Source organism: Actinoplanes sp. NPDC049316 (assembly GCF_040677315.1).
In the GTDB taxonomy this organism is placed as follows: domain Bacteria; phylum Actinomycetota; class Actinomycetes; order Mycobacteriales; family Micromonosporaceae; genus Actinoplanes.
The window spans coordinates 1-227,304 of the sequence record NZ_JBFAQM010000002.1; the positions used below are offsets into that span (position 1 = coordinate 1).

Here is a 227,304-nt window from a genome sequence, read left to right on the forward strand (position 1 = left end):
ACCAGCATCGCCCGGGCCAGCCGCCGCGCCAACCACCGCCCACACGATCTCATCACAGCCGTGACCAGCAGTAACGGGACAATGCAATGACCCTGGTGTTCTCCGATGGTCAGGAACCCGGATCGGGAGTTGGTAACAGCCATGCTCAACACGGCCGCCGCGACCGGGGAATTCACCGAGCTTCTGCTACGGGAGTCGGCTCCGCCGGCCGACGACGAGGAGCCTGGCACCGGCGAGGCGTTGGAACGTGCGACCGATCTCGCGGGCGATACGCGCCGCCACCTCATCACGGCCTTCCACCTCATGGGCGGCGCCCGCGCCATCGCGACCAGCGTCGCCGAGAACCGCTAGCCGGACGAGGAAACACCATTCCTGGCCTGGTGCCTTCGCCGCCGAGCGGGGCACCGGGCTAGTGACGTTTTAGCGCCCGGCCGTGGCGGCGATCCTGATGTGTTCGGGGAGGTCGACTTCCCACTCGCGGCGTTTCCGCCGTCCGAGGCCGGTGCTGGGCGGAACTCCAGCAGCCCGGGACAGTTCAGCTCCGGTGGGCACACGGCCCTGGGCGATCTCGCTGTCCCAGAACCGGCGCATGGCGGCGACAGCCGAACGGTCGGCTTCCTCGTCACCACCGTGTTCGTCAGCATCCTCGTCGGGATCGTCATAGGGATCGCGCGGCGCGGAAGCCCACGGCTTCGATCGGCCATCCGCCCCGGGCACTTCGGCAGGCCACCGAGTGCTGTTGTGATCCCGCTGCTCCTCTTCTCCTGTCACCGGTCCGGGACGAAATTCGTAACGAGGCTGCTGAGCCTGCTCGCCTTTGGCAGCCGTTGCGGAAGGCAGATCCACGTGGCCGCCCGGCACCGATGGATGCGCGGGCTCGGCTGCCGCGATCACCGGTGGCTTGATCTCGGCGGTGCCGACCGGATTGAGTTCGGATGAAGCCGCTGGCGGGTTGCTCGTGTTCAGCCGCCAGGCGTTGAAGCGGGCCACGGCCTCGGGAGAGGTGGCGTCGACGACGCCGTAGAGGGTGGCCATGTAGATCTGCATGGCTTCGCGTTCGTCGGCAGTGTCGGGGAAGTCGGCGAGGCCGATGTGTTCGGCGGCGTGCATGGCGTGTCGGATGACCCGGTTGTGGGCGCGCCGGATCCGCCAGGTGGCGGCTTTCTTGTTCTGGAGCAGGTAGAGGCGTAGGCGGGCGCGGCCGAGCCGGGCGCGGCGGCGGGCGCGGTCTACCTCGGTGACGTCGCGGTCCTGGGCCTCGGCCAGCCGTAGCCAGACGAGGATCCGTTCGACGGTGACCGTCCAGTGGATACGCGACATGGTGCGCCCGAGCCGGACGCTGCGCTCGGCGGCGAGCGCGCGTTCCCACATCCAGGCGGCGACGGGCGGTGCCGCCAGGCGTAGGCAGAGTTCCCGGAAGCTGCTGGCGTCGAGGGCCGAGAGGCTCGCGGTCAGCCCGGCGAGGACCCAGACCGCGACGCCGTCGACGCCGGTGGTGCCTTTCTCCGGTTCCCGCAGTAGCCGTGCCCGTGCCAGCAGCGCGGACGCGAACAGGGCGACCTCGATGTAGGCGAAGAACACGATCCGCAGCGGCGATTGGCCGAGGACGTCGGTGAAGAACTTCCACATGCCCGACGCGGAGACCATCGTTGCCAGGGCCGCCGCGATGACGGTCAGGATGTTCGCGACGAGCAGCGTCAACCGGTGCTCGGCCAGCCGGCGGATCCGGTGGGTGACGAGCAGGATCAGGCCGAGTCCGGTCAAGAAGGCGGCGCTGACTACGAGCGTGTGGTTCTGGTTGTAGAGGGTGCGCAGGTCGTCGATGTTCACCATGAGATCCGGTTCTGCTGGTGTGCGCCGGTCACGGCCAGAGCACAACGGTCAGGGCGGCGCCGATCAGGAACGGGCCGAGGGGCAGGGCCGCGCCGCGCGGCAGTCGGCCGATCTTTCGGAGCGTGATCGCGGCGAGGGCGGCGGACCCGAAGCCCAGCAGCATTCCGGCGTACACGGCGTGCCAGCTGTTCCAGCCGAGGGCGGCGGCGAGCGGGACGGCGACCGCGACATCACCCCAGCCGAGTTGTCCGCGTGCGAGGATGGCCAGGACCGCGAGGAGCACGGCGAGCGTGACCGCGGCGATGGCGGCCCGGCGCCAGGCGTGATGGTCCCCGGCGACGGCGAGCACGCCGAGGAATCCCACTGCGGAGGTAGTGCTGATTCGCAGCGGGAGCAGCATCGCGGCCAGGTCGACGAAGACCAGCACGATCATGGTCGCGGTCCACCACGCATACGCGGCGAGCGTCCACCCGCTCTGGCCGGTCAGCGTGAGGGCGACGGCTGCCAGGACGGTGGCCGCTTCAACGGTGTAGGGCGGTGCGCCGATACGCTGCCCGCATCCGGTGCACCGGCCGGTGGGCGCGGCGGTGCTGGCCCACAGCGGTCGCCCGCATGAGCACGCGGTGCGCCAGGGCTGGTCGTTAGGCACGCTATGCGCGGCAATGGCCCAGCGCAGCAACGGGGTGATCGCGAGCGTGAACAGCAGGCGAGCGCGGCGAGGCGTGGTGGTGGTCGTCATTTGCTGTCCAGGCTGGTGCGCAGCGTGTTGGCCAGTTCGAGGGTGTCTTCGCGCGGCTCGGCATCCAGGTCGGCCAGGGCCTTGGTGAGAGCGCGCAGCAGGGTCCGGATTCCGTCGGCGTCGGCCAGGGCGTGGCGGGCGTGCATCGCCTTGACGTAGAGGGCCTCGTTGTATCGGTCCATCCCGATCGCCTTGTCGAGCAGATCGGACGCGGCCTGCGGGTCGCTGTCGAGCAGGTCGTCGGCCAGCATCAGATGGGCTTCGGTGCCCCAACGGCGCACCGTCTCGCGGTGCGGCTGGATCCACTCGTAGTCCTGGCCCTCGGCAAGGGGCGCGCTGCATAGATCGCAGGCGGCGGCCAGCAGTTCCCGGCGGTGCGGCTCGGCGGCGATGGTGGCCTTCCGCAGCAGGTCTCGCAACGTCCAGACGTCGACGTCCACGGTTGTCGGATCGAGCCGGTAGCGTCCGGCGGACTTGATGACGTACGCGTTCTTGGCCTCGGCGGTGCCGGCGCGGCCGAGCACGTGGCGCAGGTTGGAGGCGTTGGTGTGCACGCGCTGGTCGGCCTGGTTGACGCGGGCATCGGGTTCCAGGTACTCGCCGATCTCCCGGGTGGCGGCGCCGTCGGGATGCACAGCGAGATACACGGCCAGTTCGAGGGCTTTGGCTCGTAGTGGCCGGCCTTCCGCGGTGATGTCTTCGATCCGGGGTCGACCGAGGACCCGCAGCGGCGCCCGGCCTTCGCCGACCGCGGGCGTTGCGGGGGCCGGTTCCGTGGAGTCCGGGCCGGGGACAGCGACGGTGGGTGGGGTCGTGTCGGTCGGGGTGTTCTCGGTGCGGCTGGCGTGCAGCGGTACGACGGTGACCGGGATCGCCGGTGAGGTGATGGCGGGTGGTTCCCCGGTCTGGGCTTCGCGCAGCGTGGTCAGGATTTGGATCGCCGCGCCCGGCTCGAGGACGGGCAGCCGGGACGGCACCGGTTCGCTGGGCTGCCCGGAGACGAGCGTGGTGTGCCCGTCGGAAGCGACGTTCAGAGTGGCGCCGTGGGCCCATTCGCCGAGCAGCAGCGCGGAGACGTGCAGTCCTTCGCCCAGCGCGAGGGCGACCTTGGCGCGCATGCGGGCGCCGGCGGGCGGAGTCTCGGTGATGAGCATGACCGGCGGGAGAGCTTCCTCGTCGGGCGCGGCCGTGCGGAGTTCGCCGAGGTCGGTGAGGGTGTGTTCGTCCAGGATTCGGCTGCGGTGCAGTAGCCGGGCCTCGGCGGCGGTGAGGGCATCGTCGAGGTTGTCGGCCAGGTGCAGGCGCGGCCAGGGGCCGAGGGTCACGACGTCCGGGCCGAGCAGGGTGGCCAGGGTTGCGGCGTCGATGATGACCTCCGCGCGGGTGTCCGGGTGGTGCGGGCCGCCGGAGGAGAGTACGGCCACGAGGGCGGCACGGGCGGCGGCGGTCGCGCCGTCGCCGACCAGGCCGGTGCCGCCGGGCGGTAGCGGTGTGAGGTCCGGCAGGCCCGGTGGCTCGGCTTCGCTGTCGTCGGGGTTCGGGAGGTCGGGGTTGCGGTTGACCGCGCGGCGCAGCATGACCACGGGCGGTGGAAGTTCGGTTGGCGGGTCGTCGTCGGGTTCGCCGGTGTAGCGGCGGCGGCGCTGGCGCCAGACCAGGAGCGTGGCGGCGCTGATCGCGGCGGCGAGGATCCATGGGACCCAGCTCGACGGTGAGAGTTGCACGCCGTGCTCGTCGTGCGACGAGGCCGTACTCGGCGTGTCCGGAGCCGAGGCCGAGGATGCCGGGACGGACGCGGATGTCGGGGAGCCGGACGCCGAGGTTGACGCGGTCGGGGCCGCGGCGGTTGCGGAACTGCTCGGTGTGGCGGTCGTCGAGAGGGCTGCCGTGCTGCTCGTCGTGGCTGAGGGCGAGCTGGGATCGGCGGCTGTCGTAGCGGGCGCGCTGCTCGGTGCTGCTGATGTTGGTGCGGATACTGACGGGCTGGCCGTTGTGGTCGGGGCGGCTGCCGGAGGTTGCGTGGTGTGGTGGGTGTCGCCGGTCTTCGCGGAAGTGGGCGGTTTGGCGTCGGCGGGCAGCCGCAGGTCCCAGCCGGGAAAGATCAGGTTACAGTCGCGCAGGGTGCCGCCGACTGTGGCGAAGTGGCGATGCTTGTTCAGCTGGCAGACCTCCGGCCAGCGGTCGGCATTGCCGAGCCAGGCGGCGGAGATCTTGGACAGGCTGTCGGCGCGCTTGACGACGTACACGTACGTTTGGTTGCCAACGTGGATGGTGGCCGGTCCTTCGCTGACCGTGGCCAGCGCGACAGCGGGCAGGGCGTGCGGCGTCGTGGCGACGGCGGCTCCGGCGGCGTGCGGGCTCGCGGTGGCCGCCGTCGCGGTCAGGACGGTGCCGAGCAGCATCGAGCTGACCAGAATCGATGCCGTGCTGCGCAGCGGGTTGCGGTATGCCCGCAGGCGCAGGTCTTTGACGCCGCGGATGGTGTCGCGCAGCTCGGCGTAGACGGCCTGCGCGAACAGCATCCAGACGAGCCAGATCGCGATGGACAGCAGGTTGACCACCATGCGGTCGGTGACCCCGCCGGTCAGGAACGTGGTGAGGCTGGCGCGGTCGGGCATGCTGCCCGGTAGTGGCCAGCCCACGGCGATCACGAGCCAGGTAGGGACTCCGGCGACGATCGCGGTCAGGAGGCTGCCTGCGCTGATGCGGATGGCCGCACGGCCGAGCCAGGACAGCATCGTGTGTCTCCTCGTCAGGGGGTGATCGCTTCGGCGGTCGCCGTGGCGTGGACCGGGATGCTGCGGATGCCGATCAGGCCGAGCAGTTGCGTGGGCTGGGAGGTGGTCACGCTGACCGTGACGGTGTTCGCGGTGACGGTGACGGTGCCGCGTAGTCCGGCGCGGGCGATCCAGCCTGCGGCGGAGGTACGGGCCTTGTTCTGGTCGATGCGGATGACGCCGTTGATTCGCAGGGCGGCCAGGTCGAGTTCCCGTGCTCCTGCGCGGGCGGCGGCGTTGGCGACGGCTCGGGCGTTGACCTTCGTCGAGACGGCGAGTCCGGCGTCCAGGACGAGCCCGGCGAGGACGAGGGCGGCGGCCAACCAGACGACGGTGAACGCGGTGACCGTCCCCCGGTCGGCGGCACGGACGCGACGGCGGGTCGTAGGTGCTGGTGTGCAAGTCATGTCCCCGCCCGGTAAATGTCGATGGGTTCGGTCGCGGTGGCGTGGGCGGTCTTGGTCCCGCCGAGGCTGGGGATGCCGAGGTCCGCCATGGGTAAGACGCATGCGGCGTGGACGGTGACGGACCCGCCGCGTCTGAACTGGCCGGTGTCGGTCGTCGCGGTACAGGTGAACTTGCTGCCGGAGGCCATCGCGCTGGCGGCCCGGCTGGCGGCCGTACGTGCGGCTCCCGCCGTCGGAGCGTCGGCGGCGGCACGGGCCGCAGCGGCAGCCACGGCGTGAGCGTCGATCGACACCGAGGCCGCCCGGCCGCAGAACACGATGAACATCGCCATGAGGATGAGGAACGGCACGACGAACACCGCGAGTTCGCTCGTGATCGAGCCACGGTCGCCGGCCGGGAACCGGCGGCGAAGCAAACCGGACCTCGTCCTCGTCGTGCGCCGCAGATCGGATCGTTGCCCCGCATACGCGCCAGGGTCTTCGATGTTCGAATCCATGGTCGTCCTTACGCGGGGGTTGCTGGATTTGCCGGAATCCGTTCTACCGGCGCGGTGACGGTGACTTTGATCGGGAAGGACAGGCCGGGGATCATGGCCTCGGCTCGGCCGGTGATCGTGATCGTGGCGGTGGTAGCGCTGCGGCTGGCGCTGACGGAAGTGCCGGACAGAGCGCCGCCGGACAGGGCGGCCAGCAGTGCCTCGGTGTCGGAGCGTCCGGCGGCGGCGCTGCTGCCGTAGGCCCGTGCGATCTGCACGCCTTCGTTGGCGGCGGCCTGTGCCATGTGGCTGGCGTGCTGCCAGAGGGCGAACTGCACGGCGGCCATCAGCAGCAGGCCGAGCAGAGGGGTGGCCAGCACCAACTCGACGCTGGCCGCCCCTCGGTCGCGCCGGCGTCGGGGCGCCGTGATGGTCACAGCGTGACGCCGTTGATCTTTTCCAAGACCTTCGGGCCGAGGATCGCCAGCGCCGCGAGGGCCAGGGCGACCACGAAGGCGGTCACGGCGATCATCTCCGTGCTGTAGCCGCCGTCGCGGTGGTGCCGACCCGTGCGCTCCCGGATCTGCTGGGTGGAGGCTGCGGCGTACGCGGCCAGGTAGTCCAACATTCGAGTACCTCCCGTGAGGATTAACCGGCCTGGTGGATTCCGGACCGGAAGTCTGAAGAAATTTCGGAATTCCTGAACTCACGGATCTCCTAGAAAGCGCCGAGGATCGTGGCGAAAGCAGGGAAGATCAGGAAGATCATGAACCCGCCGAGCAGGCAGACCAGCGGCAGCACCATCCGTTCGGTCGCTGACGCGGCGGCGGCCTCGGCCTCAGCGAGTTGGTGGGTCATCAGCGCGGACGACCGGGCGGACAGCGTCGACTTGATCCGTGCCCCTTCACTGCCCGCCATCGCCAGCGCGGCCGACAACTCGGCCAGGGCGGTCAGCCCGGCAGTCTCACCGAGCACGCCGAGGGTCTGCCAGGGCGGGACCCGCCGCAGGTGTGCCGCTTCGACGGCCTGCCGCAGGGCGGTCTGCGCCCATCCCTCGGATTCGGTGGTGGCGTCACGGAGCGCTTGATCCACGCCCGCGCCACCGGCCAGCGAGATCACCACCAGGTCGAGCATTTCCGAGACGGCTTCCCGCAGCTCGGCCCGGCGTTTGACGGCTTCGGAAGCAACGGCTAGATCCGGCACGAACGCGCCGAGCGCGCCCAGGATCAGCGAGGCCCACACCGGTAGCTGCCAGCCGATCGGCGTGCCGCCGAGCGTGACCACGGCGACGAACGCCGGGGGTAGCAGGAAGCCCAACAAGGCCATCGCGGCTTGCTCGGCCAGGTGCCGGCGGGGGTCTCGGCCACAGATCCCCAGGTCGGCGCGGACCTTGGCACGGGGCAGGCCGAGCCGCTCCAGCAGCGGAGCGAACGGCCGTCCCAGCACGGCGAGCTGTCCCACGTCCTCAGACGGGATGAACGGCCGCGCGTAGATCGTCATGCCGGTGGTGCGCGGATGTAGGGCGGCGAACGCCTGGGCCAGGGTGGGCCGGGCCGGGAACGCGAAGGCGACGAGCATCGCCAGGCCGAGCCCGGCCCCCGCGCCCAGCATGGTCGCCGTGATCATGTCCGGGCTCCTTCGGTCACGCCGATGCGGGCGAGGCGGGCGATGCCCAGGAAGCCGACCGCAAAGATGGCACCCACCAAGACGAGCGTGAGCTGACCGGCGAGGCTGCGGTACGGGGCGAGGTACGTCGGGTTGAACAGGATTAGCCCGACCGCCATCACGATCGTGAACGCGGTGATCACTCTCGCGTTGGTACGGATTTTCGCGTGCCCGGGGGCGATCTTCAGCCGCAGGGTGGCTCGGGCACGTGCCCGGGTGGCCAGCTCGGTCAGCAGGTCGGCGAGCTGTCGGGACTGGCGGGTGGAGGCTTGGATCAGCGCTCGCACCACCAGACGGCCGGTCCGGTCGTTGAGCCGGGTGCGCAGCTCGGCCAGGGCGATCGGTAGCCGGTGACCGAGACGCACGGCGGCGGCGAGGTCGTCGATCTCGTCCTTGATGGCGGCCGGCGCGTACGGGGCCGTGACGAGGATGGACTGTTCGAGCCCGGACGCCCCGGACAGGTTGTCGCGCAGCATCTCGGTCCAGACGGCAACAGCCTCGGTGCGCGCGAGGTCGCGGGCCGCTCTCTTATTCGTGCCCAGCGCGATCGGCAGCGCGTACGCGCCTACCCCGGCGAGGATCGCGCCGACCGGCCAGCGGGTCAGCAAGCCCGCGAGGGCGGCCACAGCGACCGCGATGGCGAGCCGGATGACGTGCTCGCGGGTGAACCGGATTTCGGAGGTACGACCCGGGTCGCTGGCCGCTGGCGGGCGCAGACCGGCGACGACGGCCAGGAAGCCGAGGCCGACGCCTGCCCCGAGGAGGGCGGCGAGTGCGGTCATGGGTCACCACCCGACCCGGTCGATGATGTGCGGGTCGAGCCCGGCGGCTTCCAGCCGGTCCAGGGTCTCGGTGCGCAGCGGGGTGTTGGGCACGGCGCGTCTTTCGTGTCCGGGCCGCCACACCTCGTTGGAGATGACGTCGCCGCCGTCGAAGCCGACGACCTCCCGGACGCTGGACACCACACGGGTCTTCTTCGGGGTCCAGTCGAGGTGCACGACCAGGTCCAGGGCTTCGGCGATCAACATGGCGGACGCGTCGAAGTCCAGCTTCTCCGGCGACTGCTTGGCGTACAGCTTCATGCGGGTGAACACCTGCGCACTCGACGAGGCGTGGATCGTGGCGAAGCTGCCGTCGTTGCCCTGGCTCATGGCCTTGAGTAGGTCGATCACTTCGTCACCGCGGGTCTCACCGACGATCACCCGATCTGGGTCGAGACGCAGGGCGGTGTGCACCAGCGCCGTCATCGGGACCGCGCCGACACCTTCCAGGTTGGGCCGCCGGGCCTGGAACATCACGACGTTCGGATGCGCGACCGGATCCCTCAGCTCGAGTTCGTACTGATCCTCAATGGTGACCAGCCGTTCGTGCGGGGGTATCGCGCGGGCGGCAGCTCGTGCAAAGGTCGTCTTGCCGGTGTTGGTGCCGCCCGCGAAGACGATGTTGAGCTTGGCGCGCATCGCGGCCTGGATCACCCGGCACAACGGCTCGTCCAGCATGCCCTTGGCCATCAGGTCGTCGAGATCGGCGTTGAACATCGTGGGACGACGGATCGCCAGCGCAGGTCGACTCGACACCGACATCGTGGCGCACAGCCGTTCCCCGTCGCGCAGCCGCATGTCCAGGACTGGGTTGGCTCGGTCGAAGGTGCGTTCCTCGCCCTGGCCGGACAGGTCGGCACCGAGCGCTGCTTCGGCGGCCAGCGCTCGGATCATTTCGATCATGGCTTCGTCGGATTCGGCTATCGGCGGTCCGACCTCCGATTTACCGCCGACGTAACGGATGAAGACCTCATCGGCGCCGTTGGCATGGATGTTCTCGATCTCGGGGTTGCTCAGCAGATGTTGCAGGCCGCCCGCGCCGACGATGTGGTCGATGACCGCACGGGCCACCCGAGCTTCGGCTTCCGCCGACAGCGGTGCGTGGCCCTCGTCGAGCGCCTGTCGTGCCAGCGAGTCCAGGGCTTCGCCGGTGTATCGCTCGGCGAGTACGCGCCGTTCGGTCGCAGGCAGCAGGCCGCCCCCGGCGTGCGCCCCCAACGCCTGGCTCACCTGGGCACGAAGCTCAGCGACGAGATCAGATTCGGACAGTGCAGTGGTTAGCGGCATGGACATGGGGTACTCACCTCACGGGAAAAGTGCCCTGGCGGACAAGGGACGCGGCCAGCGCTCGCGCGGTCGCGGGCAGTCCGAGGCGGTTCCACGCCCGGCCGATCCGGCGGCGACCCGCGATGATCTCGGCGCTGTGCCGGTCCCACGGCATCTGCGCGATCAACGGCACGCGAACGAGGCTGGCCAGGTCATCCATCGAATAGTCGACGCGACCGACGGTGACCAGTCGTGCCCGATCGCTGGGGATCTCGGCCAGCGACAGGCGCAGCAGCGACAGAGCGTCGCCGCCGGCCACGACGAGGACCACATCCGCCAACTCCAGCAGCGGCAGCGCCGGAGAGCCGGGTTCCAGGCGGCCGAGATCGAGCACGGTCAGGCGTTCCTTGGCCCAGCGTGCAGGCTCGGTGTCAGCCAGCAGCCCGATCGCTGCGCTGGCCTGTGGTCGCCCGGCGGCGGCGAGAACCGCGTCGATGCCGAACGGCAGGCGGGTGGTGTGCTCTCCGATGTCGGGATGGCCGCTGCGGCAGGCGTTGGCCAGCGATGCCAGGCCAGGGCTGTCGGAAAGGCCGTGCCAGCCACCGAGGTCACCGCCGGCCGGATCCGCTTCGATCAGGAGCGCGGACTCGTCCGGCCACACCGCGGCCAGCGCGGCGGCGAAAGTGGTGGCCCCGCCGGATTTGACAGAGGTGACGGCGACCAACATGTCAGCTCGCCACCAGGACCAGAGATAGGTCTGTTCCCGCCCCGGCGAGCTTCGTCGCGTCGGCACGGGTCAGCAGCAGCGACACGATCGTCGTGCCGGTGCCGTCGGTCCCCTCGGTGATGTCGACGACGGTCGCGGCGACCGGTTGCGGTGTCGAGGTCGCGTCGGAGGTTCCGGTGACGTCGCTCTTGGCGACGGTGACGACCAGCGCGTGGCTGCCGGGGGCCAGCCCTGCCGGGACAGCGCCCGGCTTGAACACCGCAGCGACAACGGCCTGACCAGCGCCAGGCCAGGACGCCGGGCCGAGCTGGGACTCCGCGAGCAGCGTGCCAGTTGCCAGCGGAACCGCCGGGCTTCGGCCGATTACCTGGTCGACATCGACAGCCTTGACCAGCGGCACGCTGGGGTCGGGCACGACGCGCACAGCCTTCAAGTCGTCGGCGGTCAGCGGTTGTCCTGCGGCCACCGCGCGAGCAATCGCCAGCACCTGGATACGGGCGTCGCCACGGAGCTGGATCACCGCGAAGATGCCCGCGCACAGCAGGATTGATAAAAGTCCACCGACTAGCAACGACCAACGTCGCTTGGGTTGTACCGCTTGACTCGGACTCGGCCTAGTCGGCGCTACCCGCCGGCCTTCTGCGACTGCGGTCATGGATCATCACCCCCGTAGCAAAACGCGAATCTCCGTCGTACCGGAGATCCAGATGGCGTCGCCACGGACAAGTGCGTACGTAGATCGCCTACGTACACCGTGTACGTTCACCACGACAGTGAGTCGCTGGGCTTCTCACAGCTTTCCCACAGGTCAGGACATGTCTGGACTCGTTATCGCTCGAACAGTTGATAGATGGTCGTCCAAATAGGGCAGAGCCATCAGACCTTTCGTCATCGAGTCGGAAACCGTTTGCCGCTGGTGATCACCCGATGGCACGGTATTTAGGTTCTCGTGCAACTTGCAGACTCGGGGGAGTCAAGATTGACATCGAGCAGCTAATCCGTATTTCCGACCTGTTTCGCTTTCGCTGGGATCCGCCAATCCTGGCCGTACTCGCCGAAGCGCCGTTCCGCTTCCGTGCGCTACACGGGCGTCTGGAGACGCACGTCGGCGAGCACGTGGACGACAACGCGTTAACGCGCAGTTTGTACCGCTTGACGCGTGCAGGACTGGTTCGGACCGACGCGATCCGATCGGGTAGGCGGCCGATCAAGACGTACAGCCTCAGCGACAAAGGTCGCGAGCACCTGGCGACCTACGAGGCGCTCGTCGCTGTCTACACGCACCTGAGCCTGCCATCGGCGAAGTGCGGCGGCTTATGCCCCGTCCACGAGCGACGCCCGATGGAGCGCACGGAAGCTACCGACAGCATGTACGTGCCCAACTGTCAGTAGCGCACCGGCGTGGTCTCGGGTAAGAACGATCGCTCGGGGCCTCTCGCGTTGGAGGACAGGAATGAGACGCACAAACCCAGGACCGATTCTGGCGGTAGCGCTCGCGATGGCGGTGACGACACTGGCCGCGTGCACAGACCGCGATCCGCCACCGGTCGAGATATCGAGCTCCAGCTCATCCGCGCCAGCACCTGCCCCTTCGAGCCCGTTACCGGCGTCGTCCGCGGCGCCGGTAACGCCCGAGGAGGCCAAACAGCAAGCACTCGTGGCGTACATGGGCATGCAGGAAGCCTTCGATGCTGCCGGCCAGACCAGCGATCCCGACTACCCGGACCTTCGTAGGTACACCACCGGATCGGCGCTCGACCTGTTTACGACGGCGCTGACCAAACGGAAGAAGGAGGGCGTCTACACCCGGGGCCAGACCGTCAGCCACGCCAAGGTGACCGAGCTGAGCCCAGCAAAGGCCCCAACGAAGGCGGTCGTCGAGGACTGCATGGACACCCGCAAGACCGTGCTCTATAAGGCGAATGGCGAGCCGGTGTCGTCGGACAAAGGCGGATACCGCCTGGCGATCGCAGACCTCAAGATCGCCGAAGGCGTCTGGAAGGTGGCGGCCCTCGCGGTACAGGAGGTGGGGTCATGCAGGCCCTGAGGCGCCTCCTCATCCCGCTGGTGGCGGCCGTTGTGCTGGTCGTTGCCATCCCAGGGGTCAGCCGGGCCGATGACGGGTGGGGAGGCGTCGACTGCTCCACGTCGCCCAGTAACCCCCGATGCACGGTCGAGGTCGGCTACACCGGCGGCGGCAGCGGCAATGACGGAGATGGCGGTGGAAGCATCTCGTGCACCATCGGCGGTCAGCCCGTGGAGTGCTACAACGAATTCGGCTGGCTCGGCAGCGACGGCTGCTACTACGGCAAAGACGCAGGTGGATACCTGCCGGCCAACCAGTGGATCAAGACCTGCATCAATCCCGAGACGGACGAGACGACCGACTGGGGCATCGTGATACTGGACCAGCCGCCCGCAGCGCTTGGCGTCCTCACCCAACGCGCCGTCGACAACTTGGAGATCCCCACTCCCGCCATCGCGGCCAATCCCAAGTTCACCACCACCCAGGTCGTCTGGGTTCCGGTGTGGTGGTGGGTGCAGCCCGGATGGTGGCAGACCCAGACGGCGTCTGCCTCCGCAGGCGGACTAACCATCACAGCCAGAGCCGTACCCAAGAAGATCACCTGGGACGCGGGCGATGGCACCTCCGCCCGCGTCTGTGAAGGCCCGGGAACTCCGTGGACTGCAGCAGCCGGCATGGACACCGAGTCACCGGACTGCGGGCACACCTACAAAATCCCCTCCGGCAGGAGCGGTTACACCGTCCGAGCCGTTGCGACATGGGACATCTCTTGGAGCGGCGGCGGATTCTCCGGAACCGAACCAGCGATCACGACCGCCACCACCGCTAACGTCACCGTGACTCAACGACGCTCCGTCGTGTCCGGCTAGCCATCCGGCATGCCGAGCATCCCCGCGGGGAGCAGCCCATCGGATATCCCAGCGCCGATGGTCCCTCTCGCGTAAACCCACTCACGACCACCGGATGGCCCGCAGAGCACTGCTCTGCGGGCCATCCGCCGTTTCCGCCATCCAAGGAGGTACGAGATGAACGACACCGCAGCCGTGCAACGACACAGAACCCTGATCAGGAGCGCCTATGGCTGACGCACCCCAGCCACCAACTCCGCGCCCTCGATCGGCCAGCCGACAGAATCCGATCACTGTCCGCCCACCACGCACCGCACCGCTACGCGACGACGACCGCGAGCAGGCGGTCACTGCGCTCGCCGCGTTGATCGCCGAATGGTGGGAACGGCAACACCCCACACCGCCACCAGCGCAACGAACCCACCCCCGGACGAGCAGTCCGGGAGAACCCAATCCCGGATGACCGCCACCGAGCCCAGTGCGGTCATGGCGAAGCTGCCGTAGAGCCTTCATCCAACCAGTCAAAGAAGGCCGGTTCTGCGCATCTGCGCAGGACCGGCCTTCTTGTATCTCCACAGTTCAGAGCCCATTTCGTGGCTTGACTACTGGCACGGATTGACTGACGTTCAGCGATGATCCACCCCTTAAATGATCTTGGAAGGCATCGATAAACATGGCTAAGAGAACACGCACCGCCCACCGCATACGGCAGATCGAAGAAGCGTTCACCCGCCGGGTAGCGATCTACATCCGCCGGTCCACTGACGAGGACAACCAGCCCTACAGCCTCGAAGCCCAGGAAACCAAACTCCGGGCCTTCGTCGAGTCCCAACCCGGCGACTGGCAGATAGTCAAGATCTACTCCGACGACGCGTCCGGTGCTACCACCGAGCGCGAGGACCTGCAGAACATGCTCCGCGCCGCCCGCGCGGGCCTGTTCGACACCGTCCTGGTCTACCGCGTCGACCGCTTCTCCCGCCGCCTACGCGACCTGGTCGGCCTGCTCGACGACCTCGCCGACGCTGGCGTGGCCTTCCGCTCCGCCACCGAACCCTTCGACACCTCCACCCCGGTCGGACGCATGCTCGTGCAGATGCTCGGAGTGTTCGCCGAGTTCGAGCGCGAGGTCATCATCGACCGCGTCATCGCGGGCATGGAACGCAAGGCCACCAAAGGGCTGTGGAACGGCGGCCCCATACCGATCGGCTACGTCAAAGACCCGAGGACCAACAACATCGTCGTCGTAGAGGCAGAAGCCGCGGTCGTCCGGCTCATCTTCGACCTCTACACCAACGACCGGCTCGGCACCCGCGCCATCGCCAACGCCCTCAACGACCGCGGCATCCGCACCAAACGCGGCAGGATCTGGTCGTCGGCGGCCGTCGAAGTGGTCATCACCAACCGCCTCTACATCGGCGAGAAAAGCTTCCGCGACATCACCGTCACCGACGCCCACCCTCCGATCATCACCCAGGAGCAGTTCAGCAAGGCGCAGACCATCCTCGGCCGGCGCGGCGAACAGATCGGGCAGCGGGCGGCCAACCCCTCCGACTACACCCTCACAGGGAAGATCTCCTGCCCGCAGTGCGGCCGAAAGTACGTCGGCACCGCCGCCAACGGCCGCAGCAACCGCTACCGCTACTACACATGCTGGACCCGCAACCGGTACGGCACGAAACAAGGCTGCGGCATCCACCGCTTCAGCGCCGACCAGCTCGAACACGCCATCGGCCAAGCCCTGATCGACTTCTACACCACCGGACACGACGTCATCGAGCAGGCGGTCACCAGGTTCCTCACCAACCACGGCCAAGCCACCGGCAAACTCCACGACGAGCTCGACGCCACCAAACGCCAGCTCAAAGAAGCATCCGCCGCCATCGACCGCTACCTCACCGCCTTCGAGCGCGGAACCTTCGACGACCAGGACCCCGACGTCAAAGCCCGACTAGTCGAACTTCGCAAACAGACCAAACAGCTCCGCGCCGACAAAGCCCGCCTAGAATTCGATCTCGACAAGCCCCCCACCGGGCCGTCCCCCGATGAACTCGCCCAACTCCGGCAGCAGATCGCTGAGATCATCCGATCGGGCGGCCACCGGGCCAAGAAGGCACTCTTCGAGGCCCTGGTGGAAGACATCGAGATCCAGTCCGACGACAGCGTCATCCCGATGTTCCGCATCCCGACCGCGAGAGACGACGAAGGGCTGACTCTCGAGTCAGCCCTTGATCAACTATCACCTGACGGTGCGGTTCGCGCACTGCCAACTATGGTGGGCGATACTGGGATCGAACCAGTGACCTCTCCGGTGTGAACGGAGCGCTCTCCCGCTGAGCTAATCGCCCGGGACGCTGCAGACTGTACCGGACCGCCCCGGCCGGGTGCGAATCCGGGGTCGGCGCGTCGGCGCCGGCCCACCGAGAGCCGGCCGGCGCCGCCCCGAAGGCCGGTCAGCGGCCGCCCGGCAAGATCCGGCCAAGCGCCGGCCCGGCCGGAGCCGGCGGGCGCCCGCCCACCCGGAAGCCGAGCGCGTCAGGGGCCGGCGACGAAGTCGCGGATCTCGGTGGCCAGGTTGACGCCCATCGTGAGCTTGACCGAGAGCCAGACCACGCCGCAGATGAAGACGAAGCCGGCGAGGCCGATCACCGCGCGTACCGGCAGGGACTGCTTGAGCACCCAGCGGGTCCAGGACTGGACGTGGCGCTTGGTGAACTGGAGCAGGTGGCGGGCCCAGACGAACTCGACCGCCCAGATGGCCAGGCCGAGGATGACGATGGCCCAGCCGGGGCCGGGGAACGGGATGAGCACGATGCCGACGGCCACCACGACGGCGCCGAGGGCGCCGATGCCGATGCGCAGGGCGAGGCGGCCGGTGGGGTTGGCGCGGGCGCGGTCGAGGACGCCCCGGAACATGCGGGGGCCGCCGGCGTGGTCCGCGGACGACCCTGCGGGTGCGTGACCGTCGGCGGGCGATTCGGTCACGGGGTCGGATTGGGACATCTCGTTCACTTTCACGGCAAAGATCGCGGGCTCCCGGTCATTTCATCCCCTAGTGTTCCGCTCCCCCGTCACTACCCGGGAGGAATGGACGTTACCGGAGTGAGTCAACTGCTGGACCACCCGACGCCGGGCGGAACCGAGTACTTGGGCAGAACAGGACAAGATACCGTTTTACGGCTCGTCCGGAGAGCTTATCGGAACCGTCTTCCCACTACTGGGTGAGATCAGCGTATGGCGGAGCGTAATGACAGGGATCACCTGAGTATGGGAAACGCGGGGTTCACCAGCCTCGCAGCGGTGCCGGGGGGAGTTCGTCCATGAGTACCATTCGTCCAACGACCGTCGAGGTCGAAACCTCGCTGCGGCTCGTAGCGCCTGACGCCACGGCCCTGCCCGTGCGTGCCAGCCTGCGGTACGACCCAGCCGACCCGTACGCGGTCCACGTGTTGTTCCACGCAGAATCAGCCGGTGGGGAAGCCGTGAGCTGGTCCTTCGCGCGGGAACTTCTCGTGACCGGGCTCGACGAGCCTGCAGGGATCGGAGACGTCCGGGTGTGGCCGTGGGCCACGCCGCGGGGCGACTTCGTCGCCCTGGCGTTGTCGTCACCCGACGGCAACGCGCTGTTCGAAGTGCCGCGCAGCGTTCTCGTCCGGTTCCTGCGGCGCACCTATGTGGTGGTTCCGCGGGGCCGGGAGTCCGATCACCTGGACGTGGACGCTGCGGTCAACCGGCTGCTCGCCGGTCGATAGCGACAACACGCAATTCCGGGGCGACCCGTGCGGACACTGCCGGTCCGCACGGGTCGCTTTTTGCGTACGCAATAGTCGTCTTTTTTGTCCGTTTCCATGCCCGATTTCCCGACTGTCTGCCGGATATCCGCCGTCTCGTGGACTCCCACGTGCATCGCTGGTCACGGCCGGATACGGTCGCCTCGATGGTCGCCTCCGGACGAACCCGCGCGCGCTCCGCGCCGGCCCCGCTCTGGGCCGGGGTGGGCACCTTCACGCTGTCCGAGACCGATCTCGCCGCCGGCGACCCGGCGCCGCGCCGGCTCCCGTACCACCTGCTCGCGCTGACCACGGCCGGGCAGGGCACCGTCGAGATCGATTTCGCCGCCCACGCCTGCCGTCCGGGCACCCTCCTCTGGGTACGCCCCGGGCAGGCGGTCCGCTTCGGCGCCGAGCCCGGGCTGGACGCCACCCTGATCACGTGGAGCCGCGACGTGCTGCCGGCGGCGGAGATCACCGGCGTGCCCGTGGACGACCTCCCGGGCCCGGCCCGCTGGCAGCTGGCCGGCGAGGACGAGGACGCGGTCATCACCGAGGTGGCGCAGCTCGGCGTCGACTGCGCCCGGCACACGTCCGGGCCGGTCGCGGCGGGCCTGCTGCGGCACCAGCTCGCCGTCGTGCTACTGCGCATCGCCCTGCTGACCGGGGACGCCGGCACGGCCGACGCGTCGACGTCCGAGGCCCGCACGTTCGCCCGCTTCCGCCGCGACCTGGAGACGGGCCACCCGCGCAGCCGTCGCGTCGAGGACTACGCCGCCCGGATCGGCTGCTCGGTCCGGACGCTGACCCGGGCGAGCCTGGCCATCACCGGGCGTACGGCGAAGCAGGTCGTCGACGACCGCGTGGCCCTGGAGGCCCGGCGGCTGCTGGCGTGCACGACGCTGTCGGTGGCGGAGATCGGCCGGCGGCTCGGCTTCGGCGAGCCGACGAACTTCGGGCGCTTCTTCCACCGGGAGGTCGGGGTGAGCCCGGGCGCGTTCCGGGCCGGGCTCGGGTCGGCCGAGGCCCCGTCCGGCTCCGGCCGGGACACGGAGGCGGGGAACGGCCGCCGGGTGCCGATGCAGCGCGGCGCGGCCGACTGAACCGAGCCGCGTCACGAAAGAGTGAACCGCCGGTCACGCACCGACGCTCCGGCGATGCCCGAATACCCCCGATTCCCGGGGTGGAGGAGGGGCACGCGTACGGAAGGGGCATGATGGTCGGGTGCAGATCTCCGCGCGCGGCGATTACGCGGTACGGGCGGCGCTGAGCCTTGCCCAGACGTACCCGGCCCTGATGTCCGCCCAGGCCATCGCCCAGGACCAGAACATGCCGAGGAAGTTCCTCGAGGCGGTCCTGGCCGATCTGCGCCGTGCCGGGGTGGTCCGGGCGCAGCGCGGCGCGGAGGGCGGCTACACGCTGTCACAGTCACCCCGCGACGTGACGATCGGCCAGATCCTGCGGGCGGTCGACGGCCCGCTCGCCGGGGTGCGCGGGCTGCGGCCGGAGGAGACCCAGTACACGGGCGCGGCGGAGAACCTGCCCAACCTGTGGGTCGCCGTACGGGCCGCGGTGCGCGAGGTGGTCGACGAGGTGAGCCTCGCGGACCTGATCAGCGGCCGGCTGCCCGCGCACGTCCGCAAGCTCACGACCCGCCCGGACGCCTGGCAGCCCCGCTGACGAAGCCGGGCAGCGCCGCGGCCGCCGATCCCGGCGACGGCCGGGCCCGAGACAAAAGGCGCAAGGCGCGGGACAGAAGCGCGGGGCGCAGGCTGGCACGGGACGCGTTTCGGGAAATCGGTCATCGGGAATCTGTGGATCACCTGACGATTCCACGGAAGGACTTCCCCGATGGGTATCCAATACCGCAGCCGCAAGAAGTTCGGCCCGCTGATCCTGAACTTCACGCAGCGGGGCCTGTCGTCCTGGACCATCAAGATCGGCCGCTGGTCCTGGAACTCGAAGGCGAAGGCGCACCGCGTCGATCTGCCCGGCCCGCTGTCGTGGAAGCAGGACAAGTCCAGCTCGCGCTCCTGACGGCGCCGCCCATCAGGCCGGGGCGATCACCACGTCCCCGCCGAGACGCCCCTGCTCCGGACGCCGGGTCACCGCCCCGGCGTCCAGGAGCGCATGCAGCACCCGCGTCGCATCCGCCGCCCGGTAGACCGTCTCCGTCAGCGCGTACGTCCGCAGCTCCGTGACCGTCGCCTCGCCGGCCTCGCCGAGCCGGGCGAGCAGCTCGCGCCGGAGCGGGCCGGGGTGCGGGGTGAGCGAGATGTCGATCAGGTGCCGTTCCGGGTCGCCGGGGTCGCGGTACCGCACGCCCGCGTACTCGTCGACCGCCCACAGCAGATCCTTGAAGGCCTCGAGGCTTTTGCCGAGCGTCGTCGCGTACACGAGGATCTCGCCGGGGTCGTCCGATGCGGCCAGTTCCACCGCCGCCGCCAGCGGGAAGCCCGCTTCCCGCAGCGCCGCGCGCATCGCCGGCACCGGCGATGCCGGCGGCAGCACGATGAGAACCTCCGCCGGCTTGCCGGTCGCCAGCGCCTCCAGGACGGTCGCGCCGGGCGGTTCGCCGGCGTCCAGAAAACCGAGCAACGGTACGCGCGCAGCACCGGCCGCCCGCAGCGCGACGCCGAGCCGCTCCTGCGTGCCGCCGGCGACCGTGTGGACGGTGAGTCCCGCCCCGGCGGGCAGCGCCTTCAGCCGGGCGTCCACCTCGGTCAGGTCCGCGCCGACCGCCACCATCGTCAGCTCCCGCCCTCTGACCAGGTCGGACTGTTCGGTGAAGACCCGGGCGGCCGCCTCGGCGAGGGCGGCTGACAGGTCGGCGTACCCGTGGGCGTAGGTGGCCCGGCGGGCCCGGTGCAGGGCCGCCGGGGCCCAGGCCTCGAGGTGACGGACGAGGATCTCGCGTTTGACGTCGGCGACGCTGTCGGCGCTCATATCCGAGTTGTACCGTGTCGCGGGGCACAACAGGTACGCGCCACAGGACTTGTACCTAACGTCGCCGAGCAGACACTATGGGCCACGTGCCCCTTCCGCTCGCCGAACTGACCGCCCAGGCGCAGACGTTGACGGCCGAGGGCGACCTCGCCGGCGCCCGGGCCGTGCTCGCCGGCGCGCTGGATCCGGCCGACATCGACCCCCACCGCGCCTCGCCCGACCTCGCGCTCGCCGCCGCCCTGCAGGCCCGCATCCTCATCGCCCTGGGCGACGCCCACGCGGCGCGCACCTGGGCCGGCTTCGCGCACGCGGCCGAGGAACGCCTGCACGGGCCCCGCGACGAGCGGACCATCGCGGCCGCCGCCACCCACGCCGCCGTGCTGCACCGGGTCGGCAATCACGGCCGGGCCGCGCAGCTGTACCACGACCTGGTCGGTGAGCTGACCGCCCTCGAGGGTCCACTGTCGCCCCGCGTGCTGGCCGCGGAGGCGGATCTGGCGACTTCCGAGCACGCCGCCGGCTACTGCACCGCCGCACGCGCCCGCCTCGCCGACGCGTGGACCCGCTACCGGGAGGCGTACGGCGACGCGTCCGCCCCCGGTATCAAGATGCTCGCCCGCCTCGGCGCGATGGAGCGCGAGTGCGCCCGCGTCGCGCAGGGCAACGAACACCTGGCCCTGGCCCAGGAGCTCTGCGCGCGGCATCTGCCCGCCGACCACTCGCTGGCCCAGCAGGTTGCCCGCCTCGCCGGCGCGCCGCCCGCCGGACGCCACGTCTGCGGCCGGGTGCAACGGTCGACCGGCCCGCTCGCCGATCCCGCTGCCGGTCCGGCGACGGCGCAGGGCGCGCCGGGCCTGCCCGCGCCCGAGCCGATCTTCCGCCCGGCGTCGAGCACCCCGGCGCCGGACGGCCCGGTGGCCGGCGGCCGGGCACCGGGGATCAGCAGGATGCCGGCGACGATCCCGGGTGTGCACCCGGTGCTGCCGGAGCCTCCGCCGCCGGGCGAGCCCACCGGCCGCCATGCGGTCGCGGAACCGCCGATACCCCTCCCCCTCACGTCGCCGGCGCCGCCGCTCACCCCGGCAGAGCCGGCCGGGACTCCGCCGCGGCAGTGGCCGGCGCACGGCCACGTGGCCCAGGCGCTGGCCGCGGTCCACGACCATGCCGAGCCGCCCCCGGCCGGACCGGCCACCGCGCCGCCCCCGGCGGGACCGGCCGTCGTGCCGCCCCTGCGAGGACCGGTCGCCGCGCCGCCCTCGGCGGGACCGGGCGTCGTGCCGCCGGGGCCGTACCCGCCGGACTCGTTCCCGCCGGCCGCGACCGCTCCGGGCGTGTACCCGCCCGGTCCGCGGCTGCCCGTCGACCGGGCGAGCGCCAAGGTCGCGGAGCGGTTGCCCGTACCGGTGGACCCGGCGGACGAGCCCTCGAACCGGATGCCCTTCATCCTGGCGACCGTGCTCGTCGCCGGGGTCGCGGCCGCGGCCGCGATCGTGGCGGTGACCCTGCCCCGCGGCGACGACGCCGGTCCGAGCACGGCGGCGCCGCCGGTCAGCGCGGCCGCCACGACCGCTCCCGCCGCTCCCCCGCCGTCCGGCGCGGCGACTCCCGGCCCGTCCGGCACGGTGAATCCGATCGCGCCGGTGGACGTACGGCTGCGGGACCGGCGCGACAGCGTGGCGTTGACATGGCGGTATCCGAAGGGCTCCGAGGGGCCGGTGCTGATCTCCGGCGGCCGTGCCGGGCAGGAGCAGCGGGCGTTCCAGCAGTTGCCCGCGGGGACCACCGACTACGTCGTGTACGGCCTCAACGAGCAGAACAACTACTGCTTCTCCGTGGCCGTCGTCTACACGGTCGACAAAGTGGCCGCGAGCCGGCCGATCTGCACCGACCGCAGGTGACGCGCCGAGCGTGGATGATCTCCGGCAACCGACCTGCACCCGGCTGACACCTCAGGCTTCACCGGCGCCGTCCGATCGGGAAGGGATGCCGAGGGCCTCACCGGAGGTCCTGACGGGGGAAGGCGGGTCTGTGACGACGGAGGCGGCACCTGTGACGGCCGTGGTCGCGGACGAACGCGCGCAGCTCGAGGCGACCCTGACGGAGCTCGAGGCGCGGCCGCAGTCGAAGTTGCGGTCCACCGCCGTGCCCGCCGCGACCGTCGAGCGGCGTGCTGCCGCGCTCGGCCTGGACGATCTCGCCATGCGGGCCCGGCTGTTGCGCGCCCACGTGCTCGTCCGGGAGGGCCGGTCGGAGCGCGGCGGGCGCTGGGCGCATCAGGTCCTCGCCTGGGCCCAGGAGCAGGAGCACCCGTTCCTGCTGGCGCGTACGCACCGGGTGCTGTCGATCTTCTACCGGCAGGTCGGCGACCTGTCCGAGGGACTCACCCACGCGGTGCAGTGCTACTCGCACCTGACCCACGACGAGCCGCTGAACGTGCGCGCCCGGCACCTCATGACGCTGGCGGTGGCGCTCGACGAGAGCGGCTCCATCGCGGAGGGCGACCGCCGGTTCCGGGAGGCGCTGGCCATCGCCACCGAGATCGGCGACCTCGAGCTGAGCCTGAACATCCTCAACAACATGGCGTACACGGCCTTCGAGAACGACGACGAGGCCGGTGCCCGGGCGCTGGTCGCGCAGATGCGGCAGGTGCAGGCGCGCAGCCCGCGCAACTTCACCGCGCTGGAGCTGGACACGATCGCCCGCATCGAGATGATGAGCGGCCACTACGACGTGGTCGAGGAGACGTTGCACGTCATGCTCGACGACGGCCAGTCGAAGGTCGAGGCGCACGAGGGTGACGCGCCGGCCGTGTGCCTGCTCACCCTCGCTGAGGCGCGCCGGCTGGACGGCCGCCCGGAGGCGGCGCAGGAGGCCCTGGACCGGGCCGTCGTGATGGCCGAGGAGCGCGGCCTCGACCGGGTACGCGCCCAGGCCCGCAAGGAGCAGGCCGCCGTGTACGCCGCCACGGGCCGGTTCGAGCAGGCGTACGAGGAGCACCGCGCGTTCCACAAGGCGACGACGGCCCTGCACTCGGCGCAGCGGGAGGCCCGGGCGCGGGCGCTGCAGGCGGTGTTCGAGGCGACCGAGGCGCGCCGGGCCAGCGAGCACTTCCGCGAGATGGCCCACCGCGACGCCCTGACCGGCCTCTACAACCGGCGGTACGTCAACGAGCGGCTGCCCGCGCTGCTGGGCGAGGCGGTGGTGCGGCGTACGCCGATGTCACTGGCGATCCTGGACCTGGACCACTTCAAGCGGATCAACGACACACTCTCGCACAGCACGGGCGACACCGTGCTGCAGCACATCGCCGAGCTGCTGCTGGAGGCGGTGACCGGCCCGATGATCGCCGCGCGGATGGGCGGCGAGGAGTTCCTCCTGATCATGCCGGGGATCGGACCGGCGGAGGCGGCGGAGCGCTGCGAGCGGCTGCGGCTGCGGATCCGCGCGTACCCCTGGGGGCCGATCACCGGCACCCTGCCGGTCACGACCAGCATCGGCGTCACGACCTCCACCGACGGCCGGGGCACCCCGTCGTCCCTGCTGTCGCTGGCGGACCGCAACCTGTACGTGGCCAAGCGCGAGGGCCGGGACCGGGTCGTCCGCGACGTCTGAGCCGCTCCGGACGGGGTACCAGTGGGCATGCTCCGTCTGGCTCTCTCCGCGCCACGCCCGTACCACGGCTGGGTCAGCCGCTGGTCGACGGTGGCCGGCGTCCGTACCCATGAACGGGTCCGCGCCCGGCCGGTGGACGCCCTGCCGGTCGTGATGCTGCACGGCCTGGCGGTGTCGCACCGCTACCTGATGCCGACCGCCGACGCCCTCGCCGACCGGCACCCGGTGCTCGTGCCGGACCTGCCCGGCTTCGGGCTGAGCGGCAAACCCGGCCACGCGTACGACGTGGCCGAGCATGCCGCCTTCGTCTCGGCGTGGCTGGACGCACACCGGCTGGACCGCGTGGCCGTGCTGGGGCATTCGTTCGGCGCCGAGGTGGCCGCCGCGCTGGCCGGTCTGCGGCCGGACGCCGTGGCCTCGCTGGTGCTGGCCAGCCCGACGGCCGATCCCGCGGCGCGTACGAGGACCCGGCTCGTCGGCCGCTGGTTCGCCGACCTGCCGGTGGAGGTCAAGGGGCAGGCCCTGATCCTGTCCCGGGACGTGTACGACGCGCGGCCCCGGCGGGTGTGGGCGACGATCGGGCACTCGGTCCGCAACCGGGTCGAGGACGACCTGCGCCGGGTGTCCGCGCCGACCCTCGTGCTGGGCGGCGACCGGGACACGGTCGCACCGCTGTCGTGGCGTACCCGGGTCGCGCAGCTCACCGGCGGGGTCTCGGTGACCCTGCCCGGGGCGGCCCACAACGCGCTGACCACCGCCGGACCCGCCGCCGCGGACGCGATCGCCGCACACCTCGCGGTCCCGGCGAGTGCGGCGCGCTGCCGGTCCTGTCGACCGTGCTCATCAACGGCGCGCTCCAGCGCCATGTGACCCAGGACACACCACTGTCGGCGTCCCCGAGCAGAAGAGGCGTCGTCTTACCCGGTGTGACAGCGAACCAGCCTTCCCGCCCGCGCGCCGGCACAGGCACGGGCCGCGTGCTCGGCATCGAGCTGCGCCGCTCCACCGCCGGCACCGTCGCGGCGGCGCTGTTCCTCCTCGGCGTCGCGTTCATGTACGGAATCTCCGGCAGCGACGGATGGTCCGGGCGGTGGCCGCAGCTGGCCACGGTCCAGCGCGGCTCGCTCAACTTCCTGTGGCCGCTCGCCCTGGCCCTCGGCGCCTGGCAGGCCGGGCGCGACCGGCGCAGCGACGTGGGCGAGCTCTTCGCCGGCACGCCCCGGCCGCCGTGGCACCGCGCTGCCGCGTCCGCCACCGCCCTGGCACTCGCCGTCACCACCGCCTCGCTGCTCACCACCGCGGCCGCGCTGCCTCCCGTGCTGAGCGGTCCGGCCTACTTCGACCCACGCGCACTCGGCGTCGTGGCCGTCGGGCCGCTGTCGCTCATCGCGGCCGCCTGGCTCGGCATGGCGGCCGGGCGGTACCTGCCGTCGCGCCTGACCCCGCCCGGCGTGGCCGTCGCCGGTCTGCTCGTCATGGTGTTCTGCGCACCCTCGGCGGTGCGGAGCGACGCGCTCGCGCCCCTGAGCGTGCTCGCGGTGCCGGCGCTGCCGCAGTCCTCCGATTTCGCCGGTGTGCCAGGGGCGGTGAGCGCCGCACAGGCGACCTGGATGGCCGCGCTGGCCGCCTCCGCGCTTCTGCTGCTGGGGGCGCGGCAGCGGCGAGGGCGGATGCTCGCCACGGTGCCTGCGCTGCTCGGCCTGGCGGCCGGGGTGGCGCTGGTGCCGTCCGGCTTCGTCATGACCCCGTACGTCACGGACGCCCGCGCCACCCGGTTCGTGTGCGCCGACGGCATGCCGCGGGTCTGCGTGCGGCGGGCACACGCCGCGTTGCTGCCGGAGGTGGTCGGACCGGCACGGGACGCGCTGCGGGCGCTCGGCCGGCTCCCCGGCACGCCGACCGAGGTCCGGGAGGGCATCGACCACTCCGGCAGCCCGTTCAACCAGGAGCGTCCCGACCCGGCGACCGCCACGTTCTACACCTCGCTGGCGTACTTCGACGCGAGCACCCTGTCCGCCGAGCTCGTGGCCGCCGGGCTGGCTGGTGGCTGCCCAGACCGGGGGTACGGGCCCGGCGAGCTGGCGGACGCCGCGGCGAGGACCGCGGCCGCATACTGGCTGCTGGGCACGGAGCCACCGGTGGACGGTGACAACGCGCGCAGGGTCCTCGAGACGTGGCGGACCCTGGTCGCGCTCCCGGAGCGTGAGCAGCGGCGCCGGGTGGAGGCGCTGCACACCGCCGCCGTGCGCTGCTCCCCCGGGCTGCCGGCTGTGCTGGCCGGAACCGGCCGGTAGTCACAGATCCAGCTCCACCCGGAGCGGGTAGTGGTCGGACGCCCATTCGGCCTCGTCGCCGCGGACGACGCGGGCGTCACGGGCCCGGGACGCGAGCTCCGGGCGGGCCAGCAGGTAGTCCAGGCGCATGCCGGCGTTGGAGAACTCGTGTCCCCCGCCCCGCGTCGTCGGCACGGTGAGCCCGTCCCCCGACCCGGCCGAGCGCCACAGGTCGACGAAACCCGCCTCGGCGAAGGCCGCGATCGCGCGGGTGTCCGGCCGGCCGTCCCGGCCCAGGTGGCGGCGCCGGTAGAGCGCGGGGAGCCGGGCGAGGCGCTCGCTGTGCGCGGTGTGCGGGTCCAGCGAGTTCAGGTCACCGGTGATCACCGTGAGCGGGCCGCGGTAGCGGTGAGCCAGCCAGCGGGCCTCCCGAAGCCGCCGGTACGCCCGGAACGGATTCAGGTGCGTGCTCACCACCGTGAGCGGGCCGGCGCCGGTGGGCACGGTGACGGCCGCCGCGGCATGGTGCAGGCGCCAGCGTACGGCCGACCGGCCCGCGATGGTCAGCGGCGGCCGGACCAGCACCGCGACGGGCTGGCCGAAGACCGACGGCGCGAGGAACGGCTCCATGCCCAGCGCGGCGGCCACCTCCCGCATGCGCTGCCCGTCGTGCCGCTGGAAGTCACGCAGCTCCTGCAGCGCGACGACGTCCGGACGGCGCCGGGCCAGCAGCGCCACGATCCCGTCGAGCCGGCCGCCACCGCCCCCGGTCTTGATGTTCCAGGTGAGCAGGCTAAGCGTCACGGCCCGCTGCCACCTTCGGCCGCTCGGCGCCGGCGGTGAGCTCCACGTCCGGCCGGGTCGCGGGACGGGTCAAGGTCACGTTGGGGCGGATCGTGAAGTACAGGATCGTGAGCCAGCCCGCGGTCAGCAGCGCCGCGCCCAGCATGTCGCTCGGGTGGTGCATGCCGCGGTACATCCGCGACACCGCCACGCCCAGCGGCATGACGACCGCGAGGACCACGAAGACCCACCGCCACCAGTACGCCCGCAGCCGCGGGACCAGCAGCACCGCGATGGCCACGTACAGGCACATGGTCGCGGCGATGTGCCCGGACGGGAACGAGGACGTCGGCAGCTTGCCGTCGAGGTGCTCGACCGGCGGGCGGGGCCGGCCCACGGCGGCGGCCGTGCACAGGAACAGGGTGAGCTCGCCGAACATCGCCAGCACCACGTAGAGCACCATCCGCCACTGCCGCCAGACCGCGAGCACGATCGGGCAGAAGACCAGCGAGACGATGAGGATGGCGTGGGTGTCGCCGGCCTTGCTCCAGGCGTAGCTGACGTCGTCCCAGGTGGACGTCCGGAACGTCTGCAGCCAGCGCGGCACGCCGTCGTCCACGTGCTGGATCCAGGTGCCCTCGGTGTGGTTCGTCAGCGCCCAGCCGAGGACGTACAGCACGCCGAACACGAACGCCCAGCCGACCAGGATCTGCATCGCGCCGGTCCACGGGTGCGGGAGCAGGCGCTCGTGGGGGTCGCCCGGCCGCACGTCGGCCGCGGCCTCCGGCTCGAGGCCGTCCTCGAGCGGCGCCACCGGGCGGCCGGTCTCGCGGCGCCAGAGGAGGAAGGCGTACGCGGTGACGCCCAGCCACGCCGCGCCGAGCAGCCAGCCGGCGAGCACGTCCGACACGTAGTGCACGCCCAGCGCGATGCGGGTCAGCCCGATCGCCGCCACGATCACCGCGATCACGGTGATGAACCACTTGCGGTGACGCGCCGAGACGGCCGGGAGGAAGACGAGCAGCAGGGCCCCGTACACGATCATCGAGCCGAGGGCGTGCCCGCTCGGGAAGCTGTTGCCCGGGGCGTGGGTGACCGGCACGTCCACGACCGGGCGGACCCGCGCGACCAGCGCCTTGAGCGACGGGTCCAGCAGCAGCGCCCCGACCCCGGTGACGACCAGGTACGCCGCGAGCCGGAACCGCTTGCGGATGAGCAGCGCCACCACGGCGATGGTGACCAGCCACAGCATGACCGGCCGGCCGCCGAGGCGGGCGACACCCTCGAGCACCTTGACCACCGGCGGATGCGGCGACACGAGCCGGTTCAGGCCCTCGGCGACGCCGTGGTCGATGCGCTCGAGGGGTCCCCAATTGAACCGGACGAGCAGCAGCAGGACGCCGAAGCCGAGGCCCAGGGCCACGACGGCGAGCAGGCCGAGCACGCTGCGCTCGGCGAAGTGGGTCAGCGGTCTCCAGCGCACCGGCTCGGCGGTGGCCGTCCTGTCCTGCTGCTCGGTGACCATGTCACGTGCTCCTGGGTGTCGCGGGGGTGGTGCGCCCGCTCTTACCCCGTGCGCTGTTTCACCACACCGGTGTCGCCCGTGCCGGGTTCCCAGCGGTCCTGCAGCGCCGGCCGGGTGACGCCGACCCGCTGGGCCTCCAGCTGGGCCGCGAAGGCGAGGCCGAGGAACAGTGCGATGCCGGTGAGGTTGGCCCACAGCAGCAGCGCCATCATGGCGGTGAGCGGACCGTACGTGGCCCCGAAACCGTCGCTGATCAGCACGTATCCGGCGAGCAGCAGACTGGCCACCCACCAGAGCACGGTGGACAGGGCGGCCCCGAAGAGCAGCCAGGTGAGCCCGGGCTGGCGCCGCCGGGGCGCGTGCCGGAACAACAGGCCGACGGCGAAGACGATCAGTCCGAGGCTCAGCGGCCACCGGACGATGTCCCAGGCGCGATGGACGCCGTCGCCCCAGCCGGACTGCCGCGCGATGGAGTCGCCGGTGGCGTGCCCGGCCACCAGCAGCAGGAAGCCGAAGAGCGCGGGCAGACCGGCGACGATGGCCAGCACGGCGGCGCGCGTGTACTTGGCCAGGGCGCTGCGGTCGCGCTCGACGCCGTAGATGCGGTTGGCACCCCGCTCGATCTGCGCCATCGCGGTGGTCAGCGCGACCAGGCCGGTGAGCAGACCCAGCACGAGAGCGAGCTCGCCGGCGTCCTCCGTACGCTCGTCGTCCTGCAGCAGGTCGCGGACCAGCGGCTCGCTGGCGCCCGGGGTGAGCGCGAGGACCGTGTCGGCGACGACCTGGCCGCCCTCCTCGACGCCGAGATCGGTGGCGAGGCCGGACAGCGCGATCATGAACGGCACGATCGCGAGGCACAGCTGCAGGGCGAGCGCGCGGGAGTGGCTGAAGCCGTCGCCGTACCGGAACCGCACGAACGCGTCCCGCAGCAGGTGCCACCGGCCGTAGTGCCGCAGCGCGAGGAACGCGTCGTCCGCCGAGAGCTCATCCCCCGGCATCATCTTCGTCTCGGGTACGGGCGAGGTGCTGCTCATGGCCTCGCCTCGCTTCGCTCCCCGAGACCATGAGGCACGAGGGCACTGAGCCTGATGATTCCGTCGGCAAGCTCCCTCATTTGGCCTCCTCGGCCGCGGCGCGCACCTCCTCGGCAGCCCTCTCGGCGGCGCTGCTGTCGTACGCGAGGTCGGGGTCGCCGTCGGGTTGCGGCACGCACAGCAGCAGCGCGCGGTGCCGCACCCCGATCGTCATGCTCTTGCCCGGATCGATGAGGTCCCCGTCGAGTTGCCGCGGCTGCGGACGGTTGCTGCGGATCTCGACGCGCTCGGCGGTGTACGTCTCCATCCGCGGCACCCGGTCGCGCCGGCGCATGACCGCCCAGCCCAGCGCCGCCCAGTGGGCGAGGTTGTTGGGGCTCAGGATCGCGACGTCCAGCTTGCCGTCGGCCGGGTCGGCCTCGCTGAGCAGCCGTACGCCGCCCTGCAGCCGGCCGACGTTGCCGACGATGACCGTGCGGACCCGGCGCCGCAGCGGGGGCTTGCCGTCCAGCGAGATGCGCACGGGCATCGGCCGGTCCCGCAGGTGCTTGAGGGCGCCGCCCACGTACGCGACCCAGCCGATGTGCTTCTTCGCCGTCTCCGACGTGCCCTCGAGCATCTGCGCGTCGAACCCCATGCCGGCCATCACGGCGAAGCACTGCCGGCCGACGACGCCCACGTCGATGCGGCGGCGGCCGCCGTCGAGGGCCACCTGCACGCCGACCGCCGGGTCGGCGCTGAGCCCGAGATTCGCCGCGAGCAGGTTGCCGGTGCCCGCGGGCAGCACCGCGAGGGCGACGTCCGTGCCGGCGAGGGCGCTGATGACGGCCATGACCGTGCCGTCGCCGCCGGAGACGAAGACCAGCTCGGCCCCATCCTTGATCGCCTTCTCGGCCTGCCCCTTGCCGGAGTCCTGCGGGGTGGTCTCCAGCCACATCGGCTCGGGCCATCCGGCCTGGGCCAGCCCTTCGACGATGGTGCGGCGCAGCAGGTCAAGGTCGGGGACCTTGACGGGGTTCACGACGACAGCTGAGCGGGGTCCGGTCACGGCGTCAGTGTGCCGGACGCACCGCGCATCGGCGACCCGGGCACGGACGGGTTACAGTGGCGGCGCGACTTGAACACGTTCAAATGACTGGGGGAGCCATGCGGGTGCTGATCAACCTCCTCGTCGCGGTGGGCATGCTCGTCGTCGTGCCGGCCGGGTTGCGGCTGCTCGCCGACCCGGCCGCCGCCGTGGCGCGCCGGGTCTGGCCGGTCGGCGCCGTGGCCGGTGCGCTGAGCCTGTGGCTGCCGCGCGGGACGCTCGCCACGGGGCTCGCCACGGTCTACGCGATCGCGGCGGCCGTGCTGTGCGCGTACGCGATGAGCAGACCGGCCCGCCCCCGCCGCGAGTGGCCCGCCGAGGCCGCGGTGCTGACCGCCCTGGCCGGCCCGGCGATCGCGGCGAGCGCGCTGGTCGCCGAGCGCAGCGGCTACCACCTGTTCGGCTTCGACCTGGGCGTGCTCGCGCTGACCGTGGCGCACTTCCACTTCGCCGGGTTCGCCGCGGCGCTGATCGCGGGCCTGCTCACCCGGGCCGTGCCGGGCCGCCCGGCCGACGTGGCGGCGCTGACCGTGCCCGCCGGCACGCTGCTGGTCCTGCTCGGCTACTTCACCGCCGAGTGGGTGGAGCTGGCCGGCGCGCTGGTGCTGACCGCCGGCATGTGGACCGTCGGCTGGCTGACCTGGCAGTACGCCCGCACCACCGCCGCCGACCGGCTCACCGCCGCCCTGCTCGCCGGCTCCGCGCTGGTGCTCGCCGCGTCGATGGTGCTCGCGGTCAGCTGGGCGCTCGGCGAGGCGACCGGCCTGCCGCACCCGTCGCTCGCCTGGATGGCAGCGACTCACGGGGTGGCGAACGCCCTGGGATTCGCCCTCTGCGGCATGGTGGGCTGGCGCCGCGCCGGGGAACTGTGAGAGCACAGCGAAGGGATCATCGATGACGGGTTACACCTACACCGAGGTCGGCGCGACACGGCACGAGCCGCTGCCGCCCGGCTACCGGCACCTGCACTACCGCACGTACCTGGGACGCGACGTCTTCGACTGCGCGGCCGACGCCATCCTGACGTTCCGCATGCACCGCGCGACCGGCGCACGGATCAGCAGTGACGCGCAGCGCGCTGCTCCCGGCGTACGGGTCAAGGTCGGACTCGGCCCGGTGACCGCGCCCTGCGAGGTGGTGTGGGTCGCCGAGGACCCCGACCGGGCCGGATTCGGGTACGGCACGCTCCCCGGCCACCAGGCCACCGGCGAGGAGGCGTTCACGGTGGAACGCGACGCCGACGGCAAGGTGTGGTTCTCCGTCACGGCCTTCAGCCGGCCCGCGCGACCGCTGATGCGGCTGGGCGGCCCGTTCGCGGTCCTCGCCCAGCACCTGTACGCGCGGCTCTGCGGCCGAGCCCTGCGCCGGCTCTGTGCGCGGTCACGTACGGTGGATCCGTGAGCGATACGAGCGTCACGTGGTGGGGGCACAGCACCATGTGGCTGACCGACTCGGGCGTCTCGCTGCTCACCGACCCGCTGCTCACCGACCGGCTGGCCCACCTGCGCCGGATGGCCGGACCCACACCCGCGCTGCCCGGCAGGCCCGACGCGGTGCTGCTGTCGCACCTGCACGCCGACCACTTCCACCTCCCGTCGCTCAAGGCGCTGCCCGGCGAACCCCTGTACGTCGTCCCGCGCGGCGCTGCCTCGTTCGTGGCGAAGGGCTTGGGCCGCGCGTACGGTGACCGCTGCGTCGAACTGGTGCCCGGCGAGGAGACACGGATCGGCGACGTGACGGTCCGGGCCGTCCCGGCCATGCACGACGGCGGCCGGGGCCCGTGGTCCAAGCTGCGCGCCGTCGCGATGGGCTTCGTCGTCGAGGGCACGACCCGCACCTGGTACGGCGGCGACACCGGCCTGTTCGACGCGATGGCGGAACTCGGCCCGCTCGACCTCGCCCTGATCCCGGTCGGCGGCTGGGGACCCACCCTGCACGCGCACGGCCACCTCGACGCGGCCGGCGGCGCCGAGGCGCTGCGCCGGGTCAAGGCCTCCTGGGCGGTCCCGGTGCACTACGGCACGTTCTGGCCGGTCGGCCTGTCCCGGGTCCGGCCGCACATGTTCGCCGAGCCGGGCGCCGAGTTCGCCCGCCGGGCCGCCATGGCCGCACCCGACACCGAGGTCCGGGTCCTGGCCCACGGCGAGACCCTGACGATCGAGCCGGCCGCGTGATCTCCGAGCTCGGGGCCCTGGCCTGGCTCTTCACCGTGGTGGCCTTCGGCGCGATCGTCCCGATCGTCCCCACCGGCGCCGCGGTCAGCGGCGCGGCGGCCCTCGCCTTCCACGACCACCCGCTGCTGATCGTCCTGGTCATCGCGGCGGGCGCGGCCGGCGCCTACGCGGGCGACCTCGTCATGTACGCCATGTGCCGAGCCGGCGGCGAACAACTCGCCCGCCGCCTCCGCTGGCTCCGCGACGAAGAACGTCTCGGCGCGGTGAAGGACCGCCTGCAGCGCAGCCAGATCCCGGTCCTGCTGGTCTCCCGCCTGCTGCCGGGAGGCCGCGTGCCGGTCCTGCTCGCGGCGGCCTTCCTCGGCCTGAGCTGGCGCACCTTCGTGGTCGCCAACCTGCCGGCGTGCGCGCTGTGGTCGGCGGTGTACGCGGGGATCGGGGTGGCCGGGGGGTCGATCTTCCCCGAGCCGTGGGAGGGCGTGATCGCGGCGGTGGTGCTGGTCGTGATCGTCACGCAGGTGGTGAGCCTGGTGAACAAGCGGCGGGCCGCCCGCGCGGAGCGCCTCAGTACTTGAGGTATTGCCTCGTCATCTTGGCGACCTTCTCGACCAGCTTGATGCCCGCCGGCATCGACTGGTTGTTGTGGGAGAGCACAGCGATCAGCACGTCCGTGTCCCCGTCCGAGGCGACCCGCCCGATCGTGTTGATGACCCAGAGGCCGCCGTCCGCCGTACGGGTGTCCCAGCCGTTCTTGACCGTGGCCGTCTCGCCCTCCTGGGCGACCGACGGCACGCCCCAGTCCTGCGCGTCGTCGACCGTGCTCATCAGCGTGTACGCCGTCTTGCGCGACTGGGAGTCGAGCGGTCCCTTCTCGTCGACCAGCGCCGCGAGCAGCTTCACCTGGTCGTTGACCGTCGTCTTGGTCAGGCCCCAGGCGGTGTTGACGACCGTGCTCTTCAGTCCCAGGCGCTTGTTGCACTTGGTGACGGCGCTGCGGCCGCCGAGGTGCTGGAAGAGCGACGTCGTCGCGGTGTTGTCGCTGAGCCGGATCATCGGCTTGGCCAGGCTCATCTCGCCGGACGTGGGCTTGCGGCCGGCGTCCTGGGCCTGCAGCAGCATGCAGGCGAGGATCTGGGCCTTCACGATGCTGGCGGTGTCGTACTTCTCCGAGCCGCGGTACGAGTAGCGCTGGCCGGTCTTCTGGTCGACGACCGCGACGGAGAACTCGGGGGCGGTGGCGGCGTACTTCTTCAGCGCAGCGTCGAGCTTGCGGGCCCGCTCGGCGCGTTTCGCCGCGGCCAGCTCCTCGGGGCTGGGTCCCGTCGGGGTCGGGGACGCGGTCGGCTTCGGGTCGTCTCCGAACGTGAGCGAGCTGGGCAGGAGGCCACCTCCGCCACCGCCGCTGTCGTCCTTCATGCCTAGGCCGATGAGGGCGCCACCGCCCACGATGACCACCGCCGCCAATGCGAAGATCAGAAGCCGGGTACGTCGCACCCATGCATAGTGCCGCGCTTCGCCCGTGATCCCAAACCGGTCGACCCTGAGCATGATCACCAGTACGGTTCGTAATCGCTTTTCGGGGGCACAATGAACGGCATGGCTCTGCTGCCCTCGCCCACGACCCTTGTCGAGTTCACTCGTTCCGCGATCGGTCAGGCGGTGGGGACGGCGGTGACCGTGGCGACCGTGCCGGTCCGCATGCTGGGGTTGCTCGGCCAGACCGAGCTCATGGTCGGCCGGATCACCGTGCTGGCCGAGCGCGCCGAGGCGCTGATCGACCGGGTCGAGCGCGCGGTCGGCGCCGCGGAGAGCCTCATCGGCCGGGTCGACGGGGCCGTCGGTGGCGCCGAGACGCTGATGGGCCGGGTCGACGGCACCGCGACGGCGGCGGGCGCGCTTGTGGCCCGCGCCGACGGCACGATCGGCGACGCCGAGGAGCTGGTGGCCCGCACGGCCGGCACCGTGGACGACGCTCAGGAGCTGGTGGCCCGCACGGCCGGCACGGTCGGCGATGCCCAGGAGCTGGTCGCGCGGGTGGATGCGACCGCCGGGCAGGCCGCCGACAGCGTGCGCGAGGTCAGGGTCATCCTGGCCGCGGCGGCGCTCGCGGTGGAGGGCGCAGCGGCGATCGTGGACGAGGCCGGCGCGATAACCGGTGCGGCCGCCGGCGTGGTCGAGCAGGCGCGGGGCACGTCGGCCGAGGCGTTGGAGCTGCTCGAGGGGTACGCGCCCACGCTGCGCCGCGCGGCCCCGCTGGCGGCCCGGTTCGTGCAGGAGCTGACGCCCGAGGAGGTCACCGCGGCGATCAGGATGATCGACGAGCTGCCGCGGCTGCGCGAGCACCTGACCGCGGACGTGCTGCCGCTGCTGAGCAAGCTCGACCAGGTCGGGCCGGACCTGCACAAGCTGCTGGAGGTCACGAACGACCTGCACCTGGCGATCGCCGGGCTGCCGGGGCTGAAGATGTTCCGCCGCCGCGGCGAGGAGCGGGTCGCGGAGGAGAACCTGCCCGACGCGCGCCGATAAGCCTGACCTGCTCCTATTCACAGATGTAAACATTGACGAAACATGGTGTGACGGTTAGCCTCACCGGACCGTGAGAGCGCTCTCACCCGTCGCGGACCTCCCCGCCGCGACTCAGGCGACCCCCGAGTCCCCACCGGAGGCACCGCACCATGACATCCCCGCTCACCCACCGCCGGCGCCGCCTCGCCGGCCTGGCCACCGCCGCCCTCGTCGCCCTCGGTGGCGGCATCCTCGCCGTGACCGTCGGAGGCACCGCCGATGCCGCCACCGTCGGCGCCGGCAGCTACACCGAGGCCCTCCCGGCCGGCGCGAAACTGCCCACCGGCTGCGGCTCCCTGTCGACGAACCCGCGGCAGTACCTCACCCCGAACGCGCCCGCCGGCCCGGTGCCCACCAACGACTGGTGGTCGTCGCTGCTGTTCAAGAAGGGCGACGACTGCAACTTCTCCCAGCCACTGTTCGCCGGGCCGGCCGCGTACCGGCCGGTGGCGAGCGGGCTCGGGCTGTCGTACCAGACGGACCCGGCGATCAGCGGCAGCGGTACCGGCCTGGGTGAATACCACTACCCGTACGCGCAGCACGTCGTCGTCGGCGTGGCCGGCCTGAACGCGTCGCGGGCGCTCGTGGACGGCTGGAGCGACTGGACCGTCACCCCGTCCTGGAGCGACGGCGCGCGCACGATGAAGGCGACGATCGGCCACGGCCTGCCGATGTCGTACTACCAGGTGACCGGCGGCGACGCGCTGCTGACCATCACCGGGCCGCCGACCGCCTGGCAGAACAGCGGCAACCGGATCGGCTTCTCGATCGGCGGCCACGACTACGTCGCGTACGGCCCGGCCGGTTCGACGTGGACGGTCAGCGGGAGCACGATCCGCTCCTCGCTCGCCGGCAAGGGCTACTTCTCCGTCGCGGTGCTGCCCACGCTGTCGAGCGCGAGCACCGCCGACAAGGTCGCCCTCGCCGACACCTTCGGCCAGTACGCGCACAACCACGTCACCGGCACCCGCCTCGCGTACGCGTACAACCAGGCGGCGGGCACGGTGAACACCACGTACTCGTTCACCACCACCGCGCGCGAGGGCAGCGGCTCGGGCACGGTCATCGCGCTCTTCCCGCACCAGTGGCGCTACCTCACCGGCGCGAGCCCGCTTTCGCGCACGTACGTCTCGCCCCGCGGGGCGATGAAGATCGTCACGGGTACGTCGTTCAGCACCTCGATGAAGTACACGGGCGTGCTGCCCGAGATCCCCGCGGTCGCCGACTCCAGTGGCGCGGACCTCAGCCAGGTCACGACGTTCCTCACCAACGAGCTGAACAACCCGGCGGACTTCCGCGGCGACGACACGTACTGGACGGGCAAGGGCCTCGGCCGCGCCGCCCGGATCGCGGAGATCGCCGACCAGCTGAACCTCACCGCCGTACGCGACTCGGCGCTCAACGTCATCCGTACCCGGCTCACCGACTGGTTCACCGCGTCCCCGGGCAAGACCTCGCGGCTGTTCTACTACGACAAGAACTGGGGCACGCTGATCGGCTACCCCGCGTCGTACGCATCCGACGAGGACCTCAACGACCACCACTTCCACTACGGCTACTTCGTGGCCGCCGCCGCGACCCTGGCGAAGTTCGACCCGGCCTGGGCCGCGAACGGCCGGTACGGCGGCATGGTCGACCTGCTCATCCGGGACGCCAACAACTACGACCGCTCCGACACCCGGTTCCCGTACCTGCGTGACTTCGACATCTACGAGGGCCACGACTGGGCCTCCGGGCACGGCGCGTTCGGCGCGGGCAACAACCAGGAGTCGTCGTCGGAGGGTCAGAACTTCGCCAACGCGCTCATCCAGTGGGGCCAGGCCACCGGTAACAACGCCGTCCGCGACGCCGGCATCTGGCTGCACACCACGCAGGCGGCGGCCATCAACGAGTACTGGTTCGACGTCCGCAACGAGAACTTCCCGTCGACGTGGGGGCACAACTACACCGCGATCGTGTGGGGGTCCGGCGGCGCGTACGCGACCTGGTTCTCCGGCGAGCACGCGATGGTGGTCGGCATCAACATGCTGCCGATGACCGGCGGCCAGCTGTACCTCGGCGACTACCCGCAGGCCGTACGCGACACGTACGCCGAACTGGTCCGCAACAACGGCGGCGAGCCGACCGTCTGGCGCGACATGCTCTGGCAGTACCTGGCCCTCGGCGACCCGGACGCCGCCCTGGCGAAGTTCCGCGCGAACAGCTCGTACACGTCCGAGGAGGGCGAGAGCAAGGCGCACACCTTCCACTGGATCCGTAACCTGGCCGCGCTGGGCCAGGTGGACACCGGTGTGACGGCCAACCACCCGCTCGCCAAGGTGTTCTCGAAGAACGGCGCGAAGACGTACGTCGCGTCGAACATCACCAACGCCGCACTGACCGTGACGTTCTCCGACGGCCGTACGGTCAACGTCCCGGCCGGCAAGACGGTCGCGACCGGCGCCGTCTCGTGGAGCGGCGGCAACGCGACCGGCGGCGGCACCATCACGACGCCGCCCACGACCACCCCGCCGACCACTCCCCCGACGACACCGCCCACCACGCCACCCGCGTGCACGACCGGCCCGCTGCTCTCCCAGGGCAAGCCGGCCACCGCGTCCAGCGTCGAGGCCGGCTACCCGGCGAACCTCGCCGTGGACGGCGACACCGCCACCCGCTGGTCGAGCGCCTTCGCCGATCCGCAGTGGCTGCGGGTCGACCTCGGCTCCGCCCAGGCGCTCGGCCGGGTGGAACTGAACTGGGAGGCCGCGTACGGCAAGACGTACCAGATCCAGACCAGCGCCGACGGGAACACGTGGACCACGGCGGCCACGGTATCGGACGGCGCGGCGGGCACCCGTACCGTCGCGGTCTCGGGCAGTGCCCGGTATGTCAGGGTGAACGGAACCGAGCGCGGCACCCCCTACGGCTATTCGCTCTGGGAGTTCAAGGTGTACGGCGCCTGCGGCGGCAGCACGCCGCCACCCACCACGACGGCGCCCAGCGGCACGGCGTGGACGGCCGGAACGGCGTACGCGGTCGGCACGGTCGTCACCTACAACGGCGCCCGCTACCGCTGCCTGCAGGCGCACACGTCGCTGGCGGGCTGGGAGCCGCCGAACGTGCCCGCGCTCTGGACCGCGGCCTGACGGTTGCGCGAACGGCGGCCCTCCGTGCCCGGGGGGCCGCCGTTTCACATGCGCTTAACGGACAAACCGGCAGGGTCGGGCCATGGCTGACTTCACCCGGCGAACCTTGATCACCGGCGGCGCCTCGGCGGCCGCCCTGCTCCTGCTCCCCGGCGCGGCGCGCGCCGCGTCCGGGCTGTCCGACCTGGAACGGAAGTACGCGGCGAGGATCGGCGCCTACGCCGTCGACACCGGCAACGGCCGCGTCGTCCGGCACCGGGCGAGCGAACGGTTCCCGCTGCTGTCGACGTTCAAGGTGCTCGCCTCCGCGGCGGTGCTCGACCGCGCCCGGCACTGCGAACCCGGCCTGCTGGACCGGGTCATCCACTACAGCGCCGACGACCTCGTCTCCTACTCGCCGATCACCGAGCAGCACGTCGAGGACGGCATGACCGTCGCCGAGCTGTGCCGGGCGGCGATCACGTACAGCGACAACACCGCGGGGAACCTGATCCTGGACCGGATCGGCGGCCCGGCCGGGCTCACCCGCTACGTCCGCGGCCTCGGCGACCCGGTCACCCGCCTGGACCGGTACGAAACCGACCTCAACCTCTGGTCGCCCACCGAGGTGCGCGACACGACCACGCCCGAGGCCGTGGGACGGGACCTGCGCACGCTCACGCTCGGCACCGCGCTGCACCCCGGCGACCGGGCGCAGCTGATCGCCTGGCTGCGCGCGAACACCACCGGCGGCCTGCGCATCCGCGCCGGCTTGCCGCCGGACTGGACGGTCGGGGACAAGACCGGGTCGGGGGACGCGTACGGGCCGGCGAACGACCTCGCGCTCGTCCAGCCGCCGGCCGGAGCGCCGCTGATCATGGCCGTCTACACGAACAAGCTGGCCGCGGACGCCGCGTACGAGAATGCGCTGATCGCGGAGACCGCGACCGTGCTGGCGCGTTCGCTCGGACGGCTCTGACCCGGCTTCAGCCCACGGCGAGCCGCAGCTTCGTCAGTTCGTACGAGGCGATCTCGGGCCGGATGCCGACCGCCGGTGGGGTGACCATCCGCAGACCCGGCTCCGCGAAGAGCTTGGTCAGGAAGATGTCGGTCTCCTGAATCGCGATGTACGCCCCGGGGCAGCGGTGCGGACCGTCGCCGAACGACAGCCCGGCGTCGCCCACGCCGTCGGCCAGCGGCCGGGCCGGGCAGACCTGTCCGCCATCGGCGCCCACCGCCTCGGGATCCATGTTCGCCGCGGCCACCCCGATGTCGATCTGGGCGCCGGCTGGGATCACGGCGCCCGGCACGGCGATGTCGGCGGTGGCCCGGCGGGCCAGGTTGGCCACGACCGGCTCCAGGCGCAGGATCTCGTGCAGGATGGCGACCCGCTGCTTCTCGTCACCGCCGGTGTACGCGGCGCGCAGTTCCTCGTCGGTGAACAGGTGCCAGGCGGCGAGCGTGATGAACTCGCGGGTCGTCACCATGCCGGCCGCGGCGAAGGTGACGCACTCGCCGAGGATCTCGCCGTCGGTGCAGCCCTCGTCGAGCAGGTGCGAGATCAGGTCGTCGCGGCGCTCACCCCGGCGGGCCTTGATCGCGGGGCGCACGTCCCGCCAGTGGAACAGCGCCATGTTGGCGTTCGAGCGGCCCTCCTTCCAGAGCTTCACCAGCCGGTTGGCGGCAGCCTTCTCCTCGAAGAACCGATCGAGCCGGCGCGCCATCCCGGGACCGCTCTCGGTGAGGCCGATGACCTCGCCCGCGACCGCCACGGCCAGGGCGAAGGACAACTGCGACAGGTCCGCCTCTCCCCGCCGCCGCAGCACCGCGCACTGCTCGTCGGCGAGACGCTCCATGAGCGATCGGTACGCGGTGTCGACGCGACGCGGCGTGAAGTACTTCGCCGTCTGCCGCCGGTGCTCCCGATGCTCCGGCCCGTCGCGGTACAGCACGGGCATGCGCATCCGGCCCTCGAGCTTGCGGGCGTTCTCCGCGCCGAAGCCGGCCTGGCGCGTCTCGGTGCTGCGCAGCATCGCCCGCGCGGTCGCGAAGTCCTGGACGTGCCAGACACCGTCGGCGTCGGCGTGGACGGGACATCCGGGCGCGAGCTCGCCGCGCGGGATCTTGCGGTGCGAGTCGACGGGGGTCTCGGCAGGCATCCCGACATTCTTCTCGCTGCATAGACGTATGTCGACTTATTGCACCGGTACGGCAGAAAGGCCCCGGCGGGCGGCCGGGGCCTTTCTGTGGTGGAGGATGGCTCTGTCAGAACACCGAGACGCCGTACACGCTCAGCGGCTCCACCACCGGCTGGAAGTAGGTGGTGCCCCCGGAGCGACAGTTACCGCTGCCACCGGAGGTCAGACCCAGCGCGGTGGTGCCCGAGTAGAGCGAGCCGCCCGAGTCGCCCGGCTCGGCGCAGACCGTCGTACGGATCAGACCGGAGACCGAGCCCTCGGCGTAGTTCACCGTCGCGTTGAGCGCGGTGACGCGGCCGGAATGGGTGCCCGTGGTGCTGCCGCGGCGGTACACCGTGGAGTTCACCGCCGGCGTGCCCGCGGAGGTGATGTCCTGCCCGCCGACGCTGCCGCTGATCCCGCTCGTGTTCGTGTAGCGCACGATGCCGTAGTCGTTGCCGGGGAAGCTGGTGCCGGCCCGGGTGCCCAGCGTCGTGGAACCGTTCGTCCAGGTGCTGCCGATATTGGTGCAGTGCCCGGCGGTCAGGAAGTAGTACGTGCTGCCGCTGCGCACGTTGAAGCCGAGCGAGCAGCGGGCTCCGCCGGTGTAGATCGCGTCGCCGCCGGAGAGGCGGGTGCTCAGGGTGCCCGGTACGGACTCCAGGCGCGCCTTGTCGCCCAGCTTGGCGACGATCGCCTTCACCGCGGCCAGCTTCGCGCCGGTCACCGTGCTGTCGGCGGTGACGAGGATCTGGTTGCTCATCGGGTCGACGGCGAACGACGTGCCGGGGGTCTTCAGCGTCGACTTGAGCGTGGCGTCGGCGGCGGCCAGCACGGCGCCGCTGCGCTGGACGTAGCGGGGGGTGGCGCCCGCGGCGGTCACGGACTGGGCGGTGGCGGCGTCGGTCACGTTGACCACGAGCTTGCCGCTGCTGTCGACGTACGAGCCGGCGGTCCGGTCGCCGAGCCGGGCGTCGAGTGTGGACGCGAGCGCGGACGGGGCGAACGAGGGGTCGGCGGCGGGACCGGTGGGGGCGGCGGACGCGGGTGACGCGAACGCGCTGCCCGCCAGCAGGACGGCGGCCAGGCCGACGATCGGTCGGCCGAGCTTGGAGCCGGGGTTGCGCACGGGGGCCTCCGGTGGGGGATGGGGGTACGCCGGGAGCCCGGCGTACGTGTGCAACCCGAAGTATTGAGAACATTCGATGACAACTCAAGGCTTTCGCGCCACCGCGCACGGTTGCCTAGATAATGATCAAGATGCACGTGAGCTGGGCAAATGCCCCATGCATATCACCGGGCTATCACTCAGCCGGGATGACGGAGCGATGAATTCGTACCGTTTGCGCACGAGACTGGCGCATGACGGTCGATACGGCCATGATTGCTGCGTGACTGGCCGCCATCGTCGACACCTGCCGTCCGCCGCGCGTTTCGCCGCGATCGTGGCCGGCGCGCTCGCCGTGGCCGGCGTGGTCGTCGGGGTGCGCGCCGGCGTCGGCCGGGTCGACGCCGCGGACTGCGCCACCCCCGTGCGGCTCACCGTGGCCGCGCCCCAGGAGATCGCCTCGGCCGTGCGCGCGAGCGCGGCCGAGTGGGCCCGCACGAAGGCCGCCGGCAAGAAGGGCTGCATCGCCGTCGACGTCCAGGCCCGGAGCGCGCCCGAGGTGGCCGCCGCCGTGAGCCGCGAGCAGCGCGTGACACTCGCCGGGGTCGGCACCGCCCAGGCCGCGGCCGTGCCCGACGTGTGGGTCGCCGACTCGGCCTCGTGGCTGCTCCGCCTGCGCACCGCCGCGCCGGCCTTCGCGTTCACCGAGGACGGCTCGCTGGCGCAGAGCCCCGTCGTCGTCGCGATGCCGGAGCCGATCGCGAAGGAGCTGGGCTGGCCCCGCAAGCAGCTCACCTATGCCGACCTGCTCACCGCGATGACCACGGACACCAGCGTGCGGCCCGGCACGGTCGACCCCAGCCGCGACGCCGCCGCCCTGTCCGGGCTGCTGGCCCTCGACGCCGCGGCCGCCACCCAGCCCCGCGCCGACGCCGCCGGCGCTGTCCTGCGTGCCCTCGCCACGGACGCCTCCACACTGCGCGAGGACCTCATGGCGCAGCTGCCGCAGTCCGACGACCCCGGCACACTGGCCGGCAGCCTCGGCCTGGCCGTCATGCCGGAGTATGACGTGGTCGCGTACAACTCCGACCAGCCGGCCGTCCCGCTCACGGCGCTGTACCTGACGCCGTCGCCGGCACCGCTGGACTACCCGTTCGCCGTGCTCCCGGGCGCCGACCCGGCCCACGCGGACGCCGCCCACCGGCTGTACGAACACCTCACGCAGAGCCCCGCGTTCCGCGAGCGGCTCGGCGTCGCGGGTCTGCGCTCCGCGGACGGCACCATCCCCACCGGCCTGCAGACCCCCACCGGGGCGCCGCGCGCCACCCCGCCGCCCGCCGACGGCGGCAGCGCGGCGGCTCCGAAGGTCGACGACGCCGCCATCAACCGCACGCTGGCCGCCTGGTCCGCGGTGGTCGCACCGGCCCGGGCCCTGGCCGTCGTGGACGCCTCGAAGAGCATGAGCACCCCGGTCCCGTCGGCCCGCAACGCCACCCGCATGCAGGTCAGCCTCGCCGCGGCGAAGGGCGGCCTCAAGCTCTTCGGCGACGACTGGCAGCTCGGCCTCTGGATGTCGGCCGCCGGCCTCGACACGAACGGCAACCACCGCGAGCTCGTCCCCGTCCGCCCGCTGCGCGACAACCGCGGCGCCGTCGCCGCGGCCCTCGGCTCCATCCGGCCCAGCGGCGGCGACGGCGCCCTCTACCGCACGATCGTCGACGGCTACCGCCAGCTCCGCGACGGCTGGCAGCCGGGCCGCGTCAACTCCCTCATCGTCCTCACCGACGGCGTCGGCGACGAGGAGATCACCCTCCCCGACCTGCTCCGCCAGCTCCAGGGTCTGCGCACCCAGGACCGCCCGGTCCAGATCATCATCGTCGGCCTCGGCGACGCGGTCGACAGACAACCCCTCGAACAGATCACCGACACCACGGGCGGCGGCGTCTTCGTCGCCGAGGACCCCGCCCAGATCGAGGCGGTCTTCCTGCAAGCCCTGTCCCTGCGAACAGCCACGCCCCGCTGACCACCGTCCCCCTGCGACGGACCGGGCCGGAACGCCGCGCAGGCGAGCTTCCCGGCCCGTTACGCGGCCCGGGCGAGCTCCCGGCCCGGCCGCAGGTCGGTCGCGAGGCTTCTCGCCTGCGCGCGGATCTCCGGCACCGCCGTCGTCTCCCATTGGGTGCCGCGCCGCAGCGGGCCGATCAGCCAGAGCCGGTCGTGGGCCCGGCCGTCCGCGGCGACCACCCGGCCCCGGGGGTCGACGGCCAGGCCGAGGTGGTGCGGACCGGGTGTGGCCAGCCCGGATTGCAGCAGCCCGCCGACCAGCGGTCCCGCGCTGCCCGGGAGCCGGCCCGGTCCCGCGCAGTTGACCACGGCGGCGTAGTCGGCGAGGCCCGGCCAGGCGGCCACCCCGCCGCGGCGGATCTCCAGCAGGCCCGCCTCGCGCAGGGCGACCACCCGGGCGGCGACCTGCGGGGCCATGCGGTGCCGGTGACATTCCCACGTACGGGCGAGGTGCCGCAGGAAGGCGTCCTGGTCGTCGGCGGTGAGGGCGGTCCACAGGCGATCGAGGTACGGCCGCATCCCGTCCACGACCGGACGCCAGTCCCCTGCCTCGACGGCGGCCGCGCGTACGGCCCGGACGACGTCACGCAGCGTGGCGCAGTCGTCCAGCGCCGGCGCGGCGGGCGGTGCGGCGTCGACGGTGTGGGTCAGCGGGAGGAGGCCGCGACGGCTGACCGCGACGACCGGGGCGGTGCGCCGGCCGTCCGCGGTGAGGGTGAGGGCGACGTCGACGGCGGTCAGGCCGGTTCCCACGAGCAGCACCGGGCGGTCGGGCGGGAGGTCGTCCAGCACATCGGGCCGCCAGGGGTCGTCGATGTAGTGCGGGTGCCCCAGCCGTTGCCGGGCCACTGCGGGACCGCCGGTGGCGAGGACGATGTGGTCGGCCCGCAGCGCCGTACCGTCGTCCAGCACGACCGCGCCGCCGTCGGGGCCGGGAAGGACCCGCGCGGCCCGGGCCCGGCGAACGTCGGCCCGGCCCGGGTGGGCGGCCAGGGCATCGTCGAAGACGGTACGCAGATAGCGCCCGTACTCACGGCGCGGCCGGAACTCGCCGGGCGCCGCGCCGGACCAGCGCGCGAAGTGGCCGGGGTCGTCCGGGTCGGCGCTCATCGCCCCGGCCCGGGAGTTGAGCAGATGCCAGGGCCGGGCGGGGCCGTACGCGACACCGCCGCCGGGCTCCCCCGGCTCCACGAGCAGGACATCGTCCGCACCGTTCTCGAGGAGCTCCCGCGTCACCAGGACACCGGAACAGCCCCCGCCCACCACCGCCACCGTACGCCGCATGCCGTCCCCCATCTCCTATCGGCACGATAGGCGAGCCAGGGGTTTGACGCCAGGGAGCCACGCCGCCACCTTGAGGGAGAGGCGCAATCGGATCGGCCGAAAAGCGGGAACAGCGCACACGGACGCGGCCACCCCACGAAGGCCAGGGGCAGCGCAAGCAGACCACGACGCGAGCACGACACGGCGCAGGCAACGTCAGACGACGGCCGGCCCACCGGCGGGCAGCGACCCGTCACCCACCGCCGTCCCGGCGCACCGGCCGGCGCGGGCAACCCGCCGGCCCAACCAGGCGGAGGCCGCGCGTTCGATGCCGCGCACGAGCCGGCCCCGCGACAGGACCGGCCGACGCGACAGAACCCGCCGATGCGGCGTCAGGATTCGTCGATGGTGATGGCGGCTTCCTCGGAGAGGCGGTAGCCCACCCCGTACACCGTCGTCACGATGTCGGGGTCGCCGAGCTTGGTGCGCAGCCGGCTGACGTGCACGTCCACCGTGCGCACCGTGGTGTGGGTGTGGCCCCAGACGTGGCCGAGCAGCTGGCTGCGGCTGAAGACCTGGCGGGGGTGCTGGGCCAGGAAGAGCAGGAGTTCGTACTCGAGCCGGCTCAGGTCGAGGACTTGGCCGTCGAGGGTGACCGTGCGGGGGCGGGGCGAGAGGCGGAGGCCGCGGGCTGCCGGCGTTTCCGCCTCGGCCGGCGGGGTGGGCGCGTCGAGGGCGATGCCGGCGCCGGTGCCGGCCGCGGCGAGGAGGTCACGCAGGGCGGCCAGGACGCGTTCGCTCTCCTCGGACCCGGGTGCGCCGAGCGTGATGGTGACGGTCACCGAGGACGCGGGGTCGGCCGGGAGGGCTCGCACGCGGGCGGCGCGGGGGCGGCCCGCGGGGCCCCGGCGGGCGGGGGCGGTGCGGCTGAGGGACAGATCGGCGACGGCGAGAACGGACATGGTCGGCCTCCGGAGGGTTTCACCGCAGCCGGATCTCGGCGGCGGCTGAAGAATACTTCTCCCATGTGCGGGATAGGTTTATAGACACATCGCGGCGCGCGGAAGATCATGCAGAAGGGGTACCAGCGGGGACTCAGCCGGCGCACCTAAAGGATCAGCAGCCGCGACACCGGGCGCTCGCGCACCGGAGGAGATCGATGGCGAGGCGGGACGTCAGTCTTGCGTCGCGCAACTGCATAGGTGCGATCCTTCTCGCTCCGTCGGCCCCGGTCAAAACAAATCCACGATGCGGGAGTATTTTCCACCGAAAACAAAAAGCGAGCGCGCCGCCACCCGAAAAGGTGACGGCGCGCACATTTGACATTTTGTTCATGGCCGTTTCATGCGGCGATCGCCAGCCGTTGCGCATCCCGGCGGGTGACCTCGGCGGGTACGGCCGGGATCAGCTCGCGGCCGTGGTCGATGGCGTCGTCCAGCGGGTCGTAGCCGCGGATCAGGAACGTCGTCACACCGAGCTCGTGGTAGTCCGGGAGCGCCTGCGCCACCGTCTCCGGAGTGCCCGCCAGGGCGGTCGAGTTGCCGGCCGCGCCGCTCGCCTTGGCGGTCGCCGTCCACAGCGCGCGGTCGTGCCGGTCGCCGGTGGCCGCCGCGGCGAACAGGCGCTGGGAGCCGACGTTCGCCGGGTTGTCGCGGTCGCCGTTGCGGACGAGGCCGACCTGCCCGGGTCCGAGGCGCTCGCCGGCGGGTACGCCGCCGCACTCGCCCGCTGACTGGCCCTGACCTGGCACGATCGCCGGCATGGGAATGGACATCGTCACGGTCGTCGTCCTCGGTGCGCTGCTGCTCGGGTTGATCCTGCTCGCCGCCGGGACGGCCGGCATCGAGCGGCGCGAACGGCAGCGCATCGCGGCCCGCCTCGCCACCATCGAGAACAAGCTCGACGCTGTCGTCGCCCACCTCGGCGCGGCCGTCCCCGAACCGTCCTACCCCGAGGTCGAGGGGCTGCTGCGAGACGGCCGGCTGATCGAGGCGGTGCGGGCGTACCGCGCGGACACGGGCGCCGACCTGCTCACGGCGAAGCAGGCGGTCGACGCGATCGCCGCCCGCCTGCGGCCTTGACCGGGGGGAATTGCGGACCGGGCCGGCGCGTTCGCCGGCGTGCGAGGTGACCATGAAGGTTCGCAACTCGCTGCGGTCGCTGAAGGCCGAGCCCGGTCCGTCGTGACCCGCCGCCGGGGCCGGATGGTCGTCGTCAACCGCGGGAACCCGCGCTGGAACGGCCGTCAGGGCTGACCCGCGATACCGTCGGAGCGATGCCGGGGACCCGCCGCCACGGGTCCCCGGTCTTCTTCTTCCCCGGAACCCGGCACACTGTGCCGATGGAACCCCGGATTCACCCCGTTGCCGCCCCGGACGGCGTGACGCTCACGGTCGAGGAGTACGGCCGCCCGGGCCCCCGCGCCTCGATCGTCTTCCTGCCCGCGCTGGGCGTACCGCTGGCGTACTACCGCAGGTTCTTCGACGCCTGGGCCGCGCGGGGCCGGCATCTCGTCGGGGTGGAGCTGCGCGGCATGCCGCAGAGCCCGGTCGCGGACCTGCGCCGGGCCTCCTTCGGGTACGCCCACCTCGTCCGCGAGGACCTGCCTGCGGTGTTCGCCGGCCCCGCCGTCGCGACCGCCCAGCGGGTCGTCCTGGCCGGGCACAGCCTCGGTGGCCAGCTCGCGTTGCTGTCCGGCGCGGTCGGCAGCGTACGGCCCGACGCCGTGGTCACCCTGGGGACCGGGACGAGCTCCACCGCCGCCCGGCGCAGCCGCCTCGGCCGGGTCCGCCGCGCCGCCGGGGTCCGGTTCGTCGGGGCGGTCACGTGCTCGCTGGGCTACTGGCCGGGGCACCGGCTCGGGTTCGCCGGGCGGCAGCCGCGCACGCTGATGGCCGACTGGGGCTACGAGGCCCGGTACGGCCGCTACCGCCTGCACGGGGACCGCACCGACTACGAGGCAGCCCTCGCCACGCTCGACGTACCGGTCCTGCTGGCGGGCATCGCCGGGGACCGGATGATCCCCTCGGCCGCCGTGGACCATCTGGCCCGCCGGCTGCCCGGGCACGTCGACCGCGCCCGGATCGAGGCCGTGCCGGATCACTTCCGGTGGGCCCGCACCGCCCCGGACGAGGTGATCGAGGCCGTCGAGTCGTGGCTCGCCGGCCAGGAGCTCTAGGGACGGGCGCAGAGCGCGAGGCGTACCCGGTTGGGGCTGCCGGTCTTGGCCATCAGGCTGGTGATGTGCGTCTTGACCGTCGTCACTCCGATGTGGAGCCGCTCGGCGATCTCCGTGTTCGACAGGCCCTCCGCGACCAGGTTCAGCACGTCCCGTTCGCGAGCGGTCAGGCCGGCCACGGGCTGCGGCTGCTCGGCCCGGGCGTGCACCGCCCGCTGGACCAGGCGGCGCAGCACGTCCTGGCTGAACGGGCTGTCGCCGGCCGCCGCGCGACGGATGCCGTCGAGCAGTTCCGCCGGTGGCGCGTCCTTGAGCAGGAAGCCGCACGCCCCCGCGGTGAGCGCCGGATACAGGTGGTCGTCGTCGCCGAAGGTGGTCAGCACGAGCACCCGGGTGGCGGGGCGCGCGGCCAGGACGCGCCGGGTCGCGGTGATGCCGTCGACGCCGGGCATGCGCAGGTCCATGACGATGACGTCGGGCGTGAGCCGGGCGGCCAGCTCGATGGCGTCGCGGCCGTCGGCCGCCTCGCCCACCACGGCCAGATCCGCCTCCGCCTCGCAGAGCATGCGCAGCCCGGCCCGGATCAGCGGCTGGTCGTCCACCAGCAGCACCCGGATCACGCCGCCCCCTCGGCCGTTCCGGCGACCGGCGCCGCCGGCAGCACGGTCTCCACCCGCCACCCGTCCCCGCACGGTCCCGCGGTCAGCCGGCCGCCGAGCACCTCGACCCGTTCCCGCATCCCGGTCAGGCCGTGCCCGCCCCCGGGCAGCCCGGGCGCCACCCCGCCGCCGTCGTCCGTGACCGACCACACCACGTCACCGCCGGCCACCGCGACGCGGACCCGGGCCCGCGCGGACGGTCCGGCGTGCCGGGCCACGTTCGTCAGCGCCTCCTGCGTGAGCCGCAGCACGGCCATGCCACGGACGGCGTCGATGGATCCCACCTCCTCGTCGATGTCGCTGTCGACCGTCAGCCCCGCCTGTTCCGCCGTCGAGACGGCCGCGGCGAGGGCCGCGGGCAGGTCCGCCGGGCCGATCGCCGTGAGCGCCGCGTCGGTACGCACCGAGGGGTCCCGCAGCACCGCGACCAGCCGCCGCAGGTCCGCCAGCGCCGCCGTACCCGTGGCGTGCACGTCGTCGAAGACCGCGGCGACCCGCGGGTCGAGCCCCGGCAGCACGTGCCGGGCCACGCCGACCCGGAGCACCATCGACGCCACGTGATGGGCGACCACGTCGTGCAGTTCCCGGGCGATGGCGCTGCGCTCGCCGGCCTGGGCCGCCCGGGTCTCCGACTCGTGCTGCCGGCGCTCGGCCGCCGCCTTCGCCTCCGCCTGCAGCGCCAGCTCGCGGGTGGTCCGGATGACCAGTCCCAGCAGCACCGGCAGGCCGACCACCACGGTCAGGCCGGCGATCGGCGCCAGCCATCGCTGCGGGCCGCGGGCGTACCCGTCGACCAGGTAGATCGTGGCGACCATGCCGGCGCCGCCCCACAGCAGCAGCTGCCGCGGGGCCCACATCGCCAGCTCCAGCAACGCCCAGCCGGTGCCCACCTGGTTGATCAGCGGGTCGCCGAGCAGGACGAGCGCGGCGACCAGCAGCGCCGACTGCACCAGCAGGTTCGCCACGCGCAGGCGGTGCAGGGCGAGCGCCGCGGCGAAGGCGGTCCCGGCGAGGATCCACTGCGTGGTGGTCGGCGAGCGGCCCGGCGTGCTGAAGACCAGGTAGAACACGCCGCTGAGGTCGAGCAGCAGCATCCGCACGAACGAGTCCCGAGCGTCGAACAGCCGCGTCACCCAACCCACGACGACCACCCTAGGCTGCCGGTCACGCGGCCAGGGTCAGCTCTGGCCGCCGGGACCGGATCACGGCCGTGGCGGCCACCGCGGTCCCCGCAGCAAGCGCCGCGAACGCCGCGACCGTGAGGGCGTCCGGGCGCAGCAGGGGCTGGCCCCGCAGCGCCTGCCACGTGAGCAGCAGCGTCAGCACGCCGTACGCGGAGCCGCCGACGGCGAGCAGCCGCAGCCGGGTCGCCTCGTCGAAGCGGCGGCCCAGGGACAGGGCCAGCAGCGGCAACACCTGCAAAGCGTGCAGGCCGACGAAGTGGCCGATCCGCAGGTCTCCCCCAGCCGTGCTCCAGCCGGTCAGCGGCAGCCCCGGCCCGCCGTCGGCCACCCCGACGCTGTGCGCCATCCGGGACTGCGTCATGGGTGCGGCCACGAGCATCCCCAGCAGCGTCAGCCCGAGCCCCCATCGGATGGCGTGCGCGGCGGGACGGTCGGCGATGCGGGCGCGCAGGACGACGAAGCCGATCAGCAGGTGCGCGGCGAACAGCACCATGATCGCGATGCCCATGAGGCTCCACAGCGCCGCGTTGAGCGGGGTGGTCGTGTTGTAGTGGCTGGTGGTGCCGCGCAGCACCTGCCCGACGATGACGACCATCTCCGCCACGCTCGCCGCGACGACGACCGTGGCCGCCCGCTCGGCGGTCCGGCTGCGGCGCGGCAGCAGCGACAGCATCCACGCGAGCGTGGTGGCGTACAGGGTGAACGAGACGGCGAACTTGAACGGTTTCGCCCAGATCGGCATGCCGGTCAGGACCCGGGGATCGGCGACGATGCCGACCGCGGCGACCACGACGAGCACCGCCATGGCGGCGGCGAAGACCATCAACGGGCGGTGCAGACGCAGCAGGGAAGTCATACCGCCGATGCTGTCCGGCGCGCCGCGCGGTTTCGCCCGACCGGGAGCCCGTCCGGTACTCCCAGCGGCCCGGGCTCCTCCTCCCGCGGTAGGAGGCCCCGGACGCCATACTGTGCGGCGTGAACGAGGTCGTGTTTCCCCGCGGTGCGGACGGTCGGCGCAGCAGCTCGGAGCTGGGACGCGCGGTGGTGGCCGATGCCCTGCGGGCCGCCGACCCGGCGGCCGCCGACGCCGCGGCCGCCGAACGCGACTGGCGTACGGGCTATCTGCGGCACTTCCGGGCGTTGGTGGAGGCGGGGCTGGACGGCGGGTACGCGATCGCCGCGGCCGGCCTCGAGTCGGTGCGCCGGCGGATGGTCGTCGAGCAGCCGGGCGGTGAGGTGCCGCTGGGGTCGGTGTTCGAGGCCGGCGGCGAGCCGCCCGCCACGGTGACCGTCACGGGTGAGGGGAAGCCCGAACGTGAGCTGGCCGTGCCGTGGCGCGGGGAGGTGCTGCGGGGCGACGCGCTGCTCCGGCGGCTCGACGCCTGGGTGACGGCGGGCAGCATCGAGGCCTCGTGCGCCGAGATGGTCCGCGAGGTGATGGCCAACCCGGACTGGCTCGACCTCTCCGGCCACCGGCTCGTCGTGCTGGGCGCCGGAGCGGAGATGGGACCGCTGCCGGCCGCGCTCGGCTGGGGCGCCACGGTCGTGGGCATCGACCTGCCCCGGCCCGAGCTGTGGGCGCGGGTGGCCGCCACGGCGCGCCGCGGCGCCGGGACGCTGATCGCGCCCGGCGCCTCCGTGGAGACCGCCGGGGTGGATCTGCTCGGTGGGCTGCCCGGGGTCGCGCGGTGGTTGCTCGACATGCCGGGGCGGCTGGTGCTGGGCAATTACGTGTACGCGCCCGGCGCGGCGTACGCCCGGCTGGCTGCGGCTGTGGACGCTGTGGCCGTACATGTGATGGCGGAACGACCCGAAACGGCGCTGGCGTTCCTCGCGACCCCGACCGACGTCTTCGCCGTGCCCGGCGATGCCGTGGCGCATGCCACGGCGCGTTTCCGCGACCGTTCGCGGGCCGCCCGCCTCGCCCACCTGTTCTCCGCGGAGCGGCTGCTCACCCCGAACTATCCGGACGGCGCGGACCCGGGTATCGCCGACAGCCTCGTGCCGCAGCAGGGCCCGAACTACGCGCTCGCCAAGCGGATCCAGCGCTGGCGGGCGGCGGTGGCCCGGCAGGCCGGCGCGACGGTCAGCCTCTCCGTCGCGCCGCCCACCCGGACCCGGTCGGTGACGAGCAACCGGCTGCTGGCTGCGGCGTACGCGGGCGCGCACCTGTTCGGGGTGGAGGTGTTCGAACCGGCCACCAGCAACCGGCTGATGGCGGCGCTCCTCGTGCACCAGCTGCGCAATCCGCGGACGGCGGCGCCGCAGACCTGGAAGGACGAGGCCTTCGGCGCGGCGCACGGCGGGCTCTGGCGGACCGCCTACCAGCCGCGTTCCGCGCTCGGGCTGGCAGCGCTGCGCGGTCTCCCGGCGGCCGTCCGATGAGGACGGCCGGTCACCAGGGGATCTCGCCGTCGTCGTCGAAGTAGCCGCCGGTCGGGCCGTCGTCGGGCAGGGTGGCGAGCCGGATCGCGATCGCCGCGCCCTGTTCCGGGGTACGCACGCCGCTGAAGCCGTTCAGGTCGGTCGCGGTGTAACCCGGGCAGGCCAGGTTGATCAGGATGTTCGTGTCGCGCAGCTCCTTGGCGTACTGCACGGTGACGGCGTTGAGGAAACTCTTGGACGGCGAGTAGGCGGCCGCGATCGGTCCCGTCTCGGCGCCGGGGGTGGTCTGCCGGGTGATGGACCCGACGGTGCTGGACATGTTGACGATCCGGGGCGAGGCCGAGCGGCGCAGCAGCGGCAGCAGCGCGTTGGTGACCCGGATGACGCCGATCACGTTGGTCTCCACGACGGTCCGGATGATCGCCGGATCGACGACCGTCGGCTCCTGCGGCGCGATGCCGGTGATGCCCGCGTTGTTCACCAGGACGTCGAGGCGACCGGCCCGGTCCTCGATCAGCCGGGCCGCGGCGGTCACGCTCGCGTCGTCGGTGACGTCCAGCGGTACGCCGAAGACGTCGGCGCCGCCGGCCCGCAGCTTCGCCACCGCCGCCTCGCGTCGCTCCTCGTCGCGCGCCCCCACACCGACCTGCCAGCCGAGCGCACCGAGACCCGCCGCGATCTCGTACCCGATGCCCTTGTTCGCGCCGGTGACCAGCGCAATTGTTCGATCGCTCATGGGTTCGATCCTGTCCGCGCGCGGGCCGGCGACCAACACCGAACGGGTGGGCAGCGATACCCCAGGGGTATCGATCCGGGGCTACGATGGCGGCGTGGAGACGCGCGAGCTGCGATACTTCGTCGCCGTCGCCGAGGAGCTGCACTTCGGCCGGGCGGCGCAGCGGCTCGGCATCGCGCAGCCGCCGCTGTCCCGGGCGATCAGCAGGCTCGAACGGCGCCTCGGCGCGACACTGCTGGACCGCACCAGCCGCGCGGTGCACCTCACGGAGGCCGGAGCGGTGCTGCTGCGCGAGGCCCGCGCGGCGTTGGACGCGGTTGAGGCGGCCGAGCGCCGCACCCGCCGGGCCGCTCAGGCCGGGACCGGGACGGCCGGGGTGGTGCTGGCCACGAAGGCGGGCGCGGCCGGTGAGCTGCTGGCGAAGCTGCTGGATGCGTACGCCGCCGAGCCCGGCGCAGTTCCCGTCGACGTGCTGCTGTGCGGGGTCGGCGAGCAGGAGCGGCTGCTGCGCGACGGCCGGGCCGATGTGGCGCTGCTGCACCGGCCGTTCGACTCGATCGCCGGCTTCGACGCCGAGGAGCTGCGGACCGAGAGCCAGGTCCTGATCCTGCCGGCCGGTCATCCCCTGACCCGCCGCCCGCACGTTCGGATGGACGAGGCGACCGGCATCCCCGGGCTGCCGCTTCCCCGATGGCGCGGGCGGGACGGCACGTATCCGGACGGTCCCGGCCCCGAGGTGCGTGACCACGCCCAGCTGCTTCAGCTGGTCGCGCTCGGCCGGGCGGCCGCGGTGCTGCCCGAGTCGTGCCGCTCCCAGCTGCACGACGACCTGGCCACCGTGCCCGTGCTCGACGCGCCGACGGTCACCACGGTCATCGCGTGGCCGCCGCACAGCCGCTCCCGCGGGGTCGCCGGCCTCGTCCGGACCGCGACGCGACTCTAGATCTCAGGGTGGCCGAAAAGGCCGGGCAGGCCGCCGGTGTGCAGGAACACCACCCGGCCGGCCGGCGGGTTCGCACACAGGCCCGCGAAAGCGCGGCCCGTGTACGTCGGATCGAGGAACAAGCCCTCGGTCCGGGCGGCCAGGGCGAGCGCCGCCCGCACCGGATCGGTCAGCGTCGCATAGCCGGCACCCACCTGGGAGCCGTCGATGCGCAACACGGCCGGGTCCACGGGCCGTCCCATCTCGGCCAGCAGCGCGGCGACGGTTCCGCGTGGGTCGGGTAGGGCACCGGTGTCCACTCCGTACACCCGTTCCGGGCCGAGGTGCGCCACCAGGCCGGCCATCGTGCCGCCCGAGCCGAGCGCGACCACCACCGTGTCGAGCTCCGGCAGCTGGGTCAGCAGTTCCCGGGCGCAGTCGACGTACCCGCGGGCGGCGAACGCGGAGGTGCCGCCGAACGGGATCAGATAGCCGTCCTGCGCCGCGGCCACCTCGTCGAGGGGCGCGTCGCCGGCCCAGACGACCGTCGCGCCCGCGAGGTCGTCCAGGATGAGGTTGCCGCGGGGTTCCGCCGGAGGGTCACCGCGCAGGACGAGGGTGCAGCGCAGCCCGAGCCGGGCCGCCGCCGCCGCGGTGAGCCGGGCGTGGTTGGACTGCGGCGCGCCGGTGGTGACCAGCGTCGTCGCTCCCGCCCGCACCGCCTGCGCGCACGAGTACTGCAGCTTGCGGACCTTGTTGCCACCGCCGCCCAGGCCGGTCAGGTCGTCGCGTTTGATCCAGAGCTCGTCGAGGCCGAGCGCGACGGCGAGGCGCAGCGCCGGCTCGAGCGGCGTCGGCCACGTCCCCAGGGGGATCGGCGGGATGTCCACGACTGCCGAGCATAGGATGCCCGGCGTGCGACTGCGTGGTGTGCTGCTGGACCTCGACGGCACGCTCTTCGACCACGACTCCGCCGCCGACGCCGCTGTGCGGGCCTGGCTGCCCTCGCTCGGCCTGCCCGCGACCGACGAGGCGGTCGCGCGGTGGACAGCGCTGCAGGAGCCACACCTCGCGGCCTGGCGGGCCGGCACGATCAGTTTCGCGGAGCAGCGCCGTCGCCGGTTGCGCGACTTCTTCGGTACGGCCGGCAGCGACGCGGAACTGGATCACATGTTCGCCGGCTACCTGCGGCACTACGAGGCGGCGTGGCGCGCGTTCGACGACGCGGCGGACGCCCTGCAAATGATCGCGGCGGCCGGGCTGCGGACGGCGGTGCTGACGAACGGCTCCGCCGGGCAGCAGAACAAGAAACTGGCCCGTACGGGACTCGCCGCCCTGGCCGGCCCGGTGTTCACCGTGGACGACCTCGGCGTGGCGAAACCCGATCCCGAGGCGTTCCGGCGGGCGTGCCGGGGCTGGGGCCTGGCCCCCGGCGAGGTGCTCAGCGTCGGCGACAACCACGCGCTGGACGTGGTCGCCGCGCGCACCGCCGGGCTGCACGCCGCGCACCTGGACCGGCCGGGCCGGGGACCGCTCGGCGAGCCGTACCGCCTGAGCAGCCTGCGCGAGCTCAGCTCCTGCCCGCTCTGGCCTCGTTCGTCACCCCGTACGCGAGCGCCCCGGTCCGCTCGGGCGGGCAGATGATCCGAAGGTGCAGCACCGGGCCATCAAATCATCCCGCCGCCGTGGATCGGGCCCGAGGTGCCGGAGAGCCGCTCCCCCGTGCCGTGCCGGCGCAGCGCCACGATCTCCGCGGCCACGCTCACCGCGGTCTCCTCCGGCGTCCGGGCGCCGAGGTCCAGCCCGATCGGTGAGCAGAGCCGGCCCAGGGCGGCCGCGTCCAGCCCCGCCTCGCGAAGCCGCGCGAGCCGGTCGTCGTGCGTACGCCGCGAGCCCATCGCGCCCACGTACGCCAGCGGCAGCCGCAACGCGACCTGGAGCACGGGCACGTCGAACCTCGGGTCGTGGGTCAGGACGCAGACGACCGTACGCCCGTCCACCCGGCCCGCCGTGGCCTCGGCGGCCAGATAGCGGTGCGGCCAGCCGGTCACCACCTCGGCGGCGCCGGGGAAGCGCCGGGCGGTGGCGAACACCGGCCTGGCGTCGCAGACGGTGACGCGGTAGCCGAGGAACGAGCCGATCCGGGCGACCGCGGCCGCGTGGTCGGTGGCGCCGAACACCAGCATCCGTGCCGCCGGCGGGAACGACGTGACCAGCACGGCCGTCCCCGGCTCGAGGCGCACCAGACCGGTGTGACCGGCGGCCAGCAGGGCACGGCCGTTCTCCGCGGCGGCCGCGTCGATCGTGTCCCCGCCGAGCGATCCGTACCGCTCCCCCGGCGTCAGCACGAGGTGGTGGCCCCGAGCCGGACCCGCCACTCCGGTCAGCAGAGCCACCGGACGGTCTGCGGCCACCTCGGCCGCGAGCACGTCCACCTCCGGGAAGCCGGCTCGCTCCACGAACAGCTCGATCGTGCCGCCGCACGGCAGGCCCACCGCGAACGCGTCGTCGTCGGCGACGCCGAAGCGGACCGTACGCGGCTCGCCCGACTCCGCGACCTCACGGCACAGCTCGTAGACCGCGCCCTCCACGCAGCCGCCGGACACGCTGCCGAGCGCCGTACCGTCCGCGCGGACCAGCATCGCCGCGCCGGGCTGCCGGGGTGCACTGGACCAGGTGGCGGTCACGGTCGCCAGCCCGGCCCGCTCCCCCGCCCGCCAGGCGCCGGCCAGATCGCCCAGGAGTTCACGCATCGGCAACGTCGAGGTCGGTGTCGTCGGCCACGTCGCCGACCGGCACGACGCGGACCTGCTCGGCGTGGGCCCGCAGGTAGTCCCGGGCGCCACGGTCACCCGACGCGCTGCTGGCCGCGCCGGCCCAGTGGTCGCGGCCCAGCAGGACGGGATGCGAGCGACGGTCGGCGTACCCGCAGACGGCCAGGACCGACGGACCGGCGTACGCGGCCACGCGGCGTACCGCTGCGGGGGTGACGCCGGGCATGTCGACCAGCAGGACCACCGCCGCCTGGGCCGCCGTGCCGGCCAGCGCGTCCAGACCCGCCCGCAGCGACGACGCCAAGCCGGTGTCCCAGGCGGGATTCTCGACCAGGTCGAGGCCCGGCGCGGCGGCCCGGACCCGCTCGGCCTGCGCACCGATCACCACGACGGTGCGGTCGAGCCCGGCGGCCACGGCCGCCTCGGCGGCGCGCTGCACGAGCAGCCGGCCCTGCCACGGGACCAGCGCCTTGGGCATCCCGTACCGGCGCCCGGCGCCGGCGGCGAGGACCAGCCCGGCGATCTCCACCGGCCGAGCCTATCGGGCGTGACGGCATCCCGACTGAGAGCGACCGGACGGACCGGGGCCGCCTACCGTCGGGCCATGGAGACTGCCATCGCCGGTGCCGGACCCACCGGCCTGTACACGGCCGTCGCGCTCGCCCGGCGCGGGCACCGCGTCACGGTCGTCGACCGCGACGGCGGGCCGGCGCCGGACGGGACCTGGCAGCGGCGCGGGGTCATGCAGTTCCACCACCCGCACGGCGTACGCCAGCAGGTCGTGGAGGCGCTCGAGGCGGAGATGCCGGACGTACGGGACGCGCTGCTGGCCGCCGGGGCCACCGTGTCCCTGGTGCCCGCCGCGAACGGACGCCCGGCCATGGCCATCGGCCTGCGATGCCGCCGCAGCCTCTTCGAACAAGTCCTGCGCGGCACGGCCCGCACCCAGCCCGGCGTGACCCTCGTCCGCGGCCACGTCGACGACGTGCTGCGCTCGCGCGGCCGGGCCGCCGGATTGCGGGTGGACGGCCGCGAGCTCGGCGCCGAGCTGGTGATCAACGCCTCCGGCCGCTCCGGGCGTCTCGCCGACGACCTGCGCGCGCCCGGGGAGACCGCCGACTGCGGGCTGGCGTACGTGTCCCGCCACTACGCCTTGCGGCCCGGCGCCGAGCAGGGCCCGGTGAACAACCCGATCGGCCTGATGAACCGCTTCGCCGGATATCTGAGCGCGGTGTTCCTGCAGGACAACCGGACCGTCTCGGTGCTGCTCGCCCGGCGCAGCGCCGACCGCGAGCTCGCCGGGCTGCGGTCACCGTCGGCCTTCGAGGCGGCCGTGCGGCTCGTGCCCGGCCTCGACGCGTGGACCGATCCGGGGCGCAGCGAGCCGATCAGCCCGGTGCTGCCCGGCGGGCATCTGCACAACTCCTACCGGGGACAGCTGACCGAGCAGGGGCGGGTCGGGCTGCCCGGCCTCATCCACCTCGGCGACGCGGTGTGCACCACGAACCCCACCGCCGGACGGGGTATCGCCACCTCCCTCCTGCAGGCCCACCGGCTCGTCCGCACGCTCGGCACGGACGCCGAGGCGGCCGCCCTGGAGCTCGACGCCTGGTGCACCGGGTGGATCCGGCCCTGGTTCGACGACCACATGACCTGGGACCCCGACCAGGTGGCCCAGCTCGCCGGCGACGACGTCGGCCTCAGCCGCCCCCTCACCTCCGGACACATCGTCGCGGCCGCGGAGGCGGACTCGTCGCTGATGCGCGTCGTGGGGCCGTACCTGTCGATGACGGCGTTGCCGGCGACACTGGCGGAGGTCGAACCGGCGGCCCGCGCGATGTACGCGTCCGGCTGGCGGCCGCCGATGCCCGCCGGCCCGAGCCGCGACGACCTCGCCGACCTGATCCGGCGGACCACACCGGTCACCGTGTGACCATTGCTTCCCCGCCTTGGCCGCGGGAACGCAACCGCCGCAGCATGCGGGCGTCGCCGAAGCCGACCGCGCGGGCCGCCGCTTCCACCGTCGCGCCGTGGCCGATCAGGTGCTCCGCGTGCTCCAGCCGCAGCAGTTGCTGGTAGCGCAGCGGCGTCCGGCCGGTGGCCGCCTCGAAACGGCGGGTCAGGGTGCGTTCGCTGACTCCCGCCTGCGCCGCCAGGTCCGCCAGCGGCAGCGGCTCGGCGAAGCACGCGTCGATGCGGTCCTGGACGCGGTGCACGACGTCGCTGAGGTGGGCCCGGTGCCGCAGCATCGCGCTGGCCTGGTGGTCGTCGCCGTTGCGGCGGGCGTACACCACCATCTGGCGGGCCACCCGGGCCGCGGCGGCCGGGCCGTGCCGCACCGCGATCAGGTGCAGGGCGAGGTCGAGGCCGCTGGCGATGCCCGCCGAGGTGATGACGCGGTCGTCGGCCACGTACAGCACGTCCCGCACGACGGTGGCCCGCGGGTAGCGCCGGGCCAGCTCGTCCTGGACGTCGTGGTGGGTGGTGCAGCGGCGCCCGTCGAGCAGGCCCGCGCGGCCCAGCGCGTCGGCTCCCGCGCACACGCTCGCCACCGTGCCGCCCGACGCGTGGTGGGCCGCGATGCGCCGCAGCGAGTCGGGCTCGAGGTGGCCGCTGCCGGCGAGGTGCGGTGACCGCCAGCCCGGCACGACGATCAGGTCGGCCGGGCCCAGCTCCGGCCAGGTGGTGCAGGCGCGCAGCCCGACGCCCTGGTGGGTAGGGACATCGGGCTGCTCCGCGACGTACGCGAGGCGGTAGTCGTGCCCGAAGTCGGCCGCGGTGGAGAACACCTGCGCGGCACCCGCGAGGTCCAGCAGGTGCAGCTGCGGCACGAGGACGAACACGACCTGGGTCACGATCCGGTCAGCTCCCCGATCAGCTCGGCGACGGTGGTGACGGTGACGAAACGGCCGGCCAGCGCGTACTCGGTGCGGGCCACGACGTCCTCGGCCCTGAGCGTACGGGGGTCCGCCAGCAACTCCGCCACGGTCTGCTCGGCGGGGGCGTCCCGGTGCGGGATCGGGAAGGTGGCGGTGGCGTCGGTGACGAACGTGACGGCGTACCCGAGATCCGACCCGAGCCGCGCGGTGGTCTCCACGCACTGCTCCGTACGGATGCCGCACACCGTCAGGTGCCGTACGCCCCGCGCGGTCAGCATCTGCTGGAGGTTCGTGGTGGTGAACGCGTTGTGCGAGGTCTTCGTCAGGACGGGATCGCCGGGGCGGGGATCCAGCTCGCCGAGGACGCGCACGTGCCCGCTCGCCGGGTCGAACACGCCGCCGCTGCCCGGTTCGGCGTGCAGCACCCAGACGACGAGGTCGCCGGCGGCGCGGGCGGCCTCGACGAGACGCTGGACCCGGGTGGCGATGTCCGGGTTGTTCACCGCTTCCCAGAGCGGCCGGGCGCGAAAGGACTCCTGGACGTCGATGACGATGAGCGCGTTGGTCATGGGTCGATCCTCGCGGGCCGGCCGGCCGCCGCGGAAGACACGGACCGGCCCGCCACCGGACCGATCCGGTCAGCGGACGACGTCGTCGTTGGCGGAGCGCAGGGCGGCGAGGTCGTCGCGGGACGGCAGGCCTTCGCAGTCGCCGGGCAGCGTGACCGCCCACGCCCCGGCCGCGACCGCCGTCTCCAGCCGGGCTGCGGAGGCCGCTCCGGCGAGCCGGTCGGCCAGGTAGCCCGCGACGAACGCGTCGCCGGCCCCGACCGGGTGGACCACCGTCACGTCCAGGGCGGGCACCGTGAAGGTCTCCCCGCCGATCAGCGCGGTGCAGCCGCGCGGCCCGTCCTTGATGATCACCTCGGCCGGGCCGAGCTTCGCCAGGCCGGCCACCGGGGGCCCGTCGACGATGATCGCGGCCTCGTCCGGCCCGGCGAAGACGATGTCGGCCCGGGTGACGAGGTCGAGCAGGACCGGGGCGGCGTCGAAGCGGGACCACAGTTTCGCGCGGTAGTTGACGTCGACGCTGACCGGCACACCGGCGGCCCGGGCCGTCTCGACCGCCTGGAAGACGGCCGCGCGGGCCGAGTCGCTCAGCGCCGGGGTGATGCCGGTGACGTGCAGGATGCCCGCCGCGCGCAACGTGTCGACGGGGATGTCGGCCGGTCCGAGCCGGGAGCCGGCGCTGCCGGCGCGGTGGTAGTCGACGTGCTGGAGGGCGCCGGTGCGGCGGTGCCGGACCATCAGGCCGGTGAACGAGGGGTCGCGGATCACGACCGCGTCCACGCCCTCGGCGCGCAGCCGGCGCTCGATGAGGTCGCCGGTCGCGTCCGGGCCGACCCGGCCGATCCAGGTGGCGGGCGAGCCGAGGTGGGCCACGCCGATGGCCACGTTGCTCTCGGCCCCGCCGATGCCGAAGTGGAAGCCGCGGGCGTGCTCGAGCGGGCCGATGCCGTCGGCGGCGACCAGGCCCATGGTCTCGCCGAAGGTGAGCAGGCCGGTCATGAGCGCGCGTACGCGACCGCGTCGACCGCCCGGCGGGCCCGCTCGGCCAGCTCGGCGAGGCTGCCACCGGCGGCGGCGTCGCCGAGCAGCGGCCCGCCCAGCCCGACCGCCGCGGCGCCGGCGGTGAGCCAGGCCGCCACATCGGCGATCTCGATGCCGCCGGTGGGCATGATCCGCACCCCGGGCAGCGGCCCGTGCAGGTCCTTGAGGTAGCGCGGCCCGACCACCGCGGCCGGGAAGAGCTTGACCAGCGGCGCGCCGGTGCGGGCGGCGGCGAAGATCTCGCTGGGGGTGAACGCGCCGGGGTAGACCGGCACGTCGAATCCCTCGAGCCCCGGCACGGACACCGGCGACACCAGGAAGGCCGCGCCCGCGTCGATGCTCGCCTTGGCGTCGTCGGGGCTGAGCACCGTGCCGGCGCCGATCGCCACGTGCGCGGGCAGCCGGCGGCGCAGCCCGGCGAGGGCCTCGAGCGCCCCGCGGGAGGTGAGCGTCACCTCGAGCGCGGTGATGCCCGCCTCGACGAGCACGTCGCTGACGGCCGAGAAGGCGTCCGCGGCCGGCGCCCGCAGGACGGCGACCACCCCGCTCCGAACGATCGCCTCAGTTACCGACAAGTCCGACATGGACGCCTCCCCGAGCGAGTCCTGCACCGGACTCGATGATCCCCCCGCCGGGGCGAGATCACCCAGTGACGCTCGACTCGCGGGACGCCGACGACCCCCGGCGCAGGTACCCGCGCAGCGACCGCGGCGGCGCCGGCTCCGGCAGCGGCGGCGGGGTGACCTCGATGCCGAGCTCCTCCCGGATGGCCGCCTCCAGCTGCTGCATCACCAGCGGCACGTGGCCGAGCATCTCCCGCGGCGACTTGGCCGGGTCCACCCCGGGCGGCGGCGTGGGGCGGGTCGCGTACAACTTCTCCAGCAGCAGGTGCACCGCCAGCGCGGCGCTGCGGACCTGCCCCGACGCGAGCAACCGGACCTGCATCAGCGCCGGGCCGACCTCGTCCAGGTACGTGTACGGGCCGGGCATCGGCTGGCCGCCGTCCAGCGCGGCCCGCATCCGGTACGACGCCCGCTCGAACTGCGTCAGCAACGCCACGTACGCGTCGCGGCGCTCGGCGTACCAGCGCCGGGTGCGCTTGGCGCGGCTGCGCACGTAGTTGTCACGGGCGGACACCAGGAGGGTCGCACCCGCTCCGGCCAGGGCGAACACTGCGGCGACGAGGGGCAGCCCCCACCACGGGATCTCAGACACCCGACAACGGTAGCGACGCCCCGTCCGGCGGTCGCGGGCGTGCCCCCGATCGTGACCGGGAGGCCGCTGCGAGGGGCCCGCTCGGCCGGGTGTCAAGGCACCGGCCCGGTGACCTCACCCCCGCTTCAGCTTGCACAGTGGCGCGCATGAGAGCCGCCGTGTTCGACCGCGTCGGGCCGCCCGTCGCGCCACGGCCGCGGCAAGGTCGTGCTGCTCGTGGACGGGTGAGTGGTCAGACCAGCTCGGCGTGCGCCCCGGGCGGGGCGGCTTTGCCGTACAGCCAGCCCTGGGCGAGGTCGCAGCCCTGCTCGCGGAGCCAGTCGCGCTGCCCGGTCGTCTCGACACCCTCGGCGACCACCCGCAGGTTCATCGCCTTGGTCATGGCCAGGACAGCGCGCACGATGGACTCGTTGGCGCCGTGCCGGCCCACCTCGGAGACGAACGAACGGTCGAGCTTCACGATGCCGACCGGCAGCCGGTTGAGGTAGCTCAGCGAGGAGTAACCCGTACCGAAATCGTCGATGCACAGCGTGACGCCCAGCCCGCGCAGCGCCTGCAGGGTGGCCAGCGCGGTCTCCAGATCCTCCATGACGCCGGACTCGGTGATCTCCAGCCACAGCGCCTCGGGCGGCAGCCCCGTGGTCGCGAGCACGTCACGGACGATGCCGACCAGCGCGCCGTCGCGCAGCTGCCGGACCGACACGTTGACCGAGACGTGCAGCGGCCGGGCGTCCGGCCCGCGGTCGGCGCGCCAGGCCGCCAGCCGGGCGGCCGCCTCGCGCAGGAGCCACGCGCCGCTCTCGACGATCAGCCCGGTCTCCTCCGCGACGGGGATGAAGTCCAGCGGCGACACGGACCCCAGCTCGGGGTGCTGCCAGCGCATGAGCGCCTCGAAGCCGTCGAGCTCGCCGGTCCCGAGGTCGACGATGGGCTGGTAGTGCACGGCCAGCTCGCCGCGCGGCAGAGCGCGGCGCAGCGCCTGCTCCAGGTTCATCCGGTCGCGGACCTGCTCGCGCAGGGACGTGTCGAACAGCGCGTACGCGTTGCGCCCGGAGCCCTTGGCCTTGTACATCGCGGTGTCGGCGTCGCGGATGAGCTCGAGCGCGTGCGCCCCGCCGTACGACTTGGCGACGCCGATCGACGCGGAGATCACCACGTTGCCGACGGACAGCTCGAACGGCCGCGTGAACTCCTCCAGCACCCGGTCGGCCAGCGACTCGGCGAGCGCGGAGTGCGACGGGCTGGCCAGGGCGATGACGAACTCGTCGCCGCCGATGCGGCAGACCAGGTCCTGCGAGCGCACCTGCGCGCCGAGCCGGCCGGCGACCGCGCAGAGCAGCTCGTCGCCGACCTGGTGGCCCCAGTGGTCGTTGACCATTTTGAACCGGTCGAGGTCGATGAAGAGCAGGCTGATCTCCATCTGCTCGGCGGCGGCCCGGTCGCCCCAGCTCTCCACGGTCTCGGCGAGGAGCTCGCGGTTGGGCAGGTCGGTGAGCGGGTCGTGGGTGGCGCGGCGCCGCGTGGCGCGTTCCGCCCTCGCCCGGGAGTTGTTGGACCGTACGACGCGGTAGAGCACGGTGAGGATCAGCAGCACGCAGAGGATCGCGCGGATCGTGCCGTGCAGCAGCCCGCCGGCGGGCTCGATCGTCGTGATGATGACCGGGATGATCACCGCCGCCCCGATCAGCGCGGTACGGACCTTGCTGACCTCATTGACCACGATCTGCTGCGGCTCGGTCAGGGTCCGCATCGACGGGTGCAGCGCGGCCGCGCCGACGAGCAGGAACGTCGCGGTGAACAGGACGTCGAGGCTGTGCTGCGACACCGTGGCAAGGGCGCCGTCGCGCAGGATGAACAGGAAGTCGCCCGCGAACATGACCGTGGCGGCGCCGATCAGCAGCCACAACGCGGGCTGGCGTACCCCGCCGGAGAGCGCGAGCTGGGCGACGAGGACCAGGATCACGACGTCGATCACGGGGAAGACGGAGTTCGAGATCCTGGTCACCGAGAGCTCGGGGTGTGCCATCGACGGCACCATCAGGTACGTCCAGCACATGAACGCCGCGGCGAGCCCGACCAGCACGGCGTCCACCCGCGCCGGGTCGTCCTCGGCGGCCCGCCGCCGGTGCAGCATGCTGCCGAACGCGTACGCCATGACCAGATAGCCGACCAGCACGAAGGCGTCGGGGAACAGCGCCATGGCGGTGGGCGGGGCATCACCGGCGCCGGGGACCACGCCACGGATCACGATGGCGATGAAGAACATCCAGGCACTCAGGTGCAGGGCCTGCCAGGGCGCCCGCTCGGCGGGCAGTGCCACGCGCCGGGCGCCGTACCCCATGGCGGCGAGCCCGCCCGCGACGGCGACGGCCATGAGCGGGAGCCGGAGCCCTTCCGGGCCGGCGGCGAGCCAGGCCAGCACGACCGCGCCGGCACCGACGTACGCCCAGGCCACAGCCTTGCTGCGCGGCGGGGGCGCGGGCCGGGCGGAGGCCGGCGGGGTCGGCCCGGCTTCCGCGCGCTGGGCAGCGAGCACGGAGGTCACATCCTCCCATCGGCACCGCGCGCGGGGGCATTAACGATCCCCTGTGAAGCAGGTCCGGAGTCGGGCGAAACGGCTACGGGAACCCTGCGGGACGCGTACGTTTCACCCTGATCTGCGCCGATCCAAGTCTTTCGCGGGGGGGAAACGCGTGAAGCACGCGCACGGGCGAGTCATCAGTACGGCAGGCATCACCGCAGTAGCTCTCAGTGGCGCAATGGTGGTCCTGGGAAGCGGGCAGCAGCAGCCGGCCCTGCTCGGGGCCGGGGTCCCCGGCGGCACCGGGCCGACGTTGCAGACGATCGGCCTCCAGACGGTGGCAGGCTCGTCACCGACCGGACGGGGTTTCGCGGCGCCCGGCACGCTGCGGGCCGAATCCGCGGCGGCCGCGCGGACGGTCGCACCGCGCACCACCGGCCCGTTCAGCCTCGTCGGGGTGACCTGGGCCGACCCGGCCGCCGAGCTGACCGGCGCGGTGCAGGTGCGTACCCGCTCGAGCGCCGACGGCACGTGGACGCCCTGGCAGACCCTCGAGGCCGACGGGGCCGATCCGGCCGAGCCCGGCTCGGTGGACCGGCAGGGCGTGCGCGGCAGCACCGACCCGCTGTGGGTGGGCCCGTCGGACGCGGTCGAGGCGCGCGTCGCCGCCGACCCGGGCCGCACCACGCCGCTGCCCGCCGGGCTGCGGGTCGACCTCATCGATCCCGGTACGCCGTCGCCCGCTCCCGTGCCCAGGGCGCAGGAGGTCACCGTGCCGCCGCGACCGGTACCGGACGTGGTGACGCGCGCGCAGTGGGGCGCGAACGAGAACCTGGTCAAGAACGCGCCGGAGTACACCAGCGACGTGCAGGTGCTGTTCGTGCACCACACGGCCGGCACGAACAGCTACAGCTGCTCCCAGTCGGCGGCGATCCTGCGGAGCATCCAGGCGTACCACGTCAAGAGCAAGCATTGGAACGACATCGGCTACAACTTCCTCGTCGACAAGTGCGGCACCCTGTTCGAGGGCCGCCGCGGCGGGATCAGCCGGCCGGTGCTGGGCGCGCACACGCTCGGTTTCAACTCGCACAGCGCCGCGATCGCCGTGCTGGGGACGTACAGCTCGCGCGGCGTCTCGGCCCGGGTGCGCACGGTCATCGCGCAGGTGGCGGCGTACAAGATCGGGGCGTACGGCAACACGCCCGCCGGCCGCGTCGCGATGACCTCCAGCGGCAGCGACCGCTACGCCCGGGGCAGCACGGCGATGCTCAACCGGATCTCCGGGCACCGTGACACCGGCCAGACCGAGTGCCCCGGCAACACGCTGTACGCCCAGCTCGGCTCGATCCGCGGCATCGCCGCCGCCGGCCCGGCGGACCTCACGGTCACGAAGGTCAACGGGGCCACGAAGATCGGGCGCACGTACTTCACCCGGGGCGCGATCCGGCCGTTCTGGCAGGTGGACACGGCCGGCACGCTGATGAACCGCTACGACGTGTACGTCGACGGCGAGCTCGCCGCCTCGGTCCCCGCCGGGCTGCGCCAGCAGCTGCTGCGGCTCAGCCCGGGGCGGCACATCGTCCGGGTCCGCGCGGTCGCGCTCAACGGCCGCATCGCCGTCGTCGACACCGCCGTGTACGCCGACCAGACGCTGCCCGAGTTCACCAGCGGGCCCAGCGTCGCGCTGCGGACCGGTTCGCTCAACGGCGTCGTGCCCGTACGGCTGCGCTGGGCGGCGAGCGACGCGGGCGGCCTGCGGGCGGTGTCCCTGACCAGCCCGGCGACGGTGGACGTGGGCACCACCGCCGCCGCGTGGGCCGGTTCGGTCAAGCCCGGCGTCAGGACCACGTACGGCCTGCGCGCCACGGACCGGGCGGGCAACGTGCGCTCGGTGGCGGCGACGCGGACGGCGGTTCTGATGACGGAGCGGGCCGCCGAGCGTACGGGCACCTGGCGCTCGGTCGGCAGCACCGCGTACCTGGGCGGCTCCGCGCTGCGGGCCACCACCGCCGGCGCATCGCTGAGCTGGACGTTCACCGGCCGGTCCGCGGCGCTGGCGGTCAGCCGCACCTCGGTCTCCGGTCGCGTGCAGGTGTACGTGGACGGCGAGCCCGCCGGCATCGTGGACCTGCGGTCGCCCGCCGTGCTCAACCGCCGCGCGGTGTGGACCCGCTCGTGGGGCTCCAGCGCCGAGCACACCGTCAGGATCGTGGTGGAGGGCACCGCCGGCCGGCCCGGCGTGATCTCGGACGGGCTCGTCTACCTGCGGTGACGAAGGTCCGGGCCGGGCTCGATCCGCTGGTCGAGCACGGCCCGCAGGGCCCGCATGGCGAAGTACAGCCGGGACTTGAGCGTCTCGACCGGCACCCCGCGGGCGGCGGCCGCCGCCTCGAGGGACACGCCCTCGTAGAAGAGCTCCACGAGGATCTCGCGGTGGGCCGCCGCGAGGTCGTCCATGGCCCGCACCACGGTGGTCTCCGCGCGGGGGGACGGCGAGCGCTCCGCCGGCACGGCGACGGGGCGGTCGTCGTGTCCTGCAGGGGCGGAGCGCTCGCCGTCGCGCAGCACCGTACGGGCCGTGAGGACGAGCCACGGCCGGACGGCGGAAGCCCGCGGGGGGTAGCGGGCAGGATCCTGTGCTGCGCGGTAGAAGGTCTCCTTGAGCACGCTGTCGGCCGCCGCCCGGTCGCCGCCGGTCAGGCGCAGCACGTACGCCTCCAGCGCGTCCCGATGCGGCTCGACGAGCCGGTCGAACGCCTCCGCGGCCCGCTCCCGCGCCGCGTACGCCGCGGCGGAGCCCGGCGCGGGCGCGAAGAGGTCGGCGTGCAGTGGCGGCCTGCCCGGCCGGTCGGCCGCGTGGCGGCCCATGGGTGCCCCTTCCTCGTCGGTGATCGAGGGGTCCCATCGTGATCCACCGGCCCGGCCGCGGCACCGGGGAAAGTACCCGCGAACGCCGATCCGGGTATCACCCGGGTAGTTCTCCCGTGTCCGCCCGGCGTGTCGCGACGAACTCTTGCTGCCGGGAGGAAGTCAGATGCAGTGCAGACACGTGCCGCCCTGTCCGGGCGCGGCCGACACCGACCGGGAGGCCGCCCGCGTGGTGGCCACCCATCCTGAGCAGGGCTGGAGCCTGCTCTGCAACGGCGTGGTGAGCTTCGACGACAGCGGAGGGCTGCTGCCGGACGGCCGCGCCGTGCCGGCCCCGGTGCACGCCGGGCTCGCCCTCGCGGCCCGCGCGGAGGCGTCCCTTGGCATCCGGCACGCCGCGATCGGGGGACGCACGCACTAACGTGCTCGTATGAGCACCGCCACAGGCGCGCGCGGATCCCTCGGGAACCTGCCCGCCGAGGTCACCAGCTTCGTGGGCAGGCGCCACGAGATGACCGGGGTACGGCGGATGCTCTCCACCAACCGCCTGGTCACGCTGACCGGCGCCGGCGGGGTGGGCAAGACCCGCCTCGCGCAGCGCGTCGGGCTGGAGATGCGCCGGGCGTTCGCCGACGGGGTGTGGCTCGTCGAGCTGGCCGAGCTGCGCGACCCGGATCTGGTCGCGGTCACCGTCGCGCAGGCTCTGGGCGTACGCGAGGAAGCGGTGAGCCCGGACGCGCCGGGGCTGGCGACGTTCCTGGCCGACCGGCAGGTCCTGCTGATCCTCGACAACTGCGAGCATCTCGTGGTCGCCTGCGCGGACCTCGCCGAGACCCTGCTGCGCACCTGCCCGCAGCTGCGCATCCTCGTGACGAGCCGGCAGGCGCTGCGGATCGCCGGCGAGGCGACGCTGACCGTGCAGCCGCTGTCGGTGCCCGAGGCCGACCAGGCGTGCACCCCCGGCGACCTGGCCCGGTACGAGGCGGCGAGCCTGCTGGTCGAACGAGCCGCCGCGGTCCTGCCGAGCTTCGAGGTCACCGACGCCAACTGCACCACCGTCACCGCGCTGTGCCAGGCGCTGGAGGGCGTGCCGCTGGCCATCGAGCTCGCGGTGGCGCGGCTGCGGGTGCTGACGCTCGACCAGATCCTGGAGCGGCTGACCGACCGTTACCGGCTGCTGACCACCGGCCCGCGCAACGCTCCGGCCCGGCAGCAGACGCTGCGCGCGCTCATCGACTGGAGCTGGGATCTGTGCGACGAGCCGGAGCGGCGGCTGTGGTCGCGGCTGTCGGTGTTCTCGGGCGGGTTCGAGCTGGACGCCGCCGAGCAGGTGTGCGCGTTCGCGCCGCTCGCACCCGAGTCCATCCTCGACCTGATCGCGTCGCTGGTGGACCAGTCGGTGGTCTCCCGGGTCGGTGACGGCCCGCGGGCCCGCTACAAGATGCTCGAAGTGGTCCGCGAGTACGGCGCCGCGCGCCTGGCCGAGGCCGGCGAGCAGGGCGAGGTGGCCCGCCGGCACGGCGAGTGGTTCGCCGAACTGGCCCGCTACGGCGACGAGCACTGGGTCGGCCCGGAGCAGGCCGCGCTGATGATGCGGCTGCGCCACGAGCAGGCCAATCTGCGCGTCGCGCTGGAGCACGCGGTCACCGCCGGGCCGCCCGAGACGGCGCTGCGCTTCGCCGCCGACCTGCAGAACCACTGGTTCGTCCGGGGCTTCCTGTCCGAGGGCCGGCACTGGCTGGACCGGGCGCTGGCGATGCCGCCCCCGCGGCACTGGACCCGGGTGCGGGCCCTGCGGGTGGCCGCGTGGATCGCCTGCGTGCAGGGCGACCGGGTCCGCGCGGAGGCGCTGCTCGCCGACGCCAAGGGACTGGCCGCAGAGCTGCCGCCCTCCGTCGAACTGGCGTTCCTCGCGGTGGTCGAGGGCAACATCGCCATGTTCGGCGGCGACCACGCGCGGGCCCTGCCGCTGTTCGAGGAGGCGTACGCGCGCTTCCGGTCGCTGCAGGTCCGCAGCGGCGAGACGTGGTGCCTGGCCGTGCTCGGCCTCGTCCGCGGCCTCTCGTCGGCCTCCCCCACCGCCGGGTACGCCGACCTCATCGCGTGCCGTGACCTGGCGGCGGCCCACGGCGAGGTGTGGTGGCGCTCGTTCGCGATGTGGGCGCTGAGCGTGCTGCGCTGGCGGGCCGGCGACAACGCGGGCGCCGCCCAGGCCGCCAAGGAAAGCCTCGAGGTCGGCAAGCTCGTCGAGGACGAGCAGTTCGGGGTCGGCCTGTCGCTGGAGTCGCTGGGCTGGGTGGCGGCCGCCGAACGCCGCGACCAGCGCGCGGCCCAGCTGCTGGGCGCCTCGGACCGGATGTGGCGGGCGATGCACGCGTCGCTGTCGTCGTTCCGCACGCTGCACGACTTCCACGACGAGTGCGTGGCTCAGCTGCGCGAACGGCTCGGCGACCGGGCCTTCGAGGCCGCCTTCGCCCGCGGCGCCGCGCTGAGCCGGGCGGACGCCGTCGCGCTCGCGCTGGAACGGGTACCCGCCCCACGCCCCGCCCCCGCCCCGGCCGACACGGCCGGGCTCGCCGAGCTCGGACTGACCCCGCGCGAGCGCGAGGTGGCGGCGCTGGTCGCCGAGGGCCTGACCAACCGCGAGATCGCCGCCCGGCTGGTGGTGGCGCAGCGGACGGCGGAGGGCCACGTCGAGAACATCCTCAGCAAGCTCGGCTTCACCTCCCGGGCCCAGGTGGCGGCCTGGCTGGCAGCGCAAAGCCGTTCCGGTACCTGACAGAAGGTGTCAGTCTCTGCGGGCAGGATGGCGGGCGTACCCACACGGAAAGGCAGCACAATGCCCGGATTCGCCTCCCTGGCCATGATCAACCTGGATGCCACCGACCCGGCGGCGCAGGCGGCCTTCTACTCCGGCGTCCTCGGCTGGGACGTCCTGCACAGCCAGGCCGAATACGCCATGATCGGCGACGGCTCGACCAGCCTCGGCTTCGGCCGCGTCCCCGGCTACTCGGGCCCGGGCTGGCCGCAGGAGACCGCGCCGAAGCGCTACCACCTCGACTTCTACGTCGACGACCTCGACAAGGCGGAGCAGGAGGCGCTCGCGCTCGGCGCCACCAAGCCGGACGAGCAGCCGCAGCCCGATCGGTGGCGGGTGCTGCTCGATCCGGAGGGCCACCCGTTCGACATCTGCCTGCGCTCCTGACGACGCCGGCCCGGCGCGGGTCCTGTGGAGATCCACAGGTTTCCTCAGCCGGTCCACAGGAGGCTGTCAGCAGGCTGTCGGCATGCGAGTCATCCTTGCCGCGCTGGCGGCCTCCGCCCTGCTGACAGCGACCGTGGCGACAAGCGCAGCGGCTCACGACCCGGTGCCCCGGACGACCTCTGTCCGGGGCACCGGGTTGCTGGCCAACCCGGTCGGCGACGAGATCCGGTTCACAGTGGACGCGCACGCCGTGCCGGACGACGGCGGCGGTCCGTTCCCGGACCGATCGTGGGGCACGGCACGGCTGTCGCACCGGTTCGGCCAGGAGGATCCGCCGCACACGATCTGGTACGAGGTCGCCGTCGACTGCCTCGCCACGGGCGGAGGCACGGCCACCGTCACCGGCGTCGTCGTCCGCACCGCTCCCGATCCGGCGGCCCAGCCTCAGCTCGGCGCCCGTCTGGGGTTCAGCATCGACGACAACGGGCCGGGTCACCGGGACCGGGTGGGGCTGGCCGGGCCGACCGACAACCCGGCGCGCTGCATGGCCCCGGCCGCCTTCTTCGCGGTCTCCGAGGGCGGCTACAAGGTCCGCGACGCGGATCGAGGATCGGCGCACGGCATCTTCTGAGCGAGCGCATGGCCTCGGCTGGAATCATCGGCGGATGATCCCGGCGCTGCACGACCTCGTGTCCGCCCTGCGTCCGCACGACGATGTCGAGGCGGCGCACCACGCCGACACGCCGGCCTGGCTGCCGGCACCGACGACGTCTACCGCCGGATCAAGCCCGCCACTCCCCCCGCCACCTGGTGTCCTACGTGGTCCCCGTCGACCCCGGAACCGGCGACGTGCTGCTGGTCGACCATCGCAACGCCCGACTGTGGCTGCCGCCGGGCGGCCACGTCGAGCCCGGCGAGGCCCCGGCCGTGACAGCCGGTCGCGAGCTGGCCGAGGAGCTCGGCGTGAGCGGCGCCGCGACCCTGAATGGGCGCGGCCGCTACCTGCTGTCGCCGCTTTCGCAGGGGTTTTCATCGGCCTTGTCGGCCTGTTCGCCGGCCGCCCGATCCGCCGGATCGCATTGATTAATGGGTTTGTGGTTGTTGCCGCTGGAATGATCGCCAGCCGGCTGATGGTGCCGTGAATAGCGCTTAATCACAACGCCCTGAGCGTTCCTTGGCGATCGCTCATAGACGCGGAGCGCGTGAAGTGGTTGCCAACAGATCCGTCGCCGATGGACGTAGTTGGAAGCGGCCGGCACTCTCCGTCTGCTTCCCACCGCCGGACCGGCGCACCAGTACCAGGTGAGGGGGGCGCCACCCGCCAAGGCCTCCCTCGAGGTATGGAGAACCGGCAGATCGCAGTGGCGCGTAGCGCCGCAGCCCTGGGCAACCACGGTTCGCCTCGATCCGATCGGACACGTCCCATGTATTGCATCGATCAAGTGCACTGATCTCGGCATGACCGGAAGTTGACGACGTCGAGTGGCCGTGATGTTCCGTAGTTCTACACGTGGTTCAGCCCACCTGGTACTGGGCGGTGCGGAGTAGGTGCCAGAACAGTGCGCCCAGTGTTGCGGTGGAGATCATCGCGACGAGCAGGATCGGCCAGACACGCCAGAGGCGTCCGACGGTGGCCAGCCACGCGAGGAGGGCAAGCCGGCTCCGCGTGACGGTCCGCCGGCGGATGCCGAGCGCGATCGGCTTCGGTCGCATCGGCCGATCGGGTGAGGCAAGGCGATGATCGGCTATTTCCATGTGCGGCGGACCCTCCGCCAGGCCTAGGAAAGAGCCATGACCAACGAGGTGACCGTTCCCCTGCTGCCCTGCGCGTCCATTGACGACATTGAGAACTTCTACGTGGTTCTCGGCTTCAGCACCACGTACAAGCAGCGCAGACCCAACCCCTGCGTGGGAATGCAACGTGAAGACCTGCACCTGCAGTTCTTCGAGATTGCCGGGTTCGACCCAGCGCAGTCCTACGGCTCCTGTCTCGTGCTCACCTCGGACATCGCGGAACTGCACCGGGCGTTCGCTACCGGCATGCGGGCCGCATACGGCAGAGTCCTGGTGTTCGGAATGCCGCGGATGACCCGGCCCAGAGCGCGAAAGAACGGCGACGGGCTGGGCGGATTCAGCGTCATCGACCCCGGCGGCAACTGGATCCGTGTCTTCCAGAAGCCCGCCACGATGCCCCCGCCGACACCCGCACCCGCCGGACGACTCGCCAAAGCGCTGGCGAACGCCATCGTGCTGGCCGACTCCAAGGGTGACGTCTGCCAGGCAGCCCGCATGCTCGACAGCGCGTTGGCTCGCTCGCAGGCCGGCGATGACCCCGTCACACACATAGAGGCTGTGGTGTACCGCGCAGAACTGGCGATGGCGCTTCATGATTGGGAAACCGCAACGGAAATGCTGGCCCGCGCCAAGCACATCGCGCTGAACCCGGACGAGGCTGGAAGGGCGGCACCGACATTCGAGATTGCCGCCGACCTCGCAGCGGCGCTGCAATGAATGCGGGCGCACTAGAGGTGTCGGTGATGCCCTCTCCTCGGCAATAGCGGATGCCCAGCATCTGACGTCGGCATCGTCGGCAACGCCGCCGATTGTGGCCGTATCCGGCGTTGCCGCTGCGCTATGGGATCGACTCAGCCACGGAAAGCGCCTCGTGCAGCCGGCCATCGGCCAGGTCGTCGTGACGGATCACGAAACCTCCGGCACTTCGGTAATAGAACTCGTTGTCCACGGGAAAGCGAGCGAGCGACACCCACTCACTCGTCAGCCGGTGCATCTCCTTCTCCATATGGGAATACCACTTCGCGACCGGAACGACAATCTCGCCGTTCTTCTCCCGCCACGCCAGAGTCTGCTCCGCAATACTTTTGATCACTTCCGTGTCGGCATACCCACCGATGTAGGCACTGGCGTACGTGCTGTCAGGCGGCCACATATCGTCGGCCATAGCACAGAGCTCGTCCAGGTGCGGCAGGTCACGCTCGAGATCACGGGCCAACTGCTGCCGGAACGGCGACAGGTCGTCCTCGTCGTCCTCGTCCACCCCGAACCAACTGGGGAACTCCGCGCGCACCGTAGCGCTGACGTCGTACTGTTTGCCGACGAACGCATGGTCGGTGGATCCGGCCGCCACCTCGGTATCGGTGCCGGCCGGCACAAACACGACTCGCCCGAACCCTCCGCTCCCCGGTAGCAGCGGCCTGCTCGTGGTCCAGGAAGAACAGCAGCGAGCCCTCTGCCGGCAGACCGAAGCCGTCGACTCTTGGCAACGCCGCACAGTCGACCGAGAAGATGAACGGCAACGGACTGACCCCGTCGGACGGCCAGTCCATACCCACCGGCAGCCGGGGCAACCCGCCGAACTGCCCGACCGGCACACCGCCGGATCCCCCGCTCAACCGGATCGACAAACGGAGGTGCTCGATGAACCGGCTGACCTCGTCGTCCGGGATGCCCGACGCGAGCGCCGCATCACGAAACCGCCCCTGATGATCCATGGCGCACCATGGTGGCACGAGGGCGATCCCGGCGACCAGTGCCCCACGGCCCGCACGCGCTGCCGCCGTGATCGGGTGCGCACACCTCGGCACGAGCGTGCATCGGCCAGGCCCACTCTCCGCTACATCGCGTGACGGCTTGCCGCGAGGCCGCCGCGCTCGGTCGGCGACAGGAGCGGACGGCCGTAACTCGCGCGGGGTCCGATGAGGTGGCACTCGACCTCGTCGGGCAATGCGCCGCCCCTCTGGGCTGTCGCTGGTCGGACCAGGCCGGCGAGAGAGTGGCGTACGGGGGGGCCGTGGAGCCCCGGCTTCGGCCATCACCAGGCGACTACGCCCTGGTTGCTCGGCTGCAGTGAGCCGATCTGCAGGCGCTTCATGGTGATGTCGCTGTCCTCCGGCTTGGGGAAGCCCTCCAGGTCGGCGACGTCACCGTCGGTGGAGGCCTCGAGGTTGAAGCGCAGGGTGTTGCCGGCACCGCACGACGAGTCGCCCTTGTCGCAGGCGGTCCACTTGATGCCGGCCCATGCGCTTGCGCCCGGCTTCAACGTGATCTTGACCGGTTTGCCGGGCTGGTTCACCTGGCTGGTCGTGACCGGCACGACCTCGTCGGCGGCGTTGACCAGCGAGATCGCGGCCCAGCCGTCGACCGTGCAGCTGTTCTTCTTCTTGTTGCTGAGGGTGACCAACCCCCGGTGGGTGTGGGTGGTGTCCCCTTGCGGCTGCCAGGTGACGACCGCGGTGAGATCGCGGGTCCGGCAGACGGGTGCGGCAGTCGTCGTCCTGGTGCTCGTGGTCTTCGTGTCGCCGGTCTTCGAGTTGCTGGTCTTCGAGTTGCTGGTTGTGGTGCCGGTGGTTGTGGTGCCGCTGCCTCCATCTGCACCGGCCGGAGCACTGCTGGTCGACGTGGTCGTGGCGGGCGCCGACGTTCCGGTGGAGGGCGTGCCGCACGCGCCGAGGAACACGGCGGCGGCGGCGATCGCGGGCACGGCCAAGAGCATCGGGCGCATCGATTCGATCCTTCGGGAGAGCGGATGTGGTGCCGCTCAATCTGCCGTGCCGGTGCCCTCGCGAAACCCCTGACCTTCACGGCCTGGCACGAACGAATGACGTTGTGAAATCAGTGTCAAGCCGGGCGCCACCGGCTCGGTCGTGCCGATGCGGCCCGGCTGGGGTGGCTCGCGGTGCGACAGCCGCCGACGGCGTGCGGCACCAGGTCGTACGCGGTCTCGCCGTACACCGCCAGGACGAGACCGCCGTGCTCGTCGTCCTGGTCGACCCGGACCGTCCGGATGAGCACGGCCGCGATCAGCCAGGTGGTGGCGAACGAGTACGCCGCGACCGTCACCACCGCCAGCGCCTGCCGCCCGCGCGGGCCGCCGGTCACTGTCGCGGTGGCGAGCAACCCGATCAGGATCGTCCACGCGGTGGCCGGATCAACCCGGTGGAGATCAACGCGTGGTTTGCGGCGCACCGGAACGCCTCGAAATGGGTCGCGCACTTACTGCGGCAGATCCGGATATCGAGTTGGGGACCCGCGCGCCGCTGCGTCATTGTGGACGCCATCAGTGAATCTCCAAGGTGAGGTGGGGTGGGAACGTGGCCGATGATCTCGTCGTCGACTTGAGGGGCAGGAGGATGGAGACGCTCGACGACTTCTGGGATGCGGTGTCTGTTCCTTGCGGCCTCCCAGCGTGGTTCGGGAGGAACATTGAGGCCTGGCGTGACACGATCCAGGTCAGAGGTATCTCGGATCTCATCGATCGCCACGATGCGGTCGTCGTTCATGTCGATCGAGTGGGTCTTTTCTCCCGGAGGAACCGCGAGGCTCGGGCGTTGAGAGAGACCTTCGCCGGCCGCGGCTCGCGACTCGTGGTCCATCAGCCGGCGCCGGAGGCGGGGAGAGATCCGAGCGGCGATGAGACGCGGCAAGCCCCGGACTGATCCATAGGAGTGCGCCCGCTCATCGGCGGATCCGTGCACCCGTGGCCACCGCGCCATGTATGAGGCGCTCGACTTGGCCGTATCGGGGTGAAATCGCTCCGCCGGCGCCTGTCCGGCTCGCCTTCCCCCGGACAGTCGGACGGCGGGCCGAGGCCGGCCGTCGACGTCTCGCCGTAATCGTGCCCGGACGACGACTGCACTCCGCGGCAGCTCGTCGAGCGCCCCATCGAGGCAGGGCAGCGGCAACCAGGAGACCTCCTCCCGCTCGACGGGAGACCAGGCCGGCGTCGAGCAGTCGGGCGGGGGCACCGGAGAGCGCGTCTCGGCGCAGCGGCCGGGACCATCGGGGGCCTGGCCACCTCGGGGATGAGTCCGATAGCGGAGGTTCCGCCACCAGGGCCTTGAGGATGGGCAAGAGTGGTCGGCCTCAGCGCACTCTCAGCATCGGGCGCCGAGGATGGCGCGCATGAGTCGCGGGTCAGTTGGCGTGCCAGATGGCCGCGTTCAGCGCGGCCGCGAAGGTCACCCACCCCCAGTACGGCACGAGCAACCACGCGGCCGCCCGCGACACCGGCCGGAACAGCAGCACGGTGGCCCCGATCAGCAGCCACATCAGCACGATGTCCACCAGCGCGAGGCCGTACCGGCCGAAGCCGAAGAAGATGGGCGTCCAGATCGCGTTGACCACGAGCTGGGCGGCGTAGACGGTGAGCGCCGTCGTCCAGCCGGTCCGGCGCCAGACCAGCCAGCCGGCCACCGCGATCATCGCGTACAGGATCGTCCACACCGGGCCGAACAGCCACGACGGCGGCGCCCACGACGGCTGGTTCAGGCTCTGGTACTCCCCGGCCGTGCCGGCGACGCCGAGGCCGCCGATCAACGCCGCGGCCGTGACCGCGAGGCCGAACGGGACAAGGCCCCACCAGGACCGGTGCGCGGGGCTGGGCCGGTATGCGACGTGGCTGCTCATCCTCGGTCTCTACCCGACGAGACCGGCGATCATGCGCCGGGCGACGTCCTCGAAGGCCGGCGGCCGTACGGGACCGCCCTCGGCCAGCACCGCGGCGAGCCGGGGGTACGCGCCGCTCGCCACCGCCTCCTGCAGCGCGGCGACGTGCTGCTGCACCCGCTCGGAGTCGGTGACGCCGGCGCGCGCCTGGGCGAGCTCGTTGCTCACGTAACCGGCGACGAAGCCGGTGAGCAGGGCGAGGATCTCCAGCTTCACCGCGCCCGGCAGGCCCGTCGGCTCCAGCGCGGCCAGCCCGCGTTCCAGGTGGCCGAGCATGTGGGGTCCGTCGAGGCGCCGGTTGGGCAGCGCCGCCGGCAGCCACGGGTGGCGCAGCATCAGGTCGCGCTGCCAGACGAGCAGGCGGAGCAGGTCGGGCTCGCCCTCCGCGGGATCGAACTCGCTGACCTGATCGACCATGAGGTCGACCAACTCCTCCTTGTCGCGCACGTACGTGTAGAGCGACATCGGCCCCGCGCCCAGCTCCGCCGCCAGCCGGCGCATGGTCAGCGCGTCCAGGCCCTCGGCGTCGGCGACGGCGATCGCGGCGGCGACGACCTGCGGACGGGTACGCGCGGGCGGGCGGCCTCTGGGCACGGGCACCTCCGGGATGCTATTTTCAGTACAACGTACGGGAAACGGGGGCGACGATGGAACGACTGCCATTTTTCCTGCGGGTGATGCGCCGCCGCACCCGGGCGACCGCCCCCTACGACGTCGAGTGGGAGCCCGGCCTCGAGGTGCCCGCCGCGGACGGCAGCCCGCTCGTCACGGACCACTACGCGCCGGTCACCGAGGAAGAGTGCCCGGTTCTGCTGGTGCGCAGCGCGTACGGCCGCGGCTTCCCGTGGAACTCGCTGTTCGGTACGGCCTTCGCCCAGCAGGGGTTCCGGGTGCTGATCCAGAGCACCCGCGGCACGGGCGGATCCGGCGGCGAGTTCCACCTGTGGCGCAACGAGGCCGCGGACGGGCAGGCGACCGTCGAGTGGATGCGCAAGCAGGAGTGGTTCCCGGGCGCCTTCGCCACCATCGGCCCGAGCTATCTGAGCTACGTGCAGTGGGCGCTCGGGCTGGACCCGCCGCCCGAGTGGCGCGCCGCGGTCATGCAGGGCCCGGCGCACGACTTCTACGCCGCCATGCATCCCGACGGGCAGTGCACGTTCCGGCTGGAGCTCGCCCTGATCAGCGGGACGGCGTTCTTCCACCAATCCGCCGGGCAGGGCGCCTACCTGCGCGCGCTGCTGCGGCTCGGCCGGCACCTGCGGCACGCCGTACGCGGGGTGCCGCTCGTCGATTCGTACCGTCGTGCGCTCGGGGGACGGCGGCCGGAGTTCGAGGACTGGGCGAGCCACCCGTACCCGGACGATCTGTTCTGGGCCGGCGCCGACGCCGGGCCCGCGGCGGACCGGATGACCGCGCCCGTCAGCCTGGTCACCGGGTGGCACGACCTCGCGCTCGGCCAGACGCTGCAGCAGTACGACCGGCTGTGCCGCGCCGGCCGGGACCCGGCCCTGATGATCGGGCCCTGGACCCACACCTCCATGTTCGACAAGGGCCGGGCCGACGTGTCGGCCGATGCGCTGGAGCATCTGCGGGTGCACCTCCTCTGCCGCGGCGAGCGACCGGCGAGGGTGAAGGTGCACGTCGGCGGCGAGTGGCGGGTGCTGCCGCAATGGCCGCCGCCGAGCACCCCGGCCCGCTTCCACCTGCGTCCGGAGGGCGGCCTGGGCGAGCTCGCCGACGGCGCGACGAGCTTCCGCTACGACCCGCGCGACCCCACGCCGTCGTTCGCCGGCCAGCTGCAGTCCCGCACGGCCGGCGCCCGCGACAACAGGCGCCTGGAGGCGCGCCCGGACGTCCGGACCTTCACCACCGGGCCGTTGCCCGAGGCCCTCGAGATCATCGGTACGCCCGCAGCCGACCTGTACGCGACGGGCAGCACCGGCCACTTCGACCTGTTCGTGCGGCTGTGCGACGTGGACCCACGCGGCCGCTCGGTGAACGTGTGCGACGGGTTCGCCCGGCTCACGCCCGACCACGCCGACGAGGACGTCGTGCACATCCCCCTCGACGCGGCCGGGCACCGCTTCGCCGCCGGGCACCGGATCCGGCTGCAGGTCAGCGGCGGTGCACATCCCCGCTTCGCCCGCAACTACGGCACGGGGGAGCCGCTCGCGACCGCCACGCGCCTGGTCGCCACGACGACGACCGTGCGCCACGACCCGGCCCATCCGTCCGCGCTCACGCTGCCGTTGGTTTGAAACCTCTCGATGCACGGGTACATGCGGCGCCGCCGACGTACCCCACAGAATCGAGGCTCTCCCATGTCGATCCAGGGACTCTTCTACATCATCGCCGTCATCCTGCTCGTGCTGGCCGCGCTGCCGATCGGCACGCGGGGCGTCTCTCTCGCGCTGCTCGGCGCCGCGTTCGCCCTGCTCGCCTACTCGTGGGACACCATCACGGGCTGACCGTGCGGCGGTAGACCACGACCTGCCAGGGTTCCAGCTCCAGACCGGCCGGCGCCGGGGCGTTCGTCAGCAGCAACTCCGCCGACGTCCACGCCCCGGCGTCGTCGATCTCGGCCTTCGCCGGCTCCCCGGAGAAGTTCGCGACCACGAGCAGCTCGGCGTCGCCGAGGCGGCGGGTGAAGGCGTACAGGCGCTCGTCGTCGGGCAGCAGCATGGTGAAGTCGCCGTGCACCACGACCGGATCCTCGTGGCGCAGCTCGATCAGCCGGCGGTAGAAGTGGTAGACGCTGTCCGGATCCTTCGCCGCGGCGGCCGCGTTGATCTCGGTGTGGTTGGGGTTGACCGCCAGCCACGGTGTGCCGGTGGTGAAACCGGCGTTGGGCGAGGCGTCCCACTGCATCGGCGTCCGTGCGTTGTCCCGGCCCCGGGCACGCAGCACGGTCAGCACGTCCTCGGGTGAGCGCCCCTGGTGCTCGACCGCCTGCGCGTAGTGCCCGAGCGCCTCGATGTCCCGGAAGTCCGCGATGGACGCGAACGGGGCGTTGGTCATGCCCAGCTCCTCGCCCTGGTAGACGTACGGCGTCCCGCGGTGCAGGTGCAGCACCGCGCCGAGCATCTTGGCCGAGCGCTCGCGCCATTGCGGCGAGTCGTCGCCGAAGCGGGAGACGACCCGCGGCTGGTCGTGGTTGTTCCAGTAGAGACTGTTCCAGCCCACGTCGGCCAGGCCCGCCTGCCACCGCCCGAAGATGCCCTTGAGCTTGGTGAGCTGCAGCGGGTAGAGGGTCCACGGGTCGGGGCCGCGGTCCACGTCCACGTGCTCGAAGGCGAAGACCATGTCGACCTCGCGCCGCGCCGGATCGGTGTAGCGGACCGCCTCCGCCACCGTGACACCGGGCATCTCGCCGACCGTCAGCATCTTGTCCCGGCCGGCGAAGACGCGCTCGTGCATCTCGTGCAGGAACTCGTGCATGCGCGGCCCGTCGATGAAATACGGCCCGCCGTCGCCGTGGAGCGAGCCGGGGCGTACCGCGCCGTCGGGCAGCGCCGGGTCCTTGGAGATGAAGTTGATGACGTCCATCCGGAAGCCGTCCACGCCCCGGTCGAGCCACCAGGTCATCATCGCGTACACGGCCTCGCGGACCTCGGGGTTCTCCCAGTTGAGGTCGGGCTGCTTGCGGCTGAACAGGTGCAGGTAGTACTCCCGCGTCGCCGGGTCGTACTCCCACGCCGATCCGCCGAAGACCGATCCCCAGTTGTTCGGCTCCGCGCCGGGGGTACCCGGCTCCATGCCCTCGCGGGCCGGCCGCCACCAGTACCAGTCCCGCTTCGGACTCTCCTTGCCGGACTTGCTCTCGACGAACCACGCGTGCTCGTCGGAGGAGTGGTTGACGACCAGGTCCATGACGAGCCGCATGCCGCGCTCGTGGACGCCGGCGAGCAGCTCGTCGAAGTCCTCGAGCGTGCCGAAGACCGGGTCGATGTCCTGGTACTCGCTGATGTCGTAGCCGTTGTCGTCCTGCGGGGACCGGTAGATCGGCGACAACCAGATCACGTCGGCGCCGAGGCCCGCGATGTGGTCGAGATGGTCGATGATGCCCCGCAGGTCGCCCATGCCGTCCCCGTCGGCGTCGGCGAAGCTGCGCGGATAGATCTGATAGACGACGGCCCGATGCCACCAGGGGTTCTCCATGGTCTCTCTTTAACACGCGAACCCCGGACGAAACACGGGCAACGACCCATACTGAGGATCATGAAGGTGGCGCTGCTCGGACCGGTCGCTTGGCGTACGCCGCCCGTCCACTACGGCCCGTGGGAACTCGTCACCAGCCTGCTGGCCGAGGGGCTGACCGCGCGGGGCGTGGACGTGACGCTGTTCGCCACGCTCGACTCGGTCACCAAGGCCACGCTGGACGGCGTCGTGGCGCGCGGCTACGAGGAGGACCCGGAGATCGACGGCCGGGTGTGGGAGGCGCTGCACGTCGCGTACGCCCTCGAGCGCTCCGGCGAGTTCGACCTCGTCCACAACCACCTGGACTGGCTGCCGCTCGCGTTCTCCGGCCACTGCCGCGCACCGATGCTGACCACGGTGCACGGGTTCTCGGGGTCGAACATCCTGCCGGCGTACCGCAGGGCCCGCTCGGCCTTCGTCTCGATCTCGGACGCCGACCGCTGCCCGGACCTGGACTACGTCGCCACGGTCCACCACGGCGTGGACGTGGACGAGCTGCCGTTCTCCGCGGCAGGCGGCGAGGACCTGGTCTGCTTCGGACGCATCCACCCGGACAAGGGCACGCACGCGGCCGTCGAGATCGCCCGGCGGGCCGGCCGGCGGCTGACGCTGTGCGGGATCGTCCAGGACGAGGCGTACTTCCGGGAGCGGGTGGAGCCGCACATCGACGGTGACCGGGTGACCTACCTCGGTTCGGTGGGGCCCCGGGACCGTGCGCGCATTCTCGGCGGCAGCGCGGCGCTGCTGCACCCGATCCGGTTCGCGGAGCCGTTCGGGCTGTCCGTGGTGGAGTCGATGATCTGCGGGACGCCGGTGGTCGCGTACCGGAAGGGATCGATGCCCGAAGTGGTCGACGAGGGCGTCACCGGCCGCCTGGTGGACGACGTCGACCAGGCGGTGGCCGCGGTCGAGGGGATCGACCGGCTCGACCGGGCGGCGTGCCGGGCCCGGGCCCGCAGCCGGTTCGGCGCGGACCGCATGGTGGAGGACTACCTGAGGATTTACCGCGAACTGGCCGGGTGAAATCAGCTTCCTTGTTAATGTCCTATTACCGAATTGCGGCATTCTTCCTGATTCGCCGCAGGAATAGCTGAAGCGTGCGCACACGCTCCGCGTCCGCGCGCGCCGGTCCGCGCTGCGGGGAGGCAGCCGCCTGATCAGAAAGGCCTGTCATGCCTGCCACGTACGGCTTTCTCAGCACCTATCCCCCGACCCAGTGCGGCTTGGCGACCTTCAATGCGGCGCTGGCCACGCACCTCACCGGGGGCGCACCCGGCAGCGGCGTGGTCCGCCTGCTCTCCGCGGACGCGGCCGGTGGCGGGCTCGAGGTCGACCACACGGCGCCCCGGGTGGTGCACACGTGGCACACGGACACGCCCGGCGGCTGGACGGCCGCGGCCGCGGCGCTCAACCGCTTCGACGTCGCGATCGTGCAACACGAGTACGGCATCTACCCCGGCGTCGACGGCGACGAGGTGCTGCCGCTGCTCGACTCGCTGAAGGTGCCGACCATCGTGGTGCTGCACACCGTGCTCAGCACGCCGTCGCCGACCCAGCGCTCGGTGCTCGAACGCATCGCGGCCACCGCCGACGCCGTGGTGACCATGACCGACACCGCCCGCAAGCGGCTGATCGCCGGCTACCGGGTCGACCCCCGCAAGGTGACCGTCATCCCGCACGGAGCGGGCAGCCACTCCGGCGCGCCGCGCGAGACCGGGGACGCGCCGCACCTGCTGACCTGGGGCCTGCTGGGACCCGGCAAGGGCATCGAATGGGCGCTGCGGGCGCTCGCCGAGCTCGACGACCTGGAGCCGATGCCCGCGTACACGGTGGCCGGCCGGACCCACCCGAAGGTCCTCGAGCACCACGGCGACGTCTACCGCGAGTCGCTGCAGAAGCTGGCCGCCGAGCTGGGCGTCGAGGACCACGTGCGGTGGGAGGACGTCTACCTCGACCAGGCCGCGCTGAGCCGGCTCATCCGCTCGGCCGACGTGGTGGTGCTGCCGTACGACTCCACCGAGCAGGTCACCTCCGGCGTGCTGATCGAGGCGGTCGGCGCGGGCGTGCCCGTGGTCGCCACCGAGTTCCCGCACGCCGTCGAACTGCTCGCCGACGGGCCGGGCCTGCTCGTGCCGCACCAGGACCCGCAGGCCATGGCCACCGCGATCCGGCACCTGCTGCAGCGGCCGCGCACCGCGACCCGGCTCGCCGGGATCACCGGCGGACCCACGCTGCGCTGGCCGGCGGTGGCCTCCCGCTACCACAACCTCGCGCAGCGGCTGGTCGCCGACCGTACGCCCGTGGCCACCTCCGTCCCGGCGTGAGCGTGACCCTGCGGCTGGTGCCGCCGCTGCTGTCCAGGGTCGACGCGCCCGAGCCGAACTGGTCGCACATCGCCCGGCTCTCCGACGACACCGGTCTGCTCGAGCACGCGCGCAACGCGATCGTCCGGCGCGAGCACGGCTACTGCGTCGACGACGTGGCCCGGGGGCTGCTCGTCGCCGCGCGTGAACCGCAGCCGACCGCCCTGGTCGTCGGGCTGTCCGAGCGGTACCTGGCCTTCCTCACCCACGCGACGGCGCCCGACGGCCGGGTCCGCAACCGGCTGACGTACGACCGCCGCTGGCTGGACGAGCCGAGCACCGGCGACTGGTGGGGACGCGCGCTGTGGGGGCTCGGCACCGCCGCCGCCCGCAGCACCGTCGGATGGATCCGCAAGGAGGCCCGCGCCGCGTTCTCGATCGCGGCCCGGCAGCGCTCGCCGTGGCCCCGGGCGATGGCCTTCGCCGGGCTGGGCGCCGCCGAGGTGCTGCGCGCCGATCCGCGGGCCGGCGAGGCGGCGCAACTGCTCGCCGACGCGGCGACGGTCATCGGGCTGCCCGGCGGTGACCCGCAGTGGGTGTGGCCCGAGCGCGAGCTCACGTACGCCAACCCGGTCCTGCCGGAGGTGCTCATCCAGGCCGGCGACCTGCTCGGCGACGAGCCGCTGCTCGCCGACGGGCTGCGGATGCTGGGCTGGCTGTGCCGGATGCAGGACCACGACGGGCACCTGTCGGTCGTGCCGGTGGGCGGCTGGCGGCCCGGCGCCGGCCGGCACCGCTTCGACCAGCAGCCGATCGAGGTCGCCGCGACCGCCGACGCCTGCGCCACCGCGGCGGCGGTCACCGGCGACGACGCCTGGGAGGGGCACCTGCTGCGGTCGATCGCGTGGTTCCTGGGCGACAACGACACCGGATCCGTCATGTACGACCCCCTGACGGGTGGAGGTTATGACGGATTGACGCCTGATGGCCCTAATCTGAACCAAGGTGCCGAATCCACTCTCGCGCTCGTCTCCACGTTGCAGCACGCCCGCGCGTTGGCAGGGCGCAGCGCGACCCGACCGTCAGGCGGCCTAGCGTGACCGCAACTCTCGACCCGCGGCAAGCCCGCTCCACCACCTCCCTCGTCGTACGCCACCCGCTGACGATGCAGCCGGACGGGCGGCGCGTGGTGATCAAGCTGTTCGTGCCCGGCGAGGACGCCCAGCTGGTGCAGAACCGCGCGTCCCTGCTCATCGAGCGCATCCTGCAGCTCGACGAGGACGAGATCGGTCGCCTGCTCGACGAGGTGCTGACCCGGTTCGCCGGCCGCCACCACGACCTGCTCGGCGTGTTCAACCACCACTACGAGCTGGTGCAGCACCGGGTGCCGCCGGACCTGGACCTGTCGGCGAACGCGCGGTCGCTGATCGGCGCCTACTTCAGCCACGAGTTCTCGGTCGAGGCCGCAGCGCTGTGCAACCCGTCGATGGTGCCGCATCCGGACCAGAGCGGGCTGCACGCGGGTGAGCTGCGGGTGGCGATCAGCCTGCGGCAGATCGGCGAGGGTCACATCTCGTCGATCGGGTTCTGCTCCGCGGTGCTCGGTCCCGGCGACGCGATCCGGCTCGAGGACCGCGACGGGCCGCTGATGATCGGCGAGCGCACCGGCGCCCGGCACTACCGGGACGCGTTCGCGGCCGGCCTCGCCGAGCTGGAGGTGGACAACGAGCTGTCGGCCGCCACGCTCGCCTCGTTGCCGGAGCGGTACTCCCACGAGGAGTTCGAGGACGTCCTGGGCCACCTCCCCGGCGAGCTGCTGGCCCGGCCGACGACCGGCGAGACCCTGGCGCTGATGCGGGAGATCGTCGCGGCCGACTACGCCGTGACGTTCCCGGCGGCCGTGCCGCTGCACCAGCGGGTGCTGTGGCCGGCCACGCCGGCCGAGAGCAACGGCATGGAGGACGCCCGGTTCGTGCAGGTCGTCGATCCGGACGGGCGGATGTCGTACCAGGCGACCTACACCGCGTACGACGGGCGGCACATCGGCGGGCGCCTGCTGCAGACCCGCGACCTGCGGCACTTCGAGGTCACCGCGCTGCGGGGCCCGGCGGCCCGCAACAAGGGCATGGCCCTGTTCCCGCGGCCGGTGAACGGCCGCTGCCTGGCGCTGTGCCGCTCCGACGGCGAGACGCTGGGGCTCAGCGAGCGCGACGAGAACAACCGCTGGCAGGAGGCCGTACCGCTGCTCATGCCGCACCGCGGCTGGGACCTGATCCAGGTCGGCAACTGCGGCTCCCCGGTCGAGACCGAGGCCGGCTGGCTGGTGCTCACCCACGGGGTCGGCCCGATGCGCCGGTACGCGATCGGCGCGATGCTGCTCGACCTCGAGCACCCTGAGCGGGTGCTCGCCGACCTGCCGTACGGCCTGCTCGACCCCGACGAGGAGGAGCGCGAGGGGTACGTCCCGAACGTCGTCTACTCCTGCGGCGGGCTCGTGCACGACGGGCGGTTCTGGCTCCCGTACGGCGCCAGCGACGTCCGCGTGGGCTTCGCCAGCATCTCGATGGACCGCCTCCTGGACGCGATGATCGTCGTACCCTGACCCGCGCGGCACCGTACATTTCGGTCGTCTACATTGAGCGCCATGGATGGGATCAGGACCTCTCGCCGCGGGCTGCTCAAGCTGGGCGGCGCCGCCGCGTTCACCGCCGCCGCCGGGGCCGGCGCGGTCACCGCACTGCCGGCCGTCGCGGACGACGAGGCGCCGCCGGCCGGCTTCCACCTCGGGTCGTACACCTCCGCGGGCGGCCCCGGCCTCGCCCGCGGCCACCTCGACCCGGCGACCGGCGCGCTCACCGTCGAGGCCGCCACCGCGGCGGTGCCCGAGCCGTCGTGGCTGGCCGCGAGCCCGGCGGGCAGCATCCTGTACGCGATCAGCGAGCGGGAGAACGGCACGGTCAGCGCGCTCACGCCGGACCTGACCGTGCTCAACACCGTGGCCACCGGCGCCGGACCCGCGCATGTCGCGGTGCACCCGGGCGGCAGCTTCCTGTTCGTGTCGCTGTACGGCGGCGGCGCTGTCGTCACCCACCCGATCGGCGCGGACGGCACGGTGGGCGCGGCCACCGACGTACGCCGGCAGGGCACCCAGGACCAGGAATCGCACGCCCACCAGGTCGTGGTGGACCCGCTCGGCACGTACGTGCTCGCCGTGGACCTGGGACGCGACGCGGTGTTCACGTACACGCTGGACACGCAGGCGGGCGTGCTGAGCGAGGTGGACCGCACTGCGCTGGCCCCCGGCAGCGGGCCGCGGCACCTCGCCTTCCATCCCGCGGGCGGGTTCGCGTACGTGGCCGGCGAGCTCGACTCCACGGTCACCGTCTGCGAATGGGCCGACGGCGTCCTGACCCCCGGCCAGGTCGTCGCGGCCGCCCCCGGCACCGGCGTCCGCAACCACCCCGGCGAGATCGCCGTGTCCCCCGACGGCGCCCACGTCTACGTCAGCAACCGCGGCACGGACACGGTCGGCGTCTTCACCACCGGCACGGACGGCGCGACGCTCAAGCGGGTCGCCGCCCCGGCCTGCGGCGGCACCTGGCCCCGGCATCTCGCGCTGGACGCCGCCGGAAGGTGGCTGTACGTGGCCAACCAGCGCTCGGGCACGGTCACGTGGCTGCCCGTCACCGACGGCGTGCCGGGCGCGGTCGCCGGCTCCATCGCGGTCCCGGGCGCGGCCCAGATCCTGCTCTGAGCGCGCGGCGTCGACTTTGGTCGGCGCACCCGCGACTGTCGGCGGTATCGGCGGCCGGGCCTCGCCCACGATGCTCGGAGGATGATCGACGAGCGGACGGTGGCGACCCCGATCGGGCTACGGGTGGCGGTGTGGCTCGGCCTGGCCGCGGTCGGCGGCGGGCTCGGCTGGGTGGTGCACGAGCTGCCCGGATGGATCCTGCGGATCCCGTTCGCGCCGATGCGCGGCCCGCTCCGGTTCGCCGCCGGCCTGCCCGAGCCGGCGGCGACCGTCGTCACCGTCGCGGTGGGCGCGCTCCTCGGCCTGGCGCTGGCCTGGCTGGTGGACAAGGAGTCGCTGACCGTACGGATCACCGGTACGGAGGTGGTGCTGACCCACCCCGGCGTGCGCCGGACTGTCCCGCGCGGGGAGGTCGCCGTGGCGTACCGCGAACGCGACGATCTCGTGCTGCTGGGGCGGACCGGGCGGGAACTGGCCCGCGAACCGCTGCTCGTCGGAGGGCGGCGGCTCGCGGATCTGTTCGGTGCAGCCTGGACCCGGCAGGACCCGTACCTGGATTCGTATCGGCGCTGGGTCCCCGGTCTGCCGGACGTGCCCGCCGAGGCCGAGGCGCTGCTCACTGCCCGGCAGAAGGCGCTCGCCGACCGCGACGCCGACGACGCCCGGCAGCTCCGGCGGGAGCTCGCCGCGCTGGGTTTCGTCCTGCGCGACGAGAAACGGCGGCAGTTCTTCCGCCGCGCCGCCTAAGCGGGTCCCGCCAGAGCCTGGCCGTAGCTCTCGACCGCGGTGTACGACCGCAGGTGCGCGTGCCGGCTGCCGACCGCGATGTCGCGCCAGTACCGCTGCAGCGCGTTCGTCGCCGCGAAGCCGCTCGCGCCGTGCAGGTCGAGCATCAGCTCCACCGCGGCCCGGCAGTCCCGCGCGGCGTCCACCATGTCCAGGTGCAGCCGCGCGTGGCCGGCCTGCGAGATGTCGCCCGCGTCGGCCTCGCCGGCGATCGCCAGCAGGGTCCGCTCGGCGCGGTTCACCAGCTGGGTCGCCTCGGCCAGCCACTGCCGTGCGGCCGGCGACTCGCCCATCCGGGCGTACTGGGTCATCGACGGCTTGCGGTCGGAGGCGAACATCGCCTCGGTCACGTCCAGGGCACCGCGCGCCGCGCCCACCAGCGGGGCGAGGACGGTGGTCCCGTAGAAGACGTGCAGGGCCAGGCCGGGTGGCTGCGCCGGACGGATCCGCGACTCGGGCACCAGCACGTCGTGGGCGACGAGGGTGTGGCTGCCGGTGCCACGCAGTCCGGCCGCGTCCCAGGTCCGCTCGACGCTCAGGTCGGACGTGGGGATCGCGGCGAACATGTACGCCCCGTCGACCATGACCGCCAGCCCGGCCCAGGCGGCGTCCTCGCAGCCGGACACGTACGCCCACCGGCCGTCGACGCGGACGCCGTCCGGGCCGCGTACCCCCGTCGCGGTCGGGTGGCCGGAGCCGCACGCGAGCGATCCCGGATCGGCGAAGAACTCACCCGGCGCCCCGTCGCCGAACACGTCCGCGACGAACGTCTTGGCGGTGACGCAGGTGCCGGCGACCCAGGCCGTGGCCGGGCAGGACCGGCCCAGCCCCGCGAGGTGCCGGACGGTCGTCGCCGCGTCCGCCCAGGCGCCGCCGAACCGCTCGGGTGTACGCAGCGCGAACGCGCCGGTCCGGCGGGCGGCGTCGAGGCTCTCGGCGGTGGGCCGCTCCTGCTGCTCGGTCTTCGCCGCGTTGGCCAGGAGCACGCGGGCGTGATCCGCCCCGATGGTTTCAGTCGTCACGTCCACCGACCCAACCAGCCGCGGGGGAACCGGACCATGCGCCAACGGCCCACCTTCATGCGCGGGCGTTCCGATCGCCGCCCGGCCGGGCCTAGCCTCCAGGGGTGGACATCATCAGCGAGGTGATCGGCAGCATCAGGGCCGGCCGGGCCTCCGCCCGGCGCATCACCGAGTCCGGCGCCTGGGGCGCCCGCTACCCACCGTTCGTCGGGATCGGATTCCACATCGTCCTCAGCGGTACGGGCTTCCTGGTCACCCGCAACGGAAGCACCGTCGCGCTGCAGCCGGGCTCCGTCGTGCTGGCACCGTTCGGCGCCGAGCACGGCCTCAGCCACGCCCCACGCAAGCTCGGCTCACTGCCGGTGGCGAGCATGGGCCCCGAGCCGCCGCGGCCCGGCCCGTACGACTTCGAGTTCCTGTGCGGCTGCTACCGGCTCGACCGCGGCCAGATCCACCGCTTCCTGCGTGACCTGCCGGACGTCGTCGCCATCCCCCCGGACCACGACCGCCACCCCCACCTGCCGGCGATGACGTCCCTGCTGCGCGACGACGTGGCCGAGGACCGGCCGGGCACGGCGGCGACCCGGGCCGCGCTGCTCGATTTGATCCTCGTGCACGCGCTGCGCCGCTGGCAGGAACAGTCCGGCGGCCGGGACTGGCCCGCGGTCACCGATCCGGGCATCGCCGCGGCCCTGCGCGCCGTCCACGACGAACCGGAGACACAGTGGACGGTGCAGCGGCTGTGCGACATCGCGGGCATGTCGCGTACCGGCTTCGTCCGCCGGTTCACCGCGCTGGTCGGCAAACCGCCCATGGCGTACGTGACGGGGTGGCGCCTCACCGCGGCGGCCCGGCTCCTGCGCGAGACCCGGGACCCGCTGGCAGCGATCGCGCAGCGGGTCGGCTACTCGACGGAATTCACCTTCGCGAGCGCCTTCCGCCGCGAGTACGGCCTGGCCCCGGGCCGTTTCCGCCGCACCGTCCAACTCGCCGACGCAGCCGCCCCGCCCCGCTAAACGCAAGCCCCGCGCACCGCCTCAGGGAGCAAGCTGCTCAATCGCCGGACCGGCCACGCGACGCGGCTACGCGGTGCCGGTGGCGACCCAGATGGTGAGGACGGCCAGGAAGTCGCCGCGTTCGCCGGCCGTACCGACCTGGCCCAGCCACTCGTCGCGCAGGCCCGCCGGGGTCATCCAGGACTCCTCCGGCACCTGCGGGTTGACCATGGGCAGCACCACGGCCGCCGACGCCGGGTCGCCGAAGAAGCAGGTGACCGGGGTCGCCGAGACGTCCTGCAGGCCGCGGTCGAGCAGGCGGCGGCGCAGCGTGCGGCCCATGTCGAGCTGGCGGGGAGTCAGCCGGCCGTGCATGTGGCCGACGATCCGGCCGGCCAGGGCCTTGTCGACGCCGTCGAAGGCGAGCGACGACCAGTCGGTGTCGAGCAGGCAGACCCGGCCGCCGGTGCGGGTGACGCGGACCAGTTCGGCGATCGCGGCGTCCGCGTCGTCGACGTGCTGCAGGACGCGTTCGCACCAGACGCCGTCGAAGGTCTCGTCGTCGAAGTCGAGCGCCGCCACGTCGCCGGTCACGTACCGGATGTCGCCGCCGGTGTGGCGTTCGCGCGCCGCGGCGAGCGTCGCGGCGGAATAGTCGAGGGCCACCACCTCGCCGCCGGGCGCGACCGCGGCGGCCAGCTCGCGGGCCACGTCGCCCGCGCCGCAGCCGGCGTCCAGCAGCCGCTGGCCCGGCGCGGGGCGCAGCGCCTGCCAGGCGGTGTGACGCACCCGCTGGATCTCGGGGTGGCGGGACATAGCCTCGAGCGCCGCCACCAGCATGGCGAGCATGTCGGGCGGCATCCGGTCGAGGTCCGCGAACGGGGTACGGTCCAGCTGTGCGGGTTCCATGGCGCCATAGTGGCTCGCCGAACCCGCTGGTGAGGGCGCTCGTCAACCTTCCGACACGGGCCGTTCACCTTCCGTGGTGGCGGCTGCCGCCCCCTTCCGCCGCTGACCGTGGTTTGTAAGATCCGAAACATGACGGCAACACGGATCGGTCTGGCAGGGTACGGCTCGGGCGGGCGCATCTTCCACGCTCCCCTGCTCGCGGCGGCCGAGGGCGTCGAGTTCGCGGGGGTGGTCACGCGCTCCCCCGAGCGCCGCGCGGAGCTCGCGAAGGGGCACCCGGAGGTGCCGGCGTTCGACTCGATCGCCGACCTGGCGGCCGCCGGCGCCGAGGCCGTCGCCATCTCCACGCCGGCCGCCACGCACGCCGATCTGGCCCGGCAGGCGATCGGCCTGGGGCTGGCGGTGGTGGTGGACAAGCCGTTCGCCCTCGACGCGGAGGCCGCCCGGGAGGTGGTCACGCTGGCCGAGGAGGCGGGCGTCCCGCTGACGGTGTACCAGAACCGCCGCTACGACGCCGACTTCCTGACCGTACGGCGGCTGCTCGGCGAGGGCGCGCTCGGCGAGGTCCGCCGCTTCGAGTCGCGGTTCGAGCGCTGGGACCCGGACCGCCAGCCCCCGGCCGCGGGCGGCGGCACCCTGCTGGACTTCGGCGCGCACCTCGTCGACCAGGCGCACGTGCTGTTCGGCCCGGTCGCCCGGGTGTACGCGGAGATGCGCAGCGACGGCGAGCTGGACAGCGACGTCTTCGTGGCGCTGCACCACGAGAGCGGCGTCGAGTCGCACCTGTGGGGCAGCTGGCGGCAGGCGGCCCCCGGCCCCCGGTTCCGGGTCAGCGGGACGACGGGCACCTACATCGTCGACGGTCTCGACTGCCAGGAGGCGCTGCTGAAGGCGGGCCGCTCGCCGGCCGCCCTCGGCGAGCGCTGGGGCGTGGAGCCGGAGCACGCCTGGGGCCGGCTCTACCGCGGCAAGACGGGCGCGCCCGTCCGCAGCGAGCGCGGCCGCTGGGACAGCTTCTACCCGGCGTTCGCCGCGGCGGTCCGCGGCGAGGGCCCGCTGCCGGTCGACCCGTGGGACTCGGTCCGGGCCATGGACGTGCTCGACGCGGCCCGGATGAGCGCGGCCACCGGCGAGACGGTCGACCTCGCCGCCCCGGCGCAGGCCGGCTGACCGCTCGGCCGGCGGGCCCCCTAGAGCAGCGTCTGCCAGATGTGGCGCAGCGAGGAGGCGTCCATCGCGTCGGTGTTGACGAGCACCACGAGGCGCCGGTCGGATTCGGGAAGGCAGGCGGCGAAGGCTTTGTAGCCCGCGTTGTGGCCGTCGTGCTGGAACCACGGCTCGCCGTTGTAGGAGCCGACGAACCAGCCGTACCCGTAGCCGCGGAAGCGCTCGTCGTCCGCGTCGACGGCGGCCCGCTGGGTGAGCATCAGCGTGCGCCACGGCTCGCCGAGCAGGGCGCCGGCCCGCAGCAGGTCCATCCAGTGGATCATGTCGGTGGTCGTCGACCAGACGTCGCCGGCGCCCATGCCGACGACGTCGAGGTCCCAGGACGGCCTCGGGGCGCCCTGCGCGTCGTGGCCGGGGGCGATGTCCGGCCGGTCGCCCGGCGACCCGGCGAAGGTCCCGGCCAGCCCGGCGGGCACGAAGATCCGGCGGTCCAGGAATTCCCGGTACGGCGTGCCGGCGACGCGCTCGACCACGTGGGCGGCGAGCACGTACGCCGGGCTGCTGTACGCCCACCGCGCACCGGGCGCGAACAGCGGCGGGACCGAACGGAACGTCTCGAGCAGCTCGCCGGGCTCCATCCGCGCGCTCAGATCGATCATCGGGTAGCCGGGCCAGTGGCCGATCCCGGAGGTGTGCGAGAGCAGGTGGTGCAGCGTGACCCCGGGCCATCCGGGGATCCACCGGTCGAGCGGGTCGTCGAGGTGCAGCAGGCCGTCCTGGGCGAGCAGCAGCACCGCGGTGGCGGTGAATTGTTTGCTCACCGAGGCCAGCTGGTAGCGCAGCGGCGACTCCTGCCCGATGACGGTCTCGGTGCCGCGCTTGAGCAGCACCATGCCCCCGTGCCTCATGGGGCCGACCCTAACGGAGCACGTCCGCGAGTGTCCGGGCCGGCCGCCCGGTGAGCCGCTCGATCGCCGGGTCCACCGTGGACATCTCCCCGGCCGTCACCGCCGTGTACGTGCTCACCCACGCGTCGACCTGCCGGCCGGGGGCGCCGTACCGGGCGCGGGACGCGTACGCCTCCTCGATGGTCGGCCCGGTGAGGTCGTACGTCCGCCCGGCGTGCGCGGCCGGATCGCGCAGCACCGCGACGATGACGTCGGCGATGTCGTCCCGGGCGACCACCGCCGCCCGGCCCTCGCCGCCGGGACCGCGGATGACGCCGTCCTCGCCGACCATCAGCGGCACGAAGCCGGCGCGCCGCTGACCGCGATCATCGTCGTCATGGTCCGGCGATGTGCCGGGGCTGGACGCCCGGGCCGAGGACCCGGGCGGTCGCCAGCGACGCGGCGAAGGTGGCCGGGTCGAGGTCCAGCCCGGCCGGGAGCCAGCTGAGCTCCGGCCGGCCCGGCTCGGTCATCGCGGCCAGGAGGTCCGGCGGTGTCAGCCCGGCCTCCTGCAGCGCCCGCAGCTCCCGCGGGTTGATCGCCGGTGGCAGCGGCCCGTTGCCCAGGTCCGTGCCGTACCGCACCTTCCCCCCGTACCCGAGGAACAGCCGGAGGTTGCCGATCGCCGTGCCCCGCGCCGGGGTGGGGGTGCCCCAGCCGTGGATGTCGAGCGTGCTGATCCACGTCATCCGGCCGGCGCAGTCGCGGGCGAGGGCGGGATCGACCGCCTCGGTCCACGGCGTGTGCGCGAGCAGGTCCGCCCCCGCCTCGTACGCCCCCGCCACCGTTCCGGGCCCCTCGGCGTGCACGACCACGGGCAGCCCGAGCGCGTGTGCCGCCGTGACCACCGCCCGCGTCGTGGCCGCCGGCAGCATCGGCGCGCCGGCGTGCGCGGTGACCTTGATCAGCGTCGCGCCCGCGGCGTGCGCCTCGCCGACGGCGTCGTGCGCGTCGGCCGCCGAGCGGACCTCCCGGCAGCTGCCGGCCGGCGCCCAGGCCCGGTCGGTCGGGTAGCCGCCGGGAGCGGTCAGGAAGGGGCCCGCATAGCGGACCCACGGATGGCGGGCCGCGAGCGCCGCGACCTTCTCCGGCACCCCGCCCAGATCCCACACGTACGCGAGCCCGCCCGCGTGCAGGGTCGGCACGTCGACGAGCGCGGAGTGCACGTGCGCGTCACCGAGCCCGGGCAGCACCGTGCCGGGCAGCCGCCGCCGCTCGGCGCCGGGCGGGACCTCGGCGAGCGCGACCGCCCGGCCGTCCCGCAGCGCCACGCCGGTCCGCAGCCGCCCGTCCCACCAGAGGGAATCCGGGACGAGCCAGGTCACGGCTGCTTCTCGGCCAGCTCGCGCAGCGCCTCGAGCCCGCGGTGCACCTCGGCGAAGCTGGTGCTCAGCGGCGCCGGTCCGATCCGCAGGCCGTCGGGGCGCCGGTAGTCCGGGATGACGCCGCGGTCCCACAGCGGCTCGAGCAGCTGCTGGAAGCCGGGACGCCGCAGTGTCACGTGGCCGCCCCGGCGCCCGGGGTCGCGCGGTCCGGCCACTGTCACGCCCAGCGGCGCGAGCCACCGGTCCGCCAGGTCGAGCACGTAGCCGGTCAGCAGCAGCGACTTCGCCCGGACCGCCTCGATCCCGGCCTCGGCGAGCAGGTCCAGGTTGGCGTGCAACGGCACCATCGCCAGGATCGGCGGGGTGCCGCTGAGCAGCGCGCGGGCGCCCGGCGCGGGCTCGTGGCCCGGGCCCATCTCGAACGACGCCCGGTGCCCCATCCAGCCCCAGATCGGCTGCCGCAGCTCGTCCCGCAGCTCCGCCCGCAGGTACGCGAAAGCCGGCGCCCCCGGCCCGCCGTTGAGGTACTTGTACGTGCACCCGACAGCGAGGTCGGCGCCCCACGCGTCCAGCTCGAGCGGCACCGAGCCGACCGAGTGGCTCAGGTCCCACAGCGTCAGCGCCCCGGCGGCGTGCGCGACCCGGTTGATCTCCGCCATGTCGGCGATCCAGCCCGAGCGGTACGCGACATGGCTGAACAGCACCAGCGCGGTGTCCTCGCCGACCACCTCGGCGACCTGGTCGGCGGTGATGCCGGCGGCCGGATCGGTCTCGATCCACTCCAGCCGCACCCCGCGCTCGGCGGCGACGGCCTCGCACACGTACCGGTCGGTGGGGAAGTTGTCGGTGTCGAGCACGATCGTGCGCCGGCCCGGCCGGGCGTCCACCGCCGCGCGCACCAGCTTGTAGAGCAGCACGGTCGTCGAGTCGGCGATGACGGTCTGCCCGGCCGCCGCGCCGAGCGCCACCGCGCCGAGCCGGTCGCCGAGCCGTTCCGGCCACTCCAGCCAGCCGTCGGTCCAGCCGCGGATGAGCCGGCCCGCCCACTGCTCGCGGACGAACTCCTCCATCAGCTGCGCGGTCGCGCGCAGCGGCCGGCCGAGCGAGTTGCCGTCCAGGTACGAGACGACGTCGAAGTCGTCCGGCGCGAGGAACCGCTCCCGCAGCGGGGCGAGCGGGTCGGCGGCGTCCAGCGTGGCGGCGCGTTCCCGCAGGTCGTCGGTCACTGCGCCGGCTCCCCGATCTCGGTACGCACCGCGTACAGCTCGGGGAAGAACTCGATGTCCAGCGCCTGGCGCAGGAAGTTGACGCCGCTGGAGCCGCCGGTGCCGCGCTTGAAGCCGATCGTGCGCTCCACGGTCTTGAGGTGCCGGAACCGCCAGAGCTGGAAGTTCTCCTCCAGGTCCACGAGCTCCTCGCAGGCCTCGTACGCCTCCCAGTACTTGTCCTTGTGCTCGTAGATGGCCTGGAAGACCGGCACGAGGTCGGCGTTCATGGTCCACGGCTGGGTCACGTCACGGTCCAGCAGGGCGGGCGGGACGTCGTGGCCCTGGCGCGCGAGGAAGCGCAGGAACTCGTCGTAGATGCTGGGCGTCTCCAGCGCCTCGGTGAGCATCGCGTGCGCGGCGGGGTCGTCGTCGAAGATCTTCAGCATCCGCCGGTCCTTGTTGCCGAGCGTGAACTCGACCGCGCGGTACTGGTACGACTGGAAGCCCGACGACGTGCCGAGGAAGCTGCGGAACTCGGCGTACTCGCTCGGGGTCAGCGTGGCCAGCACGGACCACTGCTCGGTCAGGCAGCGCTGGATGTGCTTGACCCGGGCCATCCCCTTGAGCGCCGGTCGCAGCTCGTCGGCGGCCAGCCGCCGCCGGACCTCCCGCAGCTCGTGCAACACCAGCTTGAGCCAGAGCTCCGATGTCTGGTGCTGCAGGATGAACAGCAGCTCGTCATGGTGTTCCGGCACGCTCACCGGATGCTGGGCGGACAGGATCTCGTCGAGATGCAGATACTTCCCGTACGAGAGATTGACCCGGAAGTCGCGGACGATGCCGGACTCCAGAGGCCGCTGGTTCGGCGCCACGATGTCCTCCTCGATGAATCCGCCCTGAAGCAGATCACACCAGGTCAGATGTTGGCGAGGGTGCCCTCGGTAAGGATCGGACCCCAGTACACCCACTGACCGTCGTGACGCACGAACCGGCTGCGCTCGCGCATCTCACCGGGGCGGCCGCCGTCGCGGTAGTGCGCCCGGAACTCCACCACGCCCTCGGCGTCGAACAGCCCGCCGCCGCTGGTCTCCAGCACGTCCAGCCCGGTCCAGCGCAGCTGCGGGTCCGGCTCGACACCCTCGGGACGGGTCTGCGGATGCCACGAGGCCAGCACGTACGCGTCGTCGTCGAGCGCGAAGGCCGCGTACCGTGACCGCATCAACGCCTCGGCCGTCGCGGGCGCGTGCCCGCGGTGCGCGGGTCCGCAGCACTCCCCGTACGCCTGTCCCAGCCCGCACGGGCACGCCTGGGTCTCGTCGAATCCGGTCGCAGCCGCGGTCCGGCGCCGCGTCGCACGTTTGCCCATCCGCCTATTCTTCCCCGGCCGGCACCTCGACCGAGCGGTAGTACCGGATCTTCTCGCGGATGTGGGCGCGCTGCAGGATGAGCTCGTCGATGCGGCGGCTGAGGTCGGCGTCGTGCTCCTCGAGCAGTTCCCGGCGCTCGGTCACCGTGTTGTCGTCGCGGCTCAGGTCGGCGTAGCGGCGCATCTGGGCGATCGGCATGCCGGTGTCGCGCAGGCAGCGCAGGATGCTCAGCCAGGCGACGTCGTCGTCGGTGAAGACGCGCTGCCCGCCGGGGGTGCGCGCGATCCCGTCGAGCAGCCCGATGCGCTCGTAGTAGCGCAGCGTGTCGAGGGTGAACCCGGTCCTCTCGGCGATCTCGCCCGGCGTGTAGGTCGGCATGACCCGGCATTCTGCCCCGGGCGCGCCGCGTCGTGGGTGCCGGTCAGCCGGCCTGCTGCTCGGCGACGATCCCGCTGATCACCTTCTGGCAGCGGTCGAGCTCCTCGATGAGGGCCTGCATCTCCTCGATCGCGGAGACCGCGTTCTGGGTGTCGGCGCGGATGCCGCCGACCTGGCCGCCGATCTCGTTGGTGGCGGTGGCCGTCTCGTTGGCCAGGTCCTTGACCTCGCTCGCCACGACGGCGAAGCCCCGGCCCGCCTCGCCGGCGCGGGCCGCCTCGATCGTCGCGTTCAGGGCCAGCAGGTTCGTCTGCTTGGCGATGGTCGCGATCAGCTGTACGACCTTGCCGATCTCCGTACTGCTGGCGTCGAGCCGCTGGATGACGGCGACCGCGGTCTCGGCGGCCCGGACGGCGGAGCGGGTGGCCGTGGCCATGTCGCTGCTGACGTCGGCCAGCCGGTGCACCGAGTCGCCGGCGGTGGTCGCCGGGTGGACAGCGTCCTGCGAATCGCCGGTCCAGTCGCCGGCCGCATCCCATTCACTCATCGCGCATCACCCATCACTCGTCCCCGCTCACCAACATCCCACCTTGCCGCGGTCGCGCGCGGCGGTTTCCCCGGACTGACCGAGTTCGCAAGATCGGTCAGGAATCCGTCCTGTGCTGCAAGGGCCAGTTCAAGATTTGCAGGATGCTGACGTAGGATTCCGTCGTGACCAAACGTCTGGCCGAGGTGGCCAAGAAGGCGGGCGTCAGCGAGGCGACCGTCAGCCGGGTGCTCAACGGGCGCAGCGGGGTCTCCGAGGCGACCCGCGCGTCCGTGCTGACCGCTCTCGACGTCCTGGGCTACGAGCGCCCGACCAAGCTGCGCGGTGAACGCGGGCGGCTGGTCGGCCTGGTCCTGCCCGAGCTGCAGAACCCGATCTTCCCGGCGCTCGCCGAGGTGGTGACCGCCTCGCTGGCCCAGCGCGGCTTCACCCCGGCGCTGTGCGCGCGCACGATCGGCGGCGTGCCGGAGCGCGACTACATCGAGATGCTGCTCGATCATCAGGTGTCGGGCGTCGTCTTCGCCGGCGGGTCGTACGCGCTCGCCGACGCCGAGCACGGCCACTACAAGCAGCTGCTCGATCGGCGCATGCCCGTGGTGATGGTCAACGGCGGCGTCGACGACCTCGGCTTCCCGCACATCTCCACCGACGACGCGGTCGCCGTCGAGCAGGCGTACGGCCACCTCCGCTCGCTCGGCCACGAGCGGATCGGCATGGTGCTGGGGCCGGAGGACCACGTGCCGTCGCGCCGCAAGCTCGCCGCCGTCGCGGAGGCCGCCGGCTGGGCGGACCCGGTGGAGCAGTGGCCGGTCGAGCGCACCACGTTCTCCATGGAGAGCGCCCGGCTCGCCGCGACCCGGCTGATCCAGCGCGGGATCACCGCGCTGATCTGCGCCAGCGACGTGCTGGCCCTGGGCTCGATCCGGGCCGCCCGGCGGCTGGGGCTGGACGTGCCCGCCGACGTCTCCGTGGTCGGCTTCGACGACAGCGCGCTGATGACGTGCACGGATCCGCCGCTGACCACCGTGCGCCAGCCGATCGAGCTGATGGGCCAGGCGGCCGTGGACGTGCTCGTCAAGCAGATCGAGGGCGCTGCCGCGTCCACCGACGAGCTGCTGTTCGAGCCGGAGCTCGTGGTGCGCGGCTCCACCGCACCGGCGCCGGTCCGCACCTGACGGACAGCTGACCAGCACATTCATCGTCATCAAGAAGGGCGGGCCCGGCGGGCCCGCCCTTCTTCGTGCCCACTCCCGTCAGAGTCGCATTTTTTCTCTCTGCAGTCGAGTTCTTGCGGGACCTGGTTTGACTTTGTATCGTCATCGCCACGAAACATGGCAGCGAGAGCCACGTCACATTTCGATCCACCCATAGGCGCGCACCCATCCAGGAAGGGGCGTAATCCCCCATGTTCACCAGCAGGCTGCGCAGTGCCCTCGGGCTGCTGCTCGTCGCCGGGGTCGCCATGTCGGCCGCGGCGTGCGGCGGGGACGACGACACCACCACGGCGAAGGACGGCAAGGTCACGCTCGTGATCAACGGCCTTCCGCCGGCCACCGAGAAGGCCACCCACGACCGCTTCCTCGCCAACGTCGCCGAGTTCGAGAAGGCGAACCCGAACATCAAGATCGATGCCCGCGAGGGCAAGATGGACCCGCAGACCTTCCCGGCCAAGCTCGCCGGCGGCCAGCTCGAGGACGTCTTCTACGTCTACTTCACCGACCCGGCCAACCTGATCGCCAAGCGGCAGGTCTCCGACATCAGCAAGTACCTGAAGGACTATCCGGTCACCTCGCAGATCAAGCCCGAGGTGCTGCGGGTCTTCCAGGACGACAAGGGGAACACGTACGGCCTGCCGTACAAGAACTACTCGATGGGTCTGCTCTACAACCGTGACCTGTTCACCAAGGCCGGCCTCGACCCGGACAACCCGCCCAAGACGTGGGCCGACGTGCGCACCGCGGCCAAGAAGATCGCCGGCCTGGGCAACGGCACCGTCGGGTACGGCGACTACAGCAAGAACAACACCGGCGGCTGGCACTTCACCACGGAGCTGTACTCGCTCGGCGGCGAGGTCGCGGTGAACCAGGGCGGCACCTGGAAGGCGGCGTTCGACAGCCCCCAGGGCAAGCAGGTCCTGCAGCAGCTCAAGGACATGCGCTGGACCGACGACTCGATGGGCCAGAAGCAGCTGCTCGAGTGGGCCGACCTGCTCCAGCAGATGGGCTCCGGCAAGCTCGGCATGTACCTGGCCACCGCCGACAACATCCCGACGATCGTCAACCAGTACAAGGGCAAGTACGAGACGTACGGCCTGGGCCCGATCCCGGACGGCAAGGGCACGCTGGGCGGCGGTGAGGGCTACATGTTCAAGGCGGGCCTGAGCCCGGAGAAGATCCAGGCCGGCCTCAAGTGGCTGACGTTCTGGTTCACCTCGGCGGACCGCTACGAGGCCGAGAACAAGTGGTCGAGCGAGACCAAGCAGCCCGTCGGTCTGCCCGAGCCGGCCATCTTCACCGGCGCCGCGGCGCAGACCCAGGCCGCGGCCGACAAGAAGTACGCCAACGTCCCGCAGCAGAACTACGCCCCGTTCGTGGCGAGCATGGGCACGATCCCGGTCAAGCTCGAACCGCCGAACGCGCAGCAGATCTACGCGACCCTCGACGTGGCGATGCAGAAGGTGCTCACGGACAGGAACGCGAACGTCGACCAGCTGCTGGCCGACGCCGAGACCCAGGTCAACCAGATCCTGGCAAACGTCAAGTGAGTGCCCTTCCCACGGTGGCCCGCGCACGTGCTGCGCGCGCGGGCCACCTGCGCCGCAAAGCCTCCGACAACCTGCTGGCGTACGCGTTCATGGCCGCGGGCCTGGCCTGCTTCGCCGTCTTCTCCTGGTACCCGCTGGTCCGGGGGGTGATCCTCAGCTTCCAGCAGGACAACTTCGTGGTCCCGCCGTACTGGGTGGGGCTGGACAACTACCGCGCCCTCTTCGACGACCCGCTGTTCTGGACGGCCTGGAAGAACACGCTGTACTTCACCGGGCTCGCGCTGGTCTTCGGCTTCGCGCTGCCGTTCTTCATCGCGGTGCTGCTCAACGAGTTCCGCCACTTCAGCGGCTACTTCCGGGTGCTGGTCTACCTGCCCGTGATGCTGCCGCCGATCGTCGCGGTGCTGCTGTGGCGCTACTTCTACGACCCCGGCGCCGGCCTGTTCAACACGCTGCTGCGGGGCGTGGGACTGCCCGAGTCGCAGTGGACCCAGTCGTCGAGCACCGCCATGATCTCGCTGGTGCTCGTCTCGACCTGGGCCAACCTGGGCGGTGCGACACTGATGTACCTGGCCGCGCTGCAGGGCATCCCCGGCGAGCTGTACGAGGCCGCGGAGCTGGACGGCGCGAGCGTCTGGCAGCGGCTGCGGCACGTCACCTTCCCGCAGATGCGGTTCATCATGCTGGTCCTGCTGCTGCTGCAGATCATCGCGACCATGCAGGTGTTCATCGAACCGTACGCGCTGACCGGCACCTCCAACCCGGACACGATCACGGTGATGGTGCTGGTGTACCGCTACGCCTTCACCGTCAACAACGACTTCGGCCTCGCCGCCGCGATGAGCGTGCTGCTGTTCGTCGTGCTCGGCGCGTTCTCCGCGCTGTACCTGCGGCTGACCCGCAGCAGCGGGGACTAGGAGACCACGATGACCCTCACCGCCCCGCCGCAGAGCCCGGCCGGCACGGCGCCGCCGAGGCCCGTGCCGGCCCGCCGGAAGCGGCACATCGGCGCCACCGGCTCGGCGAGCCGTACGCTCATCTCCACGGTCGACCTGCAACGGCACCGCAGGCTCTACTTCCTCGCACTCGGCGCCACGCTCGTGGTGTTCACGCTGGTGTTCCTCTTCCCGCTGTACTGGATGGTCACCAGTGCGGTGAAGTCGCCCGCCGAGTACGCCCAGAGCACCCCCACCTTCATCCCGCAGTCCTGGCACCCCGAGACGTACGCGACCGCGTGGACGAACATGCGGATCGCCAAGTACTTCACCAACACGGTGTTCTACGCGGTCGGCGGCTGGCTCCTCTCGCTGCTCGTGGACGTCGGGGTCGCGTACGCGCTGAGCAAGCTAAAACCGGTGTTCGGCCGGGTGGTGCTCGGCGCGATGCTGGCCAGCCTGATGCTGCCGGCCGCGGCCCTGCTGGTGCCGGCGTACAAGACGGTCGCCGACGTGCCGCTGGTGCACGTCAACCTGCTCAACACCCCGTGGGCGCTGTGGCTGCCGGCCGCGGCCAACGCGTTCAACGTCTACGTGCTGAAGCGCTTCTTCGACCAGATCCCGGACGACCTGCTCGACGCGGCGGCCATCGACGGCGCCGGGCGGTTGCGCCAGCTGTGGTCGATCGTCCTGCCACTGTCCCGGCCGGTGCTCGGAGTCACCTCGATCTTCATCATCGTCGCGATGTGGAAGGACTTCCTCTGGCCGCTGCTGGTGCTGCAGGACCCGGAGAAGCAGACGCTGAGCGTCGCGCTGGCCCGGCTCGCCAACACCAGTCAGGTGCCGCCGACGGAGTTCATGGCCGGCCTGGCCATCGCGAGCGTACCCATGATCGTCGTCTTCCTGATCTTCCAGCGCAGCATCATCGGCGGGCTCTCCGCGGGCTCCCTCAAGGGCTGAACGTCAAGAAAGCAGGTCACTGTGCCCAATTCCTGGTGGCGCGATGCCGTCATCTACCAGGTGTACCCGCGCAGCTTCGCCGACTCGGACGGCGACGGCGTCGGCGACATCGACGGGATCCGTGCCCGTCTGGACCACCTGGCGAGCCTCGGCGTGGACGCGATCTGGATGAGCCCGTGGTACCCGTCGCCGATGGCCGACGCGGGGTACGACGTCGCCGACTTCCGCGACATCGACCCGGCCTTCGGCACCCTCGCCAAGGCCGAGGCGCTGATCGCCGAGGCGCACGCCGTGGGCATCCGCACGATCGTCGACATCGTGCCCAACCACGTGTCCAGCGAGCACGCGTGGTTCAAGAAGGCCCTCGCCGATCCCGGGGCGCCGGAACGGGAGCTGTTCTGGTTCCACCCCGGCCGTGGCGAGAACGGCGACGAGATGCCGACCGACTGGGTCGGCGAGTTCGGCGGCACGACGTGGACGCGGACGACCAACCCGGACGGCACGCCCGGCGACTGGTACCTGCACCTGTTCACCCCGGAACAGCCCGACCTCAACTGGGACCACCCCCGGGTCCGCGCCGAGTTCGAGGACATCCTGCGGTTCTGGTTCGACCGCGGCGTCGACGGCATCCGCATCGACTCGGCCGCGCTGCTGTTCAAGGACCGGGCGCTCCCACCGGTCGTCGAGGGCGAGCGGCACCCCTTCCACGACCTCGACGAGGTGCACGAGGTCTACCGCGCGTGGCGCCGGGTGTCGGAGAGCTATCCCGGCCGGGCGCTGATCGGCGAGGTGTGGATGCCCGAGGTCGAGCGCTTCGCCAACTACCTGCGCCCCGACGAGCTGCACGCCGCGTTCAATTTCGACTTCCTCGGCTGCGCCTGGGACGCCGCGCTGATGCGCGCGTGCATCGACCGTACGCTCGACGCCCACCGCGCGGTCGGCGCGCCCGCCACCTGGGTGCTGTCCAATCACGACGTCACCCGGCACGTCACCCGGTACGGCCGTGCCACCACCACGTTCAGCTTCGACGACAACCTCGACGGCACCCCGGTCGACCTCGAGCTCGGCACCCGCCGCGCCCGCGCCGCCGCCCTGCTGTCGCTGTCGCTGCCCGGCGCCACGTACGTCTACCAGGGCGAGGAGCTCGGCCTCTGGGAGAACGAGAACATCCCCGTCGAACGTCTGCAGGACCCGATGTACGCCCGCCGCGGGCACAGCCGCGACGGCTGCCGCGTCCCGCTGCCGTGGAGCGGTGACGAACCGCCGTTCGGCTTCTCCACCGCGGAACCGTGGCTCCCCCAGCCGCGGGAGTGGAAGGACCGTACGGTCCAGGCCCAGACCGGCGACCCGAGCTCGATGCTGGAGCTGTACCGCTCGGCCATCGCCGCCCGCAAGGCCGAGCCCGGGCTGCACGGCCCGGATTTCGCGTGGCTGTCCGCCGGGACCGGCGTGCTCGCCTACCGCCGAGGGCGACAGCTCGCGTGCGTCCTCAACCTGTCTCCGGAAGCCATCGAGCTTCCGGCGCACGAATCCGTCCTGCTCACCAGCAGCCCCCTGGACGGCGACGCCCTTCCCCCGGACACCGCCGTCTGGCTGCGCCTGGCCACCTGACCCGAAAGGCATCCCCATGGCCCGCACCGTCCCCCGAACCCTGGCCGTCGTGGCCACCACCGCGGTGGTGGCCTCGGCCACCGCCGCGATCGTCACCTGGACCGCCGCCCCGGCGCAGGCCGCCGGGCTCTCCCCCTTCGACATCCCCGGACGCGGCGCCTCGGTGCCGTTCGTCGAGCAGGAGGCGGAGGCGGCCAGCACCACCGGCACGAAGACCGGCACCAGCCGCTACTACGGTCAGTTGTCGTCGGAGGCGTCCGGCCGCGAGGCGGTCACCCTCGACGCCGTCGGCGAGTACGTCGAGTTCACCCTGACCAAGCCCGCCAACGCGATGACGTTCCGCTACAGCATCCCGGACGGCAACAACGGCGCCGGCCGCGACGCCTCGCTGGACGTACGCGCGAACGGCACGGTCGTGAAGTCCGTGCCGGTCACCTCGAAGTACGGCTGGTTCTACGGCGGCTACCCGTTCAACAACAACCCGGGCGACTCGAACCCGCACCACTTCTACGACGAGGCGCGGACGATGTTCGGCACGACGTACGCGGCCGGCACGAAGATCCGTCTCCAGGTCACCTCCACCGCGCAGTCGCCCACCTTCACCATCGACCTGGCCGACTTCGAGAACGTCCCGGACCCGATCGGCAAGCCGTCCGGCGCGATCGACGTGGTGGCCGACTACGGCGCCGACCCGACCGGCGCGACCGACTCGACGGCCGAGTTCCAGGCCGCCGTCAACGCCGGGTCGTCCTCCGGCCGTACGGTCTACGTGCCGCGGGGCAACTACACGCTCTACAGCCACGTCATCGTCGACCGCGTGACGCTGGCCGGCGCCGGTCCCTGGTACACCGTGCTCGGCGGTCGCCACCCGACCCAGCGCAACCAGGCCGCCGGCATCTACGGCAAGTACGTCGCCGACGGCGGCCCCAGCCGGAACGTCACGGTCCGCGACCTCGCGGTCATCGGCGACATCCGCGAGCGGGTCGACGACGATCAGGTCAACGCGTTCGGCGGCGCGATGACCGACTCGACGATCGACAACGTGTGGATGCAGCACACCAAGGTCGGCGCATGGATGGACGGACCGATGGACCGGTTCACCATCAAGAACAGCCGCATCCTCGACCAGACCGCCGACGGCGTGAACTTCCACATCGGCGTCACGAACTCGACGGTCACCAACACGTTCGTTCGCAACACCGGCGACGACGGCCTGGCCATGTGGGCGCAGGACGTCCCCAACGCGAACAATTCGTTCACCCACAACACCGTCGTGGCCCCGATCCTGGCGAACAACCTCGTCAGCTACGGCGGCCGGGACATCGTCATGACCGACAACGTCGTGTCCGACACGGTCACCAACGGCGGTGGCATCCACGTCGCCAACCGGTACCCGGGCGTCACCGGGCCGACGGCCGTCGCCGGCACGTGGACGCTGGCCCGCAACACGCTCATCCGGGCCGGGAACTCCGACTACAACTGGAACTTCGGCGTCGGGGCGATCTGGTTCAGCGGCCTCAACGCCCCGCTCACCGGCGCCTCCATCAACATCACCGACACCGACATCCTGGACAGCTCGTACGCCGCCCTGCACTGGATCGAGGGCCAGTCCAGCGGCATCCGGCTCAGCAACGTCAACATCGTCGGCGCCGGCACGTACGCCCTCCAGGTGCAGGCCCCCAGCCAGGTCACCTTCGACAACGTCCGGGCGAGCGGCATCGCGCAGGCCAAGCCGATCCACAACTGCGTCGGCTCGGGCTTCCAGGTCACCCGGACCGGCACGAACACGGGCTGGTACACCGACACCCCGGACTGCGGCCCCTGGCCCGCGCCGCAGTGGAACAGCACTCCGACCACACCACCGACCACACCACCGACGACCCCTCCGGTTGATGGAAATCTCGCTCGCGGCCAGGCCGTCACCACCTCCAGCACCTCGGGGCCCTACACCGGCGCGAACGCGGTCGACGGCAACGCGGCCACCTATTGGGAGAGCGCCAACGGTTCCTTCCCGCAGACGTTCACAGTGGACCTCGGTTCCTCGCAGAACGTCGGGCGGCTGGTGCTGAAGCTGCCGTCCGGCTGGGAGACGCGCTCGCAGACCATCGCGGTGTCCGGGTCGGCCGACGGCTCGTCGTACTCGTCGCTCGTGGGCGCGCAGGCGTACACGTTCAACCCGGCGAGCGGGAACGCCGCGACGATCACCCTGCCCACCGGCAGCCGTCGCTTCGTGCGGCTGACCTTCTCGGCCAACACGGGGTGGCCGGCGGGTCAGCTGGCGGAGCTCGAGGCGTACGCGGACGGCGGCAGCACCACCCCGCCGCCGACCACCCCACCGCCCACGGGGAACCTCGCCGCCGGGCGCACCGTGACCGCGACCAGCCAGGCGGACGTCTACACCCCGGCCAACACGGTGGACGGCAACGCCAACACCTACTGGGAGAGCGCCAACAACGCCTTCCCGCAGTCGCTCACGGTCGACCTGGGCCAGAACCGCTCGGTCTCCCGGGTCGTGCTCAAGCTGCCGCCCGCGGCCGCCTGGGCGACGCGGACCCAGACGCTCTCGGTGCTGGGCTCCACCGACGGCTCGTCCTACGGCACGGTCAAGGCGAGCGCCGGGTACACCTTCAACCCGTCCTCGGGTAACACCGCGACCGTCACGTTCCCGGCGACGACCCAGCGCTACCTGCGGCTGACGTTCACCGGCAACACCGGCTGGCCCGCGGGCCAGCTCTCGGAGTTCGAGGTCTACGCCTCGTAGCAAGAACCGCTCCTCTCCCCACACCGGCGAAGTCCACCCGCACGGAAGAAGGCGCGCCCAACCATGTCTAGAATGCGACGAATTATGGTGGCTCTCGCCGCCGCCTCCCTCACCACCGCCGTCCTCCAGGTCGTCTCCCCCACCACCCCCGCCGCCGCGGCCGGACCCAACCTCGCCGCCGGCAAGACCTTCACCGCCAGCAGCTTCACCGACGTGTACGGCGCCGGCAACGCCGGCGACGGCAACGCGAGCACGTACTGGGAGAGCGCCAACAACGCCTTCCCGCAGTGGCTGCAGGTCGACCTCGGCCAGGCCGTCAGCGTGAACCAGACCGTCCTCAAGCTGCCGCCGGCGACCGCGTGGCAGACCCGGACGCAGACCCTCGCAGTGCAGGGCAGCACCACCGGCTCGAGCTTCACCGACCTCAAGCCCAGCGCCGGCTACACCTTCAACCCCGCCACCGGCAACACCGTGACCATCGACTTCGGCGCCGCCACCACCCGCTACGTGCGCCTGACGATCACCGGGAACACCGGCTGGCCGGCCGGGCAGATCTCCGAGCTCGAGGTGTACGGGCCGGCCACCGGCGACACGCAGGCGCCGAGCGCGCCGGGCGGGCTCGCGTACAGCCAGCCGGCGAGCGGTCAGATCCGGCTGACATGGAACGCGTCGACGGACAACGTCGGCGTCACCGGCTACGAGATCTACGCCAACGGCTCGCTGCGCACCACGGTCGCCGGGAACGTGCTGACGTACCTGGACAACCAGCCCGACAGCGCGACGGTGCAGTACTACGTGCGGGCCCGCGACGCGGCCGGGAACGTCTCGGCCAACAGCAACACGGTGACGCGTACGGGCACCTCCGGCGACACCGTCGCGCCGACCACGCCCGGCACGCTGTCGTACACCCAGCCGGCGGCCGGGCAGATCCGCCTCGCGTGGGGCGCGTCGTCCGACAACGTCGGCGTCACCGGTTACGAGGTGTACGCCAACGGCTCGCTCAAGACGAGCGTGGCCGGGAACGTGCTCACCTACACCGACAACCAGCCGGCGAGCGCGACCGTGGCGTACTACGTCAAGGCGCGCGACGCGGCCGGCAACGTCTCCGCCGCGAGCAACACGGTGACCCGGACCGGCACGGTCACCGACGGCACCAACCTCGCCGTCGGCAAGCCCATCACCGCCTCGTCGACCGTCTTCACGTTCGTCGCCGCCAACGCGAACGACAACGACACGGCCACGTACTGGGAGGGCAGCGCGTACCCGGCGAACCTGACGGTGTCGCTCGGCGCGAACGCCACCACCAGCTCCGTCGTGGTCAAGCTCAACCCGTCGAGCGAGTGGGGTACGCGTACGCAGACGTTCTCGGTGCTGGGCCGCGAGCAGAGCGCGAGCGCCTTCACCACGCTCGTGGGCTCGGCGACGTACACGTTCAACCCGGCGAGCGGCAACACGGTGACCATCCCGGTCAGCGCGACCGCCGCGGACGTACGGCTGAGCTTCACCGCCAACACCGGCGCGCCCAGCGGCCAGGTCGCGGAGTTCCAGGTCATCGGCGTCCCCGCGCCGAACCCGGACCTCACGATCAGCGGCATGTCGTTCACGCCGTCCGCGCCGGTGGAGACGGACTCGGTCACGCTGTCGGCGACGGTCCGCAACGCCGGGAACGCCGGCAGCCCCGCGTCGTCGGTGACCTTCTACCTCGGCGGCACCAAGGTGGGCACCGCCAACGTCGGCGCCCTCGCGGCCGGCGCGTCGGCCACGGTCACCGCGGCCGTCGGCGCCCGCGACGCGGGTACGTACACCCTGAGCGCCAAGGTGGACGAGGCGAACACGGTCATCGAGCAGAACGACGCGAACAACGCGTACACGAATCCGGGCGACCTCGTGGTCGCGCCGGTCTCCAGCTCCGACCTCGTCGCGTCGGTGGTCAGCTGGTCGCCGTCGAACCCGTCGGCGGGCCAGACGGTCACCTTCACCGTCACCCTGCGCAACCAGGGCACCGCCGCCTCGGCCGGCGGGGCACACGGCGTGACCGTGACGGTCCTCGGCGACAACGGGTCGGTCGTGAAGACCCTGACCGGCTCCTGGTCCGGCACGCTGGCGCCGGGCGCGTCCTCGCCCGCGATCAACCTCGGCACGTGGACCGCCGTCAACGGCAAGTACACGGTCCGCACGGTGCTGGCGAACGACGGCAACGAGCTGCCGGTCAAGCAGGGCAACAACACCAGCGAGAAGCCGTTCTTCGTCGGCCGCGGCGCCAACATGCCCTACGACATGTACGAGGCCGAGGACGGCACCGTCGGCGGCGGCGCGCAGGTGGTCGGCCCCAACCGCAAGGTCGGCGACCTGGCCGGCGAGGCGTCCGGGCGCAAGGCGGTCACGCTCAACACGACCGGCGCGTACGTGCAGTGGACGACCCGGGCGGCCACCAACACGGTCGTGGCCCGCTTCTCCATCCCGGACAACACGACCAGCTCGATCAACGTGTACGTCAACGGCTCGCTCAACAAGACGCTGCCGCTCACCTCGCGCTACGCGTGGCTGTACGGCAACGAGACCGCGCCGCAGAACTCGGGCACCGGCCCGCGGCACATCTACGACGAGGCGAACATCATGCTGACCGCCTCGTACCCGGCCGGCAGCACGATCAAGCTGCAGAAGGACTCGGGCAACGGCGGGAACGTCGCGATCGACTTCATCAACACCGAGCAGGTCGCGCCGGTCGCCAACCCCAACCCGGCCACGTACGTGGTGCCCACCGGCTTCGACCAGCAGTCCGTGCAGGCCGCGCTCGACGCGGCCCGGATGGACAGCAGCAAGGTCGGCGTCTACCTCCCGCCGGGTGACTACCAGACCTCCAACAAGTTCCAGGTGTACGGCAAGGCGACCCAGGTCGTCGGCGCGGGCCCCTGGTACACGAGGTTCTTCACGCCGCAGAACCAGTCGGAGACCGACGCCGGCTTCCGGGCGGACGCCACGGCGAACGGCTCCACGTTCAAGAACTTCGCGTTCTTCGGCAACTACACGATCCGCCAGGACGGCCCGGGCAAGGTGTTCGACTTCGCCAACGTCGCGAACATCACCATCGACAGCATCTGGGCCGAGCACACGGTCTGCCTCTACTGGGGCGCGAACACCGACCACATGGTCATCAAGAACTCGCGCATCCGGAACCTGTTCGCCGACGGCGTGAACATGACCAACGGCAGCACCGACAACCTGGTCGACAACAACGACGCCCGGGCCACCGGCGACGACAGCTTCGCGCTGTTCTCGGCGATCGACGCGGGCGGCTCGGACGAGATCAACAACGTCTACTCCAACCTGTCCACCACGCTCACCTGGCGCGCCGCGGGCATCGCGGTCTACGGCGGGTACGCCAACACGTTCAAGAACATCTACATCGCGGACACCCTGGTCTACTCGGGCATCACGATCAGCTCGCTGGACTTCGGCTACCCGATGAACGGCTTCGGCGCGGACCCGCCGACCGTGTTCGACAACATCTCGATCGTCCGCGCCGGCGGCCACTTCTGGGGCGCGCAGACGTTCCCGGCGATCTGGGTGTTCTCGGCGTCCAAGGTGTTCCAGGGCATCCGGGTCAGCAACGTCGACATCGTCGACCCGACGTACTCGGGCATCATGTTCCAGACCAACTACGACAAGAGCGGCAAGCAGGAGTTCCCGATCAAGGACACGGTCTTCACGAACGTGTCGATCAGCGGGGCGCAGAAGAGCGGCGACGAGTTCGACGCCAAGTCCGGCTTCGGCATCTGGGCCAACCCGATGCCGGAACAGGGCCAGGGTCCGGCGGTCGGCTCGGCCACGTTCACGAACCTGCGGCTGAGCAACAACTGGCGCGACATCGAGAACACGACGTCCACCTTCACCATCGTGCGTAACTGACGACGTACCACTGAAGGCGCGCGGCCCGCTCTCTGCGGGTCGCGCGCCTTCCGTGTCAGTAGCAGAGCCCGGTGCTCTTCGGCATGCCGTAGTCCGCGCACTGGACGTCGCTGCCTTCGCCGACCTTCTTCCACGTCTTGGTGGCGCGCGTGTACTGGAAGATGACGACGCCGTCGCCCTGCTGCTCCGGGCTCGGCGCGGTGAGCGCGGCGGTGGCCCAGCCCTGCGAGCACCGGATGTCGGCGGGCTTGATCCGGTATCCGGCGGGGTAGTCGGCGGCCTCCTCGAGAATCGCCGCGCTCACCGGACAGCCGGTGTCCGCCGGGCGGCTCGGCGGCGAGGAGGTCCTCGGCGACGACGGGCGATGGGTCGTCTCCCGGCGGGTGGGCGTCGTCCCGGTGGGCGTGACGGTCCTGCTCGGCGTCGCGGTCGGGGCCGGCGTGCTCGGCTCCGCGCTCGTGCTGGCGCTGGGCACGGTCGCGGGCGGCAGCGCCGGCGACTGCTGCCGCTGCGCCAGCGCGACGGGGACACCGATGGCCAGCACGGCGGCGGCGACCGCGCCACCGGACGCGATCGCCCGGCGGCGGCCCAGCCGGCGGGAGGTATGCACGGTCCGGTCGTACAGGTCGGTGCTGCCGCCGTGCTCCGCCAGCCCGGCCATGGCCTGGCGGAGCACGGGCAGGTCGTCGTCGTCGCTCATCGGGCTGCTCCTTCGGCCGCCGAGGACGCGATCAGGTCCGGGGCGATGGCGCGCAGACGGGCCAGCGCCTTGCTGGTCTGGCTCTTGATGGTGCCGATCGAGCAGGACAGCTGGGCGGCGGCCTCGGCCTCCGTGCGGTCCTCGAAGTAGCGCAGCACCAGCACGGCACGCTGCCGCGGGGTCAGCTGCGCAAGGGCCTGGTGCAGGCTGACCTGCAGGTCGACCCGGGCGCTGTGGTCGCGCACCGGGTCGGCCCGGTCGAGCAGCTCGCTGTCCAGCGACTCGGCGAACCGCCGGCGCCGCCACCGGCTCACGTGCAGGTGGTACATGGCGGTCCGGGTGTACGCCTCGAAGTGCCCCTCGTCGGCGAGCTTGCGCAGCGCCCGGTGGGTCCGTGCGAGCGCGTCCTGCACGAGGTCCTCGGCCAGATGCCGGTCACCGGTGAGCAGGAACGCGGTACGCAGCAGAGCCGGCGTCCGCGCCCGCACGAACTCGCTGAAGTCGGCCGCGATCGGACCGTCCACGCCGGCTCCACCCCCGTGTCACTGCCGGTCACCCCGGATCACTTCGAGCGGCACTGTACCGCGTCAGTCCCGGGTCGAGCAGAGACCGGCGCTCTTCAGGATCCCGTAGTCCGCGCAGTCGAGCGAGCTGCCCTCGCCCACCTTCTTCCAGGTCTTCGAGGCGGCCGCGTACTTGAACAGGATGACACCGTCACCCTGCTGCTCCGGACTCGGTGCGGTCACCCCGGCCGTGGCCCAGCCCTGGGAGCAGCGGACGTCGGCGGGCTTGATGCGGTATCCGGCGCTCAGGCCGGCCGCCCGCTGCAGGGTCGAGGCCTGCACCGGGCAGCCGTCGGTCCCCGCCGGCACCCGGGTGGCCGCCGGCCGGGGCGCCCGGGTGGCCGTGGGCTTCGCCGCCGGTGTGGCCGTCGCGGCGGCAGCCGGTCCGGTCGCGGTGGCCGCCGGTTCCGGTGCGGAGCCGGCCGAGCCGGCAGCCGCCGAGGACGGGGGCGCGATCGCCTCGGGGGCAACGGGATCCTGGCCGCCGCATCCGGTGAGGATCAGCAGAGCGGCACCGGCGACGACGCCGGAAACGTGGGCACGCAAACGCATCGGAGAACCTCTTCGTCGATAGGTGTGGAAGACGAGCACGTCCGCGCCTGCTTCACCGGTATCCGCCTGCGCCGTGGTCGTCGCCGGGCCCGGCGGCCGGTCGGGCCCCTGAGCGACGCTCACACCCGGGTACACGCCACCGCGCCGGCGGTGGTTGCCGCGGGTGGGAAAGAATTTCTCCGGCGTCAGGGCCGGGGGTCGGACCGCAGCGAGGAGCCCGGCGTCCCGGCGCGGCGCAGCCCGGCCGCCCGGACGAAGATCCGCCGCCGGGCCACGGCCTGACCACGACCGTCCAGCTGGTACCCGTCCAGCCACACCCAACCGGCGTACGTGGGCCGCGAGTCCACGGCGATGATGCGGAACGCGAACCCGGACCGGCCGGTGAACTGCACGCTGGCGGCCCGCCCCACCAGCACCACGTCGCCGGGGCTCAGCGCGGGTACGCCCTCGGTCACGGCTCACCCACCTCCGGCCGCGCAGGCCGGAGCTCACCGGCCCAGCTTCACCCTGATCCGTCCCGGCGCGACCGGCAATCGCCCACACGGATATGGCACACGCCGAACCTCCGCGGACGCGTTGTGCCTGCCGACCGTCACCGGGGCGCACCTTCGTCCGGCACACCGAAGTGTGATCCGCGGCCGCCGATCACACTGCCCGCATGACTCGAAGCAACGACTACTACACGAGACGTGACGACACCACGGTTCCGCGAGCGCGCCGCCGCCGCAGCCCCGCCGTCACGGGCACGCTGTGGCTGATCGGCGGGGTGGCCTTCGTCGGTGGTGGAGCCGGCGACATCGCCGGCTACCCCGTCGACGGCCTGGCACCGAGCGCGGTCTTCCTGTTCGGCGTGCTGTGCCTCGTGATCGCCTGGCGGCGCAGCGCCCGGGCCCACCGGGAGGCAGACCCGGCGCTCTGATCCGCCGGCCGCGCCGCGTCTTCTCAGCGACTGTCCGAGTCACCACCGGTGACCGCCGCCCGGCCCGCCTCCAGCCGCGCGACCGGCACCCGGAACGGCGAGCACGACACGTAATCCAGACCCACGTCGTGGAAGAAGTGCACCGACTCCGGCTCGCCGCCGTGCTCGCCGCAGACGCCGAGCTTGAGGTCCGGCTTCACCGCGCGGCCCTCCTCCGCGGCGATGCGGATGAGCCGGCCGACGCCGTCGCGGTCGATGGACTCGAAGGGCGAGATGCCGAAGATGCCGAGCTCGAGGTAGCGCCAGAAGAACGCGCCCTCGACGTCGTCGCGGGAGAAGCCCCAGCCCATCTGGGTGAGGTCGTTGGTGCCGAAGGAGAAGAAGTCCGCCGCCTCGGCGATCTGGCCGGCGGTCAGCGCCGCGCGCGGCACCTCGATCATCGTGCCGATCTGGACGCGGACCCCGGTCTCGCCGATCACCTCGGCGACGATCTGCTCGCACTCGCGGCGTACCGTCTCGAGCTCCTGGACGGCGCCGACCAGCGGGACCATGATCTCCGGGCGCGGGTCGAGGCCCTCGGCGGCGAGCTGCGCCGCCGCCTCCGCGATCGCGCGGACCTGCATCGCGAACAGACCGGGGATGACCAGGCCCAGGCGTACGCCGCGCAGCCCCAGCATCGGGTTCTGCTCGTGCATGCGGCGTACGGCGTCGAGCAGGCGCTCCTCGTCGGCGTGCGCCTCGCCCCGCTCGCGGGCCAGCGCCACGGTCACGGCCAGCTCCTCCAGCGACGGCAGGAACTCGTGCAGCGGCGGGTCGATGAGCCGTACGGTCACCGGCAGCCCGTCCATGGCCCGGAACAGGTCGACGAAGTCGGCGCGCTGCAGCGGCAGCAGGGCCGCGAGCGCGTCGTTGCGGGCGCTGTCGCTGACGGCGAGGATCAGCCGCTCGACCAGTTCCTTGCGGTCGCCGAGGAACATGTGCTCGGTGCGGCACAGCCCGATGCCCTCCGCGCCGAAGCGCCGCGCCCGGGCCGCGTCGGCGCCGGTGTCGGCGTTGGTGCGCACCACGAGCCGCCGGGTCGCGTCGGCGTGATCCATGATCATGTGTACGGCGTCCACGAGCGACGACTCGACGCTCTCACCCTCGAAGTACTGCACCACCTCGGAGGGGCGTACGGGCACCGCGCCCAGGTAGACGCAGCCGCTCGTGCCGTCGACGGAGATGACGTCGCCCTCCTGGACCGTACGGCCGTTCACGGTGAAGCGGTCCGCGGCGATCTCCAGCTGGTCGGCGCCGCACACGCAGGTCCGGCCCATGCCCCGCGCCACCACCGCGGCGTGGCTGGTCTTGCCGCCCCGCGCGGTCAGGATGCCCCGGGCGGCGATCATGCCGGCCAGGTCCTCGGGGTTGGTCTCGCGCCGGACCAGGATGACGTCCTCGCCGGCGCCGGCCAGCTCGGCCGCCCGCTGCGCGCTGAACACCGCCCTGCCCGACGCGGCGCCCGGGGACGCGCCGATGCCCTTGGTCAGCGCGGCCGGGTCGCCGGACAGGTCGAAGCGCGGGAACATCAGCTGCGCCAGCTGGGCTCCGGACACCCGGCGCAGCGCCTCGTCAAGGCTGATCATGCCCTCGTTCACGAGCTGCCCGGCGATCCGGAACGCGGCCGCGGCCGTACGCTTGCCGACCCGGGTCTGCAGCATCCACAGCTTGCCGCGCTCGATGGTGAACTCGATGTCGCACAGGTCGCGGTAGTGGCCCTCGAGCTTGGCCATGATCTCGAGGAGCTCGTCGTACGAGCGCCGGTCGAGGTTCTTGAGCTCCTCGAGCGGGACGGTGTTGCGGATGCCCGCGACCACGTCCTCGCCCTGGGCGTTCGCCAGGTAGTCGCCGTAGATGCCCTGGGCGCCGCTGGCCGGGTCGCGGGTGAAGGCGACGCCGGTGCCCGAGTCGGGCCCGAGGTTGCCGAAGACCATCGCGACGACGTTGACGGCCGTGCCGAGGTCGGCCGGGATGCGCTCCTGCCGGCGGTAGAGCACCGCGCGTTCGGCATTCCAGGAGCGGAACACCGCCTCCATCGCCAGCCGCATCTGTTCGCGCGGTTCCTGCGGGAACTCGTATCCGGTGTGCTTGGCGAAAATGCGCTTGTACGTCTGGACCAGCGCGCGCAGGTCGGCCGCGTCCAGGTGGAGATCGTCGGTGCCGCCCTTGGCCTTTTTCGCCTCTTCCAGCGCGTCGGAGAATTCCTCGCCCGGCACGTCGCACACCGTTTTGCCGAACATCTGGATCAGCCGCCGGTACGAGTCCCAGGCGAACCGGTCGTCGCCGCCGGCCTGCGCGGCCAGCCCGTCGACGCAGGCGTCGGTGAGCCCGACGTTGAGCACGGTCTCCATCATGCCGGGCATCGAGAACGCCGCCCCCGACCGTACGGAGACCAGCAGCGGATCGGCCGGGTCACCGAGCCGGCGCCCCATCGTGCGCTCCAGCACGGCGAGATGCCCGTCGATCTCCCCGGCGAGCCCGTCCGGGTTGCGCCCGGTCGCGAGGTACGCCTGGCAGGCCCGGGTGGTGACGGTGAATCCGGCCGGCACGGGCAACCCGAGGCGGGTCATCTCGGCCAGGTTCGCGCCTTTGCCGCCGAGGAGCTCCTTGAGGTCCTTGTGACCTTCCGAAAAATCGTAGACGTACTTCTCCCCGGCCATTCCCGCCTCCATTTCCATCCGAGCTAACGCTCGTTAATGGTGTCCCGGAGGTTAGGGGCGGCGCCACCGGAGGCCCTAGCGTTCGTGAAAAATTGCACAAGGTCGCGCGCAGGCCGGTGCGAAAGAGCGTGACTTCGAGCAGCCGCGCGCATCCTCCGGCCTCGTGACGAGGTCGTCATGCTTGATCGACGCCGGAAATGGGCACGTCACAGGTTCGGTACATGAGCTGGCGAGGCTCCGGTGAAGAGCTGACGACATAGGCGGTCTTGCATGACGGAGTCATTGAGTATCAGCAGGGGCGACGGCGAGGCCGCGCTCGGCACGGAGCTCACGCTCGGCGTGGAGGAGGAGTTGCACGTCGTCGATCTGCGGACCCGCGAGCTCGTGCCGCGCGCTCCGCAGATCCTCGAACAGCTCGAGCCCGAGAGCTTCTCCGCCGAGCTGCACCGGTCGGTGGTGGAGACGAACACCCCGGTCGCCGCCACCCTGGACGACCTGCGGGACGGCGTCGTGGGGCTGCGCCGCCGCGCCATCGGCGTCGCCGAGTCGCTCGGCCTGGGTCTCGTCGCCGCCGGGACGGTGCCGATCGTCGACCTCGACTCGCTGCCGGTCACCCCCACCTCGCGCTACCGCCGGATGGTCGACGAGTACCAGATGCTCGCGCGCGAGCAGCTCATCTGCGGGGCTCAGGTGCACGTGGGCATCGCCGACCGCGACGAGGCGGTGTCGATCGCCCAGCGGGTCACTCCGGCGCTGCCCGTGCTGCTGGCGCTGTCGGCCAGTTCGCCGTACTGGATGGGCGAGGACAGCGGCTATGCCAGCGTGCGCTCGCTGGTGTGGATGCGCTGGCCGACGGCCGGCGACAGCGGCGTCGTCACCGGCGCGGCCGACCACGACGCCCTGGTCGCCGACCTCATCGCGTCGGGCACGATCAGCGACCCGAAGATGGTCTACTTCGACGTGCGCCCGTCGGCCCACCTGCCGACCGTGGAGCTGCGGGTCACCGACTCCAGCCCGGACGCGGACACGGTCGTGCTCCTCGCCGGGCTGTTCCGCGGCCTGGTGCTGCGGGCCCGGCAGGACTACCGCGCCGGGAAGCCGCTCGTGCCGACCCGTCCCCCGCTGCACCGCGCCGCGATGTGGCGGGCCGCCCGCTCCGGCCTGGAGGGCGACCTGCTCGACCTGCCCCGCTCGCCGGTGCCGGTGCCCGCCGCGGTCGCCGTGGAACGCCTCGTCGGCGACCTGCGCCCGCAGCTGGAGGAGCTCGGCGACTGGGAGCAGGTGTACGACCTGTCGGTGCAGGCGCTCAGCCGGGGCAGCTCGGCGGCCCGCCAGCGCCGGGCCATGGGGCGGCGGGGGCGGATCTCCGATGTGGTCGACCTGGTCGTGGCCGACACCCGGGGCGGCGCGACCGGCATCGGTCCCGGCGGTCAGACCGTGCCGGCCGGGCTCACCCCGTACGCGGCCGAGGGCGACGAGGCGTTCCCGGGCGGCGACGTCGTGCCGGCGTACCAGGGGATCCTCGACGCGCTGAGCGCGCTGGGCCCGGCCGGGCTGCGCCGCCGCGAGGACGCCAAGGACGACGAGCAGCGCGCCCGCGGGATCACGTTCAGCGTCGCCGGCGAGGCCGCCACCCGGCTCTTCCCGTTCGACCTGGTGCCGCGGATCGTGCCGGCCGGCGACTGGGGCCGGCTGCGCGGCGGGCTGATCCAGCGGGTCCGCGCGCTCGACGCGTTCGTCAACGACGTGTACGGCGACCGCACGGTGGTCCGCGACGGCGTGGTGCCGGAGTGGGTGATCGACGGCTCGCCCGAGCTGCGGCCCAGCGGGGCCCTGGTCAGCCGGCCCGGCGTCCGCGCGCAGGTGGCCGGCGTCGACCTCGTCCGCGACGGCGCGGGCAACTGGTGCGTGTTGGAGGACAACCTGCGGGTGCCGTCCGGGATCGCGTACGCGATGCAGAACCGCCGCCTCAGCGAGGCGGTCCTCCCCGAGCTGCCGCACCCGCCGGGCCTGCTGAGCCCGGAGCAGACGCCGCAGCTGCTCAAGCGTGCCCTGCTCGACGCGGCGGGTCCCGCCGCCGGCGACGACCCGCAGCTGGTCGTGCTCAGCCAGGGCCCCGACGACTCGGCGTGGTTCGAGCACCGGATGCTCGCCGAGGAGATGGGCGTGCCGGTGGTCCGCAGCACCGACCTGCTCGTCGACGACGGCGTGCTGCACCGCATCGCGAACGGGCGCAAGCACCGCGTCGACGTGGTCTACCTGCGGATGGGCGAGGACAGCCTGGTGCACTCCCCCGGCGCCGACGGGATGCCCCTGGGCCCGAGCCTGGTCGCGGCGCTGCACGCCGACACCCTCGTGCTCGCGAACGCCCTGGGCAACGGCATCGGCGACGACAAGGCCGTGTACGCGTACGTCCCGAAGCTCATCGAGTACTACCTCGGCGAGAAGCCGCTGCTCGCGGACGTGCCGACGTACCTGTGCGGGATCCCGGAGCAGCGCGCGGAGGTGCTGGACCGGCTGGAGGAGCTGGTCTGCAAGCCGGTGGACGGCTACGGCGGCGACCGCATCGTCATCGGCCCGCACGCCGGCCCCGAGGACCTCGCCGCGGTACGCCGCCAGATCCGTACGGCCCCGCACCGCTGGGTGGCCCAGGAGGTGGTGAACCTGTCGACCGCTCCGGTCTTCGACGGCCACGAGCTGGCCCCGCGCCACGTGGACCTGCGCGCCTTCGTGTTCACCGGCCGCGAGTCGGTGGTCGCGCCCGCGGCCCTGACCCGCGTCGCCCCGGCCGGGAGCATGATCGTCAACTCCTCCCGCGGCGGCGGCTCCAAGGACACGTGGCTCTTGAGCTGACCCCTTGACGACTGCGACATACGCCCGAAACGGAAACCGTGGAGGTTGATCAATCATGTGCGGAATCGGCGGCGAGCTCAGGTTCGACGACCGGGCGGCCGACCCCGAGGCGGTCCGGCGGATGCTGCCGTGCCTCGAGTCCCGCGGGCCCGACGGCGAGGGCTTGTGGCACCGCGGCGGGGTCGCGTTCGGCCACCGCCGCCTCAAGATCATCGACCTTTCCGAGGCCGGCGCCCAGCCGATGACCGACGAGCAGCTGGGCCTCACGCTGGTCTTCAACGGCTGCATCTACAACTACCGGCAGCTGCGCGAGGAGCTGCGGGGCCACGGCTACACGTTCGCCTCGACGTCCGACACCGAGGTGATCATCAAGGCGTACCACCGGTGGGGTGCCGACTGCGTGCAGCACTTCCTCGGCATGTTCGCCTTCGCGATCACCGAGCACGCCACCGGCACGGTCATGCTGGCGCGCGACCGGCTGGGCATCAAGCCGATGTACCTGGCCGAGACGCCCGGGCGGCTGCGCTTCGCGTCGACCCTGCCGGCACTGCTCGCCGCGGGCGACGTCGACACCTCGATCGACAAGGTCGCGCTGCAGCACTACATGACGTTCCACTCGGTGGTGCCGGCGCCGCGCACGATCCTGTCCGGCATCCGCAAGCTGCCGCCGGCGACCGTACGCATCATCCGCCCCGACGGCACCAGCACCTCGACGGTCTACTGGGAGGCCTCGCACACCCGCGTGCAAGCCCCGTCGAGCCGCGAGGAGTGGGCCGAGGCGATCCACGCCGGGCTGCGGACGGCCGTGCAGCGGCGCATGGTCGCCGACGTGCCGGTCGGGGTGCTGCTCTCCGGCGGCCTCGACTCCTCGTACATCGTGGCGCTCCTGGCCGAGCAGGGGCAGCGCGGGCTGACCACCTTCTCCATCGGCTTCGAGTCAGCGGCCGGCGAGAGCGGCGACGAGTTCGCGTACTCCGACATCATCGCCAAGCAGTTCGACACCCGGCACCACCAGATCCGCATCGGCAGGGACCGGTTCCTGCCCGCGGTGGCGCGCACGGTCGCGGCGATGAGCGAGCCGATGGTCAGCCACGACTGCATCGCCTTCAACCTGCTCAGCGAGGACGTCTCGAAGCAGGTCACGGTCGTGCAGTCGGGCCAGGGCGCGGACGAGATCCTCGCCGGGTACAGCTGGTACCCGCCGCTGGCCGACGTGCCCCGCGACGCGGCCGCCGACGCGTACGCGAGGGAGTTCTTCGACCGGCCGCACAGCGAGCTGGCCCGCCAGCTGAACCCGGAGTGGTTCCTCGCCGAGGACGTCAGCCGCGAGTTCGTCGCGGCGAGCTTCGCCCGGCCCGGGGCCACCACGGCGGTCGACGCGGCCCTACGGCTGGACTCGCAGGTGATGCTCGTCGACGATCCGGTCAAGCGGGTCGACAACATGACGATGGCATGGGGGCTGGAGGCGCGCGTACCGTTCCTGGACCACGAGCTCGTCGAGCTGGCGGCGGCCTGCCCGCCGGAGCTCAAGCTGGCCCAGGGCGGCAAGGGAGTGCTCAAGGACGCGGCTCGCGGGGTCGTGCCCGACGAGGTGATCGACCGGACCAAGGGATACTTCCCGGTTCCCGGTATCCGGCACCTCGAGGGACCGATGCTGGAGCTGGTCCGCGACGCCCTGCACGCACCGGCGGCCCGCGCGCGGAATCTTTTCCGGCAGGAGTACGTTGACGCGCTGCTGGCCGACCCGAACACTGCCCGTACGACCCTCGGGGCGAACCAGCTGTGGCAGCTCGCGCTGCTGGAGATGTGGTTGCAGGACAAGGGAATCTAGCCACGCCGAAGGAGGACCCCCATGACCGGTCAGCTCAACCGTGTCGATGTCACCGTGCTGCCCGCCGGGTGGCAGACGGTGGGGTCCTACCCCTCGGAAGTCAGCGGCAGCTGGTCGCCGGCGCTCTCGCCGGACGGCCGGCACGCCGCGTACGTATCGGACCGCAGCGGCACCCCCCAGGTCTGGGTGCAGCCGGTCGGCAGCGACCTGACGTTCCTGGTCGACACGGGTGCCGAGCCGGTGCAGTCGGTGCACTGGTCCACCGGCGGCGGCTGGCTGGCGTGCGTGATCGCGCCCGGCGGCGCCCCGCGCACCGAGGTGTGGCTGGTGCGCCCGGACGGCTCGGCGCTGCACCAGGTCGCCGGCTTCGGCGCCGACACCGCCGAGAACGTCCGCTGGCTGCCCGGCCGTCCGCTGCTCGCGGTCACCGAGAACCTGAGCACCACGGTCCTCGTGGACGCCGAGCACGGCACCCGCGAGGTCGTCGCCGAGGGCGACTTGATCTCGCTCTTCGACGTCTCGCCGGACCGCCGCCGCGCCCTGCTGCGGCACGGCGCGCGCAGCCACCGGTACGTGGTCGTGCGCGACCTGCTGACCGGCGTCGAGGAGTACGTCACCAGCGGCGAGCAGGCCTGCTTCGGCCCGGACGGCTCGGTGTGGGCGCGCAGCGACGCCGGCGAGCGCCCGGTGCTGCTGCGTACGGCCGCCGGCGCCGCCGAGATCCTCGCCGAGGCGCCGGACGCCGAGGTGGAGTCGTTCGCGCTGACCGCCGACGGCTCGCGCGTCGCCGTGCTGTGGAACGCCGACGGCGGCCTGTCCCGGCTGACCGTGGACTCCGCAAGGTCAGCCTTCAGTCCGTTTGTGGGTGGCGGTGGGGTGGTTGGACGGGTCGAGCTGCCCGGCACGGTCGTCTCCGGACTCGCCTGGAGCGCCGACGGCAGCACGCTCGCGTTCACCGCGGAGGCGCCCGGCCAGCCGCACGGCGTGTGGACCTGGGACGGCGAGCTGCACCCGGTCTCCGTCGAGCCGCCCACCCCCGGAGCGGTACGCCCCACCCTGCGCCGGTTCGCCTCCCACGACGGCCTCGAGATCAGCGGCTGGCTCTTCGAGCCGGCGACGCCCGGCCCGCACCCGGCCGTGCTGTGGCTGCACGGCGGCCCCGAGGCGCAGGAACGCCCCGGCCACGGGCCGCTCTTCCAGTCGCTGGTGGACCGCGGCATCGCCGTGTTCGCCGCCAACGTCCGCGGCTCCTCGGGCTTCGGGCGCAGCTTCGTCAACGCCGACAACGGCGCGCTGCGCTGGGCGGCCGTCGCCGACGTCGCCGCGTGCGTGGACCACCTCGTCACGACCGGCGTGGCGGACCCCGGCCGGGTGGGCTGCATGGGCCGCTCGTACGGCGGCTACCTGACCCTGGCCGCGCTGACCACGTACCCGGAGCTGTTCGCGGTGGGCATCGACGTCTGCGGCATGTCGAACTTCGCGACGTTCTACGAGCACACCGAGCCGTGGATCGCGGCCGCCGCGGTCGCCAAGTACGGCGACCCGGTCCGCGACGCGGAGCTGCTGCGCGAGCTCTCCCCCATCACCCGCATCGACCGCCTCCGCGCGCCGCTGATGGTGGTGCACGGCGAGAACGACAGCAACGTGCCGGTGATCGAGGCGGAGCAGGTCGTGGCGGCGCTGGCGGCGCGCGGGGCCGAGCACAAGTACCTGCTCTTCCCGGGCGAGGGCCACGAGCTGCTGCACCGGACGTCGCGCGCGGAATACCTGCGCGAAACGGTCAGCTGGCTCACTCACCACCTGCGCGTTCCGTCGCTGCTGAGCTGACCGGCGGCCGGGGTCGCCCGTTCGAGATCCCGTGACCGGGCACACGCCCGAATTGTGACGCTCACCGTTGGCGATCGCCGTCCGTCCGCGAAAGGGTGGGAGGCACGCGAGCGGACGAGGTGGGGTTTTTCATGCGAGGCGGTGCCCGTGCCTGGGCGGTATGGGCCGTCGGGCTCTCCGCGTACGTGGTGGCTGTGCTGCACCGTACGTCCCTCGGGGTCGCGGGTCTCGACGCGCAGGCGCGGTTCGGCATCGGCGCGAGCGCGCTGGCGTCGTTCGCCGTGCTGCAACTCCTCGTGTACGCGGGCCTCCAGGTCCCCGTCGGCGTGCTGCTAGACCGGTTCGGTTCGCTGCGGCTGGTCGTCGGCGGCGCCCTGGTGATGGCCGCCGGGCAGGCGCTGATGGCCTTCTCCGACGGCGTCAGCGGGGCGATCGCCGCCCGGGTGCTCGTCGGCGCCGGCGACGCGATGACGTTCATCAGCGTGCTGCGGCTGGTGCCGCAATGGTTCCCGTCGCGGCGGGTGCCGGTGGTCACGCAGCTCACCGGCATCGTCGGCCAGGTCGGTCAGGTGCTCAGCGCCGTACCGCTGGCGGCCCTGCTGTCCGGGGCCGGCTGGACCACCGCCTTCATCTCCGCGTCGGCGGCCGGGGTGTTCGTCGCCATCGTGGCGATGGTGGCGCTGCACGACACCCCGGACCGGCGGATCAACGCCGGTGAGGCGGTGACGGCGCGCCGGCTCGGCTCGGATCTCGCCACCGCGTGGCGGCATCCCGGCACCCGGCTGGGGCTGTGGACGCACTTCACCACCCAGTTCCCCGGCACGGTGTTCGCCCTGATGTGGGGCTACCCGTTCCTGGTGGCGGGAGAGGGCCTGTCGCGCGGCACGGCCAGCTCGATGCTCACGCTGTTCGTGCTCGTCGGCATGGTGGGCGGCCCGCTGCTCGGTGTGCTGGTGCAGCGCCACCCGTTGCGCCGCTCGTGGCTGGTGCTCGGGGTGATCGCCGCGAACGGGCTCGGCTGGGGTCTCGTCATCGCATGGCCGGGGCGCGCCCCGCTGGCCCTCCTGCTGGTGCTCGTGGTGGCGCTGGGCCTCGGCGGCCCGGGTTCGATGATCGGGTTCGAGTTCGCGCGCACGTTCAACCCGCCGAACCGGCTCGGCACGGCCACCGGCATCGTCAACGTGGGCGGGTTCGTGGCATCGCTGACCACGATCCTGCTCGTCGGGCTGATTCTGGACGCGCGCACGGGCGGCCGCGCCGGCTACGACATCGCCGACTTCAAGGTGGCCATGTCCGTGCAGTACGCGATCGGCGTGATCGGCGTGCTCGGCATCTTGCGTACCCGCAAGCTGGCCCGGCAGCGGCTGGCGGCCGAGGGCGTACACGTCCGGCCGCTGCGCGAGGTTCTGGCCGAAAGAGGCTGGTTTAGCGCGCAGCGCCTCGGTAAAGGGTGAGGTTTCGCGCCCGGCACGGGCGCGTCACGAGCAGGCTCGGGCAGAGCCTTGATGTGAGGAGGACATGAGCGAGCAGGCACCGGACCGGTTGTGGTCCGGCATCCAGATCACCAAGGTCGTCGCCGGCACCCTCGCGGCGGTGGCCGCCGCAACGCTGGGCTCCTTCCTCGGAGTCGCCGGCACCCTCGCCGGCGCGGCGCTGGCCAGCGTGGTGGGCTCCGTCGGGACCCAGCTCTTCGACAACTCCCTCAAGCGCGGTACCAAGACCTTGCAGACGGTCGCGCCGACGTTCATCAAGGCGCCGGCCGCAGTGGGCACCCCGGCCGTCGCCGCCGCCACGGAGGAGGAGAAGCCGTCGCAGACCGTCCCCCAGCCGGAGCAGGGGCGCTTCTCGATCCGATGGAAGCCGATCTTGCTCGGCACGGCCACGATCTTCCTCCTGGCCATGGGCGCGATCTTCGCCGTCGAAGCGATGGCCGGACGCTCGCTGACCTCCGTGACGACGGGACATGACCCGGGCGGCGGCAGCACGTTGACCAGCGTCTTCTCCCGAGACGACAAGGACGGCAAGCCGACCCCGTCGCCGTCGGAAACCCCGGCGCCGGGGGAGTCGTCCGCCCCGGACAGCTCCACCAGCCAGGCCCCGGAGCCGGGCGCCACCACGGGCACGCCGGAGCCCACCGGCACCACCACGGCCCCGGCCGAGCCCACCACCGAGCCGGCCACCGAGCCGGCTACCGAGGCCCCGCAGCAGACGGACCCGCCGGCCGGCGGCGACCAGCAGCAGTTCGACCAGCAGGAGCAGCAGCAGGACCCGACCAGCGAGTAGGAGGGCGTCACCATGAACGTCACCGAACTGCTCACCGAGGCGTACGGCCGCCTGCCGGACCTCGTCCGGGGCGCGGTCGACGGCCTCACCCCGGAGCAGCTGCACAGCCCGCCCGCCGAGGACGCCAACCCGGTCGGCTGGCTGGTCTGGCACCTCACCCGGGTGCAGGACAGCCACATCGCCGAGCTTCTCGGCGAGGACCAGCTCTACGTCACCGGCGACTGGGGGCCCCGCTTCGGCCGCACGTCCGACGCGCACGACACCGGCTACGGCCACTCCGCGAAGGACGTCGCGGCGGTCCGCCCGGAGAACACCCGGGCGCTGCTCGACTACTACGACGCGGTGCACGCGCGCACGCTGGCGTACCTGGAGGGTCTCAAGCCCGAGGACCTCGACCGCGTCGTCGACGAGAACTGGGACCCGCCGGTCACCCTGGGCGTGCGCCTGATCAGCATCCTGGACGACGACGTCCAGCACGCCGGCCAGGCCGCCTACGTGCGAGGCCTCCTTTAAGTACGCCCACAGCAGCGTCTACGCCTGCGGCGCTCCCGCACTCCCGACCGGGGTGCCGGGGGCGCCGCCGTCGTTACGCCACCTGCGCCGCGCACAGTCCCCGGCCGCCACGACAGCGCTGGCTCCCGCGGGCCACACCCCACAGTGCGGGGACCCGGCCGGGCACGGCAGCGGAGCCGCGCCGACCCGCGCCCGGCGAGATCATCGGCGCCCACGCGGCGGAGCACCACACCCAGGATGGGCAGCACGGGCAGCGACGCCCGAACGAAGCGCCGTCGAGGTGACCCCACATGACGACGGCGGCGATGGCCGCGACGTAGGCGACCATGGCGGGGTGCCGGCCGGCCCGCGAGCCGGAACCGCCGTCTCCCGCTCCCTTCGTGGTTCGGCACGGCCGCTCCACCGGCTCCGGACGACGGCCCGGAGCCGGTCAGCGGGAGGACGGCTCCGCGATCGGCAGCTTCACCAGGAACCGGGTGTCCCCCGGCCGGGACTGCAGCACGATGTCGCCGCCGTGGCCGTTCACCACGATGCGGTACGAGATGTCGAGGCCCAGCCCCGTCCCCTCGCCCACCGCCTTGGTGGTGAAGAACGGCTCGAAGACCCGCTTGCGCAGCTCCTCGGGGACGCCGGGGCCGGTGTCGCCGATCGAGACCACGACGTGGCCGTCCTCGCCGTACGTGCGCAGCGTGAGCGTGCCCGCGCCGTTCATCGCCTGGACCGCGTTGTCGATGATGTTGGTCCAGACCTGGTTGAGCTCGGCGGGGTGGGACGGCACCTGCGGCAGGCTGCGGTCGTACTCCTTGACGACCTTGATGCCCTTGCCGATCTTGTGGCCGAGCATGACGAGCGTGCTGTCCAGGCCCGTGTGCACGTCGATCCACTGGTGGGCCGCGCGGTCGAGCTGGGAATACTGCTTGGCCGCCGACACCAGCGAGGAGACCCGGCCGGTGGCGTCCTCGATGTCGCTCATCAGCTGCTCGGTCTCCAGCGCGTACCCGATCCAGTGGATGGCCTGGTCGAGCAGCTCGCGCGAGCCGACCTTGGCCTCCATGTCGTCGAGGCACGCGACGTCGAGGCCGCCCTGGGCGAAGACCGGGGCGAGGTCCCACCCGCCGGTGACGTTGCGCTGCTCCATCCAGTCGCCGAGCTCGTCCTCCCGGTCGGCGGCCTGCATGGCGGTCAGCTCGGGCGCCTTGGCGGCCCGCTCGATGACCTCCTCCTGCAGCTCGACGAGCGCGTCGAGGCGGTCCGGGTCGACCTTGCCGGCCGCGAGCATGCCCAGCTTGTGGCGCATCCCGGCGACCCGCTGGCGCAGCGCGCCGGTGGCCCGCGACGCCGCCGCGGCCGGGTTGTTGAGCTCGTGCATCAGGCCCGCGGACAGGGCGCCGAGCGCGACGAGACGCTGCCGCTCACTGATCGCCGCCTGGGTGCTGCGCATACCCAGCGCGAGCCCCTCGAGCAGGTGGATCGCCATGGGGAACCACTCGCGCATCATCCAGCCGAAGTCGGCGGCGGACAGCACGAAGAAGTCGGCGTCGTCCAGCGCCCGCATGGACGCCATGTACGTCCGCTGCACGCCCTCGTCGCGGATGTACGCCTGCGTCGCCCCCATGTACACGCCGCGCTGCTCCGTACGCGAGGTCTGCACGTCGTCCTGGCCGACCCGCCGGGTGAGCGCGATCGTGCCGCTCAGCAGGACCAGGAAGATCTCCGCGGGGTCGCCCTCGCGGATGACGAGCGAGCCCGCCGGGGCGTGCATGGTGCAGCCGTGGTCGGCGATCCACGTGAGCTGCTCGTCGGTCAGCTTCTCGAACAGGAACAGCGTCTTGAGCTCGGCGAGCGTCAGCTTGCCGGGTTCACAGGGCTGGAGCTGAACTTCCTCGGTGTCGCTCATCTACTGTGCCTCCAGGTAACGATGGACCAGCGTGACGGCCATCGCGCCCTCGCCGACCGCCGAGGCCACCCGTTTGACCGAGTTGGCCCGGACGTCGCCGGCGGCGAAGATGCCGGGAACACTGCACTCCAGGTAGAACGGATCGCGGTCGCGGTCCCATCCCGCCGGGCGTGTGCCGTTCGTCAACAGGTCCGGCCCGGTGTAGACGAAGCCCTTCTCGTCGCGGGCCACCGCGTTGCCGAGCCAGTCCGTACGCGGCTCCGCGCCGATGAACACGAACAGGTAGCCGCACTCGACCGTCGTGGTGAGGCCGTTCTTGCCGTCGCAGATCGTGATCGCCTGCAGGTGCCCGTCGCCCTGCGCGCCGACCACCTCGCAGCGGGTTCGGACGCGGACGTTGTCGATCCGGTTGAGCTGCTGGATCAGGTAGTACGACATCGACGCCTCGAGCGAGTCGCCGCGGACCAGCAGGGTGACCGAGCGGGCGTACCGGGAGAAGAAGAGCGCTGCCTGCCCGGCCGAGTTCGCCCCGCCGACGATGTAGACGTCGCTGCCCGCGCAGGACGGCCCCTCGGTGGACGCGGACCCGTAGTAGACGCCGGAGCCGGTCAGCTCGGCGATGCCGTCGGCGGCCAGCGGCCGGTACGCGACCCCGGTGGCCAGCACCACCGAGTGCGCCGACACCTCCCCGCCGTCGGCGAAGGTGAGCGTACGGGCCGAGCCGTCCAGCCGCAGCCCGGTGACCTCACGGGTGTTGAGCACCTCCGCCTCGAACTTGCCCGCCTGCCGCCGGGCCCGATCGGTGAGCTGGGCGCCCGAGATGCCGTCGGGGAAGCCGAGGTAGTTCTCGATGCGGGAGCTCTGCCCGGCCTGCCCGCCGACCGCCTGCCGCTCCACGAGCAGCGTCTTGAGGCCCTCGGAGGCGCCGTACACGGCGGCGCCGAGCCCGGCCGGCCCGCCGCCGACGATGATCAGGTCGTAGAAGTCGCGGTTGGGCGCGGTGGACAGCCCGGCCGCCTCGGCCACCTCGGAGGTGCTCGGCTGCGCCAGCGCCCGGCCGTCGGCGGTGACCACGAGCGGGATCGCCTCCGGGCCGACCCCGGCGGCCTCCAGCAGGCGGCGGCCCTCCGGCTCGTCGGCGCCGAGCCACTTGTACGGCACCAGGTTGCGCGCCAGGAAGTCACGGATCTGGTACGACGGCTCGCTCCAGCGGTGCCCGACGACGCGGATGTCCTCGAGCTCGCGGTCGCCGGTGGCCTGCCACGCGTCGAGGAGCGCGTCGATGACCGGGTAGAGCTTCTCCTCCGGCGGGTCCCAGGGCTTGAGCAGGTAGTGGTCGACGTCCACCACGTTGATCGCCTGGATCGCGGCGTCGGTGTCGGCGTACGCGGTCAGCAGCGCCCGCCGCGCGTTCGGGAACAGGTCCATCGCCTGCTCCAGGAATTCGATGCCGTTCATCTGCGGCATCCGGTAGTCGGCGAGAATGACGGCGACCCGCCCGCCGCGCAGCTTGATGTCCTTGAGCGCCTCGAGCGCGTCGGTCGCCGAGGACGCGCGGATGATCCGGTGGTTCTCGCCGTAGCGACGGCGCAGGTCCCGCGCGATGGCCCGGGAGACCGAGGGGTCGTCGTCGACGGTCAGGATGGCGGGATGACCCATGGAAGTCCTTACGCTCAGCCGTAGGTGAAGGTGGGCGCGTCGGCGACCTTGAAGGCCACCTCGTCCTGGTAGCACCACCACCAGTCCTCACCCGGCTCGTACGACTGCACGAGCGGGTGGGACTCGGCGTGGAAGTGGGCGGTCGCGTGTTTGCCGGGCGAGGAGTCGCAGCAGCCGACGTGCCCGCACGTCATGCAGACGCGCAGGTGCACCCAGCGGCCGCCGGCGGCCAGGCACTCCACGCAACCCTGACCGGACGGCGTGATGTCGTTCGCCTGGTCGAGGTGCGTACAGGCGGGCTCGGTCATGAGGGTGTGCCTCCGGTGTCGATGGAGTTCTCGAGGCGGGGTTCGGGTGGGGCGGCGAGCACGTCGGCGTACTCGGGGTGGCGGTCCAGCCAGCCGGCCACGAACGGGCAGGTGACCAGCACGGGGGTGGCGCGCCGGCGGGCGTCCTCGAGGGCTCCCGCGGCGAGCCGGCCGGCGAGCCCGCGCCCCTCGAAGGCCTGGTCGATCTCGGTGTGGGCCAGCTCCACGCGCTCGCCGCGCCGCCGGTAGTGCAGCACGCCGGCCAGTTCGCCGCCGAGCAGCACCTCGTAGCGGGACTGCTCGAAGCTGTCCACGACCACGGCGTCCGACGGGTCGCCGCCGCCGACCTGGGCGCTGCCCTCGACCCGCAGCTTGCGCCGGGCCCGCTCGTAGAACGAGGTGCGGCCGAAGCGGATGACCTGCGCGGCGGCCGGCACCGGGATGATCCGCAGGTGGTCGCCGGCGCCCGCGTAGCCCTGGATGATGCCGTCGACCTCGATGGCGAGCCGGCCGCTGGTCGCCGCCACCTCCAGCTCGAGGTGCTCGTCGGGCGAGAGCATCAGCGAGCGGTTGAACGACGAGTGCGCGGCGGACGCGCTGACCAGGATGCCTTCCACGTTCGGCGAGACGATGGGCCCGCCCGCCGAGAAGCTGTACGCCGTCGAGCCGGTGGGCGTGGCGACGATGACGGCGTCGGCCGCGTACCGGACGAAGTTGCTGCCCTCGACGGTGATGCCGACGTGGGCGAGCCCGTCGCCGGGGACCCGGACCAGCGCGATGTCGTTGAACGCGGAGACTTCCTTGCCGTCGGGCAGCACCGTGCGCACCGCCGTGCGCGACTCGACGGTGAACTTGTGCTCGTCGATCGATGACAGCGCGCCGGCCAGATCGGGCAGGTCCACCTCGGCGAGGAAGCCGAGCCGGCCGACGTTGACGCCGAGCACCGGGGTCTTACGCCCCTCGACCAGCCGCATGGTGCGCAGCATGGTGCCGTCGCCGCCGAGGCTGACCAGCAGCCCGGCCCGCTCGACCATCTCCTCCGCGGAGACCGCGACGGCGTCGCAGTCGATCCGGGTGATCTCGTCGTGCAGACCGAGCACCGTCACGTCCCGGGAGGCGGCCCACTTCACGATCGCCTCGATGGCCGAGCCGCAGTCCCGCCGGGGATGCAGGACCAGCCCGACGACCTTGACCATGCCCATGCACACACCTCACGGCTCTCGCGGACCCGTCCCCCGACGGATCAGCGTTCAGCCTGACACGTTCGACGGGCAACTGCGAGGGCGCGTACGGGCGGGTCGGGCGCTACGAGGCCAGCTCGACGGCGATCGGCGTCATGACGCTGACCCATTCGTGCTGATCTCCCACGGCACCCGGCTGGATGAGCGGATAAGTGGCCAGCGTCCGCAGCAGGCCGGCGGGCGCGTACCCCCGCTGGGGATCGCCGAGCAGCACGGTGGCGCCGCGGCGCATCGCCCGGCCGAGGAACGGCAGCATGCGGGCGGCCATGTCGCCGCTGTAGAGGCAGTCGCCGGCCAGCACGAGATCGACGTCACCGCCGTCGCCGCCGGTCAGGTCCTCGTCGGAGATCCGGATCGGCACGCCGTTGGCGTTGGCGTTGGCGTGCATCGCGGCCACCGCGTACGCGTCGATGTCGTTCGCCACCACGTCGGCGGCCCCGGCCTGCGCGGCGGCGATGGCGACCAGCCCCGATCCGGAGGCCATGTCGAGCACCCGGCGCCCGGCCACGAGGTGCGGGTTGTCCAGGACGTACCGGGCCAGGCCCTGCCCGCCGGCCCAGGCGGTGGCCCAGAACGGCGCGGGCAGGCGGTGCCCGGCCTCGGCCTCGAGGCGCGCCCACAGCAGGACGGCGTCCTCGGCGAGGAACAGGTGGACCTCGGGCACCAGTGGGGGCGCCTGCAGACGCAGCGCGTCGCTCTGCGGGGCACGCGCGGGGGACGAGGCGTTGCGCAGCAGTCGCCGCTGGAGCGGGCTGTGCGTGTCCGCCGGATACGGAGCACCTGTGTAGGTCTTCACACGCCTCGATTCTCGTACGGCAAGGAGCCGGGCCGGCCCCGCGGCAACCGGGACGGAAACGACAAACGCCCGGCAGGGTTTCAGATACCCACCAGGCGCCGGCAAATATGCGAAGTCGGAACTGCGACCTGGCAACGCTACCACGCGTGACCGGGGCCGGAATCTCTCAACTTTCTTGACAGAGCTGTTAACTATCGACAAACTCCGATGCTAGAGAGCGCTCTCCTTCCACGATTCCCCCAGATCAGCGAAGGACTTCCCCCATGTCCCGTGCTCTGAAAGCGCTCGGCCTCGGCGCCGCAGCGCTCACCGCCATCGGCCTCCTACCGGCGCCAGGCCTCGCCGCGGCAACACCCGCACCCGCCGCACCCGCCGCGGCACCCCGGTTCGACATGGCCCCGGGCATGGTGGCCGCCATGCGCCGCGACCTGCGGCTCACCGACGACCAGATCGCCGCCCGGCTGGCCACCGAGGCCGCGGCGCCGGTCGTGGAGAAGCGCCTGCGCGCGAAGCTGGGCGCGGCCTTCGCCGGCGCCTGGATCCCCGAAGGTGCGGACCGGCTCACCGTCGCGGTCACCGACGCCCGGCAGGCCGCGGCGGTGCGCACGGAGGGCGCGCTGCCGAAGGTCGTCGGCCGCAGCGCGGCCGACCTGGAGACATCCCGCGCGCGGCTCGACCGCAACGCCGCGAAGGCCCGAGGTACGGCGATCCGCGGCTGGTACGTCGACGTCGCCTCGAACTCGCTCGTGGTCATGGCGAAGCCGGGCGCGTCGGCACAGGCGCGCCGGTTCGCGGCGGACAGCGGCGCCGGCCCGGTCACCGTGGTGGACGCCGCCGAGCAGCCCAAGCCGATGTACGACATCCGCGGCGGCGACCAGTACGTCATCAACGGCAACACGCTGTGCTCGGTGGGCTTCGCGGTCGCGGGCGGCTTCGTCAGCGCCGGTCACTGCGGCGGCGTGAACAGCCCCACGCTCGGCTACAACAACGTCTCCCAGGGCACCTTCGCCGGCTCCTCGTTCCCCGGCAACGACTACTCGTGGATCCGGACGAACGGCAACTGGACCCCGCAGCCGTGGGTCAACAACTACTCCGGTGGCAACGTTGTCGTCGCCGGCTCGCAGGAGGCCGCGGTCGGCAGCTCGGTGTGCCGTTCCGGGCGTACCACCGGGTGGCGCTGCGGCACGATCCTCGGCCGCAACGAGACCATCGTGTACGCCCAGGGCTCCGTCTCCGGCCTGGCGCGCAGCAACGCGTGCGCCGAGCCGGGCGACTCGGGTGGCTCGTGGATCTCGGGCAACCAGGCCCAGGGCGTCACCTCCGGCGGCACGGGCAACTGCTCCTCCGGCGGCACGATGTGGTTCCAGCCGGTCAACGAGATCCTCGGCGTGTACGGCCTCTCACTGACCACCAGCGGCGGTGGCTCCAGCACCAGTTCGGTGGTCAGCAACTGGAACAACAAGTGCATCGATGTACCGAACGCGAACTTCTCCGACGGCGTGCAGCTGCAGATGTACACCTGCAACGGCACCGCCGCGCAGAAGTGGACGTTCGTGAACGGCACGCTGCAGACGTCCAACAACAAGTGCATGGACGTCGCCTGGGGTTCCACAGCGAACGGCGCCGCAATCCAGATCGTCAACTGCAGCGGCAACCCGGCGCAGCAGTTCGTCCTCTCGGCCGCGGGTGACCTCGTCAACCCGCAGGCGAACAAGTGCGTCGACATCAAGGAGTGGAACGGCAACGACGGCGCGCTCCTGCACCTGTGGGACTGCGTGGGTGGCGCGAATCAGAAGTGGCGCCGCGCATAGGTCACAGCGGAAAAGTGTTATCGCCCGCCGGTTTCGCGATGTGCGACCGGCGGGCGACCCTTCGTGTCCGCGATCCCTTACGGAACCTTTAATGATCGTCTTAAAAAACCGGCGGCACGGTAAACACTCCTGATAATTACGGGGACTTCACATCCCCGTGACGGAGGCACTCCCCCCATGCGCCGCAAGCGAACACTCATCCTCTCGACAGCCGCCGTGGTGGCCGCCGGGGCCACCGCCTGGATCGCCATGCCGGCGTCCGCGGCGGCCACCACGGCGGTCTTCTCGAAGACGTCCGACTGGGGCTCCGGCTGGCAGGGCGGCGTGACCATCACCAACGGCGGCCCGAAGGCGATGACGTCCTGGAAGGTCGAATTCGACCTGCCGGCCGGCGCCTCGATCGGCAGTTTCTGGGAGGCCGACATGGCCGCCAGCGGCCAGCACCGCACCTTCACCAACCGGGCCTGGAACGGCAACGTCCCGGTCGACGGCAAGGTGACGTTCGGCTTCATCGGCTCCGGCGGCAACCCGCTGAACTGCAAGCTCAACGGCCGGCCGTGCAGCGGCGGCGGCGCGCAGGCACCGACGACCGCCCCCACGGTCGCGCCGACGTTACGGCCCGTGCCGCCGCCGGCGACCACGGCGCCCACCACGAAGCCGCCGGCGACGACGCCCACGACGACGAAGCCCGCGGACAACCCGAGCCCGCCGCCGGCCTCGAACCTGCTGCCGGTCAGGGTCACCAACAACACGGGCCGCTCCGACGCCGTCTTCCTGTACGTCCTCGGCGTCAACCTGAGCACCGGCAAGCTGGGCTACGTCAACGCGGGCGGCACCTTCACCGCGTGGACCGGCGGCGCGGCCGTACCGGTGCCCGCGCCGGACGTGTCGATCCCCGGCCCGGCCAACGGCTCCAGCACCACCATCAAGATGCCGAAGAACCTGTCCGGCCGGCTCTACATGTCGTTCGGCAAGAAGCTGGACTTCCGGCTCAGCACCGACGGCCTGGTCCAGCCCGCGCCGTGGGCCGGCGGCGACCCGAACCGCGACATCCTCTTCGACTGGAGCGAGTTCACCCTCAACGACTCCGGCCTGTGGCTCAACAGCTCGCAGGTCGACATGTTCGCGATCCCGCACGTGGTCAGCGTCCAGGGCGGAAACGGCGCGACGATCAAGACCGGTGAGCTCAAGGCGGGCGGCCGGCAGAAGGTCATCAACGCGATCAAGGCCCAGCCCGACTTCGCCAAGAGCGTCTACACCCGCTCCGACGGTACGGTGCTGCGCGTACTCGCCCCCGGCAAGGCCGCGGACGCCGGACTGATGAGTGCCACGTACCTGGACCCGTACATCAACCGGGCGTGGAACGCGTACACGAGCAAGACCTTGACCGTCGTGCCGTTCGGCGACCAGCCGAACAAGAAGTTCTTCGGCCGCACCAGCGGCACCGTCATGAACTTCACCGACGGCAGCGGCAAGGTCGTGGCCTCGTTCACCAAGCCGTCCACGGCCAACGTGTGGGGCTGCGACGGCGCCCTCGGCGCGCCCAACGACCTGGTGGTGGGCCCGATCGCCCGGACGCTGTGCGCCGCCATGCAGCGCACGACGCTCGGCACGCTCGACACCCAGCCGAGCGGCTCGGCGGCGGACTTCTACAAGGGTGAGCCGAGCAACCACTACGCCAGGGTCATCCACGACCAGATGGCCGACGGTAAAGCGTACGCCTTCGCCTTCGACGACGTGCAGAACCAGGAGTCGCTGGTGCACAGCGGCGACCCACGCCAGGCCGGCATCGTCATGACGCCGTTCTGACCCTTTCCTCTCCGAAGGGCCGCCACGATCGTGGCGGCCCTTCGCTGTTGCTAATGGGCGGCGGCGAAAGCGATCTCCTCCGCCTCCTCGACCGGTAGCCGGTGCGGCTGGACCACGAGAAAGCAGACCAGCGTGGCGGCGAGCATGCCGCCGAAGACGACGACGGCCATGGCGACCGTACCGACGCCGAGGACGCCGACCAGCGGTGCGGCCAGGGCGCCGACGCCGAACTGGACCGCGCCGAGCAGGGCGGCTGCCGTACCCGCCGCCTCGCCGTGCCGTGACAGGGCCAGAGCTGGGGCGTTCGGCATGGCCAGGCCGACCATCGCGAGGACCAGCCAGAGCGGGATGAGGATGCCGACCAGGCCACCGGTCCCGGTGGCGGCCAGCACGAGCAGCACCGCGCCGAAGCCGAGACCGGCCAGCAGCGAGCCGCTCAGGATCCGCTGGGGCGTCCAGCGCTGCAGCAAACGCACGTTCAGCTGGGTGGCGCCGATCAGGCCGACCGCCCCACCGGCGAAGACGTACGCGAACTGCTGCTCGCTCAGCCCGAAACCGTCCTGCAGCACGTACGACGAGCCGCTCACGTACGCGAACAGCGCCGCCATCGCGAGACCGGCGACGAGGATGAGTCCGACGTACACGCCGTCGGTGAGCAGCCGGCCGTAGTCGCGGACCGTGCCGACGACGCCGCCGTTGCGGCGCCGGGCGGTGGGCAGCGTCTCGGGCAGCACGATCGCGCTGGCGGCCATGATGCCGGCGGCGGCGACGGTGAGCACGACGAAGACGCCGCGCCACGAGGTGAACTCCAGGGTCTGACCGCCGATGGTCGGAGCGAGGATCGGCGCGACACCGACCACGAGAATGAGCCGCGAGAAGAGGCGCGCCGCGGCGAAGCCGCTGAACAGGTCACGCACGATCGCCATCGCGACCACCGACGCGGCGGCGGCGCCGAGGCCCTGCAGCACCCGGAGAGTGCCCAGGACGGCCAGGTCGGGCGCGATCACGCAGAGAACGGAGGCGAGCAGGTGCACGCCGACGCCGGCCAGCAGCGGCGTCCTGCGCCCCACCGCGTCGGACAGCGGGCCGACCAGCAACTGCCCGAGAGCCAGACCGACCAGCGTGCCCGTCAGCGTGAGCTGGACCGCGGCCGCAGTCGCGCCGAGGTCGTCGGTGATGGTCGGCAGGGCCGGCAGGTACATGTCGATGGTGAGCGGGCCCAGCGCGGTGAGGAAGCCGAGCACGAGAACAATCCGGAAGCGCCGCCCGGATGGGAGCAGCTCTCCTGGCGAGAGATCGGTGTCGGGCGGGGTCAGAGTACGAGTCGGGGCCACATCTGCGGCAAGTCGCCGGGGACGTGGGTTCTTCCGCTTGGGCGGCCTTGGTAACAACGATCACAGAGCCCGCGCGATGGCTCCTAGCTGCTGATATTCCGCTTGCGCTCCCGCCTGGCAGGCCCCGCCCGGCTGAGAACTATCCCACTCTGCGTGTTCGGCGCCGCGCCGGAGCCGGTACGCTCACCGCGACTTGAAGAATTCTTCAAGTGATGAAGTCGGAATGTCGACGGGTGCGTGTCATGGGTGTCCCGCTGTACCAAGCCAAAGCCGAGCTCTTCCGCACGCTGGGCCATCCGGTGCGCATCCGCGTCCTCGAGCTGCTCCAGGCCGGCCCCCGGCCCGTACGCGACCTCCTGGCCGACATCGACGTCGAGCCGTCGAACCTGTCCCAGCAGCTCGGCGTGCTCCGCCGGGCCGGCCTGGTGTCCTCGGCGCGCACCGGCTCCTCGGTCGTCTACACGCTGAGCACGCCGGCCGTCGCCGACCTGCTGGCGGCCGGCCGGCGCATCCTCTCCGCGGTGCTCACCGACCGCGACGAGCTGCTCGTCCAGATCGACGCCGAGCGGCAGCAGTCGTGACCGGCCGCCTCGCGGACCTGCTTCCGCAGCGCAGCGACTGGGCCGCGGCCCGCCGGCATCCCCGCCGCGACCTCGTGGCCGGCCTGACCGTCGCGGTCGTGGCCCTGCCGCTCGCGCTGGCGTTCGGGGTGGCGTCCGGGCTGGGCGCTCAGGCCGGGCTGGTCACCGCCGTCGTGGCCGGCGCCGTCGCGGCGGTGTTCGGGGGGTCGAATCTCCAGGTCTCCGGGCCGACCGGGGCCATGACCGTCGTGCTGTTGCCGATCGTGCACGAGTTCGGCGGCGACGGGGTGCTGATGGTCGGCGTCATGGCCGGCCTCATCCTGATCGCGCTCGCCGTCGCGGGGCTGGGCCGTTACGTGCGGTATCTGCCCACGCCGGTGATCGAGGGCTTCACGGCCGGCATCGCGGTCGTGATCGCCCTGCAGCAGGTTCCCGCGATGCTGGGCGTGGACGACGCCGAGGGCGAGAAGGTCTGGGCGGTGGCCGCCGACGCCGTGCTGCGCTTCGTCGCCCAGCCGCATCCCGCGCCGGTGCTGGTGGCGGCGGGGGTGGCCGCCCTCATGCTGCTCGGGGCGCGGTGGCGGCCCGCCGTACCGTTCTCGCTGCTGGCCGTGGCCGCGGCGACCGTGCTGGCGGAGGTCCTGCCCGTGCCTCTGGCGCGGATCGGGGCCTTGCCGAGCGGGGTGCCCGCGCCCTCGTTCGGTTTTCTGCAATGGTCGGCGGTGGGTGATCTGCTACCTGCCGCGCTCGCCGTGGCCGCGCTGGCGGCGTTGGAGAGCCTGCTGTCCGCCACCGTCGCCGACGCCATGAGCGTCAGCCAGCGGCATCACCCCGACCGGGAGCTGTTCGGGCAGGGACTGGCGAACCTCGCCGCGCCGATTCTGGGCGGCGTCCCGGCCACCGCGGCGATCGCGCGTACGGCCGTCAACGTGCGCGCCGGCGCGCAGTCGAAGCTGGCCGCGTTGACGCACGCGGTGGCGCTGGCCGTCATCGTGCTGGCGGCCGCGCCGCTGGTGTCGCGGATTCCGCTCGCCGCGCTGGCCGGCGTGCTGTTGGCCACGACCGTACGGATGGTGGAGACCGCATCGCTGCTGGCGCTGGTCCGCGCCACCCACCGCGATGCGGCCGTCCTCGTCCTCACGTTCACCGTCACCGTCGTCTTCGACCTGGTGACCGCCGTCGCCGTCGGGCTCGGCGTCGCCGTGGTGCTGGCGCTGCGGGCCATCGCTCGCACCGCCGGCATCAAGCAGGTGCCGATCGACGACGCCGACCACAGCGCCGAGGAGCACGCCCTGCTCCGGGAGCACATCGTCGCCTACCGGCTGGACGGCCCGTTGTTCTTCGCCGCCGCGCACGACTTCCTGCTCGAGCTCACCGAGGTCGCCGACGTGCGCGCCGTCGTCCTGCGGATGTCACGGGTGTCCACCATCGACGCCACCGGGGCGCACATTCTCGGCGACGCCATCACCCGGCTGCGGCACCGCGGGATCATCGTCCTGCTGTCCGGCATCGATCCCGCGCACCGCCAGGCGCTCACCGCGCTGGGGATCACCGCCGACCTCGAGCGGGACGGTCTGCTGTGCCCGGACACCCCCGCCGCGATCGCGCGGGCCCGCGAGCTGCTGCGGCCCGGCACCGCGGATCAGATCGAACGCTGGTACACCCGGTAGGCCCGGGCGGACAGCCACGCCATCACCGCCGCGAGGGCCAGCAGGAGCCCGATCCGGCCGCTCACCAACCCCCAGTCCGGCGTCTCCCGCAGCGCCTCGCGGGCCGCGACCGCCGCCCAGTCCACCGGGTTGTACCGGGCCACCCGGGCGACCCAGGCCGGCATCAGCGCCGGCGCGATCATGACGGATGACAGGAAGGTCAGCGGCAGCACGAGGAACTGCGCCACCGCGATCAGCGCCTCCTGCTGGTGCACGAGCAGCGCGACCGCGTCGGAGAACGCGGCGAAGACCACGCCCACCAGGATCGCCGAGACCAGGAGGGTGAGCATGCCCGGCACGCCACCGGCGTAGCGGGCGCCGGCGAGCAGGCCGACGCCGACCATGATGAGCGACTGGACGATCGTCACGGTCGCCTGGTGGGTGAGGGAGGCGGTGACGAGGGCGCCGCGGCGTACCGGCGAGGTGAGCGTGCGGTCCATGACGCCGCGGTCCATGTCCTGGATGATCGACGTGCCGCTCCAGCCCGCGGTCATCATGGCGGTCATGACCACCACGCCCGGGGTCAGGTAGGCCAGGTAGGAGCTGCCGGCGAAGCCGGGCAGCTCGGCGATGCGCCGGAACAGCTGACCGAACAGGAGCAGCCACACCATCGGCTGGACCAGCGTGAAGAGCAGATACGCCGGCTGGCGGGACAGGGTACGCAGGGACCGCAGCGAGAGCAGCCCGGTGTGGGTCAGCGCGGTGGTCACCGGGCCACCCCCTCGAGCGAAGCCGGCGAGAGCGAGGCCGACGCGAAGGTGCGGCCGGCGTGATGCAGATAGACGTCGTCCAGCGACGGGCGGGCCACGCTGACCGTGGTGAGCTCCACCATGGCCGCGTCGAGGGCGGCCAGGAGCCCCGGGAGCGCGGCGGCCCCGTCGGCGACGCGGGCGTTGACCACCGTGCCCTCGGACTCCACGGCGGCGATGCCCGGGAGCCGCTCGATCACGTGTCGCGCCTGCTCGGCCTGCGGCGCCGCGGCCAGGCCGACGCGTACGGTCTCACCGCCGAGCGCGCTCTTCAGCTCGTCCGGGGTGCCCGACGCGACGACCCGGCCGGCGTCGATGATGGCGAGCCGGGCCGCGAGGTGGTCCGCCTCGTCCAGGTAGTGCGTGGTGAGCAGCACGGTGAGGCCGTCCTCGCGGGCCAGGCGGGCGATCTCCGCCCACATGCCCATCCGCGCCTCCGGGTCCAGCCCGGTGGTCGGCTCGTCGAGGAAGAGCACGCGCGGCCGGTGCATGAGGCCCATGGCCACGTCGAGCTTGCGCTGCATGCCGCCGGACCAGGTGCCGGCCGTACGGCCCGCGGCCGCCGTCAGGTCGAAGCGGTCCAGCAGTTCCGCGGCCCGGGCCCGCGCCTGGGCAGCGGAGGCGCCGTGGATGCGGCCCTGCAGCACGAGGTTCTCCCGCCCGGTCGCCACCGGGTCGAACGTCGGCTTCTGGGACACGTACCCGATGAGGCGCCGGATCTGCCCGGGGTCGCGCCGGACGTCGATGCCGGCGACTGCGGCCCGGCCCGAGTCGGGCGCCGACAGGGTGGTGAGGATCTTGACGGTGGTGGACTTGCCGGCGCCGTTCGGCCCCAGCAGCGCGAAGACGATCCCGGGGCGGACCGAGAAGGTGACGCCGGCGAGGGCGTGCACCTCCCGCTTTCCTTTCCCGTACGTCTTGACGAGATCGACCGCCTCGATGGCGCGGTCTGCGACGGACATGGTTGCTCCTTCGACTCACCGGACGGCGGGTGCCGACCGGTCGGTGGAAGGAGTCGACGGCGGGAGGGCGTGGTGGGCTACCGTTCGCTTGCGGCACGCACGGCAGAACCCGGCCGACCGGCCGGCGACTCCGGTGTGTTCTGCCGTGGCCGCGGTGTTGGCGCACCGCGGCCACGGCGCTTCAGGCCTTGGGCGCGAAGAGCATGCGAGCGATCAGGACGGTCATGGCCACGAAGCCGCCGACCACCGCGAGCCAGGACCACTCCCAGCCGGCCGTGAGCGTCAATGCCACGAAGGCGGCCGCGGCCACGAGCCAGACCGTGACGGTGTAGATGCCGAAGCGCGCGGCGGCCGCCGGGTCCTCGGTGAAGCGGTCGGAGCCGTACGGCGCCTGCTGCCGGAGCACCCACGCCTTGTGCCGGTTGGTCTGGGTGGCGCCCAGGTACGTGAAGAGCACGGCCGACGCCACCACCAGGAGTGCACCGGCGACGAGCCAGGGCAGGCCGGCGTCGCGCAGGTACAGCCAGGCGGCGCCGAGACCCGTCGTGGCGAGCAGCGTCGCGGTGCCGTACCCGGCGGCGCGGGCCGGCGGCACCGGGTGATTGGTGGTCGTCTCCTGGCGCAGCGCGTCGGCAGTGATCGCACCGGCCGCCAGGGCGACGAACGCCACGGCGACGATCTGGGCGGCGAGCGGCACGTCGACGACCGTGGCCGCCAGGACCAGCACGAGCAGGCCCGTGGCGGCCACCGCCGACAGCACCACGGTGCGGACCGCGAACGCCGGGTTCGGGCGGACCCGTGGCGGCTGCCAGGCCGCTTCGCCCGGGCCGGGCCGGGACTCGGTCGCGTCGAGGATCGCCCGGACGTCGCCGAGCTCGTCGAGCGCCCGGCGGGCGGCGGCCGGCTCGGCCATGCCGGTCGCGGTCAGCTCGGTGACGCGGGCGACGAGGTTGCCGCGCATCTCCTCCTTGAGGTCCTGCTGGTCGGGTCCCATCTCGACGCCGGCGAACGCCTCGTCGAGCAGGCGGTGCACGTGCATGCCGGCCCCGCCCGGGGTCTCGTCTGACAGGGTCACGATGACCGCCTTTGCGTCGTGTCGGGGGAGCCGTCGATGTCGAGCAGGGTGTCGATGACGTCCCGGGTCGCCACCCAGGCCGCGGCGTTGCGGCGGTAGACGGCACGGCCGGCGTCGGTGATGCGGTAGTACTTGCGCCGGCCGCCCTGGCTCTCGTCACCCCAGTACGCCTCGATGAGCCCGTCCTTCATGAGCCGGCGGTACGCCGCGTAGAGGGTCGCCTCCTTGATCTCGTGCCGCCCTCCGGTGGCGTCCCGGATCCGCTTGAAGATCTCGAAGCCGTACCGGTCCTCGCGGCGCAGCACGCCCAGCACGATCGTGTCGGTGTGCCCCCGCAGCAGGTCCGCGGCGAGGACGTCCCGCGAGTTGTCAACCATGTCGAATACTGTATCAGATCAAGTACTGGGGCTGACATACCAGAATCCACGATGGCGCGAACCCCGCGGGTGCACGAGACTCTGCAGGCATGCGTGATCTCACCCGCCGGTGGGCCTGGCTGGGCGTGCTGGTCATCGGGCTCGTGCTCTACGTGATCGTGCTGCGGACGCTGGTACGGACGCAGAACCCCAACTTCGTGCCGTCGCTGCTGCTGCTCGGCGCGACCGTCGTACCGCTCGCCTTCCTGACGTTCGCGCAGGCCCGGACCGGCCGGTGGCAGGTGCCGGCCGCGGCGCTGGTCGTCGCCGCGTTCTTCGGCGGGGTCATCGGCGTCGTCGTGGCCGGGACGCTGGAGTACGACGCGCTGCGCGGGCTCGGCGCGCTGCCGATGCTCTTCGTCGCGCTCATCGAGGAAGCGGCGAAGATGATCGTCCCGATCGTCCTGCTGTTCGTCCTGCTCGCCCGGCGCGGGCGCCGGCTGCCGTCCGACGGGCTGGTCATCGGGGTCGCGTCCGGCATGGGGTTCGCCGCGCTGGAGACCATGGGGTACGGGTTCACCGCGCTGCTCGCCTCGAAGGGCAACATCTCCACCGTGCAGGAGACCCTCTTCGTCCGGGGCCTGACCGCGCCGGCCGGGCACACCGCCTGGACCGGCCTCACCTGCGGGGCGCTGTGGGCGATGATCGCCTCACCGACCGGCAGGAGGTTCCTCGCCTTCCTCGCGACCTTCATCGGCGCGGTCGCCATGCACACGGCGTGGGACACCTTCGGCGGGGTGATCCCGTTCATCATCCTGGCGATCCTCAGCCTGGGCTGGCTGTTCATCGCCTTGCACCGCTACCGCGCGTTCGCCGAGCACACCCAATGGGCGCCCCGCGAACCGTCGCCCGTCTAGCGTTTCCAGTAGCCCATGAAGGCCACCGCGTCGCGGTCGATGCCGCGGTCGCCGACGAGGTGGCGGCGCAGGGCGACGACCGTACGCGACTCCCCCGCGAGCCACGCATAGAAGGAGCCGGCGGCCTGCGACGGCACGTCCCAGACCATGCCCTCGTCCTCGCCCGGCGGCACGCAGGCGGTGACCGGGGCGCCACCCAGGAGGGAGCGGACCGCCGGTTCGATCCGGTCGCCGTGTGCGCGGACGAGCCAGGTGATGTCGTGGCGGCCCGCGACGGGCAGGCGATCGTCGGCGTACGGCACCTCGAGGACGGCCCGGGCGGGGCGGTCGAGGGACTCCAGGATGGCCGACGCCGCCGGGAGGGCCGTCGCATCGGCCGCGATCAGCAGCCGGTCCGCGGTCGCCGGGGGCCGCCAGGCCACGTCCGTGACCGGGTGGCCCGGGGTGGCGCCGATCAGCACGATCCGGTCGCCGGGAGCCGCCGCACCCGCCCACCGGGAGGCCGGGGAGGCGTCGCCGTGCAGCACGAAGTCGATGTCCAGCTCGGCGCTCTCCGGCCGGTACGCCCGCACGGTGTAGACCCGCAGCGGGGCGCCACAGGCCCGCCAGTCGGCTGCGCGGGCGAACGCCTCGTGATCGGTGTCCGGCGGCAGGAACAGCAGGTTGATCCGCTGGTCGAACCCGTGGTACGCGAAGTCCGCCAGCGCCTCGCCGGTCAGCGTGACCCGGACGAAACTGCTGCTCAACCGGGTCGCGCGGGCCACCCGCAGCGGGAACGGCTGGTACGGCCGCAGCCGCGGCGGCGCCAGGACGGACATCATGAAAGCTGAGGCTACCCTAAGTCGATCGGGAGCCGCCCGGGGTGGTCCGCCGCGCGCGGGCCGCCAGCCCCGGGGAGCCGCACCGCTCGGCGAGCTCGAGCCCGTCGCGCAGCACCCGCCGGGCCTGGGGGCGGCGCCGGGCGCGGTGCAGCAGATCCCCGAGGTCGACCAGAGCAATCGCCAGCTCGAAGCGGCGCGGCGTGCCGTGCAGGACCCGGACCGCCTCCTCGGCCGCGGCCAGCCCGGTCGGCCCGGGCAGCACCCGGCCCTGGATGCGCAGCGCCCGGCCCAACGCCGACGCGAGCCCGTGGCGGCGGGTCAGCGCCACCTCCTCCGCGACGAGCCGCTCGGCCGCCTCGGCGGCGCCGATGCCGGTGAGGACGTCCGCCGCCGCCGAGCGCCACGGCAGCACGCCGGGGTGGTCGACGCGGCGGACGGCGACGCGCTCGCCGCAGGCGTACAGGTCGGCGAGGGCGTCGCCGGGCCGGGCCGCCGCCCCGTGCAGGCGGCCGCGGACGTAGCGCAGCAGCAGGAACTCGGGGTCGTCGGGGAGGTCACCGGTGAAGGCGGTCGCGGCGAGCAGCCGGCCGGCGTGGTCGGCGTCGCCCATGTCGAGCAGGACGGCGATCCGCCGCGACAGCAGCAGGGCCGCCGTCGCGCCGTCCGGCTCCGCGCCGGAGACGGCGAGCAGCTCGGCCGCGGCGTCCGCGTCACGGGCCGCGGCGGGCAGGTGCCCGCTGCGGCGGGCCACTGAGGAGCGCTGGGAGTACGCCGCGACGAGCCCGGCCGCGTCCCCTTCGCGCCCGGCGACCTCGACCGCGACCGTGCAGCCGGCGTACGCGGCGGCGAGGTCGTCGGCGTCACCGAGGCGGCGCAGCGCGCGCAGGTATCGGGGCAGGTCCGCGCTGCCCCTCGGCGGTTCGAGCGGCACGGAGCGCGGGCGGGGGACGGCGTGGTCCCGGCCGTGGTTCGTCAACCGCGGCCCTTCGTGGCGGACGGTCATGCACCAGTCTGTACCCCTTCGGGGGCAGAAACACCTTACGGTTCGGTACACAATGGCGTCCATGCGCAGCCCGACGCAACGCGACCTGGACCTTCGTACGATCGACGCGATGCTGTCACCCGCGCTGGGGACGTCCGTCGTACAGGCCGCGGAGTTGTCCGGTGGCGGTTTCGCGGCGGTGTGGCGGGCCACCCTTGCCGACGGCCGCTCGGTGGTGGTGAAGGTCGGCCCGCCGGAGGACGCCAGGCTGCTGCGGTACGAGCGCGACCTGATCCCCGCCGAGGCCCGCTACTTCCGGCTGGTGCGCGAGGCGGCGCCCGTCCCGGAGGTGCTGCATCTGGGCGACGGCTGGATCGTGACGTCCCTCCTGCCCGGACGGTCGCTCACCGAGGTGCCGGACGCGGCGGCGGTCCGCGAGGAGCTGGGCCGCGCGATCGCTCGCGTCCACACCATCGAGGGCAGGATCTTCGGGTACGACGGGAACCGGCCCTCCGGCCGCGACTGGCCGGAGGCGTTCACGGCGATCATGGCAGCGCTGGTCGCCGACGCGGCCGACTGGGACGTGCCGCTGCCGCCGGGGATCCTGGACGCGGTCGAGCGGCACCGGGCCGTGCTGGCATCCGTGACCAGGCCGGCGCTGCTGCACTTCGACCTGTGGGACGGCAACGTGCTGACCGAGGACGGGCGGCTGACCGGCCTGGTCGACGGCGAGCGGCACCTCTACGGCGACCCGCTGCTCGACCTCGTCTCCCCCGCGCTGTTCCGCCGCATCGAGGACGAGCCGGACCACCCGTTCCTGCGCGGGTACGCCACCACCACCGGCCTGGAGATCGACGACGCGGCACGCACCCGGCTGACGCTGTACCGGCTGCACCTCTACACGCTGATGGTGACGGAGTGCCCGAGCCGCGGCGTTCCGGTCGGTCACGAGTGGCATGCCCGCATGACGGGGATGCTGACCGAGGAGCTCAAGCGCCTCTAGCAAATGCCAGTGCGATCGCTAGGAAGGCCTCGCAGATGCGGCTATGCTGGCCGGCGTGACGACGTACCGGATCGGTGAGGCGGCCGAGCTGCTCGGGGTCAGCGCCGACACGGTCCGCCGCTGGGTCGACGCGGGACGGCTGGCCGCGGCCCGCGACGACCACGGTCACCGCAGCATCGCGGGGGCCGATCTGGCCGCGTACGCCCGATCCCTGGCGGCCGGCCCGGGCGCCGGCGCGCACCGGTCCTCGGCGCGCAACCGGCTGCGGGGCCTGGTCACGGCGATCACGCGGGACGCGGTCATGGCGCAGGTCGACATCCAGGCCGGGCCGTTCCGGGTCGTGTCGCTGATGAGCCGCGAGGCCGTCGACGACCTGGGGCTGGAGGTCGGGTCCGTGGCGGTGGCCGTGATCAAGTCGACGACGGTGGTCGTGGAGCGAGGGGACGGCGAATGAGGACACGGGTGGCGGCCGCGCTCGCCGCCGTGCTGGTGATGAGCGGATGCGGCGCCCGGGCCGCCTCCGACCAGACGGAGAAGATCACCGTGCTGGCCGCGGCCTCGCTCACCGAGTCGTTCGACCGGATCGGCTCACTCTTCGAGCAGGCGAACCCGGGCACGGACGTCGTCTTCTCGTACGGCGGCAGCTCCGGGCTGGCCCAGCAGATCACCGCCGGCGCGCCCGCGGACGTGTTCGCCGCGGCCAGCCCGGCCACCATGAAGACCGTCACGGACGCCGGGGACGGCGGCACGCCGGTGACGTTCGCCCGCAACCAGCTCGTCATCGCCGTACCCAAGGGTGACCCGAAGGGCCTCACGTCACCGGCTGCGCTGGCGAAGCCGGGCGTGAAGGTGGCGCTGTGCGCGCCGCAGGTGCCGTGCGGCGCCGCCGCGCAGAAGGCGCTGGCCGCGGCCGGGGTCACGCTGACGCCGGTCACCCAGGAGCAGGACGTCAAGGCCGCGCTGGCCAAGGTCAAGCTGGGTGAGGTGGACGCCGCGCTGGTCTACCGTACGGACGCGCGCGCGGCCGCCGCCGACGTGGCGGCCGTGGAATTCCCGGAGTCGGCCTCGGCGATCAACGACTACCCGATCGTCGCGCTGAAGAATGCGCCGAACCGTTCCGGGGCCGACGCGTTCGTCGCGTTCGTCCAGACCTCCCAGGCCCAGCAGGTGCTGGCCGACGCAGGGTTCCAGCGGCCCTGAACCGGCTGCGCTCCCGGGCCCCGCTGGCCCTGGCGATCCCCGCGGTCGCCGGGCTGGCGTTCCTCGTGCTGCCCCTGGCCGGCCTGCTGATCACGGCGCCGTGGTCGACGCTGCCGCAGCGGCTGACGGAGCCCGGCGTGCTGACGGCCCTGCGGTTGTCGCTGCTCACCGCCTCGCTCGCGACCGTGGTGTGCCTGCTGCTCGGCGTACCGCTGGCCTGGCTCCTGGCCCGGACCACCTTCCCGGGGCGACGCCTCGTCCGGGCCCTGGTCACCGTGCCGCTGGTGTTGCCACCGGTGGTCGGCGGCGTGGCGCTGCTGCTGGTCTTCGGCCGTCGCGGGCTGCTGGGCGGGTGGCTGGAGGCCACGTTCGGCGTGACCCTGCCGTTCACGACCGCCGGCGTGGTGGTGGCCGAGGCGTTCGTGGCCATGCCGTTCCTGGTGATCAGCGTGGAAGGGGCGCTACGGGCGGCGGACGCGCGCTACGAGGAGGCGGCCGCGACGCTCGGCGCCGGCCGGTGGACCGTGTTCCGGCGGGTGACGCTGCCGCTGATCGCCCCCGGGGTGGCCGCGGGCGCGGTGCTGTGCTGGGCGCGGGCGCTGGGCGAGTTCGGCGCGACCATCACGTTCGCCGGCAACTTCCCCGGGCGTACGCAGACCATGCCCCTGGCCGTCTACCTCGCGCTGGAACAGGACCTGGACGCCGCGATCGTGCTGAGCCTCGTGCTGCTCGCGGTGTCGGTGCTGATCCTCGCCGGCCTGCGCGACCGCTGGCTCGGTACGTCATGAGCCTCGACGCGCACCTCGTCGTGCGGCGGCCCGGCTTCACGCTGGACGCCGCGCTGCGCGCCGAGCCGGGCGAGGTGGTGGCGCTGCTCGGCCCGAACGGCGCGGGGAAGACGACCGCGCTGCGCGCGCTGGCCGGGCTCGTCGCGCTGGACGACGGGCACATCCGGCTGCACGACCGGGCCCTCGACGAAGGGTCACGGCGGTTCACCCCGCCCGAGCACCGGCGCATCGGCGTCGTGTTCCAGGACTACCTGCTGTTCCCGCATCTGTCCGCAGTGGACAACGTCGCGTTCGGCCCACGCTGCCGGGGCCTGTCCCGGGCCGAGTCCCGGCAGCGCGCGAGCGATCTGCTGGACCGGGTCGGGCTGGCGGAGCACGCCCGCAAGAAGCCCCGCCAGCTCTCCGGCGGGCAGGCGCAACGCGTGGCGCTGGCCCGGGCGCTCGCCACCGAGCCGCAGCTGCTCCTGCTCGACGAGCCGCTCGCGGCGCTCGACGCGCGGACCCGCCTGGACACCCGGGCCCACCTGCGCGGCCACCTCGCGGCCCACGCCGGGCCCACGGTGCTCGTCACCCACGACCCGCTGGACGCGATGATGCTCGCCGACCGGCTCGTCATCCTCGAGGACGGGCGCGTGGTGCAGACCGGCGACGCGGCCTCGGTCACGTCGAGGCCGCGCACCGACTACGTCGCCCGGCTCGTCGGGCTGAACCTCTACCGGGGCCGCGCCGAGGGGACCCAGGTCCGCGTCGGCGACGGCTTCACCCTCACCACGGCGACCCCGCACACCGGCGAGGTGTTCGTGGCGTTCGCCCCGGCCGCGGTGGCGCTCTACGCCGTACGGCCGGAGGGCAGCCCGCGCAACACGTGGCCGGCGACCGTGACCGCGGTGGCCCGGCACGGCGACGCGCTGCGTATCGAGCTGGCCGGGCCGATTGCGGTGGCCGCCGACGTGACGCCGGCGGCCGCCGTTCATCTGGGTCTGGAACCCGGACGCGAGGTATGGGCCAGCCTCAAGGCCACCGAGGCGACCGCCTACCCCGCCTGAGCGGTGAACGTGTACGAGCCGGAGGGCAGCGCGTACGACGCCGTGCCGTTCTGGAAGCCGTGCGGCACCGCCTCGGCCGGCGCGGTGACCGCGGCGGCCGAGGACGCCGGGATCTCCACGGTCGCCGTGGAATTCGGCGGCACCACGACCTTCACCGTCAGGGTCGTCCCGCTCCTCGTCCACTGCGTACGCGTCTGCCCGTACGCGGTCGTCAACGAGGTGTCCGCGGCCGTGAGCGAACCGCCGGGTTTGGGCGCGATCAGCAGGTCCTGGTATCCCGGCGTCGCCGGGGCGAGGCCGCCGACGCTGCGGTAGAGCCAGTCCCCGACCGAGCCGAGACCGTAGTGGTTGAAGGAGTTCATGCCGGGGTCCTGCAGCGACCCGTCCGGCCGGATCCCGTCCCAGCGCTCCCAGATCGTGGTGGCGCCGCGCGAGTTCATGTAGCCCCAGCCGGGATAACCGGGCTGCTGCAGGATGCGGTACGCGGTGTCGAGGTGCCCGTGCTCGGCGAGGACCGGCAGCAGGTTCTCGACGCCCATGAAGCCGACGGACAGGTGCCCGTCACGGGCGGCCACCTTCGCCGCGAGCTTGTCCGCCACCGCCTGCTGCCGGTCGGCGGGCACGAGACCGAAGGCGAGCGCGAGGACGTAGCCGGTCTGGGAGTTCGCGCCGACGGTCCCGTCCGCGGCCACGAAACGGTTGGTGAAGGCCGCGGCGATGCGGTCGGCGAGGTCGCCGTACGTGGCCGCCTCCGAGGTGCGCCCGGTGGCCGCCGCCATCCGCGACACCAGCCGCGCCGACCAGCCGAAGAACGCGGTGCTGGTCAGGTCGTTCGCCGTGGGGTCGTCGACGTTGAGCCAGTCGCCGAACGTGTCCCGGTCGCGGATCAGGTCGGCGCCGGCCGTGCCGCGCAGGTAGTCGACCCACCTCGCCATCGCCGGGAACGCCCGGTCCACCGCGGACAGGTCACCGTAGCGCTGCCACAGCACGTACGGCACGATGACGCCCGCGTCGCCCCAGCCTGCCTTGCCGTTGCCGCCCAGCACGTCCGGCGCGACGTCGGTGAACGCCCCGTCCGCGTGCTGCGCGTCGACCAGGTCGTCAATGAACTTGGCGAGTAGGCCGTGGGTGTCGAAGTTGAACGTCGACGTGGCCCCGAACGCGGCGATGTCACCGGTCCAGCCGAGCCGCTCGTCGCGCTGCGGGCAGTCGGTCGGGATCGACAGCATGTTGGAGCGCGCGCCCCAGAGGATGTTGTGCTGCACCTGGTCGACGAGCGGGTCGGAGGTGGTGAACGTGCCGGTCTGCGCGCCGTCGGTCCACGCCGCGAGGCCGGTGAGCGTGTCCGGGCCCGGGGCGCCGGGGAGCCCGGTCACCTCCACGTAGCGGTAGCCGTGCACGGTGAAGTGCGGTTCGAAGGTCTCCGTACCCTGACCGGCCAGCGTGAACGAGTCGGTGGCCTGCGCGGCCCGCAGGTTCGCGGTGTAGAGGGTGCCGTCGGCGTTGAGGATCTCGGCGTGCCGCAGCGTCACCTTCGTCCCGGCCGGGCCGGCCACCCGCAGCCGGTTCCAGCCGGCGAAGTTCTGGCCGAGGTCGGCGATCCAGACGCCCGGCTTCGGCTGCGTCCACGCCACCGGCTTCAGCTCCTGCTGCACGGTGACGCCCGGGTCGACCTGGGCGACCATGTGCGGCGCGGGCGCCGAGCGCACGGTCACCGGCTGGGCCGGGCCGCCCGCGAGGCGGGCGTCCTGATCCTCGCCGTGGTACAGGTCGTCGGACACGATCGGGCTGGTGGTCGCGGACCACGTTCCATCCGTACGCACCTCAGCGCGCGTGCCGTCGGCGTACTCGACGTCGAGTTCCGCGGAGTACCAGGGCGAGGTGCCGTAGCGCTGGGCGCCCGCGAAGCCGAGGCTGCCGGAGTACCATCCGTTGCCCAGCAGCGCCGACAGCGTGTTGTCGCCCTGCTTCAGCGCGGTCGTCACGTCGTACGCGCGGTACTGCAGGCGCTTGGTGTAGTCGGTCCAGCCCGGCGCGAGTCGTTCGTCGCCGACCTTCGCGCCGTTCAGGTACGTCTCGTGCAGCCCGAGCGCGGTCGCGAAGAGCCGGGCGCGGGCCACCGGCTTGGTGACCGCGAACGTCTTGCTCAGCCGCGGTGCCGGGCTGGGCACGACGACCTGGGCGCCCCACGGTCCGGCGCCCAGGGCGGCCGTCGCCTTCGCGGCCGGCCAGGCGCTGTCGTCGAATCCGGGCTGCTGCCAGCCGTCGGGCGCGGCCTGCGACGCCTTCCACGTCGCGTCGGTGACGACCGTGGTGGCGCCCTGCAGCTTGGCGATCACGCCGGCCGGTCCGGTCGAGGTGTTCGACGCGGCGATCGCGATGGTGTTGCGGCCGCTGCGCAGCTGGGTGGTCACGTCGACGGTGGTGGCGCGCTTCCACGAGTCCGTGACGCGGCGCGATGAGCTGACGGGCACCCCGTTGACCCAGACGTCGGCGGTGTCGTCACCGGTCACGACCAGGCTCGTGCGCCCGGTGGCGGCGAGGTCGACCGTACGCCGGAAGTAGCGCGTCGCCGCGGGCGCCTCGACGCTCGGATCGCCCTCGGGGTACCAGATCCAGGAGGCGCCGGTGAGGTTCGCGCCGCCGGGGGCGCCGATGAAGCCGGCCCGCCAGGCATCCAGGCCGGTGTCGAAGCGGGCCGGTGCGCTCCACGGGCTGGGGCGGCCCTGCGCGTCCCAGACCCGTACGCGCCAGTGATAGGTCCGGTTGGAACCCAGCGTGGGGCCGGCGTACGTGACGTCGACGGACTGCCGGGACGCGACCTGTCCGCTGTCCCACACGTCCGCCGCGCCCGGCCGGGTGCCCACGGTGACCTGGTACCGGCCCTGGACCTGGCCCTTCACCGTGGTGACGAGCCGCCAGCCGAAGCGCGGCTTCGCCGCGTCGATCCCGACCGGGTTCGTCCGCCGCTCGGTGGTGAGCCCGGCGACCGTGACCGGCGAGGCGGCCGCGCCGGGCAGCCGGACGTCCCGCCCCCACGGCCCGGTGCCGTACGCCCCCAGGTCCCGCGCGGCGACCCACGTCTGCGGTGCGCCGTTCGCCGCCTGCCAGGCGCCGTCGGTGACGAGGTCGGCGGTGCCGGCTGCCGAGGTCACGCGCAGGTGGCCGAGGACGCCGGCCGGGCCGCCGTTGTTGCGGGCCGCGATGGTGAGCGTGTTGGCGCCGGGCTTGAGCGCCGCGGCGAGGTCGACGGAGAGGGCCTGCTTCCAGGAGTCGGTGGCCCGCGCGGAGGCGGTCAGCCAGGTGTCGTTGAGCCACACGTCGACGGTGTCGTCCCCGGTGACGAGGAGTTCGGCGGCGGTGTACGGCCCCGCCGGCGCGGTGAACGTGCGGCGGAGGTAGCGGGTGGCGGCGGGGGCGGGGTCCTCCGGGTACCAGATCCAGTGCGCGCCGGCCAGCGTTTCAATCCGGCGTTCAACGGGGCGGGCCGCGGCGGGGGCGGTGGCGAGCGGGATCGAGAGGGTGGCGGCCAGGGCTGCGACGGCGGCCCTGGCCAGGACGTTTCTTGCCATGCGGTTCTCCTCGGTGGGTGAGAAGGGCACGGAACCCAGTCACGCATTTAAACGTTTCAATACGTGGACCTCTCGAGCGTAGGCCGAACCGCAAGATCCACTCAAGGGAGCGGGCTACCGTGGGGGCGTGCAGGCACTCGAACTGGCCGACTACCGCGCGGCCGTCGCCGATCTCTATCTGACCGCCACGGACCTGGCCGACTTCCGGTCCCGGCGCGACGCGCTCTTCGCCACCCATCCCCAGTCGGCCGTCCCGCGCGGAGAACCGTTCGACGGCCTGCGCTACTTCCCGGAGAGCGACGAGTTCATCGCCGAGGCGCCGCTGCGCGAAGCCCCGGGCGAGCTCGACATCGACACCGGCGGCCCGGACGGCGTGTGCCACTACGAGCGGGCCGGCATCATCGAGACGCCGTGGGGCGAGCTGTCGCTGTGGTGGCTGGCGGCGTACGGCGGCGGCCTGTTCCTCCCGGTCCGCGACGCCACCAGCGGCCCCGAGACGTACGGCGGCGGCCGCTACCTGACGGACACCGTGAAGGGCACCCACGGCCGGGGCCTGCAGATCCTCGGAGCCGACCGGGTGCGGCTCGACTTCAACTACCTCTACAACCCCAGTTGCGCGTACGACGACCGGTGGCTCTGCCCCCTCGCGCCGCCCGAGAACACCGTGGCGGCACCGATCCGCGCCGGTGAGCTGCGCTACCACTAGCCCGTGATCCAGATCACAGGAACTCGCCCCGTGCCGCCGGACAGCTCCTTCACGTGACGACAGATCTGCGCTCCCGTGTCCGGGCCGGCGACCGGGCCGCGTTCGCCGAGCTCTTCGACACCTACGCGCGGACGGTCTACAACCACGGGTTCCGGCTGACCGCCGACTGGGCGCTGGCCGACGACGTGGTCTCGGCGACGTTCCTGCAGGCCTGGCGGATGCGGGGGCGCCTCGACGCCGACGGCGGCTCGCTGCGGCCGTGGCTGCTCGGCATCGCCACCAACATCACCCGCAACCTGCGCCGCAGCGACCGCCGGTACCGGGCCGCCGCGCTGGCCTGCACCGGCTTCGACCAGGTCGCCCCGGACCACGCCGACACCACCGACGCGCGGCTGGACGACGCCCGCCGGCTCGCCGAGGCCATGGCGGTCCTGGCCGCCCTGCCCCGCGCCGACCGCGAGGCCTTCACGCTCTGCGTCTGGGAGCAGCTCGACTACGAATCCGCCGCCCGGGCGCTCGGCGTCCCGATCGGCACGGTCCGCTCCCGGCTCTCCCGCGCCCGCGAGAAGATCCGCAGGGAGCTCCGCGGCCCGGATCGGCCGGCGACAGACGACCGCATCAGCACGACCCGGCCCCGGGAGGGAACGCGATGAACGAGCACTCGATGCTCCAGCCGCCGCCCTCGGCGGACCTGCCGCCCGGCCGCCACGAGCTCCACAAGCGACACCTGATGGCGCTCATCGACGATGCCCCCGGCACCGCGCCCGCGCGGGCCCGCCGGCCGTTCCTGCTGCGTCCCGTGTTCGCCCTGCCGGCCCTGGTTCTCATCGTGGCCGCGGCCGTCGGCGTCGCCGTCACCCGCACCGGCGACGGTTCCCACCGCGCCGGGCCGGCGCTGACCGAACCGGCGCAGTTCGCCGACCCCCGGGCCGGCACCCCGCGCGGGCTGACCGAGCTGGCGGACCGGATGGCGCTCGTCGCGGCCACCCGCGACACCGGCGGGCCGCCGGCGGGCGGATGGGTCTACATCAGGAGCAAGACCGCCGAGGTCTACCTCTCCGGCGACACCGGCACCGCGGGACCGGCCGCCCGGGTCACCAACCGGCAGACCTGGCGGTCGCTCGACGGCCGCAGGGGCTGGCTCGAGCAGACCGGGACCGGCGAGGACGACGGCGGGCTGAGCCTGGACAGCGCCGAACCGCCGAGCCTCACCTGGCCGTCGTACGACCTGCTCACCTCGCTGCCCACCGACCCGGACGCGCTGCTCGCCCGGATCCGTGCGGAGACCCGGGACGCCGGCCGGACCGCCGGCACGGGACCGGACACCGAGGCCTTCGAGACGGTCGGCGACCTGCTGCTCGAGAGCTACCCGCCGGCGGGCCTCTACCCCGCGCTCTACCGCGTCGCCGCCTCGATCCCCGGCGCGCTGGTGGTCGACGACTCCGTCGACGCGGCCGGCCGCCACGGCATCGCGCTGGCCCGGGTCGACGAGCGCGACATCCGCACCGAGCTGATCTTCGACAAGCGCGACTACACGTTCCTGGGCGAGCGCCGGGTCCGCACCACGGACGCGGACGGCATCAAGGCCGGCACGGTCACCTTCTCGCTGGCCGTCCTCGACCGCTCGCTGGTCGGCGCGATGAAGCAGGTGCCCACCCGGTGACCCGAGAACGGGCACCGACGGTGTGCCCGCTCAGCGAGGCCGGTCCGCCGCCGTCAACAGGTCGGAGACCAGCAGCAGGACGTCGGTGACGGACACCGTCATCGCGACCTGCCGGGCCGCCGGGCGCAGCTCGGGATCCGCGCACAGCCCCTGCCACAGCCGCTCGAGGTCGGCCTGCGTGAAGGTGCCGTCGGCCGCCACGGGCAGCAGTCCCCGCTGCGCCGCCACGGTGAGGATCGGGACGAGCTTGCTCTCGGCGGTGTCCAGGACCTCCCGGGTCTGCGCATAGTCCGTCCGCAGCCGGGCGGCACCGGACACCAGCACGTGCAGCACGATCGATCGCTCCGCCTCGCGCCGATGCCCGGTGATGCGCTCGAGCGTGAGCGGGTGCATCCCCGCCCGGGCCGACGAGAGCTGCGCCCTCAGGGTGAGCATGTCGTTCTCGGCGTCCGCGTCGCCCAGCGCCTTGTACCCGGCGGACGCCCGGTCGAGGAAGTCCCCGGCGGTGGCCACGATGTCCAGGTCGAGGGCCGTGTACGCACGCGTGGCCTCGGTGCAGGAGTCGAGGAGCGTCCCGAGCCGCCCCAGCCGGTCGTGCAGGAAGCGCTGCACGGCTACTCGAATTCCACGACGGCGTGCGTACGCCCGTCCTCGCCGTCCTGCACGGAGCGGAGGTACACGCCCTCCTCCAGCAGCTCCGCGTGGACGGTGCAGACGGACGCGTCGTCGCTGCCGTTCTTGACCACGTTCGTCACCGGGTTGACGAGCAGGCTGTCGATCGCCGTACGGTCCACCACCGTGCGCTCGGCGACCGTGCTCAGCACCTCCGCCATCGTCGTCGCGAGCAGCTCGCGGGCGCCGTCCCACCGGGCGAAGAAGCCGGCGAGGTCGGCCTCCTCCAGGCACGCGCGGACGACGGCCGTCCAGCCCAGCGTCACGAGCGTGTCGGGATGCCGGGGCTCCGGGTTCGACACCAGCTGCTTGTGGAAGTCGATCGCGAGATCCTGCACGACGCGGGACTCCGGGGGGTCCTTGAGCTCGAGGTCACTCAGGCCCTTGTCGCGGAGCCGGGCCAGCTCGACCGCCACCCGGACGCCCCTCGCGTGGTCGGCGATGAACGTGACGAAGTCCTCCGCCGGAAAGTCGAACCGCACGGTCTGGTTGAACCGGGCCCCGGAGATGAGGATCGGGAGGGCCAGGTCCAGCTTCGGCATCTTGAAACGAGGGGCGGGGAAGTAACGCATCACCTCGTCGGCGGCATACCGCTGCGCCACTTCGCGGGAGTATTCGTCCGCCATTTCCCGGGCCTTGACGATCTCCAGAAGAATGAAACCGGCATAGTCGCTCAAGGTGATCTCTGCCACGATTCCCGCCCCTCGTCGCTCAGTTCGTCACGCGGAAAGAATTCCGAGGATCTTTTCCAGCCCGGCGGGAATCTCGTCCTGCACGGCCTTCACGTTGACGTTCAGCGCATATTCCTTCTTGACCTCCACATTGGTCGCCGTCTTGCGCTGGTACGACGCCGACACCTTGAAGTTCACCGGGCCCCAGCCCGCCTTGACCTCCGCGCCCACGTCCAGCTGGTCCGAGGTGCTGGCGCTCTCCACCGAGTTGAGCTTCACGTTGAAGTCGATCACCACCTGCTCGATGCGCAGGGAGGGGATCGGCAACATCGCCAGCAGCGGCACCCGGACGAAGACCTCCTTCTCCACGGGGTCCTTGGAGCCGTTGAGGTCCTTGCGCCGATGCGAGAAGTCGACCATCACGAGGTCGCGCTTGCCCTCGATCGGCTGGTTGTTGTCGTCGACGGCCTGGGTGAAGCCCACTTTGTTGATGAAGTCGACGGTGGCGAGCGACGACGCCACCTGCGCATCGACCGCGGCCTGCAGCGGGCCGCCGATCATCTTGCGGAAGTCGATGTTGTTCAGCTCCGACGTGAAGTTCGTCTGCGGTGCGGCCAGCGCCTGCGGTGCGGCCGCGGTCGCGGCGAGCGTCGTGCCCAGCCGAGCCGCGGCCTCGCCGGCGTCGGCCGTGGCCTCGGCGAGGTCCGCGGCGGCCGGGTCCGCCATCGGTTCGACGGCCGAGCCCTCCGCGGCCGCGGGCGTGGTCGCGCCTACGTTGTCCCTGTCCGGCGTCTGCGACGTGGTCATGCGGTGCCTTCCGGTGAACGGCCCCCGGCGGGGGCAATGGGAAAAAGAAACACAACGACGGTGCGCGGGCGGCAGACAATGCGATCGGAGAAAGGCCCGGGAGTTCGTCGGCGAATCGCAATGGCCGATGACGCCGCCGCGGTGAATTACTGACCCATGTTAGAGGTCCGGATCGGACGGAAAATACGCTCTGTCGTTGATCCGGCCGTCCGCCGTACGCTGGTTCCGTGACCGAAATGCCGCACGTCCGGATCGTCCAGCTGCCCGCCGCCGCCCTCGCGGCGCTGAGCCGTCAGGACCTCGCCGGCGCGCAGGCCGCCGGACCCGTACCGCTCAGCGCCTGGCTCGCCGGCCCGGACAACGCGGGCCTGTGGTCCCGGCGGCACCGGCAGGTCCTGGCGGATCCGGCCGAGGCCGCGTGGGTCACCGGCGTCATCTGGGACGAGGCCGCCGGGCGCGCCACCGGCCGGGCCGGCTACCACGGGCGGCCCGTGGACGGGCTGGTCGAGATCGGGTACGCCGTGGACCCCGCGTACCGCCGCCGCGGCTACGGCGGGGCGGCTCTCGCCGTGCTGCTGGACCGGGCGGCGCGGGAACCGGAGGTCCGTACGGTCCGGCTGTCGATCCGCCCCGACAACGTGCCGTCGCTGGCCCTCGCCGCCCGGCACGGCTTCCGGCAGGTCGGCGACCAGTGGGACGACGAGGACGGCCTTGAGCTGGTCTTCGAGCTACCGGCCGACCGCGTCGCCGCCGGGTGAAAAGGTTCATTAGGATCGGGGCGTGAGCAGCGTGAGCGGCGGCAGCGGGGATCCGGGCACGGTGGACCGGTTCGACACGACGGTCGCGCATCCGGCCCGGCGGTACAACTACTGGCTCGGCGGCAAGGACCACTTCGCGGCCGACCGCGCCTCCGGCGACGCCATCGAGGCGGCGATGCCGAGCATCCGGCTGATGGCGGTCGAGAACAGGAAGTTCCTCGGCCGGGCCGTGGAGCACCTCGCCCGCCGGGGCGTACGGCAGTTCCTCGACATCGGCACCGGCATCCCGGCGCCCGGCAACACCCACGAGGTGGCGCAGGCGATCGAGCCCACCACCCGGACGGTGTACGTCGACAACGACCCCATCGTGCTGACCCACTCGCGCGCGCTCATCACCAGCGGACCGCAGGGCGCGATCAGCTACCTCGACGCCGACCTGCGCGAGCCCGACGTCATCCTGGCCCACCCCGATCTGCACGCCACGCTGGACTTCACCGAGCCGATCGCGCTGCTGCTGGTGGCGGTGCTGCACTTCATCCGCGAGGACGAGGACCCGCAGGGCATCGTGGACAAGCTCGTCGGCGCGCTGCCGGCCGGCAGCTACGTCGTCGCCTCGCACGCCACGTGGGAATACCAGACGCCCGAGGCGATCGCGGAGCTGACGGCCAACAACCCCGGCGGCCGGTTCGTGCCGCGCACCGGCGAGCGGTTCACGGAGCTGCTGCACGGCCTGGAGTTCGTGGAGCCGGGGCTGGTGTCGGTGTCCCACTGGCGGGCGGAGAACGAGCCGCAGCCCCGGCCGTCCATCGAGGACGTCTCCTGCAACGGCGTGGTGGCCCGGGTCCCCTGACCCCCGTGCCCGGGCACCCGGGGCCACCCGCCGTCATTCGTTGCGGGCCACCTCGGGGCCGGTGACGCGGCGCAGCAACGGCAGCGTCGACGCGATGACGGCGAGGGACGCCAGCAGCCCACCCACGACGAACGCGTAGTAAGCCCCGCCCGGAGAGTGCAGCGACAATCCCATCTGCGCTCTCAGGAACAGGTGGGCGCAGGCGAACCCCGCCCCGGCCGACACCACCGCCGCGCTCAGCAGCGGCACGACGCTCTCCAGCGCGACCATCCGGCGCAGCGTCCCGAGCGGGACGCCGGTGAGGCGCAGCAGGCTGAACGGCCGGGCCCGCTCGGTCAGGCCACCCGCGACGCTCACCGCCAGGCTCAGGCCCGCCACTGCCAGGCTCGCGAGGATCACCACGTCGGCGAGCCGCTTCCAGCCGCGGAAGACGCGGCTCGTGTCGGCCTCCCAGTCGCCCCGGGTGATGGGTCCCCACAGCATCGGGTACGCGTTGCCGATCGCCGTGCGCACCCGCTCCACGGCCGGGGTGCTGCCGTCCGTCTCCGCGACGAGCGACACCGCACGCAACGACGGGAGCCGGGCCGGGTCGACATCCGCGGCCGGCCAGGCGCGGGTGAACTGGTCGGGGCCCACGAGGTCGGGGAAGACCCACGCGACCTTCGCACCCGGGGCGCACTGTTTCGCCCCGGTGGCGTGCGTGATGTCGGCGCAGGACGCCAGCGCGTACGGGAAGAAGAACTCGGTCTTGCTCTCCGGCGGTTTCGGCACGTCGTCCGGCGCGATCCGGACGGTGACCGCGGCGCGGACCCCCGGCAGCGCGGTGAGCCCGGCGGGCACGACGGTGCCGGTGGGCGCGGCGTCCTCGTCGCGGAAGATCAGCCCCATCTCGTCGGTGTAGCCGCTGCCACCGCGGTCGCGGTCGGCGGCGATCGCGGTCATCACCCCGACCGCCACGCTGGTCACGAAGAGCGCCAGCACGAGCCCGCTGACCGCGCGGAAACCGGCCTTGGGGTCGTCGGCCAGCCGCCGCGCCGCGATCAACGACTCCGGCCGCCGCGCACGCCGGGCCGTGCGCCTCGCGGCCGCCATCGTCAGCCACGGTCCCGCCGTCAGCAGTCCGATCATGACCACGAGGATGCCGGGCAGGAACGCCAGGATCTGGCCGTTGGTGGTCTCGGGCCGGCGCCCGATGAAGAACGTCAGCTCGGCGATGCCGAGCACCAGGGGGATGAGACGGTACGCGCGCGGCGGGCGCGGCGTGACCCGGCGGCTGACCCCCAACGGCGATATCTGTACGCGGCGCAGGGACACCCACGCCATCACGGCCGCCGCCAGCGGTACGCCCAGCGCCACCCCGAGCACGCCCCACACGCCCGGTGACAGGTCCGAGGTGAACATCGGGGCCCCGGTGAACGGGATCGCGGCGAGCGGCGCGCGGACGGCATGGAACAGGGCGAAGCCGGCGACGGTGCCCGCGAGTGCCGACCCGGCCGACTCCACCGTGGAGACGATCGTCACCTGCCGGGGTGTCGCGCCGACCAGCCGCATGGCCGCGAACCGCTGTTCCCGCCGGGCGGCGGCGAGCCGGGTGGCCGAGCCGATGAGAATCAGCAGAGGGAAGACCAGCGCGGCGGTGACGACGGCGAGGATGAGTTGCAGGCCGGACGACGGGATCCCCGCCCAGCATCCGCCGGGGCAGTCCTCCTGCGCGGTGTCCGGGAGGTGCGAGACGCGCGCCGCGCCCGTACGCGTGGCCATCTCCTGCGGGGTGTAGCCGGCGACCGCGACGAGCGAGTCCGGGGCGGGCAGCGCCTCGGGGCCGACGGTCCCGGCGAGCCGGGCCGGGAACCGGGCTGCGAGCTGGTCGGCGGGAACGGCCGCGAGCAGGTCGCGCAGGGCCGGCGAGGCGTAGAACTCGCCGGGGCCCGGAAGCCGCGGCAGTCCCGGCGGCACGGGCGAACCGGGCCCGGTGGCGGCCAGGTCGACGCGCCCGATCGGCACCCGGTCGTACGTGTCGACCCGCAGCTGCCACCAGAGCGGATCCTTGTCCCCCGGCGCGGCCGGATGGACGGCCGCGTTCGCCCAGCCGTACCGGTCGTTCTGGCGGCCGACGCCGGTCATGCCGGCCACCGCGGCCAGCATCATCGCGACGCCGAGCGTCACCGCCGCCGCGATGATCACCGATCGGGCCGCGGCCTCACGGCCCCCCGCCACCGTGAGCCGCAGCGCGAAGCGGATCATGACACGGCCGCCTCGGCGGTCAGCGGGTACGCCTTCCCGTCGCGGACCACGACCTCGCGGTCGGCGTACGCGGCGACCCGCGGCTCGTGGGTGACCAGGACGACGGTGGTGCCCTCCGCGCGCGCCGCGTCGACCATGAGGTTCATGACCTGCTCGCCGGTGAGCGAGTCGAGGGCGCCGGTCGGCTCGTCCGCGAACAGCACCCGGGGGCGCGCCACCAGCCCGCGTGCGAGGGCGACCCGCTGCGCCTGGCCGCCGGAGAGCTCCCCGGAGCGGCGTCCCTCCAGCCCGTCGAGGCCCAGGCGGGGGAACCACTGCCGCGCCGACCGGACCGCCTCGGTCCGGCGTACGCCGCCGAGCAGCAGGGGCAGCGCGACGTTCTCCTCCGCGGTGAGCTCGGGCACGAGCTGACCGAACTGGAACACGAAACCGAACCGGTCGCGCCGCAACGCGCTGCGCTGCGCCTCGTCCAGCGTGTCGATCCGCCGGCCGTCGAAGTGGATCTCGCCTTCGTCCGGCACGAGGATGCCGGCGAGGCAGTGCAGCAGCGTGGACTTGCCCGAGCCGCTGGGGCCCATGATCGCGACGATCTCGCCCGGCTCGACCGTGAGCCCGGCGCCGCGCAGCGCCGGGGTGGCGCCGAACGACAGGACGACGTCGCGGGCGGCGAGGATGCTCATCGGCGCACCTCCGCGGCGAGGGCGTCCAGCCGGGCCGAGGTGAGCTCGATCCAGCGCAGGTCGGCCTCCAGGTGGAAGAGCCCGTGATCGGCGAGCAGCGCGTCCACGAGCGCGCCGCTGCGCTTCACCTCGGTGAGCTCGCGCATCCGCTTGAGGTGCGCGGCCCGCTGCGCGTCGAGGTACGACTCGGCGGGTCGGCCGAGCATCAGCGCGAGCGTCACCTTGGCGAACAGCGTGGTCTGCAGGTGTGGCTCGGGCTCCACCGGCTCGGCGAGCCAGGTGTCCACCTCGGTGGCACCGCGTTCGGTGATGACGTAGCGCTTGCGGTCCGGCCCCTCCCCCGGACCGACCTCGCTCATCACCACCTTGCCGTCGCGGGCCAGGCGGCTGAGGGTGTTGTAGACCTGCCCGTAGGAGAGGGGCTTGCCGCGTCCGAAGTAGGCGTCGTAGTCGCGCTTGAGGTCGTACCCGTGGCTGGGCTCGCGCTCGAGGAGTCCCAGGAGGGTCAGAGGCACCGTCATGCCGGCGACTATACGCTCGACGTATACGCCGAGGGAATAATCTGTCTCGAAAACCGTCCCGGTCTTTAAGGCCCCGTTATGAAAACGAGGGCTACGGTCCTGCCGTCAGATGCTCCGACGAGCCGATCGAGGTGCAGGTGTTGCCCGTCATGGTCGCCGACATGGACGCCGAGTGGCGCCCGCGGCACGCGCAGTCCATCAACGTGCTGGCCGGACGCAAGCTGCAGTACGTGCGGCTCGGCCACGCAGTCGTTCTCACCTTCACCGGCGGGGCCGAGGTGGTGATCGAGAGCACGGCCCGGCTGACCGGGCCGCACGGCCGGGTCGACGTGGAGCCCGGCGAGCACCCCTCGGACGCCCTCGCCACGCTGCTGGGTGACGTGGTGCGCAGCGTGCGCACCCGCGACACCGGCGAGCTGGAGCTCGGCTTCGGCAGCGGGGCTCAGCTGCTGGTCGAGGTCGACGCCGAGTTCGAGTCGTGGGCGGTCGCCGGCCCGGGCGGCGTGCTCGTGGTGTGCCTGGCCGGCGGGGAGCTCGCCGTGTGGGGAGACGCGCCGCGCCCCTGACGGCCGCGGCTTCCTGCCGGCCGCGCCTCCGACGGCGCGCCCATGACAAATGTCAGTGGCTGAGTGAGCGCTCGCTCATTAAGCTTCGCCGCGTGACTTCTCCGCGCGAGCACGTACGCCGCCGCCGGGTGCCCGCGATGGCGCCCGACGACCGGCGCGCCGCCCTGATCGCCGCCACCGTGCCGCTGCTGCACGAGGTCGGCGTCGACGTCAGCACCCGCCGCATCGCCCAGGCCGCCGGGGTCGCCGAGGGCACGATCTTCGGCGTCTTCCCGGACAAGCAGTCGCTGATCGTGGCCGCCCTGCTGCAGGCGCTGGACCCGCAGCCCACCCTGGACGCCATCGCGGCCATCGGCCCCGGCGGCGACCTGCGTGACCGGCTGGCCCGGGCCGCCGAGCTGATCCACGGGCGCTTCACCGAGAACGCCCAGCTGATGACCGCCGCGCGCAAGCTCGTGCTGGCCGCCGCTGCGCCACCCGAGGCCGCAGCCCGGATGGTGTCGTCCCGCGAGCGCCTGCAGGCCGCGCTGGCCCATCTGATCGAGCCGGATGCCGCGCTGCTGCGCCGATCGCCCGGCGACGTCGCTCAGCTGCTGCTGCTCTTCTGCGGAGCCAATTCGTACGGGCCGTTCGGCGACCCCGCCCGCTTCGACGGCGCGGAGCTGGTGTCGCTGCTCCTGGACGGCCTGCTCGTCCGATCCGAATCGACCACGGGGGTGCCTGAGAGGTGCTGATCCGACTCCTGCGGGACCGGCTGCGGCCGTACGGAAGACCGATCTTTCTGGTCGTGCTCTTCCAGTTCGTCGCCACGCTGGCCACGCTCTACCTACCGACGCTGAACGCCGACATCATCGACAACGGCGTGGTGCCCGGCGACACCGACTACGTGCTGCGCGTGGGCGCGGGGATGCTCGGCGTCTCCCTCGTCCAGATCGTCGCGCAGGTCGCCGCGGTGTACTTCGGGGCGCAGACCGCCATGGGGGTAGGCCGCGACATCCGCGCCGCCATCTTCGGCCGGGTCATGGACTTCTCGGCCCGCGAGGTCGGGCAGTTCGGCGCGCCGTCGCTGATCACCCGGACCACGAACGACGTCCAGCAGGTCCAGATGCTGGTGCTGATGACGTTCCTGCTGATGGTCTCCGCGCCGATCATGTGCGTCGGCGGCATCCTGCTGGCGCTGCGCCAGGACGTGCCGCTGTCCTCGCTGCTGCTGGTGATCGTCCCGGTGCTGCTGATCGTGGTCTCGCTGATCATCGTCCGGATGCGGCCGCTCTTTCGGACCATGCAGGTCCGCATCGACAAGGTCAACCGGATCATGCGCGAGCAGATCACCGGCATCCGGGTGATCCGTGCGTTCGTCCGCGACGAGCGCGAGCACGCCCGGTACGGGGTGGCCAACGAGGAGCTCACCGACGTCTCGCTGCGCGTCGGCCGGCTCATGGCCATGATGTTCCCGACCGTGATGCTGATCGTGAACATCTCCAGCGTCGCGGTGCTCTGGTTCGGCGGCCACCGCATCGACAGCGGCTCCATGCAGGTCGGGGCGCTCACCGCGTTCCTCAGCTATCTCATGCAGATCCTCATGGCGATCATGATGGCGACGTTCATGTTCGTCATGATCCCGCGCGCCGAGGTCTGCGCGGAACGCATCGACGAGGTGCTCGGCACCCCCGCGTCCGTCCGCGTCGCGGCCGAGCCGGTCACCGAGCTCGCCCGGCACGGCTTCCTGGAGCTGCGCGGCGTCGACTTCCACTACCCCGGCGCCGAGGCCCCGGTGCTGTGCGGGATCAGCCTCGCCGCGCGCCCCGGCGAGGTCACCGCGGTCATCGGCAGTACGGGCTCCGGCAAGACCACGCTGCTCAACCTGGTGCCCCGGCTGTTCGACGCGACCGGCGGCGAGGTGCTCGTCGACGGGGTGGACGTGCGCGACCTCGACCCCGGGCTGCTGTCGCGGACCGTCGGGTTGGTGCCGCAGAAGCCGTACCTGTTCAGCGGCACGGTGGCGTCGAACCTGCGGTACGGCAACCCGGACGCGACCGACGAGGAGCTGTGGGCGGCGCTCGACGTGGCGCAGGCCCGCGACTTCGTCGAGCGGATGGAGGGCGGCCTGGACGCGCCGATCGCGCAGGGCGGCACGAACGTGTCGGGCGGCCAGCGCCAGCGCCTCGCGATCGCGCGGGTGCTCGTGCACCGGCCGGAGATCTACCTGTTCGACGACTCGTTCTCCGCGCTGGACTACGCCACCGACGCGGCGCTGCGGGCGGCCCTGGCCCGGCAGACCGCCGACGCGACGGTGGTGATCGTGGCGCAGCGGGTCAGCACCATCCGTGACGCCGACCGGATCGTCGTCCTCGACGAGGGCGTGGTCGTCGGCACCGGCACCCACACGGATCTGATGGACACCAACGAGACGTACCGAGAGATCGTGCTCTCGCAACTCACCGAGCAGGAGGCAGCAGCGTGACCGCCCCGGCCAGAAGGCCGGCCGGGCCGCCGATGGGCGGTCCGGCACGGATGATGGCCGGCGGGATGCCGGCCGAGAAGCTCCAGGACTTCAAGGGTTCCAGCAAGCGGCTGCTCGGCATGCTGCGTCCCCAGCGCGGGCTCGTGGCGCTCGTGCTGCTGCTGGGCATCGCCAGCGTGGCGCTGTCCGTGGCCGGCCCCCGCATCCTCGGCCACGCCACCGACGTCATCTTCGACGGCATCGTGGGCAAGAACCTGCCCGCCGGAGTGCCCAAGGAGCAGATCGTCGAGCAGCTGCGCGCCCGCGGCGAGACCAACCGCGCGGACATGCTCGCCGCCATGGACGTCGTACCGGGCCAGGGCATCGACTTCACCCGGCTCGGGGACATCCTGATGTGGGTGCTGGCCGTTTATGCGGCCGCGTGGCTGTTCGGCGTGATGCAGGGCCGGCTCACCGCCCGCGTCGTGCAGTCGACGGTCTTCCGCCTGCGCGAGGACGTCGAGGCGAAGTTGTCCCGGCTGCCGCTGTCCTATTTCGACAAGCAGCCCCGCGGTGAGGTGCTGAGCCGCGCCACCAACGACACCGACAACATCGCCCAGACCCTGCAACAGACGTTCGCCCAGCTCGTCACGTCCCTGCTGATGATCGTGGGCGTGCTCGGCGTGATGTTCTGGATCTCGCCCCTGCTCGCGGTGATCGCGCTGATCACCGTACCCGTCTCGGTGTGGGTGACCACCCGCATCGGCAAGCGGTCGCAGCCGCAGTTCGTCGCCCAATGGGCGACGACCGGCAAGCTCAACGGCCACATCGAGGAGATGTTCACCGGCCACTCGCTGGTCAAGGTCTTCGGCCGCGGCAAGGAGGCGGCGGAGACCTTCGAGGAGCACAACACCAAGTTGTACGCGTCGAGCTTCCGCGCCCAGTTCATCTCGGGCCTGATCCAGCCGGCCATGATGTTCATCAGCAACGTCAACTATGTGCTCGTCGCCGTGGTGGGCGGCCTGCGGGTGGCCTCGGGATCGCTGTCGCTGGGTGACGTGCAGGCGTTCATCCAGTATTCCCGGCAGTTCAGCCAGCCGCTGACCCAGGTCGCGAGCATGGCCAACCTGGTGCAGTCGGGGGTCGCGTCGGCGGAGCGGGTGTTCGCGCTGCTGGACGCCCAGGAGCAGGAGCCGGATCCGGTGTCCGCGGGGCCGCGGCCGGTCCAGGGGCGCGTCGCGTTCGAGAACGTGTCGTTCCGCTATCTGCCGGACAAGCCGCTCATCGAGAACCTGTCGTTCAGCGTGGAGCCCGGCCAGACGGTCGCGATCGTCGGCCCGACCGGCGCCGGCAAGACCACGCTGGTCAACCTGCTGATGCGCTTCTACGAGGTGACGTCGGGCCGGATCACGCTCGACGGCGTGGACATCGCGTCGATGCCCCGGGCGGAGCTGCGCGAGCGCATGGGGATGGTGCTGCAGGACACCTGGCTGTTCGGCGGCACGATCGCGGACAACATCGCATACGGCGCCGACGCGCCCACACCGTCCGATGTGGCCGGCGCCGCCGAGGCCGCCCACGTCGACCGCTTCGTCCGGTCCCTGCCCGACGGCATGGACACCGTGATCGACGAGGAGGGCGGCAACGTCTCGGCGGGCGAGAAGCAGCTGATCACCATCGCCCGGGCGTTCCTGGCCGAACCGAGCATCCTCATCCTCGACGAGGCCACCAGCTCGGTCGACACCCGTACCGAGGTGCTCATCCAGCGCGCGATGACCACGCTGCGCGCGGGCCGGACGTCGTTCGTCATTGCGCACCGGCTGTCCACCATCCGCGACGCCGACGTGATCCTGGTGATGGAGTCCGGCGCGATCGTCGAGCAGGGCACCCACGACGAGCTGATCGCCGCGGGTGGCGCGTACGCCCGGCTCTACTCGGCGCAGTTCGCCCAAGCGGCGGTCGAGGTGGACTGAGCGGGGCGCACGGAAAGGGGCGGCCCGTCGGGCCGCCCCTTTCTTTCGTGCTTCTGAGGGTCAGCGCACCCGGATGCGGGAGCTCACCGAGGTGTTGGTCATCAGGCCGACGTCACCGTCGCCGTAGATCGTCGCCTTGTAGAGGTACGACGCGCCGGACCGCAGGCCGGTGAGCGTCTTGGAGAACTTGCCGTTGGCGTCCAGGACGCCGGTGCCGACCGTGCTCCACGTGCCGTTGCTGTTGGCCCGCAGGAAACGGACCGACAGGCCGGCGATGCGCGGGTCACCGTAGACGATCAGCGTCGCGGTGCCCCGGCTGTACGAGCGGGTGTAGAAGTCCGGGTCCTCCTTCAGGTACACCTTGATCGCGTTCGACTCGGTGTCGCCGCCCGACACCCGGAACCACCAGCCGGTCGTGGTGAACCGCGGGAAGAACGCGTACCCGCCGTTCGAGTTGGCCGTGGTGGTGCCGAGGCTCTCCCACTCCTTGTCCCCCGGGGCGCCGATCGGCTTGCCCCAGAGGGTCAGCTCCGCGCCGGCGGCGGCGGTGCCGCTGAGCCGCAGGGAGCCGACGCCCAGCCGGTAGCTGGCGGCGGAGGACAGCGTGATGTCGGTGGGCTGCGTCGAACCACCGTCGCTGGCCGCGATGGTGATCACGCCGTCGGTCACCGTGCCGGTGCCGGCGAAACCGGTGCCGTTGACGACGATCGTCTCGTCCGGCTCCGGGGTGGTGTCGTCGGCGATGACGACGTTGCCCACGGTGATCGAGGTACCGGAGGCCGTGCCGCCCGGGATCGTGACCGGGAACGCGGTCGGGGTGAAGTCGTTGGCCGAGGCCGCCTGCTTGCCACCCATCGACTTGCCGGTCAGCGTCACGTTCAGCACCGTGTCGGTCTGCGACGAGCCGGTGACGATGCCCTGCAGCGAGAGCGTGTCGCCCTCCTGCGCCGTCGCGGAGGTGATCTCCAGGTCCGGCGCGTCGTCGTCGTTCGTGATGGTGAGGTTGGCGGTCAGCGGACCGCCGGTGGCGTCTTCCTCGCCGACGTCGCGGGCCACCGTGTAGCGGACCGTCTCGGTCGGCTCGTACACCTCGTCACCGTTGACCACGAACAGGATGTACGCCGAGGTCTGCCCCGCGGTGAACGTGCCACTGAGCGGGGTCAGCGCGGTGAAGTCGTCGCCGAGCGTCGCCGTGCCGGCCGGGTTGGACGCCGGGGTGGCCGTCCAGTCCACGTCCTCGGAGCTCGGGTTCGACAGCTTGATCTCGAACAGCGCGGCCGACGGACCGTCGCCCTCCGGCATCGTCATGTCGCTCTTGCTGAGGCTGATGACCGGCTTGTCGTCGTCGTCGGTGATGGTCACCTGGTTGGCGCCGAGCGACAGGCCGGCCGCGAGGCCGCCACCGGTGTCGCTGAGGGTGATGGCCATGTTCTCGCCGTTGCCCTCGTCGACGTTGTCGCCCATGACGTCGACGGTGAAGGTCTTCTCCGTCTCGCCCGCGGCGAACGTCAGCACGCCCGGCGCGCCCGTGGCGACGAAGTCCTGGCCGGCCGTCGCCACGCCGATGCCGGCGCCGGGGTCGGCCGTTCCGGCGGCCACCACGTACTGCACCTTCTGCTCCCGGCCGGAGGCCTTGGAGAGCTTCACGGTGAAGGTACGGGCCCGCGAGGTGGTCGCGCTGCCCTCGGTCACCGTGGTCGGCGTGAGGGTGACCTGGGGGCCGGGCGTCGTGCCGCTGTCCTGGATGCTGCCGGTGACGGCGGTGGGCACGCCGATGGTGGCGTTCGTCGGCTGCGAGAGCTTGACCTGCAGGTCCTCGGTCGCCTCGTCGATGTCGTCGAGGTTCGTCTTGACCGTGATCGGGGTGGTCGGCGCGGACGAGAGCGGCTCGAACGTCACGGTGCCGTTGCTGGTGGCCGTGTAGTCCGATCCGGCCGTCGCGGTGCCGTTGCCCGGCGTCGGGGTGCCGGCGGCGCCGTCGGCGGTGTCCCAGCGGGCCGTGACGGTGTTCTCCGACAGGCCGCTCAGGGTCGCGTTGAAGGTGAGCGTTCCGCCCTCCTGGACGGTGCCGCCCGACGCGATGCTGATCACCGGGGCGGCGTCGTCGTCGGCGATGTTGACCGTCACCGTCTGGGTCCCGGTGACGTTCGTGCCGGCGGTCGTGTTGACCGTGAAGCTCTGCACGGCCGGCTCGTCGATCGCGTCGTCCTCGACCTGGACCGTCACCGAGCCCGTGGTCTGACCGGCCGTGATGGTGATCGCGTCGTCGAGCGCGACGTAGTCCTGCGGCGCCTTGGCGGTGCCGTCGGCCGTCGAGATCGGGATGGTGACGTCGAACGGCGACGCCTTCGACAGCGTCGCGGTGATCGTCGCCTTACGGGCCCCGACCGCCAGCGACTCGTTGACCGTGGTCGGCGAGGAGGTCAACGTGAACGTCGGGTTGTCGTCGTCCTCGATGGTGCCGGTCGCGTTGTCGTCGGTGAGCGTGAGCGGGTTGTCGTTGGTGCCCGGGTCGGCCAGCGTGACGGTGAGCGTCTCGGCGTCCACCTCGTCCACCGTGTCCTGCAGGGTCTGGACGGTGATGGTCCGGCTCTGCGGCACGGACGTGTTCGTGTACGCCGGGAACGTGATGGTCCCCGTGGTCGGCGTCGTGGTGACGGCCGTGTAGTCCTGACCCGCGGTGGCGGAGCCGTCCGAGGTGGACCAGTTCAGCGTCTCGGCGGGCAGCGGGTCGGCGACGCCGGCCGGGGCCCGCGTGATGGTGAAGGTGAGCGTGCCACCCTCGGTGACCGAGGCGTCCGCGATGGTGTAGTCACCCGTGGCGGCGTGAGCGGGCGACGCGATGAGGACCGTCGGCACCAGACCGACGATGCCGGCGACCGCGGCGGACAGAATCGTCCGGACCGACTTGGGTCCACGCAGCATGAACGGTACCGAGCCGCTCTTGGCCGCATGGGCTGGTTGATAGCGCATGTACTTCTGTCTCCTTCGGCGGCTGGGCCGCCTCCCGCTCGGGAGGTCCCTGGCTTTGCGTCCCCGCCTCTCGACGGGTTTGCCTTTCTCGGTGCCGCTCGCGACGGCTTGTGGAGCCCCGGCGCAGGCCGGTTCGGCGCGGGCCCGCGAAGCACGGGGACAAACTCGCACTTGGGAACTGCGCCGACCGTACTGTAACCACGGATTTGCGGGGGTGTGGGGGAATTGGACTTTTCGGTCGGATAGCCCCCTTCGCAGGACTTTGAGATGGGTTCCGACCGCGCCGGGGACAACCGCAGGCCCGGCTTCCCGGTACGGTCGCCACATGCCGGCACAGGGGGCGGACATGGCATATGACGAGACGCTGGCCGGGCGGTTGCGCGACCTGTTCGCCGAGCTGCCCGGGGTCACGGACAAGCGGATGTTCGGCGGGCTGGCCTTCCTCGGCGACGGGCACCTGACCGTCTGCGTCATGGGTGACGACCTCATGGTCCGGGTGGGCGCCGACGCCGCCGCCGAGGCGCTGACCCGGCCGGGCACCCGCCGCTTCGAGCTCACCCGGCGGCCGATGCGGGGCTGGGTGGTGGTCGACGGCGCCGTCCTGGACGACGACGTGCTGGCGGAATGGGTGAACCGGGCACGGGCTTTCGTCGCGACATTGCCGCCGAAGGATCCGGCAGCGCCGCGGAAGTGACCGCTCCCACATTTCCGGCGCCGCGAGGTCCATATCGTTTCGGCAACGAGCGCGGCCTTCCGGCCAGGACCGACGTGATCTGCGCTATGGCGGATCGCGGCACCGGACATGTGGCGACAAGCCCGATTCGCGATCCGCGGAAATGGCGAGCGCGGCATTAGCCGAGTCTTAAGCCAGCATTAGGGACCGGTGTGCGAAGGTGTGATCTTCTTGCATCCGCCTATACGCTCTCCCGCGACGAGCCACAAAGGAGAGTTGATGTTGCGCAGGGCGCACGTGCCGGCCCACGCACCGGCGCCGCGACGGGGGATCCGCAGCACCCGATCGCTGACCATCATCGGAACAGCCGTCGTGGCCCTGACCGCGGCGACGCTCGTCCCCGTCTTCGCGGGCGACGACGACTCCCTGACCCTGCACCCGGTGGCCGACACCACCCTCACGCAGGTGCCGCAGGACGGCGACAACAGCGTGAAGACGACGCTGGCCAGCTGCCCGTCGCTGTGCGACAACAACCCGCGGGGACGCCGCGACGCCACCCTGCAGTTCGCCGTGGACAAGCTTCCGGCCGACGCCACCCGGGTCAAGGCGACCCTGCGGGTGTACGCGTGGAACGACTTCGCCGCCCGCATCGTGGCCCGCGCCGTCCCGGGCGACCTCCGTGCGGCTTCCGGTCCGGCCCGGCTCGCGGCCACCGGCGCGGTGGAGGCGCTGGACGCGGTCAAGAAGGGCTACAACGAGTTCGACGTGTCCGCCTCAGTGCACGGCAACGGCACCTACACGTTCGCGCTCTCACAGGAGACCTACAACACCCGGGTCTACTGGGCGTCCCGGGAGAACTCGAAGGAGAACCTGCACCCCGAGCTCGTCCTGTCGTACGACACGGAGCCGAAGCCGACCGCGGAGCCGACCACGCCCGCCACCGTGCTGCCGCCGGCCGCGACGGCCACCACCAAGCCGCCGACGAGCGCGCCGGCCACCACCAAGGCGCCGGAGCCCACCAAGACCACCGCGGCCCCGGCCACCAAGCCGCCGGCGGCCACCACGGCGCCCGCCCCGCCCTCGGGGTGGCGGCAGGTGTGGGCGGACGAGTTCGACGGAGGCACCCTCGACCGGTCGAAGTGGAACCTGCGCGACAACGAGGGACGCGACATCGACCTCGGCTGCAACGTCGACAGCCCGAAGAACACCTTCGTCGGCGGCGGCAACCTCACCCTGCGGGCCCTGCGCGAGAACGCCACCTGCGGCTCGCAGGGCCGGCAGTACACGCAGTCGTACCTGGACACCATGGGCAAGGCCTCGTGGAAGTACGGCCGCTTCGAGATCCGCGCCAAGTCACCCAACAAGCCGGAGACCTCCCAAGGCCTGTGGCCGGCCTTCTGGCTGCGGCCCGACGACGGCGGCAACGGCGAGATCGACGTGACCGAGCTCCCCGGCGGCCGGGACTGGCACGACAAGTCCACCGCGGCCATCTTCTGGGACTACACGCCGGTCAAGCAGGACACCCGTATCGCGCTTCCGGGCGGCGGCTACCCCGGCGACGGCTTCCACACGTACACCACCGAGTGGGACGCCAACGCCCTCAAGTGGTACATCGACGGCAAGCTGGTGTGGACGCGGGACCGCAGCACCACCCCGTGGTACGACAAGGCGTTCAACAAGCCGTACAACCTGCGGCTGAACTTCCAGGTCGGCGGGTGGCTGGGCGACCCGGACGGCAGCACCCGGTTCCCGGCCGACTTCGTCGTCGACTACGTACGCGTCTACCAACGCTGACGCTTCCTCCGACAGGGCCCCGAGGTGTGACCTCGGGGCCCTGTTCCGTTCGATGGACGGTCACCTATCGTCTAGCTCGTGCTGAACGAGTCGACGCGGACCTCCGTACCCGGGCAGCGTGCGCCCTCCGACCCGCTGGTCGGCGCCGACGATCCGCGCGAGCGCACGGACGGCCTCGGCTGGGTCACCCGGGCCATCTTCGCCGACCCGGGCGTGACGGTCACCGTCGGCGACGACCCCTCGGCCACCGTCCGGTACGCGGTCATCCCCTCGCTCGACCACGCGCGTTTCCTGCTCCCGCTGGCCTCCCGGCGCGTCACCGCCGCCTCCCTGCTGGCCTACAACGCGCTGCGGCCGCCCAAGGTCCGGGCGGGCCGGGCCGCGGTCGGCGTGCTGGCCCGCACCGGTCTGCTCGGCCTCGCCAAAGCCCCGGTTCTCTCCGTGCACGCCGCCGAGCCGGGCAACCTGCTCGCCGCCTTCCTGGCGGAGAAGCTGGGCGAACCCCGGCTGCACGCGGCGATCGGCATCCGGCCGCCGGACCCGCACCACAAGCCCACCCTGCAGCTCTTCGACGACCGCGGCCGGCCCCGCGGGTACGCGAAGATCGGCTGGAACGACGGCACCCGGGCGATGGTCCGGGCCGAGGCCGCCACCCTGGCCGACCTGCCGTCCGGCGGCGGCTTCCCGCCCGCGCCGCGGCTGATGCTGCACACCCGGTGGAACGGCCGCGAGATCGCCGTCATCGAGCCGATGCCGCGCACCGTCCGGCGCATCCGCCGCCCCGGCCGGCCGCGTCTGGAAGCGATGCTGGCAGTGGCGCGTCGCGGTGGCCCGCCCGCTCCCCCGGCCCCCGTCACCACGCTGCTCGACACGTGGCGGCAGCGCGCGGCCGGCGCCGACCCGCGCATCCACGGCTTCATCGACGCGCTGGACACCGATCTGACGCTCGAGTTCGGCGACTGGCACGGCGACTGGGTGCCGTGGAACATGGCCCGGCACCGCGGCGGGCTGCTGGTCTGGGACTGGGAGAACCGGTCGGCGGGCGTACCGGTCGGCTTCGACCTGGCGCACCAGGCGTTCCAGACGACCCTGTCCACGCACGGGCGCCCGGCCGCCGAGTGCGCGGCCGCGGTCGACGAGGCGCTGCGCGAGCACGGTGCCGCGCTGGGCCTCGACCCGGCCCGGCAGCGCTTCGTCGCCGACGCCTACCTGGTCGAGCTGTGGCTGCGGACGTACGAGCTGTCCGGCGGCGGCGCCGGCTGGAACCCGAAGCTCCACCCGGCCCTGCTCGACGTGCTGGCCACCCGTCTGCCTCGATGAGCGGGGCCGCGCTGCTCGCCGTCGAGCGGTGGTACCGCGAGCGCGTGGCGGCCCTGCTGACACCGGGTGACCCGGCCGCGGCGCGCATCCGCGCGAGCGCGCTCGCCGTGCTCTCGTCCGGGGGCGGGCTCACGTCGGTGCAGCGGTCGATGCTCGCGGCCGCCGCCGCGGAGATCGAGCAGCGGCCGTGGGACACGTACCCGCACAGCGAGGAGCTGCTGCACCTCGCCCGGCTCGTCGCGGCGGCGGCTCAGGACCAGTCGAACGACATGCCCAGACGCTCGGACAGCGCCGCGTTGTAGGGGCGGTAGTAGGCGGTCAGCTCCGCGCGTACGGCCTCGTCCATGCCCTTGCTGGGCCGGTCGTTGAAGACGTCGTACGCGGGCAGCTCGTACGGCGGCAGCCCGATGAAGTCCAGGATCCGCGCGTACGTCCGGGCCGGCTCCCGGTAGAGCGTCTCGCTGGCCAGGAACAGCAGCTGCGACCGGTCGAAGCGCTCCAGCCACGGCTCGAGGTGCTCCAGGTAGCGCCCGCGCGCCCGGTACGAATACCAGTCGAAGGGCTCGGAGAAGTACGCCGGGTCGGCCAGCAGCCGCTCCTTCTCCCCCGCCGTACGGCTCTCCTCCGCCTCCAGCGCGGCGGCGAAGTCCAGCGGCTCCACGTTCTCGCCGCGGCGTTCCTTCCAGTGCGAGTACGCCCGCTCCACCGGGTCGCGCAGCAGCACGATCATCCGCGCCTGCGGCATGAGCTCGGCGACCCGGCCCGCGACCAGCGGGTGGAACATGTACAGCGGCGCGGCCTCGCCCACTTTGGACGGCCCGCCGTGCTTGCGCTCCAGCGCGGCCCGCTGCCGGCGGGTCGGGAAGTGCGAGCGGTACCACGCCTCGCCCCGGGACCAGTTCTCCTCGAAGTAGTGCGAGGTCTTGGTGTTCCACGCCGGGAAGAGCCGCGGCACCAGGGGATGCTGGATCAGGTAGCGCCACAGCGAGGTGGTGCCGCCGCGCTTCGTACCGATGACCAGGAAGTCCGGCAGCGGCCGCTGGTCGCTCGTCCGTTCGCCGTAGCGGACCAGCAGCTCCCGGACCTGCTCCCGGGCGCCCCGCGGGGCGACGCTCTTGATGCGGTCCTTGACGGTCATGACGGATTCTCCCGGGTCGGTGCGGGCTTGAGCTGACTGCGGACGGAGCCGAGAGCGGCGCGGACCCGCCGGTCGCAGAGCGAGGCGAGGCACCCCGCCGCGACGACGGCGAGCGCGACCGCGAGACCGGGCAGGCCGCGGCCCGCCAGCAGGGCGCCGATCGCGGCCGCCGCGCCGGTCGCGCCGGTCACCGCCAGCGCGCAGCGGACGAGGGTACGGCCGAACAGCGCCTCGCCCAGCGCCCGGCGGGCGAGCACCGCGGCGAGCACGTTCTCGCAGACGATGCCGGCCGACCACGCGAGCGCGGCGCCCAGCGCGCCGTGGCGGGGCACCAGCACGAGGCACAGCACGACGTTGAGGAGCAGGCCGGCCACGGTGGCGAGCAGATGGCCCCGGCTGTTGCCGCTCATCAGCAGCACGGTCTGCACCAGCCCGACGCCGACGTTGACGAGCATCGCCACCGCGAGCACCGCCATCGGCGTGGCTCCGCCCCGGAACTCCGCGCCGAACAACTCCAGGAACGCCGGCGCGAACACGGCCAGCATCAGGTACGCCGGCCAGGACAGCACGACGATCCACAGGCTCGTACGCCGGTACACCTGGGCGGCGTCGGCGCGGCGGCCGGCGCCCAGGAGGCGGGACAGTTGCGGGGCGATGGCCACGCGCAGGCCCTGCATGACGAGGAGGCCGGCCAGGGCGTACCGCCCGACGGCCGCGAAGACGCCCGCCTCGGCCTGGGTCGCCAGCGCCCCGGTCAGCAGGACGCCCACCCACATGCTGCTCGCGTCGACGGCGACGGAGGCGGCGCGGGGCAGGGCGAAGCCCCAGAACACCCGCCAGTCCGCGGCCTGCGGGCGCAGCACCGCACCCGCGCTGACGCCCAGGGGCCCGGCGACGAGGGCGAGCGCGATGAGCAGCGCGGCGGCGACCGGCAGCAGCCAGCCGCCGAAGCCGAGCACCACCCCGCCGCCGGACAACACGGCGGCGATCACGAGCACCGGCCGGGCGATGGGGACGAGCAGGAACTGCACCCCGACGTACGCCGCGACCGGCCGCGTCGCCCGGACCGCGGCCAGCAGCACCGTCGAGGCGACGATCACGGGTACGCCCGCGAACGCCAGCCGGACCAGCGTCGCGCCGTCCGCGTCGTCCAGCAGGGCCCGGGAGATCGGCTCCGCGGCGGCCACCCCGATCACCGCCACCACGAGCGCGAGACCGGCCGTGGGCAGCACGGCGAGCGGCAGCAGCCGGGCGGCGTCCCCGTCCGGGCCCAGCCGGCGGCGCGGCAGTGCCCACATCAGCGCGGTGTCGGCGCCCAGGCAGCAGACCGCCCCGACGATCGTGACCAGGCCGATGACGCTGAACAGCGCGCCGGAGCCGTCGGCGCCGAAGGTGCGGACGATGACGGTGGTGAGCACGAAGCCGAAGGCGCCGTTGACCGCCGCCCCGATCAGGCCGACGGCCCCGCTGCGGGTGCTGCGCCGCACCTCGGTGGTGCTGCTGCCGGGTTCGGCGACCGCGGTCATGGGTGGCGTTCCTTCACGTCGCGGTTGACCGGCCCGTCCAGCGCGGCCAGCCCGAGGCCGACGGCGAAGAGCAGCACCGACATGTTGGGATCGATGTACGAGTAGAACGGGGTGACGATCGCGGCGATCACCGGCAGGCAGCTGAGCCACAGCCCCGCCGGAGTGACCGCGGCCGACAGCCGGCGCGCGAGCACCAGCAGGATGACGAAGAAGCAGACCGTGGCCGGGATCCCATGGCTGTAGAGCAGCTGCCAGATCATGCCCTGGGTGCCCAGCGGCTCGGCGGCGTGCGTGGTGTCGACCGAGTTCGGCTGCCCGAAGCCCAGCAGCGGCGAGTGCAGGACCGCGGCCCACGTCTGCACGTACAGGTCGAACCGGTCGGTGTTGGTGTCGGTCGTCTCCGTACGGTGGGTGATGAGGTCCACCACGGGGATGAACAGGGTCACGACCCAGCCGGCGAAGACGATGAGGGTGACCGGCAGCAGCAGGCGTACCCGGCCCCGGGCCATCTCGCGGATCAGCAGGTAGAGCACGCCGGCGCCCAGGCCGATGAACATGCCGCGGTTCAGGGTGAGGAACGCCGGGACCAGCGACAGCGGCAGCGACACCATGAGCACCATGCGCAGCGCACCCCGCCGTACGGACATCAGGAACGCCAGCACGAACGGCACCAGGAAGCTGTACGCCGTACCCCAGTTGTTGGTGTACGGGAACGGCGCGGCCGGCCGGTAGATCGGGTTGCGGCTCAACCGGTTGAACTCGGTGGCGTCCAGATGCGACACGTCGAGGATGTACCGCTCGCCCCGTACCCCCGGCGGCAGCACCAGTTCGAACGGGCTGGGCATGCTGAACTTGGGCGCCAGCACGCCGAGCCAGCCCAGCGCCACCATGGCGAGCCAGAAGAGCGCGAGCGGGGTGGCGATCCGGGCCCACGGGATCCGGTCCCGGGCCAGGTTGTAGACGTAGACCCCGACCAGCAGCGCGGTGAACAGGTGGCCCAGCCGCAGGCCGAACACCACCAGCGAGGTGACGCGTTCCAGCCGGGTGGCGCTGATCGCGACGATGCCCAGGAAGATGAGCCACAGCCAGGTGCCGGTGGGCAGCCGTACGTCACCGCGCGTGGCGAGCAGGGCGAACAGCGCCACCCCGAAGAACGGCCACGCGAAGTACCAGACGCCGAGGGCCCACCACACCGGCATCAGCGCGAACATGGCGAACAGCGGCCACACCGGCAGCTTCGCCGTGCGTACCCGCCAGGCGGCCGGATCCAGGACGCCCGGCTCGACCGCGGCGATCGCGCGCGTCTTGGCCGGCACGGCCGCGCGCGCGACGCGCTTCGGCCGCAGCGACGTCCTGGCCAACCTCAGATCCCCCTGCCGCGCTTCTGCGCCATCCGCAGCACCCGCTCACCGGTCACCAGGCGCAGGACCACGGGTACGGTGACCAGCACGCGCTTCTCCCGCGGGTTGAGCCGGACGACGGCGGCCAGCTCCTTGAGCGCCTCGGTGCGCCGGTTGCCCGAGGCGAGCGCGAACGCGATCTGTCCCCGGAGCCGGGCCAGGCCGGCGCGGCTGCGGGCCAGGTCGGGGTGCTTGGCGATGAGGTAGCGCTGGGCCTCGACGATCGTGGCCCAGCGGCCGAAGTAGAACGAGCCGCCGTGCCAGTCGACGATGACCAGCGCCTGGCGGACGACGGCCACCGGGGTCTGCGCGGAGACCCGCAGCAGCCACTCGTAGTCCTCGCTGTACCCGCCGGGGATCTGCTCGTCGACCTCGCCGGCCGCGGCCCAGGTGGACCGCCGGATCAGCATCGTGCTGGAGTGCACCTCCATGACCCGGTCGGCGAGGAAGTCGTCGTACGTGACCAGGTCCTTGTCGAGCACCCGCTCCTTGTCGATGCCGGGCCCGCGCAGCCGCAGCCCGCAGCTCACCGCGCCGATCGCCGGGTCGGCGAGCAGCTCCACCTGGCGGCTCAGCTTCGCCGGGAGCCAGATGTCGTCGTCGTCGCAGAACGCCAGCAGCTCGCCGGTGGCCGCCTCCGCGCCGCTGTTGCGGCCACCGGGCAGCCCTTGCCGACGGGTGTTGTTGATGAGTTTGAGCGAGCGGCCGGGGCCCACCGCGACGTCCAGATCGCGGACGTCGACGTGGTCGTAGACGACGATGCACTCGACGCTGCCGGGATAGTCCTGGTTCAGGATGCTGGTGACGGCACGTTCCAGCAGGCCGGGCCGGTCCCGGGTGGCGACGACGACGGTGACGTCCGGGAAGATCTCAGGCACCCCGGCCTCCCGTCAGGACGAAGCCGACGGTCTGGGCGCCGGCCGAGCGCAGGCGGTCCACCAGGCGGCTCAGCTCGGCGTTGCGGGTCCGGTCCCGGGCCACGACCAGCACGGCGACGCCGGCCTGGGCCACCCGGACACCGCGCTCGTCGGTGTCCGACGGCGGGGCGTCCACGACGACCACGCCGGTCTCCGGCTCCTCGCCGAGCGTGCAGAGCCGGACGACGCCACCGCCGAGAAGCACCACCAGCGGCGCGCGCCCGTCGAGGTCCACGGCCGGGCGGGCCGGCGGCGGGGCGACCAGCGGAGCGGAGGAGCCGGCCCGGCTCGCGGACGTCTCCATGATCAGGGTCGCCTCGGGGTCGTTCGAGGTGGCCTTGACCTCGGGCAGGGCGTCGGCCACCCGCATCGGCGAGCCCTGCAGCCGGGTGACCCCGGACAGCGGGACGCCGCCGCGGCCCGGGCCGCCGGCGGACGCCGAGCCGTTGAGGCCCCCACCGGACGGTGCGAGCGTGCGCGGCCGGGGCGGGGTGCGTTTCTGCGCCGCGAACAGGATGCGCTTGAGCTCCTCGTGGACGTCGGCCGGGGCGGACAGCGTGACGTCCTGTCCCGCCTCGGCGAGGGCGACCGCCAGGTTGCCGGTCACCGTCGTGCGGCCCTCGTCGTCGCGGCCGGAGAGCACGACCAGGGCCCGGTCCGGGTGCCGGTCGATCCACTTGAGCACGGCGAGCGAGACGTACCGGGCGTCGGCGGCGGCCGCGGACTCGCCGTGCCGGCCGGCCGCCCGGACGACGCCCAGCGCGGGCACACCGACGATGTCGGCGGCCTGGTCGATGGAGCGGACCCGGCGGTCCAGAGCCTCGCGCGCGTGTGCCGCGACGGCGCCGAGCAGCAGGCCGCCGAGCACCGCGGCGATGACGTACAGCACGGCGGCGTCGTGGCTGGAGGGCACCGGCGCGCGGGCGGCGGCGGTGATGGAGCCCGGGCTCAGGTCGGCGGAGATGACCTTCGCACGGGCGTTCGCCAGCTGGGCGATCTGGTCGTTGAGCGCGCTGACCTGGTCCAGCATGGCCTGCGTACGGGGCGAGACGCTGTCCGCGCTGGCCCGGTTGGAGGGCAGCTCCTTCTGCGCGGCCAGCCGCTGGGCGGTCACCGACTTGATCGTGTTGTCGTACGACAGGATCAGCGCGGCCCGCTGCTGCTTGTAGATGTCCTCGCGGACCCGCAGGTAGGTCTCGGCGGCCGTGTTGGCGCCGGTGATCGCGCTGCGCTCGGCGTCGCTGGTGTACTGGAACCGCAGCACCTGGCCGCCGGTGGGCACCTCGGTGCTGAGCGCCTCGCGGACGTCCTCGGGATCCCGGTTCAGGATCCGCGCCGTCGAGTCGATGACGTCGTTACCGAGCGCGATGCCGTTCTCGGCCGTCATGTTGATGGCCCGGTCCGCGCCGCTGGACGGCAGCGTGAACGGGTCGGTGACCACGGGCCGCAGCACCACCACGGTGGTGGCCCGGTAGGTGGCCGGGAAGAAGAGCAGGTACGCGAACGTGGCGACCGTGATGACGCCCGCGACGGTCGCCGCGATGCGCCAGCGGCGCAGCGGAATCCGTACGACGTCCGCAAAGCCGACGACCCGCTGCCGGCTCGCGGCGACGGAATCAGTCACATCCATGTGTCGTCTCTCCCCGACATGCAGTTGTTTTCCGTGGTCCGGACGACTCCCCGGCCGGGCTGCGCTGCCCGGCCGGGGAGAGTACCCGGTCGTGACCCTTCGCTACGAGGTGGCGAAGAACAGAGTCGGGTTGTTCCAGGTGGCGTCCGCGGTGGGCGCCGCCACCACGGTGGCCGTGGCGCCCGCGACCGCCGGGCTCGCCGCCGGGTCGAAGGCGACCGACCGCAGCGAACCGTTGGTGGAGCCATAGACGAGCTTCCCCGCCACCCAGGTCATACCACGCACCGTGCGCCAGTCGATACCCGTTGTCGGCAACGTGAACGCGGTGCAGCCCACGACGGAGCCGTCCGGCGTCAGGTACCGGTAGAACAGCGAGTTGCTCGACGAGGTCGTGTAGTACATGCGGCCCTGGAGGTAGAACGCGCCGGTCATGCTGCCGGCGTTGAACCAGGAAGTGTTCCAGCCGCTGCTCTCCCACGGCGCCCCGATGGTGCCGCCCGTGAGCATCGACACGTTGAGCACGCTGCCGGTCGGCTTAGAACTGTCCGTCTTCGCCCAGTACAGCTTGTTGGACAGGGCGAAACCGGCCTTGGCGCTGGTCAGCTGCGGCTGGCTCACCGTCGCCGGCGTGCCGAGACCGCCGGCGCCGTACGGCACCTTGGTCACCTGGCCGTTGCCCGCACCCAGGTAGAGGAACCCGGAATCGGCCTGCGGCGCGTCCTGCACGGCGATCGTGCGGCCACCGGACTTGGGGAAGTAGCCCATCCGGCCGTGGTACTCGTTGCCCAGTCCGTCGGAGTCGAACCCGGCGAACAGCCCGTTCGGGCCGGCCCAGAGCTCCCACATGATCGGCCCCCAGCTGGTGCCGCCGGCGGGCAGCTGGCTGCCGGGCGAGCGAGTGGGGTTCCAGTTCAGCGGGACGCCGTTCTGCTGGTCCAGGGCGGCGATGCCGTACCGGCTCACGCCGCCGGCGCCCTGCGAGTCGTTGCCGTTGGCGTTGTTCTGCCAGCGGAAGTGGCCGCCGACGTAGACGACTCCACCGACGACCTCGAGCGAGGTGACCGAGTCGGTGCCGGTGTAGTCCACCCACGTGGCCTTGACGTTCGAGCCACGGTCGGCGGTCTCCCAGCGGGCGGTGGCGTCGCAATAGGCGTCACCGCGGCCACCGTCGGCGATGATGACGAAGTAGTCGCCGTTGTCGGAGAAGTCGACGTCCCGCGCGTAGAACGGGAACGAGTCGCTGTAGCAGCCGGCCACGTACCGGTCGGTGTTCCAGTCCGCGACGGCGGGCGTGCCCGAGGTGTCGATGACGACGACCTGGTTGCGCGCGTTGCCGTTGACGGACGTGAAGTTGCCCACCGCGACGACGGTGTCGCCGTCCGGCGCGACAGCCAGACCCCAGACCAGCTCGGTCGAGTTCTTGTACGGCCGGGCGCCGCTCGCGTCGACCTGGAACGTCGGGTCGATGGCGCCCGTCGTGGCGTTCAGCCGCGCCAGGAGCGAGTGCTCGGTGCCGTTGACCCAGTGGAACGCGCCGGCGATGTAGAGGTGGTTGTCGTGCACGATCGCGCGGCGGACGACGCCTCCATCGCCACGACCCACCCAGCTGGTGATCGTCGCGCCGGTCGCCGGGTCGAGCTCGACGAGGTTCTTGCGCGCCACGCCGTTCACCGTGCCGAAGCTGCCGCCGACGATGAGCTTGCCGTCGGGGCTGACCGCGAGGGTCTGCACGGCGCCGTCGATGACCGGGGCGAACCCGGTCTTCAGGGCGCCGGTGGTGACGTCGTACGCGATGAGGTTGTTCGCGGACGACCAGCTGGTGGCGCCGGCCGCCTTGACCCCGGTGAAGGAGCCGCCCGCGTAGACCGTGTTACCGATCTGCGCGAACGCACGCATGCTTCCGTCCTTGGCGTGCGGGGTGTTGTCCGCGGGGTTCGCCGTGACGATGGTGGCCGATGCGCTCGGCGGGACGTACACGGCGTTCGCCGGTATGGCGGTCAGAGCGACCGTCAGACTCATCACCGCGGCCGGCACCAGGATCCTGGTGACCGGGCGCGACCGGAGTCGACGCTTCAGGGACACGAGCCCTCCTAATCGGAACATGAGGATTGACGCAGCCTGGTTCGGCGCCGGTCGGTACGCCATCGACCGTACGGACGTAGAAAGCCAGCCTTTTACGGCTGAGCGCGTCTGTGCAGTCAGGACGGGCACCGGACGCCGGCTCATGAGCGGGCCAAGCGGAACGGCGCGACACCGGGGACGGATCGTACGGCCCAAGCCGCGGCTGTTTCCAGGTCCGCGAGGGTGAGCTCCTCTACCTCACGGGCCACGACGAGTTTCCTGCCTTCCAGCTCCCGAGCCATCTCGACCTGGTGGTCGTCGACGTGCTCTCCGTGGGCGCGGCGTCGCGGGACGTACACGGCGCGCCTGCCCGCCTGCATCGCCGCCAGCGCGGAACCCACGCCGGCGTGCGAGATGACCGCGTCCGCCTCCGCCAGGGCCTGGCGCATCTCGCCGATCGGCACCTGTCTGCGGGCGCCGGCGGGCATCTTATCGATGACGGTCGAACCTACTTGCCACAGGATGTCCCATTCCGGCGGCAACAGTCCGACGAGGTGCGTGAGCAGGCGCGGAAAGGTGTAGCGCTCGTGCGTCCCGAGCGTGACGACCACCTTGCGCACCGGCGGCGGGTCGGCGAGCGCCTCCGCCTCGAACGCGTCGAAGATGGACCCGCCGTATCGCCACGCTCCTCCGGCCCAGGCGGGGTACTGCGTGTAGAGCCGCACGCGCGGCACCCGCGCGGCCAGCCGGCCGGTCAGCGAGGGGCCCTGCGTCCGGGTGGCGCTCTCGATGTACGAGCACGGGATTCCGGCCGCGGCGGCGGGCAGGAAGAACGCCATCGCCACGGCGGCCCCGGTGCTGAAGACGTGCTCGTACCGCTCGGCCCGCAGCATGCGGCGCGCGACGACCATCTCGCGGAGCACCCCGGCGACGTCGCGACTGGTGGCCGGCGGCACGAACACCACGTCCTCACCGTCCAGCAGCGACCGGCTCTGCGGGCTGTCGAACGTCACCCAGCGCCGCGCGCCCATTTCGAGCCGCGGCGCGAGGTCGTGAAGTTCGGCGAGGTGACCGCCGGTGGAGGCGACGAGCAGCGTGGTCACCGGGCGCCGACCGCCTCGGGCTCCCGCGCCGCCGCCGGCTCGGCCGGGGACTCCGGGCGCGGGTACCGGCCGGCCAGGATGCACACGGCGACGGCGAACCCGAGGAACAGCGCCGGGCCGAAGACCAGGCCGGCGATGATGTCGGTGAGCCAGTGCTTCTGCGTGTACAGCCGGGAGAAGCCCTCGTACGTGGCCAGCACGAGCACCACCGTGCCGAGCGCGACGTGCCAGCGCCGCCGCATCCGCCAGGTCAGCGCGACGAAGAGCGCGATCACGCCGAACGTCATCACGATGCGCGCGATGCCGCCCGACGGGTACGTGCCCAGCCCGGTCGGCGGGTGTCCCCGGTCGACCATCTCGGCCAGGATCGCCTGCACGTACTGCTCGAGCGGGAAGCCGGCGAGGATGGCCAGCAGGGGGATCCAGAACCGCCGCCGCCACAGCACCGCGAAGACGACGGCGGCCACGACGACGACCCGCTTCAGCGGCTCCCGGTCACCGAGCGCGGTGTAGAACCAGTTGAAGTCCTCGAACGCGGGGTTGCGGCGGTCGGTGACCCACAGCAGCACCGGCCAGTCCACGGCGTCCTCGAGGCTGTGCGCCAGCAGGCCGATCGGCCAGAAGACGGCGACCGTCAGCGCGGCCCAGAACAGCACGAAGACCGCCGCCGTGGCCGGCCGGCCGAGTGTCGTGACCAGGGCGGCCACGGCCTCTCGCGGCTTTGTCACAAGGCGGCTACGGGCCAGGCGGCTACCCGGCCCGTACGCCAGCAACGGCCCGGCCACGGCCGGGACCACGACGGCCAAGGCCGCGACGAAATACAGCACTACCACCGAACCGTCCCCACACTCTGCGGCGTCCCGACCGCACGATCCCCTTGAAAACCCGGCGCGTCTAGTACGCGCCTGCGCCCCGCAACACGACCATCGCGGTCCGCATGAGGATCACCAGGTCCACGGTGAGCGACCAGTTCTCCACGTACCGCAGGTCCAGCCGGATCGAGTCCTCCCACGACAGATCCGACCGCCCGCTCACCTGCCACAGCCCGGTCATCCCGGGTTTGACCACCAGCCGCCGCCGCATGTCCTGCGGATACTGCTCGACCTCGCTGGGCAGCGGCGGCCGCGGCCCCACGAGCGACATCTCTCCCAGCAGCACGTTGATGAGCTGGGGCAGTTCGTCCAGCGAGTACCGGCGCAGGAACCGGCCGCACCGGGTGACCCGCGGATCCTCACGGATCTTGAAGAGCACGCCGGCGAACTCGTTCTGCTCCCGCATCGCGGCGATCCGCGCCTCGGCGTCGGTGTGCATGGTCCGGAACTTGTACATCCGGAACATCTCGCCGCCCCGGGCCACCCGGATCTGCCGGAAGAACACCGGCCCGCCGGTGTCCAGCTTGATGACGAGCGCGATGACGAGGAAGACCGGCGCGAGCAGGACCAGCAGCAGCGCCGCGATCGAGACGTCGAAGACGGACTTGATGAGCCGCCGGCCGCCGGAGAGCCGGGGGTGCTCGATGTGCATCATCGGAAGCCCGTCCACCGGGCGCACGGTGATCCGGTCGCCGGCGGTGTCCACCAGCGACGACGACACGATGAGATCGATGTCGTCGCGTTCCAGCTCCCAGGCGAGCCGGCGCAGCATCGGGCCGTCCAGCTCCGGGCAGGACAGCACCATGACGGTGTCCGCGCCGGCCGCGGCGGCCGAGTTGGCGGCGGCGCCGAGCGCACCGAAGACCGGCACCTCGAGCGCACGGGCGGCGTCGGTCAGCTGGTCGGCCGGCAGGCAGGCGCCGATGATCTGCAGCCCGTGGTGGTAACGCCGGTGCAGCTGCCGGGTCATCTGCGCGACGGCCGGCGCGTGACCGAGCACGAGCACCCGGTGCATGCAGGCGCCCCGGCGACGCGCCCGGTGCAGGATCTTCCGCAGGACGAAACGGCCGGTCAGCGAGAACACAGTGGTCAGCACGAGGGCGATGAGCAGGTAGCCGCGCGCGATGTCGGCCTTGAACACGTACGACGCGAGCGCCATGCCCACGGTCAGGCGCACGCCGGCGCGCAGCACCCGTTGGTATTCCTCGCCGCCGACGAACAGGACCCGGCGCTCGTACGCGTGCGACAGCGCGAGCAGCCCGACCCAGGCCGGCGGGATCAGCGCCGAGAGGGCCAGATACCAGTTCGCGTAAGCCGCGCCCTGGAACCGCAGCACGAACGCGGCCAGCGTGGCCACGAGCGTCGCTCCGAAGTCGATGACCAGGAGCAGCTTGACGTAGCGCGCCTCCCAGACCCAGCGGTCGGCATGGCCACGCGCCCAGATGTCACCGAGTTCCCTTTCGGTGGCATCCGAATACTCTGCGATTTTCGGTATGTCTTGTGTGTCGGCGCTTCCCGCCGTTGTTCCCGTCGCTGTCACGACGCCTCTGCCTCCAGTGAGACCCCACGCCCACTCGGCAATTCTGCGAACGCCACTCTTTCCACGCCCCCCACCCCTTGGCCCATGACGTACAAGCGCAAGGACGCCCAGGCGGTGAACGCTAGACGAGGATCAGCTCGACGCCGACCCCGCGTGTCGCAATCTTTACTGAGGAACACCACGAATTTCGGATGCCGATGCGGGCGGCATCCGAGTGTATTGCGGGTGAACTCCGGTCTACATCGGACAAAATAGCAGTCGCGCCGAGCGTGACGGAAGGCTTTCTCCCGCCCCCGGACGATGTCCGGTTTGGACGCATTGGCGCTCGTGATTTGTCCGGTAGGAGAATTCACGGCACCGCACCGTAACACAGCGGCCTCGGACCGCGTCCAGAGGCAAGTTGTGATCATCGATCCGACGCCCGTCCGCGCGGGGCATCCGGCCTGGCAGAAACCACGCGAATGTGAGACACGCCCATCGATCGGCGCACTTGACATCGGTCCACGTAGGAGTAAAGAGACCGATAGTGATCATGGTGCTGACGGCCTTCACCGCGTAAGCGGCGGCTGCAAGACTCTTTTCGCTCATCCCCGGTCGCCGCACCACCGGAAGACCGTTGTGGGCAGCGCTTTTCCCGTTCCCGGCCATGGGAACGCTCCCGGCCACTCGCGCCGACCGGGCGCTGCCGGGCGGCGTTTACCGGCGAGGGCTCAGATGAGGCCGAGCGCCATCGCTCGCGTGACGGCTGCCGTACGGTCAGCAACGTCCAGTTTGTTGAACGCCCGCAGTAAATGCGTCTTCACGGTCGCCTCCGAGATGAACAGCTCCCGTCCGATGTCCGCATTCGTCAGGCCACGCGCGACCAGCCGCAGCACCTCGGCCTCGCGCTGCGACAGCGCCGGCGGTGCGGGGCTGCGGACCTGACGCACCAGGGTGGACGCGACGCTCGGCGCGAGCACCGTCTCACCCCGGGCGGCGGCGCGCACCGCGCCGGCCAACTCCGCCGGCGAGGCGTCCTTGAGCAGATAGCCGCCGGCGCCGGCTTCGATCGCGCGCAGGATGTCACGATCCGATTCGTACGTCGTCAGCACCATCACGCGGACGCCCTCGGTGCGCGCCAGGATCCGGGCCGTCGCCTCGACGCCGTCGCCGCCCGGCATGCGCAGGTCCATGAGCACGATGTCGGGGCGCAGCTCGACCGCCCGCTCGACGCCCTCGGCGCCGGACGAGGCCTCGCCCACCACGGTCAGATCCGGTTCGGCCTCCAGCATGCCGCGCAGGCCGTGACGGACCACCGGGTGGTCGTCGACCAGCAGGATCCGGATCACGCGGGCACCTCCAGCTCGATCGTGGCGCCGGTGCCGGGCTCGCTGCGCACGGTCAGCGTGCCGCCCACCTGCCCGGCGCGTGCCCGCATGCCGTCGAGGCCGAACCCGTGCCGCCGCCCCGGGTCGAAACCACAGCCGTCGTCGCGAACCACGAGCCGCACCTTCTCCGCCTCGTACGCCAGCAGCACCGACACCTCCCCAGCGGCCGCATGCCGCCGTACGTTCGTCAGCGCCTCCTGCGCCGCCCGCAGCAGCACGACCTCCACAGCGGTGGGCAGCGGCCGGGCCTCCCCCGTCGTACGGAACGACGACGCCGCCCCGGTGCCCTCCGAGGCCCGGGCCGCCTGCCGCCGTACCGCATCCACCAGCGACCCGTCACCCAGCGCGGGCGGCGCCAGGGCGGCGACCAGCGCACGCGACTCGGCCAGGTTCTCCCGCGCCGTACGGACCGCCAGCGCGAGCCGCTCGTCGGCGAGCGCGGGATCCGCGGCCTGCAGCAGCGTGATGATGCTGGTGAAGCCCTGCGCGAGGGTGTCGTGGATCTCCCCGGCGAGCCGGGCGCGCTCGGCGGCGACGCCGGCCTCGTGCGACAGGCGGGCCACCTCGGCGCGGCTGCGCTCCAGCTCGGCGATGAGCTCCGCGCGTTCCGTGCTCTGCCGCACCACCCGGTTGATCCAGACGCCCAGCCACGCGGAAGCGCCCGCGGTCATCACGAACAGCGGCCCGGCGTGGGTGAGATAGCCGACGTCGAAGCCGGCCTGGACGAACCCGACGGCCAGCGGGGTCAGGTTCGCGACGACCACCGCCACCAGCGCGGGCCGCAGGTCGAGCAGCATGAAGAACATCGGGCAGAGCCCGAACAGCAGGTAGCTCACCATGTCCGAGGCGGCCGCGCCCGCCGCGAAGACGGCGACGACGACGGCCGCGTACCAAACGCCCTGGTGTTGTCTGCGCTCCACCCGCCGGCCCCACCCGGCGTAGAGCACGGCGATCGCCGCGATGCTCGCCAGGCCGCCGATCCGGCCGTGCGGGTCCTGGGCGGCGACCGCCGCCGCCACCCCGAGGGCGACGGCGGCGAAGAAGACGTCCCACAGCACCTCGTCCATGAGCCGCCGCGGCGCGGGGCCCGCGGTCATGCGTCGCGGCGGTTCGTCCAGCGGAAGGTCAGCAGGCACAGCACCAATCCGATCACACACCAGCCGGCCAGCATCAAGGCGATCCGGCCCAGCTCCCACGCGCCGCCGGCCTCCAGCGCCGCGGCGGAGTCCGGCAGGAAGACGTACCGGAAGCCCTGCGCCATCCACTTCACCGGGAAGACCGACGCCACGGTGATCATCCAGTCCGGCAACCGGGTGATCGGGTGGATGAAGACCCCGGAGAGGAACTGCAGCGCCACGACGGGCACGTTCAGGACCGCTCCCGCCGTACGCGCGGAGCGCACGAGCGCGCTCGCGGCGATGCCCAGCAGGCTGCAGGCGATGACGCTGAGCAGGAACAGCCAGCCGAACGTGAACCACCGCCCGGCGTCCGTCGGCAGCGGCATGTCGAACAGCAGCACCCCGACGCCGAGCAGCACGAGCACCTCGGCCGCGGTCAGCGCCGCCACCAGGATGAGCTTGCCGAGGAAGTACGCGCCGGCGGTCGCCGGGGTGCCGCGCAGCCGCTTCAGCGTGCCGTCCTCCCGGTCGGTGGCGATGCCGACGCCCATCGTGATGAAGGCGGTGGACACGATCCCGTACGCGATCATGCTGGCGGAGAAGACCCGCGCCGCGCTCAGTCCCGGGTGGTCGTAGTCGTCGCCGAAGATCGTCCCGAACAGCAGGAGCAGCAGCGCCGGGAACAGGAACGTGAAGATCATCGCCGTCCGGTCCCGGACGAACTGCAGGATCTCGATGCCGCCGCGCCGCCGGCCGATCGTCAGGGTGCTGGTCATCGGGCTTCTCCGATCAGGCTCAGGTACGTGTCCTCGAGGCTCGGGCGGCTGACGGTGAGGCCGCTCAGGTCGGCTCCCCGCGCGACGAGCCCGGCGATCAGGGCGGCCGGGTCGTCCGTACGGGTCTCCTGGTCGCCGCCCCACCGCACGACCGCCCCCGCCTCGCCACGCCCGCCGAGCGTCGCCGGCGTCCCCTCGGCCACGATCGCCCCGCCCGCCAGCACGGCGAGCCGGTCCGCGAGCGCCTCGGCCTCGTCCAGGTAATGGGTGGTGAGCAGGATCGTCGTTCCCTCGGCGGCCAGCGCCCGGATCAGCCCCCAGAACCGCCGCCGCGCCTCCGGGTCGAACCCGGTCGTCGGTTCGTCGAGGAACACCAGCTCGGGACGCCCCACGATGCCCAGCGCCACATCGAGCCGGCGCCGCTGCCCGCCGGACAGCGTCCGCACCCGGGCGTTCGCCTTGTCCGTCAACCCCACCAGCTCGATGGCGTCGCCGACCCGCCGCGGTCGCGGATAGAACCCGGCCACATGCCGCACCACCTCGGCGACGGTGAGATCGCCGGCATCCGAGGCGCTCTGCAGGACGATGCCGATCCGGCTCCGCCACGCCCGGGAAGCGGCCCCGGGATCCTCGCCGAGGACCCGGACCTCGCCGCCGGTGCGGCGCCGGTGCCCCTCGAGGATCTCGACCGTGGTGGTCTTCCCGGCGCCGTTCGGCCCGAGCAGGGCGAACACCTCGCCGGAGGCGATGTCGAGGTCTATACCGCCGACGGCGAGATGGTCGCCGTAGGTCTTGCGCAGGCCGCGCGCCTGGATGGCTGTCATGCCTTCGAGGATCGCGGCCACGGGGTGCGCGGCGGGACGACCGGGCGGCGGTCAGCCGGTGTCCACCGTTCGACGGACACCGGCTGAGGGAGGTCAGCCGGCCGGGGTGTCAGGTAGCCGTTCTCGGCGAGGTGCCGCGCGTGCCCCTCGTACGCCTCCGGGCTCGGCAGCGCGACCGTGGCCAGCCCGTCCACGTAGCGGTTGAACATGCTGAACGCGGCCGCGATCAGCACGGTGTCATGCACCGCCCGATCGTCCGCGCCGTGCTCGCGCGCCCGGGCCACGTCCTCCGCGGCGACATTGCGGCCGTCCTGCCGGACCTTCTCCGCGATCGCCAGGAGCGCCCGCATCCTCGGGTCTTGCGTGGCCTCGCCGGCGGCCCGTCCCTCACGGTCGAGCAGATAGCGCGCCACCGCGCCGTGGGTGCCGGCGCAGAAGCCGCACTCATTGCGCTCGGAGACGTACGCCGCGATCGTCTCGCGTTCGCCCGGGGTCAGCGGTGACGGGCCCCGGAGCAGGGTCTGGGCCAGCTCGTTCAGCGGCCGGGCGGTCAGCGGATAGCGGGTCAGGAGCCCGGCGATGCCCGGCAGCCCGGGCAGATCGATGTGCGGCACTCCACCATGGTCGAGGCGGCCAGGGGCGATGTCCATCCGACGATCATTCCCGGATCTCAACGCCCCAGCAGGGCGAGAAGGCGGCCGAACGGTCCGGTGCCGGGGTCGGGCAGAGCCGGTGCGAACGGCGCTCCCGGCTGAAGCCGGCGCTCGTCATCCGGCACCGCCTCCACAATGGGCAGCGCCGCCGTCACGAGCTCGCCGTCCGGCTCGTACGCGACTCCCAGCGCGGTCGCGACGTCCCAGCCGTGCACGAGGTAGTCGACGAGGTGGAAGCCGATCGCGAGGTGTCCGGGTATCGGCCTCGTACCGAACTCCGGCAGGTCGAAGCCCCTGCCGGGCACATCGGGTGCGGCGAAGGCGGCGATGACCTCCTCTGCGGCGGCCGCGTAGCCGGCCGCGAAGTCCGCCGCGAGCGGGGCCGGCACCCAGAGCGCGGGGTCGGCGCCGCGCCCGGCGGCCGCCGCCGCGAAACCCCGGTGCTGCACGGTCATGTGGGCGAGGAGGGCCGCCAGGTCCCATCCCGCGCACGGTGTCGGTCGCGACAGGTCCTCCCGCGAGACCCCGGCGACGATGGTCACGGTCGCGCGCACGGCGCGCTCGTCGAGTTCAATCGTACGCATACGCTTACGATCTGCTGCTGCGTACGGTATGTCAACGGTTATCGTGCGTCCGTGGCCGACGACCGTCCCGACCTCGCCGCCATGGTGGCCCGCCTCGGCCGCACCCTCGTCGCGGCCGAACGCCCGATCCTCGCCGCGCACGACGTGTCGATGTGGGGCTACGTCGTGCTGACCGCGCTCGCCGACGAGCCGATGCGCACCCAGGCGGCGCTCGCCCGGGCCATCGGCGCGGACAAGACGCGGATCATCGCCGACCTGGACGAGCTGCAGGAACGCGGCCTCATCGAACGCGAACCGGATCCGGCCGACCGTCGCGTACGGCTGCTGCGGCTGACGCCCGCCGGGCGACGGGTGCACACGGCCGTGCGCCGCGCGATCCGGGCCGAGGAGGAACGCCTGCTGGCGGACCTGCCGGCCGCCGACCGGCGGGTGTTCCTGCGCGTCCTGCAGCGCCTCGACCAAGGCCCGCTCTAGGGCTCCCGGAGGGCAGACGGGCGGCGGGTCACCGCGCGGCGAGAGCTTCCTTCAACCCGCGGGCGGCGAGCCGGTCGGCGCGTTCGTTCTCCGGGTGTCCCGCGTGCCCCTTAACCCAGTGCCACTCGACGTCGTGACGACGGACCACCGCGTCGAGGCGCTGCCACAGGTCGACATTCTTCACCGGCTGCCGCGCGGAGGTCTGCCAGCCGTTGGCCTTCCAGCGGGGCAGCCACTTCGTGATGCCGTCGCGCACGTAGATGCTGTCCGTGTAGAGCAGCACCCGCAGCGGCGCCCGGGTCAGCGTCTCGAGCGCCCGGATCGGGGCCGTGAGCTCCATGCGGTTGTTGGTGGTCGGCGTGGCCTCGCCGCCGCAGAGGTCCTTCTCGGTGGCGCCCCAGCGCAGCACGGCGCCCCAGCCGCCGGGCCCGGGATTCGGCACGCAGGCGCCGTCCGTGAAGATCTCCACCGCCGCGACCACGCCTGTCATGGGCAGCACCCTACCGAGCAGCGCCGGCTCGACGGCGCACCGCCATGGCCGGAAGCACGCAGCGGCGGAGAAGGACAGCAGAGACGCGGAGAAGTGTCAGGCCGCCGGCCGGGTACCTGTGTGACGGACAGGACTCCGGGGGGAACCGGCCCGGGCCGGCGGCCTGCCCCCGCAGAACCAGTCGCGCTGGGAGCGCTCCCAAACAGGGAGCCTAGCGAACCGGGAGCGGCGCGTAAATGCCGCGGCGGGGCGTACGCCACACCGCGGCGGTGGCCCGGCGGTCGCGGACCGAGCGGACAGTACAGTTTCGGCATGCTCGAAGCCGCCGTGGAGGTGCAGGACGTCGTCGTCCGGTACGGCGAGGTCACCGCCGTGGACGGTGTCTCGCTCACGGTGCCGCAGGCCTCGATCCTGGCGCTGCTGGGCGACAACGGCGCGGGAAAGACCAGCTTGTTGCAGGTCTGCGAGGGGTTCCGCAAGCCCGACGGCGGATCCGTACGCATCCTCGGCCTGGACCCCACCGGCGACCACGACGCGCTGATGCCGCGGCTGGGGATCATGCTGCAGTCCGGTGGTGTCTACCCCTGGGCGACAGCCGGCGAGATCCTTCGGCTTTTTGCTTCGTATTCCGCGAATCCGCTCGATGTGGACATGCTGCTCGACCGGTTGGGTCTGCGGAAGTTCGCGAAGACCACGTTCCGGCGGCTGTCCGGCGGCGAGCAGCAGCGGCTGTCGCTCGCCGTCGCGCTGGTCGGCCGCCCCGAGCTCGTGTTCCTCGACGAGCCCACCGCCGGCATGGACGTGGGCGCCCGCCGGACCACCTGGGAGCTCGTCGAGGACCTCCGCGCCGACGGCGTGTCGGTGCTGCTCACCACGCACCTGCTGGACGAGGCCGAGAGCCTCGCCGACCACGTCGTGATCATCGACGGCGGCCGGGTCGCGGCGACGGGCACGCCCGCGGAGCTCACGGCCGCCGCCGGCATCGACCTCCTTCAGGTACGCGCGGAGCCCGGCCTGCCGCTCGCCACGCTGGCCGCGGGGCTGGACGCCAAGGTGACCGAGGACGTCCCGGGCGAGTACGCGGTGGCCGGCACCCTCGACACGCAGGCGATCGCCGCGGTCCTCGCCCGCTTCGCGCAGGCCGGCGCCCGGGTGACCGCGGTCGACACGCGCCGCCGGACCCTCGAGGACGTCTACCTGGCCCTGACCGCAGGAGCTGCCCGATGACCACGAGCACCGGCACGTTCACACCCGCACCCCGCCGGGCTCCGATGCGCGGCATCCTGCGGTCACAGATCCGCATGGAACTGGTGCTGACCGCCCGGCGCGGCGAGGCCGTGGTCCTGGCGATGGGCGTGCCGCTGCTGGTCCTGCTCGGCGCGGGCCTCACCCACGCGACCAACCTGCCCACCGACGACCGCCTCGGTTACGTGGTCCCCGGGGTGCTCGCCCTGACGGTCATGTCCACCGCGTTCACCGGACAGGCCATCACCACCGGCTACGAGCGCAGCTACGGCGTTCTCAAACGCCTCGGCGCCTCGCCGCTGACCCGCCCCGGCCTGCTGTTCGCCAAGACGGCGGCGATCCTCTGCCTCGTCGGCCTGCAGATCCTCGCGCTGGCCGCGGTCGGCGTCGCGGTGGGCTGGCGCCCGGCCCTCTCCGAGCTCCTGCCGGCGATCGGCGTGACGGTGCTGGCGACCGCGGCGTATTGCGGGCTCGCGCTGTTCATGGCCGGCCTGCTGCGCCCGGAGACCGTCACGGCCGCGGCAACGCTGATCTACGTGCTGATGCTGGCCGCGGGCGGCATCATGTTCGCGGCGCCCGGCCTGGGCACGGCGGGCTGGTTCCTGCTCCCCCTCGCCGCCCACGCGGAGGCGCTGCGCGACACGCTCACCCACGGGACGGCGGTCCCGGGCGCGATCTGGCTGAGCCTCACGCTGTGGGCAGCGGTCGCGCTGACCGCGGCCGCCCGCACCTTCCGCTGGGAGTAGCCGGCATACCGCGGCTCAGGTCCTCAGGCAGGCAGTCATTCCCGGTCCGGCAGCCCCGGCACGTAGGCCGCCGCGACCCGCTTCGGCACGACCATGCGCCACGCGTCCACCACCAGCTCCTCCATGCGCGCCGGATCGAGCTCGGCCATCCATGCCTGCACCCACTGGAACCGCATGTCCGACGCGCCGGGCAGGTGGAAGACCCCGGGCTCCGAGTCGACGAGCGCCTGCCTCTCCTCCCTCGGGTAGCCGAACCCCATGACCGACTCGTCGCGCGAGAACGCCACATACACGATCTTGCCGACCCGGAACTTGACCCGGTCGTGGATCAGATGCTCCGTCGTCCGCGGCAAGCCCAGCGCGACCGTTCTGACCTGCTGCACTGTGACCATTCCGGCACGCTAGCGCCCGGGTCCGACACTCTCAGGACGACCGGGGCCGGGGTACGGACGGCAGCCGCGTCGTCGTCTCCTGCTCCTCGTCCCCGGCGGCCGGCGCCTGGCGTACCTTGGCGCGCGCGACCCGGTCGGGCGGCAGCCGGTAGGTGGGCGCGGACACCAGCTCGTCCGGCACCAGGTGCCGCCCGCCCGAGCCCTCGCCGGGCGACGCGTCGTCCGCCGACGTGATGACGCCGCCCGAGAGGACCACGGCCGGGGAAGACCGGTCCGGCCCTTCGGATGCGGACAGCGAGCTGGACGACGAGGCCCGGTCGCCGGCCGGCAGCGGCACCGACGGTGACGTCCGGTCGCCGGCGGACAGCGGAACCGGCGAGGTCCGGTCGCCGGCGGCGGAGAGCGAGGTCCGGTCCGCGCCGGCGGTCACCCCGGCCGTGGTGATCACGGCGGGGGTGATCGTCGCCGAGGTGACGACCGCCGTGCCGCGGACCGCGCGGCGGGGCCCGATGAGCCGGGCCGCCATGCTGAAGACGCTGCGGGTCGCGGTGTCGTAGCCGTCCCGGTACGCCTCGTCGCGGTCCAGGCCGGTCCGGTACCACTGGTGCAGGCGGCCGGCCGCGTAGCCGGCGCAGGCGGTGAACACGGCGAGCAGCGTGATGAGCAAGGCGTCGTTCGCGGGCGCGGTCATGAGTTGAGATTCTCTGCGGAGGCATAGACCGAAAGCTATGGCCCGTTCGACGTACCCCGATCGGTCGACAAGTGCCTCGATGTGGGATATCCCACGTCAGGGGCGGGGCGGCGGGGGTCCACCGGGACCGCCGGACGGCGGGGTGCCACCGGGCGCGCTCCCGCCGGTCTCCTCCCCCGACGGGTCGATCGCGATGGTCAGGGTCGCGCGGTAACCGGCGTCCACGCTGCCCGTGACCGTGGCGAGTTCCCGGGCCGCCGAATCATCGCCGAACACGTTGTCGGTGGCGAGGGTGACCTGACTCAGGTTCGTCACGCTCTTGCTGTACCCGGCTGTCGCGTACACCGCCTTGGAAACGTCTTCGGGAATCGCGATCTGTGAGGTTTTCACGATGGGGCCGGAGCCGCTGGTGGCGTTCTCCAGCGACGAGTAGACCTCGAAGTGGATGTGCGGCCAGCGGCCCGAGTAGCAGGCCGGGAAGATGCTGGTGAAGGCGGCCGTGCCGGTCTCGTCGGTCTGCTGGATGCCGCGCAGGTAGTTCTGGTCCGTGACGCCGGTGGAGTACAGCGAGTAGTTGCCGTCGCGGTCGCAGTGCCACGCGTACACGGCGGCGCCGTTCACCGCCGCGCCGTTGAGATCCTTCACGACGAGAGCGAATTCCAGGGGTACGCCCTCGGCAACACCGTCGGCGTCGCCGAACGAGGATCGGATGTCCTTGCGGACGATCCCGCCGAGGGTCCGCACGTCCGGCCCGTTGGAGCCGTCGGCCGGGTACGGTCCCGCCGTCTCCGACTCGACCTCGGCGAGCGAGCCCCTGCTCGACGCGGACGCCGCCGGCGTGGTCTCGGCCTCCGCGCCGGTGCTGCAGGCCCCGACGAGGGCCATCGCTCCGGCCCCACCCAGCGCGGCGAGCAACCGGCGGCGCGACATGGTGCGCAGGTCGAACTGCAGGCCTTTGTCGTGGACGCGGCGTACGTACGCGGAGTTGTCTTCCATCACGGAACGCCCTCTCTGATCGGCTGCACCGAGCAAACCGGTCGCGTCTGTGCGCGGCCTGTGGCGTCACTGTGGTTTGCGATAGCACCGCAGTTGCACGGAGGCGTCCCACTCCGCGCGCTTCGTCCCGGTCAGGGTCCAGCCCAGTCGCTCGTAGAAGCCGGCGGCCCGCCCGTCGACGACCTCCAGCCACCGGGCGCCGTGGCGCTCCGCCGCGGCGACCAGCGAAGCCGCCAAGCCGCGCCCGCGCCGCGCGGGATCCACGAAGAGCCGGCTGAGCTCGCCGGCCGCGGTGACGACGACGTGCCCCGCGACGAAGCCGTCGTGCAGCGCCACGAGGGCCCGGCCGGGCGGGGACAACCAGCGAACCGGGTCGGACGGCCAGTTCATCGGGTAGCCGTCGGCTTCGTGCACGTCGCGCAGAAGGCGTACGCAATCGTCGAGGTCTTCGGCTTCCCGCTCGCGCACCGGGCGGGGCCGCTCAGGCACCGGCTCGGCGGGCCCGGGCGCGTCGCTTGCCCTCGTGCATCGCCGCGACCCGCGCCACCGGGATGGTGTGGCCCTCCGCCACCAGCCCGGCGTCCAGTTGCTGCGGCGCGGGCATGGCCGCCGCCCAGGGGTCCCGGTCGGCGAGGAGGCCCGGCGCAGTGTGCACCGTGAAGTCCGCCGGTGTCAGGTCGTCGAGATCGTCCCAGCGCACCGGGAACGAGACCGGCACGCCCGGCCGCGCCCGGGGGCTGTACGCGGCGGCCACACTGGCGCCGCCGGAGCGGGTCGCGTCGAGGAACACCTTGCCGTGCCGGTCCTCGCGGATGAACGCCGTCGTGGCCAGCTCCGGGTCGAGCCGTTCGGCGCGGGCCGCCACGGCGCGGGTCGCGGCGGCCACGTCCTCGGTCGCGGCGCCGGCGAGCGGGACGAAGACGTGCAGTCCCTTGGAGCCGCTGGTCTTGACCGCGCCGTCCAGGCCGGCGTCGGCGAGCGCCTGCCGGACCAGCCGGGCCGCGGCCACCGCGAGGCCGAAGGCGCCGCCCTCCGGCGGATCGAGGTCCATGATGAGGTGCGTCGGGTGGTGCGGGTCGGCGATCGTCATCAGCGTGGGGTGGTACTCGACCGCGCGCTGGTTGGCGAACCACAGCAGCGTGCGCCGGTCGTTGCAGAGCGCGTACAGGACCTCCCGTTGCGACGCCTCGGCCCACACCTTCGTCCGCGGCACCCACTCGGGGGTGTATTTCGGCAGGTTCTTCTGCATGAACCTGTCCTGACCGCGCAGGACCCGTACGACGGAGAGCGGCCGGTCCCGCAGGACCGGGACGATGCGGTCGCCGACCGCGTCGAGGTAGTCGACGAGGTCCCGCTTGGTCGCCCCGGCGCCGGGGAAGAGCTCCTGGTCCAGGTTGGTCAGGGGTACGCCGTCGCGCTCTTCCTTCTCCGCCGCCATGTGCTCATCCTGCCCGCACGATGCTGATCGCGGGAAGCATCATGACCAGGGTCAGCACCACGTACACCCCGCCGGTGAAGTAGAGCCGGCTGCGGGTGGCGATCACCGCCGCGGTGAACGGCAGCACCACGGCGAGCAGGGCGGCGAGGGCGAGCGTGCCGGCCTCCCGCTGCGGGCCGAGCAGTCCCCAGCCGAGCAGGAACGGCACGACGACGAGCCACACGAGCGTGACGAGAAGGACGTGCAGGGCCGCCTCCGTACGGCGCGCAGCCGCCAGCCGGTCCTCGCGGATGTCCTCCGCCGTCCGGTACGCCACCGGCCGGGGCGCCAGCGGCGACCGCTCGATCTCCAGCGTCACGCCAAGGACTTTAGGGCAGGCCGGGCGCCCGCGCGCGGCATGTCACGAGGCGGGTGGACGCTCCCCGCTGCCACGGGCGATCACGGTGGTAGAGATGATCACCGTACGGGCCGGGCCGGAGAAGCCGCTGATGCGCTGGTGCGCCAGCCTCGCCGCCTCGCGTCCCATGGCGACCGAGTCGTGCGCGACGACGGTCGCACCGATCACGTCGGCCAGGTCGAAGTCGTCGAAGCCGAGCAGCGCCGGCGGCTGCGGGTGCCCGCGCAGCGCCCGCAACGCCCCGGTCGTCAGCCGGTTGTTCGTGGTGAACAGGGCCGTGGGCGCCGGGTCCAGCTCGAGGAGCTCGCGGACGGTCCGCTCGGCGCGGTGCACGTCGTGCACGTCGGTCCGCAGGTACGGCCGCCAGCCGTCGTTGCCCGCCGCCTCCATCGCCTGCACGAAACCGTCGATGCGGCCGCGCTGAGGCGCCATCCGGGCCAGGTCCGCGATCAGGGCGATGCGCCGGTGACCGGCCGCCAGCAGGTGCTCGCCCGCGGCCCGGGCGCCGCCGACGTTGTCGATGAGCACCGCGTCCGCGTCGAGGCCGTCCGGGGGCCGGTCCAGGAAGACGAACGGCACCCCCCGATTGCCCTCGATGGCGAGGTATTCGTGGCCCTCGCCGCTGGGGACGACGAGCAGGGCGCGCACCCGGCGTTCGAGGAAGGCGTCCACCAGGGCGCGTTCGAGCTCGGCGTCCTCGTCGTTGTTGGCGGTCACGAGCTGCAGCCCGTGCTGGCGCAGTTCCCGCTCGATCCCGCTGGCCACGGCCGAGTAGAACGGGTTCGTCAGGTCGCCGCTGATCAGCCCGACGAGCGCCGAGGTCGCGCCGCGGCGCAGCTCCCGCGCGATGCCGTTGAGGCGGTAGCCGAGCAGGTCCGCCGCCTCGCGGACGCGGCGGCCGGTGGCCTCGGCGACGTTCGGCTCGTCGTTGAGCGCCCGCGACGCCGTCTTCAGGCTGACGCCGGCCAGCGCGGCCACCTGCGTCAGCGTGGGGCGGCGTACGGCCGCGACGTCGACGGCTCCGTCGGCGGACCGGGATGCGGTCATGGCGCTCCGAATCTCACAGGCGGTCGAGGGTTCTCACGGCGGTGCAGGATTCCCACGGGCGGTGGAGGACGAAAGTATGACATCGATGTCGGCCACACCCCACGCCGGCTTGCCCGAAACCATCTGCTTCGGCGTGGTTCGGGTGATCTGCGGCGGAAGCCGGACCCCGCGCCCGCCGCGCCGTCATGGCAGCATGGCCGCATGGTTCCCCGGTGGAGTGTGATCGGCGCGCCCTCGAGCGCGGGTGCCCACACGCCGGGCGTGGACCGCGCCCCGGCCGCGCTGCGGGCCGCGGGGCTGCTCGCCGCGCTCGACGATCGGGGCGTCGCCGTCCAGGACCTGGGCGACGTCCCCGGCTTCCGATGGCGCCCCGACCCGGCCCATCCCACGGCTCAGAACGCCGCGGCGGTGGCGCGGGTCGCCACGGACGTCGCCCGGGCCGCCGCGACCGCGCCCGGCGTGCCACTGGTGCTCGGCGGCGACTGCACGGTCACGCTGGGGCTGGTCGCCGCGACGCCGGGCGCCGCACTGGTCTACATCGACGGCGGCCCGGACCTGTACACCCCCGAGACCCGCCCGCACGGCAACCTCGACGCGATGGGGCTGGCGCACATGCTCGGCCTGCAGGGCTGCGACCCCACGGTGGCGGCGGTCGCGTCGATCACCCCGGAGCGCGTGGTCACGTACGGCTTCGACCTGCCGCCCGGCGACCCGGAACGCGACCTCGTGGATCGCCTCCACCTCGGATACGTGCCGGCGAACGAGGTGCGCACCGGCCCGGCGAAGGCGGCGGCGCGGGCCCGGTTCGCCGCGGAGGCCGCCGCGAGCCACTTCGTCGTCCACTTCGACGTCGACGTGCTGGCGTTCGCGCAGGCGCCGTTCGCCGACGTCCCGGAGCCGCGGGGCCTGACCCTGCAGGAGGTGGTCGAGACGCTGTCGGTGCTGGTGGCCAGCCCGCAGTTCGCCGGGATGACGGTCACCGAGGTCAACCCCGACCACGTTCCCGAGGAGGTCGGGCTGGCCCCGCTCGTGGACGCGATCGTGGCGGCGCTGACCTAGAGCAGGTCCTTCCAGAACGCGACGGTGGGCCGCGCGCCCCGCACAGGGCCGGGCCCGCCGCCGCCGAACTCACGCCGGAGGTAGTCGTCGAGGTCGGTGCCGTACGCGATGACGTCCGTCTGCATCACCGAGAGCACGGGATGGCCGGACGTGCCACGGCCCGCGGGCAGATAGCGGTGTGAGTAGACGGGGATCAGGCGCGGCACCGTCATGAGGAAACGCCGCGCCACGATCACCGCGTCGGCGGGCTCCGGCGGCTGCGGTCCCCAGGCGCCGTACCAGAAACCGTTCTCCGCGACGTCGAAGAGCACGCCCTCGACCGGCATCGCGAGGCGGTCGCGCAGCTCGGCCCGGTCCCCGTCGCGCCAATCCGGCCAGCCGCGGCCCACGGGCAGCCCCGCGGCGAGGAAGGCGCGGTGGTCGTCGGCGAACGAGAAGCCGAACTCCCGCTCCACCGCGTCGAACTCGGCGTCGGACAGCCCGGCTCGCGATGCGGTCACCCGCCCACCCTAGACGTACATCGATCGCAGTAGGGCGTACTCGGATGGCGCCCGTCGCGGAGACGTCCGCGGGACGACGCGGCCGGCCCACGGACGGCCATAGCGTCGCCGGCAAGCAATGAGACCCTCATCAGGAGGTGAGACGCATGCGCACTTCTCTGCTGTGGACCGCCGCGGGTGCCACGTTCGTCGGCGTACCGGCGGGCCTGGCCCTGACCGGCGGCACCGTGGACCCGGCGCTGACCTGGTCGCTGGCAACCGGGCTGGCGCTGCTGACCCTGCTGCTGCGCCGGTTCCCGGCCACCGTCCTCATCGTCTCGCTGTGCTGTGTCACGGCGTGGCGGACGGCCGATCTGATCGGCGCGGGCTGGGTGTGGCCGGCGACCGCGGCGTTCGCGGCGAACGTGCTCGCCGGGCGGGTCCGTACGGCGGTCGTGGCCGGCGCGCTCACCGTCTGGTACGGCTTCGTCTGGGACTACTTCGTGCAGCTGGGCAGCTTCGACGCCACGATCGGCCGGGTCGGCGCGGAGGCGCTGTGGCTGGCCGCGGCGCTCGCGCTGGCGCAGGCGTACCGGAGCACCCGGCGCTGGCAGGACGAGGTCGCCGGCCGGCTGCGGCAGACGCTGGAGCAACGGGAGCTCGAGGCCCGGCGGCGCCGGGCGGAGGAACGCGTCGACATCGCGCGCGACCTGCACGACGTGGTCTCGCACACGCTGGCCGTCGTGGGGGTGCATCTCAACGTGGCCCTCGACGCGTTCGACGACGACCCGGCGGAGGCGCGCGACGCGCTGCGGCTGGCCCAGGACGTCCGCGGCCGCGCGATGGGTGACCTGCGGGCTCTCGTGGACGTCCTGCGCTTCGAAGGCGGCGAGCCGGCGCACGGGCTGGAGGGCCTCGACGACCTCGCCGAGCGGGTACGGTCGGCCGGTGTGGCGGTGCACGTCGCCGAGCGCGGCGAGCGGACGGCCGTGCCCGCCCCGGTCGCGACGGCGATGTACCGCGTGGTGCAGGAGTCGCTGACCAACACCGTGCGGCACGCCGGGGCCACATCCGCCGCCGTGACGCTGGACTACGGCCCGGACGCGGTCGTCGCGGACATCACGGACGACGGCAGCGGCGGGCCGGTGACGGAAGGACGCGGAATCATGGGGATGCGCGAACGGGTGGCCGCACTGGGCGGCGCGCTGACCGCCGGATCCGGGGCCGCGGGCGGCTTCACGGTCCACGCGACGATCCCGCTGGCGCTGTGACGGTCTCCGTGTTGCTGGCCGACGACCAGCACCTGGTCCGGGCGGGGTTCCGCAGCCTGCTCAAGCGGGACCGGGGAATCGAGGTCGTCGGCGAGGCGTCGACCGGCGACGAGGCGGTCCGCGCGGCGCGTGCCGTACGCCCGGACGTGGTCCTGATGGACATCCGCATGCCGGGTCTCGACGGCATTGAGGCGACCCGGCGCATCGTCGCCGCGTCGCCGCAGTGCCGGGTCGTCATCCTGACCACCTTCGAGACCGACGAGTACGTGTTCGCCGCGCTGGCCGCCGGTGCGAGCGGCTTCCTCACCAAGGAGGTGGACCCGGAGGGCCTGCGGCACGCCGTCCGGGTCGTGGCGGCCGGGGAGGCCCTGCTCTCGCCGAGCGTCACCCGCCGGGTGGTCACCCAGTTCGCGCAGCGCCCCGCGGCCACACCCGGCGGGCGGCGGCTCGAGGTGCTGACGGCGCGCGAGCGGGAGGTGGTGGCGCTGGTGGCCGCCGGCCTGTCCAACGAGGACATCGCTCGCCGGCTGGTGATCAGCCCGCTGACGGCGAAGACCCACATCACCCGGGCGATCGCCAAGCTGGGCGTACGCGACCGCGTCCAGCTGGTCATCGTGGCCTTCGAGGAAGGGCTGGCGGGCCGCTGAAATCCGCACACGATCGCACATGGGCCGCAGCGGGCTTGATCCCGCGCAGGGTCCGGCCGTCCGACCATATGCCTAGGTGACGGGGGTGGGCAAGGGGTTCGGCCGGATGAGCTGACATCGATGTCAATCGTGGGCGATCGTGTTCGGTAGAGACCTTGCGTATCGACACAGGTACACGTGACGATGTGTCGCGGATGTTTCCGTCAGCCCTTCCCCTCAGCCCGCAAGGAGACGGCATGCACCGGCCACGATGGGGTGTCGCCCTGTTATCCGTCAGTCTCGTGGCCGCGGCCGCGGCGGTCGCCTCCGGCGGCGCCGCGCACGCCGCGGCGGCGGCCTCGTTCGCGTCGTCCTTCGAGACCGACGACCCGCAACCCACCTGGACCGACACGGTGGACGGCGACCGCAGCAGCGGTGTCGACGGCTCCGTCGCCGTCGGCATGCCGGGCAGCCTGCGCGGTCACGTCATCGCGATCGCGGCGAACGCCCAGCCCAACCCCAACGAGGGCGTGAACAACCTCAACGACGGCGACGCGGCCACCAAGTGGCTCGTGGACACGCCGACCAGCTGGGCGCAGTACACGCTCGACGCCCCGGCCACCGTCGTGAAGTACGCGCTGACGTCCGCGAACGACGCCCCCGAGCGGGACCCGCGGGACTGGACCCTCGAGGGCTCCGCCGACGGCGCCGCCTGGACGACCGTGGACACGCGGACCGGCCAGACCTTCGACCAGCGCTTCCAGACCAAGACGTACACGGTCGCGAACCCGGGTTCGTTCCGGGTCTACCGGCTGAGCATCACCGGGCACCCGTCTGGCAACCTGACGCAGCTCGCCGACCTCGAGCTCGCCGACGACAACACCGGCGCGCCCCCGGCCGGCCCGATGCAGAGCCGGATCGGCAACGGACCGGCCAGCTCCCCCACCGCCAAGGCGGGAGTGGGCTACACCGGGCTCAAGGCGTTCCAGATCGCCGGGCGGCACACCGCCGAGGGGCGCGGCTACTCGTACAACAAGGTCTTCGACGTGGACGTGGCGGTCACCGCCGACACCGAACTGTCGTACCTGGTGCTGCCCGAGTTCAACCGCGAGGACCTGAGCAACCCGGCCACGTACACGGCCGTCGACCTGGCGTTCACCGACGGCACGTACCTGTCGGACCTGAAGGCCGTCGACCAGCACGGCGTGGTCGTCAGCCCGGCCGCGCAGGGCGCGTCCAAGACGCTCTACACCGCGCAGTGGAACAAGCGCACCAGCCGGATCGGCAAGGTCGCCGAGGGCAAGACCATCGACAAGATCCTGGTCGGGTACGACAAGCCGGACGGTCCCACGAGCTTCCGGGCGTGGTACGACGACATCGCGATCCGCGAGGTCCCGCCGGCGCAGCCCCGGACCCACCTCTCCGAGTACGCCGAGACCCGCCGCGGCACGCAGTCCTCGGGCGACTTCTCCCGCGGCAACAACTTCCCGGCCACCGCGGTGCCGCACGGCTTCAACTTCTGGACGCCGATGACCAACGCCGGCTCCGTCAACTGGCTGTACGAGTACCACCGCCAGAACAACGCGGCGAACCGGCCCACCCTGCAGGCGTTCGCGGCGAGCCACGAGCCCAGCCCGTGGATGGGTGACCGGCAGACGTTCCAGGTGATGCCGTCGGCCGCCACCGGCACGCCGGACGCCAACCGCGCCAACCGCGCGCTCGCGTTCGGGCACGAGAACGAGGTGGCGAAGCCGTACTACTACCGCGTCACCTTCGACAACGGCCTCAAGACGGAGTTCGCGCCGACCGACCACGCCGCGCTGTTCCAGTTCACCTTCACCGGCGACAGCTCGAACCTCGTCTTCGACAACGTCGACAGCCGCGCGGGCCTGACCATCGACGCGGCCAACCGCGCCGTCTCCGGCTGGTCCGACGTGAACAGCGGCAGCCTCTCCGCCGGCTACACCCGCATGTTCATGTACGCGACCGTCGACGCCCCGATCACCGCGAGCGGCATGCTGCCCACCGGCAACCGCCCGTCGACGGGCTACGTCAAGTTCGACACCACGCAGGACAAGACGGTGACGATGCGCATCGCCACCTCGCTGATCAGCGTCGAGCAGGCCAAGCACAACCTCGACCTGGAGGTCGCCGCGGACGCGACGGTCGCGCAGATCCGCGACCGCGCGCAGGCCGCCTGGGACGCCAAGCTGAAGACCGTCGAGGTCGAGGGCGCGTCCGAGGACCAGCTCGTCACGCTCTACTCGAACATGTACCGGCTGTTCCTCTACCCGAACTCCGGCTACGAGAACACCGGGACTGCCGCAGCGCCCGTCTGGAAGCACACCGTGCAGTCGGCGGTCACCAGCCCGGCCAGCTCGCCCACCGAGACCGGCGCGCCGGTCAAGGACGGCAAGGTGTACGTCAACAACGGCTTCTGGGACACGTACCGCACCACGTGGCCGGCGTACTCGCTGCTCACGCCGGAGTCCGCCGGCGAGATGGTCGACGGCTTCGTGCAGCAGTACCGCGACGGCGGCTGGATCTCCCGGTGGTCCTCCCCCGGCTACGCCAACCTGATGGTCGGCACCAGCTCCGACGTCGCGTTCGCGGACGCGTACCTCAAGGGTGTGCCCGGCATCGACGCCGAGACCGCCTACCGGGCCGCGGTCAAGAACGCGACCGTCACGCCGCCGAACCAGAACGTGGGCCGTAAGGGCCTGGCGACGTCGATCTTCAAGGGCTACACCCCGCTCGACGTCACCGGCGAGGCCATGTCCTGGGCCATGGACGGCTACATCAACGACTTCGGCATCGCCAACATGGCGGCGGCGCTGGCGAAGAAGGGCGGACCCAAGGCCGGCGAGTACGCCGAGCAGGCCGAGTACTTCCGCAACCGCGCCCAGAACTACGTGAACATGTTCGACCCGAACGTGAACTTCTTCCAGGGCAAGGACAGCAACGGCACCTGGCGCAACCCGCCGGCCACGTACGACCCACGGGTCTGGGGCTACGACTACACCGAGACCGACGGCTGGAACATGGCGTTCCACGTGCCGCAGGACGGTCAGGGCCTCGCCAACCTGTACGGCGGCAAGGACAAGCTCGCCGACAAGCTCGACAAGTTCTTCTCGACGCCCGAGACCGCCGGGTTCCCCGGCTCGTACGGCGGCACGATCCACGAGATGCTCGAGGCGCGTGACGTCCGCATGGGTCAGTGGGGCTTCAGCAACCAGCCGTCGCACCACATCCCCTACATGTACGACTACGCCGGGCAGCCCGCCAAGGCGCAGAAGATCGTGCGCGAGGCGCTGTCCCGGCTCTACCTGGGCAGCGAGATCGGCCAGGGCTACCCGGGCGACGAGGACAACGGCGAGATGAGCGCCTGGTACATCTTCAGCGCGCTGGGCTTCTACCCGCTGCAGATGGGCAGCCCGGCGTACGCGATCGGGTCGCCGCTGTTCACCAAGGCCACGATCAACCTGCCCGGCGGCAAGAAGATCGTGGTCAACGCCCCGGACAACAGCGCGAAGAACGTGTACGTCCAGTCGCTGAAAGTCAACGGGAAGGCGTACACGTCGACGTCCCTGCCCCACTCGCTGCTCGCCGACGGCGCGGTGCTGGACTTCGCGATGGGTCCGGAACCGTCCACCTGGGGTACGGGCGACGACGCGGCGCCGCCGTCCATCACCACCGGTGACGCGGTGCCGAGCCCGCTGCGCGACCTGACCGGCCCGGGCAAGGGAACGGCGTCGGAGCCGGCGCTGGTGGACGACACCTCGAACACCCGCGCGGTCTTCGCCTCGGCGATGCCGTCGTGGCAGTGGGACTTCACCGGTGGCGGCCAGCAGGCCGACTACTACACCCTCACCTCGGGTGCGGTGGCCGGCGACCCCAAGGCGTGGAAGCTGTCCGGCTCGTACGACGGCACCACCTGGACGACCATCGACGAGCGCAGCGACCAGACCTTCGACTGGCGCCTGCAGACCCGGCCGTTCAAGATCGCGAAGCCGGGCCGGTACACGTCGTACAAGCTCGACGTCGCCGCCAACACCGGCGAGACGAGCACCACGCTCGCCGAGATCGAGCTGCTCGGCAGGCCCACTCCGGCCTGCACCACCACGATCGCCGACAAGGTGGTCGGTGCGGTGTCGGTCAAGTCGGGCGTCACCTGCATCAAGGAGGGTGCGACCGTGACCGGCCTGGTGACGGTCTCCAAGGGCGCGTCGCTCTACGTCTCCGGTGCGACCCTGCGGGCGGCGGTCACCGCGACCGGCGCGGGCACGGTGTCGCTGCTGCACGCCACGGTCAACGGCCCGGTCACGGTCACCGGTTCCGGTCCGGTGCTGCTGGAGGCGTCGACCGTCAAGGGTGCGGTCACGCTGCTGCACAACCGTACGGCCACGGTCGTCGCGGCCGACACGGTGAACGGGCCGCTGACCTGCACCGGCAACCAGCCGGCGCCGGTCAACAACGGCCTGCCCACCACGGGTACGGGCGCCCGCCTGGCCCAGTGCGCACGAATCTGACCATCCGCTGACCGAAGCGCCGCGGACCCCCGCCAGGGGTCCGCGGCGCTCTACTGTTCAAGGATGTCCGACGATCTGTGGGCCGTCGTCACCGCGGCCAACCTGTGCACCCTCGCCACCATCAAGCGCGACGGCCGCCCCCAACTCTCCGACGTCAGCTACACCGCCGACCCGGAGACCCGCACGCTGCGCGTCTCCACCCGCTCCACGCTGGCCAAGGTGCACAACCTGCGCCGCGACCCCCGCGCCACGCTGCGCGTGGCGGGCCCGGCCGGCGGCTACGTCGCGGCCGAGGCCACGGCGACCTTCTCCGCGCCCTCGGCCGAGGAACAGGACGCCACAGTGGAGGAGCTCATCGACGTCTACCGCCGGATCGCCGGCCAGGAGCACCCCGACTGGGCCGACTACCGGCGGGCGATGGTGGCCGACGGCCGGCTGGTGCTGCGGCTCCAGGTGGAGCGGCTGTACGGGTGGGTGATGGGCTGAGCCCTCGCCGCGGGACGCTTGGGTTGCGCTTCGGTAACACCGTCACCGGCCGGACCGGGCCGAGGCGCAGCGGGTGAAACGCCGGTACGAATGGACCGTACGCCTGTGGAACGACCTGGCGCGCCTGGCCGATGACCAAGGGCTACCCGATCGCGTGGTCTCGGCCCTCTATGCGGCCGCAGTCGGCGAAGTCCGGCGTACCACCTATCAGCAGGACGAGGGTCTCAGCCGTGATCAGGCCATCCGCGACATCCAAGCGCTGACGCGCGCTGGACTGCTGAAACCGCGCGGCAATGCAACGACCCGCGTCTACGTGCTGGCGGGAACCGCCACCGAGATCACGCAGGCCGCATCCGCCGCCGTTCGTGGGCCCGGGCGCGATCCCTACGCGACTCCATAGCGATGCACTTCGTGATGAGCTCGAACAGGCGGCGGTATCACAGGGCACGTGGATGGTCGCTCACCCGGACGGATCGAGGCCCAGGTGGTCGGCGAGCACGGCCGCGTGGTTGCGGTCGTGCGGCGCGCGGGCCGCGTACACGAGGGTGATGACCGGGTGGGCCGCCGCGAGGTCGCGCAGCTGGTCCACCGCGGGATTGCCGGCCAGTTCGTCGCGGTAGCGGGCGGCGAACTCGTCGAAGCGGTCCTCGTCGGCGTGGAACCATCGGCGCAGCTCGGTGCTCGGGGCGATGTCCTTGAGCCAGAGGTCCAGGCGGGCGCGGTCCTTGGAGATGCCGCGCGGCCAGAGGCGGTCGACCAGGATGCGGTAACCGTCGTCTTCGGACGGTTCCTCGTGGGCGCGCTTGATTTTCGTCGTCATCGCTGGGCCTGCAGGTGGCTCTCGACGAGCTCGCCGAGCATCGCGCGGAGGCGGACCAGGCGGGCGGCGATCTCGTCGAACGTCGCCGGGTCGCGGCGGGCGTTCTCCTTCCACAGGGCCCGCAGCGCCGCCTGGCTCAGCGCGAGCTGGGTGCCGGCCGCCTCGACGTACCGGATCAGGTCCTCGCGGTGGGCCGGCACGGCGAATTCGACCGCGCCGCGGGCCGCGCGCAACGGCTCGCCGGGCCTCGCGAAGACCGGCGCGGGGTCGCCGCCGGTCCGGTCCGTGCCGACCCAGGCGAGCAGGTGCTCCAGGTCGGTCGCCGCCACGGTCATGCGGCCGATCGCCGCCAGCGTCTCCTCGGCAAGCGTCTCCACCAGCCGACCCTACCGCTCACCGACCCCGCGCAACCCCAGCGCAACAGAGGAACCCGCGGCGACAAGGCCGTCGGCCACACACCGCATCCGGTGGCTGCGGAGGGGAAGACCGGCGAGCGCTCACGACGACCACCACGGACAGGACACCGGGCCAACGGTCACGACAGCCGCCGTTCGTGCCAGGTCCGCAGGCTGGTCACGCGGACGTGGTCGAGGGCGAGCAACTGCCCGTCCGCGGCGAGGAGCCGGTCGCGGGCGTCCCGGGGCAGGTGGACCGTCGAGCCGGCAGCGAGCGGAAGGATGTGGACCGTGACCTCGGAGCCGGGCCGGTAGCCGGCGTCGCGCAGGTCGACCTTCCACGTGGACCCGTCCCAGAACCGGTCGGTGGCCGTACGCCCGTCGACCCGCAGCTCCGCCACGTCGCCGCCCCAGCCGATGTCGAGCAGCACGTCGAGCCCGTCCTCGTCCACCCACGCGGGCAGGGCGAGCCGGTACGCCGCGGCCAGCTCCTGGAACGTGCCGGCGGCCGGCGCCGACTGGCGGCCGTCGTGCTTGCCGTACGCGACCGGCACGGCGGCGCCGGCGGCCCGGAGCAACTCGACCCCCGCGTCGCCGACCGTCGCCGGCACAGCACCGGCGGGATCCATCGGCAGCTCGGTGAAGGCGCGACGGGCGGGGTCGTACGCCCGCACCGACGGTACGCCGCACCGGGCCGTCACCCGCCCGTCCGACCCCCAGGACAGTTCGTCGTCCGACAGCAGGAGGCGCCGGCCGCCGTCCTCGCAGACCCACGCCGTCCGCGCAGTCGCCGGGTCCAGCAGCAGCACGTCGAGCGCTCCGGCGCCGTTCGTGGTCAGCCGTACCGGAGTCAGGGCGGGGGTGAGCGTCCGGACCTCCCCGTTCAGCGCGATCTCCGCCTCGACGCCGGGTTCCGCGGTCAGCACCAGCGTGGGCACGTCGCCGGGGAGCAGGGTCAGCGCCGACGCGGTGGCCCAGTCCAGCCGTACGCCGCCCGCCGTGAACCGCAGCGGCCACCGGGCCAGGGTTCCGGGCGGGATGTCGACCGGCCGGGACGGCAGGACGAGCTCGTCGCCGTCGAGCACCACGCGGAAGCGGGCCGCCCGGTAGGTGTCGAGCGGCACGTGCGGCTGGTGCCAGGCGATGAACAGGAAGCCGCTCTCGCCGTCGGAGCGGAGCGCCCACCGCAGCGTGTCGCCGTCCTCCACTCCGGACGGCCGGGTCTCGGGCAGGGTCGACGGCATCTCGGCCAGCTCGGCGCCGAACGCGGCGAGGAAGGCGTGCTGGCGGCGCAGCTCGGCGTGGCTGGGTTGCAGGGTGCCGGCCTCGCCGATGGGGGCGTGGAAGTCGTACCCGCGCCGGGGCAGGTCGTTGGGGTAGCCGGTCGCGTGCGACTCCTGCATGCCGTGGTCACCGGGCGGGTTCGTGCCACCGGCGTACATGTAGTAGCCCTGCCAGGCGGAGCCGTTGCCGATCTTGCAGTGCGCGACCGCGGCGATGTCCAGGGCCGCGGGCCGCGGCCGCCGGTGGTACGCCGTGCCCATGCCGCCGCCGAGTTCGCAGGTGGCCGGCGGGAACAGCGTCGACGGGCTGCGCGGCGGCACCGTGGCGGGCCCCGGGTGCTGGGAGCGGCGGACGTCGGCGCCGATGCCGGGGTCGTCCCAGGTGTGGGAGAAGAAGAAGTGATCGCGAAACGTCGGGTCCCAGGGGGCGTCGGCGCCGACCCAGAAGCCGTCGCCGTAGCCGCCGTACAGCGGCAGGACCTCCTCGGCGGGCAGCTCGGCGCCGCCCCAGGCGGTCGCCACCCACAGCGGCGCGGTCATCCCGGCCTCGCGGGCGAGCCGTTTGAGCGTGACGAGGTGCGCGGGCTGGTCGTACAGCTCGTTCTCCAGCTGGAGCGCGAGGACCGGCCCGCCGGCGCGGCAACGGCCGCCGAGCGCGATCGCCAGCTGGCCGTACCAGTCGCGGACCATCGCCAGGTACGCCGGGTCGTCCGTGCGGTGCCGTACCGGCGCCTGCTGGACCCAGTCGGGGAAGCCGCCGTTGCGGGTCTCGCCGTGGCACCACGGCCCGATCCGCAGGATCACGTCGAGGCCCGCCTCCGCGGCGAGGTCGACGAAGGCGGCCACGTCCAGGTTGCCGTCGAAGCGGGGCTCGCCCTGGTGTTCGACGTGGTGCAGCCAGAACACGTACGAGCTGACCACCGTCACGCCCCCGGCCCGCATCTGCCGCAGGCGTTGCGGCCAGCGCGAGCGCGGCACCCGGCTGAAGTGCAGCTCGCCGGAGACCGGGATGAGCGGCACGCCGTCGCGGGTGAGGTGGCGGCTGGTGAGGCTCAGGCCGGGCCGCACGTCCTCCGCGTTGCTCATCCGGGGCCGGCGCAGCGGCGCGGCCCAGGGCCGGTGGCGCACGACGAGGGGTGGGTGATCGGTCGGCAACGCGACCCCCTTCAGCAACCGACGCCTGTAACCGGTCACAGGCGAGTTGCTCGCACCATACACAATGTTAACAGCGCCGAAGCAAGGTCTTGACACTCGCGTAAACGAGTATCACTGTAACCGGTCACAGGGACGGCACGCCTGCCGATCGAGGAGGAACCCATGAGGAAAGCCATCGGCGGCGCGCTCGCCGCAGCCCTTCTGCTCCTGGCCGCCGGGTGCAGCGGCAGCGACGACGACAGCAGCGGCGGCGGCACCGCGGGCGGCGGCAAGGTGGAGCTCACCTACTGGAGCTGGGCGCCGAACATGGACAAGGTCGTCGAGGGCTGGAACGCCGGCCACCCCGACATCCACGTCACGGTCAACAAGCAGGACGGCGGCGACCCGGCGGTCACCAAGCTGCTCACCGCCATCAAGGCGGGCAGCGGCGCGCCCGACGTCATGCAGGCCGAGTACCAGAAGATCCCCACGCTCGTCTCGGCCGACGCGATCGCCGACATCGCCGGCGAGGCCGGCGGCCTCAAGCAGAAGTTCCCCGATTCCGCCTGGAACGGCGTCACCCTGGGTTCCGAGTCCGTGTACGGGGTCCCGCAGGACTCCGGCCCGATGATGTTCTACTACCGCGCCGACGTCCTCGAGAAGCTGAAGATCTCGCCGCCGGCCACCTGGGACCAGTACGCCGACGCCGCCCGCAAGATCCACTCGGCGAACCAGAAGCAGTACCTCGGCACGTTCTCCGCCAACGACCCGGGCTGGTTCGCGGGCCTCGCCCAGCAGGCCGGCGCCTCCTGGTGGGGCGTGCAGGGCGACTCCTGGACGGTGAATATCGACGACGCCGCGACGCGGAAGGTCGCCGGGTTCTGGGGCGGCCTCGTGCAGGAGGGCGTCATCGCGAACACCCCGATGTACACGCCCGACTGGAACGCCGCCCTCAACGACGGCACGCAGGTCGGCTGGCTGAGCGCGGTCTGGGCGCCGGGCGTGCTGGAGGGCAACGCCGCCTCGACCAAGGGCAAGTGGAAGGTCGCGGCCCTGCCCCAGTGGGACCCCGCCAAGCCGGCCGGCGGCAACTGGGGCGGCTCGGCCACCAGCGTCACGACCCAGAGCAAGCACAAGAAGCAGGCCGTCGAGTTCATCACGTGGCTCAACACCGATCCCGCCGCGCTCAAGGCGCTGGCCGGCACGGCGAACATCTACCCGGCCGCCACCGACGCGACCAGCACCGCGCTGACCTCGCCGCCCGCCTTCTTCGCCGGCCAGAAGGACTTCTACGCGATCGCCGCCGAGGCCGGGAAGGTCACCAACCCGTTCACGTACGGGCCGAACGTCAACGTCGCGTACAGCGCGTACAACGACGCGTTCGGCAAGGCCGCGGAGTCGAAGCAGAGCGCCGCGTTCACCGCCGCGCTGGCCACCATGCAGACCACCACGGTCAGCGACATGAAGACCGCCGGGTTCAAGGTCGCCGGATGACCACGCTGCCCGCGGTGACCCCCGCCGCCGAGAGGTCCGCCGTCACCACGGCGGCGGACCGCCCGCGCCGCGGCCGCCGGTCTGCCGGGACCCCGTACGCCTTCCTCGCCCCCGCCCTGGTGCTCTTCGCCGCGTTCCTCGGCGCGCCGGTGGTCTACGCCGGCTACCTGAGCCTGCGCCGCGTCAAGATCTCCGGCCTGGGGCTGGGCCGGGGCTCGCGGGTCGAGCAGTGGGCCGGGCTCGGCAACTACACCCGGGTGCTCACCGACTCCGAGTTCCTGCCCAGCGTCGGCCGGATCGCCCTCTACGGGCTGATCGTGGTCCCGGTGATGCTCGGCGGGGCGCTGCTCATGGCGCTGCTCATCGACGGGGGCCGCAGCCGGGCCGGCGGGTTCGCCCGGACCGCGATCTTCCTTCCGTACGCGGTCCCCGCCGTGATCGCCTCCCTGCTGTGGGGCTTCCTCTATCTGCCCCGGGTCAGCCCGATCACCGACGTGCTCACCGGCGTCGGCCTGAGCGCGCCGAACGTCTTCTCCTCCTCGTGGGTGCTCTACGCCGTCGCCAACATCGCGATCTGGGGCGGCATGGGCTTCAACATGATCGTGCTCTACACCGCGCTGCGGACGATCCCCGGCGAGCTGAGCGAGGCGGCCCGCATCGACGGCGCCTCGGACGTGCAGATCGCGCTGCGCATCAAGATCCCGGTCATCCTGCCGTCGCTGATCATGACGTTCGTCTTCTCGCTCATCGCCACCCTGCAGGTCTTCGCCGAGCCGATGACCCTGCGGCCGCTGGCCAACACCATCTCCGCGACCTGGACGCCGCTGATGATGGTCTACCGCGACGCCTTCATCCGTAACGACATCCACGCCGCGGCGGCCACCTCGGTGGTCATCGCCGTCGCGACGTTCGCGCTCTCCTTCGGCTTCCTCAAGCTCGTCGGCTCGCGCGCCTTCCGGCAGGAGGACTGACCATGGCCGTCGGCACCACCGTGGCCGTACCCCAGCGGGCCCGCCGCAGCCCGGCCGCCACCGTGCTGTTGCTGCTGGGCGCGGCGTACTGCCTGTTGCCGGTGCTCTGGGTGGTGATCGCCTCCACCAAGAGCGCCGGGGAGCTGTTCTCGACCTTCACCCTGTCACCGAGCACGCACTTCTTCGACAACGTCGCCGCGCTCAGCGACTACCGGGGCGGACTCTACTGGCGCTGGATGGCCAACACCGCCCTGTACGCCGGCGTCGGCGCGCTGGCCTCGGCGCTGGTGTCCGCGATGGCCGGCTTCGCCCTGGCCAAGTACGCCTTCCCCGGCAAGTCGGTCGTCTTCAACATGATCCTGGCCGGCGTGCTGGTGCCCGGGGTGATCCTCGCCGTCCCGCAGTACCTGCTGCTGGCCAAGGTCGGCATGACGAACACGTACTGGGCCGTGCTGCTGCCCAGCGTGATCAGCCCGTACGGGATCTATCTCTGCCGGATCTTCGCCGCGGCCGCCGTGCCCGGCGAGGTGCTGGAGGCGGCCCGGATGGACGGTGCCGGCGACTGGCACGCGTTCGCCCGGGTCGCCCTGCCGATGATGCGCCCGGGGCTGGTCACCGTCTTCCTGTTCCAGTTCGTCGCTATCTGGAACAACTTCATGCTGCCGTACATCATGCTCGGCGACGACCGGCTCTTCCCGGTCACCGTGGGCCTGAGCGGCCTGCTCAACCAGGGCGCGACGCAACCGGCCATGTACACCTCCGTCGTCACCGGGGCGTTGCTGTCCGTGCTGCCGCTGGTGGCGCTCTTCCTCAGCCTGCAGCGCTACTGGCAGGTGGACCTGGCCGCGGGCGCGGTCAAGGCGTGAGGCCGGCATGGACGCGACTATGATCCCTACCGTGCCGACCTCGCCCGGTACGGGGCGCAAGCGGCCCACCATCCGCGACGTGGCGCGCGAGGCCGGGGTCTCTTACGCCACCGTCTCCCGCGTCCTCAACGGCCGGGAGTGGGTCAGCCCCGAATCCGTCCGGGCGGTCCGCGACGCCATCACGCGCACCGGCTACACCGCGAACCCGCACGCCCGCTCGCTCGCCACCGGCCGGTCCGGGTCGATCGCGTTCCTGCTCACCGAGCCGCAGCACCTGCTCTTCGAGGACCCGAACTTCGCGGTCCTGCTGCGCGGGGTGGCGCAGGCGCTGTCGGCGCGCGAGCTCACGCTGATCCTGATGATCGCCGCGAGCCCGGAGGAACGCGGCCGCGCGGTCACCTACCTCAGCGGCGGGCACGTCGACGGGGTGCTGCTGGTCTCCCCGCACTCCGGGGACCCGCTGCTGAGCCAGCTCGTCCGCGCCGAGATCCCGATCGTGGCGTGCGGCAAGGTGCTCGGCCACGAGACGACCATCAGCTCGGTGGCCGCCGACGAGTGGGCCGGCGCGCGCTCCGCGGTGGAACACCTGCTCGCCGCCGGCTGCCGCCGGATCGCGCACATCGCCGGGCCGCAGGACACCTCCGGCGGCGTGGAACGCCTCCGCGGCTACACCGACGCGCTCACCGCGCATGGGCTCCCCGTGGACCAGGCCGCGATCGTGCACGGGGATTGGAGCCACGAGAGCGGCGCCGCGGGGATGCGCGAGCTGCTGCGCCGGGTCCCCGACCTCGACGCGGTCTTCGCCGCCTCGGACTCCATGGCCGCCGGCACGCTCCCGGTGCTGCGCGAGGCGGGCCGCGACGTGCCCGGCGACGTGCGCCTCGTCGGCTTCGACGACTCCGGTCTGGCGGCCACGCTGCACCCGCCGCTCAGCTCGGTGCGCAACCCGCTGGACCGCATCAGCGAGGAGATGGTCCGGCTGCTCGGCGAGCTCGTCGCCGGGCGGACGCCGCTGTCGATCACGGTGCCCACGTCGCTGGTGCTCCGCGAGTCCTCCCCCGCCTGAACCCGCTCCACCACCCTCTCCCCACGGCACCACCCTTTCTCGCTCCCTACCGGAAAGGAACCGCCATGCAGAGGTACCTCCGGGCCGCCGTCGCCGTCCTCGCGACCACGGCCCTCGGCCTCACCGTCCCCGCCCCGGCCACCGCGGCCACCACCCTGTCCATGCTCGGCGCCGACGTCTCGTCGCTGCAGCGCAGCCTCGACCTCGGCGCGAAGTACTACGACGCGGCCGGCGCCGCCCGCGACCCGATGGACATCCTCAAGTCGGCCGGGGTGAACTACGCCCGGCTGCGGGTCTGGAACAACCCGGCCAGCGGCTACAACAACAAGGCGAAGGTGTTGCAGCAGGCCAGGGCCCTGAAGGCCAAGGGCCTCAAGCTGCTCATCGACTTCCACTACTCCGACACGTGGGCCGACCCCGGCAAGCAGTTCAAGCCCGCCGCGTGGTCGTCGCACACGCTCGCGCAGCTGCAGCGAGACGTCTACAGCTACACGTACGACGTGTGCACCGGCCTCAAGGCGCAGGGCACCACGCCGGACAGCGTCCAGATCGGCAACGAGATCAACGTGGGCATGCTGTGGCCGGAGGGGCGCGTCGACAACAACACCTTCGCGCCGCTGGCGAGCCTGCTCAAGCAGGGGTACGCCGCGACGAAAGCGTGCAACGCCGGCACCCAGGTGATGATCCACACCGCGGACGCGGACAGCCTGGCGAACGCGCACTGGTTCTACGACGGCATCCGCGCCCAGGGCGTCACGTGGGACATCACGGCCCTGTCGTACTACTGCATGTGGCACGGCACGTTGGCCAACTTGTACAACGTCATCACCGACGTACGCGCCCGTTACGGCAAGCCCGTCGTGATCGCGGAGACGGCGTACCAGTTCACCACCGCGGACGCCGACAGCGAGAAGAACTCCATCCCCGGCACCGTGCTGTGCGACGGCATCCCGGCCACGTGGCAGGGCCAGGCCCAGCAGTTCGCGTGGGTCCAGAACACGGCCCGCAACGCCGGCGCCATCGGCGTCTTCTACTGGGAACCCACCTGGTACGCGGTGAAGGGCAACGGCTGGGACCCGGCCGACATCAACGGCACGGGCGACGGCTGGGACAACATGGCCACCTTCGACTGGACGGGGCACGTGAACCCGTACATCCGCTGGACCCCGTGAAAGCGGCGAGGGAGCGAGGCCGGTGGGTGGCCCCGCTCCCTCGCGCAACCGCCGCTCAGGCGAGCGTCAGCGCGTACACGTGGAACCGCGGGTCGTTGGGCAGCGTGATGGACCGGATCTGCTTGCCCTCAGCGATCGGCAGCGACGCCGCGAAGAGGCTGACCGGCGGGCCGTCGATCCCCTGGCCGGCCTTGATCCGGTGCGGCATCGACAGCACCGCGGTCGTACCCGGGGCCGCCGAGCCGCACCAGTCCGCGATGGTCACCGTCGCCGGGGCCGAGGTGCCGTCGGCGTAGCCGATGGTCAGGGCCGCCGTCACCGGGCCGTTGTGGGTGGTGGCGACCAGCTTGACCGCCGAGTGGTCGCCGGTCGGCAGCAGCAGCGACTGGCCCTGGGCCTTGACGAAGTTCTTCGCCGTGCCCGCCGGGTCCGGCGCCTCGTAGGTGACGCCGTCCCAGGTGACCGGGCCGGCCGGTGGCAGCAGGTCCGCGTCGTAGCTCCAGCCGCCGCCGTCGAAGTCGCCCTCCGCCGGGGCGGCGACCGTGGCCGTGCCGTCGTGGTTGCGCTGGGCGCTCAGGTCGATCCGGCAGGGTTCACCGCCGGCGACGCAGGTGGTGGGCTGCGAGGCCGTGACGGTCGCCGTGCGCTTCACCGTGTTCGCGCCGGGCGCGCCGGCCTGGATCTCGATCGGGTACGCCCCGGCCGCCAGCCCGGCCGGAGCGTCGACGGTGACCGTGGCGGTGGTGCCGATCGGCAGGTGCCGGGTGACGAGCACCTTCGGCAGCCGCGGCGACACGGTCACCTTCCAGCCGGCCGGGGCGGTCGCGGTGATGCGCGGGGCGATCGCCAGCGGCGCCTGGCCGACCACGTCGACCTCGAACGTGGCACGCTGCGCGGTGGCCGCTCCGGCGGCCACGGCCGCGCTCGCCGGGCGCACGGTCGCGTCCACATGGGTACGGCTGTCAGCAGGCGCCTTGTTGACCGACGGCGGTTGCGCGGCGACCGAGGTGCCCCACGACGACGGGCTGGTGCCCACCGTGTGGGCGAGGGTGCCGCCGCGGGCGATGTCGGACCAGTCGACCCAGCTCTTGGCCAGGGCGCGCCCGTTGAGGCGAACACGCTGGATGTAGCGGTTCGCGTCGGAGACGCCCGGGGCGGTGATCGTGAAGGTGTTGCCGCCGGCCTTGACCTTCGCCGACGGGAACTGCGGGCTGGACACGGCGAGGAAGTTCGCGCCGCTCATCGTCGGGTAGAGGCCGAGCGACGAGAAGACGTACCAGGAGCTCATCGTGCCGAGGTCGTCGTTGCCGGTCATGCCGTCCGGCCCGGTGGTGAACAGCGTCATCGCGGCCCGGACGACGGTCGCGGTCTTCGCCGGGTCACCCGCCCAGTGATACATGTACGGCGCGAGCAGGTCGGGCTCGTTGTTCGGGTTGTACGTGGCCTTCGCGTAGTAGTCGTACGGGCTGGCGATCCAGTCGGTGCGCGCGGTGCCGGCCGGGTCGGTGAGCAGCTTGTCGTAGACGAAGAACTCGTCGAGCCGCTTCTCCGTCGCCGCCCGGCCGCCCATGAGCTGCACGAGCCCGGCCGGGTCCTGCGGGACGAGCCACTGGTACTGGTACGACCCGCCCTCGTGGAACTGCTCGTCCGCCGCGACCGGGTCGTACGGCGTCAGCCACGTGCCGTCGACGGTGCGCGGCCGGAACTGCTTGATCGAGGAGTCCCACAGGTTGCGGTACCACTGCCCGCGCCCGGCGAACAGCTTCGCGTCGTCGGCCTTGCCCAGCCCTTGTGCCATGAGCGCGAGGGCCGCGTCGGCCGCCGCGTACTCGAGAGTGGCCGAGGCGGGGTGCACGCAGTCGTTGTCGCCGCCCTTGTGCACGCAGTCCTTGCCGAGCTGCAGCCCGGACGGGATGTAGCCGCGGTCGGCGTAGTAGTCCTGCCCGGTGCGCCCGTTGTACGGCGACTCCGCCGGCGGCTGCGCGGTCGCGTTTTTGCGCAGCAGCGCGTACGCCTCCTGCTCGTGCCCGGCGAGCAGCCCCTTCGACCAGGCCTCGACCAGGAACGGGGTGACCGGGTCTCCGGTCATGATGTTGGTCTCGCTGTTGGCGAGGGCCCAGCGCGGCAGCCAGCCGCCGTCGCGGCCGATGGCCACGACCGACAGCGCGACGTCGCGCGCCACGTCCGGCGCGAGCATCTCCAGCAGCTGGTTCTGCGGACGGTACGTGTCCCAGAGCGAGAAGTTCTGGTACGGCGTGTAGCCCTGCGCGGTGTGCACCTGCCGGTCGAAGCCGACGTACCGGCCGTCCACGTCGCCGGCGAGGTTCGGGTGCAGCAGCGAGTGGTAGAGCGCGGTGTAGAAGGCGCTGCGCCGGTCGGCCGCGCCGCCACCGATCTCGATGCGGTTCAGCTCGTCCACCCACGTCGTGCGCAGCGCCGCGCGGGTGGCGTCGAAGTCGTACGAGTCGCCGGTCTCCGCGGCCAGGTTCTTGCGCGCGCCGTCGAGACCCGTGTACGAGAGCGCGACCTTGACCACCACGTCGCGGTCGGTGGTGGCGTCGAAGGTGACGAACGCGCCGTTGCCTCCGCTGCCCGCGGCGTCGCGCGAGTCCTTGCTGATGGTCGAGCCGCGCCAGGTGCCGTACGAGGCGAACGGCCGGTCGAAGGTGGCGGTGAAGTAGACGGTGTGGTCGTCCTTGCCCGCGCAGAAGTTGCCGGCGTGCACGCGGCCCTCGACCGTACGGTCCCCGACGACGTGGATCTCCGAGTCGAACACCGACTGGTTCGCCTTGCCCGTGTTGAACAGGACGTTCGCGGCGCCGGTGGACGGGAACGTGTAGCGCTGCCACCCGGTGCGCGGCGTCGCGGTCAGCTCGGCCTGCGTCTGGTATTTCGAGAGGCCGACGCGGTAGTAGCCCGGCGACGCCTCCTCGTCGGCGTGCGAGTAAGGCGACCGGTACGCGTTCGGGTCGACGGTGCTGACCGCGCCGGTGGTGGGCAGCATGGGCAGCTCGCCCGCCACGCCGCAGCCGACGCCGGACAGGTGGGTCTGGCTGAAGCCGTAGATGCTGTTCTGCTGGTAGTCGTATCCGCCCTGCCCGCCGGTGTCGGGGCTGACCTGCACCATGCCGAACGGCGCGCTCGCGCCGGGGAAGGTGTTGCCGAAGTTCTGCGTGCCCACGAACGGGTGGACCAGGTCGACCGGCGCGGGCTCCGCGGCCTGCGCGGGCGCGGCGTGCAGCACGGCGGCGGACACGAGAAGAGCGGTCGAGGCGGCTAGGAACCGACGGGTCATGCAAACCTCCGGTCAACGACGTCATCGTCCCGTGACAACGTTGTCACGAGGCAGAGATTCATGTCAATGAGCTCGCTCGGCGTGCGCCCCCGGTGACGTCGCTCTCCCCCCGCGGAACTCCTCAAGTTCCGGCACCCCGCACCCGATCACGCAGATGCAGCCGTCTCAGCCGGGGCGGCTCCACGGAGGCGGAGAAGAGTCTGATGGCACCCACCAGCGAACCGCCGGCGCCGGCCGGCCGGCAGGTCCCCCGCCTGCGCGGCTGGGCGCGCCTGTGCGCCGCGGTCGCCGTGGTCGTGGCCGCCTTCGGCACCGTGCTGAGCACCGGCGTGGGCGGCCCGGAGGCCGCCAAGGTGATCTCCAACCTCGGGCTGTGCGTCGCCGCGATCTCCGCGGCGGTCGCCTGCCTCGTGCGCAGCGCCACCTTCCGCGGCCGGATGCGGACCGGCTGGGCCCTGGTCGGGCTCGGCGTGCTGTCGTGGGGCCTGGGCCAGGCCTGCGCCGTCTGGCTCGACACCTTCACCGGCTCGGTGCCGCTGCCCAGCGAGGCCGACCTCGGCTACCTCGGGATGGTCCTGCTCACCCCCGTCGGCCTGCTGATCCTCCCGGCCGCCACGCAGACCCCGGCCAACCGCGCGCGCAGCGTCCTCGACGGGCTGATGGTCGCCGTCTCGCTCCTGCTGATGGCGTGGATCTTCGTCGTGGAGGCGCTGATCGAGGCCGGCGGCGACAGCGCGCTCGCCCTCTACGTGAGCCTCGCGTACCCGCTCGGCGACGTCGTCATCGTCACGATCGTCCTCTACATGCTCGCCATGCAGCGCCGCCGCGGTCGCACGGCCGTGCACCTCGCGCTGGTCGGCGCCGGCATCGTCGCCTTCGCGATCTCCGACATCGGGTACGCGTACCTGAACCTGATCGGCGCCTACGCGTCCGGCGGCATGACGGACATCGGCTGGTTCGCGGGCTTCTCGCTGATCCTGCTCGCCGCCGCCCGCCCCGTCGCGCGCGAATCCGCCGCCGGGGAGTCCGGTGACGGGACCCAGCCGTTCGGGGTGCTGCTGCCGTACGTGGCCGTGCTCGCCGCCCTGGTCACCAGCGTCGTCTGGTTCGCGCGCACCGGGCAGAGCAGCGCGTTCGTCGCGTACAGCCGGTCCGCGCTGATCCTGCTCATCGTCGGGCGCCAGGTCCTCACGCTGCTGGAGAACCGCGGCCTCACCCGCAACCTCGAGGCGCGCGTCGAGGAGCGCACCGCCGAGCTGTACGCCAGCGAGCAGCGGTTCCGCGCGCTCGTGCAGCACAGCTCCGACGTGGTCACCGTCGTCGGCCCGGACAGCGAGGTGCTGTACCAGAGCGAGTCCGTCCGGCGGGTCTTCGGCTACCCGGCGCGGGTGCTCACCGGCCGCCGGCTGACCAGCGTGGTCGAACCCGAGTCCGCCGGCCGCCTCGCCGACGCGCTGCTCTCGGTCAGCGGCCGCCCGTACGCGACCACGGTCATCGAGCTGACCGTGCGGCACCGCGACCGCCGCACCCGGCAGGCCGAGATCACCATCACCAACCTGCTCGGCGACCCGAACGTGGGCGGCCTCGTGCTGAACACCCGCGACATCAGCGAGCGCAAGGAGCTGCAGGAGCAGCTGGTGCACGAGGCGTACCACGACGCCCTGACCCAGCTGGCCAACCGCGCGCTGTTCCGCGAGCGCGTCACCGAGGCGCTGGACACCCGCGGCGACCAGGACGACGTCACCGTGCTGTTCCTCGACCTGGACGGCTTCAAGGAGGTCAACGACAGCCTCGGGCACCTCGCCGGCGACCAGCTGCTGGTCCGGGTGGCCGACCGGCTGCGCGAGGCGGTCCGCGCGGACGACGTGGTGGCCCGCTTCGGCGGCGACGAGTTCGCGGTGCTGATCCGCTCCGCGCTCGGCTCGGGCGACGGCGAGACAGTGGCCCAGCGCATCGTCGACGCCTTGCACGAGCCGTTCCGCATCGGCGAGCGCGACCTGCACGTGCGCGGCAGCGTCGGGCTGGCGGCGTACGCGGCCCTCGACGCCGGCGACCCGCGGTCCGGCGACGCCGAGCAGCTCATGCGCAACGCCGACCTGGCCATGTACCGGGCCAAGTCCACCGGCGGCAGCGGATACGCCAGCTACGATCCGCAGATGCTGGCCGGGCTGGTCGAGCGCCTGCAGCTCGAGGCGGACCTGCGGACCGCGCTGGAGCGCGGCCAGCTCAAACTGCACTACCAGCCCACCATCGACATGGCCGACAGCAGCGTCATCGGCTTCGAGGCGCTGGTGCGCTGGCCGCACCCGGTCCGCGGGATGATCTCGCCGCTGGACTTCATCCCGATGGCCGAGGCGACCGGGCTGATCGTGCCGCTCGGCCGCTGGGTGCTCACCGAGGCGTGCCGCCAGGCCATGGAGTGGTCCCGGGAGAGCGGCCAGCCGCCGATGAAGATGAGCGTGAACGTCTCGGTACGCCAGTTCGACCGCGGCGACCTGGCCGCGATGGTCCGCGAGGTGCTGACCGAGACCGGCATGCCGGCCGACAAGCTGTGCCTCGAGATGACCGAGAGCGTGCTGATGACCGACACCGAGGAGAACCTCGCGCAGCTGGTCCGGCTCAAGGCGCTCGGGCTCACGCTGGCGATCGACGACTTCGGCACCGGCTACTCGTCGCTGGCGTACCTGCGCCGGTTCCCGGTGGACACCCTGAAGATCGACCGCTCGTTCGTGGAGCGGCTCGGCGGGCAGACCGACGACGCGGCGCTGGCCAGCACCATCGTCCAGCTCGGCCAGAGCCTCGGCATGTCCACGGTGGCCGAGGGCATCGAGGAGTACGGCCAGCTCGCCGCGTTGCGCGACATGGGCTGCACCTTCGCGCAGGGCTTCTACTTCTCCCGGCCCGTCCCCGCCGGTGAGGCCGGTCGCCTGCTCATGGAGGGCGCCGGCGCGCCGAGCCTGGTGCGGGAGTCCGCATGACCGCTGCGCTCACCGCTGCGCTGCCCGATTCGTGGCCGGCGGCGCTCGCACCGGACTGCCTCGCGGTCATCGACATGCCGACCCCGTACCTCGTCACCGACCTGGACACGGTGGCGCAGAAGCTGGCCGCGTTCACCTCGGCGCTGCCCGGCGTGCTGCCCTTCTACGCGATGAAGTGCAACCCGTCGCCGGAGATCCTGCGCACGCTGGCCGACGGCGGCGCGAGCTTCGAGATCGCCTCGCTCGGCGAGCTGCGGGCCCTGCAGCGCCTGGGCGTCGACCCGGCCCGCGTGCTCTACAGCAACCCGGTCAAGCCGCCCGCGCACATCGCCGCCGCGTACGCCGCCGGGCTGTGGCGCTTCAGCTTCGACTCGCCCAACGAGCTGCGCAAGATCGCCCAGCACGCCCCGGGCAGCGCGGTCTACCTGCGGCTGCACGTGGACGACAGCGCCAGCTCGTTCCCGCTGTCGCGCAAGTTCGGCGCCGAGCCGCACGAGGCCCGTGACCTGCTCACGCTCGCGCGGCGGCTGGGGCTGCGGCCGTACGGGCTGACCTTCCACGTCGGCTCGCAGTGCGCCACCGCCGCCGCCTGGCGTCAGGCCCTCGGCGTGTGCGGGAGCATCATGGCCGGCCTGCTGCGCGACGGCATCCAGCTGGAGATGCTCGACCTCGGCGGCGGCTTCCCGGCCCGGTACGTGGGCGACGTGCCGTCCATCGAGGAGATCGGCGCCGCCGTGCTGCCCGCGGTGGCGCAGCTGCTGCCGTACCGTCCGGGCCTGCTCGCCGCCGAACCCGGCCGGCACCTGGTCGCCGAGGCCGGGGTGCTCGCCGCCACGGTGATCGGGCGTGAGGTGCGCGCCGGGCAGAACTGGCTCTTCCTCGACGTCGGCGCGTACCACGGCATGATGGAGACGATCCAGCTGCCGACCGGCTGGGACTACCCGGTCCGGAGCTCGGCGCCCGGTCCCGGCCGGGTCGCCTTCACGGTGACCGGCCCCAGCTGCGACAGCTCGGACACGATGTTCACCGGGCTGGTGCTGCCCGCGGGCGTCGACGTCGGCGACGTGCTCTACATCGGCTCGGCGGGTGCGTACACGCTGAGCTACGCCTCGGACTTCAACGGCTTCCCGCCGCCCACCCCGGTTTTCGTGGGGGCCGGCCGCGCGGCCGGCCTGGCCGCCGCCGGCTCCGGTGGGCACTGAGCCCGGCCGGCTGCGAGGTGGCGGTCATCGCCGCGTCGGACCGGTCGGGCTGCGCCGGGCCGGGCGCCTCCGCGAACTGCTGACGGCCGGGGTCGCCGACTCGTTCGGCATGGCCCTCGGCTGGACCGTCCTCGTGCTGCTGGCCGTCTCCCGCGGCGGCCTCGCCGAGGCCGCCCTCTACAACGCGGCCATGCTCATCGGCGTCGTGCTGTCCGCGCCGGTCACCGGCTGGCTGGCCCGGCGCGTCCCCGGCCGGGGCCTGCTGCGCGGCGCGGCGGGCACCGAGATGCTGCTGCGCGTCGGCGCGCTCGCCGGGCTCATCGCCGGGCTGCCGTCGTGGCTGATCGCCGCCGTGGTGGTCGTCATGCACGTCGCCGCCTGGACCGGCTTCGCCGCGATGCGCGCCGAGGTCGCGGCGGTGGACGCGCGGCCGCGGTCGATGACCCGCTACGCGCTGGCGATCTCCGCGGTGGAGGCCGGGGGTACGGGCCTCGGCGCGCTCCTGCCCGCCGGCCCCGACGGCTACCCCACCGGCGCGGCCCTCGTCGTCGTGTTCATCCTGTACGCCGGTTCCCTGCTGCCGACGGTGCTCAGCGCACGCCGGGCCCGGATGACCCCGCGCGGCGCGGCCCGTCGCATCGTCGCCGCGCGCTCCCTCGCGTACGGAATGGTCCGCGCGGTGCCGGACGCCCCGCACCCGCCCCGCCGGGCCGGCCGGCGAGTGGTCGCGCCGCACCTGCTCGTCGCGGGCGGCGGCGTCATGCTCCTCGCCTCGGGACCGACGCTGCTCGCGGTGCCGCTGACCACCGAACTGCACGGCCGCCACTGGGTCGCCGCGGCGGCGGTGGCGTTCAGCGTGGGCTGCCTGCTCGCCACGGCCGCCGTGGAGACGGTCGGCAAGCTGCGGCTGCCGGCCTCGCTGCGCTGGACGCTGTGGGGGCTGGGCATGATGGTCGGCTGGCTGGGCGCCCCGCTGCACGCGGCGGGCGTGATCCTCGCGCAGTTCCTGGCGGGCGTCAGCCAGACCGCCTTCGAAGGCGACATGGACGCCGTGGTCGCCGACCAGGCCCCGCCGGAGGCGGTCACGACGGCGCTCGCCTACAGCGCGTCCACCCGGGCGCTGGGCGGCTCGATCGCCGTACGCCTCCTCCCGGTGCTGGTCACGGCCCAGGCGATCGGCAACGTGGTGAGCGGCGCGGTGCTCGCCCTGGGCACGGTCGCGCTGGCGCTGTGGATCCTCACCAATGTGCCGGGCCCGCACCGCCGCCTGGCCCGATAACCGGGCGGTCCCCCACCGCCGGGCTCGACGGCCGTACGGGTGGACGACGACCTGGCGCTCATGATGACGCGGTCGCTCGGTTCCGGAACCTGACGCCCCTTCCACCGCCCGTACGGCGTCTACCTGCGGAGACGCGAGAACGCTCTCGAGAAAGCGCTTCCCGAGCCGTGACCAGGCATTGACACCCGTGAAGTGGACGGTTCAGAGTGGCTTACCAAAGAGCGCTTTCCCCCACTTGTAGTCGCTCGGTAACCAGTACGACACATCCATCCCCATCCCCATCCCCTCTTCCTCATTCCCCGCAAGGAGGAACCCCCGTATGAGTTCCGCTGTGTTCCGAGGTGGTGGCCGCAGACGTGGCCGGGTCCGCCTGGCCGCCCTCGGCGCCTCCCTGCTCGGCCTGCTCGGCGCCTACTTCGTCGCCACGACCGGTACCGCTGCCGCGGCCGAGGTCGTCGTCTCGCAGGGCAAGCTGACCACCGCCTCGTCCGTCGAGTGGGAGGGCACCCCCGCCTCCGCCGCCACCGACGGCAACACCGGCACCCGCTGGTCGAGCGCGTTCTCCGCCAACCAGTGGATCCAGGTCGACCTCGGGTCCACGATGGCGGTCACCCGGGTCAACCTGAACTGGGAGGCCGCGTACGCGACCGCCTTCACCGTGCAGTTCTCCACGAACGGCACCACGTTCACCAACGCCACGAACACGTTGCGCGGCAACGCCGGCGTGCAGAACATCCCCGTCACCGGCAGCGCCCGCTTCGTACGGCTGAACCTCACCGAGCGAGCCCTGTCCATCTATGGCTACTCGCTGTGGGAGTTCCAGGTGTACGCCGACGGCACGACTGCACCGCCCACGACGCCGCCCACCACCCCGCCGTCGGGCAGCGCGGTGCTGCTGTCGTACAACAAGCAGGGCGTGGCCTCCAGCGAGCAGAACGACGTGAACTGCAACCCGTGCACCGCGGGCAAGGCGTTCGACCTGGACCCGGCGACCCGCTGGGCGACCAGCTCGACCACCGGCTGGGTGGACCCGGGCTGGATCTACGTCGACCTCGGCGCGACCGCACAGATCAGCCGGGTCGAGCTGCAGTGGGACCCGGCGTACGCCACCGCATACAAGATCCAGGTGTCGCCGAACGCGAGCACCTGGACCGACATCTACTCGACGACGACCGGCAAAGGCTTCAAGGAGGTCCTCAACGTCTCCGGTTCCGGCCGCTACGTGCGGATGTACGGCACCGCCCGGTCCGGCCCGTACGGCTACTCGCTGTACGACTTCAACGTGTACGGC

208 protein-coding genes, 1 tRNA gene, 1 pseudogene and 1 riboswitch (1 of these 211 only partly in view) are annotated in these 227,304 nt (G+C 72.3%); of the genes and pseudogenes, 100 read left to right on the forward strand and 110 right to left on the reverse strand.

Annotated features, from left to right (window positions below; genetic code table 11):
* Positions 1–141: 141 nt before the first annotated feature.
* Positions 142–351 (forward strand): hypothetical protein, encoded by a 210-nt coding sequence (locus tag AB0K03_RS02525; RefSeq protein ID WP_364679416.1) that lies wholly within the window; start codon positions 142–144, stop codon positions 349–351.
* A 69-nt stretch (positions 352–420) separates the two neighbouring features.
* On the opposite strand, the gene AB0K03_RS02530 is transcribed toward AB0K03_RS02525, so the two are convergent.
* The 12 genes from AB0K03_RS02530 to AB0K03_RS02585 all read right to left on the reverse strand — a co-directional run bounded on the left by AB0K03_RS02530 (position 421) and on the right by AB0K03_RS02585 (position 11,366).
* The gene (locus AB0K03_RS02530) at positions 421–1,833 is read right to left on the reverse strand and encodes a hypothetical protein (RefSeq protein ID WP_364679419.1); all 1,413 of its coding nucleotides are present in this window, start codon (positions 1,831–1,833) and stop codon (positions 421–423) included.
* A 28-nt stretch (positions 1,834–1,861) separates the two neighbouring features.
* Positions 1,862–2,572, reverse strand: coding sequence for a prepilin peptidase (locus tag AB0K03_RS02535; protein ID WP_364679422.1), 711 nt, complete (start codon positions 2,570–2,572; stop codon positions 1,862–1,864).
* On the reverse strand, positions 2,569–5,310 hold the full coding sequence (locus AB0K03_RS02540) for a transcriptional regulator (protein WP_364679425.1): 2,742 nt from the start codon (positions 5,308–5,310) through the stop codon (positions 2,569–2,571). The genes AB0K03_RS02535 and AB0K03_RS02540 overlap by 4 nt, the downstream gene beginning before the upstream one ends.
* Positions 5,311–5,324: 14 nt before the next feature.
* The gene (locus tag AB0K03_RS02545) at positions 5,325–5,756 is read right to left on the reverse strand and encodes a pilus assembly protein TadG-related protein (protein ID WP_364679427.1); all 432 of its coding nucleotides are present in this window, start codon (positions 5,754–5,756) and stop codon (positions 5,325–5,327) included.
* Complete coding sequence (locus AB0K03_RS02550; RefSeq protein WP_364679430.1) at positions 5,753–6,172, reverse strand: pilus assembly protein; 420 nt, start codon at positions 6,170–6,172, stop codon at positions 5,753–5,755. The genes AB0K03_RS02545 and AB0K03_RS02550 overlap by 4 nt, the downstream gene beginning before the upstream one ends.
* A gap of 89 nt (positions 6,173–6,261) precedes the next feature.
* A complete protein-coding gene (locus AB0K03_RS02555) occupies positions 6,262–6,669 on the reverse strand; it encodes a TadE family protein (RefSeq protein WP_364679433.1) in 408 nt (135 codons plus the stop codon).
* Positions 6,666–6,860, reverse strand: coding sequence for a hypothetical protein (locus tag AB0K03_RS02560; RefSeq protein WP_092544624.1), 195 nt, complete (start codon positions 6,858–6,860; stop codon positions 6,666–6,668). The genes AB0K03_RS02555 and AB0K03_RS02560 overlap by 4 nt, the downstream gene beginning before the upstream one ends.
* A gap of 89 nt (positions 6,861–6,949) precedes the next feature.
* Complete coding sequence (locus tag AB0K03_RS02565; protein ID WP_364679436.1) at positions 6,950–7,858, reverse strand: type II secretion system F family protein; 909 nt, start codon at positions 7,856–7,858, stop codon at positions 6,950–6,952.
* Positions 7,855–8,679, reverse strand: a complete 825-nt coding sequence (locus AB0K03_RS02570) for a type II secretion system F family protein (RefSeq protein WP_364679439.1) — start codon at positions 8,677–8,679, stop codon at positions 7,855–7,857. The genes AB0K03_RS02565 and AB0K03_RS02570 overlap by 4 nt, the downstream gene beginning before the upstream one ends.
* A 3-nt stretch (positions 8,680–8,682) precedes the next feature.
* On the reverse strand, positions 8,683–10,011 hold the full coding sequence (locus AB0K03_RS02575) for an ATPase, T2SS/T4P/T4SS family (RefSeq protein ID WP_364679442.1): 1,329 nt from the start codon (positions 10,009–10,011) through the stop codon (positions 8,683–8,685).
* Positions 10,012–10,018: 7 nt separating this feature from the next.
* Positions 10,019–10,711 carry a hypothetical protein gene (locus AB0K03_RS02580; protein ID WP_364679445.1) on the reverse strand — a complete coding sequence of 231 codons (693 nt, stop codon included), beginning with the start codon at positions 10,709–10,711 and terminating at the stop codon, positions 10,019–10,021.
* A gap of 1 nt (position 10,712) precedes the next feature.
* Positions 10,713–11,366: an SAF domain-containing protein gene (locus tag AB0K03_RS02585; protein ID WP_364679448.1), complete on the reverse strand. Its 654-nt coding sequence runs from the start codon at positions 11,364–11,366 to the stop codon at positions 10,713–10,715.
* 1,002 nt (positions 11,367–12,368) lie between these two features.
* Here AB0K03_RS02585 and AB0K03_RS02590 point away from each other — a divergent pair.
* From AB0K03_RS02590 to AB0K03_RS02600, 3 genes are all read left to right on the forward strand, one after another.
* Positions 12,369–12,758, forward strand: a complete 390-nt coding sequence (locus AB0K03_RS02590) for a hypothetical protein (RefSeq protein ID WP_364679451.1) — start codon at positions 12,369–12,371, stop codon at positions 12,756–12,758.
* Entirely contained in the window at positions 12,746–13,606 is an 861-nt protein-coding gene (locus tag AB0K03_RS02595) for a hypothetical protein (protein WP_364679454.1), read from the forward strand. Before AB0K03_RS02590 ends, AB0K03_RS02595 begins: the two co-directional genes overlap by 13 nt.
* A 652-nt stretch (positions 13,607–14,258) precedes the next feature.
* Positions 14,259–15,899, forward strand: coding sequence for a recombinase family protein (locus AB0K03_RS02600; RefSeq protein ID WP_364680694.1), 1,641 nt, complete (start codon positions 14,259–14,261; stop codon positions 15,897–15,899).
* Here AB0K03_RS02600 and AB0K03_RS02605 read toward each other — a convergent pair.
* Together AB0K03_RS02605 and AB0K03_RS02610 are read right to left on the reverse strand one after the other, a co-directional pair.
* Positions 15,856–15,930 (reverse strand) — tRNA-Val (locus AB0K03_RS02605). The genes AB0K03_RS02600 and AB0K03_RS02605 overlap by 44 nt on opposite strands.
* 187 nt (positions 15,931–16,117) lie before the next feature.
* Positions 16,118–16,585: a TIGR02611 family protein gene (locus AB0K03_RS02610; protein WP_364679457.1), complete on the reverse strand. Its 468-nt coding sequence runs from the start codon at positions 16,583–16,585 to the stop codon at positions 16,118–16,120.
* Positions 16,586–16,902: 317 nt separating this feature from the next.
* Here AB0K03_RS02610 and AB0K03_RS02615 point away from each other — a divergent pair, with 317 nt between their 5' ends.
* From AB0K03_RS02615 to AB0K03_RS02630, 4 genes are all read left to right on the forward strand, one after another.
* Entirely contained in the window at positions 16,903–17,334 is a 432-nt protein-coding gene (locus tag AB0K03_RS02615) for an SsgA family sporulation/cell division regulator (RefSeq protein WP_014446635.1), read from the forward strand.
* Positions 17,335–17,519: 185 nt separating this feature from the next.
* Positions 17,520–18,455 (forward strand): AraC family transcriptional regulator, encoded by a 936-nt coding sequence (locus tag AB0K03_RS02620; RefSeq protein ID WP_364679460.1) that lies wholly within the window; start codon positions 17,520–17,522, stop codon positions 18,453–18,455.
* 121 nt (positions 18,456–18,576) lie between these two features.
* The gene (locus tag AB0K03_RS02625) at positions 18,577–19,032 is read left to right on the forward strand and encodes an Rrf2 family transcriptional regulator (protein WP_364679463.1); all 456 of its coding nucleotides are present in this window, start codon (positions 18,577–18,579) and stop codon (positions 19,030–19,032) included.
* A gap of 171 nt (positions 19,033–19,203) precedes the next feature.
* Complete coding sequence (locus AB0K03_RS02630) at positions 19,204–19,389, forward strand: DUF4236 domain-containing protein (protein ID WP_067503503.1); 186 nt, start codon at positions 19,204–19,206, stop codon at positions 19,387–19,389.
* Between the two features lie 12 nt (positions 19,390–19,401).
* On the opposite strand, the gene AB0K03_RS02635 is transcribed toward AB0K03_RS02630, so the two are convergent.
* Entirely contained in the window at positions 19,402–20,298 is an 897-nt protein-coding gene (locus tag AB0K03_RS02635) for a hypothetical protein (RefSeq protein WP_364679466.1), read from the reverse strand.
* Positions 20,299–20,384: 86 nt separating this feature from the next.
* On the opposite strand from AB0K03_RS02635, the gene AB0K03_RS02640 reads away from it, so the two are divergent.
* The 4 genes from AB0K03_RS02640 (at position 20,385) to AB0K03_RS02655 (ending at position 26,204) form a co-directional block, all read left to right on the forward strand.
* Positions 20,385–22,196, forward strand: coding sequence for a fibronectin type III domain-containing protein (locus AB0K03_RS02640; RefSeq protein WP_364679469.1), 1,812 nt, complete (start codon positions 20,385–20,387; stop codon positions 22,194–22,196).
* Between the two features lie 130 nt (positions 22,197–22,326).
* Positions 22,327–23,910 (forward strand): diguanylate cyclase, encoded by a 1,584-nt coding sequence (locus tag AB0K03_RS02645; protein WP_364679471.1) that lies wholly within the window; start codon positions 22,327–22,329, stop codon positions 23,908–23,910.
* A 27-nt stretch (positions 23,911–23,937) separates the two neighbouring features.
* Positions 23,938–24,780: an alpha/beta hydrolase gene (locus AB0K03_RS02650; protein ID WP_364679474.1), complete on the forward strand. Its 843-nt coding sequence runs from the start codon at positions 23,938–23,940 to the stop codon at positions 24,778–24,780.
* A 107-nt stretch (positions 24,781–24,887) separates the two neighbouring features.
* Entirely contained in the window at positions 24,888–26,204 is a 1,317-nt protein-coding gene (locus AB0K03_RS02655) for a hypothetical protein (protein ID WP_364679477.1), read from the forward strand.
* Here AB0K03_RS02655 and AB0K03_RS02660 read toward each other — a convergent pair whose 3' ends face one another.
* The 4 genes from AB0K03_RS02660 to AB0K03_RS02675 all read right to left on the reverse strand — a co-directional run bounded on the left by AB0K03_RS02660 (position 26,205) and on the right by AB0K03_RS02675 (position 30,573).
* On the reverse strand, positions 26,205–26,987 hold the full coding sequence (locus AB0K03_RS02660) for an endonuclease/exonuclease/phosphatase family protein (RefSeq protein WP_364679480.1): 783 nt from the start codon (positions 26,985–26,987) through the stop codon (positions 26,205–26,207).
* Positions 26,977–28,491: a phosphatase PAP2 family protein gene (locus AB0K03_RS02665; RefSeq protein ID WP_364679482.1), complete on the reverse strand. Its 1,515-nt coding sequence runs from the start codon at positions 28,489–28,491 to the stop codon at positions 26,977–26,979. The genes AB0K03_RS02660 and AB0K03_RS02665 overlap by 11 nt, the downstream gene beginning before the upstream one ends.
* A gap of 41 nt (positions 28,492–28,532) precedes the next feature.
* Entirely contained in the window at positions 28,533–29,525 is a 993-nt protein-coding gene (locus AB0K03_RS02670) for a YihY/virulence factor BrkB family protein (RefSeq protein WP_364679485.1), read from the reverse strand.
* A gap of 76 nt (positions 29,526–29,601) precedes the next feature.
* A complete protein-coding gene (locus AB0K03_RS02675) occupies positions 29,602–30,573 on the reverse strand; it encodes a diacylglycerol kinase family protein (RefSeq protein WP_364679488.1) in 972 nt (323 codons plus the stop codon).
* A gap of 104 nt (positions 30,574–30,677) precedes the next feature.
* Here AB0K03_RS02675 and AB0K03_RS02680 point away from each other — a divergent pair, with 104 nt between their 5' ends.
* The 4 genes from AB0K03_RS02680 to AB0K03_RS02695 are packed head-to-tail and all read left to right on the forward strand — an operon-like array spanning position 30,678 to position 33,361.
* Positions 30,678–31,484 carry a YndJ family protein gene (locus AB0K03_RS02680; RefSeq protein WP_364679491.1) on the forward strand — a complete coding sequence of 269 codons (807 nt, stop codon included), beginning with the start codon at positions 30,678–30,680 and terminating at the stop codon, positions 31,482–31,484.
* 22 nt (positions 31,485–31,506) lie between these two features.
* Positions 31,507–32,013, forward strand: a complete 507-nt coding sequence (locus tag AB0K03_RS02685) for a DUF1990 domain-containing protein (protein ID WP_364679493.1) — start codon at positions 31,507–31,509, stop codon at positions 32,011–32,013.
* On the forward strand, positions 32,010–32,786 hold the full coding sequence (locus AB0K03_RS02690) for an MBL fold metallo-hydrolase (protein ID WP_364679495.1): 777 nt from the start codon (positions 32,010–32,012) through the stop codon (positions 32,784–32,786). Before AB0K03_RS02685 ends, AB0K03_RS02690 begins: the two co-directional genes overlap by 4 nt.
* On the forward strand, positions 32,783–33,361 hold the full coding sequence (locus AB0K03_RS02695; protein WP_364679497.1) for a VTT domain-containing protein: 579 nt from the start codon (positions 32,783–32,785) through the stop codon (positions 33,359–33,361). Before AB0K03_RS02690 ends, AB0K03_RS02695 begins: the two co-directional genes overlap by 4 nt.
* Here AB0K03_RS02695 and AB0K03_RS02700 read toward each other — a convergent pair.
* Positions 33,351–34,280: a serine hydrolase gene (locus tag AB0K03_RS02700; protein ID WP_364679499.1), complete on the reverse strand. Its 930-nt coding sequence runs from the start codon at positions 34,278–34,280 to the stop codon at positions 33,351–33,353. The two genes, AB0K03_RS02695 and AB0K03_RS02700, sit on opposite strands and share 11 nt — an antisense overlap.
* A 102-nt stretch (positions 34,281–34,382) precedes the next feature.
* On the opposite strand from AB0K03_RS02700, the gene AB0K03_RS02705 reads away from it, so the two are divergent.
* From AB0K03_RS02705 to bla, 3 genes are all read left to right on the forward strand, one after another.
* A complete protein-coding gene (locus AB0K03_RS02705; RefSeq protein ID WP_364679502.1) occupies positions 34,383–35,312 on the forward strand; it encodes a hypothetical protein in 930 nt (309 codons plus the stop codon).
* A gap of 149 nt (positions 35,313–35,461) precedes the next feature.
* Positions 35,462–38,479, forward strand: coding sequence for a glycosyl hydrolase (locus tag AB0K03_RS02710; protein WP_364679505.1), 3,018 nt, complete (start codon positions 35,462–35,464; stop codon positions 38,477–38,479).
* An 82-nt stretch (positions 38,480–38,561) separates the two neighbouring features.
* Positions 38,562–39,437 carry a class A beta-lactamase gene (bla, locus tag AB0K03_RS02715; protein WP_364679508.1) on the forward strand — a complete coding sequence of 292 codons (876 nt, stop codon included), beginning with the start codon at positions 38,562–38,564 and terminating at the stop codon, positions 39,435–39,437.
* A gap of 7 nt (positions 39,438–39,444) precedes the next feature.
* Here bla and AB0K03_RS02720 read toward each other — a convergent pair whose 3' ends face one another.
* Both AB0K03_RS02720 and AB0K03_RS02725 read right to left on the reverse strand, forming a co-directional pair.
* Entirely contained in the window at positions 39,445–40,617 is a 1,173-nt protein-coding gene (locus AB0K03_RS02720; protein WP_364679511.1) for a cytochrome P450, read from the reverse strand.
* A 106-nt stretch (positions 40,618–40,723) separates the two neighbouring features.
* Complete coding sequence (locus tag AB0K03_RS02725) at positions 40,724–41,764, reverse strand: S1 family peptidase (protein WP_364679514.1); 1,041 nt, start codon at positions 41,762–41,764, stop codon at positions 40,724–40,726.
* A 262-nt stretch (positions 41,765–42,026) separates the two neighbouring features.
* Between AB0K03_RS02725 and AB0K03_RS02730 the strand changes: the two genes are divergently transcribed.
* A complete protein-coding gene (locus AB0K03_RS02730) occupies positions 42,027–43,766 on the forward strand; it encodes a VWA domain-containing protein (protein WP_364679516.1) in 1,740 nt (579 codons plus the stop codon).
* A 59-nt stretch (positions 43,767–43,825) separates the two neighbouring features.
* Here the strand turns inward: AB0K03_RS02730 and AB0K03_RS02735 are convergent, their stop codons facing one another.
* From AB0K03_RS02735 to AB0K03_RS02745, 3 genes are all read right to left on the reverse strand, one after another.
* Positions 43,826–45,091: an FAD/NAD(P)-binding protein gene (locus tag AB0K03_RS02735; protein WP_364679518.1), complete on the reverse strand. Its 1,266-nt coding sequence runs from the start codon at positions 45,089–45,091 to the stop codon at positions 43,826–43,828.
* Positions 45,092–45,462: 371 nt separating this feature from the next.
* Complete coding sequence (locus AB0K03_RS02740) at positions 45,463–46,032, reverse strand: winged helix-turn-helix domain-containing protein (protein WP_364679521.1); 570 nt, start codon at positions 46,030–46,032, stop codon at positions 45,463–45,465.
* A 380-nt stretch (positions 46,033–46,412) separates the two neighbouring features.
* Entirely contained in the window at positions 46,413–46,844 is a 432-nt protein-coding gene (locus tag AB0K03_RS02745; RefSeq protein WP_364680697.1) for an LLM class flavin-dependent oxidoreductase, read from the reverse strand.
* On the opposite strand from AB0K03_RS02745, the gene AB0K03_RS02750 reads away from it, so the two are divergent.
* The 3 genes from AB0K03_RS02750 to AB0K03_RS02760 all read left to right on the forward strand — a co-directional run bounded on the left by AB0K03_RS02750 (position 46,831) and on the right by AB0K03_RS02760 (position 48,248).
* On the forward strand, positions 46,831–47,151 hold the full coding sequence (locus AB0K03_RS02750; protein WP_364679524.1) for a hypothetical protein: 321 nt from the start codon (positions 46,831–46,833) through the stop codon (positions 47,149–47,151). The two genes, AB0K03_RS02745 and AB0K03_RS02750, sit on opposite strands and share 14 nt — an antisense overlap.
* A gap of 123 nt (positions 47,152–47,274) precedes the next feature.
* Complete coding sequence (locus tag AB0K03_RS02755) at positions 47,275–47,325, forward strand: hypothetical protein (protein ID WP_364680700.1); 51 nt, start codon at positions 47,275–47,277, stop codon at positions 47,323–47,325.
* Positions 47,326–47,411: 86 nt separating this feature from the next.
* On the forward strand, positions 47,412–48,248 hold the full coding sequence (locus tag AB0K03_RS02760) for an alpha/beta fold hydrolase (RefSeq protein WP_364679526.1): 837 nt from the start codon (positions 47,412–47,414) through the stop codon (positions 48,246–48,248).
* Here the strand turns inward: AB0K03_RS02760 and AB0K03_RS02765 are convergent.
* From AB0K03_RS02765 to AB0K03_RS02775, 3 genes are read right to left on the reverse strand one after another with little or no spacing between them, the layout of a single operon-like run.
* A complete protein-coding gene (locus tag AB0K03_RS02765) occupies positions 48,245–48,868 on the reverse strand; it encodes a response regulator transcription factor (protein ID WP_364679528.1) in 624 nt (207 codons plus the stop codon). The genes AB0K03_RS02760 and AB0K03_RS02765 overlap by 4 nt on opposite strands.
* A complete protein-coding gene (locus tag AB0K03_RS02770; RefSeq protein ID WP_364679530.1) occupies positions 48,865–50,049 on the reverse strand; it encodes a histidine kinase in 1,185 nt (394 codons plus the stop codon). Before AB0K03_RS02770 ends, AB0K03_RS02765 begins: the two co-directional genes overlap by 4 nt.
* Positions 50,050–50,071: 22 nt before the next feature.
* A complete protein-coding gene (locus AB0K03_RS02775; RefSeq protein WP_364679533.1) occupies positions 50,072–50,947 on the reverse strand; it encodes a hypothetical protein in 876 nt (291 codons plus the stop codon).
* A 119-nt stretch (positions 50,948–51,066) separates the two neighbouring features.
* Between AB0K03_RS02775 and AB0K03_RS02780 the strand changes: the two genes are divergently transcribed.
* On the forward strand, positions 51,067–52,476 hold the full coding sequence (locus tag AB0K03_RS02780) for a hypothetical protein (protein WP_364679535.1): 1,410 nt from the start codon (positions 51,067–51,069) through the stop codon (positions 52,474–52,476).
* A 10-nt stretch (positions 52,477–52,486) separates the two neighbouring features.
* On the opposite strand, the gene AB0K03_RS02785 is transcribed toward AB0K03_RS02780, so the two are convergent.
* On the reverse strand, positions 52,487–53,212 hold the full coding sequence (locus tag AB0K03_RS02785; RefSeq protein WP_364679537.1) for an SDR family oxidoreductase: 726 nt from the start codon (positions 53,210–53,212) through the stop codon (positions 52,487–52,489).
* Positions 53,213–53,306: 94 nt separating this feature from the next.
* Between AB0K03_RS02785 and AB0K03_RS02790 the strand changes: the two genes are divergently transcribed.
* Positions 53,307–54,155 (forward strand): LysR family transcriptional regulator, encoded by an 849-nt coding sequence (locus AB0K03_RS02790; protein ID WP_364679540.1) that lies wholly within the window; start codon positions 53,307–53,309, stop codon positions 54,153–54,155.
* Here AB0K03_RS02790 and AB0K03_RS02795 read toward each other — a convergent pair.
* Complete coding sequence (locus AB0K03_RS02795) at positions 54,152–55,024, reverse strand: pyridoxal-phosphate dependent enzyme (protein WP_364679543.1); 873 nt, start codon at positions 55,022–55,024, stop codon at positions 54,152–54,154. The genes AB0K03_RS02790 and AB0K03_RS02795 overlap by 4 nt on opposite strands.
* Before the next feature lie 25 nt (positions 55,025–55,049).
* Here AB0K03_RS02795 and AB0K03_RS02800 point away from each other — a divergent pair, with 25 nt between their 5' ends.
* On the forward strand, positions 55,050–55,778 hold the full coding sequence (locus AB0K03_RS02800; protein WP_364679546.1) for an HAD family hydrolase: 729 nt from the start codon (positions 55,050–55,052) through the stop codon (positions 55,776–55,778).
* A 23-nt stretch (positions 55,779–55,801) separates the two neighbouring features.
* Here the strand turns inward: AB0K03_RS02800 and AB0K03_RS02805 are convergent, their stop codons facing one another.
* A complete protein-coding gene (locus AB0K03_RS02805) occupies positions 55,802–56,887 on the reverse strand; it encodes an XdhC/CoxI family protein (protein ID WP_364679549.1) in 1,086 nt (361 codons plus the stop codon).
* Complete coding sequence (locus AB0K03_RS02810) at positions 56,880–57,437, reverse strand: nucleotidyltransferase family protein (protein ID WP_364679551.1); 558 nt, start codon at positions 57,435–57,437, stop codon at positions 56,880–56,882. The genes AB0K03_RS02805 and AB0K03_RS02810 overlap by 8 nt, the downstream gene beginning before the upstream one ends.
* A 75-nt stretch (positions 57,438–57,512) precedes the next feature.
* Between AB0K03_RS02810 and AB0K03_RS02815 the strand changes: the two genes are divergently transcribed.
* Positions 57,513–58,841 carry an FAD-dependent oxidoreductase gene (locus AB0K03_RS02815; protein ID WP_364679553.1) on the forward strand — a complete coding sequence of 443 codons (1,329 nt, stop codon included), beginning with the start codon at positions 57,513–57,515 and terminating at the stop codon, positions 58,839–58,841.
* Here AB0K03_RS02815 and AB0K03_RS02820 read toward each other — a convergent pair.
* From AB0K03_RS02820 to AB0K03_RS02845, 6 genes are all read right to left on the reverse strand, one after another.
* A complete protein-coding gene (locus AB0K03_RS02820; RefSeq protein WP_364679555.1) occupies positions 58,831–59,763 on the reverse strand; it encodes a DJ-1/PfpI family protein in 933 nt (310 codons plus the stop codon). The two genes, AB0K03_RS02815 and AB0K03_RS02820, sit on opposite strands and share 11 nt — an antisense overlap.
* Complete coding sequence (locus AB0K03_RS02825; protein ID WP_364679558.1) at positions 59,760–60,356, reverse strand: cysteine hydrolase family protein; 597 nt, start codon at positions 60,354–60,356, stop codon at positions 59,760–59,762. Before AB0K03_RS02825 ends, AB0K03_RS02820 begins: the two co-directional genes overlap by 4 nt.
* Before the next feature lie 69 nt (positions 60,357–60,425).
* Positions 60,426–61,355 carry a sugar kinase gene (locus AB0K03_RS02830; protein WP_364679561.1) on the reverse strand — a complete coding sequence of 310 codons (930 nt, stop codon included), beginning with the start codon at positions 61,353–61,355 and terminating at the stop codon, positions 60,426–60,428.
* Positions 61,352–61,981: a bifunctional 4-hydroxy-2-oxoglutarate aldolase/2-dehydro-3-deoxy-phosphogluconate aldolase gene (locus AB0K03_RS02835; RefSeq protein WP_364679564.1), complete on the reverse strand. Its 630-nt coding sequence runs from the start codon at positions 61,979–61,981 to the stop codon at positions 61,352–61,354. The genes AB0K03_RS02830 and AB0K03_RS02835 overlap by 4 nt, the downstream gene beginning before the upstream one ends.
* A gap of 58 nt (positions 61,982–62,039) precedes the next feature.
* Complete coding sequence (locus AB0K03_RS02840) at positions 62,040–62,612, reverse strand: hypothetical protein (protein WP_364679567.1); 573 nt, start codon at positions 62,610–62,612, stop codon at positions 62,040–62,042.
* Between the two features lie 232 nt (positions 62,613–62,844).
* On the reverse strand, positions 62,845–65,148 hold the full coding sequence (locus AB0K03_RS02845) for an EAL domain-containing protein (RefSeq protein ID WP_364679570.1): 2,304 nt from the start codon (positions 65,146–65,148) through the stop codon (positions 62,845–62,847).
* Positions 65,149–65,371: 223 nt separating this feature from the next.
* Here AB0K03_RS02845 and AB0K03_RS02850 point away from each other — a divergent pair, with 223 nt between their 5' ends.
* Entirely contained in the window at positions 65,372–67,405 is a 2,034-nt protein-coding gene (locus tag AB0K03_RS02850; RefSeq protein WP_364679572.1) for an N-acetylmuramoyl-L-alanine amidase, read from the forward strand.
* Here AB0K03_RS02850 and AB0K03_RS02855 read toward each other — a convergent pair.
* Complete coding sequence (locus tag AB0K03_RS02855; protein ID WP_364679575.1) at positions 67,393–68,001, reverse strand: sigma factor-like helix-turn-helix DNA-binding protein; 609 nt, start codon at positions 67,999–68,001, stop codon at positions 67,393–67,395. The two genes, AB0K03_RS02850 and AB0K03_RS02855, sit on opposite strands and share 13 nt — an antisense overlap.
* A gap of 166 nt (positions 68,002–68,167) precedes the next feature.
* Here AB0K03_RS02855 and AB0K03_RS02860 point away from each other — a divergent pair, with 166 nt between their 5' ends.
* From AB0K03_RS02860 to AB0K03_RS02880, 5 genes are all read left to right on the forward strand, one after another.
* Positions 68,168–68,422, forward strand: a complete 255-nt coding sequence (locus AB0K03_RS02860; RefSeq protein ID WP_364679578.1) for a DUF5999 family protein — start codon at positions 68,168–68,170, stop codon at positions 68,420–68,422.
* A 9-nt stretch (positions 68,423–68,431) separates the two neighbouring features.
* Positions 68,432–70,780 carry a LuxR C-terminal-related transcriptional regulator gene (locus AB0K03_RS02865; protein ID WP_364679580.1) on the forward strand — a complete coding sequence of 783 codons (2,349 nt, stop codon included), beginning with the start codon at positions 68,432–68,434 and terminating at the stop codon, positions 70,778–70,780.
* 60 nt (positions 70,781–70,840) lie between these two features.
* Entirely contained in the window at positions 70,841–71,206 is a 366-nt protein-coding gene (locus AB0K03_RS02870; RefSeq protein WP_364679583.1) for a VOC family protein, read from the forward strand.
* A gap of 82 nt (positions 71,207–71,288) precedes the next feature.
* Positions 71,289–71,837 carry a hypothetical protein gene (locus AB0K03_RS02875; protein ID WP_364679586.1) on the forward strand — a complete coding sequence of 183 codons (549 nt, stop codon included), beginning with the start codon at positions 71,289–71,291 and terminating at the stop codon, positions 71,835–71,837.
* Between the two features lie 188 nt (positions 71,838–72,025).
* Positions 72,026–72,289 (forward strand): NUDIX domain-containing protein, encoded by a 264-nt coding sequence (locus AB0K03_RS02880; protein ID WP_364679589.1) that lies wholly within the window; start codon positions 72,026–72,028, stop codon positions 72,287–72,289.
* Positions 72,290–72,721: 432 nt separating this feature from the next.
* Here the strand turns inward: AB0K03_RS02880 and AB0K03_RS02885 are convergent, their stop codons facing one another.
* Positions 72,722–72,919 (reverse strand): hypothetical protein, encoded by a 198-nt coding sequence (locus AB0K03_RS02885; protein ID WP_364679592.1) that lies wholly within the window; start codon positions 72,917–72,919, stop codon positions 72,722–72,724.
* A gap of 78 nt (positions 72,920–72,997) precedes the next feature.
* On the opposite strand from AB0K03_RS02885, the gene AB0K03_RS02890 reads away from it, so the two are divergent.
* Positions 72,998–73,717 (forward strand): VOC family protein, encoded by a 720-nt coding sequence (locus AB0K03_RS02890; RefSeq protein ID WP_364679593.1) that lies wholly within the window; start codon positions 72,998–73,000, stop codon positions 73,715–73,717.
* A gap of 121 nt (positions 73,718–73,838) precedes the next feature.
* On the opposite strand, the gene AB0K03_RS02895 is transcribed toward AB0K03_RS02890, so the two are convergent.
* The 4 genes and pseudogenes from AB0K03_RS02895 to AB0K03_RS02910 form a co-directional block, all read right to left on the reverse strand.
* Entirely contained in the window at positions 73,839–74,381 is a 543-nt protein-coding gene (locus AB0K03_RS02895) for a hypothetical protein (RefSeq protein WP_364680760.1), read from the reverse strand.
* Positions 74,382–74,427: 46 nt separating this feature from the next.
* Positions 74,428–75,036 (reverse strand): annotated as a pseudogene (locus tag AB0K03_RS02900) (DUF1963 domain-containing protein); the annotation flags it as partial.
* Positions 75,036–75,725, reverse strand: coding sequence for a DUF4232 domain-containing protein (locus AB0K03_RS02905; protein WP_364679596.1), 690 nt, complete (start codon positions 75,723–75,725; stop codon positions 75,036–75,038). The gene AB0K03_RS02905 and the pseudogene AB0K03_RS02900, both read right to left, overlap by 1 nt.
* Before the next feature lie 116 nt (positions 75,726–75,841).
* Positions 75,842–76,189 (reverse strand): hypothetical protein, encoded by a 348-nt coding sequence (locus tag AB0K03_RS02910; protein ID WP_364679597.1) that lies wholly within the window; start codon positions 76,187–76,189, stop codon positions 75,842–75,844.
* Between the two features lie 125 nt (positions 76,190–76,314).
* Between AB0K03_RS02910 and AB0K03_RS02915 the strand changes: the two genes are divergently transcribed.
* The gene (locus tag AB0K03_RS02915; RefSeq protein WP_364679599.1) at positions 76,315–76,659 is read left to right on the forward strand and encodes a barstar family protein; all 345 of its coding nucleotides are present in this window, start codon (positions 76,315–76,317) and stop codon (positions 76,657–76,659) included.
* Between the two features lie 478 nt (positions 76,660–77,137).
* Here AB0K03_RS02915 and AB0K03_RS02920 read toward each other — a convergent pair whose 3' ends face one another.
* The gene (locus AB0K03_RS02920) at positions 77,138–77,629 is read right to left on the reverse strand and encodes a TspO/MBR family protein (RefSeq protein WP_364679601.1); all 492 of its coding nucleotides are present in this window, start codon (positions 77,627–77,629) and stop codon (positions 77,138–77,140) included.
* Positions 77,630–77,638: 9 nt separating this feature from the next.
* Positions 77,639–78,268 (reverse strand): TetR/AcrR family transcriptional regulator, encoded by a 630-nt coding sequence (locus AB0K03_RS02925; protein WP_364679603.1) that lies wholly within the window; start codon positions 78,266–78,268, stop codon positions 77,639–77,641.
* A 47-nt stretch (positions 78,269–78,315) separates the two neighbouring features.
* Here AB0K03_RS02925 and AB0K03_RS02930 point away from each other — a divergent pair, with 47 nt between their 5' ends.
* The gene (locus AB0K03_RS02930) at positions 78,316–79,926 is read left to right on the forward strand and encodes a CocE/NonD family hydrolase (RefSeq protein WP_364679605.1); all 1,611 of its coding nucleotides are present in this window, start codon (positions 78,316–78,318) and stop codon (positions 79,924–79,926) included.
* A 63-nt stretch (positions 79,927–79,989) separates the two neighbouring features.
* The gene (locus AB0K03_RS02935) at positions 79,990–80,136 is read left to right on the forward strand and encodes a hypothetical protein (protein ID WP_364679608.1); all 147 of its coding nucleotides are present in this window, start codon (positions 79,990–79,992) and stop codon (positions 80,134–80,136) included.
* On the opposite strand, the gene AB0K03_RS02940 is transcribed toward AB0K03_RS02935, so the two are convergent.
* On the reverse strand, positions 80,126–81,826 hold the full coding sequence (locus AB0K03_RS02940) for an alpha-glucosidase (protein ID WP_364679611.1): 1,701 nt from the start codon (positions 81,824–81,826) through the stop codon (positions 80,126–80,128). The two genes, AB0K03_RS02935 and AB0K03_RS02940, sit on opposite strands and share 11 nt — an antisense overlap.
* A gap of 60 nt (positions 81,827–81,886) precedes the next feature.
* Between AB0K03_RS02940 and AB0K03_RS02945 the strand changes: the two genes are divergently transcribed.
* The 6 genes from AB0K03_RS02945 (at position 81,887) to AB0K03_RS02970 (ending at position 88,669) form a co-directional block, all read left to right on the forward strand.
* Positions 81,887–82,888, forward strand: coding sequence for a glycosyltransferase family 4 protein (locus AB0K03_RS02945; protein WP_364679613.1), 1,002 nt, complete (start codon positions 81,887–81,889; stop codon positions 82,886–82,888).
* A gap of 149 nt (positions 82,889–83,037) precedes the next feature.
* Positions 83,038–84,189, forward strand: coding sequence for a glycosyltransferase (locus tag AB0K03_RS02950; RefSeq protein ID WP_364679615.1), 1,152 nt, complete (start codon positions 83,038–83,040; stop codon positions 84,187–84,189).
* Positions 84,186–85,268, forward strand: coding sequence for a glycosyltransferase (locus AB0K03_RS02955; RefSeq protein WP_364679617.1), 1,083 nt, complete (start codon positions 84,186–84,188; stop codon positions 85,266–85,268). The genes AB0K03_RS02950 and AB0K03_RS02955 overlap by 4 nt, the downstream gene beginning before the upstream one ends.
* On the forward strand, positions 85,265–86,770 hold the full coding sequence (locus AB0K03_RS02960) for a glycoside hydrolase family 130 protein (protein WP_364679620.1): 1,506 nt from the start codon (positions 85,265–85,267) through the stop codon (positions 86,768–86,770). Before AB0K03_RS02955 ends, AB0K03_RS02960 begins: the two co-directional genes overlap by 4 nt.
* Before the next feature lie 42 nt (positions 86,771–86,812).
* Positions 86,813–87,922, forward strand: a complete 1,110-nt coding sequence (locus AB0K03_RS02965; RefSeq protein WP_364679623.1) for a lactonase family protein — start codon at positions 86,813–86,815, stop codon at positions 87,920–87,922.
* Positions 87,923–88,003: 81 nt separating this feature from the next.
* Positions 88,004–88,669 (forward strand): hypothetical protein, encoded by a 666-nt coding sequence (locus tag AB0K03_RS02970; RefSeq protein ID WP_364679626.1) that lies wholly within the window; start codon positions 88,004–88,006, stop codon positions 88,667–88,669.
* On the opposite strand, the gene AB0K03_RS02975 is transcribed toward AB0K03_RS02970, so the two are convergent.
* Positions 88,666–89,730 carry an acyl-CoA dehydrogenase family protein gene (locus AB0K03_RS02975; RefSeq protein WP_364679628.1) on the reverse strand — a complete coding sequence of 355 codons (1,065 nt, stop codon included), beginning with the start codon at positions 89,728–89,730 and terminating at the stop codon, positions 88,666–88,668. The genes AB0K03_RS02970 and AB0K03_RS02975 overlap by 4 nt on opposite strands.
* A gap of 104 nt (positions 89,731–89,834) precedes the next feature.
* On the opposite strand from AB0K03_RS02975, the gene AB0K03_RS02980 reads away from it, so the two are divergent.
* Positions 89,835–90,746, forward strand: coding sequence for an AraC family transcriptional regulator (locus AB0K03_RS02980; protein WP_364679631.1), 912 nt, complete (start codon positions 89,835–89,837; stop codon positions 90,744–90,746).
* Between the two features lie 66 nt (positions 90,747–90,812).
* Here the strand turns inward: AB0K03_RS02980 and AB0K03_RS02985 are convergent, their stop codons facing one another.
* Entirely contained in the window at positions 90,813–91,634 is an 822-nt protein-coding gene (locus AB0K03_RS02985; RefSeq protein ID WP_364679633.1) for a methyltransferase domain-containing protein, read from the reverse strand.
* Positions 91,635–91,763: 129 nt separating this feature from the next.
* Between AB0K03_RS02985 and AB0K03_RS02990 the strand changes: the two genes are divergently transcribed.
* Positions 91,764–92,804 carry a Gfo/Idh/MocA family oxidoreductase gene (locus AB0K03_RS02990; protein ID WP_364679636.1) on the forward strand — a complete coding sequence of 347 codons (1,041 nt, stop codon included), beginning with the start codon at positions 91,764–91,766 and terminating at the stop codon, positions 92,802–92,804.
* A gap of 20 nt (positions 92,805–92,824) precedes the next feature.
* Here the strand turns inward: AB0K03_RS02990 and AB0K03_RS02995 are convergent, their stop codons facing one another.
* Genes AB0K03_RS02995 through AB0K03_RS03030 form a run of 8 tightly spaced genes read right to left on the reverse strand, consistent with a single transcriptional unit; the run spans position 92,825 to position 98,573 of the window.
* On the reverse strand, positions 92,825–93,709 hold the full coding sequence (locus AB0K03_RS02995) for a serine hydrolase domain-containing protein (protein WP_364679638.1): 885 nt from the start codon (positions 93,707–93,709) through the stop codon (positions 92,825–92,827).
* A gap of 10 nt (positions 93,710–93,719) precedes the next feature.
* Positions 93,720–94,040, reverse strand: coding sequence for a hypothetical protein (locus tag AB0K03_RS03000; protein ID WP_364679640.1), 321 nt, complete (start codon positions 94,038–94,040; stop codon positions 93,720–93,722).
* A gap of 43 nt (positions 94,041–94,083) precedes the next feature.
* The gene (locus AB0K03_RS03005) at positions 94,084–95,073 is read right to left on the reverse strand and encodes an amidohydrolase (protein WP_364679643.1); all 990 of its coding nucleotides are present in this window, start codon (positions 95,071–95,073) and stop codon (positions 94,084–94,086) included.
* Complete coding sequence (gene kynU / locus AB0K03_RS03010) at positions 95,070–96,299, reverse strand: kynureninase (protein WP_364679645.1); 1,230 nt, start codon at positions 96,297–96,299, stop codon at positions 95,070–95,072. The genes AB0K03_RS03005 and kynU overlap by 4 nt, the downstream gene beginning before the upstream one ends.
* The gene (gene kynA / locus AB0K03_RS03015) at positions 96,296–97,153 is read right to left on the reverse strand and encodes a tryptophan 2,3-dioxygenase (RefSeq protein ID WP_364679648.1); all 858 of its coding nucleotides are present in this window, start codon (positions 97,151–97,153) and stop codon (positions 96,296–96,298) included. Before kynA ends, kynU begins: the two co-directional genes overlap by 4 nt.
* 44 nt (positions 97,154–97,197) lie before the next feature.
* Positions 97,198–97,647 (reverse strand): YchJ family metal-binding protein, encoded by a 450-nt coding sequence (locus tag AB0K03_RS03020; protein ID WP_364679649.1) that lies wholly within the window; start codon positions 97,645–97,647, stop codon positions 97,198–97,200.
* A gap of 4 nt (positions 97,648–97,651) precedes the next feature.
* The gene (locus AB0K03_RS03025; protein ID WP_364679652.1) at positions 97,652–98,026 is read right to left on the reverse strand and encodes a MerR family transcriptional regulator; all 375 of its coding nucleotides are present in this window, start codon (positions 98,024–98,026) and stop codon (positions 97,652–97,654) included.
* A gap of 43 nt (positions 98,027–98,069) precedes the next feature.
* Positions 98,070–98,573 (reverse strand): methyl-accepting chemotaxis protein, encoded by a 504-nt coding sequence (locus AB0K03_RS03030; RefSeq protein WP_364679655.1) that lies wholly within the window; start codon positions 98,571–98,573, stop codon positions 98,070–98,072.
* A gap of 164 nt (positions 98,574–98,737) precedes the next feature.
* On the opposite strand from AB0K03_RS03030, the gene AB0K03_RS03035 reads away from it, so the two are divergent.
* The 7 genes from AB0K03_RS03035 (at position 98,738) to AB0K03_RS03065 (ending at position 111,513) form a co-directional block, all read left to right on the forward strand.
* Positions 98,738–99,748 (forward strand): LacI family DNA-binding transcriptional regulator, encoded by a 1,011-nt coding sequence (locus AB0K03_RS03035; protein ID WP_364679657.1) that lies wholly within the window; start codon positions 98,738–98,740, stop codon positions 99,746–99,748.
* A gap of 230 nt (positions 99,749–99,978) precedes the next feature.
* Positions 99,979–101,337 carry an extracellular solute-binding protein gene (locus AB0K03_RS03040; protein WP_364679659.1) on the forward strand — a complete coding sequence of 453 codons (1,359 nt, stop codon included), beginning with the start codon at positions 99,979–99,981 and terminating at the stop codon, positions 101,335–101,337.
* A 14-nt stretch (positions 101,338–101,351) separates the two neighbouring features.
* The gene (locus tag AB0K03_RS03045; RefSeq protein WP_364679662.1) at positions 101,352–102,254 is read left to right on the forward strand and encodes a sugar ABC transporter permease; all 903 of its coding nucleotides are present in this window, start codon (positions 101,352–101,354) and stop codon (positions 102,252–102,254) included.
* A gap of 9 nt (positions 102,255–102,263) precedes the next feature.
* Complete coding sequence (locus AB0K03_RS03050) at positions 102,264–103,232, forward strand: carbohydrate ABC transporter permease (RefSeq protein ID WP_364679664.1); 969 nt, start codon at positions 102,264–102,266, stop codon at positions 103,230–103,232.
* Positions 103,233–103,253: 21 nt separating this feature from the next.
* Entirely contained in the window at positions 103,254–104,843 is a 1,590-nt protein-coding gene (locus AB0K03_RS03055) for a glycoside hydrolase family 13 protein (RefSeq protein WP_364679667.1), read from the forward strand.
* Positions 104,844–104,859: 16 nt separating this feature from the next.
* The gene (locus tag AB0K03_RS03060) at positions 104,860–107,604 is read left to right on the forward strand and encodes a discoidin domain-containing protein (protein ID WP_364679670.1); all 2,745 of its coding nucleotides are present in this window, start codon (positions 104,860–104,862) and stop codon (positions 107,602–107,604) included.
* An 84-nt stretch (positions 107,605–107,688) separates the two neighbouring features.
* Complete coding sequence (locus AB0K03_RS03065; RefSeq protein WP_364679672.1) at positions 107,689–111,513, forward strand: discoidin domain-containing protein; 3,825 nt, start codon at positions 107,689–107,691, stop codon at positions 111,511–111,513.
* Positions 111,514–111,568: 55 nt separating this feature from the next.
* On the opposite strand, the gene AB0K03_RS03070 is transcribed toward AB0K03_RS03065, so the two are convergent.
* From AB0K03_RS03070 to AB0K03_RS03085, 4 genes are all read right to left on the reverse strand, one after another.
* Positions 111,569–112,213 carry a hypothetical protein gene (locus AB0K03_RS03070; RefSeq protein WP_364679675.1) on the reverse strand — a complete coding sequence of 215 codons (645 nt, stop codon included), beginning with the start codon at positions 112,211–112,213 and terminating at the stop codon, positions 111,569–111,571.
* Entirely contained in the window at positions 112,210–112,737 is a 528-nt protein-coding gene (locus AB0K03_RS03075; RefSeq protein ID WP_364679677.1) for a SigE family RNA polymerase sigma factor, read from the reverse strand. Before AB0K03_RS03075 ends, AB0K03_RS03070 begins: the two co-directional genes overlap by 4 nt.
* A 63-nt stretch (positions 112,738–112,800) precedes the next feature.
* Positions 112,801–113,328, reverse strand: a complete 528-nt coding sequence (locus AB0K03_RS03080; RefSeq protein WP_364679680.1) for a hypothetical protein — start codon at positions 113,326–113,328, stop codon at positions 112,801–112,803.
* A gap of 185 nt (positions 113,329–113,513) precedes the next feature.
* Positions 113,514–113,783 carry a hypothetical protein gene (locus tag AB0K03_RS03085; protein ID WP_364679682.1) on the reverse strand — a complete coding sequence of 90 codons (270 nt, stop codon included), beginning with the start codon at positions 113,781–113,783 and terminating at the stop codon, positions 113,514–113,516.
* Between the two features lie 203 nt (positions 113,784–113,986).
* Here AB0K03_RS03085 and AB0K03_RS03090 point away from each other — a divergent pair, with 203 nt between their 5' ends.
* On the forward strand, positions 113,987–114,247 hold the full coding sequence (locus tag AB0K03_RS03090) for a hypothetical protein (protein ID WP_364679685.1): 261 nt from the start codon (positions 113,987–113,989) through the stop codon (positions 114,245–114,247).
* A gap of 23 nt (positions 114,248–114,270) precedes the next feature.
* On the opposite strand, the gene ppdK is transcribed toward AB0K03_RS03090, so the two are convergent.
* Positions 114,271–116,946 (reverse strand): pyruvate, phosphate dikinase, encoded by a 2,676-nt coding sequence (gene ppdK / locus AB0K03_RS03095; protein WP_364679688.1) that lies wholly within the window; start codon positions 116,944–116,946, stop codon positions 114,271–114,273.
* A 282-nt stretch (positions 116,947–117,228) separates the two neighbouring features.
* Here ppdK and AB0K03_RS03100 point away from each other — a divergent pair, with 282 nt between their 5' ends.
* From AB0K03_RS03100 to AB0K03_RS03125, 6 genes are all read left to right on the forward strand, one after another.
* On the forward strand, positions 117,229–119,799 hold the full coding sequence (locus AB0K03_RS03100; RefSeq protein WP_364679690.1) for a carboxylate--amine ligase/circularly permuted type 2 ATP-grasp protein: 2,571 nt from the start codon (positions 117,229–117,231) through the stop codon (positions 119,797–119,799).
* A 55-nt stretch (positions 119,800–119,854) separates the two neighbouring features.
* The gene (locus tag AB0K03_RS03105) at positions 119,855–121,630 is read left to right on the forward strand and encodes an N-acetylglutaminylglutamine amidotransferase (protein WP_364679693.1); all 1,776 of its coding nucleotides are present in this window, start codon (positions 119,855–119,857) and stop codon (positions 121,628–121,630) included.
* 21 nt (positions 121,631–121,651) lie between these two features.
* Positions 121,652–123,457, forward strand: coding sequence for a S9 family peptidase (locus tag AB0K03_RS03110; RefSeq protein WP_364679695.1), 1,806 nt, complete (start codon positions 121,652–121,654; stop codon positions 123,455–123,457).
* A 131-nt stretch (positions 123,458–123,588) separates the two neighbouring features.
* On the forward strand, positions 123,589–124,911 hold the full coding sequence (locus tag AB0K03_RS03115) for an MFS transporter (protein ID WP_364679697.1): 1,323 nt from the start codon (positions 123,589–123,591) through the stop codon (positions 124,909–124,911).
* A gap of 64 nt (positions 124,912–124,975) precedes the next feature.
* A complete protein-coding gene (locus AB0K03_RS03120) occupies positions 124,976–125,740 on the forward strand; it encodes a hypothetical protein (RefSeq protein WP_364679700.1) in 765 nt (254 codons plus the stop codon).
* A 12-nt stretch (positions 125,741–125,752) separates the two neighbouring features.
* Positions 125,753–126,253 carry a mycothiol transferase gene (locus AB0K03_RS03125; protein ID WP_364679702.1) on the forward strand — a complete coding sequence of 167 codons (501 nt, stop codon included), beginning with the start codon at positions 125,753–125,755 and terminating at the stop codon, positions 126,251–126,253.
* Positions 126,254–126,683: 430 nt separating this feature from the next.
* On the opposite strand, the gene AB0K03_RS03130 is transcribed toward AB0K03_RS03125, so the two are convergent.
* The 5 genes from AB0K03_RS03130 to AB0K03_RS03150 form a co-directional block, all read right to left on the reverse strand.
* On the reverse strand, positions 126,684–128,150 hold the full coding sequence (locus AB0K03_RS03130) for an ATP-binding protein (RefSeq protein WP_364679705.1): 1,467 nt from the start codon (positions 128,148–128,150) through the stop codon (positions 126,684–126,686).
* On the reverse strand, positions 128,151–129,809 hold the full coding sequence (locus AB0K03_RS03135; RefSeq protein ID WP_364679707.1) for an FAD-dependent oxidoreductase: 1,659 nt from the start codon (positions 129,807–129,809) through the stop codon (positions 128,151–128,153). It abuts the gene before it with no gap.
* A 14-nt stretch (positions 129,810–129,823) separates the two neighbouring features.
* A complete protein-coding gene (locus tag AB0K03_RS03140) occupies positions 129,824–130,117 on the reverse strand; it encodes a UBP-type zinc finger domain-containing protein (protein WP_364679710.1) in 294 nt (97 codons plus the stop codon).
* The gene (locus tag AB0K03_RS03145; RefSeq protein WP_364679713.1) at positions 130,114–131,319 is read right to left on the reverse strand and encodes an NAD(+)/NADH kinase; all 1,206 of its coding nucleotides are present in this window, start codon (positions 131,317–131,319) and stop codon (positions 130,114–130,116) included. The genes AB0K03_RS03140 and AB0K03_RS03145 overlap by 4 nt, the downstream gene beginning before the upstream one ends.
* Before the next feature lie 103 nt (positions 131,320–131,422).
* Positions 131,423–132,154 (reverse strand): 50S ribosomal protein L11 methyltransferase, encoded by a 732-nt coding sequence (locus AB0K03_RS03150; protein WP_364679715.1) that lies wholly within the window; start codon positions 132,152–132,154, stop codon positions 131,423–131,425.
* 263 nt (positions 132,155–132,417) lie between these two features.
* Between AB0K03_RS03150 and AB0K03_RS03155 the strand changes: the two genes are divergently transcribed.
* Positions 132,418–133,965, forward strand: coding sequence for a ricin-type beta-trefoil lectin domain protein (locus AB0K03_RS03155; RefSeq protein WP_364679716.1), 1,548 nt, complete (start codon positions 132,418–132,420; stop codon positions 133,963–133,965).
* Between the two features lie 177 nt (positions 133,966–134,142).
* Positions 134,143–135,774, forward strand: a complete 1,632-nt coding sequence (locus tag AB0K03_RS03160; RefSeq protein WP_364679719.1) for a beta-1,3-glucanase family protein — start codon at positions 134,143–134,145, stop codon at positions 135,772–135,774.
* A gap of 50 nt (positions 135,775–135,824) precedes the next feature.
* Here AB0K03_RS03160 and AB0K03_RS03165 read toward each other — a convergent pair whose 3' ends face one another.
* Positions 135,825–137,108 (reverse strand): multidrug effflux MFS transporter, encoded by a 1,284-nt coding sequence (locus tag AB0K03_RS03165; RefSeq protein WP_364679721.1) that lies wholly within the window; start codon positions 137,106–137,108, stop codon positions 135,825–135,827.
* Positions 137,109–137,350: 242 nt separating this feature from the next.
* On the opposite strand from AB0K03_RS03165, the gene AB0K03_RS03170 reads away from it, so the two are divergent.
* Together AB0K03_RS03170 and AB0K03_RS03175 are read left to right on the forward strand one after the other, a co-directional pair.
* A complete protein-coding gene (locus AB0K03_RS03170; protein ID WP_364679723.1) occupies positions 137,351–137,689 on the forward strand; it encodes a metalloregulator ArsR/SmtB family transcription factor in 339 nt (112 codons plus the stop codon).
* Positions 137,686–139,359 (forward strand): SulP family inorganic anion transporter, encoded by a 1,674-nt coding sequence (locus tag AB0K03_RS03175; protein WP_364679725.1) that lies wholly within the window; start codon positions 137,686–137,688, stop codon positions 139,357–139,359. The genes AB0K03_RS03170 and AB0K03_RS03175 overlap by 4 nt, the downstream gene beginning before the upstream one ends.
* Here the strand turns inward: AB0K03_RS03175 and AB0K03_RS03180 are convergent.
* The 4 genes from AB0K03_RS03180 to AB0K03_RS03195 form a co-directional block, all read right to left on the reverse strand.
* A complete protein-coding gene (locus tag AB0K03_RS03180) occupies positions 139,332–140,108 on the reverse strand; it encodes an ABC transporter permease (protein WP_364679727.1) in 777 nt (258 codons plus the stop codon). The genes AB0K03_RS03175 and AB0K03_RS03180 overlap by 28 nt on opposite strands.
* A complete protein-coding gene (locus AB0K03_RS03185) occupies positions 140,105–141,109 on the reverse strand; it encodes an ATP-binding cassette domain-containing protein (protein ID WP_364679730.1) in 1,005 nt (334 codons plus the stop codon). The genes AB0K03_RS03180 and AB0K03_RS03185 overlap by 4 nt, the downstream gene beginning before the upstream one ends.
* Before the next feature lie 181 nt (positions 141,110–141,290).
* The gene (locus AB0K03_RS03190; protein WP_364679733.1) at positions 141,291–142,184 is read right to left on the reverse strand and encodes a permease prefix domain 1-containing protein; all 894 of its coding nucleotides are present in this window, start codon (positions 142,182–142,184) and stop codon (positions 141,291–141,293) included.
* Positions 142,181–142,561: a PadR family transcriptional regulator gene (locus AB0K03_RS03195; RefSeq protein ID WP_364679736.1), complete on the reverse strand. Its 381-nt coding sequence runs from the start codon at positions 142,559–142,561 to the stop codon at positions 142,181–142,183. The genes AB0K03_RS03190 and AB0K03_RS03195 overlap by 4 nt, the downstream gene beginning before the upstream one ends.
* Before the next feature lie 89 nt (positions 142,562–142,650).
* On the opposite strand from AB0K03_RS03195, the gene AB0K03_RS03200 reads away from it, so the two are divergent.
* Positions 142,651–143,457, forward strand: coding sequence for a PrsW family glutamic-type intramembrane protease (locus AB0K03_RS03200; RefSeq protein ID WP_364679738.1), 807 nt, complete (start codon positions 142,651–142,653; stop codon positions 143,455–143,457).
* Here the strand turns inward: AB0K03_RS03200 and AB0K03_RS03205 are convergent.
* Complete coding sequence (locus AB0K03_RS03205; protein ID WP_364679741.1) at positions 143,454–144,278, reverse strand: siderophore-interacting protein; 825 nt, start codon at positions 144,276–144,278, stop codon at positions 143,454–143,456. The genes AB0K03_RS03200 and AB0K03_RS03205 overlap by 4 nt on opposite strands.
* Positions 144,279–144,294: 16 nt before the next feature.
* Positions 144,295–145,281 carry a hypothetical protein gene (locus AB0K03_RS03210; RefSeq protein WP_364679744.1) on the reverse strand — a complete coding sequence of 329 codons (987 nt, stop codon included), beginning with the start codon at positions 145,279–145,281 and terminating at the stop codon, positions 144,295–144,297.
* Between the two features lie 61 nt (positions 145,282–145,342).
* On the opposite strand from AB0K03_RS03210, the gene AB0K03_RS03215 reads away from it, so the two are divergent.
* The 5 genes from AB0K03_RS03215 to AB0K03_RS03235 are packed head-to-tail and all read left to right on the forward strand — an operon-like array spanning position 145,343 to position 149,297.
* Positions 145,343–146,263: an aminoglycoside phosphotransferase family protein gene (locus AB0K03_RS03215; protein WP_364679745.1), complete on the forward strand. Its 921-nt coding sequence runs from the start codon at positions 145,343–145,345 to the stop codon at positions 146,261–146,263.
* 55 nt (positions 146,264–146,318) lie between these two features.
* Positions 146,319–146,717, forward strand: coding sequence for a TOBE domain-containing protein (locus tag AB0K03_RS03220; RefSeq protein ID WP_364679748.1), 399 nt, complete (start codon positions 146,319–146,321; stop codon positions 146,715–146,717).
* Entirely contained in the window at positions 146,714–147,463 is a 750-nt protein-coding gene (modA, locus tag AB0K03_RS03225; protein ID WP_364679751.1) for a molybdate ABC transporter substrate-binding protein, read from the forward strand. Before AB0K03_RS03220 ends, modA begins: the two co-directional genes overlap by 4 nt.
* Entirely contained in the window at positions 147,460–148,251 is a 792-nt protein-coding gene (locus AB0K03_RS03230) for an ABC transporter permease (protein ID WP_364680703.1), read from the forward strand. Before modA ends, AB0K03_RS03230 begins: the two co-directional genes overlap by 4 nt.
* Positions 148,248–149,297, forward strand: a complete 1,050-nt coding sequence (locus AB0K03_RS03235) for an ABC transporter ATP-binding protein (protein WP_364679754.1) — start codon at positions 148,248–148,250, stop codon at positions 149,295–149,297. The genes AB0K03_RS03230 and AB0K03_RS03235 overlap by 4 nt, the downstream gene beginning before the upstream one ends.
* On the opposite strand, the gene AB0K03_RS03240 is transcribed toward AB0K03_RS03235, so the two are convergent.
* Positions 149,285–152,869, reverse strand: a complete 3,585-nt coding sequence (locus AB0K03_RS03240; protein WP_364679756.1) for a family 78 glycoside hydrolase catalytic domain — start codon at positions 152,867–152,869, stop codon at positions 149,285–149,287. The genes AB0K03_RS03235 and AB0K03_RS03240 overlap by 13 nt on opposite strands.
* Positions 152,870–152,996: 127 nt before the next feature.
* Here AB0K03_RS03240 and AB0K03_RS03245 point away from each other — a divergent pair, with 127 nt between their 5' ends.
* Genes AB0K03_RS03245 through AB0K03_RS03255 form a run of 3 tightly spaced genes read left to right on the forward strand, consistent with a single transcriptional unit; the run spans position 152,997 to position 155,238 of the window.
* Positions 152,997–153,575 carry a DUF1684 domain-containing protein gene (locus AB0K03_RS03245; protein WP_364679758.1) on the forward strand — a complete coding sequence of 193 codons (579 nt, stop codon included), beginning with the start codon at positions 152,997–152,999 and terminating at the stop codon, positions 153,573–153,575.
* Positions 153,576–153,628: 53 nt separating this feature from the next.
* On the forward strand, positions 153,629–154,228 hold the full coding sequence (locus AB0K03_RS03250) for a sigma-70 family RNA polymerase sigma factor (protein WP_364679761.1): 600 nt from the start codon (positions 153,629–153,631) through the stop codon (positions 154,226–154,228).
* On the forward strand, positions 154,225–155,238 hold the full coding sequence (locus AB0K03_RS03255; protein ID WP_364679763.1) for a CU044_5270 family protein: 1,014 nt from the start codon (positions 154,225–154,227) through the stop codon (positions 155,236–155,238). The genes AB0K03_RS03250 and AB0K03_RS03255 overlap by 4 nt, the downstream gene beginning before the upstream one ends.
* A gap of 30 nt (positions 155,239–155,268) precedes the next feature.
* Here the strand turns inward: AB0K03_RS03255 and AB0K03_RS03260 are convergent, their stop codons facing one another.
* The 3 genes from AB0K03_RS03260 to AB0K03_RS03270 are packed head-to-tail and all read right to left on the reverse strand — an operon-like array spanning position 155,269 to position 157,388.
* Positions 155,269–155,850, reverse strand: a complete 582-nt coding sequence (locus tag AB0K03_RS03260; RefSeq protein WP_364679766.1) for a hypothetical protein — start codon at positions 155,848–155,850, stop codon at positions 155,269–155,271.
* 2 nt (positions 155,851–155,852) lie between these two features.
* A complete protein-coding gene (locus tag AB0K03_RS03265) occupies positions 155,853–156,602 on the reverse strand; it encodes a hypothetical protein (RefSeq protein WP_364679769.1) in 750 nt (249 codons plus the stop codon).
* Positions 156,603–156,629: 27 nt separating this feature from the next.
* The gene (locus AB0K03_RS03270) at positions 156,630–157,388 is read right to left on the reverse strand and encodes a DUF2589 domain-containing protein (protein ID WP_364679771.1); all 759 of its coding nucleotides are present in this window, start codon (positions 157,386–157,388) and stop codon (positions 156,630–156,632) included.
* A gap of 236 nt (positions 157,389–157,624) precedes the next feature.
* Here AB0K03_RS03270 and AB0K03_RS03275 point away from each other — a divergent pair, with 236 nt between their 5' ends.
* Both AB0K03_RS03275 and AB0K03_RS03280 read left to right on the forward strand, forming a co-directional pair.
* Positions 157,625–158,146 (forward strand): GNAT family protein, encoded by a 522-nt coding sequence (locus tag AB0K03_RS03275; RefSeq protein WP_364680706.1) that lies wholly within the window; start codon positions 157,625–157,627, stop codon positions 158,144–158,146.
* A gap of 31 nt (positions 158,147–158,177) precedes the next feature.
* A complete protein-coding gene (locus tag AB0K03_RS03280; RefSeq protein WP_364680708.1) occupies positions 158,178–158,996 on the forward strand; it encodes an SAM-dependent methyltransferase in 819 nt (272 codons plus the stop codon).
* Positions 158,997–159,029: 33 nt separating this feature from the next.
* Here AB0K03_RS03280 and AB0K03_RS03285 read toward each other — a convergent pair whose 3' ends face one another.
* From AB0K03_RS03285 to AB0K03_RS03295, 3 genes are read right to left on the reverse strand one after another with little or no spacing between them, the layout of a single operon-like run.
* Positions 159,030–161,240 carry an FtsX-like permease family protein gene (locus AB0K03_RS03285; RefSeq protein WP_364679774.1) on the reverse strand — a complete coding sequence of 737 codons (2,211 nt, stop codon included), beginning with the start codon at positions 161,238–161,240 and terminating at the stop codon, positions 159,030–159,032.
* Complete coding sequence (locus AB0K03_RS03290) at positions 161,237–161,920, reverse strand: ABC transporter ATP-binding protein (protein WP_364679776.1); 684 nt, start codon at positions 161,918–161,920, stop codon at positions 161,237–161,239. Before AB0K03_RS03290 ends, AB0K03_RS03285 begins: the two co-directional genes overlap by 4 nt.
* The gene (locus AB0K03_RS03295) at positions 161,917–162,441 is read right to left on the reverse strand and encodes a PadR family transcriptional regulator (protein ID WP_364679779.1); all 525 of its coding nucleotides are present in this window, start codon (positions 162,439–162,441) and stop codon (positions 161,917–161,919) included. The genes AB0K03_RS03290 and AB0K03_RS03295 overlap by 4 nt, the downstream gene beginning before the upstream one ends.
* Before the next feature lie 131 nt (positions 162,442–162,572).
* On the opposite strand from AB0K03_RS03295, the gene AB0K03_RS03300 reads away from it, so the two are divergent.
* The 4 genes from AB0K03_RS03300 (at position 162,573) to AB0K03_RS03315 (ending at position 167,423) form a co-directional block, all read left to right on the forward strand.
* Positions 162,573–163,007 (forward strand): DUF6188 family protein, encoded by a 435-nt coding sequence (locus AB0K03_RS03300; protein ID WP_364679780.1) that lies wholly within the window; start codon positions 162,573–162,575, stop codon positions 163,005–163,007.
* Between the two features lie 92 nt (positions 163,008–163,099).
* Complete coding sequence (locus AB0K03_RS03305) at positions 163,100–163,741, forward strand: TetR/AcrR family transcriptional regulator (protein ID WP_364679782.1); 642 nt, start codon at positions 163,100–163,102, stop codon at positions 163,739–163,741.
* Positions 163,735–165,471: an ABC transporter ATP-binding protein gene (locus AB0K03_RS03310; protein ID WP_364679785.1), complete on the forward strand. Its 1,737-nt coding sequence runs from the start codon at positions 163,735–163,737 to the stop codon at positions 165,469–165,471. The genes AB0K03_RS03305 and AB0K03_RS03310 overlap by 7 nt, the downstream gene beginning before the upstream one ends.
* A gap of 32 nt (positions 165,472–165,503) precedes the next feature.
* Entirely contained in the window at positions 165,504–167,423 is a 1,920-nt protein-coding gene (locus tag AB0K03_RS03315; RefSeq protein WP_364680711.1) for an ABC transporter ATP-binding protein, read from the forward strand.
* A 60-nt stretch (positions 167,424–167,483) separates the two neighbouring features.
* On the opposite strand, the gene AB0K03_RS03320 is transcribed toward AB0K03_RS03315, so the two are convergent.
* Complete coding sequence (locus AB0K03_RS03320; protein WP_364679788.1) at positions 167,484–170,396, reverse strand: Calx-beta domain-containing protein; 2,913 nt, start codon at positions 170,394–170,396, stop codon at positions 167,484–167,486.
* Between the two features lie 14 nt (positions 170,397–170,410).
* Positions 170,411–170,490: riboswitch (cyclic di-GMP riboswitch) on the reverse strand.
* A gap of 231 nt (positions 170,491–170,721) precedes the next feature.
* Here AB0K03_RS03320 and AB0K03_RS03325 point away from each other — a divergent pair.
* The 4 genes from AB0K03_RS03325 (at position 170,722) to AB0K03_RS03340 (ending at position 174,485) form a co-directional block, all read left to right on the forward strand.
* On the forward strand, positions 170,722–171,090 hold the full coding sequence (locus AB0K03_RS03325; protein WP_364679791.1) for a TfoX/Sxy family protein: 369 nt from the start codon (positions 170,722–170,724) through the stop codon (positions 171,088–171,090).
* 258 nt (positions 171,091–171,348) lie between these two features.
* Positions 171,349–172,863 carry a family 16 glycosylhydrolase gene (locus AB0K03_RS03330; protein ID WP_364679793.1) on the forward strand — a complete coding sequence of 505 codons (1,515 nt, stop codon included), beginning with the start codon at positions 171,349–171,351 and terminating at the stop codon, positions 172,861–172,863.
* A gap of 135 nt (positions 172,864–172,998) precedes the next feature.
* The gene (locus AB0K03_RS03335; protein ID WP_364680714.1) at positions 172,999–174,183 is read left to right on the forward strand and encodes a hypothetical protein; all 1,185 of its coding nucleotides are present in this window, start codon (positions 172,999–173,001) and stop codon (positions 174,181–174,183) included.
* On the forward strand, positions 174,180–174,485 hold the full coding sequence (locus AB0K03_RS03340; RefSeq protein ID WP_364679796.1) for a hypothetical protein: 306 nt from the start codon (positions 174,180–174,182) through the stop codon (positions 174,483–174,485). The genes AB0K03_RS03335 and AB0K03_RS03340 overlap by 4 nt, the downstream gene beginning before the upstream one ends.
* On the opposite strand, the gene AB0K03_RS03345 is transcribed toward AB0K03_RS03340, so the two are convergent.
* From AB0K03_RS03345 to AB0K03_RS03415, 15 genes are all read right to left on the reverse strand, one after another.
* A complete protein-coding gene (locus AB0K03_RS03345; RefSeq protein ID WP_364679798.1) occupies positions 174,434–175,321 on the reverse strand; it encodes a sulfotransferase domain-containing protein in 888 nt (295 codons plus the stop codon). The two genes, AB0K03_RS03340 and AB0K03_RS03345, sit on opposite strands and share 52 nt — an antisense overlap.
* A complete protein-coding gene (locus tag AB0K03_RS03350) occupies positions 175,318–176,847 on the reverse strand; it encodes a lipopolysaccharide biosynthesis protein (RefSeq protein WP_364679801.1) in 1,530 nt (509 codons plus the stop codon). Before AB0K03_RS03350 ends, AB0K03_RS03345 begins: the two co-directional genes overlap by 4 nt.
* Complete coding sequence (locus tag AB0K03_RS03355) at positions 176,844–178,208, reverse strand: O-antigen ligase family protein (protein WP_364679803.1); 1,365 nt, start codon at positions 178,206–178,208, stop codon at positions 176,844–176,846. The genes AB0K03_RS03350 and AB0K03_RS03355 overlap by 4 nt, the downstream gene beginning before the upstream one ends.
* Positions 178,209–178,210: 2 nt before the next feature.
* A complete protein-coding gene (locus AB0K03_RS03360; protein WP_364679806.1) occupies positions 178,211–179,125 on the reverse strand; it encodes a glycosyltransferase family A protein in 915 nt (304 codons plus the stop codon).
* On the reverse strand, positions 179,118–180,794 hold the full coding sequence (locus tag AB0K03_RS03365) for a hypothetical protein (RefSeq protein WP_364679809.1): 1,677 nt from the start codon (positions 180,792–180,794) through the stop codon (positions 179,118–179,120). The genes AB0K03_RS03360 and AB0K03_RS03365 overlap by 8 nt, the downstream gene beginning before the upstream one ends.
* Positions 180,795–180,896: 102 nt before the next feature.
* Positions 180,897–182,813, reverse strand: a complete 1,917-nt coding sequence (locus AB0K03_RS03370; RefSeq protein WP_364680717.1) for a delta-60 repeat domain-containing protein — start codon at positions 182,811–182,813, stop codon at positions 180,897–180,899.
* Between the two features lie 203 nt (positions 182,814–183,016).
* Complete coding sequence (locus AB0K03_RS03375) at positions 183,017–183,958, reverse strand: glycosyltransferase (protein ID WP_364679811.1); 942 nt, start codon at positions 183,956–183,958, stop codon at positions 183,017–183,019.
* Positions 183,955–184,791: a phosphatase PAP2 family protein gene (locus AB0K03_RS03380; protein WP_364679814.1), complete on the reverse strand. Its 837-nt coding sequence runs from the start codon at positions 184,789–184,791 to the stop codon at positions 183,955–183,957. The genes AB0K03_RS03375 and AB0K03_RS03380 overlap by 4 nt, the downstream gene beginning before the upstream one ends.
* 61 nt (positions 184,792–184,852) lie before the next feature.
* The gene (locus AB0K03_RS03385; RefSeq protein WP_364679816.1) at positions 184,853–186,370 is read right to left on the reverse strand and encodes a sugar transferase; all 1,518 of its coding nucleotides are present in this window, start codon (positions 186,368–186,370) and stop codon (positions 184,853–184,855) included.
* Between the two features lie 710 nt (positions 186,371–187,080).
* Entirely contained in the window at positions 187,081–187,698 is a 618-nt protein-coding gene (locus AB0K03_RS03390; RefSeq protein ID WP_364679819.1) for a response regulator transcription factor, read from the reverse strand.
* The gene (locus AB0K03_RS03395; RefSeq protein ID WP_364679822.1) at positions 187,695–188,834 is read right to left on the reverse strand and encodes a sensor histidine kinase; all 1,140 of its coding nucleotides are present in this window, start codon (positions 188,832–188,834) and stop codon (positions 187,695–187,697) included. Before AB0K03_RS03395 ends, AB0K03_RS03390 begins: the two co-directional genes overlap by 4 nt.
* Positions 188,831–189,631 (reverse strand): ABC transporter permease, encoded by an 801-nt coding sequence (locus tag AB0K03_RS03400; RefSeq protein ID WP_364679825.1) that lies wholly within the window; start codon positions 189,629–189,631, stop codon positions 188,831–188,833. Before AB0K03_RS03400 ends, AB0K03_RS03395 begins: the two co-directional genes overlap by 4 nt.
* Complete coding sequence (locus AB0K03_RS03405) at positions 189,628–190,455, reverse strand: ABC transporter ATP-binding protein (RefSeq protein WP_364679827.1); 828 nt, start codon at positions 190,453–190,455, stop codon at positions 189,628–189,630. Before AB0K03_RS03405 ends, AB0K03_RS03400 begins: the two co-directional genes overlap by 4 nt.
* Complete coding sequence (locus AB0K03_RS03410; RefSeq protein ID WP_364679829.1) at positions 190,452–191,105, reverse strand: carboxymuconolactone decarboxylase family protein; 654 nt, start codon at positions 191,103–191,105, stop codon at positions 190,452–190,454. The genes AB0K03_RS03405 and AB0K03_RS03410 overlap by 4 nt, the downstream gene beginning before the upstream one ends.
* Positions 191,106–191,125: 20 nt before the next feature.
* Positions 191,126–191,692 (reverse strand): TIGR03086 family metal-binding protein, encoded by a 567-nt coding sequence (locus tag AB0K03_RS03415; RefSeq protein WP_364679832.1) that lies wholly within the window; start codon positions 191,690–191,692, stop codon positions 191,126–191,128.
* 51 nt (positions 191,693–191,743) lie between these two features.
* Here AB0K03_RS03415 and AB0K03_RS03420 point away from each other — a divergent pair, with 51 nt between their 5' ends.
* On the forward strand, positions 191,744–192,166 hold the full coding sequence (locus tag AB0K03_RS03420; protein ID WP_364679834.1) for a MarR family transcriptional regulator: 423 nt from the start codon (positions 191,744–191,746) through the stop codon (positions 192,164–192,166).
* A gap of 28 nt (positions 192,167–192,194) precedes the next feature.
* Here the strand turns inward: AB0K03_RS03420 and rnhA are convergent, their stop codons facing one another.
* Complete coding sequence (rnhA, locus tag AB0K03_RS03425) at positions 192,195–192,656, reverse strand: ribonuclease HI (RefSeq protein WP_364679836.1); 462 nt, start codon at positions 192,654–192,656, stop codon at positions 192,195–192,197.
* Between the two features lie 312 nt (positions 192,657–192,968).
* On the opposite strand from rnhA, the gene AB0K03_RS03430 reads away from it, so the two are divergent.
* Positions 192,969–193,883: an ABC transporter ATP-binding protein gene (locus tag AB0K03_RS03430; RefSeq protein ID WP_364679839.1), complete on the forward strand. Its 915-nt coding sequence runs from the start codon at positions 192,969–192,971 to the stop codon at positions 193,881–193,883.
* On the forward strand, positions 193,880–194,647 hold the full coding sequence (locus tag AB0K03_RS03435; RefSeq protein ID WP_364679842.1) for an ABC transporter permease: 768 nt from the start codon (positions 193,880–193,882) through the stop codon (positions 194,645–194,647). Before AB0K03_RS03430 ends, AB0K03_RS03435 begins: the two co-directional genes overlap by 4 nt.
* A gap of 35 nt (positions 194,648–194,682) precedes the next feature.
* Here the strand turns inward: AB0K03_RS03435 and AB0K03_RS03440 are convergent, their stop codons facing one another.
* The 7 genes from AB0K03_RS03440 to AB0K03_RS03470 form a co-directional block, all read right to left on the reverse strand.
* Positions 194,683–195,039, reverse strand: a complete 357-nt coding sequence (locus AB0K03_RS03440; protein ID WP_364679845.1) for an MmcQ/YjbR family DNA-binding protein — start codon at positions 195,037–195,039, stop codon at positions 194,683–194,685.
* Between the two features lie 31 nt (positions 195,040–195,070).
* Positions 195,071–195,730, reverse strand: coding sequence for a hypothetical protein (locus AB0K03_RS03445; protein WP_364679848.1), 660 nt, complete (start codon positions 195,728–195,730; stop codon positions 195,071–195,073).
* A gap of 96 nt (positions 195,731–195,826) precedes the next feature.
* Positions 195,827–196,726 (reverse strand): intradiol ring-cleavage dioxygenase, encoded by a 900-nt coding sequence (locus AB0K03_RS03450; protein WP_364679851.1) that lies wholly within the window; start codon positions 196,724–196,726, stop codon positions 195,827–195,829.
* 66 nt (positions 196,727–196,792) lie between these two features.
* Positions 196,793–197,194, reverse strand: a complete 402-nt coding sequence (locus AB0K03_RS03455; RefSeq protein ID WP_364679852.1) for a GNAT family N-acetyltransferase — start codon at positions 197,192–197,194, stop codon at positions 196,793–196,795.
* 13 nt (positions 197,195–197,207) lie between these two features.
* The gene (ligD, locus tag AB0K03_RS03460; protein WP_364679854.1) at positions 197,208–198,164 is read right to left on the reverse strand and encodes a non-homologous end-joining DNA ligase; all 957 of its coding nucleotides are present in this window, start codon (positions 198,162–198,164) and stop codon (positions 197,208–197,210) included.
* A 4-nt stretch (positions 198,165–198,168) separates the two neighbouring features.
* Positions 198,169–198,522, reverse strand: a complete 354-nt coding sequence (locus tag AB0K03_RS03465; protein WP_364679857.1) for a hypothetical protein — start codon at positions 198,520–198,522, stop codon at positions 198,169–198,171.
* 42 nt (positions 198,523–198,564) lie between these two features.
* The gene (locus tag AB0K03_RS03470; protein ID WP_364679859.1) at positions 198,565–199,608 is read right to left on the reverse strand and encodes a LacI family DNA-binding transcriptional regulator; all 1,044 of its coding nucleotides are present in this window, start codon (positions 199,606–199,608) and stop codon (positions 198,565–198,567) included.
* A 201-nt stretch (positions 199,609–199,809) separates the two neighbouring features.
* On the opposite strand from AB0K03_RS03470, the gene AB0K03_RS03475 reads away from it, so the two are divergent.
* Positions 199,810–200,667 (forward strand): arginase family protein, encoded by an 858-nt coding sequence (locus AB0K03_RS03475; RefSeq protein ID WP_364679861.1) that lies wholly within the window; start codon positions 199,810–199,812, stop codon positions 200,665–200,667.
* Here AB0K03_RS03475 and AB0K03_RS03480 read toward each other — a convergent pair.
* Positions 200,664–201,167, reverse strand: coding sequence for a hypothetical protein (locus AB0K03_RS03480; RefSeq protein WP_364679864.1), 504 nt, complete (start codon positions 201,165–201,167; stop codon positions 200,664–200,666). The two genes, AB0K03_RS03475 and AB0K03_RS03480, sit on opposite strands and share 4 nt — an antisense overlap.
* 146 nt (positions 201,168–201,313) lie before the next feature.
* Between AB0K03_RS03480 and AB0K03_RS03485 the strand changes: the two genes are divergently transcribed.
* From AB0K03_RS03485 to AB0K03_RS03505, 5 genes are all read left to right on the forward strand, one after another.
* Positions 201,314–202,417 (forward strand): histidine kinase, encoded by a 1,104-nt coding sequence (locus AB0K03_RS03485; RefSeq protein WP_364679865.1) that lies wholly within the window; start codon positions 201,314–201,316, stop codon positions 202,415–202,417.
* Positions 202,414–203,064, forward strand: coding sequence for a response regulator transcription factor (locus tag AB0K03_RS03490; RefSeq protein ID WP_364679868.1), 651 nt, complete (start codon positions 202,414–202,416; stop codon positions 203,062–203,064). Before AB0K03_RS03485 ends, AB0K03_RS03490 begins: the two co-directional genes overlap by 4 nt.
* A 236-nt stretch (positions 203,065–203,300) precedes the next feature.
* Positions 203,301–207,572 carry a GH92 family glycosyl hydrolase gene (locus AB0K03_RS03495; protein WP_364679871.1) on the forward strand — a complete coding sequence of 1,424 codons (4,272 nt, stop codon included), beginning with the start codon at positions 203,301–203,303 and terminating at the stop codon, positions 207,570–207,572.
* A gap of 63 nt (positions 207,573–207,635) precedes the next feature.
* A complete protein-coding gene (locus tag AB0K03_RS03500) occupies positions 207,636–208,058 on the forward strand; it encodes a PPOX class F420-dependent oxidoreductase (protein WP_364679874.1) in 423 nt (140 codons plus the stop codon).
* A 73-nt stretch (positions 208,059–208,131) separates the two neighbouring features.
* Positions 208,132–208,458, forward strand: coding sequence for a hypothetical protein (locus tag AB0K03_RS03505; protein ID WP_364679876.1), 327 nt, complete (start codon positions 208,132–208,134; stop codon positions 208,456–208,458).
* Positions 208,459–208,518: 60 nt separating this feature from the next.
* Here AB0K03_RS03505 and AB0K03_RS03510 read toward each other — a convergent pair whose 3' ends face one another.
* From AB0K03_RS03510 to AB0K03_RS03520, 3 genes are all read right to left on the reverse strand, one after another.
* A complete protein-coding gene (locus tag AB0K03_RS03510) occupies positions 208,519–208,878 on the reverse strand; it encodes a DUF488 family protein (protein ID WP_364679879.1) in 360 nt (119 codons plus the stop codon).
* Positions 208,875–209,255 (reverse strand): hypothetical protein, encoded by a 381-nt coding sequence (locus AB0K03_RS03515; protein WP_364679882.1) that lies wholly within the window; start codon positions 209,253–209,255, stop codon positions 208,875–208,877. The genes AB0K03_RS03510 and AB0K03_RS03515 overlap by 4 nt, the downstream gene beginning before the upstream one ends.
* 158 nt (positions 209,256–209,413) lie before the next feature.
* Positions 209,414–211,711, reverse strand: coding sequence for a beta-galactosidase (locus AB0K03_RS03520; protein ID WP_364679884.1), 2,298 nt, complete (start codon positions 211,709–211,711; stop codon positions 209,414–209,416).
* 162 nt (positions 211,712–211,873) lie between these two features.
* Between AB0K03_RS03520 and AB0K03_RS03525 the strand changes: the two genes are divergently transcribed.
* The 5 genes from AB0K03_RS03525 (at position 211,874) to AB0K03_RS03545 (ending at position 217,259) form a co-directional block, all read left to right on the forward strand.
* The gene (locus tag AB0K03_RS03525; RefSeq protein WP_364679887.1) at positions 211,874–213,184 is read left to right on the forward strand and encodes an extracellular solute-binding protein; all 1,311 of its coding nucleotides are present in this window, start codon (positions 211,874–211,876) and stop codon (positions 213,182–213,184) included.
* On the forward strand, positions 213,181–214,155 hold the full coding sequence (locus AB0K03_RS03530; protein ID WP_364679889.1) for a sugar ABC transporter permease: 975 nt from the start codon (positions 213,181–213,183) through the stop codon (positions 214,153–214,155). Before AB0K03_RS03525 ends, AB0K03_RS03530 begins: the two co-directional genes overlap by 4 nt.
* Positions 214,156–214,157: 2 nt before the next feature.
* Positions 214,158–215,021 (forward strand): carbohydrate ABC transporter permease, encoded by an 864-nt coding sequence (locus AB0K03_RS03535; protein ID WP_364679892.1) that lies wholly within the window; start codon positions 214,158–214,160, stop codon positions 215,019–215,021.
* Between the two features lie 31 nt (positions 215,022–215,052).
* Positions 215,053–216,087 (forward strand): LacI family DNA-binding transcriptional regulator, encoded by a 1,035-nt coding sequence (locus AB0K03_RS03540; protein ID WP_364679894.1) that lies wholly within the window; start codon positions 215,053–215,055, stop codon positions 216,085–216,087.
* Positions 216,088–216,152: 65 nt separating this feature from the next.
* Entirely contained in the window at positions 216,153–217,259 is a 1,107-nt protein-coding gene (locus AB0K03_RS03545) for a glycosyl hydrolase 53 family protein (protein WP_364679896.1), read from the forward strand.
* A 55-nt stretch (positions 217,260–217,314) separates the two neighbouring features.
* On the opposite strand, the gene AB0K03_RS03550 is transcribed toward AB0K03_RS03545, so the two are convergent.
* Positions 217,315–220,554: a GH92 family glycosyl hydrolase gene (locus AB0K03_RS03550; protein ID WP_364679898.1), complete on the reverse strand. Its 3,240-nt coding sequence runs from the start codon at positions 220,552–220,554 to the stop codon at positions 217,315–217,317.
* Between the two features lie 203 nt (positions 220,555–220,757).
* Between AB0K03_RS03550 and AB0K03_RS03555 the strand changes: the two genes are divergently transcribed.
* The 4 genes from AB0K03_RS03555 to AB0K03_RS03570 form a co-directional block, all read left to right on the forward strand.
* The gene (locus tag AB0K03_RS03555) at positions 220,758–223,532 is read left to right on the forward strand and encodes an EAL domain-containing protein (protein ID WP_364679901.1); all 2,775 of its coding nucleotides are present in this window, start codon (positions 220,758–220,760) and stop codon (positions 223,530–223,532) included.
* Positions 223,529–224,734 (forward strand): type III PLP-dependent enzyme, encoded by a 1,206-nt coding sequence (locus AB0K03_RS03560; protein WP_364679904.1) that lies wholly within the window; start codon positions 223,529–223,531, stop codon positions 224,732–224,734. The genes AB0K03_RS03555 and AB0K03_RS03560 overlap by 4 nt, the downstream gene beginning before the upstream one ends.
* Positions 224,724–226,013, forward strand: a complete 1,290-nt coding sequence (locus AB0K03_RS03565) for a hypothetical protein (protein ID WP_364679907.1) — start codon at positions 224,724–224,726, stop codon at positions 226,011–226,013. The genes AB0K03_RS03560 and AB0K03_RS03565 overlap by 11 nt, the downstream gene beginning before the upstream one ends.
* Positions 226,014–226,332: 319 nt before the next feature.
* A protein-coding gene (locus tag AB0K03_RS03570) for a discoidin domain-containing protein (protein WP_364679909.1) crosses the window boundary here: on the forward strand, positions 226,333–227,304 show its 5' portion. It continues 771 nt past the right edge of the window; 972 of the gene's 1,743 nt are visible here — the first part of the coding sequence; its start codon is at positions 226,333–226,335; its stop codon lies beyond the right edge, outside the window.

What these genes read in the sequence shown, in the direction of transcription:
- AB0K03_RS02525 (WP_364679416.1), top strand. Translation starts at nt 142, where the DNA reads ATGCTCAACACGGCCGCCGCGACCGGGGAATTCACCGAGCTTCTGCTA.
- AB0K03_RS02530 (WP_364679419.1), bottom strand. Translation starts at nt 1,833, where the DNA reads ATGGTGAACATCGACGACCTGCGCACCCTCTACAACCAGAACCACACG.
- AB0K03_RS02535 (WP_364679422.1), bottom strand. Translation starts at nt 2,572, where the DNA reads ATGACGACCACCACCACGCCTCGCCGCGCTCGCCTGCTGTTCACGCTC.
- AB0K03_RS02540 (WP_364679425.1), bottom strand. Translation starts at nt 5,310, where the DNA reads ATGCTGTCCTGGCTCGGCCGTGCGGCCATCCGCATCAGCGCAGGCAGC.
- AB0K03_RS02545 (WP_364679427.1), bottom strand. Translation starts at nt 5,756, where the DNA reads ATGACTTGCACACCAGCACCTACGACCCGCCGTCGCGTCCGTGCCGCC.
- AB0K03_RS02560 (WP_092544624.1), bottom strand. Translation starts at nt 6,860, where the DNA reads ATGTTGGACTACCTGGCCGCGTACGCCGCAGCCTCCACCCAGCAGATC.
- AB0K03_RS02565 (WP_364679436.1), bottom strand. Translation starts at nt 7,858, where the DNA reads ATGATCACGGCGACCATGCTGGGCGCGGGGGCCGGGCTCGGCCTGGCG.
- AB0K03_RS02570 (WP_364679439.1), bottom strand. Translation starts at nt 8,679, where the DNA reads ATGACCGCACTCGCCGCCCTCCTCGGGGCAGGCGTCGGCCTCGGCTTC.
- AB0K03_RS02575 (WP_364679442.1), bottom strand. Translation starts at nt 10,011, where the DNA reads ATGTCCATGCCGCTAACCACTGCACTGTCCGAATCTGATCTCGTCGCT.
- AB0K03_RS02580 (WP_364679445.1), bottom strand. Translation starts at nt 10,711, where the DNA reads ATGTTGGTCGCCGTCACCTCTGTCAAATCCGGCGGGGCCACCACTTTC.
- AB0K03_RS02585 (WP_364679448.1), bottom strand. Translation starts at nt 11,366, where the DNA reads ATGACCGCAGTCGCAGAAGGCCGGCGGGTAGCGCCGACTAGGCCGAGT.
- AB0K03_RS02595 (WP_364679454.1), top strand. Translation starts at nt 12,746, where the DNA reads ATGCAGGCCCTGAGGCGCCTCCTCATCCCGCTGGTGGCGGCCGTTGTG.
- AB0K03_RS02600 (WP_364680694.1), top strand. Translation starts at nt 14,259, where the DNA reads ATGGCTAAGAGAACACGCACCGCCCACCGCATACGGCAGATCGAAGAA.
- AB0K03_RS02610 (WP_364679457.1), bottom strand. Translation starts at nt 16,585, where the DNA reads ATGTCCCAATCCGACCCCGTGACCGAATCGCCCGCCGACGGTCACGCA.
- AB0K03_RS02615 (WP_014446635.1), top strand. Translation starts at nt 16,903, where the DNA reads ATGAGTACCATTCGTCCAACGACCGTCGAGGTCGAAACCTCGCTGCGG.
- AB0K03_RS02620 (WP_364679460.1), top strand. Translation starts at nt 17,520, where the DNA reads ATGGTCGCCTCCGGACGAACCCGCGCGCGCTCCGCGCCGGCCCCGCTC.
- AB0K03_RS02630 (WP_067503503.1), top strand. Translation starts at nt 19,204, where the DNA reads ATGGGTATCCAATACCGCAGCCGCAAGAAGTTCGGCCCGCTGATCCTG.
- AB0K03_RS02635 (WP_364679466.1), bottom strand. Translation starts at nt 20,298, where the DNA reads ATGAGCGCCGACAGCGTCGCCGACGTCAAACGCGAGATCCTCGTCCGT.
- AB0K03_RS02650 (WP_364679474.1), top strand. Translation starts at nt 23,938, where the DNA reads ATGCTCCGTCTGGCTCTCTCCGCGCCACGCCCGTACCACGGCTGGGTC.
- AB0K03_RS02665 (WP_364679482.1), bottom strand. Translation starts at nt 28,491, where the DNA reads ATGGTCACCGAGCAGCAGGACAGGACGGCCACCGCCGAGCCGGTGCGC.
- AB0K03_RS02670 (WP_364679485.1), bottom strand. Translation starts at nt 29,525, where the DNA reads ATGAGCAGCACCTCGCCCGTACCCGAGACGAAGATGATGCCGGGGGAT.
- AB0K03_RS02685 (WP_364679493.1), top strand. Translation starts at nt 31,507, where the DNA reads ATGACGGGTTACACCTACACCGAGGTCGGCGCGACACGGCACGAGCCG.
- AB0K03_RS02705 (WP_364679502.1), top strand. Translation starts at nt 34,383, where the DNA reads ATGGCTCTGCTGCCCTCGCCCACGACCCTTGTCGAGTTCACTCGTTCC.
- AB0K03_RS02710 (WP_364679505.1), top strand. Translation starts at nt 35,462, where the DNA reads ATGACATCCCCGCTCACCCACCGCCGGCGCCGCCTCGCCGGCCTGGCC.
- bla (WP_364679508.1), top strand. Translation starts at nt 38,562, where the DNA reads ATGGCTGACTTCACCCGGCGAACCTTGATCACCGGCGGCGCCTCGGCG.
- AB0K03_RS02720 (WP_364679511.1), bottom strand. Translation starts at nt 40,617, where the DNA reads ATGCCTGCCGAGACCCCCGTCGACTCGCACCGCAAGATCCCGCGCGGC.
- AB0K03_RS02735 (WP_364679518.1), bottom strand. Translation starts at nt 45,091, where the DNA reads ATGCGGCGTACGGTGGCGGTGGTGGGCGGGGGCTGTTCCGGTGTCCTG.
- AB0K03_RS02740 (WP_364679521.1), bottom strand. Translation starts at nt 46,032, where the DNA reads ATGTCCGTTCTCGCCGTCGCCGATCTGTCCCTCAGCCGCACCGCCCCC.
- AB0K03_RS02750 (WP_364679524.1), top strand. Translation starts at nt 46,831, where the DNA reads ATGGGAATGGACATCGTCACGGTCGTCGTCCTCGGTGCGCTGCTGCTC.
- AB0K03_RS02745 (WP_364680697.1), bottom strand. Translation starts at nt 46,844, where the DNA reads ATGTCCATTCCCATGCCGGCGATCGTGCCAGGTCAGGGCCAGTCAGCG.
- AB0K03_RS02760 (WP_364679526.1), top strand. Translation starts at nt 47,412, where the DNA reads ATGGAACCCCGGATTCACCCCGTTGCCGCCCCGGACGGCGTGACGCTC.
- AB0K03_RS02775 (WP_364679533.1), bottom strand. Translation starts at nt 50,947, where the DNA reads ATGACTTCCCTGCTGCGTCTGCACCGCCCGTTGATGGTCTTCGCCGCC.
- AB0K03_RS02785 (WP_364679537.1), bottom strand. Translation starts at nt 53,212, where the DNA reads ATGAGCGATCGAACAATTGCGCTGGTCACCGGCGCGAACAAGGGCATC.
- AB0K03_RS02805 (WP_364679549.1), bottom strand. Translation starts at nt 56,887, where the DNA reads ATGCGTGAACTCCTGGGCGATCTGGCCGGCGCCTGGCGGGCGGGGGAG.
- AB0K03_RS02815 (WP_364679553.1), top strand. Translation starts at nt 57,513, where the DNA reads ATGGAGACTGCCATCGCCGGTGCCGGACCCACCGGCCTGTACACGGCC.
- AB0K03_RS02825 (WP_364679558.1), bottom strand. Translation starts at nt 60,356, where the DNA reads ATGACCAACGCGCTCATCGTCATCGACGTCCAGGAGTCCTTTCGCGCC.
- AB0K03_RS02830 (WP_364679561.1), bottom strand. Translation starts at nt 61,355, where the DNA reads ATGACCGGCCTGCTCACCTTCGGCGAGACCATGGGCCTGGTCGCCGCC.
- AB0K03_RS02835 (WP_364679564.1), bottom strand. Translation starts at nt 61,981, where the DNA reads ATGTCGGACTTGTCGGTAACTGAGGCGATCGTTCGGAGCGGGGTGGTC.
- AB0K03_RS02850 (WP_364679572.1), top strand. Translation starts at nt 65,372, where the DNA reads ATGGTGGTCCTGGGAAGCGGGCAGCAGCAGCCGGCCCTGCTCGGGGCC.
- AB0K03_RS02855 (WP_364679575.1), bottom strand. Translation starts at nt 68,001, where the DNA reads ATGGGCCGCCACGCGGCCGACCGGCCGGGCAGGCCGCCACTGCACGCC.
- AB0K03_RS02860 (WP_364679578.1), top strand. Translation starts at nt 68,168, where the DNA reads ATGCAGTGCAGACACGTGCCGCCCTGTCCGGGCGCGGCCGACACCGAC.
- AB0K03_RS02865 (WP_364679580.1), top strand. Translation starts at nt 68,432, where the DNA reads ATGAGCACCGCCACAGGCGCGCGCGGATCCCTCGGGAACCTGCCCGCC.
- AB0K03_RS02870 (WP_364679583.1), top strand. Translation starts at nt 70,841, where the DNA reads ATGCCCGGATTCGCCTCCCTGGCCATGATCAACCTGGATGCCACCGAC.
- AB0K03_RS02875 (WP_364679586.1), top strand. Translation starts at nt 71,289, where the DNA reads ATGCGAGTCATCCTTGCCGCGCTGGCGGCCTCCGCCCTGCTGACAGCG.
- AB0K03_RS02885 (WP_364679592.1), bottom strand. Translation starts at nt 72,919, where the DNA reads ATGCGACCGAAGCCGATCGCGCTCGGCATCCGCCGGCGGACCGTCACG.
- AB0K03_RS02890 (WP_364679593.1), top strand. Translation starts at nt 72,998, where the DNA reads ATGACCAACGAGGTGACCGTTCCCCTGCTGCCCTGCGCGTCCATTGAC.
- AB0K03_RS02905 (WP_364679596.1), bottom strand. Translation starts at nt 75,725, where the DNA reads ATGCGCCCGATGCTCTTGGCCGTGCCCGCGATCGCCGCCGCCGCCGTG.
- AB0K03_RS02920 (WP_364679601.1), bottom strand. Translation starts at nt 77,629, where the DNA reads ATGAGCAGCCACGTCGCATACCGGCCCAGCCCCGCGCACCGGTCCTGG.
- AB0K03_RS02930 (WP_364679605.1), top strand. Translation starts at nt 78,316, where the DNA reads ATGGAACGACTGCCATTTTTCCTGCGGGTGATGCGCCGCCGCACCCGG.
- AB0K03_RS02935 (WP_364679608.1), top strand. Translation starts at nt 79,990, where the DNA reads ATGTCGATCCAGGGACTCTTCTACATCATCGCCGTCATCCTGCTCGTG.
- AB0K03_RS02940 (WP_364679611.1), bottom strand. Translation starts at nt 81,826, where the DNA reads ATGGAGAACCCCTGGTGGCATCGGGCCGTCGTCTATCAGATCTATCCG.
- AB0K03_RS02945 (WP_364679613.1), top strand. Translation starts at nt 81,887, where the DNA reads ATGAAGGTGGCGCTGCTCGGACCGGTCGCTTGGCGTACGCCGCCCGTC.
- AB0K03_RS02950 (WP_364679615.1), top strand. Translation starts at nt 83,038, where the DNA reads ATGCCTGCCACGTACGGCTTTCTCAGCACCTATCCCCCGACCCAGTGC.
- AB0K03_RS02965 (WP_364679623.1), top strand. Translation starts at nt 86,813, where the DNA reads ATGGATGGGATCAGGACCTCTCGCCGCGGGCTGCTCAAGCTGGGCGGC.
- AB0K03_RS02970 (WP_364679626.1), top strand. Translation starts at nt 88,004, where the DNA reads ATGATCGACGAGCGGACGGTGGCGACCCCGATCGGGCTACGGGTGGCG.
- AB0K03_RS02985 (WP_364679633.1), bottom strand. Translation starts at nt 91,634, where the DNA reads ATGGAACCCGCACAGCTGGACCGTACCCCGTTCGCGGACCTCGACCGG.
- AB0K03_RS02990 (WP_364679636.1), top strand. Translation starts at nt 91,764, where the DNA reads ATGACGGCAACACGGATCGGTCTGGCAGGGTACGGCTCGGGCGGGCGC.
- AB0K03_RS02995 (WP_364679638.1), bottom strand. Translation starts at nt 93,709, where the DNA reads ATGAGGCACGGGGGCATGGTGCTGCTCAAGCGCGGCACCGAGACCGTC.
- AB0K03_RS03000 (WP_364679640.1), bottom strand. Translation starts at nt 94,040, where the DNA reads ATGGTCGGCGAGGACGGCGTCATCCGCGGTCCCGGCGGCGAGGGCCGG.
- AB0K03_RS03020 (WP_364679649.1), bottom strand. Translation starts at nt 97,647, where the DNA reads ATGGGCAAACGTGCGACGCGGCGCCGGACCGCGGCTGCGACCGGATTC.
- AB0K03_RS03025 (WP_364679652.1), bottom strand. Translation starts at nt 98,026, where the DNA reads ATGCCGACCTACACGCCGGGCGAGATCGCCGAGAGGACCGGGTTCACC.
- AB0K03_RS03030 (WP_364679655.1), bottom strand. Translation starts at nt 98,573, where the DNA reads ATGAGTGAATGGGATGCGGCCGGCGACTGGACCGGCGATTCGCAGGAC.
- AB0K03_RS03040 (WP_364679659.1), top strand. Translation starts at nt 99,979, where the DNA reads ATGTTCACCAGCAGGCTGCGCAGTGCCCTCGGGCTGCTGCTCGTCGCC.
- AB0K03_RS03050 (WP_364679664.1), top strand. Translation starts at nt 102,264, where the DNA reads ATGACCCTCACCGCCCCGCCGCAGAGCCCGGCCGGCACGGCGCCGCCG.
- AB0K03_RS03060 (WP_364679670.1), top strand. Translation starts at nt 104,860, where the DNA reads ATGGCCCGCACCGTCCCCCGAACCCTGGCCGTCGTGGCCACCACCGCG.
- AB0K03_RS03065 (WP_364679672.1), top strand. Translation starts at nt 107,689, where the DNA reads ATGGTGGCTCTCGCCGCCGCCTCCCTCACCACCGCCGTCCTCCAGGTC.
- AB0K03_RS03070 (WP_364679675.1), bottom strand. Translation starts at nt 112,213, where the DNA reads ATGAGCGACGACGACGACCTGCCCGTGCTCCGCCAGGCCATGGCCGGG.
- AB0K03_RS03080 (WP_364679680.1), bottom strand. Translation starts at nt 113,328, where the DNA reads ATGCGTTTGCGTGCCCACGTTTCCGGCGTCGTCGCCGGTGCCGCTCTG.
- AB0K03_RS03090 (WP_364679685.1), top strand. Translation starts at nt 113,987, where the DNA reads ATGACTCGAAGCAACGACTACTACACGAGACGTGACGACACCACGGTT.
- ppdK (WP_364679688.1), bottom strand. Translation starts at nt 116,946, where the DNA reads ATGGCCGGGGAGAAGTACGTCTACGATTTTTCGGAAGGTCACAAGGAC.
- AB0K03_RS03105 (WP_364679693.1), top strand. Translation starts at nt 119,855, where the DNA reads ATGTGCGGAATCGGCGGCGAGCTCAGGTTCGACGACCGGGCGGCCGAC.
- AB0K03_RS03110 (WP_364679695.1), top strand. Translation starts at nt 121,652, where the DNA reads ATGACCGGTCAGCTCAACCGTGTCGATGTCACCGTGCTGCCCGCCGGG.
- AB0K03_RS03115 (WP_364679697.1), top strand. Translation starts at nt 123,589, where the DNA reads ATGCGAGGCGGTGCCCGTGCCTGGGCGGTATGGGCCGTCGGGCTCTCC.
- AB0K03_RS03120 (WP_364679700.1), top strand. Translation starts at nt 124,976, where the DNA reads ATGAGCGAGCAGGCACCGGACCGGTTGTGGTCCGGCATCCAGATCACC.
- AB0K03_RS03125 (WP_364679702.1), top strand. Translation starts at nt 125,753, where the DNA reads ATGAACGTCACCGAACTGCTCACCGAGGCGTACGGCCGCCTGCCGGAC.
- AB0K03_RS03130 (WP_364679705.1), bottom strand. Translation starts at nt 128,150, where the DNA reads ATGAGCGACACCGAGGAAGTTCAGCTCCAGCCCTGTGAACCCGGCAAG.
- AB0K03_RS03135 (WP_364679707.1), bottom strand. Translation starts at nt 129,809, where the DNA reads ATGGGTCATCCCGCCATCCTGACCGTCGACGACGACCCCTCGGTCTCC.
- AB0K03_RS03140 (WP_364679710.1), bottom strand. Translation starts at nt 130,117, where the DNA reads ATGACCGAGCCCGCCTGTACGCACCTCGACCAGGCGAACGACATCACG.
- AB0K03_RS03145 (WP_364679713.1), bottom strand. Translation starts at nt 131,319, where the DNA reads ATGGGCATGGTCAAGGTCGTCGGGCTGGTCCTGCATCCCCGGCGGGAC.
- AB0K03_RS03155 (WP_364679716.1), top strand. Translation starts at nt 132,418, where the DNA reads ATGTCCCGTGCTCTGAAAGCGCTCGGCCTCGGCGCCGCAGCGCTCACC.
- AB0K03_RS03160 (WP_364679719.1), top strand. Translation starts at nt 134,143, where the DNA reads ATGCGCCGCAAGCGAACACTCATCCTCTCGACAGCCGCCGTGGTGGCC.
- AB0K03_RS03170 (WP_364679723.1), top strand. Translation starts at nt 137,351, where the DNA reads ATGGGTGTCCCGCTGTACCAAGCCAAAGCCGAGCTCTTCCGCACGCTG.
- AB0K03_RS03185 (WP_364679730.1), bottom strand. Translation starts at nt 141,109, where the DNA reads ATGTCCGTCGCAGACCGCGCCATCGAGGCGGTCGATCTCGTCAAGACG.
- AB0K03_RS03195 (WP_364679736.1), bottom strand. Translation starts at nt 142,561, where the DNA reads ATGGTTGACAACTCGCGGGACGTCCTCGCCGCGGACCTGCTGCGGGGG.
- AB0K03_RS03200 (WP_364679738.1), top strand. Translation starts at nt 142,651, where the DNA reads ATGCGTGATCTCACCCGCCGGTGGGCCTGGCTGGGCGTGCTGGTCATC.
- AB0K03_RS03205 (WP_364679741.1), bottom strand. Translation starts at nt 144,278, where the DNA reads ATGATGTCCGTCCTGGCGCCGCCGCGGCTGCGGCCGTACCAGCCGTTC.
- AB0K03_RS03210 (WP_364679744.1), bottom strand. Translation starts at nt 145,281, where the DNA reads ATGACCGTCCGCCACGAAGGGCCGCGGTTGACGAACCACGGCCGGGAC.
- AB0K03_RS03215 (WP_364679745.1), top strand. Translation starts at nt 145,343, where the DNA reads ATGCGCAGCCCGACGCAACGCGACCTGGACCTTCGTACGATCGACGCG.
- modA (WP_364679751.1), top strand. Translation starts at nt 146,714, where the DNA reads ATGAGGACACGGGTGGCGGCCGCGCTCGCCGCCGTGCTGGTGATGAGC.
- AB0K03_RS03235 (WP_364679754.1), top strand. Translation starts at nt 148,248, where the DNA reads ATGAGCCTCGACGCGCACCTCGTCGTGCGGCGGCCCGGCTTCACGCTG.
- AB0K03_RS03240 (WP_364679756.1), bottom strand. Translation starts at nt 152,869, where the DNA reads ATGGCAAGAAACGTCCTGGCCAGGGCCGCCGTCGCAGCCCTGGCCGCC.
- AB0K03_RS03255 (WP_364679763.1), top strand. Translation starts at nt 154,225, where the DNA reads ATGAACGAGCACTCGATGCTCCAGCCGCCGCCCTCGGCGGACCTGCCG.
- AB0K03_RS03270 (WP_364679771.1), bottom strand. Translation starts at nt 157,388, where the DNA reads ATGACCACGTCGCAGACGCCGGACAGGGACAACGTAGGCGCGACCACG.
- AB0K03_RS03275 (WP_364680706.1), top strand. Translation starts at nt 157,625, where the DNA reads ATGCCGCACGTCCGGATCGTCCAGCTGCCCGCCGCCGCCCTCGCGGCG.
- AB0K03_RS03285 (WP_364679774.1), bottom strand. Translation starts at nt 161,240, where the DNA reads ATGATCCGCTTCGCGCTGCGGCTCACGGTGGCGGGGGGCCGTGAGGCC.
- AB0K03_RS03290 (WP_364679776.1), bottom strand. Translation starts at nt 161,920, where the DNA reads ATGAGCATCCTCGCCGCCCGCGACGTCGTCCTGTCGTTCGGCGCCACC.
- AB0K03_RS03295 (WP_364679779.1), bottom strand. Translation starts at nt 162,441, where the DNA reads ATGACGGTGCCTCTGACCCTCCTGGGACTCCTCGAGCGCGAGCCCAGC.
- AB0K03_RS03315 (WP_364680711.1), top strand. Translation starts at nt 165,504, where the DNA reads ATGGGCGGTCCGGCACGGATGATGGCCGGCGGGATGCCGGCCGAGAAG.
- AB0K03_RS03320 (WP_364679788.1), bottom strand. Translation starts at nt 170,396, where the DNA reads ATGCGCTATCAACCAGCCCATGCGGCCAAGAGCGGCTCGGTACCGTTC.
- AB0K03_RS03325 (WP_364679791.1), top strand. Translation starts at nt 170,722, where the DNA reads ATGCCGGCACAGGGGGCGGACATGGCATATGACGAGACGCTGGCCGGG.
- AB0K03_RS03330 (WP_364679793.1), top strand. Translation starts at nt 171,349, where the DNA reads ATGTTGCGCAGGGCGCACGTGCCGGCCCACGCACCGGCGCCGCGACGG.
- AB0K03_RS03340 (WP_364679796.1), top strand. Translation starts at nt 174,180, where the DNA reads ATGAGCGGGGCCGCGCTGCTCGCCGTCGAGCGGTGGTACCGCGAGCGC.
- AB0K03_RS03345 (WP_364679798.1), bottom strand. Translation starts at nt 175,321, where the DNA reads ATGACCGTCAAGGACCGCATCAAGAGCGTCGCCCCGCGGGGCGCCCGG.
- AB0K03_RS03350 (WP_364679801.1), bottom strand. Translation starts at nt 176,847, where the DNA reads ATGACCGCGGTCGCCGAACCCGGCAGCAGCACCACCGAGGTGCGGCGC.
- AB0K03_RS03365 (WP_364679809.1), bottom strand. Translation starts at nt 180,794, where the DNA reads ATGGATGTGACTGATTCCGTCGCCGCGAGCCGGCAGCGGGTCGTCGGC.
- AB0K03_RS03370 (WP_364680717.1), bottom strand. Translation starts at nt 182,813, where the DNA reads ATGAGTCTGACGGTCGCTCTGACCGCCATACCGGCGAACGCCGTGTAC.
- AB0K03_RS03395 (WP_364679822.1), bottom strand. Translation starts at nt 188,834, where the DNA reads ATGACCGCGGGCCCCGCGCCGCGGCGGCTCATGGACGAGGTGCTGTGG.
- AB0K03_RS03400 (WP_364679825.1), bottom strand. Translation starts at nt 189,631, where the DNA reads ATGACCAGCACCCTGACGATCGGCCGGCGGCGCGGCGGCATCGAGATC.
- AB0K03_RS03405 (WP_364679827.1), bottom strand. Translation starts at nt 190,455, where the DNA reads ATGACAGCCATCCAGGCGCGCGGCCTGCGCAAGACCTACGGCGACCAT.
- AB0K03_RS03410 (WP_364679829.1), bottom strand. Translation starts at nt 191,105, where the DNA reads ATGGACATCGCCCCTGGCCGCCTCGACCATGGTGGAGTGCCGCACATC.
- AB0K03_RS03415 (WP_364679832.1), bottom strand. Translation starts at nt 191,692, where the DNA reads ATGCGTACGATTGAACTCGACGAGCGCGCCGTGCGCGCGACCGTGACC.
- rnhA (WP_364679836.1), bottom strand. Translation starts at nt 192,656, where the DNA reads ATGACAGGCGTGGTCGCGGCGGTGGAGATCTTCACGGACGGCGCCTGC.
- AB0K03_RS03430 (WP_364679839.1), top strand. Translation starts at nt 192,969, where the DNA reads ATGCTCGAAGCCGCCGTGGAGGTGCAGGACGTCGTCGTCCGGTACGGC.
- AB0K03_RS03435 (WP_364679842.1), top strand. Translation starts at nt 193,880, where the DNA reads ATGACCACGAGCACCGGCACGTTCACACCCGCACCCCGCCGGGCTCCG.
- AB0K03_RS03440 (WP_364679845.1), bottom strand. Translation starts at nt 195,039, where the DNA reads ATGGTCACAGTGCAGCAGGTCAGAACGGTCGCGCTGGGCTTGCCGCGG.
- AB0K03_RS03445 (WP_364679848.1), bottom strand. Translation starts at nt 195,730, where the DNA reads ATGACCGCGCCCGCGAACGACGCCTTGCTCATCACGCTGCTCGCCGTG.
- AB0K03_RS03450 (WP_364679851.1), bottom strand. Translation starts at nt 196,726, where the DNA reads ATGGAAGACAACTCCGCGTACGTACGCCGCGTCCACGACAAAGGCCTG.
- ligD (WP_364679854.1), bottom strand. Translation starts at nt 198,164, where the DNA reads ATGGCGGCGGAGAAGGAAGAGCGCGACGGCGTACCCCTGACCAACCTG.
- AB0K03_RS03470 (WP_364679859.1), bottom strand. Translation starts at nt 199,608, where the DNA reads ATGACCGCATCCCGGTCCGCCGACGGAGCCGTCGACGTCGCGGCCGTA.
- AB0K03_RS03475 (WP_364679861.1), top strand. Translation starts at nt 199,810, where the DNA reads ATGGTTCCCCGGTGGAGTGTGATCGGCGCGCCCTCGAGCGCGGGTGCC.
- AB0K03_RS03485 (WP_364679865.1), top strand. Translation starts at nt 201,314, where the DNA reads ATGCGCACTTCTCTGCTGTGGACCGCCGCGGGTGCCACGTTCGTCGGC.
- AB0K03_RS03495 (WP_364679871.1), top strand. Translation starts at nt 203,301, where the DNA reads ATGCACCGGCCACGATGGGGTGTCGCCCTGTTATCCGTCAGTCTCGTG.
- AB0K03_RS03500 (WP_364679874.1), top strand. Translation starts at nt 207,636, where the DNA reads ATGTCCGACGATCTGTGGGCCGTCGTCACCGCGGCCAACCTGTGCACC.
- AB0K03_RS03510 (WP_364679879.1), bottom strand. Translation starts at nt 208,878, where the DNA reads ATGACGACGAAAATCAAGCGCGCCCACGAGGAACCGTCCGAAGACGAC.
- AB0K03_RS03525 (WP_364679887.1), top strand. Translation starts at nt 211,874, where the DNA reads ATGAGGAAAGCCATCGGCGGCGCGCTCGCCGCAGCCCTTCTGCTCCTG.
- AB0K03_RS03530 (WP_364679889.1), top strand. Translation starts at nt 213,181, where the DNA reads ATGACCACGCTGCCCGCGGTGACCCCCGCCGCCGAGAGGTCCGCCGTC.
- AB0K03_RS03535 (WP_364679892.1), top strand. Translation starts at nt 214,158, where the DNA reads ATGGCCGTCGGCACCACCGTGGCCGTACCCCAGCGGGCCCGCCGCAGC.
- AB0K03_RS03545 (WP_364679896.1), top strand. Translation starts at nt 216,153, where the DNA reads ATGCAGAGGTACCTCCGGGCCGCCGTCGCCGTCCTCGCGACCACGGCC.
- AB0K03_RS03550 (WP_364679898.1), bottom strand. Translation starts at nt 220,554, where the DNA reads ATGACCCGTCGGTTCCTAGCCGCCTCGACCGCTCTTCTCGTGTCCGCC.
- AB0K03_RS03555 (WP_364679901.1), top strand. Translation starts at nt 220,758, where the DNA reads ATGGCACCCACCAGCGAACCGCCGGCGCCGGCCGGCCGGCAGGTCCCC.
- AB0K03_RS03560 (WP_364679904.1), top strand. Translation starts at nt 223,529, where the DNA reads ATGACCGCTGCGCTCACCGCTGCGCTGCCCGATTCGTGGCCGGCGGCG.